The organism is Weizmannia sp. FSL K6-3076, from assembly GCF_038007245.1.
Classification (GTDB): domain Bacteria; phylum Bacillota; class Bacilli; order Bacillales; family Bacillaceae_C; genus Weizmannia; species Weizmannia faecalis.
Genome location: NZ_JBBOWU010000001.1, coordinates 1,209,594 through 1,440,279 on the forward strand (window position 1 = coordinate 1,209,594; position 230,686 = coordinate 1,440,279).

Genomic DNA, 230,686 nt, shown 5'->3' on the forward strand with positions numbered 1-230,686 from the left:
GCTGATCCGCGAAAAGAAAAACCTGGAAGATAAAGTAGCATCGCTAAACGAACGGCTGAGCCATTTTTCTTCCATTGAGGAAACTTTAAATAAATCGATTGTTGTTGCCCAGGAAGCGGCGGAAGAAGTAAAGGGCAATGCCCAGAAAGAAGCGAAGCTGATCATCCGCGAGGCGGAAAAAAATGCCGACCGGATTGTCAATGAAGCCCTTTCGAAAGCAAGAAAAATTGCGCTCGAAATCGAAGAGCTGAAAAAACAGTCGAAAGTCTTCCGGACGCGCTTTAAAATGCTGATTGAGGCGCAGCTTGACCTGATTGATAGCGATGACTGGGAAAAGCTGATGGAATTTGAAGTCGATGCTACGGAGTTTGAACTGGAAGAAGAAGAAGCAAATCAAACTTGACGAATCCGAACACGGTCCACTATAATGGAATACATTCAATACTGTATACGAAAAAACGATGACAGGGCAGTAGGGTTGTGAAAGCTTTCCAAGCGAACCGGGGACAGTGCGAGCCCGGCAAAGCGCGCAGCCTGAACATCCCCCTTGAGTTCTTGCCTTGAACGCCGAAAAGGCCAGTAGAGTTAAGCGGGACCTTCCACGTTACGGATGTCGAGCGGGCATATTGGATGCCTACTAGGGTGGTACCGCGGGAACCTTCTCGTCCCTATTTTGGGGATGGGAAGGTTTTTTTATTGGATTTTTGGCAAGGCTGAACATAACGAAAAATTCAAAATACAATATGCAAAAGGCAGGAGGATCAGCATGGATTACAAAGATACACTTTTAATGCCGAAAACGGATTTCCCGATGCGTGGAAATTTGCCGAAAAAAGAGCCGCAAATCCAGGCAAAATGGGAAGAAATGGATATTTATCAAAAGGTGATGAAACGCACGGAAGGAAGGCCCTTGTTTGTGCTCCATGACGGGCCTCCGTATGCAAACGGCGATCTTCATATGGGCCACGCCCTGAATAAAACATTGAAAGACATCATCAACCGGTTCAAATCAATGACAGGTTACCATGCCCCTTATGTACCGGGCTGGGATACGCACGGGTTGCCTATAGAGCAGGAACTGACAAAAAAAGGTGTGGACCGGAAATCGATGTCGGTTGCCGAATTCAGGAAACTGTGCGAAAAATATGCCCATGAGCAAATCGACCGTCAGCGGACAGCGTTTAAACGGCTCGGCGTGCGCGGCGACTGGGAAAATCCGTACTTAACGCTCCGGCCCGCGTATGAAGCCGAGCAAATTAAAGTATTCGGGGAAATGGCGAAAAAAGGCTATATTTACAAAGGCCTGAAGCCGGTATACTGGTCCCCTTCCAGCGAATCCGCGCTTGCAGATGCAGAAATTGAGTACAAAGACATTAAATCGCCATCGATTTATGTTGCGTTCGACGTAAAAGACGGAAAAGGCGTGCTTGATACGGATACGAAAATCGTCATCTGGACAACGACACCTTGGACCATTCCGTCAAACCTCGGCATTGCCGTCAATCCGGAGATCAACTATGTTGTCGTAAAAGTGGACGGCAAGAAATACCTGATTGCCGAAGCCTTGCTCGAAGAAGTAAGCGGCGTTTTGGAATGGGAAAACGCGGAAGTCGTTCAAACGGTTCCGGGGAAAAAGCTGGAGTACATTGTCGCAAAACATCCGCTGTACGGCCGCGATTCGCTCGTCATGCTCGGCGACCACGTCACAACCGACAGCGGGACAGGATGCGTCCATACCTCACCTGGACACGGGGAAGATGACTTTCTCATCGGCAAAAAATACGGGCTTGATGTGATTTGTGCTGTAGATGACAAAGGCATGATGACAAAAGACGCGCCCGGTTTTGAAGGATTGTTTTACGACAAAGCCAACAAACCGATCTGTGAAGCACTGGATCAGGCAGGTGCGCTTTTAAAATTGAAATTTTTAACGCACTCGTACCCGCATGACTGGCGGACGAAAAAACCGGTAATTTTCCGGGCAACATCGCAATGGTTCGCATCGGTTGATATGTTCCGCGATGACATTTTGAAAGCCGTTGAAGAGGTCAAATGGACGCCTGTATGGGGCGAACTCCGGATGCATAACATGATCCGCGACCGTGGCGACTGGTGTATCTCCCGCCAGCGTGCATGGGGTGTGCCGATCCCTGTTTTTTACGCGGAAAACGGCGAAGCGATCATCACGGAAGAAACCATCCAGCATGTATCCGACCTGTTCCGCGAACACGGATCAAACGTCTGGTTTGAACGGGAAGCGAAAGACCTGCTTCCGGAAGGCTTTACGCATCCGGCGAGTCCAAACGGCGTATTTAAAAAAGAAACGGATATTATGGACGTCTGGTTCGATTCCGGTTCTTCCCATCAGGGCGTGCTGGCTGCACAGGAAGGCTTGAAACGGCCGGCTGATTTGTACCTTGAAGGTTCCGACCAGTACCGCGGCTGGTTTAACTCATCGCTTATTACCAGTGTGGCGGTAACAGGGCACGCTCCGTACGACGGCGTTTTAAGCCATGGGTTTGTGCTGGACGGCGAAGGCCGGAAGATGAGCAAATCGCTCGGCAATACGATTTTGCCTGGCAAAGTGGTTGAACAGCTGGGGGCTGACATTATCCGCTTGTGGGTCGCTTCCGTTGACTATCAGGCAGATGTCCGGGTTTCCAATGAAATTTTAAAACAAGTGTCCGAGGTCTATCGGAAAATCCGCAACACATTCCGCTTCATGCTCGGCAATCTGAACGACTTCGACCCTGCCCAGCACCAAGTTGCCTATGAAGATTTGCGCGAGGTCGACCGGTTTATGCTTGTCAAACTGAACAAGCTTGTAAAGGAAGTGCGGGAGGCTTATGAACGGTACGAATTTGCCACCATTTATCATGCGGTGAACAATTTCTGTGCCACAGACCTCAGTTCGTTCTATATGGATTTTGCAAAAGACGTGCTGTACATCGAACTTGCAGACAATCCGGAACGCCGTGCGATGCAAACCGTTTTGTATGAATGCCTTGTTGCCTTAACCAAGCTGTTGTCGCCAATTTTGCCGCATACAGCCGATGAAGTCTGGCAGTATATTCCGGGTGTGGCGGAAGAAAGCGTCCAGCTGACCGATATGCCGGAATATGTGGATTTGCCGGATGCTGCGGCGCTTGAGGAAAAATGGAATGCGTTTATGGCGCTCCGCGGAGACGTTTTGAAAGCATTGGAAGAAGCGCGGAATGCAAAAGTAATCGGAAAATCGCTAACGGCAAAAGTGACCTTGTATGTGAATGCGGAGACGAAAGCACTGCTTGACAGCATTTCGGAAAGCAAAAAGCAATTGTTCATTGTGTCGGGATTTGAAGTGGCAGGTGCCATTGAAGACGCACCGGAAAATGCGCTGAAGCTTGAGCACGCAGCCATTGTTGTCGAAAAAGCGGAAGGCGAAACATGCGAACGGTGCTGGGTTGTAACGCCGGAAGTCGGCCTGGACCATGACCATCCGACGCTCTGCCCGCGCTGTGCACAAGTTGTAAAAACATTGATGCGGGAAGTGTAAAGCTTTAAGCCGGGGCTTGCATGAAGACATGCAGCACCGGCTTTTTTAACGGATTTCAGCCCATTGCCGGCGCCGGATTTTCACTGGCAAAAACCGTTTGCTGCTGCATGATTTTGTTACTTTTAGAAATCGTTTTTCTGCAAACAAGCCTTGCCTGCGGGAATGCTATAACCAACAAAGACGCGGGGAGGCTGTTGGAAGATGCGTGAAGATCCGAAACTTTGGCTGCAATCGCTACAGGCTGAATTATCCGAGTACGAGGCAAAGCATGAACTCGTGCAACATCTGGTTCAGGAAGAATTGAAAGAGATTGAGGCGGCATTGGACGGGTTTCACGGCACCCGGAAAGTTGACCCGGGCCTTGCGGAAATCCCTGCCCTGTTGCCTGCGGACCGGCAAACCATCCTGTCATACGGCAAAGTAACCGTCCCGTACGATCTTATTCACTAGAAAAGGGAGAAAGAAATGTCAAAAAGGGCATTGCTTTTGCGCAACTTCAATCAGCAAAAATGGTTTCCGCCTAAAAGAAGCTGGCAGGAACGGGCGGACCAGATCCAGCCGTCCGTTCTTTTCACTTCCTGCTGTTTATGCTAAAATGCAGAAAGAAATATATTCCGGACCAGGCGGTATTTTGCGCCTGCCGTAAACACAGGCGGAGGAAAAGCGATTGGTTATTTTTTATTATGCGGTTGCACTCATTGTGATCATCTTGGACCAGCTGGCCAAATGGCTCGTTTTAAAAGGGATGGCGCTCGGGGAAAGCATCGAAGTGATTCCGGGTTTCTTTTTTCTCACATCGACGCGCAACACAGGCGCTGCCTTCAGCATACTGGAAGGGCAGATGTGGCTATTTTACCTCATTACCCTAATTGTCATTGCCGGCATTCTTTATTACATACAAAAATATGCGAAAGATAGGGTGCTAGTCGGCATCAGCCTCGGCCTTATATTAGGAGGGGCAATCGGCAACTTTATTGACCGCCTGTTCCGCGGCGAAGTGGTTGATTTTGTCCATTTGCGTTTCGGCAGCTATGATTTTGCCATTTTTAACGTGGCGGATGCCAGTTTAACGATTGGTGTTGTATTATTGCTGATTTCGATGCTTTTGGAAGACAGAAAGACAAAGGAGAAAACTGATGGAAAAAATGGATCACACCATTCTTGAACACGAAGCAAATGAACGGCTTGATAAAATGGTCTCTTCTATCCGGGAAGAATGGTCAAGATCACAAGTTCAGCAATGGATTAAAGATGGTGACATTACCGTAAACGGCAAAAAAGAAAAAGCAAATTACAGATTGCAAACAGGCGACTTGGTTGAAATTGAGGTGCCGGAGCCGGAATTGCCCGATATTGAACCGGAAGACTTGCATCTTGATATCTATTATGAAGATGCCGATGTGCTTGTCGTCAATAAACCAAAAGGCATGGTTGTCCATCCGTCGAATGGGCATTTTACAGGGACGCTTGTGAACGGCCTGATGTACCACTGCAAAGATCTATCGGGTATTAACGGCGTGCTCCGCCCCGGGATTGTCCACCGGATTGACAAGGACACATCCGGGCTGTTAATGGTGGCCAAAAACGATTACGCGCACGAAAAGCTGGCGGCGCAGCTCAGTGAAAAAACGGTAACCCGCAAATATTTTGCGCTTGTTCACGGCAATATTCCGCATGAAGCCGGCACCATTGACGCCCCGATCGGAAGGGACCCGGCTGACCGCCAGCGGATGGCCGTGGTCGATAACGGAAAAGACGCGGTGACCCATTTCCGCGTGCTGGAACGGTTTGACCGGTTTACGTTTATCGAATGCCGGCTTGAAACGGGGCGCACCCACCAGATCCGCGTCCATATGAAGTATATCGGCCATCCTTTGGCAGGCGACCCGAAATACGGGCCGAAAAAAACGATTGATTTCGGCGGCCAGGCGCTCCATGCTGGGGTACTCGGTTTCCGCCATCCGCGCACAGGAGAAACGCTCACATTTGAAGCACCGCTGCCGGATGATTTCGCGCATCTTTTAAACACACTCAGGCGTGGGTTGTGAGCATCATGATATAAAAAAGGATTGACAAACGGATGAAAAACGGGTAAGGTAAAAATAACTTCATAAGCCTTTTAAAGACAGTCCCGTGAGGCTGGCAAGGGAACGTTCATTTTACAAAGCCTTCCTGCCTTCGGTGCGGAAGGCTTTGATTTTTCTCGGGAGGAGACACCATGGCCCAAAAAGCGGTAGTAATGGATGAAATCATGATCCGCAGGGCGTTGACGCGGATCGCCCACGAAATCATTGAACGGAATAAAGGCATTGAAGATACGATGCTCATCGGGATTAAAACGCGCGGCATTTACCTTGCCGAGCGTCTGGCGGAAAGAATTGCGCAAATCGAAGGGCGCAAAGTCGAAGTCGGCGAGCTGGACATTACGCTATACCGCGATGATTTATCGAAAAAAACGGCAGACGGCGAACCGGAAGTAAAGGGCGCGAACCTGCCATCTAGCATCATCGATAAAAACATCGTGCTTGTCGATGATGTGCTGTATACAGGCAGGACAGTGCGCGCGGCGATGGACGCGCTGATGGATATCGGCCGCCCGAGCCGGATCCAGCTCGCGGTGCTCGTTGACCGCGGCCACCGGGAATTGCCGATTCGCCCCGATTTTATCGGGAAAAATATCCCGACGAGCCAGTCGGAAAGAATCGTTGTACAATTGACGGATGTGGACGGGCGGGACCTGGTCACAATCCACGATATGTAATCCTTTTAAGCAAGCCCTGTGAGGTTTGCAAAGGAGGTTTAAAAGCCCCTTTGTACCCTCGCGGCAAAGGGGCTTTTTCATTGAAATGAATACGGAACACCTTTTAACTGCAAGTCCGGAGAGGCTTGGAAGGGTGCCGGCCGCGCAAGGCTTTTGACTTGCCGTGCCATTTCACGCACCCTGCCATAAGCAGGGTGCTTTTTTGGCTGAAAAACAAAGGAGGATGGAACATGCAGCATTTTCTGACGATATCCGATTTGGGCAATGAGGAAATTTTGGAACTTCTGGAAGAAGCCGATGCCTTTTCAAAAGGGGCCGTATGGAAAGCGCCGGAGCCGGTTTTTGCAGCCAATTTGTTTTACGAGCCGAGCACGCGGACAAAATGCAGCTTTGAAGTGGCAGAACGGCGGATTGGCCTTGAGCTGCTTCCGTTTGAAGTCGGGGCATCAAGCGTGCAAAAGGGTGAAACATTGTACGACACGGTGAAAACATTGCAGTCGATCGGCGTCAAAGTGGTGGTGATCCGCCACCAGGAAGATGAATATTACAGGCAGCTCGCAGGGTTGGCGCTTTCGATTGTCAATGCGGGAGACGGCAGCGGCCAGCATCCGTCCCAATGCCTGCTTGATCTTTTGACGATCAAACAGGAATTCGGCGGCTTCCGCGGCTTAAAGGTGTGTATCATCGGTGATATCGTCCACAGCCGTGTTGCCAGATCAAACGCCGAAGCATTGAAAAAGCTCGGTGCCACCGTCACATGTTCGGGGCCTGTAGAATGGTTTGATCCGACCATGCATCTCCCGTACGTTCCGATCGATGACGGCGTAGCGGAAGCAGATGTCGTCATGCTGCTCCGCATCCAACATGAACGCCATCAAGAAACCGCTCATCTGACAAAAGAAGCATACCACCGCGCATACGGGCTGACGGTGGAACGGGAACGGATGATGAAACCGGGCAGCATCATTATGCACCCGGCGCCGGTCAACCGCGATGTCGAGATTGCAACTAGCCTCGTGGAATGCAGCCGGTCGCGGATTTTTAAACAAATGGAAAACGGCGTGTTTGCACGGATGGCGATTTTAAAAACGATTTTACAGAAAGAAAAAGCGGTTTTCCAGACAGCTTGAAAAATGAAAATTGCTATGGATCGCGCTATTTTGACAAAACAGAAAAGGTGGTTTGCCAAGTGGACTGGTTAATTAAAGGCGGGATGGTTTTAGATGAAAAGGGAGAATCGGTAAAGCGGGATATCCGGATCAAAGATGGAAAAATTGCGGAAACCGGCTCGGAACTGAAAGAAGCGGGCGAACAGGTATATGATGCAACGGGGCTTACGGTTCTCCCCGGGTTTGTCGACTTGCATGTGCATTTGCGGGAACCGGGGTTCGAACAGAAGGAAACGATCCGCACCGGGACGATGGCCGCGGCAAAAGGCGGGTTTACAACGGTAGCGGCGATGCCAAACACCAAACCGGTTACCGACCGGCCGGCGCGCCTTTTGTCTCTAAAGGAAAAAATCAGCCGGGATGCAGTTGTGCGCGTGCTCCCTTATGCTGCCATCACCCTTGATGAAAAAGGCGGCGAACTCGTGGATTTTGCCGGTTTAAAAGCAGCAGGCGCCTTCGCGTTCACGGATGACGGCGTCGGCGTGCAGGAAGCGGGGCAGATGCTAGCTGCGATGGAACAGGCAAAAGCACTCGGTATGGCGGTCGTCGCCCATTGTGAAGACAATTCGCTCATCCGGGGCGGCTGCGTGCATGACGGATCTTTCGCGGCGGCGCACGGGTTAAAAGGGATCCCTTCCGTATGCGAGTCGGTGCAGATCGCCCGCGACGTGTTGCTTGCAGAACATACAGGCTGCCATTATCATGTCTGCCATATCAGCACGAAAGAATCCGTCCGGGTTGTTCGTGACGCAAAACGGGCCGGCATTCCAGTGACAGCCGAAGTGACACCGCACCATTTGCTCCTTTCTGAAGACGACATCCCGGGCCCTGATGCCAACTGGAAAATGAACCCGCCGCTCCGGTCGAAAAGAGACCGCGACGCCCTTATTGAAGGCCTTTTGGATGGCACGATTGATTTTATCGCCACTGACCACGCTCCGCATACCGCGGAGGAAAAAGCAAAAGGCATTGAACAGGCGCCATTTGGCATCACCGGATTTGAAACAGCTTTTCCGCTTTTATATACACATTTTGTTGAAACCGGCATATTTACGCTAAAACAGCTTGTTGACTGGATGACAATAAAGCCGGCTAGCGTGTTCGGTCTTCCATACGGGACGCTGAAAACAGGGGCACCCGCCGATATCACGGCAGTTAACCTGGCAGAAGAAAAAACAATTGACCCGGATCGCTTTTTATCGAAAGGAAAAAATACCCCGTTTTTGGGGTGTGTATGCAAAGGCTTCCCGCAAGCCACATGGGGAAGCGGAAAACTGGTATGGGAAAAGGAGCTGGCATTGAAATGAAAAGGCAACTGCTCTTGGAAGACGGCACGGTTTTTAAAGGGGAAGGTTTTGGCAGTGAAAAAGCGGCTTACGGGGAAATCGTTTTTACAACCGGGATGACTGGTTACCAGGAGACATTAACCGACCCGTCTTTTTACGGCCAGATCGTCACGTTCACCTACCCGCTCATCGGGAACTACGGCATCAACTGGAACGATTTTGAAGCGGTAAAGCCGTATGTGAAGGGGGTCGTGGTGAAAGAAGCGGCTTCGTACCCGTCAAACTGGCGGAGCACCTTAACGCTCGATACCTTTTTAAAAGAAAAAGGCATCCCCGGTATATCCGGCATTGACACCCGGAAACTGACAAGAAAAATCCGCGCTTTCGGTACGCTCAGGGCCACCCTTTGTGCCGAAGACGAAGATCCGGAAGCCGTGATCAAAAATCTTCAAGCGAAACGAGCCATTCATGATGCCGTTGCACAAGTATCCACAAAGAAGCGTTACGAAATGGAAGGGCCCGGCAAACATATTGCCCTTGTCGATTTCGGCGCGAAAAAAAGCATTTTAACCGAACTTTCAAAACGGAACTGCCGCGTTACCGTGCTGCCGTACGATACAACGGCGGCGGACATTTTACACCTTCAGCCGGACGGGGTGATGTTGTCAAACGGCCCCGGCAACCCGAAAGATGTGTCCTGTGCGGTTGACATGGTAAAAGGCATACTCGGGAAAGTGCCGCTTTTCGGGATTTGCCTCGGGCACCAGCTGTTTGCGTTAGCATGCGGCGCCGATACGTTTAAATTAAAATTCGGCCACCGCGGTGCGAACCATCCCGTCCAGGACATCGAAACAGGGAAAACGGTGATCACCTCGCAGAACCACGGCTATGCGGTCGATGAACATTCGCTTGTCGGAACAGACCTTATCGTAACGGAACGGGCATTGAATGACGGCACGATTGAAGGGCTGGCACATCGCAAATACCCTGCTTTTACCGTCCAGTACCACCCGGAAGCATCGCCAGGCCCGCACGATTCGAACCCGTTATTCGACAAGTTTTTAACCATGGTTGAAAAACAAAAGGAGGAACAAACCTATGCCAAAACGCACTGATATCGAAAAAATTCTTGTGATCGGATCCGGCCCGATCGTGATCGGCCAGGCTGCAGAATTTGATTACGCCGGCACGCAGGCCTGCCTTGCTTTAAAAGAAGAAGGGTATCATGTCGTTTTGGTCAATTCCAATCCGGCAACGATTATGACCGATACGGAAATGGCGGATAAAATCTACATCGAACCGCTTACGCCGGCATTTGTCGCCCGCATCATCCGCAAAGAACGCCCGGATGCCCTCCTGCCGACGCTTGGTGGCCAGACCGGTCTCAACATTGCAATGGAACTGGCGAAATCCGGCATCCTTGACGAGTACGGCGTCGAAGTGCTCGGAACAAGACTGGGCGCCATCGAGCAGGCGGAAGACCGGGAAGCGTTCCGCGAACTGATGGGAAAACTTGGCGAGCCGGTGCCGGACAGCATGATCATCCATACACTCGAAGAAGCTTACCGTTTTATCGAAAAAGCGGGCTACCCGGTCATCGTCCGTCCGGCTTACACGCTGGGCGGAACGGGCGGCGGCATCTGCCGTAATGAAGAGGAGCTGATCGAAACCGTATCAGGCGGATTGCGCCAGAGCCCTGTCCACCAGTGCCTGCTCGAAAAAAGCATTGCCGGCTTTAAAGAAATCGAATACGAAGTGATGCGCGACAGCGAAGACCATGCCATCGTCGTCTGCAACATGGAAAACATTGACCCGGTCGGCGTCCATACCGGCGATTCGATTGTCGTCGCCCCAAGCCAGACGTTAAGCGACAAAGAATACCAGATGCTGCGCAATGTTTCATTGAAAATTATCCGCGCCCTCGGCATCGAAGGCGGCTGCAATGTACAGTTCGCGCTTGACCCGGACAGTTTTCAATATTATGTAATCGAAGTCAACCCGCGCGTCAGCCGTTCATCTGCGCTCGCTTCGAAAGCAACCGGATACCCGATTGCGAAACTGTCAGCGAAAATTGCAGTCGGGCTCACGCTGGCCGAGATGAAAAACCCGGTCACCGGCACTTCTTACGCCAATTTTGAACCGGCGCTTGATTATGTCGTCACAAAAATTCCGCGGTTCCCGTTCGATAAGTTTGAACAGGCATACCGCAGACTTGGCACGCAAATGAAAGCAACGGGCGAAGTAATGGCGATCGGCCGCACATTTGAAGAATCGCTGTTAAAAGCAGTACGGTCGCTTGAAATCGGCGTCCATCATTTGGAACTCGAGGAAGCATCCGGTATGGGCGTGATCGAAAAAAGGATCAAAAATGCCGGCGACGAACGCCTTTTTTACATCGCAGAAGCGCTAAGAAAGGGTGTCACGATCGGGCAGCTGCATGACTGGAGCAAAATCGACTTGTTTTTCCTTCATAAGCTGGAAAACATCATCCGCTTTGAAAACACGCTTCAGGAGGCGCAATGGGACAAAGAGGCGGCCCGGAAAGCAAAAGAAATGGGCTTTGCCGATCAGACGATTGCCGGGCTGTGGAAAACGACAGAAGAAAAAGTGTACGCATGGCGCAAAGAGAATGGCATTTTACCGGTCTATAAAATGGTCGATACATGTGCCGGCGAATTCGCATCAGAAACGCCGTATTTTTACGGTACATATGAAGAAGAAAACGAATCGGTTGTGACAAACAGAAAAAGCATCATTGTCCTCGGTTCCGGCCCGATCCGGATCGGCCAGGGAATCGAGTTTGACTATGCAACCGTCCATGCGGTGTGGGCAATCCAGGAAGCCGGGTACGAAGCGATCATCATTAACAACAACCCGGAAACCGTCTCCACCGATTTCAGCATCTCGGACAAGCTCTATTTTGAACCGCTGACGATTGAAGATGTCATGCATATCATCGATTTGGAACAGCCGGAAGGGGTTGTTGTCCAGTTCGGCGGCCAGACGGCGATCAATCTCGCGGAACAGCTCGCAAACCGCGGGGTGCGCATTCTCGGCACTTCGCTTGAAAATCTCGATCGTGCCGAAGACCGCGACAAATTCGACCATTTGTTAAACCGGCTCGGCATTAAACGCCCGCTTGGAAAAACCGGCACTTCGGCGGAAGAAGCCGTCCGAATTGCGGCCGAAATCGGCTATCCGGTGCTCGTGCGCCCGTCGTTTGTGCTCGGCGGACGGGCGATGGAAATCGTCTACCATGAAGAAGACTTGCGCCAGTATATGAAACACGCGGTGAAAGTCAGCCCGAACCAGCCGGTTTTGATTGACCGCTATGTGACAGGGCAGGAGTTTGAAGTCGATGTGATCGCGGACGGCCGGGATATTTTAATCCCGGGCATCGTGGAACATATTGAACGGGCCGGCGTCCACTCCGGCGACTCGATCGCAGTCTATCCGCCGCAGCGGCTTTCCGAGGCATTAAAAGCGGAAATGGTGGAGACGTGCCGCAAGCTTGCTTCAGAGCTTGAAATCAAAGGGTTAATGAACATCCAGTTTATCGTCTCGCACAATGAACTCTTTGTGATCGAAGTGAACCCGCGCTCAAGCCGGACGGTTCCGTTTTTAAGCAAAATTACCGATGTCCCGATGGCAAAACTCGCGATGAAAGTGATTTTAGGCGAATCGCTTGAAAATCTCGGCTATGGCACCGGCTTGAGGCCGGAAAAAGCGGAGGTGTTCGTGAAAGTGCCGGTCTTCTCTTTTGCAAAATTGAAGCGGGTGGAACCGACACTCGGACCGGAAATGAAATCGACGGGAGAAGTGATGGGTTGCGACCGTACATTTGAAAAAGCGCTGTACAAAGGGCTCGTTGCAGCAGGCATGAAGCTTTCGCCGGATGGCAGCATCCTGTTTACGGTTGCCGATAAAGACAAACCGGAAGCCCTGCCGCTTGCGAAACGCTTTGTCGAGATCGGTTTTACCTTAAAAGCAACGGCGGGAACGGCAAAATTTTTAAGGGAAAACGGCCTGGCTGTCGAAGAAGTGGAAAAAATTGGCGGCGAAGGGGCGACCGTGCTCGACTCGATCCAAAGGGGCGATGTGCAATTTGTCCTGAACACGATCACAAAAGGCCGGGAATACGAACGCGACGGCTTCCGGATCCGCAGGGAAGCAGTCGAATGCGGCATCCCGTGCCTGACTTCGCTTGATACAGCAGCAGCCATCGTATCCATTTTGGAATCGATAAGTTTTTCGATCATGCCGATGGTGCAGGGGGCAAAGCAGGCGGTGCACGCATGATCCAGGAATATATGATCGTGAAAAGCAACCGGCTCATTGCGCAGGATATTTGGGAAATGGTGCTTGCCGGCAGTTTGGTCCGGCAAATCGCCCGCCCCGGACAGTTTGTTCATGTGAAAGCGGGAAGCGGGTTTGATCCCCTGTTGCGCCGTCCGATCAGCATCGCGGCGGTGGACCGCAAAAACGGCGCGCTTACTTTGTTGTACCGGGTGCAGGGAAAAGGAACGCGCCTGATGGCAAACATGGCACCCGGCGCACGGCTCGATGTGCTCGGCCCCCTTGGCAACGGGTTCCCGGTGGACGCGCTTCGCCCCGGGCAAAAAGCGCTCCTTGTCGGCGGCGGCATCGGGGTCCCGCCGCTGTACGAGCTGTCCCGGCAGCTTAAAGCAGGCGGCGTTGAAGTCCGCCACGTGCTCGGGTTTGAATCGGCGGCCCACGCTTTTTACGTGGAGAAGTTTTCAACCCTTGCCCCGACATCCGTCGCAACGGTGGACGGTTCATGGGGGACGAAAGGGTTTGTAACGGATGTACTGGCGGCGGAGAATTGGGCATTTGACTGTTTGTACGCATGCGGCCCGGCTGCGATGCTGCGCGCATTGGAAGCGGCATACCCGGGGCAGCGCGGCTTTTTCTCGCTTGAAGAACGGATGGCGTGCGGAACCGGCGCTTGCTACGGGTGCGTCTGCCGCCCGAAAAATGACCCAACCGGCACCGCTTCGAAAAAAGTATGCAGCGACGGGCCTGTATTTGAAATGGGGGAGATCCTAATATGACCGAGTTACCTGAACACCATGATGAAAGACGGGAAGTAAAGCACCGCGTTCCCCCGGATTTGCCTGAACATCATGCTGAAAGACGGGAAATAGAGCGCCGTGTTCCCCCGGATTTGTCTGAACATCATGCTGAAAGACGGGGAATAGAGTGTCGTGTTCCCCCGGATTCACCTAAAGACCATGCCGAAAGACGGGGAATAAAGCGCCGTGTTCTTCCGGATTTGCACGTCGAACTGCCGGGCTTGTCCTTGAAAAATCCGGTCATGCCGGCATCGGGCTGCTTCGGTTTCGGGCGTGAGTACAGCCGCTGGTATGATTTGAGCGAACTGGGCGCGATCATGATTAAAGCGACAACAACAGAACCGCGCTTCGGCAACCCGGTCCCGCGGATTGCGGAAACGGAAGCCGGCATGCTGAATGCAATCGGCCTGCAAAATCCGGGGCTGGAAAGTGTGCTTGTGGAAGAGCTCCCGTTTTTACAGTCATATGATGTTCCAATCATTGCGAATGTAGCGGGCTCCACTTTTGAAGATTATGTCTACGTGTCCACCCGCCTTTCAAAAGCGCCGAATGTGCACGCGCTTGAACTCAATATTTCCTGCCCAAACGTGAAATCCGGCGGCATCGCATTCGGTACCGATCCGGAGATGGCGTTTGAACTGACACGGCAAGTAAAAGCTGTTTCGGAAGTGCCGGTGTATGTAAAACTTTCCCCGAATGTCACGGATATTGTGGCGATTGCCAAGGCAGCAGAAGCCGGCGGTGCCGACGGGCTCACGATGATTAACACACTCCTTGGCATGAAAATCGATTTGAAAACGGCGCGCCCGCTTCTCGCCAATGAAACAGGGGGGCTCTCGGGACCGGCCGTCAAACCGGTTGCTGTCCGGATGATTTACGAGGTGAGCCGGGAAGTGGATATCCCGATTATCGGCATGGGCGGTATTATGACGGCAGAAGATGCAGTGGAATTTTTATACGCCGGCGCCAGTGCAGTCGCAGTCGGTACCGCGAATTTTATTGATCCGCTCGCCTGCCCGCGCATCATCCGTGAACTGCCGGCTGTGATGGAACAGCTCGGCGCCGGAAGCATTCAAGACCTGATTGGAAGGAGCCACAAGCAGCATGCATAAACCGATCATCGCCCTTGATTTCTCGTCGGAAGAAGAAGCGCTCGTTTTTTTACAGCAGTTTGGCAGCGAGCCGCTCTATGTCAAGGTAGGAATGGAATTGTTTTACCAGGCCGGCCCTTGTTTGATTGCTGCCCTGAAAGAAATGGGGCATGACATTTTTCTTGATTTAAAGCTGCATGACATTCCGAATACAGTGGGGCGGGCAATGAAAGGGCTAGCCCGGCTTGGAGCGGATATGGTGAACGTCCATGCCGCCGGCGGTTCGGACATGATGAAAGCCGCTTTGGATGGTTTGGAAGCCGGCACCCCTGCATGGAAAAAGCGCCCGGCGATTGTCGCGGTAACACAGCTGACAAGTACTTCGGAAACGCAAATGCAAAAAGAACAAGGCATTTTAAAACCGCTGCGCGAATCAGTGCTGGATTACGCTGTGCTTGCTTATGATGCGGGGCTTGACGGCGTTGTCTGCTCCGCTTTTGAAGTCCCTGATATTACGGCGCGGCTCGGCGGGGCGTTTTTGAAAGTGGTGCCGGGCATCCGGCTGGCCGGGGATGATGCTTCCGACCAGAAACGCGTCGTTACACCGGCGAAAGCGAGGGAACTCGGTTCGACCGCAATTGTCGTCGGGCGTTCGATTACGAAAGCGCCCGACCCGTACGAAGCTTATGTAAAAGTGAAACAACAATGGGGGAACGAATAATGGAAAAATACATTGCCGGACAATTGCTTGACATTGAAGCTGTTTTTCTAAAACCCGGTGAACCTTTTACATGGTCATCCGGAATCAAATCGCCGATTTACTGCGATAATCGCATTACCTTATCCTATCCGAACCTGCGGAAAGAAATCGCCATCGGGCTGAAAAAGCTGATCGAAGCACACTTCCCGGAAACGGAAGTGGTGGCAGGCACGGCAACTGCCGGGATTGCCCACGCCGCTTTTGTCAGCGACCTGATGAACCTGCCGATGGTATACGTCCGTTCAAGTGCAAAAACACACGGCAAGGGCAACCAGATCGAAGGGCGGATTGCAGCCGGGCAAAAAGTTGTCGTTGTCGAAGATTTAATTTCAACCGGCGGCAGCGTGCTCACCGTTGTCCGCGCATTGCGGGAAGCCGGCTGCGAAGTGCTCGGCGTTGTCTCGATTTTTACGTATGAACTTCCGGCCGGGGCTGCAAATTTTGCGAAAGAAGGCATCACCGCTTACTCCTTATCGAATTACTCCACACTGCTTCAGGTTGGCGTAGAAAGGGGGCTGATCCGGGAAGAAGACTTGGCGACACTCGAGGAATGGCGGCGGGAACCGGAGGAATGGGGGAAATCCAAAAAGGGCTGAACAAGATACTTTGGTTTGCTATTAAAATATGGCAAAAGTAAGCTTACTGTTGTTTCAGAGAGGCATTTAAAAGGACAAATGAAATCGCGGGACCATAGCAAATTGTTTTTTTTGGAGTATTCAAGACAAAAAGGAGCCGCACCTAGGCCTGAAATGTTTTTTTCAAGCTGTCAAAAGGACAAAACACGCTGCATCCGGGCTCGAAATGTCTTTTTGAAGCTGCCAAAAGGACAAAACACGTTGCATCTGGTCTCGGAATGTCCTTTTGAAGCAGTCAAAAGGACAAAACGCGTTGCATCGGGGTCCAAAGTGTCTTTTTGAAGCAGTCAAAAGGACAAAACACGTTGCATTCTGGCTCGAAATGTCTTTTTGAAAGTCAAGTCCAGGTTATTGTGTAAATTTATGGGCAAATGTTTTCAACCACCCTTTCATTTTTTCGGCTTAACTTCCATGGATTTTTTTCTTCATCTCCGGGAAGGGATGTCAAATGCCTTTCAATTTGACATCCCTTCCCGGAGATGAAATCATCCATGATGGAAGTTAAGCTGAAAATGCTGCTAACTATTCTTTCCCATAAGTGACTTCCTCTTCGAGTATTCTGTATCTTGATACTGCATTAAAACGGCACCAACCAAACGAAAAGCAGATTGGGTATTAGGAAAAATGCGAATGACCCTTTCCCTTCTACGAACCTCTTGGTTAAGCCGCTCGAGGGAATTAGTACTCCGTATGTGCATACGGATATTCTCAGGAAAGTTCATGTATTGGATAGTATCTTCAAAACCTTCATCTAAAATGGCCAGGGCTTTTTCAAATCTTGCTTCTGTACCAAATTTGTTTATTAATTCATCTTTAAACTTGCGTATGTCCTCAATCGTAACGGCCTCAAACACGCGCTTAATCATCACCCGGATTTCTGCAGTATCTTTTTTGGGCAGTTTTTCAATGATATTGCGTTTAAAATGAACATTGCACCTTTGCCAAGCAGTGCCAATGAATTCCCGTTGTATTGCTTTCTGAAGGCCCATGTGAGCATCGGAAATAACGAGTTTTGGTGATTGGAGTCCACGTGATTTAAGTTGTTTAAAAAATGAACTCCAACTCTCCAAACTTTCTGCATGGTCAACGCTTAAACCCAGTATTTCACGTGTATTCTTCTCTGTAATGGCAGTCGCAATATAAACAGCCTTTGATATGACCTTATGGTGCTCCCGTACTTTTATATACATGGCGTCCACAAACACATAAGGGTAGTAGGTTGTATTCAACGGTCTCTCGGCCCAAGCATTCACAATGGGATCCAGTTTTTGCGTAAGGGAAGAGACAAACGACTTGGATACATTCTTACCGCAAAGCTGTTCTACGACATTTGTGACCTTACGGGTAGAGACGCCATTGATGACCATCTCCAACATAGAAAGGACGAAAGCTTGGTCACATCTGGCATACTTTTCAAATAAGGTAGTTGAGAATTCGCCATTACGTGTCCGGGGAACTTTTAATGTAACATTGCCGATGCTCATCAACAGCTCGCGTTCATAGTAACCGTTCCGGTAATCCCGGCGTTCAACAGCGCGTTCATAAGGGCTCGTTTTTAAATAGTCATCCCTTTCCTTTTCCATAAACTCGTTTAACACGAGGACAACCGCTGATTTAATTACCGCGTCAAGATCGGAAGTCATGATGGCTTCTTTTAAAACATCCAAATTTAAGTTAAACTGTAAGTGAGTCATTTTATCTCCTCTTTTCATTAGTTTATCGTCGTTGAAAACAGTGTTGCCAAGAGTTGATAAAATGACTCCTTCTTTTTACACAATTATACGGACTTAATCTTTTTGAAGCAGTCAAAAGGACAAAACAAGCTGTATCTGGGCCCGAAATGTCTTTTTGAAGCTGCCAAAAGGACAAAACACGTTGCATCTGGGCTCGGAATGTCCTTTTGAAGAGCTGCCAAAAGGACAAAACACGTTGCATCCGGTCCCGAAATGTCCTTTTGAAGCAGTCAAAAGGACAAAACGCGTTGCATCGGGGTCCAAAATGTCTTTTTGAACCTGCCAAAAGGACAAAACACGTTGCATCTGGGCTCGGAATGTCCTTTTGAAGCTGTCAAAAGGACAAAACAAGCTGTATCTGGGCCCGAAATGTCTTTTTGAAGCTGTAAAAAGGACAAAACAAGCTGTATCTGGGCTCGGAATGTCCTTTTGAAGCTGCCAAAAGGACAAAACACGTTGCATCCGGTCCCGAAATGTCCTTTTGAAGCAGTCAAAAGGACAAAACGCGTTGCATCGGGGTCCAAAATGTCTTTTTGAACCTGTCAAAAGGACAAAACACGTTGCATCTGGTCTCGGAATGTCCTTTTGAAGCAGTCAAAAGGACAAAAGGAGCCGTGAACTGAAACAAAATGTCCTTTTGAAGCAGTCAAAAGGACAAAAGGAGCCGTGGACCGGAGCAAATTGTTCTTTTGGAGCATCCAAAAGGACAAAAGGAGCCATTGACCGGAACAAAATGTCTTTTTGGAGTGTTCAAAAGGACAAAAATAACCGGGGAACTGAGCATATTTGGTCTTTTTGAAGTGTCAAAATACCAAATGCTTTTCCCCGGTAGAATTTGTAATTCATAAGTTTGTGATCATCAATTACTCATAGTAAGACCACCTTCCACCTCTGAACTTATTAAAATTTTTTGCCAGTATCCTGCTCACCCTTTTTTTCGATTCCACAATCCTGCACCAGTCAAAAATATCATTTGTTGTAATCTTCCGCTCTGGAAACAACATCCGAAATTCTCTGACACTGCGGAGGACCGCGGCCTCAACAGATTCAGCATGTCCACAATCCTCACAAATCATTGCATGCCCTTTTACCGCACAGGAAAAAGAACCACAAGCGTCGCACACAATGCCTTTCCGCAATTGATCATACTCATATTTCGGCAAATGAAGAAAAGGCGATTCTTCTATATGCAGCGAAGATAGCTTTTCTGCCAGCCTTCTATGCTTTCCGCTCAGCTTTGCAGAAATTGCATTCAAATCTTTCATATACCGTTTTAACTGATTCGGGAAAATAAATGGCGCACTCAGGGGTGCCTGGTACAGGGTAAATTCGGGGTTTACAAAAACAACGGAAGCCGAGACCGGCATATTGAAACCGAGCGAGAGAATCAACTGCCGGAAAAGCGATTCGCAACGTTTGACCTGAAGCAGCGGATTGTTGATTTCAGACTTATTTTTTGTAAAAATTCTGTCCCGCTCGTAATAAAAATCGCCTTCATAATTTTTCACTTCAAACAGGTAAATGGTTTCGCCGGTAATCATGAGGGCATCAATCTGGAACGTAGCATTGTTGCAGGAAAGCCGCAAATCATTCAGTACAAAACAATCACATGTAAGTGCTGCTGTTAAAGAGTCAAAATACCGCTCGCCTTCGTCCCCTTTTTCCAAATTCCGGAGATACTGGATGTCTTTTTCATGGAGTTTCATCCGGTTGTTCAGCGACTTTAAAAGAGCACATTCAAGTGAAGTTTTTCTTTCCTTGAAAAGCATCGTTCACATCCTTTCTAAAATTCAGACTTCACACCCATTATAAGCTACTTTTTGTATAATATAAATATCAATTTTCGCAGGTGAGCAGATGAAAAATTTACGGATTGAGCAAACGAATGAAATGATATTGGATAAATTCGGAATGGGCATAGTAGAGTTCCTTATCAGCCAGACTCATCTCGCATCAAGGCTGAATAGCGCCAAGTCAGAAACCATTAAAAGGAATCCCGGCTATTCAAACGGGGACATCGCGAAGGCCTATATCGGGCTGCTTTGCCTTGGAAAAAATAAGTTTGCTGAAATTGAACCGTTACGGAGCGACTATGATTTCCGTACTTTTTTAAAATTGGAAAGGGTTCCCTCGCCGGCTGTCTTGGAGCACCGTCTGGACGAGGCAGCTTTATCAGAAGAATGGAAACAGATCATCCTTGAAGAGTCTCTTCACCTGCTTCGCAAGGCTGGTGCACCTATCAACCCGGTGACCATACAAGGCAAAAGTTTTATACCGGTGGATGTTGCAATGCCGTTTGCTTTTATTGGAAAGGAAGGGTACTGCCTTTCCTTTGGACAAGAAACGAGCGTGTCGGTCCGTGCTGCTGAACAATTGGCGGAAGGTGCTTTCCTTTGGCGGCTCGAGGCAAAAGAAGGATCCGAAATTGCGGCAAAACTGCTGGACCTTAACATCGATTTTGTGATGAAACTTCAGACAGATGCTAGCACTTGGGTAGAAACTGCACGGAAACACGGCACATGCTCATCCGAACGGGAAGGAAAAAACGTTTACTTTGGATCTGTTGCGGAAACCAACACGACAGCCGGGGCAAAAAAACCAGCCTATTATGTTTTTAAACTCATTGAAACAACCATTGATAAAAACGGGCAAATCCTTTTGATTCCAGAGTATGAAGCGGATGTGTACATGACAACGCTCGATATTCCGCCGGAAGCTGTGCCAAGGCTTTACGACGAACACCGGAAAGTCTGTAAATCGCTGAGACGGGAATTTATGTCTGATCTTGGTTTTAAACAGCTGCCTTCCCGGAATCAAAAAACGAATGAGCTTGCCCTGCATTTTGGCATATACGCTTACAACCTGCTCCGCTTTGCCGGTCAGGGAAAAGCCCGAATGAAACGAATACGTGAGACTATCAGGGATCTGCCAAAGATGGTGATTAAAGAAGTAGAGGCAGAAGAATAATATTGAACTTAAGTTTTTACATTGGGACAAATCGATCAATTTGCATACAGAATTTTCGTCCACCCGCAGCGTACAGCCCAAACAGCAACCGAAGTCTAATCCCGCCCTCGCTTGTGTGCCGGTAACCCTAACAGTAAAGCCTTTTTCCTCTCTACGTTCCGGTAACACAAACAGCATGGATTCGTCACCCGTTCCGCCTGTACGCAAGCGGGGTCATCTCTGTTTTCCGCTTGAACAGTCGGTTGAAATAGGGAGGGTCCTCAATGCCGACGTCAAGGGCAATTTCTTTTACGCTTTTATTGGAGTAGCGGAGCAGTCTTTTCGCGGTGTTGATCCGAAAATGGATTAAGTACTCAATCGGGGGGATGCCGATGTAGTGCGTGAATTCCTTGCTGAGCTGGTATTTGTTCAGGCGGCACACCCGTTCCAAATCCTGCAGGGTAATTTTTTCTTTAAAATGGTCCTCCAAAAATTTTTTTGCTTCTATAATGTAACCGGGAATGTTTTCTTCCTCAAATGCAAGATCGTATTTCTGGATCAGCACTTCATTCAGCATTTCATGGATCAACAGCGAAATCCGGAATTCCGCCTTTGCATTCCGCGTTTCGACAAGCGCCATGATCTCATCAATGATTTGGGAAATGCGTCCGTTTTTTGCATGAAAAACATTGCTGCCGTTTTTCATAAATTCCCCGTAAAAAGCATCCGCATTCGGCCCGTAAAAATGGATCCAATCCATCTCCCACGGTTCATCGCTTATCGTGCTGTAATGCTGGTAATTCATGCAGTCGATGAAAAAAACATCCCCTTTTTCAAGCGTATATTCGCGCCCTTCATAAATCAATTTTCCCCTGCCGCCAAACGTATATTTTAACAAGTACGATTTCAAATGCTGCCTTTCTGTAAAATACGGTTTCATCGCTTTAAAATGGCCGATTTCCTGCACATAGTAAAACAGCTGGCGCGCCCGCTGCGACGGCGTGTTAAAACAGCGGATGGAGTCATCTGTCCAGGAATAGTCGGCTTTTTCCCAGTATTGTTCCATTTTGCTACCTCTCTTCAAATTGATTATGCCATATCCTTCACGACCTTGCCAAGATCGTACAATGGTTTGCCAATAATGTTTCATGAAATCTTTTTTGATAACGTTTACGATAGGAATGTAAACGTTAAATTTTAATAGATGCAATGCTTCATAGAAGAAGCAGATGATGTAAAGATAATGCAATTTTGAAGCTGGAAAGGAGTGAGAAAATGATCCGGAATTACATCGCTGTTGACATTGGGGCTTCAAGCGGACGGCTGATTGCAGGCACATGCCGGCATCAAAAAATCGAAATCAAAGAAATTCACCGCTTCAAAAACGGTTTTACCAAACGGGACGGCCATGACCGTTGGGATATCGGACGGCTGATTGAAGAAATTTTTACAGGCCTGGAAAAAGCCAAAAAGATGGGCATTGAAGCGTGTATGCTCGGCATTGATACGTGGGCGGTCGATTATGTGCTCGTTGACAAAAACGGCGACCGGCTCCAGGATCCGGTCAGCTACCGCGATCCACGGACGGTTGGCGCGATAGAAGCGCTGACGTCCAAATATTCAAAGGAATTCATCTATAAAAAGACCGGCATCCAGTTTCTTGAATTGAACACGCTGTACCAACTGTATGCCGAAGATAAAAATCTTTTGGAAAAAGCGGATAAAATTCTGCTCATCCCGGATTACATCGGATATGTGCTGACGGGAAAGGCCGTTTCTGAAGTGACAAATTCTTCCACAACACAAATGCTGAACTTGCGTGACAAATTATTCGATAAAGACTTGCTCAGCCATGTCCATGTCAGTGCCGATAAATTTGCCAAACTGGCCGATGCCGGCACGATTTTGGGCGAAATCAAACCAGAATGGTACCAAAAATACGATCTTCCGGCATGCCAGGTTGTCACGGTTGCAACCCATGATACCGCCTCCGCAGTCCTCGGTACGCCGGCAGAAGGCGATTCCTGGGCATTCTTAAGTAGCGGGACATGGTCGTTGCTTGGCATGGAATTGAATGTGCCTGTCACAAGCGAGGAAGCATTCAGGGAAAATTACACAAACGAGTGGGGCGCATATGGCACTTACCGATTTTTGAAAAACATTATGGGCATGTGGATTATCCAGGAAATTGCCCGGCATTACGACTACCGTTATACCTATGCCGAAATGGCGGAACAGGCCGGAAAATGCAAACCGTTTGCGCAATTTGTTCATGTCAACGACCCGCGCTTTAACAATCCGGAAAACATGGTGAAAGAAATTCAAGATTACTGCAGGGAAACCGGCCAGGCGGTTCCGGAATCGATCGGGGAATTGACAAACTGCATTTACAGCAGTCTGGCGCTCTGTTACGCAGTCGAGCTGGAAAAACTCGCCGCGATCACGGGGCGGCCCATTGACCAACTGTACATTGTCGGAGGCGGCAGCAATGTAAGCCTTTTGAACCAGCTGACGGCAAATCTCGCAAATGTCAAAGTGTCAGCCGGCCCCCAAGAAGCAACCGCTATCGGCAATCTCCTTGTGCAAATGATCGCCAAAGGGGACATTCGGGACATCCGTGAAGGAAGAAAAATTGTCCGGCAGTCGTTTGCAATCAAATCTTACAAGCCGCAGCAGGACAATTGGAAAGTGGTAATCGACCGTTACAAAAAGACCTTGCTTGAAACGGCAAAATGAAAGGGAGCGGAAAAGAATGGCAAAAAAAGAAGAGATCATCCGAAATTATGAAACCGCAAAACAGCGGTACGCCGAAATCGGTGTGGATACAGATTCGGCGCTTGAAAAATTGCAAAAGATGAAAATCTCGCTGCACTGCTGGCAGGGTGACGATGTCCGCGGCTTTTTAAATCCGGATGGCGACCTGACCGGCGGCATTATGGCAACCGGTAACTACCCAGGGGCGGCACACACGCCTTCCGAGCTGCGCAAAGACCTGGAAAAAGCATTCTCTCTGATACCGGGCAAGCATAAATTGAATCTGCATGCCATTTATGCGGACACGGATGAAAAAATTGACCTTGACACAATTGAACCAAAACACTTTGCTTCGTGGGTGGACTGGGCAAAAGAACAGGGGCTCGGCCTTGATTTTAACCCGACATTTTTCTCGCATCCGATGTATAAAGACGGTTTTACGCTCGCCTCCCCTGACAAAGCCGTGCGGGATTTCTGGGTGGAACATGGGAAAAGGACGCGGAAAATTGCCGAGTATTTTGGAAAAGAAACAGGGCAAACGAGCATCAACAATTTCTGGATTCCGGACGGTTATAAAGACAATCCGATAGATACGCTCGGACCGCGCCGGCGTTTAATGGAAGCGCTCGATGAAATTTTTGCGGAACCGCTCAATCCGGCTTATACGGAAGATGCGGTGGAAAGCAAATTGTTCGGCCTCGGCGCAGAAGCCTATACAGTCGGTTCCCATGAGTTTTATATGGGCTATGGTATTTCAAGAAACAAACTGGTCTGCCTTGACGCCGGCCACTTCCATCCGACAGAAGTGATTTCCAATAAACTAAGCGCCCTTTCTCTCTTCAGCAAAGGGCTTATGCTCCATGTCAGCCGCCCAGTGCGCTGGGACAGTGACCATGTCGTCATCATGGATGATGAACTGGCGGCAATCGGCAGGGAACTTGTCCGCAACGACTTGCTTGAGAAAACAAATATCGGCCTTGATTTCTTTGATGCCACCATTAACCGGGTTGCAGCCTGGGTAGTGGGCGCCCGCAACACACAAAAAGCTTTGCTGAAAGCGCTGCTTGAACCGACAGATTTCTTAAAACAAAAAGAACTGGAAGGCGATTTTACTACCCGCCTCGTCTATACAGAAGAACTGAAAGACTTCCCGTACGGCGATGTTTGGCACTATTTCTGCGAAGCAAACGGGGTGCCGGCCGGGCTTGGCTGGCTGGAAGAAGTCCAAAAGTATGAAAAAGATACGTTGCTTGTAAGGGCGTAAACAAGGAAGGGGAAGCACATGGCAAACATAAAGACGAAATTGAATATCATTGAAGCACCTTTTACACAGGAAATGATGAAAACAACCGCCAATTTGTACCGGCTTGGCTGGGACGAACGGAACGGCGGGAATATCAGCTATCTTCTCAAAGAAGAAGAAGTGGCGCCGTATCTCGATGTGAACGCCGTTATCCGGGCCATCCCGGTCAAATTCGACGCAAGGGCGCTTGCCGGCAAATATTTTATTGTCACCGGTTCCGGGAAATATTTTAAAAATGTGGCCGACAACCCTGCTGAAAACCTCGGTTTGATCCGTGTCGCACAGGACGGGCAAAATGTTGAACTGCTTTGGGGGCTTGAAGGGGGCGGAATGCCGACAAGCGAGCTGCCGTCCCATTTTATGAGCCATATCGCAAGGCTTGAGGTTGACCCGGAAAACCGGATTGTCATGCACAACCATGCGACCCATTTGCTCGCAATGACCTTTACCCATCCGCTTGATGAAAAAGCTTTTACGCGCACGCTTTGGCAAATGTGCACGGAATGCCTCGTCGTATTTCCGGAAGGTGTCGGCATCATTCCGTGGATCGTGCCGGGCACAAATGAAATCGGTGAAGCGACGGCAGCGAAAATGAAAGACTATCGCCTCGTCATTTGGCCGCATCACGGCATTTACGGTGCCGGCCGCACGATGGATGAGACATTCGGCCTGATTGAAACAGCAGAAAAAGCGGCACAGGTTTACACCTATGTCCAGGCGCAGGGCGGCATCAAACAAACGATTACCGACCGGCAGCTGAAAGACTTGGCCGATGCGTTTGGGGTCGTGCCGCGGGAAGGATTTTTGGGAGAATAAAGGATGGAATGGCGCATGCGACCTCTTAAAAATGTTGACATTCCGCAATCGCTTGATAAACTCGGTGTCAAAGAAGAAGATATCCCGAACCTCGCAAAAGATGCGTATGCCGATGTGTGCACGGGTGGCAACCCGCGTGATACAAGTGTCGAAGAAATCGAAGGCTTGTACAAATCCATGCTGCATGATCCGGTTGTGAAAGCTTAAGGCTGAAAAACGGATGACCCTGGGAAATGGGTCATTCGTTTTTTTCATCATATTATCGTATTATAGTAGTAACGTTATTTTTTGGAGAAGGGAGTTTCCAAGTTGAAAATTGCTTTTATTGCCCATGATAAAAAGAAAGAGGAAATTGTAAACTTTGCGGTTGCCTATGAGCCGGTATTCGCCGACCATGAATTGTACTCGACCGGCACAACCGGCAAGAGGATTATGGAAAAAACAAATTTGAACATTACCCGCTTCAATTCCGGCCCGCTCGGCGGCGACCAGGAAATCGGCGCAATGATTGCCAAAAATGAAATGGATCTCGTTTTCTTTTTCCGTGATCCACTCACGGCCCAGCCGCACGAACCGGACATTACCGCTTTACTCCGCCTTTGCGATGTCTATTCGATTCCACTTGCCACCAACATGGGTACGGCCGAACTGCTTGTCCAGGGCTTAATGCGCGGCGATTTAAACTGGCGCAACCTCGTGCATGAGAAGGAGAAGAAGAACAGGGGGGAATAAGAATTTCCACCATATTTCATACTTCGGTTTACCGGAAAAAACGATTAGCACAGACATTTTGCAGCCCCCCTGGTTTCATACCCCGGGGGCATTTTCGTTTTCACTTCAGCCCAAACATGGTAAGATGGAAAAGCGCAAATTTTTGCTTTCTGGGGTGGAAAAAATGGACAAGGCGGAAATGCGAAGAGAAATGATCGGCTGGTTAAAGCGGTTGGATCTTAACGAAAAGCAGGCCATCGAAGAAAAACTGCAACAAATTTTGTTTTCATCCGATATATGGAAAATATCCGGAACGGTTGGCGTGACGGTCTCCCAACATTTCGAATGGGATACGCGGCGGATCATTGAAACCGGGTGGGCGCAGGGAAAAACGATTTGTGTGCCAAAATGCGTGCCAAAAGAAAAAGCGCTCGTCTTTTACCAGCTGGATGATTTCACACAATTGAAAAAAAGCTTTTTTAACCTGCTTGAGCCGGAACCGGAAGAAACAGTAAAAATTGAAAAGCAGGCCATCGATCTGCTCATTGTTCCAGGCCTTGTTTTTGACAAAAAAGGCTTTCGCATCGGTTTTGGCGGCGGTTATTATGACCGATTTCTTGCCGGTTTTCCCAATCAGACCGTGTCTTTGATTCATTCGTGCCAATTGAAGGCGCATGTCCCTAGCGAATCTTATGATATTCCGGTGCGGCAAATCGTGACAGAATCCGGAATGTTGAAAGTGAATGGAGGGGTTTCATGAAGAGTAGAACGTTTGTCATGATTAGCATTGTCTTGGCAATGCTTGTGTCATCGATTGACGCAACGATTATGAATACCACGATGCCCGTCATTGCAAAAGAACTCGGCCGCTTTGACTTGTACGCATGGGCATTTGCTTCCTATATGATCACCAGCACCATTTTATCACCGGTTGCGGGCCGGTTATCCGACTTGTTCGGAAGGAAGAAAGTGTTCGGGTTCGGGATCGTGCTTTTTTTCGCCGGATCGCTTTTATGCGGCATGTCCTCCGGGATGATTGAACTGATCGTCTTTCGGGCTATTCAGGGCATTGGGGCAGGTTTTATGGTCCCGTTTCCGGCCATTATCGCAGGAGACCTGTTTGCTGTTGAAAACCGCGGGAAAATCCAGGCATTGTTTACCGGTATGTGGGGATTATCCGCTGTCCTGGCGCCGCTTTTAGGCTCGTTTTTTGTAACGTATTTATCGTGGAGATGGATTTTCTTTGTAAACCTGCCTGTCTGCCTCATCTCATTTTTAACACTTTTGCCTTATAACGAGCATTATGCGCCGAAAAAAGCGCGTGTCGATTACATAGGCGCTGCATTATTTGCCGTTGCGATCACACTCCTGCTTTTGGTCACGGTCGTACACCGCAACTACTTGTTGTTTGCAGCAACCGGAATCATCTTTCTTCTCCTTTTTTATTTTTATGAAAAAAGGCAGGATTCCCCGATTGTGCCGCTTTCGATGTTTAAAAATAAGACATTTGCCCGGATGAATGTCAACTCCTTTATTGGGACAGTGGCGTTGTTCGGTGCTTCCAGCTATGTGCCGCTGTTTTTGCAGAAAGTAACAGGGCTGTCACTGCTCATGAGCGGGGTTGCGCTGCTTGGGTCGTCGATCGGCTGGATGGCCGCTGCAGTCCCTGCCGGAAAATGGATATTGCGGTATGGCTACCGGAGGCTGTTATTAATCGGGAACGGACTTTTGCTTGTTTCGGGTGTATGTTGGATCTTTTTAAATCCGGGCCACGGGTTTTGGTACGTTTTTCTCGTTATGATTGTCCATGGCGCTGCGTTCGGGTTGCTTTCGACGGTCGGGATTATCGGTTCCCAGCAAATGGTGAGCGCCCACGAAAAAGGGATCGCCACTTCGTTTTTTATGTTTTGCCGGAACATGGGAACTGCGATCGGGGTGACCGTAATGGGCGCCTTTCTGACAAGCGGGTCCACCTACATGCAGGGCATTCACCATTTATTCCTGTTCGGCTTTTGCGGCAGCATTTTGGCCCTTTTAACTTCTTTTCTGATTCATAATGATGCGAGTGAAAGCGGAAAAACAGCAGCAAATCAATAAGGCTTATCCCGGGCTTGGCAAGGACTCTGACAGTGCTGGCAAAATTTTATAAAATGCAGGCCAGAAGCCGGTTCTTTCGCAGATCCATGATTTTATCATATTGAGGCGGAGTGCTGACAAACCTTAAAAAAACCCGTTTTAGCTTATCAGGCTAAAACGGGTTTTTTGCTCCTCAGTCGGGGGAGTCTGTTTCTTTTTTTAATTGCATTTTCCTTTGCTGGTCCTGCGGTTTTTCAAATACCCCAACGGTTCGAACGGTAAAGGAAAGGGCAAATCCGATGACTGCCAGGATGAGCGTGAACATAAAACCGTACTGGACGCCGTTTGTTAATGCTGCTGCGGCATGTTGTCCGCCGGCTCCTGTATAAGCGTGTTCACCTGCAGCCAACAATGTGGCAGACAAGGCAGTGGCAATGGCGCCACTCACTTGCTGGGCGGTATTCATGATTGCGCTGCCGTCAGGGGACATTTCTCTCGGCAATGCGTTCAGCCCGTTCGTTTGCGCCGGGGACATAACAAGCGGCGCGCCGATCATGAGCAAAAGATTCGCTGCAATCACAAAAAGAAAAGAAGATGTTGTTTGAACACAGATAAACATTGCACCAGCTACGATGCAAATCAAAAACCCGATTCTGACAAGCCATTTTGCGCCGTGTATATCATAAAGCTTGCCCGAGATAGCTGACACAATCCCGTTTACAATGCCCCCTGGCAAAAGAAGGATGCCGGTAAGCGCGACAGCTACCAGTTTTCCGCTCTGCCAGTACATCGGCAACAAAAGCATGGATGACATGATAATACTGAAGTCAATCATAATCATGAGCGTGCCAATGGTGAACATTTTATGCTGGAAGACACGCACATTCAGCATCGGTTTTTCCATTCGTAATTGCCGGATGGAAAAAATCACGAGAGCCGCAATACCGATTGCAAGGGCTACAATGACTTTTGCATTTCCCCAGCCTGAATCCCCCGCTGAACTGAAGCCGAAAACAATTCCGCCGAAACCGATCGTGGACAGCACGATAGAGAGCACATCGATTTTTGGCCGGGTGACTTCATTTACATTTTTACAAAAGATGGCGGAAATGATCAGGGCAGCAACCAAAAACGGCAGCATGACCCAGAAAATCCACTGCCATGTGAGTTTGCCCAAAATGAACCCAGCAGCAGTTGGGCCAATTGCCGGCGCAAACATAATGACAAGCCCGACAACGCCGAGTGCCGCGCCTCTTTTATGCGGCGGAAAAATCGTCATGACCGTATTAAAAATGAGCGGGATGAGAATGCCGGTTGCGATTCCCTGAACGAGCCTGCCGATGAGTAAAAAGGGGAAGGTGTGGGACACGGCTGAAATGAGCGTGCCAATAATAAATGCGCTTAATGCACTTAGCAGCAGCTGCCTTGTTGTAAACCATCTGATCATTAACCCGGATACCGGCACCAGCACGCCGACAACAAGCAAATATCCGGTTGTAAGCCATTGGACGGTGGAAGCGGTAATGTGCAGATCTTTCATCAATGAAGTTAATGCAATATTTAAGGCTGTTTCGCTGAACATGCCGATAAAGCCGCCAATTAAAAGCCCAAGCATAATCGGAAATTTTTTATAATCACTTTGCAATGGTAAAATCTCCCCTTTATTTTTAAATAGACCGGTCAGTATAATTTTGAGAAAAAAGAACATCAAATGTTCTTTATTATTTTTGGGATTTGTTCTGCAACTAATTGAAAATAGGAAGCGTCCTTGTATGTGATCGACATCGTCATCGCGCCTTCGATTAAGATATGAAACAAAACAGCGGTTTGCCTTGCGCTTTCCTTTGTGTAGCCTTTTTTCATCAGATAATCGGTATCGGTTGCGATCCATTCCTCATACGCATTTTTGCACGCTTCCCTGATATTTTCGTTAAGGTTCGCACTTTCCGAAGCGAGCAGGCCGATCCGGAAGTCCGGCTGATCGCCAAATACTTTTTCAGCGACATGTAAAAGTTGCGCCTGCATGGCTTCAATCGGATCGTCGCAACCGGCAAGCAACTGCTCCAGTTCCTGCCTTACTTCAACCTTGACGCTGTCAATTGCGGCAATTGCAATTTCTTCTTTCCCGTTTGGAAAATGGTAATATAAAGAGCCTTTCGGTGCGCCGCTTTCCTCAATGATTTGATTGATGCCGGTCGCATGGTAGCCCTGCACCTGGAAAAGTTTTTTTGCCGCCTGGATAATTGCTTCTCTTTTACTCTTTGCCATCTTTTCTCTCCTTTTTTGTACAGAACGGTCTAACGAAAAATATATCATTGATTGACTTTATTGTCAAACAGCCGTTTTTTTTTAAAATAGCTCTGTTAAACATTTATGTTGATATTTACTAAAATCAAACATTCTTCCTATAATAACAGTAAGGAGCAGGTCTGCGTTTTGGTTGCGAGGGATCGTCAAAACAAACCTTCTTTAACGTGATGAGGGTCGTATTTTAACCAAGCAATTGGTTCCAAGGTATCCGTTACGAATCCCCTTTTTACAGACGCCTGGAGAGCTTTCAAAGCCTATGCAAAAGAAAAAGGAATCGAACATTACCCGTTCAAATCCTGTGGAAAGGAACGGGTAAAAGGGCTTTACCATATCCAAAATGTTAATAACTATTACAGCCGCTTAAAGGGTTGGATGAACCGATTCAACGGCGGGGCAACCAAGTACCGCGACCATTATTTGAGCTGTTTTTGTATTTGAATACGATCCGCCTCCGAACGATTATCCAACTGTATGTAGGCTGATTGTCGACAGCTGCTTATTTCCGACAATGGCGACTTATGATAAATTGAGGTTATCTATATTCAGAGTTTCATAAGCATTATTCAACTATTGGGGCAGTCATGTTAAAGAGGGTAGGTATTTAGGCTTGTGCTAGAAAAATTCTTTTTCAGAATGGGAAGGTGCCAAAATGAATATTGCAGAAGAAATCATAATTTCTCCATTAAAGGATGAATTAATTGAGGACATCAATAAAACAAATGATTATTTCAACGTGTTTGGTAAGGTTGTACCCAGTCTTCAATCAGGAAAATGGTCTTTTGAAGAGATTCTATTTGATGAAACTAAAGAAATTCGTTTCCCAGATGATAAACTGGATTGGAGCCGTTATATAAACCGTGAAGATAAAGCTCTATTTTTAGCTTATAAGAATCATAATTGCATTGGGCAAATTAGAATAATTAAGGATTGGAATCGCTTCTGTTATATTGAAAATATCGCTACAAAAAAAGAATTTAGAGGATATGGAATCGGGAAGTTGCTTTTAACTAAAGCGGAAGAATGGGCAAAAAAAAGAAAACTTATCGGAATGTCTTTAGAAACGCAAGATGATAATCTTGGAGCGTGCAGGTTTTATGTGAAACAAGGATTCATACTAGGTGGAGTTGACACATTGAAACAGTCATATAATCCAAATATAGAAACCACTTTGTATTGGTATAAGCTATTCAAATAACGGGTGCTAATCTTCAATATGAATCTAAAACAGGGATCCCACATCGGGTCCTTGTTTTATGATCATTTATCCACAATATTATTTAACATAGCTTTTAAAATAAACCGGAAAAAAGTTTCCTTTTCAAGTATAATCAAGATAAGAAAATAAACAAAAAATGACGGAGTGGTTGGATGAAAGAAATGAAACTCGGTTTATGGGCTAAATACATACTGCTGGCGGTTGTGGCCGTGCTTGTTGTAAAATATTTCAGCACGATTCTGGGCGCGCTCGGGGCGGTTTGGCATGTTGCATTCCCGCTTGTGCTCGGGGCTGCGATTGCCTATGTGCTCAATATTTTAATGAAAAAAGTGGAACGCGTTTATTTTCCGAACGCGCAAAACAAATTTATCCGCGCAACGCGGAGGGGCGTCAGCATTCTTTTTTCGTTTGTGGTGATTTTCGGCATTGTTTCCATTCTGGTTTTGATCATTGTGCCGCAATTGATCCAGGCTTTTACAGTGTTGATTGATGCCATTCCGCGCGTTTACACGAAAAGCTTGGACTATTTCCAGTCAAACAGCGGCAAGTACTCCAGTCTCGGAAAGTTCATCTCCAGCCTGCAGGTCGATCTGGATGCAGTCACAAAAAAATTGACCGCATCTCTTTCCAAAGTGGTGACCGGCATTTTGAATTCGACGTTTTCCATCGCCGGCGCCTTAACAAGCGGCGTAATGAACCTGGTCATTGCCATTATTTTTGCCATCTATATTTTGGCGGCAAAGGAGAAGCTGGCTATTCAGGCGGATAAAGTGGTCCGTGCTTTTTTGAAAAAGCAGACGGCGGACAGATTGTATTATGTGCTCAAGGTGGCAAACCGGACTTTTTCGAGCTTTATTGTCGGGCAATGTGTGGAGGCGGTCATTTTAGGAAGTCTATGTACGCTTGGCATGTTTCTTTTCCAGTTTCCGTACGCTGCAATGGTCGGTGCTTTCATTAGTGCAACGGCTCTGATCCCGGTGGTCGGTGCCTATTTGGGTGCGGCTTTCGGTGCCTTTATGATTTTAACAGTAGATCCGATGCAGGCAGTATTCTTTTTGATTTTCATTGTTGTGCTGCAGCAAGTGGAAGGCAACATCATCTATCCGCGGGTAGTCGGTTCGTCGATCGGGTTGCCGGGTTTATGGGTCTTGGCGGCGGTCATCATCGGGGGCGGCCTTGGCGGCGTTGTTGGTATGCTTTTCGGTGTGCCGGTTGCCGCGACATTGTATAAGCTGCTGAGCGACCAAGTGCAGAAACGGCTACAGACACCATCGGGAATAGAGGAAACAAACAGGGGCGGGGATATATAGAGGCGAATAATATTGCCTCTCGAAAAAGAACATCCGGGAACAACAGGAAGGAGAGCGCAAAATGAAATTGATCGCGATTGATTTTGACGGGACATTATTATCTGATGACGGAACAATTAGCGAAGAAAATGCCGGAGCGATTCGGGAAGTACAAGAGCAGGGGAATATCGTTGTCGCCTGTTCAGGGCGTTCGCTTCATGATACGCGGCATATTCTGAAAAAAGCAGGCCTTGATTGCCCGGTGATAACGGGAAATGGTGCCGTCATTTACGATTCGGATCAATGCATTTTAAAGCTTGTGATGCCGGATAAAGTACTGGACGACTTGCTTCCGGAACTGGAAGCGCAAGGATACTATTACGAGTTATATACTAACCAGGGCGTGTATTTGCTGGAAAAAGGGAGAAAGCGCCTTGAATCGGAAATGCATTCCTTGCACGAAAAAGATGAAACCTTTTCTTTGGAGTGGGCTGCCGGCCAAATTGAGCTCCAGATGCGGCAGTACGGGATTCATTATTTCCACCATTATGCTGAGTTGGATTTGCCGCATTTGGAGGTTTACAAAATTTTTGTACTGTCCTTTCATCCTGAACGGTTAAAGCAACTCCGCAGCTGGCTAAGCGGAAGACAAGATCTTTCCATGACCACATCGGGGCGCACGAAGTTGGAAATTGCCCATGCAGAAGTTAGCAAAGGCCATGCCCTTCAGTTTATGGCCCGCCATTTGAACATCCCGTTGGAAAATACGGTCGCAATTGGTGACAATTTTAACGATCTGTCCATGTTTGAAGTAGCCGGTATAAGTATTGCGATGGGAAACGCTGAAGAACAAGTGAAAGCGCGGAGCACCTATGTCACAAAAGCCAATCATGAAAACGGCGTTGCGCATGCTTTGCGAAAGTACATATTGGGGGAAAACGAAGGGGAATAAAACCAAAAAAACAGCCACCGTTTGCTGCCCATCTCCTCATTTTGCGGCATGCTTTTTAAAACAGCCGTTAGAAAAATTGCGGGCATTCTCATCGGTGCCATCATCGAGCTTTTACAATTATCCTAGGGGTGATTGACATAAATGACGTGATTTTTAATTTTATCGGCACGATGGCTGGATATGGCTGTTTTATCGTTTTTTCAAAAATATTTAGGAGGATTGTAAATAAAAACAAGATACGGCTGAATCCTTTGTTGGAATACATTTATCACATAGCCAAGTAGACTTCTCTTACCTGGCTTCCCGGCCAGCGACGGGCGCGTTGGCCGGGAATTTTTTTATCTCCTGCTGTTTTTTCATCTCACTTAAAAAGGAAATTTCAATTTTTTGTCGAAATGTTAGCATACAATGTTATGCCGGCCGGGAGAAGAAAATGGTCTCCTTTTTGCCGGCTGCAGATACCCGCATCGTTGAAATACTTTACATAGGATATTTTCAATAATAGACATGGCCATGCTTTATGGAAAAGGGGAGGGCTTGATGAAGTTCGATGCCATTGTCGTCGGGGCGGGGCTGGCCGGCTTGGTTGCAACCGCAGAAATGGCAGATGCCGGGAAAAAAGTGCTGCTTCTGGACCAGGAGCCGGAAAACAGTATGGGCGGCCAGGCCTGGTGGTCGTTTGGCGGGCTATTTTTAGTGGATTCTCCGGAACAAAGGCGGCTGGGGATAAAAGATTCCAGGGAACTGGCATGGCAGGACTGGCTTGGTACTGCCGGATTTGACCGGGAGGAGGATGAAGATTACTGGGGAAAAAAATGGGCTGAAGCTTACGTCGATTTTGCTGCCGGAGAAAAAAGAACGTGGCTGCACAAAATGGGCGTGCGCTTTTTCCCGGTTGTCGGTTGGGCTGAACGGGGCGGGCATTTAGCGACCGGCCACGGCAATTCCGTTCCCCGCTTTCATATTGTGTGGGGAACCGGGCCGGCACTGGTGGCGCCTTTTGAGAAAAAAGTTCGGGAATATATGAAAGCCGGTTTGGTCCAATATTTGCCCCGCCACCGGGTGGATCATCTTTTAAAAGAAAATGGCACTGTTGCAGGGGTAGCCGGTTCTGTTTTGATTCCCAGCACAAAGAAGCGGGGAGAGGGTAGCGAAAGAGAGGTTATTGGCGATTTCGAATATAGGGCCGAAGCTGTATTAGTGGCCAGCGGGGGCATTGGCGGGAATCTTGATTTCGTTCGGAAAAATTGGCCGGAGCGGCTCGGAACGCCGCCTGCACATATGTTATCGGGCGTTCCTGCCCATGTGGACGGCAGAATGCTTGGCATTACGGAAGAAGCGGGCGGGCGGATTGTGAACCGCGACCGGATGTGGCATTATACGGAAGGCATAAAAAATTGGAACCCGATTTGGTCCAACCACGGTATCCGTATTTTACCCGGACCATCCTTTATTTGGCTTGATGCAGAAGGAAAGCACTTTCCCGTCCCTAATTTGCCGGGATTTGACACGCTCAGCACACTGGAAGCCATTCAAAAAACCGGCTATGGCTATTCGTGGTTTATTTTAACGCAAAAAATTATAGAAAAAGAGTTTGCGTTGTCTGGATCGGAGCAAAATCCGGATCTTACCGGCAAAAGTATCCGGAAAGTGCTGGGCAGAGCTTTGCCCGGCGCGCCTGAACCCGTCCAGGCCTTCATGGACAAGGGAGAAGATTTTATCATTGCCCATAACCTGAAAGACCTTGTAGACGGGATGAACCGTTTGACTGGTGAAAGTCGATTAAACTTTAAAGAAATTGAATACCAAATCAAAGCACGGGACCGGGAAATGGATCATAAATTTACAAAAGATCTGCAGGTGACGGCAATCCGGGGCCATCGGAATTATTTGGGGGATAAGTGGATTCGCGTTGCCCCGCCGCATAAAATACTCGATCCTAAAAATGGCCCGCTCATCGCCGTGCGCCTTCATATTATAAGCAGAAAAACATTAGGCGGCCTGCAAACCGATTTATCCGGAAGAGTACTGGATTTCGCAGGCCATGCCATACCCGGGTTGTATGCAGCGGGGGAGGTTTCCGGATTTGGCGGCGGCGGTGTCCATGGCTACAGGTCCCTTGAAGGAACATTTCTGGGCGTATGCCTTTTCACAGGAAGGACGGCCGGCCGGGCGATTGCAGCTGAACGAAGTTAATTGGATAAAAATACGGACCCGGTGATCTATTTTCACCGGCTTCTCATGCAATAATGAGAGATCAGACAGCATCCCGGGCGATTATAGAACTGGAAGCCGGACCCTAAGTCTCTCGTACGCTGTCGCAACGTTTTTATAAAACACATGAATGGGCAAATGGCCCAGAATTACGGGGCAACCTTTACTTTAATCACAACCCACTTAGGCATCAGCCGCCCCATCCCTTTATCTTCTTTGCGTGCATATACGTCAACGCTTTTTTTGTTTATTTCCCCCACGTAATATTCCGCTCCATCAGGAGTGATCCCTTGCACATCAGATAGATTTTTTAGTTTTGCGCGCTTAGGAAGATTTTCAATAAAGTTGCAAGTTGTTTTATCGCCGGCAATTCTTTATATTCTTGCTTTGTCTTTGTCATTGACCAGCTGGGACATTTGCGTTTCAATATCACTCGATGCTTTGTAAGCATTCACGTAAATCCAGCCTGCGAAAATCATGATCAAGGCAGCCACACAAAACCATGTTGTTTTTCTTTTAAAAAAGTTCACCATTTTTCCTCCCAAACTACTGCTTTTTCTTAAATCTTAATGATAGTACAGCAATGGAGGGGGAAAAAGGCACTGGGGCAACTGTTCCGACCGGCCATTTGGAAAGAAACATAATGCCATTTTTATTGAAAAAACAAGAAATCCATTAGGAATTATCATTTTTAAATATAATGATGATTCTTTTTTTGCAGGATGCGGAAATGGGGCAGCCACTGCTTATCTATACAAAATAATTTTGAAAAAACAGAGATAAAAAGACGGAAACAGGGTATATATGTTTCTACTTGGAAGATCATGAGGGGGGTTTTTGCATGGATCATTATGCCAGCCGTTTGGAGGGCGATTATGCCGGGATCCAAAAGCCGGTAACGCAAACAGGAGAATTGCAACGAAAGGAAAAAATCGCATACGGCGCAGGGGATATCGGGTATAATTTTCTGTTTGACCTCGGGCAAATCTATTTGCTTAAGTTTTATACGGATACGCTCGGGCTTCCGGCTTCCATTGCAGGAATGGTATTTTTAGTGACAAAAATTTGGGACGCTTTTTCGGATTTTACGATTGGTACGGTTGTGGACCACCGGAAAAAAATCGGGCCAAAGGGGAAATTCCGCCCTTTCATTCTGTATACCGCAGTTCCGCTGGCGCTGATGACGGTGACGAATTTTCTTTCACCGGATTTTTCATTAAACGGAAAAGTGATTTGGGCCTTTGCTACATACATGGCTTTCGGCACCATCTACAGCATTTCCAGCATACCATACGGTTCAATGGCCCCGGCAATGACGAAAAAAGCCAATGAACGGGCTGAATTGTCCGCTTTCAGGCAAGCCGGCGCCAATCTTGGATTGCTCATTACAACAGTCGGTTTTATGCCGGTTGTCCTCCTGTTCGACAATCCGAAAATCGGATATCCGGTGGCGGCTGCGATTTTTGCAACGGCCGGTATATTGCTGCAAATCTATTCTTATAAGCATATAAAAGAGCGCCATGTCGAACTGGAACCGAAAAAAACAAACCACTCGGTTAAAGACAGCTACAAGGCGCTTGTCAAAAACGGCCCCCTTTTCATTGTCAGTCTGGTCAATTTATTTACCATTTCAGCCTACAATGTGAAACTGGCCGTCCAGGTGTATTACTGCCAGTATGTACTGCACAATGTCACCGTCGTTTCCTATATGGGATTTTTCAGCATGGGCTGCGCATTTTTCGGGATTGCCCTTGCCCCTTTTGCTCAGCGAAAAATCGGGAAAAAGTACACGTATATGTTCGGCTGTGCCATTTGGGCTGTTGCCGATCTGCTTGCTTTGTTTTTTGCCCATAATGCCGTCCTCTTTATTGTATTTGCCTGCCTCGCCTTTTTCGGAAATGCTTTTGTCAACAGCCTGAACTGGGCATTGATATCCGACTGTGTGGAATACGGGGAATGGAAAACCGGAAAGCGGACGGAAGGCATTGTCTACTCTTTTTTTACATTCTTTCGCAAAATGTCGCAGGCTGTCGCCGGGTTTATTCCCGGGTTTGTGCTGGGCATTTCCGGATATGTGCCGAATGCCGTCCAGTCTGCAAGCGCCATTTTCGGTATCAAAGCGCTTATGTTCATCTATCCGGCAGCACTGTCCATTTTAACCATTGTTGTATTCGGCTTTTTCTACCGCCTGACGGAAAAGAAATATAAAGAAATCGTGGCGGAGATGAACAGCAGGTAATGCAGGACAATTTGGGGAGTACCTTTAACAAAGGGCTGTCCCTTTGCACATACTGGCTTGCAGCCGGGTTCGTGTCTGTATTTTCTGCCTTTCTCTGCCGGCTTGGGCATCCCTTGTCCATTTTAAATGCCAAGGGGTATGTTTTTAAACATCATGATCATCATCGTTGTCCTTTTCCTTATATGCTTCTTCCAATTGGCGTTCTTGTTTTCCCGGAACGATCCACTTATTCAGTTTATTGATGATATTTGCACGCAAGCACTTTCTAAAACGAGTCATCATAGAATGGCCAAATGGGGCTTTTTCCTGGAATTCAGGCAAACCGATAAATACTGAAGATACGGCTTTTCTATGATCTGTTCGATTGCATCTCGGCCAAGTAGCCCAAGATGCTCTTTGATGTAGAGAGCTCTTAGAACGATTCTGACGGCGTAATCCTGTTCGCCTTTAAATTTTTTTGAAGGACCTGGCATCCCTTTCTTCATCTCTTCACAAAGGGATTATTTCAGCAAGACGGGCCCAGCGATTTTTGTTATCCCAATTTCAAGAGAATGGTGTAGAAAAAGTTTTCTGCAAAAGTGAATTGATGCTCGGCCTTTTTTACATAGCAACGGTCTCCAAGTGCAAGGTCCTTATGGCATCAAAACGCTGCCAAACATGACAACGAGGCAGCAGCTTATAATGAGTTCCAAAATCTTTCTGATTTTCCAGAATATCATTATAATAAAATTTTTGCATAAAAATTGTCGTTTTCGACGAGGAGGATTTTGATTACGCCAAAAAGATCCATAAACGCTATCCGCCTGTTCCCTTCTATTTACAAGTCGGCAATCCGGATGTTACTTTGCCTGACCGGGATGCATTAGCGAAAATGCTGACCGGAAGATATGAATGGCTGATCAATCTGGCCTTGCAGGCAGAAGAAATGAATGATGCTTATGTCCTTCCCCAATTGCATGCATTGGTGTGGGGGAACAAACGGGGCGTATAAGAGAAAAGGGCCGGCCTGCGCACGCAGGGCAGCCCCTCTTTTTCTCACACATGCTGGCTTGCGGCCGGGTTCGCGTCGGGTTTTACTGCCTTTTTATCTTTCATCCGGCTGTAGATGTTTGCGAGCAACGAACCAGACAAATTATGCCAGACGCTGAAAATCGCGCTCGGGACGGCGGCAAGCGGGGAAAAATGCGCGGTAGCAAGCGCTACCCCGAGCCCGGAATTCTGCATGCCGACTTCCATCGAAACCGCTTTTTGCTTGGCAAGGTCCATCCCGCACAAACGGGCGAAGAAAAAGCCGATGATAAACCCGAGCAAGTTATGCAAAATAACGACGGCAAAAACGAGTAAAGCCGTTTGTGCAATTTTTTCGGCGCTTCCGGCGACCACTCCTGCTACAATCAGCACGATCGCCACAACCGAGACAAGCGGCATCGCTTTTGCACCGGCGCGCGCCTGTTTGCCGAAAAACTTTTTCACGATAAACCCGAGCAAAAGCGGCACAATGATCACTTGCACAACCGAAAGGAATAAAGACAATACACTGACATGCACCCATTTGCTAGCAAACAGCAGGATTAAAAGCGGTGTGACAATCGGCGCAAGAATCGTGGACACGGAAGCGATCGCAACAGCAAGCGCCACATTGCCGCGTGCAAGAAACACCATTACGTTCGAAGCCGTGCCGCTCGGGCAGCAGCCGACAAGGATGACGCCGATGGCAATATCTTTCGGTAAGTTGAGCCCGACTGCAAGCAGAAAAGCGATAAGCGGCATGATGACAAAATGGCCGACCACGCCGAGCGCCACCTCAAGCGGCTTTTTGAAAACTTCTTTAAAATCTGATAATTCAAGCGTCAACCCCATGCCAAACATGACAATTCCCAATAAAGGTACGATATAATTCCCGATCCACGCAAAATGCTGCGGTAAAAAATAAGCGATGACTGCAAAAATCAGCACCCATACGGTGAACGTTTTCCCTGCAAACGCGCTGATTTTTTCTAAAGTTGCCATGTGAAGACCTCCAAATATAAATTGTTTTCTAAAATGATAGAATATCTGACAAAATAAATCAAGGCAGCCATTTCAATATTTTGGGATTTATTTAGATCATTCGTTTCCGAAAACATTTTTTTCACCAAAAAAAACAGCGCAATGCCTGGGCCTGCGCTGTTTACAACATATTCCGTGTTTTTCATGCATCCTTCGTTTTTTTCATGGCCAGCACTTTGTCGGTATCCGGTGTGACATAAACGGTTTGTTGGTTCTCGTAAATGACAAATCCGGGTTTTGCGCCGTTCGGTTTTTTCACGTAGCGCACTTTCGTATAATCGACCGGGACGGAAGCGGACTGGCGCGCTTTGCTAAAATAGGCGGCGAGTGATGCGGCTTCCAAAATCGTTTCCGGCGCCGGGTTTTTGCTGCGGATGACAACATGCGACCCGGGAATGTCTTTTGTGTGCAGCCAGATTTCATCGCGGGCGGCGACCCGGTTTGTCAAATAATCGTTTTGCTTGTTGTTCTTTCCGACAAGAATTTCCGTGCCGTCCGAAGCCTCGTATTTTTCGAGGGCGATTTTGTTTGCATTTTTCCGCCGGGCGCGGCTGTGCCGTTTTTTCAAATAGCCTTCTTCTTCCAGCTCTTCGCGGATTTCCCCGATATCTTTCGGCGAGGCTGTTTCAAGCTGCTGGAGGAGGTTTTCAAAATACAGCACTTCATCCCGGGCTTTTTTGATCTGTTCACGCACGGCGACTTGCGCATGCTTCGCTTTCTGGTAGCGGGAAAAATAGCTTTGCGCATTTTCGGCAGGGGTTTTTAGCGGATCAAGCGGAATTTCAACCATTGCCCCGTCCTCATCGTAATAGTTTTGCACTTTCACTTTGTCCATGCCTTTTTTTACAGCATACAAATTTGCTGTCAAAAGTTCGCCGTACAGCTGGAACTGTTCGGCATTTTGCGCTTCCGCAAGCGTGACTTCCAGCTTTTTAATTTTGCTTTCGTTTTTCTCTAGTTCATTTTTCACAAACCGCTCAAGATCGTGGCCTTTTTGCTTGACGCGGTCACGTTCGGCTTTACCGGCATAAAAACGGTCAAGCAGCGCGCTTAAAGTCGGAAACGTTTTGACTTCGCCTTCAAGAGACGTAAGCGGGATCATGTAGAACGATTCTTTTTGCGTGCCAATGATCATCACTGGCTGGAGGTCAAACTTTTTAATCGGCTCCATAACGGACAAAAACGCGTCCGTGACCGCATCTGGATTCGAAAACTTCGCCCGGTGCATGATTTCTTTCGCCAAAAGAGGGGAGACGCCGGCAAATTGCGCGACAATTTGCTTGTCCATTTTCCCGCTGTTCCAGTCAAGCGCTGCTATGACATCCTCTTTTGCCGCCTCAAGCGGGTTCCGTTTGTGTTGTTCAGGGGGCATGACATATTCATGCCCGGGGAGAATCGTCCGGTACGTATTCACAGCCGGTGGGACATGTTTGATGCTGTCCATGATCAGGTTCCGCTCTTTGTCGACCAAGATGATATTGCTGTGGCGGCCCATGATTTCCACGTACAGCTGTTTAAAGGAAATATCCCCGATTTCGTTTCGGTTTTTGATGTCAAAGACAACAACGCGGTCAAGGCCGGCCTGGTGAATATCCTCGATCACGGCACCTTCCAGATGTTTTCTTAAAAGCATGCAAAACATCGGCGGGTCCTGCGGGTTGTCAAATGGTTCATCCGTCAGCTGAATGCGCGCATAGGCCGGGTGTGCCGACAAAAGCAGCCGCCTGTTTTTTCCGTTTGCACGCACCACAAGGACCAGTTCATTCTGGTACGGCTGGTGGATTCTGTTCATCCGCCCACCTTTTATCGTATCAACAAGTTCTTTTACCATCGCTCTTGTAAATAATCCGTCAAATGACATATCGCATTCCTCAATTCTTTCGCGCATGCATAAAGCATTGCGTCAGTCGTTGGCATGTTAAATTATATCATTTTTTTGGACAGGGCTGAATATGTTGCTATTAAGACAATAATGGGCAGAAGCAGGGGAGAGTGTATTTTCATGATGTTTCACGAAATGAGTGAAAAAGAAGTAGAACAGGAATTCGGAACTGATCTGGAAAAAGGGCTCACCGAAAAAGAAGCGGAAAAAAGAATCAGGCAGTACGGCTTTAATGAACTGGAAGAGGCGGAAAAGGAATCTGCCCTTATGCTCTTTCTCAGCCAGTTTAAAGATTTTATGACGCTCGTCCTGCTTGCCGCAACCGTGATTTCCGGATTTCTAGGCGAATATGTCGACGCGGTCGCCATCATCGCCATTGTATTGATTAACGGGTTTCTCGGCTTTTTTCAGGAGCGGCGGGCCGAGAAATCGCTTGAAGCATTAAAAGAACTTTCCGCACCGCAAGTCAATGTGCGAAGAAACGGGCGATGGGTAAAAATCCCTTCCAAAGAAGTGACGCTTGGTGATATTTTAAAATTTGAAAGCGGGGACCGGGTTGGCGCCGATGTCCGGATTGTAAAGGCCAATAATCTTGAAATTGAAGAGTCGGCGTTAACCGGAGAGTCCATCCCTTCCCCGAAATCAACGGAACCGATTCCTGTGGAAAATGCGGGCCTCGGCGATTTGCATAATATGGCGTTTATGGGGACAATGGTAACGCGCGGCAACGGCATCGGCATTGTCACCGGCATCGGGATGCAGACGGCAATGGGGGAAATTGCCGATATGATTCAAAACGCCGAAGCGATGGCGACCCCTTTGCAAAGAAGGCTCGAGCAACTGGGAAAAATTTTAATCGTGGTGGCGCTGCTTTTAACCCTCCTTGTTGTTCTTGTCGGCGTCTGGCACGGGCATGACTTGTATTCCATGTTTCTGGCGGGGGTTTCGCTCGCGGTTGCGGCGATTCCGGAAGGCCTGCCGGCGATTGTGACGATCGCATTATCGCTCGGTGTCCAGCGCATGATCCGGAAAAACGCGATCGTCCGGAAACTGCCGGCTGTGGAAACGCTTGGCTGTGCGTCTGTCATCTGCTCGGATAAAACCGGCACAATGACGCAAAACAAAATGACAGTCACTCATTTATGGAGCGGGGGAAAGACGTGGAAAGTGTCCGGGACGGGCTATGAGCCGAAAGGGATTTTTACGGACAATGGCGCGGAAATCCACCCGTTAAAGGAAAAAAGCGTCTACCAGCTGTTGACGTTCGGGCTATTATGCAACCATGCCGAATTGAAAGTGAAAAACAAAGAATATATCATAGACGGCGACCCGACGGAAGGCGCGCTCCTCGTTTCTGCCCTGAAGGCCGGTTTAACGAGGGAATTACTGCTGAAAGATTTTACGATTGAACAGGAATTTCCATTTGATTCAACGCGGAAAATGATGAGCATGGTGATCCGTGACAAACACGGCAAACGGTTTGTGATCACAAAAGGCGCGCCGGATGTGCTGCTCGGGGTAAGCCGGTCGGTGCTCTGGAACGGCAGGGAACAATCGTTTGATCCGGAAACACGGAGAAAAGTAGAGAAAGCGGTCGAATCTTTGGCTGCCCAGGCGCTCCGGACGATCGCCATCGCATTCAAGCCGCTTGCAGCAGGCGAAACGGCAAAAAACGAACAAGAGGCGGAGAAAAATTTGATTTTTCTCGGCGTCCAGGGAATGATCGATCCGCCGCGGCCGGAAGTCAGACAAGCCATTAAAGAATGTAAGGAAGCGGGCATCCGGACGGTGATGATTACGGGCGACCATGCTGTGACCGCAAAAGCAATTGCAAGACAGCTCGGGATTTTGCGCACAAGCCGTGAAAAAGTGGTGGACGGCGCGATGCTGAACGAACTGACGGTGGATGAGCTGGAAGACGTGATTGACGAAGTTTCCGTGTTTGCACGTGTATCGCCGGATCATAAACTGAAAATCGTCAAAGCTTTCCAAAACCGCGGGGCAGTCGTCGCCATGACAGGAGACGGCATCAATGACGCACCGGCCATAAAAACGGCCGATATCGGCATCTCGATGGGCATAACCGGAACCGATGTCGCAAAAGAAGCGTCCTCGCTCATTTTGCTCGATGACAATTTTGCGACGATTAAAGCGGCGATCCAGGAAGGCCGCAATATTTACGAAAATATCCGGAAATTCATCCGTTACCTGCTCGCTTCCAATGTCGGCGAAATTCTGGTCATGCTGTTTGCGATGCTTTTGTCCCTGCCGCTTCCCGTCGTTCCCATCCAAATTCTGTGGGTCAATCTCGTAACGGATGGGCTGCCGGCGATGGCGCTCGGCCTCGACCAGCCGGAAGAAGATGTGATGAAGCGGAATCCGCGCCATCCGCGTGAAGGGGTGTTTGCGCGCGGGCTCGGCTGGAAAGTGATTTCGCGCGGTTTTCTGATCGGAATTGCGACATTGGCCGCTTTTGTGACCGTATATTACCAGCATCCTGACCGGCTTCCTTACGCCCAAACGATTGCATTTGCAACACTTGTCCTTGCCCAGCTGATCCATGTGTTTGACTGCCGCAGTGAACGCTCGGTGCTTGCGCGCAATCCGTTTGGAAACGTCTATCTTGTGCTTGCTGTTTTGTCATCGGTGTTGCTTATGCTTGCCGTGATTTATGTTCCAGCCCTCCAGCCGGTTTTCCATACACTTCCGATTTTGCCAAAAGACTGGCTGCTCGTCCTCTGCATGAGTGCGATTCCGACATTTTTGCTTGCGGGGACCTATTATTTAAGAAAAAAACCTTAAATTATGCTATAATCTTAAAAGTAATAGGGGATCCTCTATTACTTTTTCTTTTGGCGAAGTTTCCCCCGGCGCTCCGGTTAAGATTTTCTTTCCTAATTGAACGGGGCGCGGTATAATCTCCGTAAAAGCTTTTTTGATTGAGCCAGGAAAAGGCGCGATGAAAGCCGTGAAGGTTAAAACCGGCGCGACGGTAGATGTAAGAAGAGATTGGGCGTGAGAAGATGGTCTTAAGCATGACGGGCTATGGCAGAGGCCGCCGAAAGACGCAGCAGTTCAGTGTGACAGTTGAGATCAAGTCTGTCAACCATCGCTTTTGCGAATATCAGATCAGGATGCCGAAGCAGCTTGTCAAAGTGGAAGAAGAGTTGAAAAAAATCATCGGGAACTATGTGCAGCGGGGTCGTATTGACGTGTTTGTCACCATTGCCGGTGAAGGGCTTGTCAAACGCAGGCTGCGGGTCGACTGGGATTTGCTGGACGAATACCACCGGTTTTTAAGCCGGATCCGTGAGCAATACGGAATTGAATCAGGTTTTGGCATTCGCGAGTTATTAAACCGCGAAGATTTAGTTACAATAGAAGAAATAGAGGAAGATAATGAAGAAATCCTCACCCTTGTCTTGGAAGCCTGCAAAGAGGCGGCCGGGCAGTTGCGGCTTATGCGCGAAAAAGAAGGTTCCCTGCTCAAAGCCGATTTGGAAAAACATCTCCAAACGATTTCAAAGCAGGTGGACGATATCAAAACAGAGGCGCAGTCGCTCGTTTCTACATACCGATTCAAACTTGAAAAGCGGATGCAGGAGCTATCAGGCGGCCGGCTGGATGAAGCGAGGCTCGTCCAGGAAGCGGCGCTGTTTGCCGACAAATCCGATATCCATGAAGAAGTAACAAGGCTTGAGAGCCACTTGATTCAATTTGGCGAAACGTTGGCGCTTGATGAGCCAATTGGCAGAAAACTGGATTTCATGATCCAGGAGATGAACAGGGAAGTGAACACGATCGGATCAAAAGCAAATGCTTCCGGTATTTCAACAGCCGTTGTTGAGCTCAAAACGGTCCTTGAGAAGATGCGCGAGCAAGTGCAGAATATAGAATGATTCGCGCGAAGTCAATTGTATGCGAGCGGGAGAGGATGCAGGTGGTAAAACTCATTAATATCGGCTTTGGCAATATCATTTCGGCAAACCGCATCATTTCCATTGTAAGCCCGGAATCAGCGCCGATTAAGCGGCTCATTCAGGATGCACGCGAGCGTGGCACTTTAATCGATGCGACATACGGCAGAAAAACCCGGGCAGTGGTAACGATGGACAGCGGCCATGTGATTCTCTCCGCAGTTCAGCCGGAAACAGTGGCGCACCGTGTTACGGACGGGGAAACAGATGGCGAGGAGGTATAGCGTTGAAGAAAAAAGGATTGCTCATTGTGTTATCCGGTCCGTCCGGTGTCGGGAAAGGGACCGTACGGAAAGCCATTTTTTCGCAGCCGGATACGAAATTTGAATATTCCATCTCAATGACGACGAGAAAACCGCGGGAAGGTGAAATCGACGGGGTGGATTATTTTTTCAAAGAACGCGAAGAATTTGAAGAACTGATCAGGCAGGGAAAACTGCTGGAGTACGCGGAATATGTCGGCAATTATTACGGGACACCTGTCGATTATGTGAAGGAAACATTGGAAGCGGGAAAAGATGTGTTTCTCGAAATTGAAGTGCAGGGCGCACGGCAGGTCCGCGAAAAATTTCCGGACGGCTTATTCATTTTTCTTGCGCCGCCAAGTTTGTCCGAACTGGAATTGAGGATTACGCAGCGCGGGACGGAAACAGCCGAAAGGATTCGCGACCGGATGGAAAAAGCCCGCAAAGAAATCGAAATGATGAATTTATATGATTACGTCGTGGAAAATGATACAATAGAAAACGCCTGCGAAAAAATCAAAGCCATTGTCGTCGCGGAACATTGCCGGACGACACGCGTTGCGAAGCTGTATAAAAAAATTCTGGAGGTTGAATAAGATGCTTTATCCTTCCATTGATGAACTATTGAAAATTATCGATTCAAAATATTCCCTTGTCACGATCGCGGCAAAACGCGCCCGCCAGCTGCAGGACGAGCATAACGAAGTACTTGAAAAATATGTTTCCGATAAAAATGTCGGCAAGGCGCTTGAAGAAATTTATGTCGGCGTCCTCCGGATCAAACACGATGGAACAGCTTCTTAAGGCATCCTGGCGCGATCATACGGAAAATCACAGAGCAGGGACTGGCGGATATGGCGTCAGCCCTTTTTCTTATATTTGCTTTTTTGTTAGAATAGTCGTAAGGAGTTTGACTGAGATTTTACAGGGGGCATATGGATGCTTGGAAAAAATATACTATTGTGCGTAACCGGCGGGATTGCCGTCTTTAAAGCGGCTGCGCTCACAAGCAAGCTGGCGCAGTCCGGCGCACATGTGAAAGTCATCATGACGGAATCCGCCTGCAAGTTTGTGGCGCCGTTAACGTTTCAGGCGCTTTCCCGGAATGAAGTGTACACCGATACATTTGATGAGAAACACCCGGAAAAAATTGCCCATATTGATCTTGCAGACTGGGCGGATCTTGTCCTCGTTGCGCCGGCCACCGCTAATATTATTGGAAAATTGGCGAACGGAATAGCGGATGATATGGTCTCGACCACGATTCTCGCCACGACCGCGCCGGTATGGGTGGCGCCGGCGATGAATGTCCATATGTATGGCCACCCGGCTGTCCGCCGGAACCTGGAAACGCTTGGAAGCTTCGGCTACCGGCTGATCGAGCCTGCGGATGGGCATCTCGCATGCGGCTATACCGGAAAAGGAAGATTGGAAGAACCGGAGAACATCGTGGCGCTTTTGAAAGATTTTTTCAGCGGTGGCGGACCAAAACCGTTGTCCGGGAAAACGGTTTTAGTGACAGCCGGCCCGACGATTGAAAAAATTGATCCTGTTCGCTTTCTTTCAAACCGTTCGTCCGGAAAAATGGGATTTGCGCTTGCCGAAGAAGCGGCCAATATGGGGGCAAACGTTTTGCTTGTCACAAGTGTGGACAATCTGACACCGCCCGCCGAAACGGAAATCATCAAAGCGGAGAGCGCAGAGGAGATGTATCATGCGGTTATGGGCCGCTACAAAGAAGCGGATATCATCATTAAAAGCGCAGCCGTGGCAGACTACACGCCGGTCCGTGTTTTTGATAAAAAAATGAAAAAACAGCCGGGCAACCTGACGCTGGAATTGAAACGGACAAAAGATATTTTAAAAGAACTCGGCGAAAGGCCGGACAAGCCTTTTCTCGTCGGCTTTGCCGCGGAAACCGATAATCTCGAAAACTATGCGCGCGACAAAATGGAACGGAAGCGTGCGGATATAATTGTTGCCAATGATGTGAGCCGGGAAGGCGCCGGCTTTGCCGGTGATACCAATATCGTGACCATTTTTAAACGCGACGGCTCGAAACGGGAACTCCCGCTGCTTTCCAAGCATGAGGCGGCAAGGGAAATTTTGCGCGAAATCTGCCGCGAGATCGAAAAGGGCGAAAAGAAATGAAGATTGCAAATGTGATTGTCGATATACCGGCAATGCAGACAGATAAATATTTTGATTACCGGATCCCGGAAAAATGGGAAACGGCCATTCAGCCGGGAATGCGCGTCATTGTCCCGTTCGGCCCGCGTACGATCCAGGGATTTGTTGCGGGCATAAAAGACCGTTCAGAAGTGAAGAACTTGCGTGAAATCATTGCGCCGCAGGATTTGGCCCCGGTTTTGAATGCGGAGCTGCTTGCGCTCGGGGACTGGCTTGCGAAGGAAACGCTTTGCCTGAAAATCTCCGCTTACCAGGCGATGCTGCCGGCTGCGATGAAGGCAAAATATGAAAAACGCATCAAAAGGCAGGACGGGGGCGCCAACCCTTTTCTTGACGAAGTGTTTAAGGGTCATGACGAAATCAGCTGGAAAGAAGCACAGCAAAAGGGCTTTCTGCCGTTTCTGCAAAAAGAAGCGAAAAACGGATCGGTGGAAGTCGTGTATGAAGTCAAAAGCAAAGCCAATAAGAAAACGGTCCGGCTTATTTTCTGCCCGCTGTCCAAAGACGAGCTTGAAAAACGGATGGAAGAAGTGCCGAAAAATGCACCGAAGCAAAAGCAGGTGCTGCAATTTTTCCTGGAAAATCCGGATGCTAAGATGCCTTCTCCCGAACTGGCAGAAACAGCCGGCGTATCGCGGGCGGTTATCAAAACATTGCTTGAAAAAGGATGGTTGGAAGAAAAACAGGAAGAATCGTACCGCGATCCGTATGCCGGCCGCCAATTTCAAAAGAGCGTGCCACATGCTTTAACTGCGGAGCAGAAGCAGGCAATCGGCCCGGTCCTTTCCGCTGTCCGCGAAAACAGAAATGAAACGTTTTTGCTTTTTGGCGTAACCGGTAGCGGAAAAACGGAAATTTATCTCCAGTCGATACAGGAAGTGCTGAACCAGGGAAAAGAGGCGATTGTCCTTGTGCCGGAAATTTCTCTTACGCCGCAAATGGTGAACCGTTTTAAAAGCCGTTTCGGCAAAGACGTGGCGGTTTTGCACAGCGGCTTATCGGTCGGCGAAAAATACGATGAATGGCGGAAAATTACCCGCAAAGAAGCGAAAGTGGTCGTCGGGGCGCGGTCGGCGATTTTTGCCCCGCTTGAAAATCTTGGCATCATTATTATTGATGAAGAACATGAAAACAGCTACAAACAGGAGGACAACCCGCGCTACCATGCGAGGGACGTCGCCCTTTTCCGGAGCAAAAACCACCATTGCCCGGTCATACTCGGCAGCGCCACCCCGTCGCTTGAATCATTTGCCCGCGCGCAAAAAGGGGTCTATACTTTGCTGAAAATGGGAAAACGGATGAACAACCACCCGCTTCCCGAAGTTTCAATTGTCGATATGCGCGAAGAATTGCGCGCAGGCAACCGTTCCATGTTCTCAAGAGAGCTTTTTGAAAAATTGAAAGACCGTCTGGAGAAAAAACAGCAAACTGTGCTGCTGCTGAATAAAAGGGGATACTCTTCCTTTGTCATGTGCCGGGACTGCGGGTATGTGCAGCAATGCCCGAACTGTGATATCTCGCTTACCTATCACCGCTCTACAAACGAAATGAAATGCCATTACTGCGGTTACGAGACGTTTGTGCCCGCAACATGCCCGGAATGCGGGAGTTCCCATATTCGTTATTTCGGAACAGGGACGCAGAAAGTGGAAGAGGAACTGGGGCGGTTGCTGCCTGAAGCGCGCGTGATCCGGATGGATGTCGATACAACCGGCCACAAAGGGGCACATGAACGGATGCTGCAAAGCTTTGCAAACGGGGAAGCCGATATTTTGCTCGGGACGCAGATGATTGCAAAAGGGCTCGATTTCCCAAATATTACGCTTGTCGGCGTGCTGAATGCGGACACGATGCTCCATTTGCCCGATTTCAGGGCGTCTGAAAAAACGTTTCAGCTTTTAACGCAAGTAAGCGGGCGTGCGGGGCGGCACCAGCTGGAAGGCGAGGTTGTTGTCCAAACCTATACCCCCGAACATTACAGCATCCAATTTGCAGGGGAACAGGACTATGAACGCTTTTACCGCCAGGAAATGAGAATGCGGAAAGTGGGCGCCTATCCTCCTTTTTACTATCTCACCCTGATTACGGTCAGCCATGAAAATGTGATGAAAGCCATGTCCGCAGCCGAAAAAATCGCAGGTTTTATGCGGAACCGGGTGTCGGGCGGAAGCGTGATTTTAGGCCCTTCGGCATGCCCGGTACCCCGTGTGAAAAATAGATATCGTTACCAATGTCTGATAAAATACAAACGGGAACCGCGGCTCAATGAAACATTATCTGTTTTGCTGGAACATTTCCAGCACCAGATTGCCTCGGAAGGATTAAGCATCGCGGTCGATGTCAATCCTAATATGATGATGTAACAGGAACGAGTGATTCGAAATGATGGAGATTGTAAAATATCCTGCCGCTATTTTGGAGGAAAAATGCAAACGGGTCACGGCATTCGGCCCGTCTTTAAAAGCGGTACTGGATGAAATGTATGAAACGATGCTTGAAGCGGACGGGGTCGGCCTTGCCGCCCCGCAAGTCGGCATCAACCAGCAAATCGCCGTTGTCGATACCGGGGATGAAACAGGCCGGATTGACCTCATCAATCCGAAAATCGTAACAAGGCGCGGGGAACAGACGGATGTCGAAGGCTGCCTGAGTTTTCCCGGCGTTTATGGGACGGTTTCGCGCGCCAATTATGTGAAAGTAAAAGCACAGGATGCAAACGGAAGGGCGTTCACCATTGAAGCGGAAGATTTCCTTGCCCGCGCTTTGCAGCATGAAATCGACCATCTGCACGGCGTTTTGTTTACGTCCAAAATCATTGATTATGTGGATGAGGAAGACTTGGTTTTTGAGGAGGCCGATGCAGAATGACGAAAGTGGTGTTTTTGGGAACGCCGGATTTTGCCGTGCCGGTTTTACAGACTTTGATCCGCGACGGGTACGAGGTCATTGGCGTTGTGACGCAGCCGGACAGGCCGGTCGGCAGAAAACAGGTTTTAACCCCTCCGCCTGTAAAACGGGAGGCGGAAAAGCACGGCATTCCGGTTTTTCAGCCGGAAAAATTGCGCGAGCCGGAAAGCCTCGCCCGTATTTTGGCGCTCAAACCGGATGTTGTGGTTACATGCGCATACGGGCAGATTTTGCCGAAAGCATTGCTTGATGCGCCCCCGTTCGGCTGCATCAATGTCCATGCGTCACTGCTGCCGGAACTGCGTGGCGGGGCGCCGATCCATACGGCTATTTTACAAGGGAAGAAAAAGACCGGCGTCACCATTATGTACATGGCGGAAAAACTCGATGCCGGCGACATTTTCAGCCAGCGGGAAGTCGAAATTGAAGAAACCGATGATGCCGGCACCCTCCATGACAAGCTGAGCAAAGCGGGCGCTGTGCTTTTATCCGAAACGCTTCCGAAAATCTTGGCAAAAGAAGTGACGCCGGTGCCGCAGGATGAACAGAAGGCGACGTTTGCCCACAATATTACGCGCAGCCAGGAAAAAATCGATTGGAAAAAACCGGGGGAAGTCATTTACAACCAAATCAGGGGGCTGTGCCCGTGGCCGGTTGCCTACACCGTGCTTGGCGGAAAGACGTTTAAAATATGGAAAAGCGAAAAAGTGCCGCTTTCTGAGCAGGCGGAGCCGGGCACCATCGTCACGATAGAAAAAGACGGGATCGTGGTCGCAACGGGCAACACAACCGGCATTAAAGTGACGGAACTGCAACCTGCCGGGAAGAAACGGATGGCGGTTGCACAATTTTTAAACGGTTCAGCGGGCGGCCTTGCACCCGGAATGAAATTTGGAGATGAAGATGAGTAAAGATCGGAAAAATGTCCGTGAAGCGGCGCTTGAACTTTTGGAGGCAGTGGAGAAAAACGAGTCGTACAGCAATTTGCTGCTTGACCGCTATATTGAAAAATACCGGTTCCACGGTCCTGACCGGGCGCTGCTTACGGAAATCACTTATGGCACGTTGCAGAGAAAACAGACACTGGACTATTTTCTCGCCCCGTTTTTGCGCAAAAAAATTGAAAATTGGGTGCGGATTTTGTTGCGCTTGTCTTTATATCAAATGGTATACTTAGATAAAATCCCTGACCGCGCGATTATTTTTGAAGCGGTGGAGATCGCCAAAAAACGGGGCCACCGCGGGATTTCCGGAATGGTCAACGGCGTTTTGCGCGCCATCCAGCGCGGGGGGCTCAGAAGTTTAAAGGAAATAGAAGACCCGCTTGAAAGATTATCGGTGGCAACGAGCCATCCGCACTGGCTTGTGGCAAGATGGGCGGAAGCTTACGGCTATAAAACGACGAAAGAAATGTGTGAAGCAAACCTGATTCCGCCGTTACAGACAGCAAGGGTGAACCTGAACCGGGCATCCGTGGAAGAAGTCATCGAAAAACTGGAGCGGGAAGGGTTTACCGTTGAGCGGAGCCCGGTTATTCCGGAAGCTGTCCGCTCACGAAAAGGCAATCTTGCCCGCTCGGCATGCTTTAAAGAAGGGCTCTTCACCATCCAGGATGAAAGTTCGATGGCGGTTGCCTATGCGCTTTGCATCCAGGAAGGCCAGCGGATTCTGGACGCTTGTGCGGCACCGGGCGGAAAAACGACCCATATTGCGGAAAAGTTAGAAGGAACGGGAGAAGTTGTCGCGCTCGATCTCCATCCGCATAAAGTAAAACTGGTTCAGGAAAATGCAGAGAGGCTCGGTACCGGACAGGTCGAAGCGATTGCGATGGACAGCCGGGATGCAGGCGCCCGTTTTGAAAAAAATACTTTTGACCGCATTCTTGTCGACGCGCCGTGCACAGGTTTTGGCGTGCTGCGACGGAAACCGGATATCAAATATGCGAAAACCGTTGACGATATCCATGCGCTAAAGCAGGTCCAGCTTTCGATTTTATCGGGCGTGTCGGAACTGTTAAAACCGGACGGCATCCTTGTTTTCAGCACGTGCACCGTTGACCGGAAAGAAAACGAAGGGACGATTGAAACATTTTTGCAGGAACATCCGGAATTTGAACCGTATCCGCTGCACGTCCCGGAAGCAATGGAATCTTGCGTTGACGGATACCGGATGCAGATTTTTCCGCAGGACTTCGGCGGGGACGGATTTTTCATCGCCAGCATCCGCAAAAAGGCCGGTAAAGCATAGGTTTGCCTGATGATAAACACGTCAAAGAGTATGAAGGTGGGGGTATAATGGAATCTGTCTACAAAACGGACAAGGGCAGAGTAAGGCAGCATAACGAAGACAGTGGGGGAGTCTTTGAAAATGCCGGCGGTGATCTCCTTGCGATTGTTGCGGATGGCATGGGCGGCCATCGTGCGGGTGACATTGCGAGCGGCATGACGGTGCAATGTTTTAAAGAAGCGTTTGAAAAATTCGGCCCGGTTGCCGATGCGGAGTCCGCGGAGGCGTGGCTTTCCGAGACGATCGGCGAGGTGAATGCCCGTTTATTTGAACATGCCGCCCATCACCCTGAATGCGAAGGAATGGGCACCACACTGGTTGCAGCGGTCTGCACCGAAGGCTTTATTTCCATCGCCAATATCGGAGACAGCCGCGGCTATATTTTTAATGAAAACGGCTTCCAGCAGCTGACGGAAGATCATTCGCTGGTCAATGAACTGGTCAAAACCGGCCAGATTTCAAAAGAAGACGCCGAAAATCACCCACATAAAAATGTGATCCTGAAAGCGCTCGGGACGGAAGATTCGATCTCGCCCGACTTAAAAACGATTGTATTTGAAGAAAATGATACTTTGCTGCTTTGTTCAGACGGCCTGTCGAATAAAGTGCCGACGGAAGTGATGAAAGAAGTGCTGGAAAAAGATCTGCCGCTTGGGGAGAAAGCGGACATGCTCGTGGATTATGCCAATGAAAACGGTGGGGAAGACAATATTACGATTGTGCTTCTTTCGTCCGGCCGCAATAAAGGCGGGTGCCCTTAATGTTAATCGGAAGACGGATCAGCGGCCGCTATAAAGTCAAAAGCCTGATCGGCGGCGGCGGCACGGCAAACGTCTATCTGGCCCGCGATATGATTTTGGACCGTGATGTGGCCGTCAAAGTGCTGCGCCCGGATTTTGCAAATGAGCCGGAGTTTATCCAACGTTTTCACAGGGAGGCCCAATCGGCAACGAGCCTGGTCCATCCGAATATTGTCAGTATTTATGATGTTGGCGAAGAGGACGATTTAAATTATATCGTCATGGAAAATGTCGAGGGCATGACGTTAAAACAATACATACAGCAAAACGGCCCGGTTTCCGTTGAGAAAACGCTGGACATTATGGGACAGCTTGCAGCGGCGATCGCACATGCCCATGACAACCATATTATCCACCGTGACATTAAGCCGCAAAATATTTTAATCAGCCATGACGGCGTTGTGAAAATTACGGACTTCGGGATTGCCATGGCTTTATCCGCTACTTCAATCACCCGGACAAATGCCGTGCTCGGTTCGGTCCATTATCTTTCCCCCGAGCAGGCAAGGGGCGGTGTTGCCACATATAAATCGGATATATACGCACTCGGCATCGTGATGTTCGAGCTTTTAACGGGAAGGCTTCCTTTTTCCGGGGAATCTGCCGTTTCCATTGCTTTAAAACATTTGCAAAGCGAGACGCCGTCGCCGAAAAGGTGGAATCCCGATATTCCCCAAAGTGTTGAAAATATTGTTTTAAAAGCAACGGCGAAAGATCCGTTTTACCGTTATAACAGCACCGAAGAAATGGGGGAGGATATCCGCACCGCACTCCTGCCGGAAAGGCTGAATGAACCGAAATTTGTTATCCCGGAAGACGAAGATCAGACGAAAATTATGCCGGTGATTTCCGAAGTGGCTGCCGGCCCCGACCGGAATGAAGAAACCATTATCGCAAATCCGGCCGGAGAAAATGAAAAGGAAAAGAAACCGGACACAAAGCGGGACAAAAAAGAGAAAAAACGGCGGAAAAAATGGCCGTTCGTTGTCGGCACCCTTGCCTTTCTGGTCGTGCTTGCCGGCCTTGCCGCCTTGTTGCTGCCGTCCCTGCTCGGCCCGAAAACCGTCAGCGTCCCGTCAGTATCAGGCAAAACGGCGGATGCTGCTGCCGCCGTGCTTACGGCGCATGGTCTGAAAACCGGGGAGAAGATTAAAACAACAAGCGAAACGGTACCAAAGGGGCAGGTGATCAAAACGGATCCCGAAGCCGGGGAAAAAATCAAAGAGGGGACAAAAGTTTCCCTTTATATCAGCACGGGAAAAGAAACATTTACCCTGTCCGATTATACCGGCAGGCAGTTTGACGATGTCGTGAATTTATTGACTGGGGAACATTTTAAAGACATCGATAAAGAAGAAGTATACGATGACAGTGCGCAAGGGACCATTATATCACAGGATCCCGCGCCCGATAAAAAAGTGGTGCCCGAAAGCACGGTGCTTACCTTTACTGTAAGCAAAGGCCCGGAAATTTATGCAGTCGGGGATTTAACTGGATTTTCAAAAAAACAGCTGGACGCATATGAAAAAACATCCGGTTTTTCCATTGAATATGCCGGAAAAGATTATTCGGATACCGTGAAAAAGGACCATGTCATTTCGCAATCCCCGCAGCCGGGAACCGAGCTGAAAAAAGGCTCGGTCGTAAAAGTGACCATCAGCAAAGGACAGAAAGAAATGCCGCCAAAGACGGTCACAAAGGAAGTAACGATCCCGTATGAGCCGGACACGGATTCCGCCGGGAGCACAAATGAAAACAATAGCGAAAGTTCCGGGTCGGACGGAAACAGCCAGTCCGGTGACAGCAACAGCGAATCAAACGGAAACGATTCCGGCGGCAAAACAGATGCATCTGCACAAGAAAACCCGAAACAGGAAGTGCAAATTTTTATTGAAGACATGAACCATTCGATGTCCGCACCTGTTCAAACGTTTGAGATTACGAAAACGGTGAAAAAACAGCTGGAGTTCACGATTGAATACGGGAAAGAGGCGACATACAAAATCATGAGGGATGGCAAAGTCATCGCCGAAGAGACCGTTCCGTATCCAAATTAAGAAAACGCGGGCGTCCCATCCTTAGGCGAGAGCAGCGCCGTCGTTGCATTTATGCGTTAGGAAAGTAGAAATTGAAAAATTTATCCTTTCTTAACTGAGAAAGCGCCGGGCCGTAACCCGGCGCCTCCCCTGGTTTGAAAATGTCGGAGAGATGGAGGTGGATGTATGGCAGAAGGAAAAATCATCAAGGCTTTAAGCGGCTTTTACTATGTGAAAAATCGTGAAGACGGCGAAATTTACCAATGCAGGGGCAGAGGTGTCTTCCGGAAAAGGAAAATCACCCCGCTCGTCGGGGACCATGTCGAATTCCAAAAAGAAAACGGGCGGGAAGGTTATATTTTGGACATCGGCGAAAGAAAGAATGAACTCGTCCGTCCACCGATTGCCAATGTGGATCAGGCTGTTTTGGTTTTTTCCGCAAAAGAACCAGCCTTTTCTACGCTGCTTTTGGACCGTTTTTTAGTCCCAATTGAAAAGAACCTGATTCGGCCGCTTATTCTGATCACAAAATGCGATCTCTTGGGCGCGGATGAAAAAGAAAAGCTGCTCGAGACGCTTGCAGTATACCGGCAAATCGGTTACCCGGTTATTTTGTCGTCGGCGAAAGCAGGCGAAGGGGCAGATGCTTTGCTTTCGGCATTGAAAGGAAAAATCACCGTCTTTTGCGGCCAGTCCGGAGTGGGGAAAACGTCCATTCTCAACCGTCTGGACCCTGCTTTGGGTTTAAAAACAAATGAAATTTCCACGCATCTGGGCAGAGGGAAGCACACTACCCGCCATGTTGAACTATTGCCGGTCGGAGGCGGGCTCGTCGCGGATACGCCGGGTTTCAGCTCACTCGACTTCGCCGGCGTGGAATTCACGGAGCTCGGGGCCTATTTTCCGGAAATCAGTGAAAAATCGGCCGGCTGCAAGTTCCGTGGCTGTCTGCATGAAAACGAGCCGCATTGTGCGGTAAAAGCCGCTTTGGCCGAAGGGGAGATCGCTTCATTCCGGTACAGCCATTACATCCAGTTTCTTCAGGAAATTAAAAACAGAAAGCCGAGGTATTGACGATGGTAAAAATCGCACCTTCTATTTTGTCTGCAAATTTTGCAAAACTGGGAGAGGAAATTAAAGATGTGGAGGAAGGCGGGGCGGACTGGATCCATATTGATGTAATGGACGGCCATTTTGTGCCGAACATTACGATGGGGCCGCTCGTTGTTGGGGCGGTGCGGCCGGTCACAAAGCTTCCGCTCGACGTCCATTTAATGATTGAAAATCCGGACCAGTATTTGGAAGCTTTTGCGAAAGCAGGGGCGGATACAATTTCTGTCCATGTGGAAGCGTGCAGGCATCTCCACCGGACGATCCAGGAAATCCGGTCCCTTGGTGTAAATCCCGGCGTTGTCTTAAATCCCGCCACACCGGTCGAATGGATTGCGCCCATACTGGGGGATGTCGGCCTTGTATTGCTGATGACGGTCAATCCCGGGTTTGGCGGACAGGCTTTTATTGAATCCGTTGTCCCGAAAATTGAAAAACTGCACCGTTTAAAAAAAGAGCAGGGGCTTGCATTTGACATTGAAGTCGACGGCGGCATCCATCCGGAAACAGCGCAAAAATGCACACAGGCCGGTGCAACGGTGCTGGTTGCGGGCTCCAATATTTTTAAAAGCAAGAACCGGAAAAAAGCGATCCAGGCATTAAAATACGGGCAGTAAAACAACAGCCGGGGTTCATCCGGCTTTTTCTGCATGAAAAACCCGCGGGGAGTGGACAAAGCATCAGGTTGTCTTAAATCCGTCGTATAAAAGGGGAATGAGGCATGGAAAAGAAAATCTATATTTTAGCAGGCGGCCCGCCCGAAAATGTACCGGATCTTGCGCCATATGCGGAGGACAAACGAGCGGCATGGGCAGGTGTAGACAGGGGCGTGCTGCATTTGCTTAAACAAGGGATCATCCCGGAAATGGCCTTTGGCGACTTTGATTCTGTCAATCAGGAAGAATGGGACTGGATCAACCGGAAACTTGAGCATATCCGCAAATTCCAGCCCGAAAAAGATGAGACCGATATGGAGCTGGCCTTGATGTGGGCAATCAGCCAGGATCCGGATGTGATCCGCATTTTTGGTGCTACCGGCGGACGGCTCGATCATGCTTTTACCAATGTCCTTTTACTTGTACATGAAAAAGCTTTGCAATTTAAAGGAAAAATAGAAATGATCGACAGGCAGAATCTCGTGGAAATGTTTTTGCCCGGAACTTATACGATTGAAAAAATGGATGCGTATCCGTATGTTTCTTTTCTCCCGTTGACGGAAGAGGTAGAAGGGATCTTTTTAACCGGATTTAAGTATCCGCTTGAAAACCGGCATATTGTAAGGGGCACCACCCTTTGTGTCAGCAATGAACTAATCCGTGATTTTGGTACTTTTTCTTTTTCAAGCGGCATATTAATGATGGTAAGAAGCCATGATTAATGATATTTCATGAACAAGCAGGCTGTATCCTTTTCGCTTACGCATGAATATAATGTGCGGGAGACCCGGATTGTATTTGAATGGGGAGGGACATACATGAAATTTTATACGATTAAACTGCCTAAATTTTTGGGCGGTATTGTCAGGGCCATGCTGGGGACTTTTAAAAAAGGATAAGAGATAAAATGGACGCATGGCGGTTCGTGGGGCAGTTCATTCTACACAGCGGGAAAATCGGCGGCGCGCCGGTTTTTTTTGCCGCAAAAAAAACAGGAAACCGGATACCCGGTTTCCTGTTTTTGCATTATACACGTTCGACTTTCCCGGATTTCAAAGCGCGAGCGGAAACCCAGACGCGTTGCGGTTTGCCGTCCACCAGAATGCGCACTTTTTGCAAGTTCGCTTTCCAGGTGCGTTTGTTTGCGTTCATGGCGTGAGAACGTTTATTGCCGGATACCGTTTTACGTCCTGTAATTGCACATTTTTTCGGCATTGTATTCCCTCCTCCTGTTGCGAAGCAGAAATAGAACATATTTATGCTTTCATCTCTTCATTTTTCGTTAAAAATTCACTATAATAATTTATCATATTGGAAGACACAATGCAAGTCCTGCCGGTGAGTATACATGCAGAGCACCCTGTTTTGTGGTAAACTATAACAATGCAGGCCTGCTCTGCTTTCCATGTACCCGGTCTTATAGTACAATGGCGGTAGCAGGTCAAATCCGGTTTAGAAACAGTGAAGATAAGGGGGAGCGATTTATGCCGATTGAAATAAATACGCATTATGGACAAATTGATATATCGAATGAAGTCGTCGCCACGCTTGCAGGAGGTGCAGCCATCGACTGTTTCGGCATTGTCGGCATGGCCTCGAAAAATCAAATCAAAGACGGCATTACAGAAATCCTGCGCAAAGAAAACTTCTCGAGGGGCGTTATTGTGCGTCAACAGGATGAAAAAGTGGAAATTGACATGTATATTATTGTGGGCTATGGGACAAAAATTTCCGAAATCGCCCGCAACGTCCAGCAGAAAGTAAAATATACGCTGAATCAAACAGTCGGCTTATCAGTTGACGCCATTAATATTTACGTTCAGGGCGTGCGTGTCGCGAACCCGTAACGAGGAGGAAATTTTGTGGTTACATCACTGGATGGAAAGCGTTTTGCAGAAATGGTCATACAAGGGGCGAACCATCTTGCGGCAAATGCCAAAACGGTTGACGCCCTGAATGTATTCCCTGTCCCTGATGGCGATACGGGAACAAATATGAATTTAACGATGACTTCCGGTGCAAAGGAAGTGCAAAAAAATGTCCAGGCGCATATCGGGTCCGTTGCCGCAAGTTTTGCAAAAGGGCTGCTGATGGGCGCGCGGGGCAATTCGGGCGTGATTTTATCCCAGCTGTTCCGCGGCTTCTCCAAATCGATTGAAACAAAAGCGCATATTTCCGCAAAAGAGTTTGCAGCGGCTTTTCAGGCCGGGATCGAGAGCGCTTTTAAGGCGATCATGAAGCCGGTTGAAGGAACGATTCTCACCGTTGCAAGGGAAGCGGCCAAAAAAGGCGTGCAAACGGCGAAAACCGAAAAGGATCTGGCGGCAGTCATGGAAGCGATCCTCGGGGAAGCGAAAACGACGCTGAGCCGGACGCCGGACATGTTGCCGGTGTTAAAAGAAGTCGGCGTGGTCGACAGCGGCGGCCAGGGGCTTGTTTTTATTTATGAAGGCTTTCTTGCCGAGTTAAAAGGGGAAGAGCTGCCGGATACACCGTCCGTCATGCCGTCAATGGACGAGCTCGTAAACGCCGAACACCATAAGCATGTGCAGGACTTTATGCGTACGGAAGATATCAAATATGGGTACTGCACGGAAATCATGGTCAGGCTCGACCGCTCCAAACCGTCCGCCAAGACATTCTCGGAGGAGCGGTTCCGCAGTGATATGAGCCGTTTCGGGGATTCCCTCTTGGTCATTTCGGATGATGATATCGTGAAAGTCCATGTCCACACTGAGCGCCCGGGTGATGTTTTGAACTACGGCCAGCAATACGGCAGCCTCATTAAGTTAAAAGTGGACAATATGCGCGAGCAGCACAGCGCGATAGTGGGCGAAACGCATCATGCGCTTGTTGGCGAAAACGGAGCGGAACAGGAGAAAAAAGAAAAGAAAGATTACGGTGTGATTACGGTTGCCATGGGGGACGGAATCGCTGCGCTGTTTAAAAGCATCGGCGCCGATGTTGTCATTGAAGGCGGCCAGACGATGAACCCGAGCACCGAGGACATATTGAAAGCCATTGAAGAGGCAAACGCAAAACAAATCATCATTTTACCGAACAATAAAAATATTGTCATGGCAAGCGAGCAGGCAGCGGAACTAGCGGAAGAAAAAGTGGCTATTGTCCCGTCTAAAACCGTGCCGCAGGGAATGGCGGCGCTGCTCGCATTTAACCCCGGACAGCCGTTTGACAAAAACGTCCAAGCAATGGAAGAAGCGCTCGGCCGCGTGAAATCCGGCCAGGTTACCAATGCGGTCAGGGATACGAATATTGACGGCATCTCCATCAAAAAAGGGGATTATATGGGGATTTACGAAGGGAAAATCGTCAAAACGAGTCCTGCCCTGTTGGAAGCATCCGGGCAGCTGCTTTCGCACATGATCGGCGCGGAAGATGAAATTGCCACCGTCATATACGGAAAAGATGTCAGCAAGGAACAGGTAAACGAACTCGTTTCCTATATTGAAACCAACTGGCCGGAGATAGAAATCGAAGTCCATGAAGGCAGGCAGCCGTTATATTCCTTTATTTTGGCAGTGGAATAAGATTGCTTGCCCGCATATTATAAAAAGAGCTTGCTGAATACGAAAAAATGCACCATCCGCTGCTGTTTGTTTTCATCTGTTGCAGCGCTTTCAAGTGCAAAGCTTTCATCCATTCTTTTTTGGTAAAAAGGTTCCAGTTCGGGCGAGCCGGCCGAACCAACCCGGTTTTGCCCGGCAAACTTTAAAATCAGCACAACGGCGGGTGCGGCCTGAAAAACGGGGCGCACCCACCAAGATTGAAATCGCGAAAAAACACAATAATGTGGGTGTGATGCGCAATGAAATATAAAAGTGTTTTTGATATTATCGGCCCGGTGATGATCGGGCCCTCGAGCTCCCATACAGCAGGTGCCGCGCGCATCGGTCGGGTGGCGAGAAGCTTATTCGGCAGGCAGCCACAGTGGGCAGACATCCATTTTTACGGATCGTTCGCGACCACCTATAAAGGTCACGGCACAGACGTTGCCATTGTCGGCGGCCTGCTCGATTTTGACACGGATGATGAACGGATCAAATCTTCTCTTCAGATTGCGGAACAGCACGGACTTTCGGTAAAGTTTTTCGTGGAAAGCGCCGTCACGGATCACCCGAACACGGTAAAGATCCGGATGGGCGACGCATCGGGAGATATGGAACTGACCGGTATCTCAATCGGCGGCGGAAAAATTGAAGTGACAGAACTGAGCGGCTTTGAACTGCATTTATCCGGCCACCATCCGGCTGTGCTCGTCGTTCACCAGGATCGCTACGGGGCGATTGCGGCCGTATCCAATATTTTATCAGCACATGAAATCAATATCGGCCATATGGAAGTATCGCGCAAAGAAGCCGGAAAGATGGCCTTGATGGCTATCGAAGTGGACCAGAATCTCGATGACGCCGTCATTGAAGAGATGAAGCAGCTCCCGAATATTACCCAGGTTGCAAGAGTTGTAGATTAATAGGGAGAAAAAAGCGCAGCTGCTAAGCAGGTGGCGCTTTCTTTTGGCTGTCTTTAAAAAATGTGCGTGCATCCTTGCCTGTGCCAGGAGAAGCAGCATGGATATTGAAGGAGGGAAATTATGTTTCGGAATGTTGCTGACCTTGTAGAACTGGCCGAACAGCAAAATAAAAAAATCTCGGAAATTATGATAGAGCAAGAAATGGAAGTAACCGGAAAATCGAGGGAAGCCATCATAAAAAAGATGGATGAAAATCTGGCTGTGATGGAAAAAGCAGTTGAAAAAGGGATTGCCGGCGTCCACTCCCACTCAGGGCTTACGGGCGGCGATGCCGTACTGTTGCAAAAATATATTGAAAAAGGCAATTTCTTATCCGGCGCCACCATTTTGGATGCCGTCAGCAAAGCTGTTGCGACAAATGAAGTGAACGCGGCAATGGGAACGATTTGCGCAACGCCGACAGCCGGTTCTGCCGGCGTCGTGCCGGGAACGCTCTTTGCGGTCAAAAACAAACTGCATCCGACGCGTGAAGAAATGGTCCGTTTCTTATTTACAGCCGGCGCATTCGGTTTTGTGGTGGCCAATAATGCGTTTATTTCCGGCGCAGCAGGCGGCTGCCAGGCAGAAGTCGGATCAGCCGCCGGGATGGCTGCCGCGGCTATCGTTGAGATGGCGGACGGCACACCGGATCAATGTGCCCATGCGATGGCCATTACGTTGAAAAATATGATCGGCCTCGTATGCGATCCTGTTGCCGGTCTTGTGGAAGTACCATGCGTGAAACGGAATGCAATGGGGGCGGCCAATGCAATGGTTGCGGCAGATATGGCGCTTGCCGGCATTAAAAGCCGGATCCCTTGCGATGAAGTGATTGATGCGATGTACCGCGTCGGGCAGCAGATGCCGACTGCGCTCAAAGAAACAGCGCGGGGAGGCTTGGCGGATACGCCGACCGCCCGGAAACTGGAAGCCAAAATTTTCGGTATGCCGCTTGATCTGCATGAATAGCCCACTTGATCTGCCGGTATCCGTTTTAAAAGGGATCGGCGAAGAAACGGAAGCAAGCCTCGGGCAGATGGGGATTTTTACCATCTATGACCTGCTTACTTATTTTCCTTTCCGGTATGAAGATGACCGGCTCAAAGATTTGCGTGAAGTCGGGCATGATGAACGGGTGACGGTGACGGGGAGGGTGCATAGCGAACCCTCCCTCATCTATTATTCAAAAAAACGGTCACGCCTGTCGATGAAAGTGTTCGCAGGCGATTTTCTCATTACGGTTGTCTGTTTTAACCAGCCGTATTTGAAAAAGAAAATCCATGTCCATGATGAGATTACGGTTACCGGAAAATGGGACATGCACCGGCAGACGATTACGGCCCAATCCGTAAAAACAGGCACGGCTGATCAAACGTCCGGATTCGGGCCCGTCTATGCGGTGAAAGGAAAAATGACGGTAAAAACGTTGCGCAAATACATTCAATCCGCCTTTCATGCTTATGGCAGTGAAATCGAAGAGGCGCTCCCGGCAGAAATGCTTGCAAAATATAAATTAATGCCGAAAAAGCAGGCCATGTTTGCGATGCACTTCCCAAAATCGGAACAAGAAGTGAAAATGGCGAGAAGGACCATTGTATACGAAGAGTTTTTGGCTTTTCAGCTGAAGATGCAGGCGTTAAGGAAATTCGAGCGCGAATATTCAAACGGCCGGGCCATCCGCTATGATGTGCGGAAATTAAGACATTTTATCGACTCCTTGCCGTTTTCATTGACGGCCGCCCAGAAAAGAGTGGTAAACGAAATTTGCGCGGACATGAAGTCGCCGTTCCGCATGAACCGTTTACTCCAGGGGGATGTCGGCTCCGGGAAGACGGTCGTCGCTGCGATTGCGCTATACGCTGCGGTGACGGCGGGATTTCAAGGGGCACTGATGGTCCCGACGGAAATTCTCGCCGAGCAGCATGCCGAATCGCTTTGCCAGCTGCTCGAACCGCACGGCGTCCAGGTCGCTTTACTGACGAGCACCGTAAAAGGGAAACGGCGAAAAGCGCTTTTGGAACAGCTTGGAACTGGCGGTATCGATATTTTAATCGGCACGCATGCTTTAATTCAGGAAGATGTGGCATTTTCGCGGCTCGGCCTTGTGATCACAGATGAACAGCACCGGTTCGGGGTTGAGCAAAGACGGATCCTTCGCGAAAAAGGGATGAATCCGGATGTGCTTTTTATGACGGCGACGCCCATTCCGCGGACGCTTGCCATCACCGTGTTCGGCGAAATGGATGTTTCTGTCATTGACCAGATGCCAGCTGGCCGGAAAAAGATTGAAACGTACTGGGTGAAAAACAATCTGTTCGAAAGGGTGCTCGGCTTTATCGAAAAAGAGCTCAAAAAAGGCAGACAGGCGTATGTCATTTGTCCGCTCATCGAGGAATCCGATAAGCTTGACGTCCAGAACGCGATTGATGTGTATGCCATTTTAAACCAATATTTTAATGGCAGGTATACAGCCGGGCTGATGCATGGCAGGCTGCCGGGTGACGAAAAGGAAGCAGTCATGAAAGCGTTCAGCCGCAACGAAATTCAAGTGCTTGTGTCGACAACGGTTGTCGAAGTCGGGGTCAATGTGCCGAATGCGACCATTATGGTCATTTATGATGCCGAACGGTTCGGCCTTGCCCAGCTTCACCAGTTGCGCGGCCGTGTTGGCAGAGGCGATGCGCAATCGTATTGTATTTTGCTCGCCGACCCGAAAACAGAAATCGGCAAAGAGCGGATGAAAATTATGACGGAAACGGACAACGGCTTTGTTTTGAGCGAAAAAGATCTCGAGCTTCGCGGACCCGGCGATTTTTTCGGAAAAAAACAAAGCGGGCTGCCGGAATTTAAAGTGGCCGATATGGTCCATGATTTCCGGGCGCTTGAAACAGCCAGGCAGGATGCGCAGCAATTGATCAGTTCCGATACATTCTGGCATGACCCGGCTTTTTCACACTTGCGGCGCCAGCTTGAAGCATCAGGTGTGCTCGAAGGGGAGAAACTGGACTAAAGGGAGTTTGCGTTTTGCCAGGGCAACTTTGGCAATTCTTGCAAACTTCCTTTTCTTTCTATATACTACGATTAGTACCAAGTCCTAAAATTTCGGATGGTGTCACCCATGAAAATGAAAAAAAAGGACCGGCAGCAAAGTTTGCAGGAAACCATCAGGCAGAATCCTTTTATCACAGATGAAGAACTGGCGGAAAAATACCATGTCAGCGTGCAGACGATCCGCCTTGACCGGCTGGAGCTTTCCATTCCGGAACTGCGGGAAAGGATCAAAAACGTTGCTGAAAAGCGGTTCGCCAATGAAGTAAGGGCGCTGCCGATCGAAGAAGTCGTCGGGGAAGTGATCGATATCGAATTGGATCGCAGCGCCATCTCTATTTTTGATGTCAAAAAAGAACATGTTTTTAAGCGAAACGCCATCGCCCGCGGGCATCATCTGTTTGCGCAGGCCAACTCGCTTGCCGTTGCCGTCATTGATGATGAACTGGCCCTCACGGCGAAAGCCACCATCCGGTTTTTGCGGTCCGCGAAAATCGGCGACCGCGTCATTGCCAAGGCAAAAGTGGCGAACGTCAATCAGGAAAACGGCAGAACGACTGTGCTTGTTGAAAGCTATGTCGGCCGTGACCTCGTCTTTAAAGGCGAATTTGAAATGTATCGGGATCATGCCGGAAAAGGCGGCAGTGCTTAACTATGCTTCGCGGACAGGTAAACCATTTTCCCGGGGACCGGCACCCCCGGTTGCGGCATGGCCGGGAAAACTTTCGCACGGGAAAAGCTTGATTTTAGAAACGGGGCTGAACAGAATGAGATTAGCAATTGATGCAATGGGCGGGGATTATGCCCCAAAAGAAATTGTACAAGGGATTAACCGGGCTGTAAACGCATTTCCGGACACGGCGTTTATCCTGTTCGGGGACGAAACGCAAATCAGGAAGGAACTGGAAACGTCTGACCGCGTTGCCGTTATCCATACCGATGAGGTAATATCTGGAACAGACGAACCGGTGCGGGCAGTTCGCCGCAAAAAAAATTCTTCCATGGTGCGTATGGCCCAAGCCGTGAAAGACGGGGAAGCGGACGCGTGCATCTCGGCCGGAAATACGGGCGCTCTAATGGCATCCGGTCTCTTTGTGGTTGGCAGGATTGAAGGTATTGAAAGGCCGGCCCTTGCCCCGGTGCTCCCGACAACGGACGGGCGCGGTTTTGTCATGCTCGATCTCGGCGCAAACGCGGAAGCCAAGCCGGAACATTTGCTGCAGTTTGCCATCATGGGCTCGCTGTATGCCGAAAAGGTAAGAGGCTTAAAAAATCCGCGCGTCGGCCTCTTAAATATCGGAACAGAAGAAAAGAAAGGCAATGAATTAACAAAAAAAGCATTTCAACTTTTAAAAGAAACTGATTTGAATTTTACCGGCAATGTTGAAGCCCGCGACTTGCTCGAGGGGGCGGCGGATGTCGTTGTCACAGACGGGTTTACCGGCAATATGGTGCTGAAAACGATTGAAGGTACGGCCGGATCCTTGTTTTCCATGATCAAAAAAGTGTTCATGCACAATCTGAAGACAAAACTGGCCGCTGCGATGATCAAATCAGAACTGTCAGGCCTGAAAAATATCATGGACTACTCGGAATACGGCGGATCGGGTTTAATGGGGCTGAATGCGCCCGTCATTAAAGCACACGGGTCATCAAACGCCAATGCAATTTACAATGCGGTGCGGCAGGCACGTGAAATGGTACAGTCTGACGTCACCGGCAAAATCAAACACGCAATTCAACAACTTGAACAAAAGTAAGGATGGAGGAAAAGAGATGGGGAAAATAGCATTTGTTTTTCCGGGGCAGGGATCCCAGACGGTTGGCATGGGGCAGTCGGTTGCCGGTGCAAATGAAAAAGCGGCGGCTGTTTTTCAAAAAGCAGATGAAAAGCTTGGGATGGACTTATCCGGGCTCATTCAAAACGGCCCGCTGGACAAACTGACCCGTACCGAAAATGCCCAGCCGGCCCTTTTAACGGTAAGCACTGCGATTTTACAGGTGCTTCAGGAAGCGGGCATCCATGCAGATTTCACAGCCGGGCACAGCCTTGGCGAATATTCGGCGCTTGTGGCAGCCGGCGCTTTGTCTTTTGAAGATGCCGTATATGCGGTACGCAAACGTGGCGAATATATGGATGAAGCATTCCCGAACGGTGCCGGGGCAATGTCCGCCGTGCTCGGGCTTGACCGCGGCGTGCTAGAGGAAGTTGCAGATGAAGTGAGCCGTGAAGGGGAAACGGTCCAGCTCGCGAATTTGAACTGTCCCGGCCAGATAGTCATTTCCGGGACAGCTGCCGGAATTGAGAAAGCGGGCGCCCTTGCCAAGGAAAGAGGGGCGAAACGCGTCCTCCCGCTTCAGGTAAGCGGGCCTTTCCACTCCAAATTGATGGAGCCGGCAGCGGAAAAATATAAGGCGGTTCTTGACGAAATTGCTATCCGGGATGCGGCGGTTCCTGTGATCGCCAATGTTGATGCCGAAGTGGAAACGGGCGCTCAGGACATCAAAGCAAATTGTATCCGCCAGCTCTATTCCCCTGTTTTATGGGAAGATTCTGTCAAAAAAATGATCAGCCTCGGCGTTGATACCTTTATTGAAGTCGGGCCGGGCAAAGTGCTTTCCGGATTAATCCGGAAAATTGACCGCAGCGTAAAAACATATGCCGTCCAGGATATGGAAACCCTGGAAGCTGCGGTTGGCGCGCTGCAAAAATAATGGAGGAGGAGACCGAATGCTTTTAAAAGACAAAGTTGCGCTTGTGACCGGTGCGTCCCGCGGCATCGGCCACGAAATCGCGCTTGCGTTTGCCGCTTCCGGCGCGCATGTTGTGGTCAACTATGCAGGGAATGCTGAAAAAGCGGAAGAAGTGGTAAACGCCGTCCGTTCTTATGGTGTGGAAGCCTTTTCCATCCGGGCTGATGTTTCGAATGAATCGGAAGTGCAGGAAATGTTCAGACAGGTGCTGGAAAAATTCGGCAAACTTGATATATTGGTGAATAACGCCGGCATCACCCGTGATAACCTTTTGATGAGGATGAAAGAAGCAGAATGGGATGCAGTCATCGATACCAATTTAAAAGGGGTCTTCCTGTGCACAAAAGCGGCGGCGCGGCCGATGATGAAGCAGCGGAGCGGCAAAATCATTAATATTGCCTCGGTTGTCGGTATCAGCGGCAACCCCGGTCAGGCCAATTATACCGCTGCCAAAGCCGGCGTCATTGGGCTTACAAAAACGGCGGCGCGTGAGCTGGCAAGCCGCGGTATTACTGTAAACGCCATTGCCCCGGGCATGATTGAAACGGATATGACCGATAAGCTGACGGAAGACATCAAAGAAGGCATGCTGGGCCAAATCCCACTTTCCCGTTTCGGCAAGCCGGAAGATGTAGCAAAGACTGCCCTGTTTTTGGCAAGCAGCAGTTCCGACTACATCACCGGGCAAACGATCCACGTCGATGGCGGAATGGTCATGTAACGGTCGCGGCAAAGCTTGTTTTTAAGTTTCGCTTTATTAATTATAAAAAATCCTCTATAATACCTTGAGGGGAGGTGAACCGCATGGCAGACGTATTAGAGCGTGTGACAAAGATCATCGTTGACCGCCTTGGTGTCGAAGAATCCAAAGTTACACTGGAAGCGAAATTCAAAGAAGATCTTGGCGCTGATTCCCTTGATGTAGTGGAATTGGTGATGGAATTGGAAGATGAATTCGGAATGGAAATTTCTGACGAGGATGCTGAGAAAATTGTAACAGTGGGTGACGCTGTAAATTACATACAAAATCAGCAGTAATCGTCTTCATGTAAAATGTCCCGCCCCATAAAGCGGGACATTTTTCTCTAATCCGGCGTCAATCGTCTCCTGCCTGAGGATGGTAAATGGGCAAAAAAGCGCGATCCCTTTTTGCCTATTTACGACCGCCCGGGTCCTGGGAGATGCCTTTGCGTTCAGCAGTATTTTTCTATATATTTAAGTTAAGTTGAAACTATATCAAGATATCGGGTGGATGAACGATGGGTAAAAAAATAAAATCAGATGAAGAACATGTAGTAAACAAATTCGGCAACCTGCAGGAACAACTCGGGATCCATTTTCAAGACGTAAACCTGCTGAAACAGGCTTTTACGCATTCCTCCTATGTGAACGAGCATCCGGAAAAGCGCAGGCACGACAATGAAAGGCTTGAATTTTTAGGCGACGCCGTCCTGGAACTGACCGTTTCCCATTATTTATTTAATCGGTTCCCGTCGATGAACGAAGGGGAAATGACGAAATTGCGGGCGTCCGTCGTCTGTGAGCCGTCGCTTGTCATTTTTGCCAATGAGCTGCATTTTGGCGAGTATATCCTGCTCGGTAAAGGCGAGGAAATGACCGGCGGCAGAACGCGCCCGGCTCTTTTAGCCGATGTGTTTGAAGCGTTTATCGGCGCGCTTTATTTGGACAAGGGGTTAAAGGCTGTTGTTTCCCTTCTTGAAAAAGTTGTATTCCCGAAAATAGACGAGGGGCTCTTCAGCAGCACGGCGGATTATAAAAGCAAGTTGCAGGAGTACGTCCAAAAAAGAACATCCGGTGTGTTGGAATACACGATTCTCGATGAACGCGGCCCTGCGCATGACAAGGAGTTCATCTCCAGCGTGTCGCTAAACAATAAAGCGCTCGGGACAGGAAAAGGCCGCTCCAAAAAAGAAGCGGAACAGCAGGCTGCGCAAACGGCTTTATCCAATTTGCAGAAAGAAGAAAAAAAGAAGCCGTAAAGAATGGAGGGGGAACGGATTGTTTCTGAAACGTCTCGATGTGATCGGATTTAAGTCATTTGCGGACCGGATTTCCTTTGAATTTGTTCCGGGCGTGACAGCGGTTGTCGGCCCGAACGGCAGCGGCAAAAGCAATGTGATCGACGCCGTCCGCTGGGTGCTCGGTGAACAATCAGCGAAAAGCCTGCGCGGTGGAAAGATGGAAGATGTTATATTTGCCGGCAGCGATACAAGAAAACCACTGAATTTTGCAGAAGTGACGTTAACGCTTGAAAACGAAGGCCGCGCCCTTCCAATTGATTACCAGGAAGTGAGCGTGACAAGGCGGGTGTACCGTTCAGGGGAAAGCGAGTTTTATATCAATAAACAGCAATGCCGGTTGAAGGATATTGTGGAATTGTTTATGGATTCCGGCCTTGGCAAAGAAGCTTTTTCCATTATCAGCCAGGGGAAAGTGGAAGAAATTTTAAACAGCAAAGCGGAAGAACGCCGCAGCATTTTTGAAGAGGCAGCCGGCGTTTTAAAATATAAGACGCGCAAGAAAAAGGCGGAAGTGAAGCTTGCCGAAACGCAGGATAACTTAAACCGTGTTAGCGACATTCTGTATGAACTGGAAAGCCAGCTTGAGCCGTTGAAAATGCAGGCATCGGTCGCAAAAGATTATCTGGAACAAAAGGAAGCATTGAAAAATTATGAAATTGCCGTTTTGGCGTATGAAATAGAATCATTGCATGGCGAGTGGGAATCGCTTAAATCGCAGCTTGAAGCACACCGGGATAAAGAAGCGGGGCTCTCTTCCGAAATCCGCAAACAGGAAGCACAGCTGGAAGAAAAGCGCAATCAGCTGGACGCGCTCGATGAATCGATTCAAGACTTGCAGAATGTGCTGCTTCAAGCGACAGAAGAGCTGGAAAAACTCGAAGGGCAAAAAGAAGTGCTGAAGGAACGCAAAAAGAACGCCAGCGAGAACAAAGCCCAGCTTGAGAAAAATATAAATGAAGCGGAGAACGCTTTAAAAGAACTGGAAGCCCAAAAGGAAAAGCTTTTGCAAACGGCGGCGGAAAATGAACAAGCCTTATCGTCCCTGAAAGAAAGCGTGAAAGAGAAGGAAGCGGGCCTTTTCCGCCTCAGCACGAATCTGGAGGGAAAAATTGAGTCTTTAAAAAGCGACTATATTGAACTGCTGAATGAGCAGGCAAGCGGAAAAAATGAAAAGCGCCTGCTTATGCAGCAGCTGCAAACGTCGTTAAACCGCCTCAGCCGGCTTGAAGCCGAAAACCGGAAATATGTCGAAGAACGGGAAAAAGTGCGGGAAAAGAAAAAAATGGCGACCGGCCGCCTTGCAAAAATCAAACAGGAGCTGGAAGCGGCAGCCGGTGCCTATATGGAAAAGCAAAGGCAGCTGGAATCCGTAAACAGTCGGTATCAAAAACAGGAGTCCAATCTGTATCAGGCATACCAATATTTGCAAAAAGCGAAATCACGGAAAGAAACGCTTGAAGAGATGGAAGAAGATTATACCGGCTTTTACCAAGGCGTGCGTGCAATTTTGAAAGCCCGCGGCAAACAGCTGGAAGGCATTGAAGGTGCTGTGGCTGAACTGGTCCGGGTGCCCGCGCCTTACGAAAAAGCGGTTGAAACAGCACTGGGTGCTTCGATGCAGCATATTGTGACAGAAACGGAACGGCATGCGCGGCACGCCATTGCATTTTTAAAAGAACGAAAGGCCGGGCGGGCGACTTTTTTGCCGCTCGATATTATTAAGCCGCGGGCCATTCCGGAAGCAAGCCTCAAACCGCTCCGCAATGAAGAGGCGTACGTCGGCGTGTGCGCGGAGCTTGTCCGCTTTGAAAGCCGCTACCAGTCCATTGTGTCCAATCTGCTCGGCCATGTCCTTGTAGTCCGTGATTTAAAAAGTGCAAACAAAATCGCCAAAATGCTCGGCTACCGCTACCGCATCGTGACGCTTGACGGGGATGTTGTTAATCCGGGCGGCTCGATGACAGGCGGGGCTTCGAAACAAAACAGTGTGTCACTCCTTTCGAGAAAAAGCGAACTGGAAGCATTAAAAGAAAAGCTTGCCGGCATGGAAAAAACAACGATGGCGCTTGAAACGGAAGTCAAAGCATTGAAAGCCGAAGCTTCCCGCATGCAACAGGAGCTGGATGAAGCGAGGAAAAACGGCGAAGCGCTGAGACTTGGAGAACAGCAGGCGAAAGCGGAACTGGAACGGCTTGCGGTTGAGGAAAAAAATCTGGATGAGCACCTGCTCGTCTACGATATGGAAAAACAAGAGGCGGAAAAGCAGCAGGATGAAGCCCGTAAACGGATCGGCGAACTGGAAGATATGCTGGCGCGTACCGGCGAAAAAGCGCAGCAACTGGAAGCGGAAATTGAAGCCCTGACCGTAAAGAAAAACGATGATTCGACGGCAAAAAGCAGGCTCCAGGGCGAACTGAGCGATTTAAAATCGACGCTTGCCGTAAAGATGGAACAGGCGGCGCGCGACCGCGAAGAGCTTGCGCGGCTCGACCGTGAAATAAAGGAGTGGGCGTCACGTAAAGCGCGTTACGATGAGCAGTACCACTTTCTTACGGACGAATCGAAGAAGCATCACATGTCGGAAAGCGAACTGGCAGAAGCGGCCGAACAAAAAGCGCGTGACAAAAACGATACGCTCGCCTTTATCGCCGTGCGCAGGGAAGAACGGGCCCGGCTGACAGCAGAGATGGAAGACCTGGAACGCGGCCTGAAGGAATGGAAACGGCAGCAAAAAGGGCTCCAGCAGGCCATTCAGGATGAAGAAGTCAAAGCAAACCGGCTGGATGTGGAACTTGAGAACCGGCTTCAAAGGCTCCGCGAAGAATACACGCTCACCTTTGAAGCCGCGAAAGAAGCCCGCCCGCTCAATGTTTCCCTGGAGGAAGCACGCAAAAAAGTGAAGCTGATCAAACTGTCGATTGATGAGCTTGGCGCCGTCAATCTCGGCGCGATCGAAGAATATGAGCGTGTATCGGAACGTTACCAGTTTTTAAAAGAACAGGAGACCGACCTGCTTGAAGCAAAAGACACCCTTGACCAGGTGATTACGGAAATGGACGGCGAAATGGTCCGCCGGTTCGATGAGACGTTTAACGCCATCCGGAACGAATTCGAACCGGTTTTCCGCGAGCTTTTTGGCGGTGGGAGAGCGGATTTGCGGCTGACGGATCCGAAAGATTTGCTTACGACAGGCGTGGAAATTTTCGCGCAGCCGCCGGGGAAAAAACTGCAAAATCTCGGGCTGCTTTCAGGCGGCGAAAGAGCGCTGACCGCGATCGCGCTTTTGTTTGCGATTTTGCGTGTGCGCCCGGTGCCGTTTTGCATTCTCGATGAAGTGGAAGCTGCGCTGGATGAAGCCAATGTATACCGGTTTAGCAAATATTTGAAACAATTCAGTGCGGAAACCCAGTTTATTGTCATCACCCACCGGAAAGGAACGATGGAGGAAGCGGACGTCCTCTACGGGGTTACGATGCAGGAATCCGGCGTATCGAAGCTTGTGTCGGTCAAACTGGAAGAATCAACCGACCTCGCTTTTCAAACGTCTTAAACAGGCGAATCAGCGCCGTGTTTAAAAAGAAGCGCCCGTGCCACAAGCGGGCCGGCAGGGATAAAAATCAGGCCGGCGATTTTTACGACTGCTCGTGCGGCTTTTATGCCGCACAAGCTGATACGCAAATTCAGGAAAGCCAAAGGAAGTGGACAAATGAGCTTTTTTAAAACATTAAAAGACAAATTCACCCGGCAAGCCGATACGGTAACCGATAAATTTAAAACCGGGCTTGCAAAAACGCGCGATAATTTCTCGAACAAAGTCAACAATCTTGTCGCGCGTTACCGGAAAATCGATGAAGACTTTTTCGAAGAACTGGAAGAAATTTTAATTCAGGCGGATGTCGGCTTCCAGACCGTGATGGAACTAATCGATGAATTAAAAATGGAAGTGAAACGGAAAAACATTAAAGACCCTTCTGAAGTCCAGTCCGTGATTTCCGAAAAACTGGTTGACATTTATTCGGCCGGCGAAGATGCCCCGAACCGGCTTAACATCCAGGACGGCGCCTTGACCGTTATTTTGTTTGTCGGCGTAAATGGCGTCGGCAAAACGACTACGATCGGTAAGCTCGCCCATATGCTGAAGCAGCAGGGGAAAAAAGTGATCATGGCAGCCGGCGATACATTCCGCGCCGGCGCGATTGAACAGCTTGAAGTCTGGGGAGAGAGGGTCGGCGTGGAAGTGATCAAACATTCGGAAGGATCCGATCCAGCCGCTGTCATGTTTGACGCCGTCCAGGCAGCGAAAGCAAGAAATGCAGATGTGCTGCTTTGTGATACGGCGGGCCGCCTGCAAAACAAGGTCAATTTGATGAAGGAACTGGAAAAAGTAAAGCGTGTCATCGAACGGGAAATCCCGGGCGCCCCGCATGAAGTGCTGCTCGTTTTGGATGCCACCACCGGGCAAAATGCGATGGTGCAGGCTAAGACGTTTAAAGAAGCAACAGACGTAACCGGGATTGTGCTGACAAAATTGGATGGCACGGCAAAAGGCGGGATTGTGCTCGCGATCCGGAACGAACTCCATATTCCCGTCAAATTCGTCGGCCTCGGCGAGAAAATGGATGACCTTCAGCCGTTTGATGCGGAAAAATATGTGTACGGGTTGTTTTCCGATCTGATCGATGAAGTGCCGGAAGAACAAGCCTGACCGTATGTGGGCCGTACTGCGAATCAGAAGGCCGCGGTATTAAAGCCCGCCGGGAGCGCTTCAAATCGGTTGTGGGGAAACGAACTTGTTTTCATTGACAAAAAACAGGAATCTTTGTATTCTGTGTTTATGTAAAGCATTTTCACTTAACAGGGGGAAGAAGCCATGCTGGAGAAAACAACGCGAATGAATGATTTGTACGATTTTTACCAATCGTTGTTGACTCCGAAGCAGCGCAGCTATATGTCCCTCTATTATCTCGACGACTTATCGCTTGGCGAAATCGCCGAACAATACGGTGTGAGTCGTCAAGCGGTTTACGATAATATCAAACGCACCGAACAAACGCTTGAAGACTATGAAAAAAAGCTTGGTTTATTGGAAAAATTTCAAGCGCGCACACGCATTTTCCGGTCGATGCGCAATCTTTTGGCGCATGATGCCAATCCGGAACTGTTGCGGCTTGTCGATGCGCTCGAAAAATTGGAATAGGGGGCGGAAAAATGGCATTTGAAGGACTCGCAGAACGCCTGCAGGGCACGATGCAGAAAATCCGCGGAAAAGGCAAGGTCACGGAAAGCGACGTCAAAGAAATGATGCGGGAAGTCCGTCTTGCCCTTCTGGAAGCTGACGTCAATTTCAAAGTGGTAAAAGATTTTGTAAAAAAAGTGAGCGAACGTGCGGTTGGCCAGGATGTGCTGAAAAGCCTGACGCCCGGGCAGCAGGTCATCAAAATTGTCCAGGAAGAGCTGACCAACCTTATGGGCGGATCACAGAGCAAGATTGCCGTTGCAAAGCGCCCGCCAACCGTCATCATGATGGTTGGCCTGCAGGGTGCCGGGAAAACGACGACATCCGGGAAACTGGCCAACCTGTTGCGAAAAAAATACAACCGGACCCCGCTGCTCGTTGCGGCCGATATTTACCGCCCCGCTGCAATCAAGCAGCTGGAAACGCTCGGCAAACAACTCGGCATGCCGGTGTTTTCGCTTGGCGACAAAATCAGCCCGGTGGAAATTGCCAGGCAAGCGATTGAAAAAGCAAAAGAAGAACATCACGATACCGTCATCATCGATACGGCCGGCCGCCTCCATATTGACAGCGAGCTGATGAATGAACTGAAGGAAATCAAGGAACTTGCGCATCCGGATGAAATTTTTCTTGTCGTCGATGCGATGACAGGCCAGGATGCCGTAAATGTCGCACAAAGTTTTAATGACCAGCTCGGCATCACTGGCGTCATCCTGACGAAGCTTGACGGCGACACGCGCGGCGGGGCGGCTTTATCGATCCGGGCCGTAACCGAAAAGCCGATTAAATTTGCCGGGATGGGCGAGAAAATGGATGCGCTCGAACCGTTTCACCCGGAAAGGATGGCCTCCCGTATTCTCGGCATGGGCGATATTCTGTCGCTGATTGAAAAAGCACAGGAAACTGTCGACGAAGAAAAAGCGCGCGCGCTCGAAAAGAAAATGCGGGACCAGTCATTTACGCTCGATGATTTCCTTGAACAGCTCGGCCAGGTCCGGAAAATGGGGCCGCTCGGCGACATTTTGAAAATGATCCCGGGGGCCAACCGGATGAAAGGGATGGATAATCTGCAAATTGATGAGAAACAAATTGCGCATGTTGAAGCGATTATCCAGTCGATGACAAAGCAGGAAAAAATCCGCCCGGACATCATCAATGCAAGCCGGAAAAAACGGATTGCGAAAGGTTCCGGCCGCCCGGTACAGGAAGTCAACCGGCTTTTGAAACAGTTTGAAGAAATGAAGAAAATGATGAAACAACTGCAGGGCATGAATCAAAAAGGCCGGAAAAAAGGCTTTAAATTCCCTTTTATGTAAAAAACGAGGGTGTTAAGAGAAAAGACTTTACACCATCATGATTTTCTGATATGATACAGTCTTGTGAGAAACTTTTTTGGAGGTGTATGATTAAAATGGCAGTAAAAATCCGCTTGAAACGCATGGGTGCAAAAAAATCCCCGTTTTACCGCATTGTTGTGGCAGATTCCCGTTCACCGCGTGATGGACGTTTTATTGAAACAGTAGGAACTTACAATCCTGTTGCAGATCCTGCAGAAGTAAAAATCAACGAGGAAGCCGCGCTCCAATGGCTGAAAAACGGCGCCCAACCGTCTGATACGGTACGTAACTTGTTTTCAAAACAAGGTATTATGGAAAAATACCATAACGAAAAACACGGCAAATAATCATGGACCAACAGATGGATGATTTAATCCTTTCGATCGTCAGGCCGATTGTCAGCCATCCGAATGAAGTGCGGGTAGAACGGGATGAACAAGAATCCGGAACGCTCTACCGCCTGATTGTCCATCCGGATGATGCCGGCATGGTCATTGGTAAAAAGGGGCGTACCGCAAAGGCCATCCGTACGGTCGTTTATGCGGCGGCCGGCGTGCACGGACATAAAAAAATCCGTCTTGAAATTGCCGAATAATGGACAACGATGGATAGAACACCAGTGAAAGGGAGGGGCACACCTCCCTTTTTTATACATCTTTCGGGCTTTCCCCCTCATCTTAACCGACATCCGCTTTTTCCGGCTGCATTTTTTGGGTTTTTTATTGAATGGCGCGAAAAGGAGGGCAGGGCATTTTGAAAATCCTTCAAAAAGTGACGGTCAAGCAAATCCTGACCGAAAAGAGCAAAGGAATGCTTTTGGATACATACCGGCAAAAGAAACAACAACTTCAAAAAGAGTGTGAGCAGCTCCGGTTTGAAACAAAAAAACTGGAAAAGCAAAAAAAGTTTTCGGGAACCAATTTAAAAATGCATTTTGAAAAAGAAATTGAAAGCCGGCAGGAGAAAATCAAACTGGTGGAGTTCCAAATTGAACAACTGCTTTTGCTTCCGATCGGGACAGAATTAAAAGAAAAAGAAATTCACGCCATTGTTGACGTCCGGGAAGGCGACGATTGGAATGCGGTGACAAAAGAGAAATCGATTATTATAAAAGATGGCATCATCCATGAAATTCGCGAGAGGTGAGCATATGACACAATGGTTTAATGTCGGCAAAATCGTCAATACACACGGCATCCGCGGAGAAGTGCGGGTGATTTCCAAAACGGATTTCAAAGCGGAGCGCTATAAACCGGGCAATACGCTTTACTTGTTTCTTCCCGGCCGCGATGAGCCGCTTGCTGTTACGATTGAATCGCACCGGGTGCATAAGCAGTTTGATTTGCTGAAGTTTGAGGGCTTTGATTCGATTGAGGAAGCCGAGAAATGGAAAGGCGGCATGTTGAAAGTTTCCGAAGAACAGCTGGATGAGCTTGGCGAAAATGAGTTTTATTTTCATGAAATCATCGGCTGTGAAGTCGTGACAACCGCAGGCGAGAAAGTCGGGACGGTAAAAGAGATTTTAACGCCCGGGGCAAATGACGTCTGGGTGGTGAAAACAGCGCAGCAGAAAGAAGCGCTGATCCCGTATATTGAAGACGTCGTCAAAAAAGTCGACAAAAAAGAAAAAAGAATTGTGATTGAACCGATGGAAGGGCTTTTGCCATGAAAATAGATATATTGACGCTGTTCCCGGAAATGTTTGAAGGCGTTCTCGGATCCTCCATTTTAAAAAAAGCAGAAGAAAAAGGGATCGTCCATTATCATCTGGTCAATTTCCGTGAATACAGCGACAACAAGCATAAAACCGTCGATGACTACCCGTACGGCGGCGGGGCGGGCATGGTGTTAAAGCCCCAGCCGGTGTTCGATGCTATCGAAGACCGGCTTGAGGGAAGCGAAAAAAAGCCGCGCATCATTTTGCTCTGCCCCCAGGGGGAAACGTATACGCAACAAAAAGCGGAAGCGTTTGCGGAAGAAGAACATCTGATCTTTATTTGCGGCCATTACGAAGGGTATGATGAACGGATCCGGACGCTTGTAACCGATGAAATCTCAATCGGAGACTATGTGTTAACGGGCGGCGAGCTGGGCGCAATGGTCATGATCGACAGCATCGTCCGCCTGCTTCCCGGTGTTTTGGGCAATGAAACCTCGCCTGTTACTGATTCTTTTTCGACCGGGCTGCTGGAACATCCGCATTATACGCGGCCGGCGGATTTTCGCGGAATGAAGGTGCCGGACGTGTTATTATCCGGAAATCACCGGCTGATTGAAGAATGGCGCGAAAAAGAGTCGCTGTACCGCACCTATACGAGAAGGCCGGATCTTTTACGCGGATATCCGCTATCTGAAAAGCAAAAAGCGTGGCTGAAAGAATGGGAAGAAAAACGCGGGTAGCTGTTGCAATCAGCATGCGTTTATGCTAAGATTGCTTTTGTGGTTTGCTTGAAAACAAGGCAGACCGCCGTAAAACGATGTTCCGCTGCAAATACGATGGAAGATTTGCAAGAGCATTTGTTGGAAGGAGTTGAATACGATGCACAATATTATTGACGAAATTACAAAAGATCAACTTCGCACTGATCTGCCTGCTTTCCGCCCGGGGGATACGGTCCGCGTCCATGTAAAAGTTATCGAAGGTTCACGCGAACGTATCCAGGTTTTTGAAGGTGTGGTCATTAAACGCCGCGGCGGCGGGATCAGCGAAACGTTTACAGTCCGGAAAGTTTCTTACGGTGTCGGCGTTGAGCGTACATTCCCGCTCCATACACCAAAAATTGCGAAGCTTGAAGTCGTGCGTCGCGGTAAAGTTCGCCGTGCGAAACTTTACTACCTGCGTAATCTGCGCGGTAAAGCTGCCCGTATTAAAGAAATTCGCTAATTTGCTGCAACGGCTGTTCGAAAAGGGGCTATCATGGCCCCTTTTCTTCATACTTATACATAAATAACCCGGGTGTCTCTGAGGTTTTCAATCGGCAACCAATCCTGTTATAATGCAAAATATCAGGGAATATACGCTTATGGATACATGGAATGAGGCGGTGTAAATAAATGGCAAAACAGAAAAAACCAAAAAATGAACTGTTCGAATGGGTGAAAGCGCTGCTGATTGCTGTGGCACTGGCCGGCATTTTGCGCTACTTTTTCTTCGCCCCGATCGTGGTCGACGGCTCTTCCATGATGCCGACTTTGAAAAACGGCGACCGGATGATTGTGAATAAAATCGGGAGCCCGAAACGGTTCGACATCATCGTTTTCCACGCCCCGGAAGGCAAAGATTATATCAAAAGGGTCATCGGGCTGCCGGGCGACCGGATCGAGTATAAAAATGACATCCTGTATATTAACGGGAAAGCGTATAAAGAGCCTTATCTCGATAAATATAAAAAAGCCGTAGCCGACGGACCGCTTACGGAAGATTTTACCTTAAAAGACTATATCGGGCGCGACACGGTGCCAAAAGGGCAGATTTTTGTGATGGGCGATAACCGCCGGTACAGCAAAGACAGCCGCCAGATCGGGACGATTCCGCTCAGCAAGGTGGTCGGGGAGACAAACTTTGTATACTGGCCGGTGAAAGATGCCCATATGATCAATAAATAAGCGCCCGTTCGTTGCGCATTTTACGGAAAAAAGTAACCGTTATGGAGTTGACGCATGATGGCAATACAATGGTTTCCGGGCCATATGGCGAAGGCAAGGAGAGAAGTGACCGAAAAATTAAAACTGGTCGATATTGTTTTTGAATTGCTTGATGCAAGGATCCCGGTTTCCTCCGCCAATCCGATGCTGGATGAACTGATTCAGCAAAAGCCGCGGATCAAATTGCTGAACAAGGCCGATATGGCAGATCCGGCCGCTACAGCCCGCTGGCTTGAAAAATTGTCCGGCGGCAATACGCATGTCCTTGCCATTGACGCGCAAAGCGGAAAAGGGCTCGACAAAATGGTGAAACTGGCTGAACAGATTTTGGAGCCAAAATGGGAGAGGATGCGGGCAAAAGGCATCCGGCCGCGTGCGATCCGGGCCATGATTGTCGGAATTCCGAACGTCGGTAAATCGACGCTCATTAACCGGCTTGCCGGGAAAAATATCGCCAAAACCGGCAATACGCCGGGCGTGACAAAAGCGCAGGCATGGATAAAAGTCGGGAAAACGATGGAGCTCCTCGATACGCCTGGGATCCTTTGGCCGAAATTCGAAGACAAAGAAACCGGTTATAAGCTCGCTTTAACCGGTGCGATTAAAGACACGATCCTCAACCTGCAGGACGTTTCCGTATTTGGCCTGCGTTTTCTTGAAAAACATTATCCCGGCACATTAAAAGCCCGGTACAAGCTTGAGGATATCCCGGATATTGTCCCCCTTTTTGACCATATCGGTCGCCTGCGCGGCTGCTTGCGGGCGGGAGGGGAAATCGATTACGACAAAACGGCTGAAGTGATTATCCGTGATATCCGCGGCATGAAACTGGGGCCTCTGACATTTGATTTGTAATAAGCGCTCTCCGTAAGGGAGTGCTTATTTTTCGGGGAGGGGAAACATTGAAAATCAGTGAAATTGAAGCGCGTCTTCAGGAAATCACAAACCCGTCCGATCCGTTTATCCAGGCGCTAGGCCGGGACGAACGGAAAGGCGCACAAAAAGCGCTGGAAAAATGGATGAGAAAATTACAAAAAGAGCGTGAACAGCTTGAAAAATTCCGGGAGATGGGACGGTTTGAAGACGCCCTGCGCAGCCACGGCTGCCGCCTGATCGCCGGAATTGACGAGGCAGGCAGGGGGCCGCTTGCCGGGCCAGTTGTAGCCGCTGCCGTCATTCTTCCAGAAGATTTTTACCTGCCCGGCCTGAACGATTCCAAACAGCTTTCCGAAAAACAGCGGGAGGCCTTTTTTGCGCGGATCCAGGAAGAAACCCTTGTCGGCGTCGGCTTTGCCAGCGCAGAAGAAATTGACAGGATGAATATTTACGAGGCGGCCAAAAAGGCGATGCTTGCGGCTTTGGGCCATTTGCCTGCTGCTCCTGACCATTTGCTGATCGATGCGATGGAAATTCCCGCTTCGTACCCGCAAACTTCGATTGTAAAAGGGGATGCGAAAAGCATTTCAATTGCCGCGGCATCTGTGGTTGCAAAAGTAACGAGAGACCGGTATATGCAGGAAATGGATGAAAAATATCCCGGTTACGGTTTCGCCATACATAAGGGGTACGGGACGAAAAAACATCTGGAAGCGCTCATGAAGCTTGGCCCGTGCCCGATCCATCGAAAATCGTTTGCGCCGATTAAAGACAGACCGGCAATCCGCCGATAAATAAGCAAGAAGAAAGAAACAGGGCGGGGGAATAGCATGCAAATTTTTTTAGGCAAACAGCCATTTTCTATTGATGCCGGCTCAAATATCCGCACGTTTGCATTTCAAACGGGGCAGATTTTTTCCGGTGCCATCCAAAAACTGTTTCCAAATGACACCGCACTTGTCCAGGCAGGCGGGCGTACATTTGCCGCGAAACTCGAAGTGCCGCTTGAAGCCGGAAAAAACTACTGGTTTCAAACGGTTTTGGCCGACGGTGAAGTGCAGTTGAAAATGCTTTCGGAAGCCGATGCAAACGGCATGGCCGGGAAAGCTTTGCTCCCGCAAATGCAACTGCCGCCAGGAAAAACGTTCCAGTCCCTTGTTTCGTACTTGGCTGAACAGGAAATTCCGTTTACGAAAAATGACATTGCTGCGATCGGCGCATGGCTGAAGCATGTACCGGATCTGGCAAACGGGCTGGAAACGGCTGCCTTTATGCTCCAAGAAGGCTTTCCTGTGTCAGAGGGCGTGTTCACTTCGCTCCTTGCCGCAGGTCAAAACATACCGGCGGATCAGCTTTTAAACCGGTTGCAGCAGGCGCTCAAGCAGGGGGAACAGACGCCGGAAACGAGGCAATTGCTTGCACTTATCGGGGAGCTTGGGACAGGCAGCGAGCAGGTGACAGGAGAGGCGTTACGCCGGCAAATCAAAGAGAAGATTCAAAAAATGGGACTTTTTTATGAGGCGGGGCTTTTGCATGAGGACAAAGCCGCGGACAAGGACGGGCTGCCTTTAAAAGCGCTGCTTGTTGATTTGCTGCAAAAAGGCGGGGGAACAAAAGCTGCCCGGGATGCAGCAGACGAAATCGTACAGAAACTGAACGGCCAGCAGCTGCTCGCGCTTCCCGGCGGGGTAGTGCAGCACATTTGGATGGAAATTCCGCTTTCATTCGCGCACTTTCAAACGAATGCCGTTGTACAATGGTCAGGCAGGCGGAAAAATGGCGGAAAAATAGACAGTAATTATTGTAAAATCATTTTTTACTTGAATCTTCAGTTTATGAAAGAAACATTGGTCGAGATGAATGTGCAAAACCGGATCGTTTCCATCCGCATTTCCAGTTTGAAAAAGGGTCTTCAGGAAGCCGTGAAGCCTTTTTTGCCGGCTTTAAAGGAAGGCCTTTCCAAAACCGGTTACACATTGTCTGACGTTCGGTTCGGGGAATTCCAGCCGGATGCTGTGCGTGCCACGCTCAGCCGGCCGGAGGTTTCCGGGAAAGGGGTTGATCTTAGGATATGAAGGATCCACAAAAGGACATAAAAGAAGCGGTCGCGCTCCAGTACAGCCCGGATGCGCATTCCGCCCCTGTCGTGAAGGCAAAAGGTAAAGGGGATGTGGCCAGGCGGATTATTGAAGAAGCAAAAAAAGCGAATGTTCCGATCCAGCAGGACCCGGATCTTGCCGCACTGCTCGGCCGGCTTGACATCAACGAAGCGATCCCGGAAGAACTGTATGCAGCTGTGGCCGAGGTGTTTGCCATGATTTACCGCCTCGACCAGTCGCTAAAAAACAAGGATAAAAAATGAACGAAAGCTGACCATTAAGCCTGGGCACCCATTTGCATAAAGGCTGCGGTGACAATAGGCCAACGACCAGTAAAATCACGTCCATTTTATACCGAAAAAAATATTTTTGAATAATAATAGCCATTTTAGTTCATTATGGTAGACATCTTTTCCGATGTTTATTAAAATGAAAGCGCAGTTAATTTTTTGAACAGTTTGATAGGAGGATGGAACATGAATATTCACGAGTATCAGGGCAAAGAGATCCTGAGAAAATACGGGGTCGCTGTGCCGAACGGGAAAGTGGCCTTCACCGTGGATGAAGCGGTGGAAGCAGCGAAATCGCTCGGTACACAAGTATGTGTGGTAAAAGCGCAAATTCATGCCGGCGGCCGCGGAAAAGCAGGCGGCGTCAAAGTGGCAAAAAATTTGGATGAGGTTCGTACATACGCACAGGAACTGCTTGGCAAAACGCTTGTGACGCATCAGACAGGCCCTGAAGGAAAAGAAGTGAAGCGCCTCTTGATCGAAGAAGGGTGCGACATTCAAAAAGAATACTATGTCGGCCTTGTTTTGGACCGTGCCACAAGCCGGGTTGTGCTGATGGCTTCTGAAGAAGGCGGCACGGAAATTGAAGAAGTGGCGGCGAAAACACCGGAAAAGATTTTTAAAGAAACCATTGACCCGGCAGTCGGGCTCTTGCCATTCCAGGCGCGCCGCATTGCGTTCAACATCAATATTCCTGCTAAACTTGTAAATCAGGCCGTTAAATTTATGACAGGCCTTTATCAAGTATTTGTGGAAAAAGACTGCTCGATCGCGGAAATCAATCCGCTTGTTGTAACCGGCGACGGAAAAGTAATGGCGCTCGATGCCAAATTGAATTTTGATTCGAACGGCTTGTTCCGCCAGCAGGATGTTCTGGCGTACCGCGATCTCGAAGAAGAAGATCCGAAAGAAATTGAAGCGTCGAAATACGATTTGAGCTATGTCGCCCTTGACGGCAATATCGGCTGCATGGTAAACGGCGCCGGCCTTGCGATGGCGACAATGGACATTATTAAATATTACGGCGGCGATCCGGCCAACTTCCTTGATGTCGGGGGTGGCGCAACGGAAGAAAAAGTAACGGAAGCGTTTAAAATCATTTTATCGGATGAAAAAGTCAAAGGCATTTTTGTCAACATTTTCGGCGGCATTATGAAGTGCGATGTCATTGCTTCCGGCGTCGTTGCAGCCACAAAACAAGTCGGACTCGACATCCCGCTCGTTGTCCGTCTTGAAGGGACCAATGTGGAACTTGGGAAGAAAATTTTAAACGAATCTGGGCTGAAAATTGTTGCCGCTGAATCGATGGCAGACGGCGCGCAAAAAATTGTCGAACTGGTCAGCTGACAGCAGCTGTTCATTCAGACCAAATGCGAACAAATATTCTTGAATGAAGAAGGCAGGGGAAAAAAGTGAGCATTTATGTAAATAAAGACACGAAAGTCATTGTCCAGGGGATTACCGGGAAAACGGCGCTTTTCCATACAAAACAATGCTTGGAATACGGGACGAAAATTGTCGGCGGCACAAGCCCTGGCAAAGGCGGGACTGAAGTAGAAGGCGTGCCGGTCTTTAATACGGTGAAAGAAGCCGTTGAAAAAACGGGCGCAACCGTTTCAGTTATCTATGTGCCGGCTCCGTTTGCGGCAGATGCGATTATGGAAGCGGTCGATGCAGAACTCGATCTTGTCATCTGTATTACGGAGCATATCCCGGTATTGGATATGGTCAAAGTGAAACGTTATATGGAAGGAAAGAAAACGCGCCTGATCGGGCCGAACTGCCCGGGCATCATCACGCCAGACGAATGCAAAATCGGCATTATGCCGGGTTATATTCATAAAAAAGGCCATGTCGGCGTTGTTTCCCGTTCCGGTACGCTGACTTATGAAGCCGTCCATCAGCTGACGCGCGCCGGCATCGGTCAGACAGGGGCGATCGGCATCGGCGGCGACCCTGTGAACGGCACCAATTTTATTGATGTATTAAAAGAATTTAACAATGATCCGGAAACGGAAGCGGTCATTATGATCGGTGAAATCGGCGGGACGGCGGAAGAAGAAGCCGCCAAATGGGTGCAGGCAAACATGAAGAAACCGGTTGTCGGATTTATCGGCGGTGTCACCGCGCCTCCTGGAAAACGGATGGGCCACGCCGGCGCCATCATTTCAGGCGGCAAAGGAACCGCAGCGGAAAAGATCCGCACGATGAACGAATGCGGCATCCAAGTAGCCGAAACGCCGGCTGTCATTGGGGAAACGCTCGTTCGTGTACTGAAGGAAAGAGGCCTTTACGAGAAATGTAAAAACCTTTAAGCGGCGGCACCGGCCGTCCCGGAACCCGCATTTTCCGGGACAGTCCGGTAAAACTGCCTGGATCCGGCTGCCATTTTTAAGCGTGCAGCCGGGTCCTAAATGTTTTTCTTTTTCAATGAAATACGGTTTGAAAGCGAGGCAAACAATGGAACCATTAAAAATCAAATACATTCATTTGGATCATTGCAGGGGAATTTCCCGCGTGCAAAAAATGAAAATCCTCGAATTTGATCCGCTGCTTGAAAAAATCTGCCGGATTCCCCCTGAAACACTGCGCGCCATGCTTCATATGCAAAAGGAAACATTTGAACGCTTTTATGAAGATCTTCTCCATCTTGACATCAAACCCTATTTAACCCTCTACCAGAAAAAACAGATCCGAATGACAGCCCGTTTTGAACCGGAATATCCGCCGCTTCTGAAAGAAACGTACCAGCCTCCTGCCGTACTCTATTCAATCGGAAATGTATCATTGCTGAAAAACCGTGCGCTGGCCGTTGTCGGGTCAAGAAAGGCCGGTTCCTATGCAGAAAAAGTCGCCGATCATTTGCTGCCACCCCTGATCGAAAAACAGTTTGCCATTGTCAGCGGGCTGGCGAGAGGGGCGGATTCGATTGCCCACCGTGCCGCCATGAAATACGGGGGGAAGACGATTGCGGTGCTCGGAAGTGGGTTTTTTCATATTTATCCGCGGGAAAATATACAAATGGCGGAAAAAATAAAACAGGGCCATTTACTGCTGTCGGAATATCCGCCGTTTACGCGCCCGGAAAAATGGCGTTTTCCGGAACGCAACCGGATCATCAGCGGCATTTCTGAAGGTGTGCTCGTGCTTCAGGCGGAAAAACGGAGCGGCTCCCTGATCACGGCAGATTACGCCCTCCAGGAAGGCCGGGAAGTTTTCAGCGTGCCGGGAAACGTGCTGGACAGCCTGTCGAAAGGAACAAACCATCTTATCCAGCAGGGCGCAAAATTGGTAACATGCAGCGGAGACATTTTGGAAGAACTGCTTCCGACAAGGTAAAAAATAGTTAGAGAAAATTCATAAATGGGCAGTGATTTTCCGATTTTGTGAAAAAACGCATGATTTTTGGATAAAATGGTTATAAAATAGAGAAAGAAAAGATAAAATTTTCAAAATGAAACCGCTTGCGATGTTGATTTTTCATCATTCGTGCTGTTACAATTGACAAATGCGGGCATCCATGCCCATAATTACAAATGATTTTGTTTGAAAAATGAAAGCAAAGTTGCTGCAAAGAGAGGGTGTAAGCTCTCCAGGGAGGATTTTTGAATGTCAGACTACTTAGTGATTGTAGAATCACCTGCAAAAGCGAAAACGATTGAAAAATATTTGGGAAAAAAATATAGAGTGAAAGCTTCCATGGGGCATGTGCGCGACTTGCCGAAAAGCCAAATGGGGGTGGATGTGGACGACCATTTTAAGCCGAAGTACATTACAATCAGGGGCAAGGGGCCGGTCTTAAAAGATTTGAAAAACGCGGCCAAAAAAGCAAAAAAAGTCTATCTTGCCGCCGACCCTGACCGCGAAGGGGAAGCAATTGCCTGGCATCTCGCCAACAGCTTGAATCTGGATGTGCATTCGGACTGCCGCGTCGTGTTTAATGAAATTACAAAGGACGCGATTAAAGAATCATTTAAACATCCGCGCCCGATCAATATGGACCTTGTCGATGCCCAGCAGGCAAGACGGATTTTGGATCGTCTCGTCGGTTATAACATTAGCCCGCTTTTATGGAAGAAAGTGAAAAAAGGTTTGAGTGCGGGCAGGGTACAGTCCGTTGCCGTCCGCCTTATCATCGACCGGGAAAATGAAATTAAATCGTTTGTGCCGGAAGAGTACTGGACGATTGCCGGGTCCTTTAAAAAAGGGAAAGACACGTTCCAGGCATCTTTTTACGGTGTGGACGGAAAAAAAATACAGCTGAAGTCAGAAGCGGATGTGAAAAAAATTACCGGCATGCTGAAAAGCGACAAGTTCCAGGTTTCTTCCGTCACGCACAAAGAGAAGAAACGGAATCCGGCGCCGCCGTTTACGACTTCTTCCTTGCAACAGGAAGCCGCCCGGAAGCTGAACTTCAGGGCAAAGAAAACAATGATGGTGGCCCAGCAGCTGTATGAAGGCATCGACCTTGGAAAAGAAGGGACTGTCGGGCTGATCACGTATATGAGAACAGACTCGACCCGGATTTCGGAAGTCGCAAAAACAGAAGCCAATCAATATATTCGGGAAAAATTCGGGGAAAACTATTTGCGCCAGGAAGAAAGAAAAGAGAAAAAACAGGCAAATGCCCAGGATGCACACGAAGGGATCCGGCCAACAAGCATTTTCCGGGATCCGGGTTCGGTCAAGTCCTTTCTAAGCAGAGACCAGTATAAGCTGTACAAATTGATTTGGGAACGCTTTATGGCCAGCCAGATGGCCCCTGCAATACTGGATACGATGAGTGCCACGCTGGCAAACGGCACGGTTTTGTTCCGGGCGTCCGGGTCAAAAATCCAGTTTCCGGGTTTTATGAAAGTGTATGTGGAAGGTTCCGACGACCAGCAGGAAGAAGGCGAACGTTATTTGCCGCATCTCGAAGAAGGGGATGTTGTCCAATCTGAGTCGATCGAACCGAAACAGCATTTCACCCAGCCGCCGCCACGCTATACCGAAGCCCGGCTTGTCAAAACGCTGGAAGAACTTGGAATTGGGCGGCCGTCCACCTATGCGCCGACATTGGATACAATCCAAAAGCGCGGCTATGTGGCGCTTGAGAATAAGCGGTTTGTCCCGACAGAGCTCGGCGAAATCGTGCTCGAATTGATTCGGGAATTTTTCCCGGAAATCATAGATGTCGAATTCACCGCTGATATGGAAAAAGACCTGGACGAAATTGAAGAAGGAAAAGTGCCATGGGTCCAAATCATTGATGCGTTTTATCAAAATTTTGAAGCCCGCCTGAAAAAAGCGGAAACCGAAATGGAAAAAATCGAGATCAAAGATGAAGAAACCGGGGAAATGTGCGAGCTGTGCGGAAGTCCGATGGTGTATAAAATGGGGCGTTATGGCAAGTTTATGGCTTGCAGCAATTTTCCTGATTGCCGCAATACGAAGCCAATCGTCAAAAAAATCGGCGTCACTTGCCCGAAATGTGGTAAAGGTGAAATCATTGAGCGGAAAACAAAGAAAAACCGCATTTTTTACGGGTGCGACCGTTATCCGGAATGTGATTTTGTCTCTTGGGATAAGCCGGTTGGCAGGAAGTGCCCGAAGTGCGGCGACATGCTCGTTGAAAAAAAGCTGAAAAAAGGGACGCAGATCCAATGTGTGCACTGTGACTATAAAGAGCAGTCGGTGAAGTAATGATCGACCTTGCCGGAACTTTGGCGGCCTTGCGTGGAGCGGGCGGCAAAGTTCCGGTTGATCAAAATGAATATTTACATTTTTACGAGAAAATGCATCTTATTCTTTTACTTCTTGGAGCAGCTGTTGTAAAATGCTTAAAGGACAGTTGCGACAAAAAACGACAGAATTCCCGAATCGTTGGCGGGCAGCGGCCAAAAGCTTTTCAATAAACGGCATTCCCGGCTTTTCACGGCAGGAAGCGCCAGTCAAAAGGACAATTCGAAAATTTATGAAAAATATGTAACATTCGTTGCAATCCGATCCGGAAATGTGTTATGATTTAACCGGATTTCCGAATGCCGTCCCTTGGCTTCGAAGCATATGAGCCGGCGGGAGACGGGGTTTCGGTTGGCGCAAGCCGGGGCTTACGGATACCCGGACCGGCGCAAAAAGCCCGGCTGGCGGGTTTGTCCGGGCCGTTTTACCGGCTGAAAAAAATGGCAATAACCCCGGAAAGCCTATTGTTGTCTATCAACGTGAAGAGTGGCGTAAAGCAGGCCCGTTTCCCCGCACATGTGAGGTGTTAAACAGATGAACGGCGAACTGTCCGGCTATTTGCTTTCTTTTATGGAATACATGCAAGTGGAGAAAAACTATTCCGCATACACAATCAAATTTTATCGCCTGGACCTGGAGGATTTTTTTGCGTTTTTAACCGCACAGGGGATTGCCTCGCTGGACGAGGTGGGGTATCCGGCAGGGAGACTGTATTTGACAATGTTGCATGAACACGGATACAGCCGCGCCACGGTAGCACGGAAAATATCCAGCATTCGCAGTTTTTTCAAATTCCTGATGCGGGAGAGAATCGTCAAAGAAAATCCCTTTGCACTTTTATCACAGCCGAAACAACATAAGCGCCTGCCCAAATTTTTTTATGAGGAAGAAATGGAGCAACTGTTTGCGGCATGTGAAGGCGATGATGCACTGTCCCGGCGCAACCGTGCTTTGCTCGAAATCCTGTATGCGACCGGCATCCGCGTGAGCGAATGCGTCAATATTCGGTTGCAGGATATTGATTTTGAATTCGAGACGATCCATGTAAAAGGGAAAGGAAAAAAAGAACGGATCGTGCTGTTCGGCCATTTTGCAGGGGAAGCCGTTTCGGATTATATGGCGCATGCACGGAAAACGTTGATGCGCGGTAAAGAAGACCATCCCTATTTATTTGTAAATGCACGCGGCGGCGCATTGACCGATAAAGGTGTCCGCTATATTTTAAATGAAATGATCAAAAAAGCGGCACTGACCGGAAAAATTCATCCACACATGTTGCGGCATACATTTGCAACCCATTTGCTGAACCATGGGGCTGATTTGCGCACAGTACAGGACCTTCTTGGGCATGAAAGCTTGTCTTCCACGCAAGTCTACACACATGTAACCAAGGAGCATTTGCGGCAAACTTATATGGCTTACCACCCGAGAGCATAGCAATGCAAGGCGGTTCGCTTTGATTACATAGGAGGTGCTGATATGGGTGATTTTCACGCAACCACAATATTTGCCATCCGCCATAACGGAAAAAGTGCAATGGCTGGGGATGGGCAGGTGACGCTCGGAAACTCTGTCGTGATGAAAAATACGGCCAAAAAAGTCCGCCGGCTGTTTAACGGAAAAGTGCTGGCCGGTTTTGCCGGCTCGGTTGCGGATGCTTTTACGCTTTCCGAAATGTTTGAAGGAAAACTGCAGGAATATAACGGCAACCTGACGCGGGCAGCAGTGGAACTGGCCAAAATGTGGAGAAGCGATAAAGTGCTCCGAAAGCTCGAAGCGATGCTGATTGTCATGGATGAAAACAATTTGCTGCTTGTCTCGGGAACGGGGGAAGTCATTGAACCGGATGACGGCATCCTCGCTATCGGCTCGGGCGGCAATTACGCGCTCGCTGCCGGCCGTGCACTGAAACGGCATGCGGCAGAGAACTTCACCGCAAAAGAAATTGCGCGGGCTTCCCTTGAAATCGCATCTGAAATTTGTGTATTTACAAATTCAAACATTATCGTGGAAGAACTATAAGCGGAAAGGTTCCCGTACCGGTATATTTCCATAAAGGAGTGAGCGGATTGGCCAACACGTTTAGAAAAACAAACAGTTTGACACCAAGGCAGATTGTTGAGCGCCTGGACCAGTATATTGTCGGCCAGAAAGAAGCAAAGCGGGCTGTTGCCGTGGCGCTCAGGAACCGTTACAGAAGAAGCCTACTGTCTGAAAAAATGCGGGAAGAAATTATTCCGAAAAACATTTTGATGATCGGGCCGACCGGTGTCGGAAAGACGGAAATCGCAAGAAGAATGGCACGGCTTGTCGGTGCCCCGTTCGTCAAAGTAGAAGCCACGAAGTTTACGGAAGTCGGATATGTCGGCCGGGATGTGGAGTCGATGGTACGCGACCTTGTCGAGACGGCTGTCCGGCTTGTAAAAGAGGAAAAAATGAACGGCGTGCGCGATCAGGCGGAGAAAAATGCAAATGAACGCCTCGTCGATTTGCTTGTCCCGTCGCGGAAGAAGCAAGGGAATTTCAAAAACCCGTTTGAAATGATTTTTGGCGGCGGCGGGCAGCAGGACACGGCACCGGATGAAGAGGAGGAAGAATACTCCAAAAGGGAACAGAAACAGCGTATACGGGAAAAGCTCTTAAACGGTGAACTGGAAGATGAACCGGTTACCGTGGAAGTGGAAGAGCAGGCTTCGTCCATGTTTGATTTGTTCCAGGGTTCCGGCATGGAACAAATGGGCATGAGTGTGCAGGACGCGCTTGGCAATCTGCTACCGAAAAAAACAAAACGGCGGAAATTGCCGGTCAGGGAAGCAAGAAAAGTGCTTGCACAGGATGAGGCACAGAAACTGATCGACATGGACGAAGTGACCCAGGAAGCCATTTTCCGGGCAGAACAAACCGGCATTATCTTCATTGACGAAATTGACAAAATTGCCTCCAAAAACGGGAACGGGTCCCAAGCGGACGTATCGAGGGAAGGCGTCCAGCGGGATATTCTGCCGATTGTCGAAGGATCGACGGTTGTCACAAAATACGGCTCCATTAAAACGGATTATATTTTGTTTATTGCTGCCGGCGCTTTTCATATGGCAAAACCGTCCGATCTGATCCCCGAACTGCAGGGACGATTCCCGATCAGAGTGGAGCTTGAGAAACTGACCGTCAGCGATTTTGTCAAAATTCTTGTCGAGCCGGATAATGCCCTGGTAAAACAATATATTGCATTATTGGAAACAGAAGGTATACAAATAGAATTTTCTGACGAAGCTATTACCAGAATTGCTGAAATTGCTTTTGAAGTGAACCAAAATACCGATAATATCGGGGCGAGAAGACTTCATACCATCATGGAAAAACTGCTTGAAGATCTGTCTTTCGAAGCACCGGACATCCATTTGGAAAAAGTGTCCATCACCCCGCAGTATGTGGACGAAAAGCTCGGTGCGATTTCACAGAACAAAGATTTAAGCCAGTATATTTTATAACCGTTTTGAAAAATCGGATAAGGGTAGACGTGTAATGAAGGCTTTCTCTCTTTTGCGGCAGGTCCCGGCAATTCAATGCAGTTCAAATACCGAATCAATCTAGGAGGAATGGAAATGAGTTTGTTAGATAAAACAAGGAAAATTAATTCGATGTTGCAAAAAGCAGCCGGACGTCCGGTGAATTTTAAAGAAATGGCGGAAACGCTGAGCGATGTGATTGAGGCCAATATTTACATCGTCAGCCGCCGCGGGAAATTACTCGGTCTCGCCATCAACCAGAAAATTGAAAACGAGCGGATGAAACAAATGTTTGAAGACCGCCAGTTTCCGGAAGAATACACGAACAGCCTGTTTAACATTACGGAAACCTCATCCAATTTGACGATTGAAAGTGAGTACACGGCATTTCCGATTGAAAACAAAGACCTGTTTGAAAAAGGCCTGACAACGATTGTTCCGATCGTCGGCGGCGGGGAAAGAATCGGTACGTTGATTCTGGCTCGTCTTGAGCGGGAATTCGATGACGAAGATCTTGTTTTGGCAGAATACAGTGCGACGGTTGTCGGCATGGAAATCCTCCGCGAAAAAACAGAAGAAATTGAAGAAGAAGCGCGCAGCAAAGCGGTCGTGCAAATGGCCATCAGTTCTTTGTCCTACAGCGAGCTGGAAGCCATTGAGCATATTTTTGAAGAATTAAACGGGAAGGAAGGCCTGCTTGTCGCGTCCAAAATTGCGGACCGCGTTGGCATTACCCGCTCTGTCATCGTGAATGCGCTGCGTAAACTGGAGAGCGCAGGGGTCATTGAATCCCGTTCCCTTGGCATGAAAGGGACCTATATTAAAGTATTGAATAACAAATTCCTCGTTGAACTGGAAAAAGTCCGTTCTAACTAACGGATAAGCTTTACGGCAATTTGCGCCAAAAAAGGATACGATTCGTATCCTTTTTTTTATTGGTATTTAATTTACCATAAAAACACATAAATACCAATATATAGATACTGATAAAATTTAAGGAAATCCGACCTTCCAATAGTGTTTCCTAGTAATTGTAAATTTTTGTAATCCTAGGTGTATTAAGGTGCTTGAAAAATTTTTCGGCATCTTTTTCGCGGTGTGGGAGTAAGGGATTAATCCAAAAGTCCTACTATCAAAAAAATTTTTTTGTGATTTAAGAATATGTTCATTTACAGCCCGTTATGAAATAATTAAAATAAAAAATAGCAAACAATTTGTCGTATAAAAGAAAAAAATGTCAAGTTTATGTAATGAGGTGTCCATTGATGAGTCTCTCTTCCAATACGTTGCGGTCGCTTGAGCATGCATTGCAGTATGCTTCGCTCCGACAGAAAGTGATTTCAAACAATATTGCCAATGCGGATACACCGAATTATAAGGCGCAGGATGTCAGTTTTAAAAATGTGCTGGAGGATTCGGTCAATGCCATTTCAGCGACCCGGACCGACCCCCGGCACTTCCGTTTTTCTGCCGGGGATTCAAGTTCAGAAATCGTGACGGAATCCGGCACCACTTACAACAGCAATGGCAACAGTGTTGACATCGATACCGAAATGGCGAACCTTGCCAGCAACCAGATTTATTACGAGTCACTGATTGAGCTCGAAAAGGGAAAGCTCTCATCCTTATTAAATGTTGTGAGAGGAGGACAGTAAGATGTCCATGTTCACCGGAATGAACATTTCTTCTGAAGCCTTATCGGCACAGCGCCTGCGGATGGATGTCATCTCTTCCAATATTGCGAACGCTGATACAACAAGAGATACGTATGTAAATGGGAAATGGCAGCCATACCGCCGGAAAGAAGTGGTACTTGCTGCAGGAGGCGGTTCTTTTGCCTCCATATTTCGTTCGAAACTCGGAATGCAGGGTGCTGGGTCCGGCGTCCAGGTGGCCGGCATTGTCGAAGATAACAGCGATTTTAAAAAAGAATACAATCCGGATGATCCTGATGCGGATGCAAACGGATATGTGACAAAACCAAATGTGGATCTTTTAACGGAAATGACCGGTATGATCAGCGCCACCCGCTCGTATGAAGCCAATGTCACGGCGCTGAATGCTTCCAAAGCGATGCTGATGAAGACGCTCGAACTCGGCCAATAACAGAGAAAATTCCGCATATGAAAGGAGGGGAATGATGTGTCTGTTCAATCAATCAGTCAGACGCCGTTCGCAAGTTTGAGCGGGCTGTCGCCAAAATCAGCAGGCGCCGCTTCGTCCGCTAACGGCTCCGTTTCATTTTCGGACCTGCTGAAGCAGTCTGTCAATGAACTGAACAAACAGCAGAACCATTCCGACACCTTGATTACAAAACTATCGAACGGCGAAAATGTGGACCTGTACCAGGTAATGGTCGCCGTACAAAAAGCAAACCTTTCAATGCAGACGGCGCTCGAAGTCCGAAATAAAGCAGTCGAAGGCTATAAAGAAATGATGCAGATGCAAGTGTAACGTTCTGATCCGGCGTACATAAAAGCCGCTTCCCGGCCGTAACGCCCGGATCCTTTCCGTCTGCCCTAAAGGCGAAAAGGATGCCGGAACGTTTGCTGTCCGACTGTTCTATTGATGAAACACCGTGAATTTTTTATCCCGGGGGATAATGATGAATGAAAAGTTAAAACAATCTTTTCAAAACCTGAAGGGGTTTTGGAAAAGCAGGAGCAAGAAGCAGAAAACAATCGGCATATCCGCCGTTGCCCTTATGCTGGTACTTGCTGCCGGAATCACTTATTTTATGACAAAAACAAAATACGCGCCGCTCTACAGCGGGCTGGATGTCTCCGAAACAGGATCCATCAAGGACGAACTGGACCAGGAAGGCGTACCGTCCAAAATCACGGATGGTGGCAAAACGATCGAAGTGCCTGAAGACCAGGTGGACGATTTGAAAGTCACATTGGCTGCAAAAGGGCTGCCAAAGACCGGCAGCATCGACTATTCTTTTTTCAGCCAGAATGCAAAATTCGGGATGACAGACAATGAATTTAACGTCGTAAAGCTCGATGCGATGCAGACGGAACTGGAAAATCTGATTGAACAGATGGACGGCGTCGAAAAAGCAAAGGTGATGATCAATCTTCCGAACCAAAGCGTCTTCGTAGCCGACAGCCAGGCAAAAGCTTCCGCATCGGTTGTCCTGACGTTAAAACCCGGTTATGAATTGGACCAAAACCAGATAAAAGCCGTTTACAATCTTGTTTCAAAAAGCGTTCCGAATCTTCCTACCGATAATATCGTCATTATGAACCAGAATTTTGAGTACTATGACTTAAATTCTTCAAATTCTTCCGGAAATGCTTATACACAGCAGCAGGCGATCAAAAAACAAATTGAACGGGATATTCAGCAGCAGGTGCAAACGATGCTTTCCACACTGATGGGTGCAGGAAAAGCGGTTGTCACCGTTACAGCGGATATCGATTTTACGCAGGAAAAACGCGAGGAAGATCTCGTTGAACCGGTTGATAAGACGAATATGAAAGGCATTGAAATCAGCGCCAAAAAAATCCAGGAAACATACCAGGGTACAGGCGCAGCAGCCGGAACGCCATCTGGCAGTACAGATTCTGTCGGCTCTTCGTATGTATCCGGGTCGAACGGGAACGGGACGTATTCCAAAACAAGTGACACGATCAACTACGAAGTAAACCGGATTAAACGGAAAATTACAGAGAGCCCGTACAAAATCCGCGATCTCGGCATAGAAGTCATGGTCGAGCCGCCGGTCAGAACAAAACGGTCTTCCTTGCCCGCTTCCCGGTTAAAAGATATTAAATCGATGCTTTCTACGATTGTCAGAACGTCGATTGACAAGTCAAGCGGCACAAGGCTGACCAATCAAACGGTTGCCGATAAAATCGCAGTTTCCGTCCAGCCATTTGCAGCCAATGCGCCGGAGAAGGCGAAAAAAGCTTCGATTCCGTGGTGGGTATACGCGATTGGCGGAGGTTTGCTTCTCGTGATAGCCGGGCTCATCTTCTTCATGATCCGCAACAGAAGGCGGGCCGCTTCGGAGGCTGAAGAAGAGATGGCGGAAGAAACGCCGGAAAAACCGGCACCGCCCCGCATTCCGGACGTAAATGAGGAACAGGAAACCGACGCTTCAGCAAGGCGGAAACAGCTTGAAAAAATGGCAAAGGAAAAACCGGATGAGTTTGCGAAACTATTGCGGTCATGGCTTTCCGAAGAATAGGAGGGAAACAAGATGGCAAGTAAAGAAAAAACGTTATCCGGCAAAGAAAAAGCAGCCATTCTCTTGATTTCTCTCGGCCCGGACGTATCGGCATCCGTCTACAAACATTTAACAGAAGAAGAAATCGAAAAGCTGACGCTGGAAATCTCAGGCGTCAGAAAAGTCGACAATGAAACGAAGGAAAAAGTGCTGACCGAATTTCACCATATTGCTTTGGCACAGGACTATATTACCCAGGGCGGAATCGGTTATGCCAAAATGATTCTCGAAAAAGCACTCGGCCCGGAACAGGCGGCATCCATCATCAACCGGCTCACTTCATCGCTGCAGGTGCGCCCGTTTGATTTTGCTAGAAAAGCAGATGCGGCCCAGATTCTGAATTTTATCCAGGATGAACACCCGCAGACGATCGCCTTGATTCTGTCCTACCTGGATCCGGAAAAAGCCGGGCAGATTCTTTCCGAGCTTCCGCCTGAAATGCAGGGGGACATTGCCAGAAGAATTGCCTTAATGGAAGGCACATCCCCTGAAATTATCAGCGAAGTGGAAGCCATTTTGGAAAGAAAGCTGTCCGCGACGGTGACACAGGATTATACGCAGACAGGCGGGGTGGAATCCGTTGTCGAAGTGTTGAACGGGGTCGATCGTACGACAGAGAAAACGATCCTTGACTCGCTGGAACAGAAAGATCCCGAACTTGCCGAAGAAATCAAAAAACGAATGTTTGTATTTGAAGATATCGTCACCCTTGACAATCGTTCCATTCAGCGCGTCATCCGCGAATGCGAAAATGAAGACCTGCTTCTTGCACTGAAAGTCTCAAGCGACGAAGTAAAAGAAATTATTTTCCGCAATATGTCGCAACGGATGGCCGATTCCATGAAAGAAGAAATGGAATATATGGGCCCGGTGCGGCTGCGTGAAGTCGAAGAAGCCCAGTCGAGAATTGTGTCCATTATCCGCAGGCTGGAAGACAGCGGCGAAATCATTATCGCAAGGAACGGAGGCGACGACATCATTGTCTAATATTATTAAAACAAAGCAAGATGCAGGTGTTGTTTCCAAAATGCGCGTAATCAGCGTGCGCCGGCTCCCGGCTTTGCCCGAAGAAACGGGAGATGCAACCGCTGTGAAAGAGGATATTTTCGCAAAATATCAAACCGAGGCAGAGCGCCTGCTTTTAGACAGTCAAAAAGAAGCAGAAGCAGTACGCCGGCAAATTGCCGAAGAGAAAAAACAGTGGGAGCAGGAAAAAGCAAAGCTCACCGAACAAGCACAGCGCCAAGGGTTTGAAGCCGGTTATGCAGATGGCCGCAAGGAAGGGTTTGAAAGCATCCGCGACCATTTAAACGAGTCCATTGACATCGTCAACCGTTCCAAAGAGGCGTTCAAAAAACATTTAGAAGCATCGGAAAAAGATATTTTGGAAATTGCGATGAAAGCAGCGGGGAAAATTTTGCAAGACACACTTGAAACATCCCCCGAAAAAATGTTTGCCATCGTAAAAAACGTATTAAAAGAAGCGACTGGGTATAAAGAAGTCGATCTCCATATCCATCCGGGGCAGTACGCCTTCGTCATGGACAACAAGGAAGAACTGGATGCCCTCTTCCCGAACGATACAAAATGCTATGTCTACCCGGATGATTCGCTTGAACCGTACCAGGTCTATATTGAAAGCGGCAGCGGCAGGATTGATGCAAGCATTGACAGCCAGCTGTCTGAACTTAAGGCAAAGCTTTTGGAACTGATCGGGGAGGATGCGGAATGAAAGCAACCGATCTCTTAGACTATATACCCGAAATTGGGACGTTTAAACATTACGGAAAAGTAAAAAGAGTGATCGGCTTAATGATCGAATCACTCGGGCCGGAAAGCTCCATCGGTGACGTCTGTTATATTCATGTGGATAACAAAAAAAATACGAAAAAAATCATTGCCGAAGTTGTCGGGTTCCGTGACGGGAATGTTATTTTAATGCCTTATACGAACATCCAAGAAATTTCTCCCGGCAGCCTTGTGGAAGCAACAGGGAAACCGATGCGGGTGAAAGCAGGCCCACGGCTGTTGGGGAAAGTCATTGATCCTTTGGGCGTGCCGCTCGACCATTCCCCGCTTCCCGCCGGCCTAAAACCGATTCCGATCGACCGGACGCCCCCCAACCCGCTCAAGCGCCCGCCGATCAGGGAACCGATTGAGCTTGGCGTCCGCGCGATCGACAGTCTGCTGACGGTTGGAAAAGGCCAGCGGATCGGCATATTTGCTGGAAGCGGCGTCGGCAAAAGCACCCTGCTCGGCATGATTGCACGCAACACAAATGCCGATCTGAATGTGATCGCCCTAATCGGGGAGCGGGGCAGGGAAGTAAGGGAATTTATTGAACAAGATCTCGGCCCTGAAGGTTTAAAAAAGTCCATTGTTGTCGTGGCAACAAGCGACCAGCCGGCATTGATGCGGATTAAAGGCGCCTATACAGCAACAGCGATAGCGGAATATTTCAGGGACCAGGGGCTAAATGTCATGTTTATGATGGACTCGGTTACCCGGGTCGCGATGGCCCAGCGTGAAGTCGGACTGGCAACGGGGGAACCGCCGGCTACAAAAGGATATACCCCGTCCGTTTTCGCGATTTTGCCGAAACTTTTGGAAAGGACCGGAACAAATGAGTCCGGCACGATTACCGGGATCTACACCGTGCTTGTCGACGGGGATGATTTGAATGAACCGATTGCCGATACGGTGCGCGGCATTTTAGACGGGCATTTTGTTCTGGACAGGGATTTGGCAAATAAAGGGCAATACCCGGCTATCAATATTTTAAAAAGCGTTAGCCGACTGATGAGCCAACTTGCCAGTCCTGCACACAAAAAAGCCGCAGAAAAGATTCGCGAACAGTTAAGCACTTATTTGAATTCAGAGGACCTGATCAATATCGGCGCTTATAAACCGGGCGCATCAAAAGAAATTGATGAAGCGATCGAACGCTATCCGAAAATCGTTTCTTTTATCAAACAAAGCACCGACGAAACCTATAGTATGGAAAGCAGTATCCGGGCTTTAATCGGACTTGCGGAAACGGGTGAGTGGGCATGAATTATCATTATAAATTCGAGAAAATCCTTGATGTCAAAGAAAAGGAAAAAGACGAGGCGCTCAGTGCATACAAAAATGCGGTACAGGCATTTGAAAATGTGGCCCGGGAGCTGTACGCGCTTTTGAAAAAGAAAGAAGACCTGGAAGCCCACCAGGCTGAAAAAATGAAAGCGGGCCTTTCCGTCCAGGAAATCCGGCATTACCGGCGGTTTATTGATGATATTGAAAAATCAATCCATTATTATCAGAGCCTCGTCATGAATGCACGAAACCGGATGAACTGGCATCAGCAGAAACTGCAGGAGAAAAATATAGAAGTCAAAAAATACGAAAAACTGAAAGACAAAGATTATGGCCGTTTTCTGATGAAACTGAAAATACAGGAAGAAAAGCAGGCAGATGAAATTTCAACCCAGACTTTTTATCACTAAAGCCTGAAAACCGGGTGATGTTATGCGCAAACAAATGGAAGAAATCGAGACAGCAGCAGAAGAAAAAAAAGGCGGTAAACTGCAGTGGTTTTTTTACGTGATCCTGATTCCGCTACTGTTTGCCACCGCGATGGCGATCATTATCGCTACTATCTCGGGTGTCAATGTGATCAGTAAAGCATCGGGCCTCGCCCATCAGGTGACCGGGATGTTTGGCACAGGCGGGAACGAAAAAGGGGAGAAGCAAAGCGGCACGTTCAGTGAAACACAGTATAAAAGCCAGATCCGTTCTTTACAAAAACAGGCGTCAGAAAAAGACAAAGAAATCAGCAAGCTGCAATCCGAACTGGACAAAAGCCAACAGAACAATTTGAAAATGAAACAAACCGTCTCTGATCTGAAGCAGCAATTGAAGAAAGCCCAGCAACAACAGGCAGCCAATCAGAAAAAATTAAAAGAAATCGCAAGCACCTATGAAAATATGAATCCGGAAAATGCGGCTGCCATTATTCAAAAAATGAGCGATCAGGAAGCAACGGGAATCCTTTCCCAGCTCAGTTCGGAAACACTGGCGAACGTCCTTGAAAAAATGAGTGCCGATAAAGCAGCAAAATACACCCAAATGCTCGGGCGTACAGGATCATAAGCCGTCCGGCAAACTTGAAAGGAGGTGAAAACATGAATGTAAATTCGGCTCTTCCAGCTGTACCATTTTCTCCGCCGGGTACGCAAACGTCTGGCGCGCAACTGCAGACGCAGCCATCCGGGTTTTTTCAGCAATTGAGCCTTGCCGGCCAGGACAGCGGCCGGATGCCGGAGAACGAGGAGGCAGTGCATGTTTGCCAAAAGCTTCAACAAAGGATTGTCGCGGTTTTAACGGAAAAGGCTGGGGCAACGGAACAGGCTGCAGAAGATGGAAGCCAGGAAGAAAGGGCTGATATGCAGGCCGTTTCCGCCCTTTTCAACCGGATTGTGCGGTTTGCCGGCGCTGAAGACGAAAACAGCAAAAAAAAGATACAAGAAACAAAAACGGCCATCGAAACGGGCGATGCCGCAGCTGCCATCATGAATATGGCACAAATGCTCGCCTCCATGCCAGTCCCGTCTTTAATAAAGCTCGGCCTTGAAGATGCGGAAACATTGCTCAGGCAGGCGGGGGCTGTTCTAAAAACGTATCCCGAAAATACAGCAGCAGGCATCAACATGATGCAGACAACGGAACAATTAGCCCAGTTGTCCGAAAAAATCGGCCGTTTTCTCAAGGCCATTTCAGCAGATGCACTAAACGCGGGGCAGACGGTTTCAAGCGCGCCGCAACAGCCGGGCATTGCCGTAAAAGAAGAAATATTAAAAACTGCTTATTTGCATTTATCCGGCGAAAAAGCGGATCCATCGCTGTTTAAAAAAGCACCTGTTCTTCCTTTATCTCCAGCTGCCGCGGCTCTAGGAATGGCTTCCAATCCGGACCATGCCAACTCGGCGCAAAATGGGCAGGAAAGCAACCGGGTGCTGCTTCAAAACGGGCTGTTTTCTGCAAACAGGGCGGTTCCGGATATGACGGCAGCGGCATCTCCGGCAAATGAAGGAAGCGAACCGGCTGCTGCAGGCACGGGCACCACCGGAACAGCACTGCTAAAAACGGATAACAATGGAGTGACGGAAGCCTTATCAAAGGATGGCCGCTCATCCCGGCAGGAAGGGGTGCCATTTAGTCTGGCGGCAGAATCCGTCGCCGCGGATGAAAATGCTGGGAATCCGGCTGCAAAACCGCTGCAGGCGGGTACTTCAGGAGCGGACGCGCAAAATGGCAAAGCAGCGATCCGGGGCAATGGTGAAAGCGGGACAGGCGGGCCATTGCAAAATCAGGTGCCCAGTGTGAAAACGACCGCCCATCTAGAGGCAAATACCGGGCAGCCTGCAGATGGCAGCCAGCTCAAGGCGCTAAAAACAACGGTTGATGAGGTGCAGGCTGCTGCAAGCCAGCATATTGAGCTCATGGAAGACGGAATGCCGGGAAGCAACGGCCGGGTGAAGACGCAGGCAACAGCTGGTGAAAATGGCCGGATTGCTGTACCTGGCCAAAATTGGGGTCCCCAGCAGGAAAACAGAAAACTAGAAGACAGCAGCCGGCATGCCGCATTGGATTTTTCCCGGGAAATCCAGCAGACAGGACAATCCGGAAACGACAGCACCGAAGATGGATGGGCAAACGGATGGGAAACCGGAAAAAGAAGCCCTGTTGCGCATAACAGCAGCCATCTCGAAGCAGCCGAAGAAATAAACGGAAACAGCAATACACCCCCGGCATTTTCACTCTCTGGCAAAGTGGAACAGCTCGTCCTTTATACTGGCGAAAAACACAACCCGGTTTCGTACCGGCAGTTTGTCCAGGAATTCGCCAATATCATTCAAAAGGCGGCCTATTCCAGCCATAAAGGCGCAAACAGGCTGTTGATCCGGCTTGAACCGGAAAACCTCGGTTCTTTGCGCGTGGAATTGCTTGAGCAGGACGGAAAACTGGTCGCAAAAATCCTGACCGACACGGGAGCGGCAAAAGATTTGCTTGATTCCCAGCTCCAGCAGCTTAAACATGCTTTGGCAGGCCAGCAGGTCCAGTTAACAAAAATGGATATTGAATACCGTGACACAGCGGCACAAACCGCCCACGGCCAGCCCGGGGACAGCGGGGGCCGCGAACAACGGCAACAGCAGCAAAGACGTCGGGAAAACCCGGAACCGGGACATTTCTCATCCATGCTGGAAAACAATATGATTGATGCGGAAGCGTAGGTGAAATGACTTTGACTTCTATTGACCCAAGTGACCCAAGCCTGCTGTTAAGCAATCAAAATACAGCTACCGGCACGCGTACGGGGAGTAAGACGTTGGATAAAGATGCTTTTTTGAAAATATTGATTGCCCAGCTTCAAAACCAGGATCCGACCAAGCCAATGGACGACACGCAATTTGTCTCACAAATGGCGCAGTTCTCTTCATTGGAGCAAATGACCAATCTGAAAAACGATATCGACAATCTGATCAAACTTTCGCAGCAATCGCAACAAATTGCATATACGCAGTATATCGGGAGAACGGTTTCCTGGGAGAAAACGGAAACAGCAGATGACGGAACAGCATCCGTTAAGTCGGGAACCGGGACGATTACCGGCATTTCGTTTGGGGATGACAATGCAGTTACCTTCACGCTGGATGACGGAACGAAAATCAGTTCTTCCGATATGAGAGGGATCAATAGCAACACTTCAAAAGAAGCAGCATTGATTCAGGCAAGCCATTTGATTGGAAAAAAAGTGGCCTATACAAATGATGCCGGAAAAGAAGAAACAGCTTCGGTCAGTGCCGTTGCCATCCAAAACGGCAGCCTCGTCTTTACACTTGATAACGGGCAAAAAGCCGCAAGCGGGCAGCTTACGAAAATTGCAAACTAGGAAGTGATTGAATGGATCAATCCTATCCGTCCATTCCATTGCAGCGAACCGCGCCTGTGCGTTCTCTTGATGGAACGCGAGAATCCGGCCAGGGGAAGAACCAAACCGGCCATTTTTCGGATTATTTCAAGCAGGCATTGTCCGGGCAGTCTGAACCAGCCACATTAAAAATCAGCAAACACGCCGGCGAAAGGCTGCAGGAACGGGGGATTGAACTGGACGATTCCACTTGGAAACAGATCAGCGAAAAGGTGGCGGAGGCAAAGCAAAAAGGGTTGGATGAGACACTGGTCTTGGCAGATGATGTCGCGCTGATCGTCAGCGCAAAAAATGCAACCGTGATTACTGCAATGGACCGAAGTGAAGCCGGTTCCCAAATTTTCAGCAATATTAACGGCGCCATCATTTTAGAATCACCGGCCGGACCGGAAGGAAGGCCGCAGCTGCCGAATGACAGACGCAGCTGAAAACAAAAATGGAGAGGGGTTAATGCAATGTTACGTTCATTATATTCAGGTGTAAGCGGCATGAAAAACTTTCAAACAGAACTTGATACAATCGGAAACAACATCGCAAATGTGAATACTTACGGGTACAAAAAAGGGCGTGTGACGTTTAAAGATGCGATCAGCCAGACGCTAGCCAGCGCGACGCCCGGCACAAGCGCCCAGCAGGTAGGCCTTGGGTCTCAGATCGGTTCAATTGATACCGTTGATACTTCAGGAAGTCCGGAATCAACGGGGCGTCCCCTTGACTTTGCGATTACAGGAGACGGATATTTCAGAGTAGCCGATGGCAACAACACGTACTATACGCGTGCCGGCAATTTTTACTTTGATGATAACAGAAGACTCGTCAATTCAGAAGGTTTTACTGTGCTGGGTACAAATGGACAAGCCATCACCCTTGGCGCAAATGTCAAAAGCTTTTCAGTCGCAACAGACGGAACCATTACCGATCAGGATGGCAATACAATTGGAACAATCAGCATTGCCACTTTCCAGAATCCTGCCGGGCTGACAAAAGTCGGCGGTAATTTATATACCACAACGAATTCCAATGCGGGGACGGTCACAGTAAGCCAGCCGGGACAAAACGGTGCAGGCACAATCAAATCCGGCTATCTCGAAATGTCCAATGTCGACCTGTCGGAAGAGTTGACCAATATGATCGTAGCAGAACGCGGGTTTCAGGCGAATACAAGAATTATTACGACATCCGATGAAATTCTGCAGGAACTTGTCAATCTGAAACGATAGGGGGAAGGGGGCCAGGGCTCTAGCCCCGGCCCGCATAATGTGATTGAAGTGACAAAATTAAACGGCAGGGCATTCTGGATTAACGCCATTCATATTGAAACGGTGGAAAGCATGCCGGATACAAGAATCATCCTGACAAACGGACACGCTTATATTGTTAGGGAGTCGAGCAAAGAAATCGAGCAAAAAGTGACCGCCTTTTTCCGGTCTGTTTCTTTGCTTGGAAGAAATACCGGGGAGGAGGGGCCGGAATGAATAAAATGGTGCGGATCATGCTTGTGATGATTTCCGTCATTTTACTGGCCGGCATCATCACCATCATCGTCATCTATAAATCGAACGAGGCAACAAAGGCAAAAGGGCCAAACATTGATGAAGTTGTCGATTCTTCCGTGGACATTGACACGATGACAACCAATCTGAAAGACAACCACATCGTCCAGATTGCCATCAAAATTGAAGGAAACAATAAAAAAGCAAAAGAAGAACTGACAAAAAGAGATTTTCAAATCAAGGACATTATGATTGACGAGCTGTCAAATATGAACATGCAGGATTTGCAAGCTGAAAAGGGGAAGCAAAAGTTCAAAACAGACATAAAAAACCGGTTAAATAAAATGATGCAGGACGGCGAAGTTGTAAATGTATATATTACTTCCTTTGTTATCCAATAAAAGTATGCCGCCTGTTGAAGCAATAAAGGCAGAGTGTAGCAAACAGGCAGTGCCGCAGCAGGCAGTCCGGCCCCTGTGCCTGTATGTAAACAAGGGGGGTGGGTAAACTTGCCGGAAGATATTTTATCGCAGTCTGAAATTGATGCGCTGCTATCCGCCCTGTCAACGGGGGAAATGAACGCGGAGGAAATAAAAAAAGAGGAAACCCGGAAAGTCAAAGTATATGATTTCAAGCGGGCACTCCGGTTTTCAAAAGACCAGATCAGAAGCCTGACAAGAATTCATGAAAACTTCTCAAGGATTCTGACAACCTTTTTATCTGCCCAGCTCCGGACTTACGTGCAGATTTCCGTTGCATCGGCTGACCAGATTCCGTATGAGGAATTTATCCGTTCGATACCGAAAATGACCCTTTTGACGGTTTATGAAGTTCCCCCGCTTGACGGGAATATTATTATGGAAATTAACCCGAACATTGCCTATACGATGATGGATCGTGTGTTGGGAGGGTACGGGGAAAGCATCAATAAAATTGACAAACTCACTGAGATTGAAAAGAAAATCATGACGAGAATTTTTGACCAGACCATCGACCAGTTAAAGGAAGCGTGGAGCGAGATCATCGAGATCAATCCCTTTCTGACTGAACTGGAAGTCAATCCGCAGTTTCTACAGATGATTTCTCCGAATGAAACCGTGGTCGTCATTTCTCTCAACACGACCATCGGCGATACAAGCGGCATGATCAATTTATGCCTGCCGCAAGTGGTGCTTGACCCGATGATGCCGAAATTGTCCGGGCATTATTGGATGCAGCATGCCGGAAAGGAACCGGACCCGAATAATATCCGCCTGCTCGAAGAAGGCATTAAGGAGGCAAAAGTGCCGCTCACCGCCGAACTGGGGACGGCAACAATAAAAATTGAAGATTTTCTGAATCTGGAAATTGGCGACTGTATACGGCTGAACCAAACCATTGAAGAGCCGTTGGTTGTCAAGGTGGATAAAATTCCGAAATTCATTGGGCAGCCGGGCAAGCAAGGCACTAAAATGGCTGTCCAAATCCTTGATATCATAGAGGAAGGGGAAGAAGAACAGTATGAGCGATGATATGCTGTCGCAAGAAGAAATTGATGCCCTTCTTAACGGCACTGCAAATCTGGAAGACGCAAGCGCCAAAGATTCCCTCCGTGTGGAAGATTATCTCGATTCCATGGAAAGGGATGCGCTTGGGGAAATTGGTAACATTTCGTTCGGGAGCTCTGCGACGGCATTGTCCACCCTGCTTTCACAAAAAGTTGAAATTACAACGCCTGAGGTCAGCATTGTCCGGCACGACAAACTGGCGGATGAATTTCCGCATCCTTACGTGGCCATTCAGGTGAAATACACGGAGGGCTTTTCCGGCGTGAATGTGCTCGTCATTAAACAATCCGATGCCGCCATTATTGCCGACTTGATGCTGGGCGGAACCGGCGAAAATCCGAGCAGCGAACTGGATGAGATCCATTTGAGCGCGGTACAGGAAGCGATGAATCAGATGATGGGTTCTGCCGCTACCTCGATGTCTACGGTTTTTAATAAAAGAATCGATATTTCCCCGCCGGCCGTTTCACTTTTAAATATTTTGGAAGGCGAAGGCACGGACAAGCTTCCGGACCAGGATTTGCTTGTGAAAGTCTCGTTCCGGATTATGATCGGGTCATTAATCGATTCGCAGATCATGCAGCTGTTGCCGCTTTCGTTTGCGAAAAAACTGGCGCGCGATCTCATTCATCCTGAACAACCCGCCGAAGCTGAAAAAAAAGCAGAGGAAAAGCAGCCGGATCAAAATATGCGCGGCCATGCTGCGGAAAAACCGGCTGAGCCTGCTCAAAATGCAGCAAAACAGGAGATGTACCAAAATGTGCAGCCAGCTGTTTTTACGAGTTTTGAAGAAACAGCGCCGCGCGTTGAAACGAAAAATCTGGACATGCTCCTTGATATCCCGCTTGAAGTGACTGTTGAACTGGGCAGGACATCGAAAACAGTAAGGGAAATTCTTGAGATGGGCGCCGGCTCCATTGTGGAACTGGACAAGCTCGCCGGAGAACCCGTGGATATTCTCATCAACCATCAGTTAATTGCCATTGGGGAAGTGGTGGTGATTGATGAGAACTTCGGTGTGCGTGTGACAGATATCGTGAGCCAGAAAGACCGGCTGAAAAAACTGAGATAATGGGGGAAGATCCAAATGGCAAAGAAAATTTTGATTGTAGATGACGCTGCGTTTATGCGCATGATGATTAAAGACATTCTGACAAAAAACGGATATGACGTTGTCGCTGAAGCGGGAGACGGCGCACAAGCAATCGAAAAATATAAGGAACACCGGCCGGATCTTGTGACAATGGATATTACAATGCCGGAAGTGGACGGGATCAGCGCGCTGAAGGAAATTAAAAAAATCGACCCGGATGCAAAAGTCATCATGTGTTCGGCAATGGGCCAGCAGGCGATGGTCATTGATGCCATCCAGGCCGGTGCAAAAGACTTTATCGTCAAACCGTTCCAAGCTGACCGTGTAATTGAGGCCATCCAAAAAACGCTCGGCTGACGATGCCAGGAAGGTGACAATGATTTGCAAAGCCAAGTGACGAAGGGGCTTTTGCTGTTTGGGATTCTGCTGTGCCTGCTGTACGGGTTTTCGGCACCCGGCAATGCCCTCGCGGCTTCTTTTAACGGAAATGTGAAAGAATGTATCGACCATCCGAAACAGTGTCAAAAACAAACGGACGGAAAATCCGAAAGCCAGGCTACACAATCGGAAACGGCAAATCCGGCGGTAACCTTCGGGGATATTGCGCGGATGATCCTCGCACTTATTTTCGTGATTTGTTTACTATACTTTGTTTTAAAATTTGTCAACAAAAGAAGCCGTGCCTATCAAAGCAGTAAAATGATACAGAATTTCGGCGGCACGCCTTTGGGCGGAAATAAGTCGCTGCAAATTGTAAAAGCGGGCGACAGGATTCTTATTTTAGGTGTCGGGGACGATGTGCAGCTTGTCAAAGAAATTGATGACGAGGAAGAGGTCAGGCAGTTCGTTGACCAGTACAATCAAAAGCTCGAGCAGCAACTGGAACCGCGCGATATTGCGACAAGGCTCATAAAAGCGGTGAAAAACAGGGAAACTGGGGCAAAAACAGAAGCAACCCCGTTCGGGCATTTGCTGAAGTCGCAAATTAGCGCGATCAGGGAGGAGCGGGCGCAGGCGATGAAAGAACTGGAACAAAGGGAGAAGGAGAAACAGAACGATGAATGAGTTGTTGAATACATTAAGCAGCACATCCGGCGATACCGTTTCCCTTTCGGTCAAAATCCTTTTGCTTATGACCGTTCTTTCATTGGCACCGAGCATTTTAATCCTATTGACTTCTTTTACGCGGATTGTCATTGTCCTGTCTTTTGTCCGGACTTCGCTCGGCACGCAGACAGCCCCACCGAATCAGGTGATCGTAGGCCTTGCGCTGTTTCTGACGTTTTTTATCATGGCTCCGACGTTTCAACAGGTAAATAAACAGGCGCTCACGCCGTTGTTCCATGATAAACTGACGCTGGAAGAGGCTTATGACAAAGCCCAGAAGCCGTTTAAGGAATTTATGGCGAAAGAGACCCGGCAGAAAGACTTGCAGCTGTTTTTGGATTATGCCCATAAAAAGCAGCCTAAGTCGGTGCAGGATATTCCAATGACAACCCTTGTTCCGGCATTTACAATCAGCGAATTAAAGACGGCTTTTCAAATGGGCTTCATGATTTTCATTCCTTTTCTTGTCATCGATATGGTCGTGGCAAGTGTCCTGATGTCGATGGGAATGATGATGCTGCCGCCTGTGATGATCTCGCTGCCTTTTAAAATCTTACTGTTTGTGCTCGTGGACGGATGGTATCTTGTTGTGAAGTCGCTGCTTGAAAGTTTTTAAAGAAGGTGAATGGATTGAGTGAGGAAATGGTCATTTCACTGGCCGAAAAAGGCATCATGGTGACCTTTATGGTCTGCGGTCCGCTTTTATTGATTGCGCTTGTCGTCGGTATGATTGTCAGTATCTTCCAGGCTGCAACGCAAATCCAGGAACAGACGCTGGCATTTGTCCCGAAAATTGTTGCGGTGCTGCTCGGCCTTGTACTGCTTGGCCCGTGGATGCTAAGCCACATGCTTACATACACAAAAGAAATTTTATCCAATTTAACACAATATATAGGTTAACATATGGATGAACTGATTCCGTCATTCAGCATATTTTTACTCGTTTTCATTAGGGTCACCACTTTTTTTATCATGATGCCGTTATTTTCCCACAGGAGCGTACCGGCCCGGTTCCGGATCGGCCTTGGCTTCTTTTTGTCCGTCCTTGTGACATACACGATCCATGCCAAACCGTTCACCATGGATGGCGCCTATTTTATGCTGATGATTAAAGAAGCACTTGTCGGCCTGCTGCTTGGCTTTGTAGCCTATTTCATTTTGTCGGCCGTGCAATTGGCCGGTACGTTTATCGATTTTCAGGCAGGGTTTTCCATGGCCAATGTGATTGATCCGCAATCAGGGGCGCAAACGCCGCTTACCGGGGAATATTTGTACAGTTTTGCGCTGCTTTTATTGCTTTCCCTGAACGGGCACCACCTGCTTTTGGACGGGATTTATTACAGCTATTCGTTTATCCCGCTCGATCAGGCATGGGTCCATCTCGGGTCTTTCAATCTCGCAAAATATTTGGCAACCCTTTTGGCCCGTGTGTTTCTCGTCGCTTTTCAAATGTCGGCACCTGTTGTCGCCGTCCTGTTTTTAACGGACATTGCGCTTGGCATCATCGCCCGGACCGTACCGCAGCTTAATATTTTTGTGGTCGGCTTTCCGGTCAAAATTGCCGTTAGTTTGATCGCGCTGGCGGTGGCAATGGGCACGATTTATATCGCGGTTGAACATTTGTTTGAATGGATGTTTGTTGCGATGCGGAATTGTATGGCACTGTTGGGGGGATCCGTTTGAAGCACCTCTCACTCGATTTGCAGTTTTTCGCAGGGGAGAAAACAGAAAAGGCAACGCCGAAAAAGCGGCGTGATGCCCGCAAAAAGGGGCAGACAGCCAAAAGCCAGGATATCGTAACGGCTGTCATGCTTCTTGCGGTGTTTCTGTTCTTGTATTTCGGGGCCTCCTCGATCGGAAGCCCGATGATGGCACTCTTTCGCCAGGCTTTTTCAAAATATATGCTGCAGGATGTCACGGAGCAAAGCGTTGGCAAATTGATGACCGGCGTCATGAAACAGCTGGCTTCGATGCTTTTGCCGGTTATGGCCGTTGCCCTTTTGGCCGGCGTGGTCGGAAATGTGGCCCAAACCGGCCTCCTTTTTACCGGTGAAGGGCTGAAACCGAATATAAACAAAATCAATCCCGTCGCCGGATTAAAACGGATTTTTTCGATCCGGGCGCTTGTGGAATTGTTAAAATCCGTTTTAAAAATGGCGGTGGTCGGCGTTGTTGCTTTTTACGTCATTTGGGCCAATATCCAGGATATTTCAGGCCTGCCGTTTAAAAGCGCGGGCGATACGCTGGCTGCAGTCGGGCATCTCGCCGCCATAACCGGCATCAGCGCTTCTGTTGCCCTGTTTGTGCTCGCCGTTCTTGATTACTTGTACCAGCGTTTCGATTTTGAAAAAAATATCCGGATGTCCAAGCAGGAAATCAAGGAAGAATTTAAAAATATGGAAGGCGACCCGCTGATTAAATCAAAAATCAGGCAAAAGCAACGCGAAATGGCGATGCGGAGAATGATGCAGGAAGTGCCGAACGCCGATGTCGTCATTACGAACCCAACGCATTTTGCCGTCTGCCTCCGCTACGATGAAACAAAGAGCGATGCGCCCATCGTTGTGGCAAAAGGAGCGGACTTCCTTGCCCAAAAAATCAAATCGATCGCAAAAGAGCATGACATTGTCATGCTGGAAAACAGGCCGCTGGCAAGGGCGCTTTATGAGCAGGTGGAAGTTGGCGGACGCATTCCGGAACAGTTTTTTAAAGCAGTAGCGGAAATTTTGGCGTACGTATACAAAATCAAGCATAAAATTTAAGCTTTTTCATGCAAGTTAGGAGAGAAACCGTATGAGTGCAAGAGATTTGAGAGATATTCCCGTGATCGCAGGTGTCATTTTAATCGTCACTATGCTAATTATCCCTTTTCCGACATGGGCATTGAGCTTTTTAATTATATGTAATATTTCTCTTGCATTGATGGTACTTTTAATCTCAATGAATATGAAAGAGCCGCTTCAGTTTTCCGTCTTTCCGTCATTGCTGCTCATTTTAACCTTATTCCGGCTCGGGCTGAATATCTCAACCACCCGCTCGATCCTTTCCACCGGCAATGCCGGCGGGGTCATTGAGACGTTCGGATCGTTCGTTGTCGGCGGCAACATCGTCGTCGGGCTAGTCGTCTTTACGATTTTGATTATTATCCAATTTATTGTGATTACAAAAGGCGCTGAACGGGTGGCTGAAGTCGCGGCCCGGTTCACGCTCGATGCGATGCCGGGCAAGCAAATGAGCATTGATGCGGACTTGAATGCCGGCATGATATCCGATCAGGAGGCGCGCGCTCGCCGGGAAAAAGTCAGCCGGGAAGCAGACTTTTACGGCGCGATGGACGGTGCCAGCAAATTTGTCAAGGGCGATGCGATTGCCAGCATCATTATCGTTCTCATTAATCTTATCTTCGGGATCATTATCGGCATGACCCAGCTCGGCCTCTCCATTAGTGATGCCGCGAGCCAGTTTTCGCTGATGACCGTTGGCGACGGCATTGTCAGCCAGGTGCCGGCTCTGCTCATTTCGACAGCAACCGGGATCGTGGTCACGAGGGCGGCATCAGACGGCAATCTTGGCCAGGACGTAATGGCGCAGATGCTGTCCTATCCCAAAATGCTATATGTCGCGGGCGGCACGATCTTTCTGCTCGGCTTGTTTACGCCGATTAATGATTTTTTAACCATGACGGTGGCAGCGGCGCTGTTCATCGGCGGTTTCCGGCTCCAGCAAGTCCCGAAAAAGACGGAACAGGAAAGCGCGGAGAAAGCGGAAGAACTCCAGCCTGAGGAATTGAAAAGCCCGGAAAGCGTCATGAGCCTGCTCGATATTGACCCGATCGAATTCGAATTCGGCTACGGCCTGATCCCGCTTGTGGATGCCAACCAGGGGGGCGATTTGCTTGACAGGATTGTCATGATCCGCAGGCAGCTCGCCATCGAACTCGGCATTGTCATTCCGGTTGTCCGGATCCGCGATAATATCCAGCTTGAGCCGAATGAGTACCGGTTGAAAATTAACGGGAATGAACTTGCCAAAGGCGAGCTTCTTCTCGACCATTATTTAGCGATGGCGCCCGGCGAAGATGACGGCTCCGTTGAAGGTATTGAGACGGTCGAGCCGGCTTTCGGAATGCCGGCAAAATGGGTGACGGAAGAACAAAAAGAACAGGCGGAAATGATGGGCTATACGGTCGTGGACCCCCCGACGGTTGTCTCGACCCATATTACGGAAACGATCCGGCAAAACGCGTATATGCTGCTCGGAAGGCAGGAAACAAAAGCGTTGATTGACCATTTGAAAGAGTCGTACCCGGTGCTTGTGGAAGAGGTAACACCGAACCCGTTGTCCGTCGGCGAGATCCAAAAAGTGCTGGCGAATCTTTTGAAAGAAAATGTTTCCATCCGAAAACTGCCGATTATCTTTGAAACGTTAGCCGACTATGGTAAATTAACAACAGATACCGATTTGCTGACGGAATACGCCCGCCAAAGTCTCGCGCGGCAAATTACGGCGCAATATGCGCAAGACGGGCAATTAAAAGTCATCACCGTTTCGGGGAAAGTAGAGAAATTGATTGCGGATGGCATCCAGCGTACGGAACATGGCAATTATCTTTCCCTGGACCCGTCCGTGTCGCAAAAAATTGTGGAATCCGTTGCACAGCAGGTTGAGAGGGTATCGCTTACCGGCAGTTCCGCGGTCATCCTTTGTTCGCCTGCCATCCGCATGTATTTGCGGCAAATGATTGAACGGTTCTTTCCTCAGGTGCCGGTTCTTTCCTATAATGAACTGGAAGCAAACGTTGAGGTACAAAGCACAGGGCTGGTGAACATAGAATGAAAATTAAAAAGTTTATGGCGCCCAATATGTCTGAAGCAATGAAACAGATCCGTCTTGAGCTTGGGGACCAGGCCGTCATTTTAAATTCAAAAGTGGTCCAGCACAAAGGCTTTCTTGGATTTATGAAAAAGCGGAACATCGAAGTAATTGCAGCCGTTGACCCGGATGCCGGGAAAAACAGTCCGGTACAAACGGCCCCTGCCCGTGGTGAAAAACCTGCGCGCGCACCGGATGCCTCCGTCCGTTCAGAAAAAGAAAGCCTGCAAAAAGAAATCGCAGCGCTGAAAAAAGTGGTCCAGGAAGTGTCGAAATTTGGGAATCCCGCTTACCAAAAGTATCCACTGCCGATTCAAAAACGATTAAACACAGGTTTGCAGCAAGGGCTGGATGAATCGCTGCTGGTTGTGATCGGAGATGCCCTGTATGAAGAATGGGAGAAAGCAAACGGCAATCTGACGGAAAACGAAATTTTAAAGCAGGCGAAGGCACTGCTTCAAAAAAAGCTCGCCCATTTGACATACGGGGGGAGCCAGAAAAAGTACGTGAACCTGATCGGCCCAACCGGTGTCGGCAAAACGACGACACTCGCCAAAATGGCTGCACAGGCCGTGCTCGAAAAAAAAGAAAAAATTGCTTTCATTACAACGGATACGTATCGGATTGCAGCGATTGAACAATTAAAAACGTATGCAAACCTGCTGAATGTGCCGCTCGAAGTGGTCTATAAATTGTCCGATTTCAAAAAAGCGATCGAAAAATTTTCCGATTTTGACCGTGTTTTTATCGATACCGCCGGCCGGAATTACAGGGAGCTGCAATATGTCCGCGAGCTTTCAGGACTCATCGATTTTCATGCGGAAATGGAAACCTTTCTGACGTTGTCGTTAACGATGAAAGAGAAAGATATGAAAGCCGTTTTTGACAGTTTTCAAAGCATCAGGATTGACCGGTTTATTTTCACCAAGCTGGATGAGACATCCACTTACGGCGCTGCGATCAATTTAATGGAACAGTATGGAAAAGGCTGTGCTTATGTGACAAACGGCCAGGATGTCCCTGATGATATGCTCGAGGCAACCCCCGGTATTTTTGCCGAATACGTATTTGGGGAGAACGACAAATGAGAGACCAGGCAGAACAGCTGCGCGCAAAGTTAAAAATGCAACACGGGATTCCGGCAAAAACGCTTGCAGTCGCAAGTGGAAAGGGCGGCGTCGGGAAGTCCAACATCTCGGTCAATTTGGCAATGGCACTTGCAGAAAGGGGAAAAAAAGTCCTTTTATTTGACCTGGATGTCGGCATGGGCAATATCCACGTCCTTCTCGGGCTTGACGCACCATACACGATCTCGGACTTTATCAACCGGAATATCCCACTTGCCCAAATGATATGCGACGGGCCGGCCGGTATTTCTTATATTTCTGCCGGCAACGGGTTTGCCCAGATTGTCGAGATGGAAGAAGCTGCTGTAACCAGGCTTGTCACAGAGCTCGAACTGCTCCAGTATGATTTTGATTACATCATTTTCGATATGGGTGCCGGCGCCGCGCCATCAAGCCTTAAAATTTTGCTTTCGGCTGATGATATTTTTATTGTCACAACACCTGAGCCGACAGCGATTACCGATGCTTATTCGATGATGAAATATATTTACATGCAGCAATTCAGCGCCCCCCTTTATTTAATTTGCAACCGGGCGGAAAAAGAAAAAGACGGGATGTTGACGTTAAACCGGCTTCAATTTACAGTTAAGAAATTTTTAGGGAAAGAAGTGAACATTCTCGGCGTTGTGCCGGAAGATGCGCATGTAAAAAAAGCTGTATCAAGGCAGCTGCCGTTTTACAGTGCATTTCCACATTCAGCGGCTGCAAGAAGAATCGATGAATTGCTTAACCGCTATGTATCCGGCAATTCGGACGGGCCCAGCCAGCGCGCACCGGTATTTATGCGGAAACTGAGGGGGCTTTTGTTGAAATCTTAAACATGCATGACAATAACAGGGCAATGAAATGACAGTTTTGAAAAACAGGGGGCAGATTTGTGAAATGGGAAAAACGTAAAGGAAGCGAACCGGAAAAAAACACGCAACCTTTGTCCGATCCTGTTCAAAGCGGACGGATAGCACAGAAAAAATTGGTTTGCATCGGAACATCGACCGGAGGCCCGCGCGCCCTGCAAACCGTTCTTTCTTCCCTGCCCGGGAATTTGGAAGCGCCCGTTCTGGTTGTCCAGCATATGCCAAGCGGATTTACAAAGTCGCTTGCCAACCGGCTGAATGCCATTTCAAACATCAGGGTGAAAGAAGCCGAGGATGGCGAAATGCTCAAGCCGGGGGCGGTTTATATTGCGCCCGGGGACTTCCATATGGGCGTGGAGGCGCACGGCGCACATCTCTTTATCCAGCTTGAGCAATCCGCGCCGGTTAACGGGCACAGGCCGGCTGTGGATAAAACATTTGAATCGGTGAGCATGCTAAAAAACTATGAAACACTTGCCATCATCATGACCGGGATGGGTTCAGACGGAACAAAAGGTTTGATCGCCTTAAAGAATCGCGGGCACGTAAGAGCGATTGCCGAAGCGGAAGAAAGCTGCATCGTTTACGGCATGCCGAGAAGTGCCATTGCCGCGAAAGTGGTGGATGAAGTTTTGCCGCTGGAAAAAATTGCGGAGGCAATCATGAAATTTATTAGTGATTAGGGTGTGGTATAGATGGAAATGAGCCAGTACTTGGAAGTGTTTATTGAAGAAAGCAGGGAACATATCCAGTCGTTAAACGAAAATGTGCTGCTACTTGAAAAAAGCCCGGATGACTTGCAAATTGTCAATGAAATTTTCCGTTCCGCCCACACATTGAAAGGGATGTCGGCAACAATGGGGTATGAAGATCTCGCCAATCTGACCCATAAGATGGAAAATGTGCTTGATGCCATCCGGAACGGGAAGCTGTCTGTAACCCCGGACATTATCGATGTGATTTTTACTGCGGTGGACCATCTGGAAGCGATGGTGGAATCGGTTGCAAACGGTGGGGACGGCAAATTGGATGTGAGCGGGACGATCGCCCGCCTCGAAGCGGTAGATCATGGTTCAGCCGGAGAGAAGAAGACGGAGAAAGAAACTTCAGCTGCGACAGCGGAAAAGGCGGAAACAGAGGAAGACGAATTTGACCAGTACGAACAGGCCGTGATTGTTCAATCGGAAGAACAAGGGTACAACTGTTACCAGTTCACGGTAAAATTGCGCAGCGACTGCCTATTAAAAGCGGCGCGGGTATTCATGGTCTTTGATATCCTTGAAAAATGCGGCGAGATCATCCATTCCGATCCGCCGGCCGACCAGCTGGAAGAAGAACAGTTTGACAATGAATTTAAAGTGACACTGATCTCAAAAGAAGACAGGGAAGAGATTCGCGAAAAAATCTGCAAGGTGTCAGAGATTGAAGATGTTAAAGCAAGCACCGTGACTCTCACAAAGCAGGATGGGCGCGGTCAACACCCGGAAACGGCAGAATCGGAGAAACCGGCAGAACCAGAGCAGAAAAAACAGGCAGCACCGGACGCAGCGGAAAAGCATCCGCAAAAACCGGCAAAAAAGCATCCGCAAAAACAGAAACATACAACCAAGACGATCCGTGTGAACATCGAGCGGCTGGATAATCTGCTGAATCTATTTGAAGAGCTGGTCATTGACCGCGGGCGCCTCGAACAAATTGCAAAAGAAGTGAACCATCCGGAGCTCAATGAAACCGTTGAAAGGATGTCCAGAATTTCCGGCGACTTGCAAACGATTATTTTGAACATGCGGATGGTGCCGGTCGAAACGGTGTTTAACCGTTTTCCGCGGCTTGTCCGCCAGCTGGCAAGAGAATTGCACAAAAAAATGGATCTCGACATTATCGGCGCCGAAACAGAACTGGACCGCACCGTCATTGATGAAATCGGCGACCCGCTTGTCCATCTGATCCGGAATTCGTGCGACCACGGCATTGAACAGCCGGAAGAAAGAAAGCGGGCAGGGAAGCCGGAAACAGGAACCATTACGTTAAAAGCTTATCACAGCGGCAACCATGTGTTTATAGAAATTGAAGACGACGGCGCCGGCATTAACCGTGAAAAAGTGTTGGAAAAAGCCATTGAAAAAGGCATTGTCAAAAAGGAAGAAGCCGGCAGTTTAACAGACAGCCAGATTTATAACCTGATTTTTGAATCCGGTTTTTCAACCGCTGACCATGTATCCGATATTTCCGGCCGGGGTGTCGGGCTGGATGTGGTGAAATCAACCATTCAATCATTGGGCGGCTCGATTTCTGTCCATTCCGCAGAAAGGCGCGGGTCCGTCTTTACGATTCAGCTGCCGCTTACCTTATCGATCATTTCCGTCATGCTTGTGGAAATCGGGACGGAAAAATATGCTGTTCCGTTATCCTCTATTGTAGAGACGGCCATTATTAAGAAGGGCGAAATATTAAAAGCGCATCACCAAAAAGTGATCGATTTCCGGGGCAAAGTGGTGCCGCTTGTCTTTTTGAATGAAATATTTGAAGTTCCGGATGCAAAGCAAAATGATGAATATGTCTCCGTACTGATTGTGCGAAAAGGGGAAAAACTGGCTGCATTTGTGGTGGACGCCTTTATCGGCCAGCAGGAAATCGTATTAAAATCTTTAGGAAATTATTTAACGAATGTATTTGCCATATCAGGCGCCACCATTCTTGGAAACGGCCAGGTTGCCCTTATCATCGACAGCAATGCGCTGATCAAATAGAAAACAAGGCGCTTGCCGCCCATTTCATTGCCCAGGAAAGAGGTTGAGATCGTTGGAGAAAGTGATCGTATTTCAGTTGAATGATAAAGAGTATGCCCTGCCGGTTACGCAGGTTTTGGCCATTGAAAAGCTGCAGCATATTACAAGAGTGCCGCTTACCGCTCCTTTTATACTTGGCGTGATGAATTTACGCGGTATCATTATTCCGGTCATTGATCTGAAAAAACGGTTTGGCATGGAGGATGACACGGACGCTGATAAGGAGGAACGCAAGCTGATCATCGTCCGGTTTGGAGAAATTGAAACGGGCCTGCTTGTGGACGAGGCGACGGATGTTCTGGATATCGACGAAAAAAAAGTGGAACCCGAGCCGGAAGTGGTAAACGCGGGCAAAGAGGACTTTATTTCCGGTGTGGCGAATATAAACGAGAGGCTTTTGCTGCTGCTTGATTTAGAAAAAACTTTAACGCCATTACAATAGGGGTATTTTAAATGGATATTAAAAATAAAATCACAAATCTTCACCTTGATGTCTTAAAAGAAATCGGGAATATCGGAGCGGGACATGCCGCAACGGCGCTTTCCAAATTGCTGCATAAAAAAATCAAAATGACGGTCCCGGATGTCCATATTGCCTCCTTTGAAGAAATTATGGAGCTGATCGGCGGCGCTGAGCTCGTTGTGGTGAGCGTGTTTTTGCGGATTGAAGGCGATGCGCCCGGCAATATTTTTTTCATCGTGCCGGTTGCCCAGGGCGAAAGATTCATTAAAGAAATGATCGAGGATCCGTCGTTCTCCTTTGAAAAGCCGCCATACCCGGAGCTCGGGCTGTCGGCGATGCTGGAACTGGGCAATATTTTGTCGGGGTCTTATTTAACGGCGCTTTCCGATTTTACGAAGCTGGATATGCTGCCTTCCGTCCCGGCACTCAGCATTGATATGTTCGGTTCCATTATCAGCTATGGTTTGATTGAACTGTCCCAGGTCAGCGATTATGCCATCGTGATTGATACAGTGCTGAGCGATGAGCAGGCGGAAAATTCCGATATGAAGGGGCATTTTTTCCTCTTTCCGGATCCGGATTCTTATGAAATCCTATTCCGTGCGCTAAGGGTTGAATTAGATGGATAGCGAAATGAACATTGTCAAAGTGGGCATTGCGGAAATGAAGATCGTCACTTCTCCCGGCCTGATCAGGACAACCGGGCTTGGCTCATGCGTTGGCGTCGTTTTGTACGATTTGCCGGCTAAAACAGCCGGGCTTGCCCATGTAATGCTGCCTTCATCCTTCATTGCGAAGAATGGAGAGCATATGAATAAAGCAAAATTTGCGGATACCGCTATTTTTGAACTGATCGGCATGCTGAAAAGCGCAGGCTGCCACCAGAGCAGACTGCTAGCAAAAATCGCCGGCGGAGCCGAAATGTTTTCTTTTTCTTCCATGAATGAAGCGATGCGGATCGGGCCGCGCAATGTCGAGGCTGTAAAACAGGAACTGAAAAAGTACCGCATTCAATTGGTGGCCGAAGATACCGGGGGAAAAAGCGGCCGCACGATTGAATTTAACCCGGGAAATGCCGTACTGACCGTGAGAACGGTCAACCAGGGTTCTGTCGAAATATGACGAGGCCGCCCCTTTGTTTTCGGGAAAAGCGATGGCAACAAGGAGGGATGCGATATGGCGGAGGAGCCAAAACAGGGTGAGGAGCAGAAAGATTGGGATTTGTGGCTTAAATCCCGTGATCCGGAAGCCGGAAATGCCCTTGTGAAAAGATATATGCCGCTTGTTTCTTTCCATGTCCAAAGAATTGCCGCCGGGCTTCCCCGCAACGTGTCAAAAGAGGATTTAAAAAGCCTTGGCATGTTCGGGCTTTTGGATTCATTAAACAAATTTGATCCGTCCCGCGAACTGAGATTTGATACATATGCTTCTTTTCGGATCCGCGGCGCGATTTTGGACGGCCTGCGGAAAGAAGACTGGCTGTCAAGAGGCACAAGGGAAAAAGCGAAAAAAATTGAAAGCGCCATTGAAAGTCTCGAGCAGAAATACTTGCGCACCGTTTCTCCAAAAGAAGTCGCTTTGGAGCTTGGCATGGAAGAAACGGAAGTCTGCACAACGATGAATGAACAGTTTTTTGCCAATGTCCTGTCGATTGAAGAAACGGGCACCGATAATGATGAACCGGAAGCAGCATCCCGGTTCGTGTCCGGGGACAGGAATGCCGGCCAGCCGGAATCCGAGCTGGAAAAAAAGGAAACCGTAAAGGAACTGGCGGAGGCCATCCGTGCCCTGTCGGAAAAAGAGCAGCTTGTGCTGAGCCTCTTTTATCAGGAAGAATGCACGCTGACAGAAATCGGCGAAGTGATGGGGCTTTCCACTTCCCGGATTTCCCAGATCCATTCGAAGGCCATTTACAAACTGCGGAATATTTTGGAAAAACGGCTGCTGTAATCAGAGGGGGTGAATCAAACGGTTATTTTTTTCCTCATTCTTTCTTTCCTATTTAATGTGCTCTCCATTTTTGCCATCATCCTGCTCTATTTACGGCAAAACCGCTTTGCCCGGGCAGAACAAAACGTCAATAAAATGGTGAAAGAAATTGAAGACATCTTTTCCGTATACCTGATGGAGTTAAAAGAAGAAAACGATGCTTTCATCAAAAAAATGAAAGCAGGCAGGATGAAAGAGGCAAGCCCGGGGGAAAAAGCAGGGCCGGAAACGGGACAGCCGGGTTCGGAAACAAAACAACCGCCTGAGACAGAAGAAACAGCGGAACTGAAGTCAGATGCGCTCATCCAGGTATCCGCAAACCGGGCGTACCGGAATGCGGCCCGGCAAATTTCAGGGGAACAAAGCGATGGGCAGCTTCAGGAAGAAAAAAGCCTTTTGCAAAAAGTGAATGATTTGCAACAAAACGGGTATACTGTTGATGAAATTGCCCAAAAATTAAATAAAGGCCGCACGGAAATCGAGCTGCTTCTCAAATTTCAGACAGGACGCGGATAATGCTTGATTCGCATTTTTTTTTATGGTATAGTAATCGTTGGTGTTATCACACACGCTTCATGATTTAAAGGACGGTGCTGCTTTTAAGCGGTCTCCTTTTGAAAAGGATTGGGGCGGAGGAAAAAAACCATAGGAGGAAATAAAATGTCAGTAATCTCAATGAAACAACTGCTCGAAGCCGGTGTCCATTTCGGCCACCAGACGCGCCGCTGGAACCCGAAAATGAAAAAATACATTTTCACGGAACGGAACGGCATCTATATTATTGACCTGCAAAAAACGGTCAAAAAAGTAGAAGAAGCTTATAACTTTGTAAAAGATCTTGCAGGCAACGGCGGAAATATTCTGTTCGTCGGCACGAAAAAACAGGCGCAGGAATCCGTTAAAGATGAAGCGGAACGTTCCGGCATGTTTTACGTGAACCACCGCTGGCTTGGCGGAACCTTAACCAACTTTGAAACGATCCAAAAACGGATTGACCGTTTGAAACAAATCGAAAAAATGGAAGAAGACGGCACATTTGATGTCCTTCCGAAAAAAGAAGTCGTCCAGTTGAAAAAAGAACACGACCGTTTGGTGAAATTCCTTGGCGGCATTAAAGATATGCGGAACCTGCCGGATGCATTGTTTGTAATCGATCCGCGCAAAGAACGCATCGCGGTAGCGGAAGCAAGAAAATTAAACATTCCGATTATCGGGATTGTGGATACAAACTGCGATCCGGATGAAATTGACTATGTCATTCCGGCAAACGATGATGCGATCCGTGCGGTCAAACTTTTGACCAGCAAAATGGCGGATGCTATTGTGGAAGCAAAACAGGGCGAAGAAGGTGCCGCTGAAGTTCCGGCCGAATCCGGCGAAGCAGCGGGCACGGAAGAAACGACTGTCGAAGCCTGATCCGTTTTCCGGCCGGGGTTTGACAGCGGCCGCACCTTACCCAAAATATCCCAATAAAAAAGGTGATAAGAAGGTTTGTGCTTATCACCTTTTTTTAGGGAGACGTACATAAACTTGAAGGAGGAAATCCGATGGCAATTACAGCTCAAATGGTGAAAGAACTTCGTGAAAAAACCGGCGCAGGCATGATGGATTGCAAAAAAGCGCTGACGGAAACGAACGGCGATATGGAAAAAGCGGTGGACTATCTTCGTGAAAAAGGGATCGCAAAAGCGGCGAAAAAGGCAGACCGCGTTGCTGCAGAAGGAACCACTTACGTATTAAGCGAAGGCAACCACGCCGTCATTCTCGAAGTCAATGCCGAAACAGACTTTGTTGCAAAAAATGCAGAATTCCAAAACCTTGTAAAAGAAATCGCTGAACATTTGCTTCAAAGCAAACCGGCCGATCTGGATGCCGCTTTACAATCAACAATGGCAAACGGATCGACTGTCAATGATTTTATTACACAGGCGATTTCCAAAATCGGTGAAAAAATTTCGCTCCGCCGTTTTGCCCTGAAAACGAAAACGGATAACGGTGCGTTCGGCGAATACCTCCACATGGGCGGCCGTATCGGTGTGCTCACTGTTCTTGAAGGCACAACCGATGCTTCTGTTGCAAAAGACGTTGCCCTTCATGTTGCAGCGATGAATCCGAAATACATCTCCCGCGACCAGGTTTCGGAAGAAGAAGTGGCCCATGAACGCGAAGTATTAAAACAACAGGCGCTGAACGAAGGCAAACCGGAAAAGATTGTGGAAAAAATGGTGGAAGGACGCTTGAAGAAATACTTCGAGGAAATTTGTGTGGCAGACCAGGCGTTTGTCAAAAATCCGGATCAAACGGTTGGGCAGTTCGTCGCTTCCCATAATGCAAAAGTGGCAGATTTTGTCCGTTATGAAGTCGGCGAAGGCATTGAAAAACGCCAGGAAAACTTTGCTGAAGAAGTCATGAATCAAGTGAAGAAAAACTAGTTTTAAAAGGGGAACACAGTGTGTTCCTCTTTTTAAAAGAAGGCAGGATTTTAACCTTGCAAAAAAAACGCCCCGTTTACCGGCAAAGATGGACCGGGGCAATTTTACATAACCATATTGGAGGTTCAAAATGGACACCCCTAAATATAAACGTGTCGTATTGAAATTAAGTGGTGAGGCATTGGCTGGAGAGCAGGGCTTTGGTATTCATCCGACGGTCATCCAGTCCGTCGCGCGGCAAGTAAAAGAAATTGTCGAGCTTGGCGTTGAAGTGGCGATTGTCGTCGGCGGCGGCAATATTTGGCGCGGCAAGATCGGCAGCCAGATGGGAATGGACAGGGCAACGGCTGATTATATGGGCATGCTCGCCACGGTCATGAATGCAATGGCCCTTCAGGACAGCCTGGAACAGAGCGACGTGGAAACACGCGTGCAGACTTCCATTGATATGCGCCAGGTGGCAGAACCTTATATCAGAAGGCGGGCCATCCGCCATCTGGAAAAGGGTCGTGTCGTTATTTTTGCCGCCGGTACGGGCAACCCGTTTTTCTCCACCGATACGACCGCCGCGCTGCGTGCAGCAGAAATTGAAGCCGATGTCATTTTAATGGCAAAAAATAATGTGGACGGTGTTTATTCTGCCGATCCGAAACTGGACAAAGATGCTGTGAAATATGAAGAGCTTTCATATCTGGATGTCATCAAAGACGGCCTCGCTGTCATGGACTCCACCGCGTCCTCTTTATGTATGGACAATGACATCCCGCTTATAGTATTCTCAATTATGGAGGAAGGAAACATCAAACGCGCCGTCTTGGGCGAAACCATTGGGACAATCGTTAGGGGGAAAATATGATGGCAAATCAGGTCATTGACACTGCAAAAGATAAAATGGCAAAAGCAATCCAGGCTTTTCAGCGCGAACTCGGCTCCATCCGTGCGGGGCGTGCAAACGCGGCCCTGCTCGATAAAATCACGATAGATTACTACGGCGCTAGGACACCTGTAAACCAGCTTGCGTCCATTTCCGTGCCGGAAGCGCGCCTGATGGTGATCCAGCCGTATGATAAAACGGTGCTGGGTGAAATTGAAAGGGCCATTTTAAAATCGGATCTCGGCCTTACGCCGAATAATGACGGTTCCGTAATCCGCCTTTCCATCCCGCCTTTAACGGAAGAACGTAGAAAAGAACTGGTGAAGCTCATCAAAAAAGAAGCGGAAGAAGCAAAAGTTGCCATCCGTAACGTGCGCCGTGATGCCAATGATGAACTGAAAAAGCAGGAGAAAAACGGTGAGATTACAGAAGATGAGCATCGTGGTTTCGCGGAAGACGTTCAGAAAATCACCGACCAGCACATTCAAAAAATCGATAAAATGACAAAAACAAAAGAGCAGGAAATTATGGAAGTCTGACTGCCGGACAAAAAACTTCCGTTGGCAAGCGGCCGATGGAAGTTTTTTATTATGTTATCAGTGCGCGCTTTTCCCGGGAGCATGGAATGTTCCGGTTCTAAAATCCTGTCATATTGCCGGAAAATGGGGCTACACACGCGTTTAAAAGGGGATACAAAGCCGGTTTTCCATACACCCCCAAACCAAATGGCCGGATCGTTTAAAAAACAGAACTACACAAACGCATCCATTTTCTCTATAATAGAGGTTGGCAAATGGAATACAAAGGTCATACCACTTTTGCCGGAAACGACTGAACACGTATGGCCGCGGTACCGTGCATAAAGTTGCAGGCGGATACCATTTGGAGGGCAAATGTGCATATGAATTTAAAAAGATGGAAATCTTTCGATAAAGAAGGCCGCGACACGACAACCCGCGGCGAAAAAGTGAAAGCTGCCGCCATCCCGGAACATGTCGCCATCATCATGGACGGCAACGGAAGATGGGCGAAAAAACGCCATTTGCCGCGGGTGGCCGGCCATCACGAAGGCATGAAAACCGTCCGGAAAATTACCCGTATCGCCAACCGGCTCGGAATCAAAGTATTGACGCTGTATGCTTTTTCAACAGAAAACTGGAAACGGCCAAAATTAGAAGTGGAATACTTAATGAAGCTGCCGGAAGAATTTTTATCCACTTATCTTCCCGAGCTGAAAGCGGAAAATGTGAAAGTGCAGATGATGGGGTGCAAAGAAAAAATCCCGCTTCATACTCAAAGGGCCATCAATAAAGCGATCAGTGAAACGGCGCAAAACGACGGGCTGATTCTCAATTTTGCGTTGAACTACGGGAGCAGGGATGAAATTATGCGCGCCGTGAGAAATATTTTAATGGATGTAAAAAATGGTATAATGAATGAAAACGAGCTGACCGAGGAAGTGTTCCACCAGTACTTAATGACGCACGGCCTGCAGGACCCCGACCTTTTAATCCGGACGAGCGGGGAAATCCGGCTCAGCAATTTTATGTTGTGGCAGCTGGCGTATACGGAGTTTGTGTTTACCGATGTGTTATGGCCGGATTTTAATGAGGAACATTTTTTAAGTGCGATTGAAGAATATCAAAAACGTTCCCGAAGATACGGCGGTTTAAAAAGTGAGGAGCAGTCTGAATGAAGCAAAGAATCATTACAGCCATCGTGGCAGCAGCTTTTTTTATTCCTTTTGTGATATACGGGAGATGGCCGTTTGCGCTGCTCGTGTATGCCATGGCGACCGTTGCGCTATACGAGCTGTTGCGGATGGGAAAACAGTCATTTTTTTCCTTTGGCGGCCTCCTTTCCGTCCTGCTGCTTTGGCTGATTTTATTTCCATCAAAGTATATGCATGTCATCGCACAAACAGGCTTTTCAAAGCTTGAATTGGTGTATATGATCGTGCTGCTTTTTCTTGCCTACATGGTGGTGACGAAAAACCGGTTTACATTTGAGCAGGCTGGTTTCCACATTTTGTCCGCCATCTACGTTGGCATCGGCTTTTATTATTTTATTGAAACAAGAAATGCGCCAGATGCGGGCATAACCTATATTTTTTACGCCCTGTTTCTCATTTGGGCAACGGATTCCGGCGCTTATTTCGTCGGACGGGCTTTTGGAAAGCATAAGCTGTGGCCAGAGATCAGCCCGAATAAAACGGTTGAAGGCGCGCTTGGCGGCGTACTGTGTGCGGTCATTGTTGCTGTGCTGTTTTTTTTCTATTCCAATATCGGCCTCGGGCTCGGGCGGCTCATGGTGTCCACGGTCGTCCTCTCCGTTTTCGGCCAGATTGGGGATTTGGTGGAATCCGCGTATAAACGGCATTACGGGGTAAAAGACGCAGGGAAAATCCTGCCCGGGCACGGCGGCATTTTGGACCGCTTTGACAGTTTATTGTTTGTCCTCCCGCTTATCCATTTTTTAAAAATGATGGCGGGATAGAAAAAGAGGTGGATAGCATTGAAGCAAATCAGCTTATTGGGGGCGACGGGCTCCATTGGTACACAAACGCTGGATGTGATCCGGAACCATCCGGAAGCATTCCGGCTCGCGGCCTTTTCAGCAGGGAGAAATCTCAATTTAACGAGGAAAATTATTTCGGAGTTTCATCCGGCGCTTGTCTCTGTCGCTGACAAAGAAGACTGTGCCCGGCTGAAAACCGAATTCGGGGACAGCCCGGTTGTGCTCTACGGGGAAAAAGGGATGGTCGAAACGGCGGTATATGCCGAATCGGATATTTTGGTCAATGCGGTGCTTGGCAGTGTCGGGCTGTTGCCGACTTTGGAGGCGATCCGGGCGGGGAAAACTGTTGCGATCGCCAATAAAGAAACGCTCGTCACAGCTGGCCACCTCGTGATGGATGCAGCAAGGCGCGCCGAAACTGAAATTCTTCCGATCGACAGCGAGCATTCCGCCATTTTTCAATGTTTGCAAGGGGAAAACCGGGATGAGATCGAACGGCTCATCATTACCGCATCCGGCGGCAGTTTCCGTGATTATACAAGGGAACAGCTTGAAACCGTCACCGTAAAAGATGCGATGAACCACCCGAATTGGTCGATGGGCGCCAAAATCACGGTTGATTCGGCAACCATGATGAATAAAGGGCTCGAAGTCATTGAAGCACACTGGCTGTTCGGCCTTCCCTTTGAAAAAATTGATACTATCCTGCACCGCGAAAGCATCATCCACTCTCTCGTCGAATTCCGTGACAGCAGCGTAAAGGCGCAGCTCGGGATGCCCGATATGCGCATCCCGATTCAATATGCGCTCGGATTTCCAAAAAGGTTGCCGCTACCGGATGCAAAGCGGCTCGATTTGGCGGAAATCGGCCGGCTTCATTTTGAAAAAATGGATGAAGAACGCTTTTACTGCCTGAAACTTGCCTATGAAGCCGGAAAAGCCGGCGGATCGATGCCGGCCGTGCTGAATGCGGCCAATGAGGTGGCGGTCCATGCCTTTTTGCAGGAAAAAATTTCGTTTTTGCAAATTGATCAGTTGATTGAAAAGGCGCTTGCAAGGCATAATGTAATTATACACCCTGATTTGGAAACGATCTGGGCCGTTGACCGTGAGACGCGGGACTATGTGGCCTCGCTCATATAAGCGGGAGCTTGCCCGGAGTTCCTGAAAAAGGCGGAGACTATTTTAAAGTAAGGTGGTATTCATTTGACGACAGTTATAGCCTTTATTTTGATTTTTGGTTCACTTGTCATTTTCCATGAAGCCGGGCATTTCTTTGTTGCCAAAAAAGCCGGGATTTTATGCCGCGAATTTGCGATCGGATTCGGCCCGAAGATCCTTTCGTTTAAGAAAAACGAAACGCAGTATACCGTCCGCCTGCTTCCGATCGGCGGATACGTACGGATGGCGGGGGAAGACCCGGATATGCCGGAGTTGAAGCCAGGCCAGCGGGTTGGGCTGCTTTTCGATGAAAACGAAGCCGTTGAAAAAATCGTGGTGAACGGAAAAGACCGGTATACCGGATTGCGCATGATTGAAACGGAATCTGCAGATCTGGAACGTGCGCTTGTAATCAAAGGCTATGAAGAAGGCGATGATGAACACCTCCGGACGTTTAAAGTGAAAAGGGATGCCGTGCTTGTCGAAGACCGGATGGAAATGCAAATCGCGCCTTGGGACCGCCAGTTTGCCTCCAAATCGCTTGGGAAGCGGGCGCTCACGATTTTTGCGGGCCCGCTCATGAATTTCGTTCTGGCAGCCCTTGTCTTTACCCTTATGGCCGTGGTGCAGGGGGTGCCGATGACCGATCCGGTGCTCGGAACGGTTGTCAAGGACAGTGCTGCGGCAAAGGCCGGGCTGCATAAAGGGGATACAGTGATCAGCATTGACGGTGCCGAAATCTCGACGTGGAATGACATTGTCGACGTGATCCAAAAACACCCTGATGAAAAAATTACGTTTACAGTGGAACGGAACGGCAAAACAATGGACATTCCGGTGACGCCAAAAAGCATTTCAGAGGACGGGAAGACCATCGGGAGAATCGGCGTGACCAGCCCGGTTGACCATTCCCCGCTGAAAGTAGCCACGTACGGCATTACACAGACATACGTTTGGACGGTGGAAATTTTTAAACTGCTTGGCCACCTGATCAGCGGCGGCTTTTCCATTGATATGCTGTCAGGCCCTGTCGGCATTTACAAATCAACAGAGACCGTCGCCAAGTCGGGCATCATTTATTTGTTTAAATGGGCAGGATTGTTGAGCATCAACATCGGGATTATGAACCTGCTCCCGCTGCCGGCTTTAGATGGCGGCAGGCTGCTGTTTTTCGGCATCGAAGCATTGCGGGGCAAACCGATTGACCGGCAAAAAGAAGGCATCGTCCATTTTATCGGTTTTGCGCTCCTGATGCTGTTGATGATTATTGTCACCTGGAATGATATCCAAAGATTTTTCCTGTAAAGTTTCCGGTTTCGAGGGGGTTCCAGCGGGCCCTGTTGCAAAAGGGCCTGCTTCCTTACCTGCTTTACGGAGACGGTTATAAAATGGATTTGCATTTTTGATCCGCCATTAGCCCGGTTTGGCCCGCTCGTCTTCACAAGCAACGCCAAATCTTCGTATTTTTACCGTGCGGATCCCTTTTAAAATCTGCATTTCTAGCACCCTGGCCCGGCTTTTGATTTACAATCTCTTACCATCCAACCTTGGACCTGGTTTGCTGAATCGGGGGAATAGAAACGAAGGAACGTAATCAACGCGACTGATCTATAATAAATGAATACGGGAGTGCGATGTATGAAACAGAGCAAATTGTTTATTCCGACATTGCGGGACGTACCGGCAGAAGCCGAGGTGAAAAGCCATCAGCTGCTGCTCCGTGCCGGTTACATACGGCAAATTGCAAGCGGTGTTTATACGTATTTGCCGCTCGCGAAAAAAGTCTTACATAAAATTGAAGCGATTATCCGCGAAGAATTGGAAGCTATCGGTTCCATGGAATTGCTGATGCCGTCCCTCCAGCCGGCGGAATTGTGGCAGGAATCGGGGCGCTGGTATTCTTACGGGCCGGATTTGATGCGCCTTAAGGACCGGCATGAACGGGACTTTGCGCTCGGGCCGACGCATGAAGAAGTGATCACAAGTTTAATTCGGAACGAAGTAAAATCGTATAAACGCCTGCCGCTTTCTTTATACCAAATTCAAACGAAATTTCGGGATGAAAAGCGCCCGCGTTTCGGCTTGCTGCGCGGACGGGAATTCATCATGAAAGACGCGTATTCTTTCCATGCCAACAAAGAGAGCCTTGATGAGACGTATAAGGATATGTATCGGGCTTATACCAATATATTCTCGCGGTGCAAACTGGATTTCCGCGCCGTATTGGCGGACTCGGGCGCGATCGGCGGGAAAGATACGCAGGAGTTTATGGTGCTGTCTGAAATCGGGGAAGACACCATTGCGTATTCCGACTCATCCGATTATGCGGCAAATATTGAAATGGCGGAAGTGAAGACCGTTTACACAAAGCCGGATGAAGCGGAAAAACCGCTCGAAAAAATTCCGACCCCGGGGCAAAGAACGATCGCGCAAATTGCGGACTTTCTAAAGGCAGATCCTGAAAAATGCCTGAAGACCCTTGTGCTGAAAGCGGATGATGAATATGTCATTGTGCTGGTCAGGGGCGATCATGACGTAAATGAAGTCAAAGTCAAACATCTTCTCGGTTCTGAAACGATTGAAATGGCAGATCCGGAAGCCATCAAGTCGATCATGGGGGCGGATCCCGGTTCGCTCGGCCCTGTCGGCGCGCCGGAACAGATCCGGATTTTGGCCGATCACGCCGTCCGCTATGTAGTCAACGGCATTTGCGGTGCCAATGAGAATGACTTCCACTATGTGAATGCGAATCCGGAGAGGGATTACCGCGTCGATCTATACGGGGATCTCCGCAATATCCAGGAAGGCGACCCGTCACCGGACGGAAAGGGAACGATCCGGTTTGCACGCGGCATAGAGGTCGGGCATATTTTCAAACTCGGCACAAAATACAGTGAGGCCATGCACGCCGCCTTTTTAGACGAAAACGGCAGGGAGCAGGTCATGTTGATGGGGTGTTACGGGATTGGTGTCTCCCGCACTTTAACAGCAGTGTGCGAACAGCATAACGATGATAAAGGGCTTGTTTGGCCTGTCAATCTGGCGCCGTTTGACGTGCATCTCGTTCCGGTAAATATGAAGGATGCCCAACAATCCGCCCTTGCAGAATCGCTCCATGCGGAACTTGAAAAGCAGTTTACCGTCTTGATGGATGACAGAAACGAGCGCCCGGGTGTGAAATTTGCGGATTCCGACCTGATCGGCCTGCCTGTCCGGGTAACCGTCGGGAAAAAAGCGGCGGAAGGCATCGTCGAAGTGAAAATCAGAAAAACCGGGGAAGTGCTCGAAGTGAAAAAAGAGGATTTGGCCGAGACAATTTCTAATATTTTAGCACAACTTGCTTCATGACAGGGGCATCGGCTTACCGGCCGGTGCTTCTCTTCTTTTCCTGCAAAAAAGAGGCAGAAAATGTTTTGCCTGGAAAATTTCAACACCCGAACCTTTCAACACTACCGGGAAAAATTCCGGAAAGATTGCATTCGGGACGCTTGTTTTTTAAGATAAAGATAGATTGAATGAAAAAGGATGGGAGAGGACAAGATGATTGAAAATCCCGCCGGAAAGAAAGAAAGGTTCCAGATTTTGCTCCGGCAGCTGGAACTGCTTGATGACAGGTTTTACGAGCATTTTAAATACGGAGAAATTGAAAAACTAGTTGTGGAACGCCAGTCAAAGCGATGGCATTTTTATTTTTTGCTCGAAAAAATTCTCCCCTTTGAAGTGTACTTGACATTTACAACCCGTTTGCGCCAGGCTTTTCAGCATATTGCCGACGTCCGTTTTTCAATCCGGGCGAAAGACCCTTCTTTTGGGCCGGCGCTGATTGCCGATTACTGGAAAGCGTGCCTAGGAGAACTGGAAGGCATGTCGCCGATGCTTTTGTCCCTACTTGCGGAGCAGGTGCCGTCACTTTCCGGCAATAAGCTGGTGGTAACCGGCCGCAATGAACCGGAAGCAGCGACATTAAAACAAAAATACGGGGAATGGATCGTCCGTTTTTACGAACGGGCCGGTTTTCCGCAGCTGATGTTTGACACGGAAATTTCGGCGGCACCTGAAGCAAGTGAAGCATACGCCAAATTTATGGAAGAAAAGAAAAAAGAAGATGAGGAACGGGCAAAACAGGCCGTTCTCGAAATGCAGAAGCACGTGAATGAGCAACAGAGCGGGGAAGAAACGCACGACGCGGGACCGCTTATGATCGGGCTGAGAATCCCGCCCGATGATGATATCCGCCGCCTTTCCGAGATTGTTGATGAAGAACGGCGGATTACGGTGGAAGGCTATGTGTTTGACGTCGAAACGAAAGAACTGCGCAGCGGGCGGACGCTTTTGACGTTAAAAATCACCGATTATACGAGCTCCATTCTCGTGAAGATGTTTTCGCGGGATAAGGAAGATGCCGCACAATTTGCCCGCGTGAAGAAAGGGATGTGGCTGCGTGCGCGCGGCAGCATCCAGAACGATACGTTTGTCCGTGATCTGGTCATGATCGCCAACGATCTTTCTGAAGTAGCCCCGCGCGTCCGGAAAGACCATGCGCCGGAAAATGAGAAGCGGGTCGAACTCCATCTCCATACGCCGATGAGCCAGATGGATGCGGTCACTTCCGCGTCTACCCTTGTCGCCCAGGCAAAAAAATGGGGCCATCCGGCGATTGCGATCACAGACCACGCCGTCGCGCAAAGTTTTCCGGAAGCTTACAGCGCCGGCAAAAAGAACGGTATAAAAGTCATCTTCGGCGTTGAAGCCAATCTTGTCGACGACGGGGTGCCGATTGCCTATAATGATGCGCACGTCCACCTTGATGAAGCGACATATGTCGTCTTTGACGTTGAAACAACGGGATTATCTGCCGTTTATGATACGATCATCGAAATCGCTGCGGTGAAAATCCAAGACGGCGAAGTGGTCGATACGTTTGAACGGTTTGCCAATCCCGGACGTCCGCTGTCCAATACGATTATTGAGCTGACCCATATTACCGACGATATGTTAAAAGATGCGCCGGACATTTCCGAAGTGTTGAAAGAATACAATGAATGGATTGGCGACGCGGTGCTTGTAGCCCACAATGCTTCGTTCGACATCGGGTTTTTAAACGTTGGCCTGAAAAAAGCCGGGCTGCCGAAATCCAATAACCCCGTCATTGATACGCTCGAACTCGGACGGTTTTTATATCCGGATTTCAAAAACTACCGGCTGAACACGCTCGCGAAAAAATTCAATGTGGAACTGACCCAGCACCACCGCGCAATCTACGATACGGAAGCAACAGGACAAATCTTTTTAAAAATGCTGAAAGACGCCCGTAACCGGGGGATCACATACCATGACGAGCTGAACCAGTATATGGGGGAAGGCGGCGCGTACAAGCGGGCGCGCCCGTCGCACTGCACGCTGCTTGTCCGGACGCAGGAAGGCTTGAAAAATTTATTTAAACTGATTTCTCTTTCCCATATCGATTACTTTTACCGTGTGCCGCGTATTCCGCGTTCCGAGCTGCAAAAGTACCGGGAAGGCATTCTCGTCGGGTCCGGCTGTGACAAAGGCGAAGTATTTGAAGGCATGATGCAGAAAGATCCGGCGGAAGTAGAGGAGATCGCCCGCTTTTATGATTATCTTGAAGTCCATCCGAAAGAAGTGTACGCCCCGCTCATCGACCAGGAACTGATAAGGGATGAAAAGGCGCTTGAAGAAATCATCACGAAAATCGTCAGGCTCGGGGAAAAATTAAATCTGCCGGTTGTCGCAACAGGCAATGTCCATTATTTAAACCCCGAAGACAAAATTTACCGGAAAATCCTGATCAGCTCCCAGGGCGGTGCCAATCCGCTGAACCGGCACCGGCTGCCGGACGTGCATTTCCGCACGACGGATGAAATGCTTGCATGCTTCTCGTTTTTAGGCGAAGAAAAGGCAAAAGAAATCGTGGTTGACAACACGAATAAAATTGCCGGCTTAATCGAGGACGTCAAGCCGGTAAAAGATGAGTTGTACACGCCGAAAATTGAAGGGGCGGAAGAAGAAATCCGCGAGCAAAGCTATAAGCGCGCGAAAAGGATTTACGGGGATCCACTTCCCGAAATTGTCGAAGCACGGCTTGAAAAAGAGCTAAAAAGCATTATTGGTCACGGATTTGCGGTCATTTATCTGATTGCCCATAAACTTGTCAAGAAATCATTGAATGACGGTTACCTTGTCGGTTCGCGGGGGTCTGTCGGCTCTTCGCTTGTTGCAACGATGACGGAAATCACCGAAGTCAACCCGCTCCCGCCGCATTATGTGTGCCCGAACTGCAAGCATTCCGAGTTTTTCAATGACGGTTCGGTCGGTTCCGGTTTTGACCTGCCGGATAAAAACTGCCCGGCGTGCGGGGCAAAATACAAAAAAGACGGCCATGATATTCCGTTTGAAACGTTCCTTGGCTTTAAAGGGGACAAGGTACCGGATATTGACCTGAACTTTTCGGGCGATTACCAGCCGCGCGCCCACGCCTATACAAAAGTGTTGTTCGGCGAAGAGTATGTATACCGCGCCGGCACGATCGGCACGGTTGCGGAAAAAACGGCCTACGGCTATGTAAAAGGGTATGCCCAGGACCATAATCTGACATTCCGGAGCGCGGAAATTGACCGGCTTGTCCAGGGCTGCACCGGGGTGAAACGGACGACCGGCCAGCATCCGGGTGGCATTATCGTCGTCCCGGATTATATGGATATATACGATTTTACGCCGATCCAGTATCCGGCGGACGATCACAATTCGGAATGGCGGACAACGCATTTTGATTTCCACTCGATCCACGATAATATTTTGAAGCTTGATATACTCGGGCACGATGATCCGACCGTCATCCGCATGCTCCAGGACTTAAGCGGGATTGACCCGAAAACGATCCCGACCGATGACCCGGAAGTGATGAAAATTTTCAGCGGGCCGGAACCGCTCGGGGTTACGGAAGAGCAGATTATGTGCAAAACCGGCACGCTCGGCATTCCGGAATTTGGCACAAAGTTTGTGCGCCAAATGCTCGAAGATACAAAACCGACGACTTTTGCCGAACTGGTCCAGATTTCAGGGCTTTCGCACGGAACGGACGTATGGCTCGGCAACGCCCAGGAACTGATCCAAAACGGCACATGCACCCTGCCTGAAGTAATCGGCTGCCGGGACGATATTATGGTCTATTTAATCTATCAGGGCTTAGAGCCGTCCCTTGCTTTTAAAATTATGGAATCGGTACGGAAAGGGAAAGGGCTCACGCCTGAAATGGAAGAGGAAATGATCAAGCAAAACGTGCCAAATTGGTATATTGAATCGTGCAAAAAGATTAAATATATGTTCCCGAAAGCCCACGCCACCGCCTATGTGCTGATGGCGGTAAGGATCGCTTACTTCAAGGTGTACCATCCGCTGATCTACTATGCGACGTATTTTACGGTGCGCGCGGAGGATTTCGATCTCGATGTCATGATCCACGGCTCGAATTCCATCAAGGCAAAAATCAGTGAAATTAATGCAAAAGGGATGGACGCATCGGCGAAGGAGAAAAGTTTGCTGACCGTGCTCGAACTGGCGCTTGAAATGACGGCGCGCGGCTTCCGCTTCCAGCCGATTGATTTGTATCGATCGGAAGCAGACAAGTTTGTCATTGACGGCGATTCGCTCATTCCGCCGTTTAATGCGATTCCGGGTCTTGGTACAAACGCCGCGGTCAATATCGTAAAAGCGCGTGAAGAAGGTGAATTCCTTTCAAAAGAAGACTTGCAGCGCCGCGGAAAAGTCTCCAAAACGATTATGGAATACCTTGACGGGCACGGCTGCTTAGAGTCGCTGCCGGAGCAGAACCAGCTGTCGCTTTTCTAAATACGGGTTAAGGACCGCTGTTTGCTTTTTTTTGCCTGTTATGGTATAGTTTTTTATGGAAATACTACGGATAAACGCTCGTGCGAAAGAGTGGGGCCATCACCCCGCTCTTTCGTGTTTTAAATCGGATTTTTGAGGAGGTCAGCATGAGTAAAGTCGTTGAAGTGGTGGAACAACTGGCATCCCCGGTTGTGGAAGGGCTCGGCCTTGAACTTGTTGATATTGAATACGTCAAAGAAGGAAAAAACTGGTTTCTTCGTGTTTATATTGACAAAGAAAACGGGGTCGATATCGAAGAATGCGGGCTCGTCAGCGAACGGCTCGGGGAAAAGCTCGATGAAGCGGACCCGATTCCCCATAATTATTTCCTTGAGGTTTCCTCCCCGGGTGCGGAACGCCCGTTAAAAAAAGCGCGTGACTTTGAACGTGCTGTCGGCCGGACCGTCCTCGTGAAAACGTATGAACCGCTTGACGGGGAGAAAACGTTCCAGGGAAAATTGATTGCTTTTCACAACGGGTGCCTAACATTAGAATGTAAAGTGAAAACGAAGAAAATCGAGAAGGAAATTCCGTATGACAAAGTGGCCAACGCACGGCTTGCCGTTGAATTTTAAAAATGCATCATTTTTCAAAAAATGAAGGGGGATCCAATTTCCATGAGCTCAGAACTGGTAGATGCGCTTACGATACTTGAAGAAGAAAAAGGAATTTCGCGGGATGTGCTCGTTGAAGCCATCGAAGCCGCGCTTGTATCGGCATACCGCCGCAATTTTAACCAGGCACAGAATGTAAGGACGGATTTAAATCTGGCGAACGGGACGATCCGTGTGTTCGCGCGTAAAGACGTGGTTGAAGAAGTATTTGACCCGCGCCTTGAAATTTCGCTTGAAGATGCCCAGAAAATCAATCCGTCTTATGAAATCGGCGATGTTGTCGAATTGGAAGTCACGCCGAAAGATTTTGGCCGGATCGCCGCACAGACAGCAAAACAGGTTGTCACGCAGCGCGTCCGGGAAGCGGAACGGGGAATCATTTACAATCAATTTATCGACCGTGAAGACGAGGTCATGACCGGGATTGTGCAGCGGAAAGATCCGCGTTTTACGTATGTCAGCCTCGGAAAAACAGAAGCACTGCTGCCGCCGGGGGAACAATCCCCGAATGAAACGTACAACCCGCATGACCGGATTAAGGTCTACATTACAAAAGTCGAACGGACAACAAAGGGGCCGCAAATTTTTGTCTCGCGCACCCATCCCGGCCTTTTAAAACGGCTGTTTGAACTTGAAGTGCCGGAAATTTACGATGGCATCGTAGAAATCCGTTCGATCGCCCGCGAAGCAGGGGACCGTTCGAAAATTTCGGTTTACACCGACCGCCCGGAGGTTGATCCTGTCGGCGCATGCGTCGGGCCTAAAGGGCAGCGCGTCCAGGCGATTGTAAATGAACTTCACGGGGAAAAGATTGATATTGTAAAATGGTCGGACGACCCGGCTAAATTTGTAGCAAATGCGTTAAGCCCTGCAAAAGTGCTTGATGTGCTTGTTGACGAAAACAATAAGGCTACAACGGTCATCGTTCCGGATTACCAGCTGTCGCTTGCAATCGGGAAACGCGGCCAAAACGCCCGGCTTGCCGCGAAACTCACAGGCTGGAAAATTGATATTAAGAGCGAAACGGATGCAAGGGAGTCAGGCATTTATCCGCGTTCTGAAACCAATGATGACATAGACGGGGAAACACCGGGGCTTTTTGATGACGATGATGCCGGCCGCACTTCCGAAGCACTGGCCGTACCGGATGCGAAAGAAGCGGATCTGCCTGAAAACGGCGGGAAAGATGAAGAGATCGAATAAGGAGTGGGGCTGATGGCGACACGTAAGAAAATTCCGATGAGAAAATGCGTAGCAACGGGAGAAATGAAACCGAAAAAAGAAATGGTCCGTATCGTCCGTTCCAAGGAAGGCGATGTTTCGATTGACCCGACCGGGAAAAAGTCAGGAAGAGGCGCCTATCTTTCAAAAGACGAGGAAGCGGTGCTGTTGGCAAAGAAAAAAAATATTCTCTCATCCCATCTTGGTGCCGCTGTAGAAGATGCTTTTTACGATGAAATCATCGCGTTTATTCAAAAGGAAAAAAAGGAGAATAAACAAAAATCATGAACGGGAAGCAGGCAATGTCCCTTTTAGGCCTTGCGTTCAAGGCAGGAAAGATCGTTTCGGGAGAGGAGCCTGTCCTGAAAGAAATCCGGGCAGGCCAGGCAAAACTTGTATTGCTTTCAAAAGATGCCTCATCCAATACGTCAAAAAAATTGTTAGACAAATGCCGTTTCTATCATGTACCGGTACGGTGGATAGAGACGAGGGAAATGCTTGGAAAAGCCATTGGGAAAGAGGCGAGAGTCGCAGTGGCAGTAAGTGACCGCGGATTTGCGGAAAAACTTGCTGAACTGCTCGATGAATCATAGGTGGGGGTGACGACATGAGCAAAATACGTGTTTACGAATATGCGAAAGCTCATCATACATCAAGTAAGGAAATTATCACGAAACTAAAACAAATGAATATAGAGGTATCCAATCATATGTCAATGATCGATGGGGAAACAGTAAGGAAGCTGGATACGGTTTACAGCGGCAAAAATCAGCAGGATGGCAAGAAAAACGGGCAAAACGGGCCGACCAGAAATGAAAGAAGCACCAGGTCCGAAACCGGGGACCGACAAGGAAACAAACCCGAAAACCGCACCCGGCGCGAAAACCAGAAGCCGAATCACGGAAACGGCCAAAACAGCAAAAACCAAGGGGATAACGGAAACAGCAGAAACAATAACAATAACCGCTCTGGCGGCAGCAACCGCAGCGATGGGAAGAGCAGAACGGGCGGCAACAATCGGAATAACAGGAACGGCCAAACCGGCGGCAACAACCGGAGCAATGGAAACACCCAGGCCGCAAGCAACAACCGGAATAACGAAAAAAGCCAGGCTGCAAGTAACAACCGGAATAACGGAAACAGCCAGAACACAAGCAACAACCGGAGCAATGGAAACACCCAAGCCGCGGGCAACAACAGGAATAATCAAAACAGCGGGAACAGCCGGAACAACGGGAATAACCGCAACAGTGGCAATGGAAACCGTAGCAATAACGGAAACCGCGGCAACAACGGACGGCCGTTTAACAAACAAAAGAAAAATAACCGGAAAAATAAAAACTTCAAACCGCAGCCGCAGCCGGTCCAAAAGGTAAAAGAACTGCCTGAAAAAATTACGTTCACAGAATCGCTGACCGTTGCGGAACTTGCGAAGAAGCTCTACAGGGAACCTTCCGAAATTATTAAAAAACTGTTCCTGCTCGGCGTTGCGGCAACGATCAACCAGCAGCTTGACAAAGACGCCATTGAACTGATTGCTTCGGAATACGGCGTTGAAGTGGAAGAAAAAGTGATCGTTGACCAGACGGATCTGGAAACGTATTTTACGGAAGACCGTGAAGAAGACCTCGAAGTCCGCCCGCCGGTTGTCACCATTATGGGCCATGTTGACCATGGGAAAACGACAACGCTCGATTCCATCCGCCATACAAAAGTCACCGCCGGAGAAGCAGGCGGGATTACCCAGCATATCGGTGCATACCAGGTGAAAGTAGGCGGCAAAAAAATTACATTTTTAGACACGCCGGGGCATGAAGCCTTTACAACAATGCGTGCGCGGGGGGCGCAAGTGACGGACATTACCGTGCTTGTTGTTGCTGCCGATGACGGCGTGAAGCCGCAGACAGTGGAAGCCATTAACCACGCGAAAGCAGCCGGCGTTCCGATCATTGTTGCGGTCAATAAAATTGATAAACCGACAGCGAACCCCGAACGAGTCATGCAGGAACTGACGGAATACAATCTGGTTCCGGAAGACTGGGGCGGGGATACGATTTTTGTCCCGATTTCTGCTCTAACCGGTGAAGGGATTGACAATCTGCTTGAAATGATTTTGCTTGTCAGCGAAGTGGAAGAACTGAAAGCAAACCCGAACCGCCGCGCACTCGGTTCGGTTATTGAAGCGCGCCTTGATAAAGGCAGGGGCCCGGTTGCCACTTTGCTCGTACAAAACGGCACTTTGCGCATCGGCGACCCGATTGTAGTCGGTCACACTTACGGGCGCGTCCGTGCGATGGTCAATGATCTCGGCCGTCGCGTGAAAGAAGCAGGGCCGTCCACGCCTGTTGAAATTACCGGTTTAAATGATGTACCGGAAGCCGGCGACCGTTTTGTTGTCTTTGAAGATGAGAAAACAGCCCGCCAGGTCGGGGAAGCGCGGAAACAACAGGCTGTCCAGGCGCACCGTAACGAAACCGCGCGCGTCAGCCTTGACACGTTGTTTGAGCAAATGAAGCAAGGGGAAATGAAAGAATTAAATGTGATTGTCAAAGCGGATGTGCAAGGCTCTGTAGAAGCATTGACCGCCGCTTTGCAAAAGATTGATGTGGAGGGCGTCAACATTAACGTTATCCATACGGGCGTCGGCGCGATTAATGAATCCGATGTGACGCTTGCTTCCGCTTCGAATGCGATTATTATTGGCTTTAATGTCCGCCCGGATAATAACGCCAAACGCGCAGCCGAAACGGAAAAAGTGGATATCCGCCTGCACCGCATTATCTACAAAGCGATCGAAGAAATCGAATCTGCCATGAAAGGGATGCTTGATCCGGAATACAAAGAAAAAATCATCGGCCAGGTTGAAGTGCGGCAGACGTTTAAAGTATCACGGATCGGCACGATTGCGGGCGGCTATGTCACCGACGGAAAAATCACCCGTGACAGCGGCGTGCGCGTCATCCGTGACGGCGTGGTCATTTATGAAGGTGTAATTGATACGCTGAAACGCTATAAAGATGATGTGAAAGAAGTCAACCAGGGATATGAATGCGGGATTACGATTAAAAACTTTAATGACATCAAAGAAGGAGATGTCATCGAGTCCTTTATCATGGAGGAAATTGAAAGAGCATGATTGGGAGCGCCCGTTGCGAATTTCGCATTTATGATGCCCGTTCATTGAAAGAAAAAAGGGCAGTGCTGCAAAGAATATTGACGCGGCTAAAGCAAAAATATAATGTTGCAGCCGGTGAAATGGATTTCCAGGATGCCTGGCAGCGGACCCTCGTTGAAGTCGTGACCGTTGCTTCAAGCCGGGCGGCGGCTGAAAGAGAATTGCAGCGGGCAATTCTCTTTCTGGATTCCTTCCCTGAATGGGAGCGTCTTGAAACAAATATTGAATGGCTATAAATGAGGTGTGATTGATGAATCTTCGTGCAAATAGGGTTGGCGAGCAAATGAAAAAAGAGCTGAGCGACATTATCGGGCGAAAACTAAAAGATCCGCGTGTCGGCTTTGTCACTGTAACCGATGTGGAAGTAACAGGCGATCTTCAGCAGGCAAAAGTGTACCTCACCGTCCTCGGCGATGAGGTACAAAAGAAAGACACCCTTGACGGCCTGGAAAAAGCAAAAGGCTTTATCCGCTCGGAAGTTGGCAAAAGGATCCGGCTCCGCAAAACGCCTGAACTGATTTTTGAAATCGATGAATCCATCGAATACGGCAACCGCATTGAGACGCTGATCAAAAAAATCCATGACACGGATGAATGAATGTTTCAGGAAACTGATCGGAGCCGGAACACGGTTCGGTAAGTTTCCTTTTTTTGAGTGATTCTATTGGATTTGCGAAAGGAAGTGGCGCCATGGATGGCATTTTACCGCTCTGGAAACCGGCGGGGATGACTTCCCATGACTGTGTTTTTAAAATCCGGAAGCTTTTCGGCACAAAAAAAGCAGGCCATACCGGCACGCTTGATCCGGATGTGGAAGGGGTCCTCCCGGTTTGCATCGGGCGTGCGACAAAGATTGCCGAATACCTTCAGGATGCCGGCAAAACTTACGAAGGTGAAGCAACGATCGGGATTTCAACGACGACAGAAGATGCTTCCGGCGATATCATTGAAAAAAAGGAAATTAGCCGGCCGATCAGCCGGGAAGAAATTTTAGCCGCACTCGCTTCGTTTACCGGGCATATTACCCAGATCCCGCCGATGTTTTCCGCCGTCAAGGTGAACGGAAGAAGGTTGTATGAATATGCGCGGGCGGGCATCGAAGTGGAACGCCCTAAAAGGAATGTGCAAATTTACAGCCTTGAACTATTGGACGGGCGGGAATATTTTGAAGGGCCGGTTGTGTCGTTCCGTTTCCGCGCTTCATGCAGCAAAGGCACCTATATCCGCACGCTTGCTGTTATGATCGGAGAAAAGCTCGGCTATCCGGCACATATGTCCAATCTTACAAGAATTGAAGCAGGCGGTTTTTCAAAGGAACAATGCGCCACCTTTCAGGAGATTGAAAAAGCCGCGGAAACCGGCGACAGGGAAAGCCTGCTCTACCCGCTCGAGGCCGGGATCCGCCATTTGCCGAAATGGGAAATTAGTGATACATTAGCAGAGAAAGTAAAGAACGGTGCCGTGTTGAAAAAACCGGAGACCTGGCCGGAAACAGGAGACAGGCTTGCTGTCTTTTTCCGCGGAAAAATACTCGCGGTATACGTGGCGCATTCCGGCAGGCCCGGCTTTATCAAACCGGCGAAAGTGATATAAAAAGCCTTCCGGGTATAAAACAAGGAAGGCGGCTGCTTCAATTTGTAAAAGGGAAAAGGTGAGAAATTTTGAAAACAATAACGGTCCATCATCCCCATTCCTTTAAACCCGGCGATTTTCCGCCGCTTGCCATCGCATTGGGTTATTTTGACGGCATCCATCTCGGACATCAGAAAGTGATTAAAACAGCCCGCGGGATCGCTGAAAAAAACGGATGGAAAAGCGCCGTCATGACATTTGAACCCCATCCTTCTATTGTGCTGGGAAAGAAAAAGGATGGCATTGAACTGATTACACCGCTTGAAGACAAGATCAAGTTGATTGAAAAACTTGGTGTCGATTATCTGTTCGTCGTCCGTTTTACCTCCCGTTTTGCGTCTCTTTTGCCGCAGCAATTTGTCGACCAATATCTGGCCGCACTCGGTGTGAAACATGTTGTTGCTGGTTTTGATTATACATACGGCAAATTCGGGAAAGGCAATATGGAGAATCTCCCTGAATATGCAAACGGCAGGTTCGGGATTACGGTGATTGAAAAACTGGCCCTTGAAAATACCGGGGAAAAAGTCAGCTCCACCCTGATCCGGTCAAAAATCAGGGAAGGAAAAGTCGGGGAAGTGAAGCCGCTGCTCGGGCGCGATTATGAGATCAAAGGCATTGTCGTCCATGGGGAGAAGCGGGGACGACAGCTCGGGTTTCCAACGGCAAATCTAAAGCTTACCGCGTCGTATATGCTGCCGCCAAACGGGGTATACATTGTGCAAATGAAGGTCGCGGATACGTGGCATAACGGCTTATGCAGCATTGGCTACAATCCTACGTTTAAAAATCCGGAAGAATATGAAAAAACGACAGAAGTGTATCTGCTTGATTTTTCCGATACCATTTACGGGGAAGAAGCAGTTGTCAAATGGCTTGCGCGCATCCGCGAAGAGAAAAAGTTCGCCCGCGTGGAGGACTTGATTGAAGAAATGAAACGGGATGAAACGGCAGCAAGGCGTTACTTTGAAAAACAGGGAACTGCTACTTGAGTTTTGTGCGAAAAAGTAGTATTCTATTACAGTACCGGAACCTGTGCTTGGCAGCGCGACTCACCGACGCCTGCTCGGCAACAGGGGATAGGAAACAGAGGAGGTGAACAGGATGGCGATTTCAAAAGAACGTAAAAATGAAATCATCAACCAATTTAAAATCCACGAGAACGATACCGGTTCTCCGGAAGTGCAAATTGCTGTATTGACAGAAGAAATCAACAAATTGAACGATCATTTGCGTGTCCATAAAAAAGACCACCATTCACGCCGCGGCTTGATGAAAATGGTAGGGAGACGGCGTAATTTGTTGACCTATCTGCGCAATAAAGATGTGCATCGTTACCGTGAATTGATTAACCGGCTGGGCTTGCGCCGATAAAAAAATGCAGAATGCAAAAAGCGGGAGTATTCCCGCTTTTTTGCAATGTGTTTTTCCCCCCTTAATTTTGGGAACAGATGTATTTCAAATTGCCGCCGGGTTTTCGCACTGACCTGGCGCGGCTTGTACATACATAGCAAACGGTTGATTCGTTTTTGAATCATTACCCGTGCTTATCTTTGCATAAATGTGAAACAATATAGGCAAAAAGAAAGGAGATTTTCATCTGTATGGTACAGGATAAACATACCTATACGATAGATTGGGCCGGCCGCCCGCTCACCGTGGAGATCGGCCAGCTCGCAAAACAGGCAAACGGTGCTGCACTCGTCCGTTACGGCGAAACGGCTGTCCTCAGTACAGCAACCGCTTCTAAAGAACCGAAAAATGTGGACTTTTTTCCACTGACCGTAAATTATGAGGAACGGCTATATGCTGTCGGGAAAATTCCGGGCGGCTTTATCAAAAGAGAAGGGCGCCCGAGCGAAAAAGCCATTTTGTCAAGTCGGCTGATTGACAGGCCGATCCGCCCGCTCTTTGCCGACGGCTTCCGCAATGAAGTGCAGGTTGTCAGTATGGTCATGAGCGTCGACCAGGACTGCACGCCGGAAATGGCCGCGATGCTCGGGTCTTCGCTCGCACTTTCCGTCTCCGATATTCCGTTTGAAGGCCCGATTGCCGGCGTCATCGTCGGAAGGGTGGACGGCAAGTTCCTCATCAACCCGACCGTGGAACAGATGGAAAAAAGCGACATCCATTTAACCGTTGCCGGCACAAAAGACGCCATTAATATGGTTGAAGCGGGTGCGAAAGAAGTGCCGGAAGAAGTGATGCTTGAAGCGATCATGTTCGGGCATGAGGAAATCAAGCGCCTGATTGCTTTCCAGGAAAAAATTGTGGCAGAAATCGGAAAAGAGAAAATGGCTGTCGAATTGTTCGAACTTGACGAAGAACTGGTGGAAAAAGTCAGCGGCATGTGCCGGAAAAAAATGATTGAAGCCATCCAGGTTCATGAGAAGAAAGCGCGCGAAGAAGCGATCAGAAAAGTGGGCGATGAGGTGCTTGCCCAATTTGAAGCAGAAGAAGCCGATGAAGAAACGGTCAAGCAGGTTAAACAAATTTTGCACGATATTGAAAAAGAAGAAGTCCGCAAGCTGATCACGGTCGATAAAATTCGCCCGGACGGCCGCAAAATCGATGAAATCCGGCCGCTTTCCTCCGAAGTCGGGGTTTTGCCGCGCACGCACGGTTCCGGGTTGTTTACCCGCGGGCAAACACAGGCTTTAAGCATTTGTACGTTAGGCGCTTTAGGCGACGTGCAAATTTTGGACGGGCTCGGCATTGAAGAGTCAAAACGGTTTATGCACCATTACAATTTCCCTTCATTCAGCGTCGGGGAAACCGGGCCAATGAGAGGGCCGGGCCGCCGCGAAATCGGGCACGGGGCACTGGGTGAACGTGCGCTGGAACCGGTCATTCCGGATGAAAAAGAATTTCCGTACACGATCCGGCTTGTATCCGAGGTGCTCGAATCGAACGGCTCCACTTCACAGGCAAGCATTTGCGCATCCACCCTTGCCATGATGGATGCCGGCATTCCGATTAAAGCGCCGGTTGCTGGGATTGCGATGGGGCTTGTGAAATCCGGCGAACATTATACGATTTTAACCGATATCCAGGGCATGGAAGACCATCTCGGCGATATGGACTTTAAAGTGGCCGGCACGTCGAAGGGCGTCACCGCGCTGCAAATGGATATTAAAATTGCAGGACTGTCAAGGGAGATACTGGAAGAAGCGTTGCAGCAGGCGAGAAAGGGCAGAATGCAGATTCTCGACCATATGATGTCGACGATTTCGAAAACACGTGACCATTTGTCCGTCTATGCGCCGAAGATTTTAACGATGACCATTCATCCGGATAAAATCCGCGACGTCATCGGGCCAAGCGGTAAACAAATCAATAAAATCATTGACGAAACCGGCGTGAAAATTGACATTGAACAGGATGGCACCATCTTTATTTCTTCGACGGACGAAGAGGCAAACAACAAAGCGAAGAAATTGATTGAGGATATTGTCCGGGAAGTCGAAGTCGGCAAGGTTTATCTCGGTAAAGTAAAACGGATCGAAAAATTTGGCGCTTTTGTGGAAATCTTTAACGGCAAAGACGGCCTTGTCCACATTTCCGAACTCGCCGAAGAACGCGTCCGGAAAGTCGAAGATGTTGTCAAAATCGGCGATGAAATTCTGGTCAAAGTGACGGATATTGACAGCCACGGGCGCATCAACCTTTCCCGCAAAGCTGTTTTAAAGGAGCAGCAAAAAAAAGAAAATAAATCGTGATGAAAGTCAGGGAGCCCTGGCTTTTTTTATTTGTCCCGCGCGCCCGTTCTATGCCCCTTTCCCTTTTCATACTTTTTTTAAAGAAGGGGGAAAATAACGTGAATAAAGCAAAACGCTTGATTGCGCTTGGCTTGATTGCTATTCTAGCATTGTTGCTTGCGGGAAATCCGCTTTCCACCCGGTATTTGCAGGAGCGGGCCGCCTTTAGCACAAAAGAGAACGAGCTTCAGGAAAAAATTGAACAGGCTGCAGAACGGTTTTACCGTCCGCCGGAAAATGCCAAGATTGACAGGGTTTGGAAGGCGATCCCCGGCTATAACGGGGTGGAAGTGGACAAAAAAGCTTCTTACTCGAAAATGAAACAGGACGGCCGTTACGACGAACGCAAACTGGTATTTAAACAAATTCCCCCTGCCGTCCACCTTAAAGATCTGGACCCGGCCCCCGTCTATACGGGAAATCCGGATAAACCAATGGTTGCTTTTTTAATCAATGTCGCATGGGGGAATGAATATTTGCCGGATATGCTAAAAACTTTAAAAAAGCATCATCTTCATGCTACCTTTTTCTTAGAGGGGCGATGGGCAAAAGAAAACCCTGAGCTTGCCCGCATGATTGTAAGCGGCGGGCATGAAACCGGGAACCATTCCTATACCCACCCCGATTTTAGCACTTTGCCGGAATCAAAGATCAAAAGCCAGCTGGTGAAGACAAACCGGGTGCTTGAAGCGATTACGGAAGAAAAAGTGAAGTGGTTTGCCCCGCCAAGCGGCAGTTACCGGGATGAAGCGGTAAGCATCGCAAAATCAATGGGAATGGAAACGATCATGTGGACGGTCGATACGGTCGACTGGCAGAACCCCTCCCCGGAGACGATTGTAGAGCGCGTGACTGCGAAAGCACAGGGCGGTTCGCTTATTTTAATGCATCCGACCGCTTCTACAGCGAAAGCGTTGGAACCGTTGATTGCCAGGCTGGAAAAGAAAAATTTACAAGTCGGAACCGTTTCAAAATTGCTCGATGAGGAAAGAATCATTAAAAATGAGGACGGAACATTTTTAAACAGCGAAAAGGATCCCGCTGATACAAAAGACGGCACAGAGTGAAATGAGACTGCGAGGAGGCACAACATGATACAAAAATATACTTGCCATAACGGCTTGAGGATTGTACTGGAAGAAATTCCAACTGTCCGTTCGGTTGCGATCGGCATTTGGATCGGCACCGGTTCGAGAAATGAAAATGAAAAAAACAATGGCATTTCCCATTTTCTTGAGCATATGTTTTTCAAAGGGACGGAAAAAAGGAGCGCAAAAGACATTGCCGAGGCCTTTGATGCCATTGGCGGCCAGGTGAATGCTTTTACGTCGAAAGAATATACATGCTTTTATGCGAAAGTGCTCGACACGCATGCACCGCTCGCGCTTGAAATTCTGTCGGACATGTTTTTCCACTCCACTTTTTCAGAAGATGAAATGGAACGCGAAAAAAGCGTTGTCAATGAAGAAATCAAAATGTATGAAGATACGCCGGACGATATTGTCCACGATTTGCTTGGCAAGGCCATTTATGAAAACCATCCGCTCGGCTATCCGATTTTAGGGACGGAAGAAACGCTTGCATCGTTTACGAGCGACGATCTCCATCAATATGTATATGATATGTATACCCCTGACCGCGTTGTCGTCTCCGTTGCCGGCAATGTGCTGCCGTCTTTCGTAAAGGAGATTGAAGCGTTGTTCGGTTCCTATGAAGGCGGGAAGGAAGAGACAGGCGGCGAAACGGCCGTTTTTCATACGAATGACCTTGCGCGCAAAAAAGAAACAGAACAGGCCCATCTCTGCCTCGGATTTGAGGGGAAGAAAATCGGCAGTGACGATATTTATGAGCTGATTGTCCTGAATAATATATTAGGCGGCAGCATGTCCTCCCGCCTTTTCCAAAATGTGCGGGAACAGCGGGGGCTTGCATATTCGGTGTATTCCTACCATACCGCCTATAAGGACAGCGGCATTTTAACGATTTACGGCGGAACGGGCGCCTCCCAATTGGACGAGCTGTTTGAGACGGTGCAGGAGACGCTGCAGACGCTGAAAGCAAAAGGGGTAACAGAAAAAGAAGTGCGAAACTGCAAGGAACAGTTAAAAGGGAACCTCATGCTCAGCCTGGAAAGCACGAACAGCCGCATGAGCCGGAACGGAAAGAACGAACTGTTATTAAAGAAGCACCGTTCGCTTGATGAAATGCTCGAGGAAATCGACCGTGTCACCGTGGAAAAAGTCAATGCTTGTGCGAGGGAGATTTTCTCCAAACCGTATTCGGCATCTTTAATCAGCCCGGACGGAAAATTGCCGGAGCGGTTGTCTTAAAGACGGCATATCTTTTCCATCCCCCGCATAAAATGGAATCAGTCCATGAGAGAAAGAAGGGGGAATATGCGGCTCAGCGAACTCAGCGGAAAAGAAATGGTCGATTTTAAAAAAGCGGAACGGCTCGGGGTATTGGGCGCAACGGACCTTGAAATTGATGAAGCGAGCGGAAAAGTGGAGGCCCTGATCATCCCGGTCGGAAGGCGGTTTAAAAAACAGGCGAACGAGATCCGCGTCCCGTGGAACCGGATCAGAACGATTGGTGCCGATATGATGATTTTGGAAGTGCCTGAAAACCAGTACAGCTATTAAAAAGGCAAAGAAGCATGCCGGGTATTCCGGCATTTTTCTTTGCCTTTTTTCACAAAAAACATGCTGCCGCCATAAGATATGGGGAATTCCCCATGCACATGGAAAAGAAGGTGAGGCATTTGTTGACCGGCGTCCAAATTGCCATCATAGGCGGAGATGCGCGCCAATTGGAAGTGATCCGGAAACTTGCGGATCTCGATGCGAAAATTTCATTGATCGGATTTGAACAGCTTGATTTTGTGTATTCCGGCGTCACGAAAGAAAAATTTAAAGATATCCGGTTTTCGGAAATGGATTGCGTCATTTTGCCGATTACCGGGACAGCGGATGACGGGAAAATCGATTTGATTTTTTCAAACGAAGAAGTTGTGCTGACCGGTGATATGCTGGCTGAAACGCCGCCTTATTTTACAATCTATACCGGCATCAGTAATCCTTATTTGGAACAAATTGCGAAAAAAGCGGGCCGCCGCCTTGTGAAACTATTCGAACGGGACGATGTGGCCATCTATAATTCGATTCCGACCGTTGAAGGAACGATCATGATGGCCATCCAGAACACGGAATTTACGATTCACGGCTCAAACGTTGCCGTCCTCGGCCTTGGCAGGGTCGGAATGAGCGTTGCCCGTGCTTTCCACTATCTCGGTGCGAAGGTGAAAGTCGGCGCGAGAAAAAGCGAACATCTTGCGAGGATAACGGAGATGGGACTTGCGCCTTTTCATTTAAACGATCTTGAACAGGAAGTAAAAGACATTGACATCTGCATTAATACGGTTCCACACTTGATCGTCAATGCATCCGTTATCCAAAAGATGCCTTCGCATACGCTCATTCTGGATATTGCCTCCAAACCGGGCGGGACGGATTTCCGATATGCCGAAAAGCGCGGCATTAAAGCGATGCTGGCACCGAGCCTGCCCGGCATTGTCGCGCCAAAAACAGCTGGGCGGATACTCGGAAATGTGCTCGGCCGGCTGATTGAAGAAGACGTTTTAAAAAGAAAGGGGTCATCGCCATGGATGTAAAGGGTAAAAGAATCGGCTTCGGCTTAACCGGCTCCCATTGCACTTACGCGGCTGTTTTTCCTGAAATTGAAAAGCTCGTGGCATTGGGGGCAGAAGTCATCCCGGTTGTCACGCACACAGTGAAAACGACGGATACAAGATTCGGCAAAGGCTCGGAATGGGTGGAAAAAATCGAAAAATGCACCGGGCAAAAAGCGATTGATTCGATTGTTGAAGCCGAGCCGCTCGGGCCAACCTTGCCGCTTGACTGCATGGTGATTGCGCCCCTGACCGGATTTACGATGAGCAAGCTGGCTAATGCACTCACTGATTCCCCAGTGCTAATGGCGGCAAAAGCGACGCTCCGCAATTTGAAACCGGTTGTGCTCGGCATTTCGACCAATGATGCGCTCGGATTAAACGGCGTGAATTTGATGCGGCTGATGGCAACGAAAAACATCTATTTTATTCCGTACGGGCAGGACGACCCGGTCAACAAACCGAATTCAATGGTGGCGAGAATGACTGCCCTTGTCGATACGGTTTCGCTTGCACTCGAGGGGAAACAAATCCAGCCTGTCATTGTCGAACGTTTCCGCGACGGAAAATCAAATTGAAACCGATTTAAAATTAAAAAAATACACACGGTGCCGGAAGACTTGTGATACAATAATAGCTATAAAAATGAATTTGGTTTTGGAATTGGAAGGGGAATACGCCAATGGCAAACACATCAGGTTATCACGTAGCTGTTGTCGGGGCAACCGGCGCTGTCGGCCAGCAAATGATTAAAACTTTGGTAAACCGCAAATTTCCGTATAACAAATTGACGCTGCTGTCATCTTCGCGTTCCGCCGGCAAAAAAATAACGGTAAACGGGGAAGAAATTACGGTCCAAGAAGCGGTGCCGGAAAGCTTTGAAGGAGTGGATATCGCCCTTTTCAGCGCAGGCGGGAGCGTGTCGAAAAAGTTTGCGCCGGAAGCGGTGAAACGCGGGGCAATTGTCATTGACAATACGAGCGCCTTCCGCATGGACCCAGAAGTGCCGCTTGTGGTCCCGGAAGTAAACGAAGAAGACATTCAAAAACATAACGGCATCATCGCCAATCCGAACTGCTCGACGATCCAGATGGTTGTTGCGTTGGAACCCGTCCGCAAAAATTTCGGCCTGAAGCGGGTGCTCGTTTCCACGTACCAGGCTGTCTCCGGTTCGGGCGCGGCTGCCATCCAGGAGCTGAACGACGAGACGAAGGCGTTGCTTGAAGGGCAGACTTACGAGCCGCATGTACTGCCGGTAAAAGGTGACAAAAAGCATTACCAGATTGCGTTTAATGCCATCCCGCAAATCGATGTGTTTACGGACAACGGCTTTACATTTGAAGAAATGAAAATGATCAACGAAACGAAAAAAATCATGCATATGCCGGAATTAAAAGTTTCCGCCACATGCGTCCGGATTCCGGTTGCAACCGGCCACTCGGAATCGGTTTATTTTGAAACCGAAAAGGACGGCATAAATGCTGGGCAGATCCGGGAAGTGCTCGCGTCTGCACCTGGTGTTGTACTGGAAGACCGCCCCGAAGAACAGATTTACCCGATGGCCGTCAATGCGGTCGGCAAGTATGACACATTTGTCGGGCGGATCCGCAAAGACCCGGATGAAGACAACGGATTCCATATGTGGGTTGTTTCCGACAATTTGCTGAAAGGCGCTGCCTCAAATTCCATCCAGATTGCGGAAAGCCTGATCAGGATGGGGCTCATCTGATTTGTGGACAATTTAGGCTGACCTTTTTGCAATATTGGTGATAAGATATAGGGAAAGAAAAGTTATGCCGGAATCCGGTATCGGAGAGGGTTCCATTTCCTGATATATTTTATGGACACGTATGCCGTTTCCTTTCCGGCCGGGAAGGAAACGGTTTAAAAACGGCCGGCCCTTAAAACGGCCTTTGGCAAAAAAACGGCCGGCAAAGCCCGCACGTTACCGGAATCACTGTTCTTATTTATCAGTTCATAACAGAGGTGTTCTTCATTGAAAATCGTTGTCCAAAAATTCGGCGGCACATCCGTACGGGATCATGATGCAAGAATGCATGCCAAACATCATGTAGAAAAAGCGCTGGAAGAAGGCTATAAGGTGGTTGCCGTCGTTTCGGCGATGGGTCGCAAAGGGGAACCGTATGCAACAGATACGCTCCTGTCACTCGTTGGCGGATCCGACACCTGTTTAAGCAGGCGTGAGCAGGATTTACTGTTGTCAACCGGCGAAATCATCTCCAGCCTTGTGTTTGCCAATATGTTAAACGCACACGGCATCAGTGCGTGTGCCCTGACCGGTGCGCAAGCCGGTTTCCACACGAACGCGGAGCATACCAATGCGAAAATCACGGACATGAAGTGCGACCGTGTCCTGCGTGAACTGAAACTGCACGATGTTGTCGTCGTTGCAGGATTTCAAGGAGCCGCAAAAAACGGGGACGTCACCACGCTTGGACGCGGGGGCAGTGACACATCCGCTGCGGCGCTCGGTGCTGCGCTTCAGGCGGAGTGGATTGATATTTTTACCGATGTGGAAGGCATCATGACAGCTGACCCGCGGATTGCTGAAAATGCGCGGAAGCTTCAGGTTGTCACGTATAACGAGGTCTGCAATATGGCTTATCAGGGCGCAAAAGTGATCCATCCGCGCGCCGTTGAAATCGCGATGCAGTCGAAAGTGCCGATCCGCATCCGGTCCACTTATTCCGACGATATCGGTACGCTTGTCACATCTTTAAGCCACCGTCAGAAACTCGGGACCGATATAAAAGAACGCACTGTTACCGGAATTGCGCATGTACCGAATGTTTCACAGATCAAAGTATATGCAAAAGACGGGCAGTATGATTTGCAGACGGTTGTGTTTAAAGCGATGGCTGCTGAAAATATCAGTGTCGATTTTATCAATATTTCCCCGACAAGCGTTGTCTACACGGTTTCAGGAGAGGTGGCAAACCGGGCTGAAGCGGTGCTGAAAAAACTGGGGCATGAACCGGTAATTGAACGGAACTGCGCCAAAGTATCGATTGTCGGCGCCGGGATTGCGGGCGTGCCGGGTATCACGTATAAAATCGTGTCGGCGCTTTCCGAAAAAGGGATCCGGATTTTACAGTCTGCTGACAGCCATACAACCATCTGGGTGCTGGTGAAGCAGGAAGATCTGGTTACAGCGGTCAATGCCCTTCATGATGCCTTTAATTTAGAAAGCGAAACGGAAACGTATGAAATTCATGCGTAAAAAATGAAAGATTTTCTGCCGGGTGTTTTCACCTTGCAACTTGCAAAACCTGGCAGGATGAGGAGTGTAAGTATGAGTCGTTTCGGAAAAGTTTCAACGGCAATGGTGACGCCTTTTGACCATAAAGGGAATCTGGATTTGCAAAAGGCGGCAAAGCTGGTTGATTATTTAATTGAAAACGGGACAGAATCTTTGGTTGTTGCTGGAACAACGGGGGAATCCCCGACACTTTCGCCTGAGGAAAAAACCGCGCTGTTCAAGCAGGTTGTGAAAACGTCAGACGGGCGGGTACCGGTCATTGCCGGAACAGGGAGCAACAATACGTATGCTTCGATCGAATTGACGAAGCGTGCGGAATCATGCGGCGTGGATGCCGTTATGGCTGTCGGCCCGTATTATAACAAGCCGAACCAGGCTGGCATGTATGCCCATTTCAAAGCGATTGCAGAATCCACGAGCCTCCCGGTTGTCATTTACAACATCCCTGGCCGGTCGGCTGTCAATATTGAACCGGGAACGATCATCGAACTTTCCAAAATCCCGAATATCGTTGCGGTAAAAGAAGCAAGCGGGGATTTGGATGCGATGGCGCAAATTATTGCCCGTACGCCGGATGATTTTGAATTGTACAGCGGGGATGATGGCCTGACAATTCCCGTGCTTTCAATCGGTGGGGCGGGTGTGATTTCGGTTGCTTCCCATGTTGCCGGCCCGGCCCTACAGGAAATGGTGCAAGCCTTTTTTGCCGGGGATGTAACAAAAGCGGCAAAACTGCATCAAAAGCTGCTTCCATTGATGCGCGGCCTGTTTATGGCGCCTAATCCGGCACCGGTCAAAACCGCTTTGCAATTAAAAGGGATGGATGTCGGCGGCGTCCGCCTCCCGCTCGTTCCGTTAACAAAAGAAGAACGGGAAACCATTCACCGCCTGCTTGGCGATCTTTAAGCAAAAAAACGGCCCTTCCGGAAAAACGGACAGGGCCGTTTTCTTTTGCTTAAGTGATCCCATACCGGCTTCGGGAAAGGAAAACAGGCCCCGTTTCTGCGAATCTTCCGGCAAACAGCAGATAGCGGAAATGGGCAGCATTTGTCGATAGAAATATCACACGCTCTTCATTGACCGGATATACCCTTTTCGGTTAAGCTATACATAAGAGAAAGGATCGGACAGCAATTTATTTTTACGGGCTCAGAAAGTCTTTTTCGATAGAACTGGAACGGTGCAAGTGATCGTGCGGGCGCCTCATGCAAGGCATGACGTTTTTAAAGGGATGCGGCGGGAGAGCCGGCCGCTTATTTTTATGCCGGAAACTTGAATATGCGCAAAGCCGTATCGGACGGAATCCGGCAACCCTTTGCGATCTATCAAAAAGAAACGTGATTCCTGCTCTAGAATTTCAGACAACACGGGAGGAAAAGAATTTTGCGTAAGGAAAAAAACGAAACCATTAAGGTCATTCCTTTAGGAGGAATTGGTGAAATCGGAAAGAATATGTACGTGGTGGAAACCGGAGAGGATCTGTTTGTGCTCGATGCCGGGCTGATGCTACCGGAAGACGAAATGCTCGGGATCGATATCGTCATCCCGGATTTTACTTATTTAATGGAAAACAGGCAGCGGATAAAAGGGATTTTCCTGACACACGGGCATGAGGACGCGATTGGCGCCCTGCCGTATATCCTGATGAAACTGAACGTGCCGGTGTATGCCACAAAGTTTACCGTCGCGCTGGCGAAAGAAAAATTGAAGGAATTAAAAGTGAAAAAGCATATCCGCTTTACGGAAATCAATGCCGACACGGTTCTCCATTTTGATGCTTGCGATATTCACTTTTTCAAAACAACGCATAGCATTCCCGACTCGGTCGGCATTTGCATTTCCACATCGGAAGGCAATATTGTGTATACCGGCGATTTTAAATTTGACCAGGAACTGGGCGGGCATTATCGTTCGGAAATCGGAAAAATGTCGAAAATCGGTGAAGAAGGCGTGCTGCTGTTACTATCCGACAGCACGGAAGCGGAACATCCAGGGTACACGACCCATGAGTCTGTTGTGGCGGAAGAAATAACGGATGCTTTCTACGATGCGAAGGGCCGGATTATTATCGCAAGCTTTGCCTCGAATTTAATCAGGGTGCAGCAAGTGCTCGATGCGGCTTCTGCTACCGGCCGCAAAGTTGCGTTTGTCGGAAATTATCTTGAAAAAATATATAAAATTGCATTAAAATTGGGATACTTGCAGGCCCGGACAGAGGATCTCATCATCCCGCTCCAACAAATTTCAAAATACCGGGACGAAGAACTGGCAATTTTGACAACAGGGAGCCAGGGGGAACCGTTTCTCGTCCTCCAGAAAATGGCGAAAAAGAACCATAAGCAGGTCAATATTCAAAAAGGGGATACGGTTATCCTTGCCACAACGCCGTCTCCGGGGCTGGAACTGTTCATGGCGAAAACGATCGACATGCTGTACCGTACAGGAGCCGATGTTTACGCGGGCGACCGGAAAATTCATGTGACCGGCCACGGCTGCCAGGAAGATTTAAAGCTGATGCTTGATTTAATGAGGCCTAAATACTTTGTCCCGATCCAGGGGGAATACAGGAGCCTGTATGCCCATGCAAAACTGGCGTACAAAACGGGGATGCCGAAAGAGTCAGTCATCATCTCCAGCAACGGGGAAGTATTGGAATACAAGCACGGCAAATTCCAAGCGAGCAGCCGGGTTGCTTCCGGCAATATTCTCATTGACGGAATCGGCGTTGGCGATGTCGGCAATATTGTATTGCGGGATCGAAAACTTTTAAGCCAGGACGGGATATTGGTTGTCGTCGTCACGCTTGATAAAAAGCATAAAAAACTGGCTGCTGGCCCTGAAATTATCTCGCGCGGGTTCGTCTATGTACGCGAATCCGAAAAGCTGATCAGCCATTCGTCCAACATCGTAAAAGAAGTGGTGGAGCAGAACACGTCACAGGAAGCTTTTGACTGGACGAGTATTAAACAGGGGATCCGCGACCATCTCAGCTCCTTTTTATATGAGCAGACGAAAAGGCGCCCGATGATCCTGCCAATTATTATGGAAGTTTGATGCTTAAACGACAGAGGGCGGGGCGGGGGTTCCCGCGTGCCCGCGCTCATTGCGGCACAAGGCCCGCCTGGTGCACCATTAAAAATGCAAAGCAAAGCCCCGCTTCCGGTTCCGGAAACCGCGGGGCTTCCGTATGAAAACCCCTTCCATGCAAATAATAAGGCGTAAAGGCGTCACGCCCTTACATTACAGGCAAAAAGGGGTTTTAGAAAAATGAGCGACCAGCAACCGAATAAAGAAGAACCGAAAGAAGGAAATGCGGCATCCGCGCTTGTAGAGAAAATCCAGCAGCTCGGCCAGACAAATGTGCCGCAGCTCGGGCAGGACTCCAATATCCACTGCCTGGCCATCGTCGGCCAGATTGAAGGGCATCTGCAGCTGCCGCCCCAAAATAAAACGACAAAGTATGAGCATATGATCCCCCAGCTTGTGGCGATTGAACAAAATCCGAAAATTGAAGGGGTGCTCGTCATTCTGAACACGGTCGGAGGGGACGTGGAGGCCGGGCTTGCCATTTCCGAAATGCTTGCTTCCCTTTCCAAACCCACTGTTTCGATTGTGCTCGGCGGGGGGCATTCCATCGGCGTGCCGATCGCTGTATCCTGTTCGTATTCCTTTATTGCTGAAACCGCGACGATGACGATTCATCCGATCCGGCTCACAGGCCTTGTCATTGGCGTCCCGCAAACGTTTGAATATCTGGATAAAATGCAGGAACGGGTGATCAAGTTTGTGACGCGGCATTCGCATGTGGAAGAAGAGGTTTTTAAGGACTTAATGTTTGCGAAAGGAAATTTGACAAGGGATATCGGCACCAATATTGTCGGTCAGGAAGCCGTCCAGTACGGTTTGATTGATGAAGTGGGCGGGATTGGCAAAGCGCTTGGCAAATTAAACAGCCTCATTGAAAAATACCGGGATGAAAAAGGGAAAGAGGGGCTGATCCAATGATTCTCTATACGATGATGCCGCAGGAGCTGATTTTTCCTGAAGATGCAAACGCCTGGAATAAAATTAAAATGTTAAACGTAAAAGGCGTGCCGGTACTGGCAGAGCAGCTTGATGAAGGGTACCGGATTACCCGCATTCTCAGCTCCAATCCTTTCGACTATCTGAATCCGGAGCTTGCACCCGGAAATGTGATTCGCCATTTCGGACCGTAAACCACCCGGGCCGCAAATATGCTATAATATGTTAAAACAAGCAGCCACACAGGCTGCTTTCTTGCATCCCGTTCCGGCAGGCAAGACTGAAAAATACGTTTTCACTATCGAAGGTGGTTATATGGCGAAAAAAAAGCGGCGCAGAAGAAAAAAAGCTGCTGAACAAATCAAGATAGATTTAAAGTTTGAGCTGCTCGGTATCATCCTGCTTACGCTCGGCATTTTTACCCTTTACCATATCGGCAAAACGGGCACAACCCTGATTCTGTTCTTCCGGTTTTTCTTCGGCCGGCTGTACTGGGTTGCGGTTGCCTCTCTGGTCGTGCTCAGCGTTTTTCTCATGATTAAACGGGCATGGCCTGCATTTTTCACTGTCCGCATGACCGGTTTTTATTTATTATTTGCGAGCGCCCTCCTATACTGCCATGAGCGGCTTATCGGGTCATTGGCAAATGCGCATGAACTGTCCGGCAACAGCGCGGTCGAAAATACGATCAGGATCTGGCATCAGGAAGAGCAGATCTGGTGGAAGCTTGTGCTCGGCGGGGATGTGCACGGCAATATTTTCAGTACGCAGATCGGCGGCGGCATGGCAGGTGCAATTTTGTATGCGGCCTCCCATTTTTTATTTGACTCGGCGGGTACGAAAATCATTTGCGTTTTACTCGCGCTCATCGCTCTGATGCTTTTAACGGGCAAGCCTGTAAGCCCGTATGTGGAAAAGGCATTGGAAGGGCTCTGGCTGTTTTTAAAAAAGCAATGGAACCAGATGAAAACAGAGTTCCAGGCATGGCGGGAAGCTAAAAAAGAAAAACAGGAAAAGAAACGGCAGAAAGCGCCGTCGCAGCCGCAATCCGCCTCCGCAGACGGGGAAGTCAGCGACGGGGATGCCGGACCGGCAGGCGAGGAAACGCCTCCCCCGATTATTTCCAGCTTTACGGAGCAGTATGCCGGCACGGCTCCGCAAGCGGAAGAAGCGCAGCCGGAAACGCCGGATACAGAAGCGGAAGAGGACCATACGCCTCCGATCCAGTTTACGGAATATGAAAATGAAGACTATCAATTGCCGCCCCTGACGCTGTTAAATAGGCCGCGGGCAGCGGACCAGAGCAGCGAATATAAAGCAATCCATGCCAATGCGGCAAAACTCGAACGGACTTTCCAAAGCTTCGGGGTTAAGGCGCGTGTAACACAGGTGCATTTAGGTCCTGCCGTTACAAAATACGAAGTGCACCCTGATGTCGGCGTGAAAGTCAGCAAGATTGTCAGTTTAAGTGACGACATTGCCCTTGCGCTGGCGGCGAAAGATATTCGGATGGAAGCGCCGATCCCGGGAAAATCAGCGATCGGCATCGAAGTCCCGAATAAGGAAATCGCGGTCGTATCGCTCAGGGAAGTGCTTGAAGGAAAGGAAAATAACCCGCAGGCAAAACTGCAGATCGGGCTGGGCCGGGATATTACAGGGCAGGCGGTACTCGCAGAGCTGAATAAAATGCCTCACCTGCTTGTGGCCGGCGCAACGGGGAGCGGGAAAAGCGTGTGCATTAACGGGATCATTACGAGCATCTTAATGCGCGCCAAACCGCATGAAGTGAAAATGATGATGATTGACCCGAAAATGGTCGAATTGAATGTTTATAACGGTGTCCCGCATTTGCTTGCACCGGTTGTGACCAATCCGAAAAAAGCTTCCCAGGCGCTGAAAAAAGTCGTGAATGAGATGGAGCGGAGGTATGAGCTTTTTTCCCATACCGGCACACGCAACATCGAAGGATACAACGATCATATTAAAAAAAGCAACATCGAAACAGGGGACAAGCAGCCGCTTTTGCCTTATATCGTTGTCATTATCGATGAGCTTGCCGATTTAATGATGGTGGCAAGCGGCGATGTGGAAGATTCCATTACGCGGCTGTCGCAAATGGCGCGGGCGGCAGGTATTCATCTGATTATTGCCACGCAACGGCCGTCTGTTGATGTCATTACCGGTGTCATTAAAGCGAACATCCCGTCAAGAATCGCTTTTGCCGTGTCTTCGGCGACTGACTCGAGAACGATTTTGGATACGGGTGGCGCGGAAAAACTGCTTGGCCGCGGGGACATGCTGTTTTTGCCGGTTGGGGCTTCCAAACCGGTACGCGTCCAGGGCGCTTATCTTTCCGATGAAGAAGTTGAAGAAGTCGTTGATTTCGTCATTTCCCAGCAAAAAGCACAGTACCAGGAAGAGATGATTCCGGAAGAGCCTCAGGACCAACCGGATTTCGACGATGAATTATATGATGAAGCGGTTCTCTTAATCTCGGAAATGCAGACCGCTTCCGTCTCCATGTTGCAGCGCCGTTTCCGGATTGGCTATACAAGGGCGGCGCGGCTGATTGATGCAATGGAGGCAAGAGGGGTTGTCGGGCCGTATGAAGGCAGCAAGCCGCGTGCGGTTTTAATCCCGAAACCTTCAGAAGAACAGAGCTCATAGCACGCCAAAGAAAAAACCTGCGCACACCTTAGCGGCCACAAAACGCCGCGGTGCGCGCAGGTTTTACTATTTTCGACAAAAATATAAATTTATGTTTCTTTCGCAATTAAAAAATGATATATTTATGTCGGTAAGCAGGATAATAGGCTGTTTCTAAAGACTGTTATCCAAAATAACTTTCCCGGGGGGAACAAAAGTGAAAAAACGTAAATTTGGTTTGGCTCTTGCCGCTGTCCTGGCAGCAGGGACGCTTCTCGGCGCATGCGGCACAAAGAGCGACAATTCCGCAAGCAAAGGTAAGGACAAGTTCACCGTTGCACTCGTAACCGATACGGGCGGAATTGACGATCGTTCTTTTAACCAGTCGGCATGGGAAGGCTTACAGCAGTTCGGGAAGGACAATCACTTATCAAAAGGTAAAGGCGGCTTTGACTATTTGCAATCCAAATCGGATGCAGATTACACAACAAATCTGAACACGGCCGTCCGGAACCAGTTTGACCTCGTTTACGGCGTCGGCTACAAGCTGAAGCCGGCCATTGAAAAAATTGCGGATCAGCGTAAAAATACCAATTTCGCAATCATTGACGATGTCATTACCGGAAAGAAAAATGTGGCAAGCATTACGTTTAAAGAACAAGAAGGTTCCTTCCTTGTCGGGGTCGTGGCAGGCCTGGCGACAAAAACAAATAAAATCGGATTTATCGGCGGGACAGACAGCGATTTGATCAACAAATTCGCAGCCGGGTTCCGTGCGGGCGTCAAAGCTGCCAATCCGAAAGCAAATGTGCAAATTCAATATGTCGGCTCGTTTGATGATGCAAGCAAAGGGCAGTCGATGGCTTCAGCAATGTATAAATCCGGCATCGACGTGATTTATCATGCAGCCGGTGGCAGCGGGAAAGGCGTCTTTACAGAAGCGAAAAATATAAAACAGAATGATCCGAACAAAAACGTCTGGGTGATCGGTGTGGACCGCGACCAGGCAGATGAAGGAAAGGTAACGGTTAAAGGAAAGGAATACAATGTGACACTGACTTCAATGGTCAAACGGGTTGATAAGGCAGTTATCGATTTATCGACCAGAGCGAAGGACGGCAAATTTCCGGGTGGGAAAAATATTGTTTACGGCTTGAAAGAAGATGCCATCGGGATTGCGCCGACACAGGACAATTTAACGCCTGAAATGAAATCGGCCGTGAAAGACTGGAAACAAAAGATCATTAACGGGAAAGTGAACATTCCGTCAAAATTGAAGTAATCGATCCATCTCACGGGACTGGTTTTTGCCGGTCCCGTGTTAAAAATGTTTAAAAAATGAAACAATTTCAGCCACAAAGGCAGGGCGGATTCCCCGAAGCTGCTGTCTAAAGACGCCATGACGATTGCTTTCTTTATACCCCAATGTTAAGGAGTGATAAAGGGTGGATTACGTAATTGAAATGCTCCATATTCGCAAAGAATTTCCGGGAATTGTTGCGAACGATGACATCACCCTGCAGGTAAAAAAAGGAGAAATCCACGCGCTGCTTGGAGAAAACGGCGCCGGAAAGTCGACGTTAATGAATGTGCTTTTCGGGCTGTATCAGCCGGAAAAGGGAGAAATCCGTGTAAACGGCCAGAAAGTGAACATTACCGATCCGAATGTCGCAAATGATCTCGGCATCGGCATGGTTCATCAGCATTTTATGCTCATTGATAAGTTTACGGTGACTGAAAATATTATCCTCGGCAAGGAACCGAAAAAATCCTTTACCATCGATATCAAAAAAGCGGAACAGCAAGTCCGGGAAATTTCCGACCGTTACGGGCTGGATGTGGATCCGCAAGCGAAAATTTCAGATATTTCCGTCGGTATGCAGCAGCGGGTGGAAATTTTAAAAACGCTGTACCGGGGCGCAGAAATCCTTATTTTTGACGAACCAACGGCCGTGCTTACGCCACAGGAGATCCATGAACTGATCGGCATCATGAAGACGCTGATCCAGGAAGGAAAATCCATCATTTTAATCACCCACAAATTGAAAGAAATTATGGAAGTATGCGACAGGGTTACCGTCATCCGCAAAGGGAAGGGCATCGGGACGCTCAATGTCCAAGATACAAACCCGCAGGAGCTCGCCCATTTAATGGTCGGGCGGGATGTCCTTTTCAAGACGGAAAAAACGGAGGGCCGCCCGGGGCAAAATGTGCTTGAAATCGAGCAATTGCATGTGAAAGATTCACGCGGGGTGGAAGCGGTCAGAGGGCTGGATTTAACGGTCAGGGCCGGCGAAATTGTCGGTATTGCCGGTGTGGACGGTAACGGGCAATCAGAGCTGATTGAAGCGATTACAGGGCTCAGAAAAGCAGACAGCGGCACGGTCCGCCTGAACGGTAAAAACATTACGAACTTAAGGCCGCGCAAAGTAACGGAAGCGGGCGTCTCCCATATTCCCGAGGACAGGCATAAATACGGGCTTGTACTCGATTATACGATCGGGGAAAACATGGTGCTGCAAACGTATTACAAAAACCCAATGTCCCGTAACGGTATCTTAAATTACAAAGAAATTTATAAAAAGGCAAAATCGATTATTGCAGAATTCGATGTCCGTACCCCAAGCGAATTTACAAAAGCGCGGGCGCTCTCAGGGGGAAACCAGCAGAAAGCGATCATCGGGCGTGAAGTGGACCGCGATCCGGACCTTTTGATTGCGGCACAGCCGACCCGCGGGCTTGATGTCGGGGCAATTGAGTTTATCCACAGGCGGCTGATTGAACAGCGAGACCACGGAAAGGCTGTCCTGCTTGTATCGTTTGAACTGGATGAAATTATGAACTTAAGTGACCGGATTGCCGTCATCTACGAAGGAGCCATCATTGATATTGTCGATCCGAAGCAGACGACAGAACAGGAGCTCGGGCTCTTGATGGCCGGTTCCAAAAAAGAAAGGGAAGGTGAACAAACCAATGTCTAACCGAACATTGAACCTTCTGATCCCTGTCGTGTCTGTCATTCTCGGACTTTTGGCAGGCGCATTGATTATGCTTGTCAGCGGCTATAACCCGGTGGATGGATATATTGCACTCTGGAACGGCGCTTTCGGCCAGGCTTTTTACGTCGGCGAAACGCTGCGGCTTGCAACGCCTTATATTTTTGCGGGGCTTGCCATTGCCTTTGCGTTCCGGACCGGGCTGTTTAATATCGGGGCTGAAGGCCAGCTGATCGTCGGGTGGATTGCGGCTGTCTGGGTCGGCGTTGCTTTTGATCTGCCAAAAGTGATCCACTTGCCGCTCGCGATACTTGCCGCCTGCTGCGCCGGGGCATTTTGGGGATTCATTCCCGGCCTTTTGAAAGCGCGGCTCAGGGTGCACGAAGTGATTGTGACCATTATGATGAATTATATTGCGCTGCACACATCCAACTATTTAATCCGGAATGTGCTTTCAAAACAGCAGGATACGACACCGCATATTCATCATTCGGCATCGCTTTCGTCTCCGTTTTTTCAGAAGATTACTGACTTTTCCACTTTGCACAATGGCATTTACCTTTCTTTGGTTGCTGTTGTGGTGATGTGGTTTATCATTGAAAAGACCACGCTCGGCTTTGAACTGAAATCGGTCGGGTTTAACCAGAGCGCATCCGAATACGCTGGCATGAGTGTGAATCGCAGCATTATCCTTTCTATGGTCATCTCCGGTGCTTTTGCCGGGCTCGGCGGCGCAATGGAAGGGCTCGGGAATTACGGCTTTGCCTTTTTGCAATCTAACTTCTCCGGCATCGGGTTTGACGGTATTGCAGTGGCGCTGCTCGGCGGGAATACAGCGCCCGGCGTTTTAATCGCAGCTGTTTTATTCGGCGCTTTAAAAGTCGGCTCGCTGAACATGCCGGTCGATGCCAACGTGCCGAATGAGCTGGTCAACATTGTCATTGCTTTGATTATTCTTTTTGTCGCATCCGGCTATATCATCAAATGGTCCCTGGCCCGTTTGAAAAGGGAGGCGAAATAAAATGCATTTTATGACCGCTTTGGAAATCATTATTTCGGCGTCTTTACTATCTGCAGCACCGCTTATTTTTACTGCTTTGGGGGGCGTTTTCTCCGAACGTTCCGGCGTGGTGAACATCGGCCTTGAAGGGTTAATGATCATGGGGGCTTTTATATCGATTGTCTTTAATTTAACGTTTTCTCATGCCCTGGGCGCCTGGACGCCGTGGATCGCGGTAGTGGTGGCGATGCTTGTCGGCGGATTATTTGCCTTGATCCATGCGGCTGCATCCATTTCTTTCCGCGCCGACCAGACTGTCAGCGGCGTTGCGATTAACTTCCTTGCGCTCGGCGTCGCGATGTTTCTCATCAAAAACATTTACGGGAAAGGCCAGACCAATACGATCAGCGAATATTTCCAGCAGGTGGATGTTCCCGGCCTCAGCCATATTCCCGGGATCGGCAAACTGTTTTTCCAGGGGATTACATACCCTTCTTACATTGCCATCCTGATTGCGATTCTCGTCTGGTTTATCCTTTACAAAACGCCGTTCGGCCTACGCCTCCGTTCGGTCGGGGAACATCCGATGGCGGCCGATACGATGGGCATCAATGTTGTAAAAATGCGCTACTTTGCCGTCTTTTTATCCGGTGTATTCGGCGGAATCGGCGGGGCCGTGTACGCACAGTCGATCACCCTGAATTTCAGTTCTTCGACGATTTCAGGGCAAGGGTATATGGCGCTGGCTGCGATGATTTTCGGCAAATGGAATCCGCTCGGCGCGATGGGGGCCGCTTTATTTTTCGGATTTGCACAGAGCCTCAGCATCGTTGGCAACAGCATTCCGTATTTGAAAGAAATCCCGAGCGTTTATTTGCTCATTGCGCCGTATGTCCTGACCATTCTGGCACTCGCCGGATTCATCGGGCGTGCGGAAGCCCCGAAAGCAGACGGCGTCCCTTATATCAAGGGTGAACGCTAGGTTATTCCATCCGGCATCAGGCTGCTTTTCCCGCCTGGTGCCGGTTTCTTTATGTGCCGTAAAACTTGCCGGGACACCTGTCTCCCTTGTATAGTAAAATTAATGCATTTACAGGTTAAACAACCCCCTAGTCAGGCATACTTTTACTATTGGCACGAAGCTCGTTGAAAAAGGAGGATCCATATGGCCATTTCAAAAGAGACGGTTCGCAAAATGAAAGGGTACACACTACATACCATCAAAACGGACAAATACAAAACGAATACGCTTGTATGGAAAATGAAAGCACCGCTTGAAAAAGACACGGTTACGCTGCGGGCCCTGCTCCCGAATGTGCTTCAAAGCAGCACGAAGCGTTTGAATACGACCGCAAAATTAAGGGCGTATCTCGATGATTTGTACGGCGCTCATTTTTATGTCGATACGGCCAAAAAAGGGGAATACCATATTCTAACCTTTACGATTGAAATTGCGAACGAAAAGTTTTTGCAGGATGCAGAACCGCTGCTCCAACGGGGGGTTGAATTTTTGGCGGAAGTTTTGCTGAACCCGCATGCAGACGGCGGGCAGTTTGACAGCCAAACGGTGGAAAAGGAAAAACGGGTGCTGAAACAGCGGATCCAGTCTGTATACGATGATAAAATGCGGTATGCAAGCATGCGGCTGATTGAAGAAATGTGCAAAGGAGAGCCGTACGCACTGCAGGCAAACGGTGTTCTTGATGATGTGGACGCCATCACGCCTGCCGATCTTTATCAATATTATCAAAAAGCCATCCGGGAAGATGAACTGGACTTATTTGTGACAGGTGATGTCGATGAAGACCGGCTTGCGGCCATTTGCGAATGCCTGCGTTTTCCGGACCGCGAGCCGACACGCGCTGCCGCAAGAACGCTTCAAAAGGTCTCCAGCGTCAAAAAAATCAAAGAATCGCAGGATATCCGCCAGGGCAAGCTGAATATCGGCTACCGCACCAATATTACGTTCGGAGACAGCGATTATTTTCCGCTCCAGATGTTTAACGGCATTTTCGGCGGTTTTTCCCACTCCAAGCTTTTCCTGAATGTACGGGAGAAAGAAAGCCTTTGCTATTATGTCGCGAGCCAGATCGAGAGCCATAAAGGGCTGATGATGGTGATGAGCGGCATCGAATCCGCGAATTTTGACAAGGCCGTCTCCATTATTGAAAAACAGCTGGAAGCAATGAAAAACGGTGATTTCAGTGAGCAGGAAATCGGGCAAACGAAAGCCGTTATCCGCAACCAGCTGCTTGAGTCAACGGATACATCCCGCGGCCTCGTTGAAATTTTGTACCATAACGTCATTGCCGGCACCAAGACCGGCGTGGAAGACTGGATAAGGGAAATCAAGGCAGTCGGAAAAGGGGAAATTGTGAAAGTGGCGGCAAAAATTGAACCCGATACGATCTACTTCTTGTCCGGAATGGAGGGGAAATAAATGGAAACCCAACAATTCAGCCAGCTTGGCGAAACGCTTTACGGTGAAACACTTGATAACGGATTAAAAGTCTATGTGCTCCCGAAGCGCGGGTTTAACAAAACATTTGTCACGTTTACGACAAAATACGGTTCTGTTGACAACACGTTTGTCCCGCTTGGAAAAAGCGATTTTGTGCGGGTCCCGGACGGCATTGCCCATTTTCTCGAACATAAAATGTTTGAAAAAGAAGACGGGGATGTGTTTCAGCAATTCAGCCGGCAGGGCGCATCCGCCAATGCTTTTACAAGTTTTAACCGGACGGCCTATCTGTTTTCAAGCACCGATCAGGTGATGAAAAACCTGGAAACGCTGGTCGATATGGTGCAAGCGCCGTATTTTACCGCACAGACGGTTGAAAAAGAAAAGGGAATTATCGGCCAGGAAATCATGATGTACAATGACAACCCGGACTGGCGGCTGTATTACGGCCTGATTGAAAATTTATATGCCAACCACCCGGTAAAAATTGACATTGCCGGGACGGTTGATTCGATTGCAAAAATCACCGCGGAGCAATTGTACGAGTGTTACCATACATTTTATCATCCGAGCAATATGCTGCTGTTTGCCGTCGGAAATGTATCGCCGGATGAGGTTCTTTCTTTTATGAGAGAAAACCAGGCGAAGAAAAAGTACGAAAAAGCACCGGAGATTAAAAGGCGTTTTCCGGAAGAACCAGCACAGGCGGCCGAAAAAGAGCAGAAATTGCATATGAATGTGCAGATTCCAAAATGCCTTGTTGGCGTTAAGGCGCTTCATACGAGCCAGCGCGGCGCTGAAATGCAAAAGAACGAACTTGTGGTCAATCTTCTCCTTGACATGCTGTTCGGGCGCAGTTCAGATGCGTACAATGCGTTGTACAATGACGGCCTGATCGACACCAGTTTTTCTTTTGACTATTCCCAGGAGCAGGGATTTGGATTTGCGATGGCCGGAGGGGATACGAAAGATCCGGACCTTTTGGCAAAACGGCTGAAAGAGGTGATGATTGCGGCAAAAGAAGGAAAAGGTTTGGCGGAAGAAGCGCTTGAACGGACGAAAAAGAAAAAAATTGGGGGATTCCTGCGCCAGCTGAATTCACCTGAATTTATCGCCAACCAGTTTACAAGATATGCGTTTAATGATATGAATTTATTTGACGTCGTCCCTGCGCTTGAACAAATCCGGTTCAGTGATGTGCTGGAAACGGCGGAAGCTTTTTTTGAAGAAGAACGGTTTACCGTTTGCCAAGTTTTACCGAAATAACCCGGGACTCTCCCGGGTTTTTAAGTGGGGGAGAAAATTGAAAAAGTTTGCGTTGATTACGGGTGCGAGTGGCGGCATCGGGAAGGCAACAGCTGAAATGCTGGCAAAAGAAGGATGGAATTTGTATTTGCATTACCATCAAAATGAAGCGGCCATCAAAGAACTGCTTTCCATTTGCCGGCATTTCGGGGCGGAAGCGATCCCGATCCGCGCCGATCTTGCAACGGACGGCACCGTAAAAACGATTGCAGAAAATGTTTTTCATCTCGATGCGATCATCCATGCGGCCGGCATTTCCCACTACGGGCTGCTTTCGGATATCGATGAGGCAGCCATTGACAAGCTTTACCGGATTCATGTGAAGGCGCCGCTTCTGATCATCAGGCAGCTGTTGCCCAAATTGCGGCAAAATGCGGTTTCACACATTGTGCTTGTCAGTTCAATCTGGGGACAGGCAGGCGCGGCGTGCGAAGCCGTATATTCGGCGATGAAAGGCGCACAGATCGCATTTGTAAAAGCGCTCGCCAAAGAAACGGCAAGAAGCGGCGTACGGGTGAATGCGGTCGCGCCCGGGGCGGTTGGCACCAATATGCTCTCAAGGTTTGCGCCGGAAGAAATTTCGGATCTCGAAGCGGACATCCCGCTCGGCCGGCTTGCCAAACCGGAAGAAATTGCCGGCGCGGTTTCTTTCCTGCTCTCGGAAAAAAGCAATTACATCACCGGCCAGACGATTGGCGTCAATGGGGGCTGGTATATGTAGTCCCGCCTGGAGAAAGTTGCAAAGGAATCCTCTTTGTTTTTTCGCGGATTAACCAAAAAAGGGCAACAGCACACCGTTTTGCCCGGCTGGTGCCTTGAAAGAAGCACGGGTTCCATTTTCCATGCATAGCCTTCCACGCCGGGTCACAAACTAAGGTTGAACAACTTGAAAGGAGGCTGTGACATGAACGTATTCGAAAACTGGGACCAATGGAAAAACTTTTTGGGGGACCGCCTCAACCAGGCAAAGCAACAGGGGATGCCCCAGGAAACGATTAACAAACTTGCTGAGCAGGTCGGCGATTATTTGGCCGCACAAGTAGATCCGAAAAATGAACAGGAACGCGTTCTTGCTGACTTATGGTCAGTGGCATCGCAGGAAGAACAGCAAGCCATTGCCAATGTAATGGTAAAACTCGTTCAAAATAACGGTACCCAGTCATAAAGAAATACCGGCGCATCATGATAACAATTGGCTGCTTTTTTACAAGAAAAGCCGGTTGTTTGGCTGATGCCGCCGGTTTTTTCATGTCACGACAAAATTCACGATTTTTAGAGCTTTCGCTTCCTTATTGATGTAAAATCATATATCATATAACCTAGATATGTTCGTTTGGATCCGGATTTCGGGAGGGGTTTTGAGTGGATGACAGGAAAGAGTGGTACTTGGAATATGAAATCACGATCAACCGGCCGGGGCTTTTGGGTGATATTTCCTCTCTCTTGGGTATGTTAGCGATCAATATTAGAAGCATTAACGGCGTTGACCATAAAAAACGAGGCCTGCTGCTGTTTGTCAAAAATGAAGAACAGATCGGCCGGCTCGAATCGATATTGCGAACAGTGGAAACGATAAAAGTAACGAAAATCAGGGAATCCAAGCTCAGGGACAGGCTTGCAGTCCGGCACGGAAGGTATATCCAGCGCGATCATGACGACCGGAAAACATTCCGCTTTGTGCGCGATGATCTCGGGATTCTGGTCGATTTTATGGCCGAGCATTTTAAACAGGAAGGCCATAAGCTGATTGGCATTCGCGGGATGCCGCGCGTCGGAAAAACAGAATCGATTGTGGCTGCAAGCGTGTGCGCCAATAAAAAGTGGATTTTTCTCTCCTCCACGATGATCAAGCAGACGGTGAGAAGCAGCTTGATTGAGGATGAATACAATGCAAACAATATTTTTATCCTGGATGGTGTCGTATCCGCCGAGAGGGGAAACGAACGGCACTGGCAGCTGATCCGTGAAATCATGCGGCTCCCGGCTGTTAAAGTGGTGGAACACCCGGATATTTTCGTGCAGCGTTCGGAATACACGCTCGATGACTTTGACTACATTATTGAGTTGAGAGAAGACCCGTCACAAGAAATTACATACGACTTGCTCCAGCAAAACCGGATGTTTCAAGGCGAATTTGGAGGATTTGATTACTAGATTGGCAGGTGTTACCATGACGGAATTAGGGAATCGTTTAAAAGAAGCAAGGAAAGAAAAGGGCATCAGCCTGGATGATTTGCAGGAGATGACCAAGATCCAAAAAAGATATTTAAAAAACATTGAAGAAGGAAATTATGATTCAATGCCTGGAAAATTTTACGTCCGGGCATTTATTAAGCAGTATGCCGAGGCAGTCGGGCTTGATCCGGAAACTTTATTTGAAGAGTACCAGAGCGACATCCCCCGTACGGAACAGGAAGAATTTCCCGAGCAACTTTCGCGGGTGCAGACGTCCTCCAAAAGGGCCGCACCGGATACCTTCAAGATGATGAACGTGCTGCCAAGGATCCTTGTGGTCGCCGCCATCATCGCGATTTTATTTTTGCTTTGGTTTGTCGTATATAAGTTTGCCGGTCACAACACAAAGGAAAAGTTAAACAGCGGGGCTTCCGGCAATGTGAGCGTACAAAAAGAAAACGTCAAATCGGCTGAAAAGGTGTCATCCGGCAAAAACACCGGCAGCTCTTCCGAAAAAAAGGCGGCGAAAACGTCAAAAAAACCGGCCTCGAAAACGAAGAAAACAGCCCAAAAACTGGAAACCGTATCTTCAAGCGGGTACACGACCACCTATAAACTGGCCGGCACCAACCAGTTCAAACTTGAACTGAAAGCAAACGGCGGACGGTCATGGGTACAGGTGAAAAACAGCGACGGTTCAACGAACTTTCAACAATTGCTGAATGACGGGGACAGCCGGACAGCGGATCTGTCAAAACAAAAACAAGTTACGATCACGGTCGGAAACACCGTCAATACGGAAGTGTATATCAATGGCAAAAAACTAAAATACAATATTCCGGCATCCAAAGAAGTACGCCAGGATATGATCGTCCAGTTTAACGGGTCACAAACGAAATAAGCCTTTTTTTAAGGCTTTTTCTTTGGAAAATATATAGACAGTTGGAGGAAAAGCCAGTGAATTTGCCGAATAAAATTACTGTATCACGTGTATGTTTAATCCCTGTTTTTTTACTCATCATGGCGGTGCCGTTCGATTGGGGCACCTTTGAATGGCTGGGAGCCAAAATTCCGGTCACCCATTTTGTCGGTGCGGTGATTTTTGCAGTTGCTTCTATGACAGACTGGATCGATGGCCACTATGCCCGCAAATACAATCTCGTTACCAACTTCGGGAAATTTCTCGATCCGCTTGCGGACAAACTGCTTGTTTCAACGGCGTTTATTTTGCTCGTTGGGCTCAAGCTGGCGCCGGCATGGATTGTTGTCGTAATCATTGCCCGCGAGTTTGCCGTGACAGGCTTGCGACTGATTTTAGCAGAGGGCGGGGAAGTAGCAGCAGCCAATATGCTTGGGAAAATCAAAACATGGACGCAAATCATTGCCATCCTTTTATTGCTGTTGCATAACTTCCCGTTTTCGGCGCTCTCTTTCCGCATGGATCTGGTCGCTTTGTGGGTGGCACTTATCTTTACCATCTGGTCAGGTGCTGATTATTTCTATTTAAACCGGGGCGTATTTGCCCGCTCGAAATAACCATGCAGTGAAAGGCAGTCTTTCACTGCTTTTTTGCCCGCCGGTGGCTTGTGCTAATCCGGCACGGGAGAAAAAGGCAGCCATTGCTTCGGGTGGATTTGCGGCCTGGATTGCGCCGCCATGTGTTCGTTTTTTTGCTCTAAAAGAAAGGGAGGAATGGAAAGTGAATGCCGAAATTATTGCAGTCGGTTCGGAACTTTTGCTTGGCCAGATCACCAATACAAATGCCACATTTATTGCCGCACAATTGGCAGAGATCGGCGTGGATGTGTACTACCAGACCGTTGTCGGTGATAACGCAGAGCGGCTCGAAGCGGCAATCCGGACAGCGGAGGGTCGCGCCGATCTATTGATTTTTACGGGTGGGCTCGGTCCGACAAAGGATGATTTAACAAAAGAAACGATTGCATCGCACATCGAAAAAAAACTGGTGACAAACGAAGATGCCATGCGCTCCATCGAACAGTTTTTTATCCGTACAAAACGAAAAATGACGGAAAACAACAAAAAGCAGGCACTGGTCATCGAAGGTTCAAAAGTGTTTCCGAATGACCACGGTATGGCGCCGGGCATGCTGGCCAAAAGCGGAAACCACTATTATATGCTGCTGCCCGGCCCGCCGCATGAACTGGAACCGATGTTTATCCATTACGCAAGCCCCGCGATCCAGGAAGAACTGGAAACGATCGAAAAAATCGAATCGCGCGTCCTCCGCTTCTTCGGGATCGGCGAATCCCAGCTGGAAACAGACATCCGCCATATACTGGACAGCCAAACCAATCCGACTGTTGCTCCGCTTGCGAAAGAAGGGGAAGTGACACTTAGGATTACGGCGAAACACCAGTCGGCGGAAACGGCGAACCAAATGATCGATCAAGTGGAAAAAGAGATTATGCAAATTGCCGGATCGTATTTTTACGGTTATAACGATACGACATTAATGGAGGCCCTGCTCGAAAAGCTTTCGAAAAAACAGCTGACGCTTGCCTGCGCGGAAAGCCTGACTGCCGGCAAATTTGCAGCGGAAATGGCGTCCATCCAGGGTGTCAGCACAATGTTGAAAGGCGGCGTTGTCGTCTATTCAAACGAAGCGAAGATGAAGCTCGCCAAAGTGAAAAAAGAAACGCTTGACAAGTACGGCGCCGTCAGCAGCCAGTGTGCAAAAGAACTGGCGGAAAATATCCGTAGCATTATGGATGCCGACATTGGCATCAGTTTTACAGGCGTGGCTGGCCCGGACTCCCTTGAAGGCCATCCGCCGGGAACCGTGTGGATCGGCATTGCGATAAAAGGGAAAGAAACTGCCACTTATCTGTTGGAACTTCCCGGATCCCGCAACAACATCCGCACGCGATCGGTGAAATACGGCTGCTGGCATTTGCTGAAACTGCTTTAGGTCGAAAGCCGCTTCTGCTCATGGCAAGTGACGGAAGCGGCCTTTTTATAAAAAAATTTGTTTGCCAAAAATTCAATTTTCGGCTCTTTTTGCCGGGGGAATTTTCATTTTTACAGGGGGAAAACCCCATTTTTTTGCCGGATTTTTGCAAAAAAGAGACGAATGAGCGTTCGAGATTTTGCTTGGCAAACAGAGAAAAAACGGGTATAGTATAGATATAGATTCATTGCTTTCGAGAGTTTGGAATGAATAAAAGGAGGAAATTTTGTGAATGATCGTCAAGAAGCCTTAGACAAGGCTCTGAAACAAATAGAAAAGCAATTTGGTAAGGGTTCCATTATGCGGTTGGGCGAGCAGACCGACCGGGTTGTCTCCACGATCCCGACCGGTTCGCTTGCGCTTGATATTGCCCTTGGTGTCGGCGGTTACCCGCGCGGCCGCGTCATTGAAATATACGGCCCTGAAAGTTCTGGTAAAACAACGGTTGCCCTGCATGCGATTGCGGAAGTCCAGGCACAGGGTGGACAAGCGGCGTTTATTGATGCGGAACATGCACTTGACCCGGTTTATGCCCAAAAGCTCGGTGTCAATATTGATGAGCTGCTCCTGTCCCAGCCGGATACGGGCGAACAGGCGCTGGAAATTGCGGAAGCGCTCGTCCGCAGCGGCGCAGTGGATATTGTGGTCGTTGACTCCGTTGCTGCGCTTGTGCCGAGAGCGGAAATTGAAGGGGAAATGGGCGATTCCCACGTCGGCCTCCAGGCACGGCTGATGTCCCAGGCGCTGCGGAAATTATCGGGTGCAATCAACAAATCGAACACGATTGCGATTTTCATTAACCAAATCCGGGAAAAAGTCGGCGTAATGTTCGGTAATCCTGAAGTCACACCGGGCGGCCGTGCGCTCAAATTCTACTCATCCGTGCGCCTTGAAGTGCGCCGTGCCGAACAGATCAAACAAGGGAGCGACATTGTCGGCAACAAAACGAAAATCAAGGTTGTCAAAAACAAAGTAGCGCCTCCGTTTAAAACGGCAGAAGTGGATATTATGTACGGCGAGGGGATCTCAAAAGAAGGCGAGATCGTCGATATGGGAAGCGACCTTGACATCATCCAAAAAAGCGGGGCCTGGTATGCTTATAACGGCGAGCGGCTCGGCCAGGGGCGTGAAAATGCGAAGCAATTTTTAAAGGAAAATGCGGATCTGAAAAACGAGATTGCCGCAAAAATCCGGGAACATTACGACCTGACAGAAGATGCCGGTTCCCATGAAACCGAGAAAGCTATAGATGAACAAGAAGCTGTGGAAGGACAGGAAGAATTAAATTTGGAGTAACCGGTGTATAAGCGCCTGAAATGCTGACCGCATCCAGGCGCTTTTTGCCGTCCATTTACCGCACTTTTTTGCGCCACAAAATCTGCATGGCGGAGAGGAATCAACACAAATTTACAATGGCAATCTTTCCGCTTCACTTGACAATAAAAATTCCCACCTTTAAAATTAATATGTATATTTTATTTTTCTAAAAATGACTTTCTCCTGTACGGAAAGCAAATCCTCCCGGAAGTTTCCGGAAGGGGGGCCGGTTTTTTCATCCGGCGGCTTTTCCGCATGCGGCTGATGGAACCATCCTTGTCTTCAGCCGGACCGGGACGAAACGCATGATTGGGTTTTCATGCATATACACCGGAGGGGCTTGCCCCGGGATCAACGTTTTACTTTTTAAGCCAGGCGCTGTATACTGTAAACCTAAGGATTAATGTAACAGCCGACATTTTTAACGTAGAAGAAGTTCATAGCAAGAGGAGGTGAGATTGATGGAGTCTCTCATATGGATCATCTCCCTTTTGCTTGTCCTTATCGTCGGTGTAGTTGTTGGCTATTTCATCCGGAGATCAATTTATGAAGCGAAAATTGCAGGGGCGAAAAATGCGGCAGATCAGATCGTTGATGAAGCAAAACGCGAAGCTGATCGCCTGAAAAAAGAAGCCCTGCTTGAAGCGAAGGATGAAAATCATAAACTTCGTACGGATATGGAACGGGAATTGCGTGAACGAAGAAATGAATTGCAAAGACAGGAAAACCGCTTATTGCAAAAGGAAGAGAACCTCGATCGCAAAGATGAATCGCTCGATAAGCGTGAATCGATGCTTGAAAAGAAAGAGGATTCTTTAAACCTGAGACAACAACATATTGAAGAGATGGAAAGCAAATTGGAGGAGATGGTTAACGAGCAGGAGTCTGAGCTGGAAAGAATCTCGGGCCTCAATCGCGAACAGGCGAAAGCCATCATTATTGAAAAACTGGAAAACGAGCTTTCCCATGACATTGCCGTTAAGGTAAAGGAAGCGGAAACAAGGGCAAAAGAAGAAGCCGATAAAAAGGCGAAAAGCATTCTTTCGCTGGCCATTCAGCGGTGTGCAGCCGAGCATGTTGCTGAAACAACGGTATCGGTTGTCAACCTGCCGAATGATGAAATGAAAGGCCGCATCATCGGAAGGGAAGGCCGCAATATCCGGACACTTGAAACGCTGACCGGGATTGACCTGATCATCGATGATACGCCGGAAGCGGTGATTCTTTCGGGATTCGATCCAGTGCGCCGGGAAACGGCACGCATTGCACTGGAAAAACTGGTTCAAGACGGCCGCATCCATCCGGCCCGCATTGAAGAAATGGTTGAAAAAGCAAGGCGGGAAGTGGATGAACATATACGCGAAGTGGGGGAACAAACCACTTTTGAAGTTGGTGTCCATGGCCTCCATCCGGACTTAATCAAAATTCTTGGCCGGTTAAAATTCCGCACGAGCTACGGGCAAAATGTCCTCAAGCACTCGATAGAAGTCGCATTCCTTTCCGGATTGCTGGCTGCCGAACTCGGGGAAGATGAAATCCTTGCCCGCCGTGCCGGTCTGCTTCATGATATCGGAAAAGCGGTAGACCATGAAGTAGAAGGAAGCCATGTGCAAATTGGCGTCGAACTCGCAACCAAATACAAAGAACATCCGGTGGTCATTAACAGTATTGCTTCTCACCATGGCGATACGGAACCGACCTCTGTTATCGCGGTGCTTGTCGCTGCCGCTGATGCTTTATCCGCTGCACGGCCTGGGGCGCGCAGCGAAACGCTTGAGCATTACATCAGACGGCTTGAAAAGCTGGAGGAAATCGCCGAATCGTATGACGGTGTTGAAAAATCGTTCGCGATCCAGGCGGGGAGAGAAGTACGCATTATGGTGAAACCGGAACAGATCGACGACCTGGAAGCTCATCGCCTGGCACGTGATATCCGCAAAAAAATTGAAAATGAGCTGGATTATCCGGGCCATATTAAAGTAACGGTTATTCGGGAAACGCGGGCTGTTGAATATGCAAAATAAGCGGTGACGTGTTCACCGCTTATTTTCTTTAACGTTTTGAAAAGAAAATAAAGATTGTTTTACAAAGCATAGAAAGGATTTATTGCATGAAGATTTTATTTATAGGGGATGTTGTAGGGTCATTAGGGCGTGAGATGGTGAATGAATATTTGCCGAAGTTAAAGGCGAAATACAGGCCGCATTTGACCATCGTAAACGGGGAAAATGCAGCCGGCGGGCGTGGGATTACCAAAAATATTTACCGCGGCCTGCTGGATGCAGGTGCGGATATCATCACGCTCGGAAACCATGCATGGGACAACAAAGAGATTTTCGACTTTATTGAGGATGCAAAATGGATGGTGCGCCCGGCCAATTTTCCGGACGGGACCCCGGGAAAAGGGATGGCGTTGATCAAAGCGGAAGGAACGGAGTTTGCAGTCATCAACCTGCAGGGCAGAACGTTTATGAACGCGCTCGATGACCCGTTCCGGAAAGCAGAAGAGATGGTGGCACTGGCAAGAAAAAGAACTCATTTTATCTTTGTTGATTTTCATGCCGAAACGACAAGCGAAAAGCAGGCGATGGGCTGGTTTCTCGACGGCAAAGTGTCTGCCGTGATCGGGACGCATACGCATGTGCAAACCGCGGATGCAAGAATTTTGCCAAACGGTACAGCCTATCTGACCGATGCCGGCATGACCGGGCCGTACGATGCCATTCTCGGCATGGACAAAGAAGCGGTAATGAAAAAATTCCTGACTTCGCTTCCTGTCCGTTTTGAAGTGCCGAAATCGGGAAGGAAAATATTAAGCGGATGCATCATCAGCCTTGATAAAAAAACAGGCAAAGCCGCAACGATCCAGAACATTTTAATTAATGAAGACCACCCGTTTATCTCTGAATAAACGGGTTTTTTCTTTTTCCGGATGGGTGCCGGGCAGGACAGCGCCTCTTTTTATGTACCGGTGCTTATGAAGGATGGCATAACTCGCAGAACAAAGGAATATAGTAGCAGTGAAATGATTTTTCCCGCTGTGCGGGGGGCAGCTCCCCGGAGTTTTTTTGAGCAAGAGACGTTCACGAAAGCCCGCACGACAAGCAGGAAAATCAGTAGCCTATATGCGGGGCGGCTGCCGGATTGTTTCGGACAGCCGCCCCGTTTCCAGCGAAGCCGGGAAAAGGCCGGGCTGGAAACGGGCAAGAGATACTTCACGTTCGAACATGAATCGTCACTCTGAACGGACATTCGGTTAACGGAAGGAGACAAGGAGGAGAAGGAATGGAAATATTAAAAGTTTCAGCAAAATCTAATCCTAATTCTGTAGCTGGTGCACTTGCCGGTGTTCTTCGTGAAAGAGGGGGGGCGGAAATCCAGGCGATCGGGGCGGGCGCCATTAATCAGGCTGTAAAAGCCGTTGCCATCGCAAGAGGGTTTGTGGCCCCGAGCGGTGTGGATTTAATTTGCATCCCGGCTTTCACGGATATTCAGATTGAAGGAGAAGAAAGAACCGCTATTAAACTCATCATTGAACCCCGCTGATATAGATTGAAAAGAAACGCTGTTTGCAGAAGCAGACAGCTTTTTTTTGTATGGAAAAAAGGTTTGCGGAAACTGTCATACTTTATCAGCAAAAAGAACCCGTCCACGTGATAAAGTAAAATCGTGGCGCGCTTTATCTTTGCGCCTTTTTTACTGCAGCCTGAAAAGTGGCTGAAGGAGGGGTGGAAGTTGATCCATATCATTGCTACTGCTGAATCGTCCGGGCAGGCTGAAGCGCTGATTGCGGCCGGAGTGGATACCCTCTATATCGGGGGGAACCGTTTCGGCTTGCGCATGCCCGGCCATATCACGCTTGAAGACATAGGCGACATTACAAAGTTTGCACACCGGCAGAATAGAAAAGTGTATACAGCCGTTAACGGATTGATGCATAACGGCCATATAGAGGCGCTTCCGGAATATTTGTTATCACTTGAAAAAGCGGGAGTGGATGCGATTACTGCCGGGGATCCGGGCGTGATACAGCTCTTAAAAGAAATGAAACTGAATCTGCCTTATATTTACGATGCACAGACGCTTGTCACATCGGCAAACCAGATAAAGTTCTGGCTCAAACGCGGGGCAATAGGGGCCGTGGCGGCGCGCGAATGTACTTTTATTGAATTAAAAGAGATACAGGCGCAAATCAAGCAACCCGTCGAGGTACAAGTATACGGCCCGACATGCATCCACCACTCGAAGCGCCGCTTGCTTTCGAATTACACCCAATTTGCGCATCTTAATGCCGGCACAACTGTCCGTGACAGGCTCAGCATCAGCGAGAAAAAAGACAGGGAAAATCAGTATCCGCTTTTTGAGGATGAAAATGGCACCCATATTTTTTCCGCAGAAGACATTGCGCTCATTCGGTATTTGCCGGATCTGCACAGGGCGGGGCTGGATACGTGGAAACTCGACGGCATTTTGGCCGAAGGGGAAACCTTTACGGATATTGCCGCCCTTTATGTCCGGGCAAAAGAAGCGGTGCTGTCCGGCACTTTTGATGCGGCGCGTTTTTCAGCTGAGCTTTTGCAATTGCAGCCGGAAACGCGGAAGCTTGGCACGGGGTTTTTCCTGCGGCAGCCGGATGAAGTACAGTAGGAGGGAGAATATGCGAAACATCATCAAAAAACCGGAAGTGCTTGCGCCGGCCGGAAATCTTGAAAAACTGGAAATCGCCGTCCGCTATGGCGCGGATGCCGTATATATTGGCGGACAGGCTTACGGCTTGCGTTCAAGAGCCGGCAATTTTACGTATGACGAAATGAAGGAAGGGGTCCGCTTTGCGCATGCCCGCGGCGCAAAAGTGTATGTAGCTGCAAATATGGTCGGCCATGAAGGCGATGATGAAGGGGCAGGGGATTTTTTCCGCACATTAAAGGAGATCGGGATTGACGCTGTCATCATCTCCGACCCGGGTTTTATCACCATTTGTATGGAAGAGGCGCCCGGCCTTGCCGTCCATTTGTCGACCCAGGCTTCTGCAACAAATTACAAAGCGCTTCAGTTCTGGGAGCAGGAAGGGGTCGAAAGGGTGGTCCTGGCCCGCGAAGTCAGCCTTGAAGAAATCCGCGAAATCCGGAAAAATACCGGTATGGAAATAGAGGCGTTTGTACAGGGGGCGATGTGCATTTCGTATTCCGGGCGTTGCGTACTGTCCAATCATATGGCGAACCGCGATGCAAACCGCGGCGGATGCGCCCAGTCATGCCGTTGGAAATATGACTTGTTTGAAAATGAAGGAGCCGACATCTTAACAGCTGGCGGCGAGCCGTTTTCCATGAGTGCGGTGGACCTTACGATGATCCATCACGTGCCGGAATTGATTGAAGCGGGTGTGGGAAGTTTTAAAATTGAAGGCAGAATGAAGTCGATCCACTATGTTTCGACTGTGGCGAATGTGTACCGGGCGATTGTCGATGCCTATTGTGAAGATCCGGACCATTTTGTTTTTGACCCGGCGTGGGAGGAAGAAATTTGGAAAGTGGCACAACGGGAACTGGCCACCGGTTTTTACTTTGGGGAACCGGATGCCCACCAGCAACTGTTCGGGCGCCCCCGCAAAATTCCGAAATATACTTTCGCTGCCCGTGTTTTGGATTACGATCCGGCTACAAAAATCGCCACGCTTGAACAGCGCAACCATTTTACGACAGGGGAAGAAGTGGAGTTTTACGGGCCGGGATTTGCCCGTTTCACCCAAACCATCCGCAAGCTTTGGGATGAAGACGGCAAGTGCATTGAACGTGCCCCGAATGCGATGATGACCGTGAAAACAATCGTCGACCATCCTGTAAAACCTTATGATTTGATGCGGATACGCAAAATGCCGGTGAGTACGGCACGCTTTTCAAACTTTCCTGGACAGGCTCCAAGTGAATGAAAATTTACCTCAAAACGGCGGGATACAAAAATACGTTCCCGCCGTTTTTGCATCCCCGGCTTTCGTCAATTTGCCTTCCAATGGTATGCAAAACAGGTGAAACTATGCAATATTGCATAAGAAACTTTCCGTTTTTCCCCCTACCCCTCCGAACTCCCGCGACTGCTTTTCCTGAATTCTGAGTTTTTCAAATCCTCCTCTTGTTTTTCTAATAATTGGTATGAAAATTGCAAAGATGTAGAATAATAGGCCTTCGCATGGATGGAAGCGGAGCAGCCTTATTAGCGTACCAAAAAGCAAACATCTTTGATTCGTGGAAGAGAGAGGGAGGATGATAAAATTGGAGAATGCGACATTAAAGCGTTCACTCGGTTTATGGGCCATCGTCGGACTTGGATTAGGGTATATGACGCCTACCATTGTGTTTGATACTTTTGGCATCGTATCAAAGGAAACCAACGGGGTGGTGCCGCTTGCCTATATCACTGCGTTGATTGTCATGCTGTTTACCGCCATCAGTTACGGGAAGATGGTAAAAGTTTTCCCGAACGCCGGATCTGCCTACACGTATACAAGGGAAACGATGAACCCCCATCTCGGTTTCCTTGTCGGGTGGGCGGCGTTGCTCGACTATTTGCTGTTGCCCATGGTGAATGCTTTAATTATCCGGATTTATATGGTATCCGTCTTTCCAAACGTGCCCGCCTGGATCTGGGTGGTGACGTATGTAGCCGCCGTGACGGGCATCAATGTATGGAGCATGGGGAAAACGTCCAATATGAACACCATTCTTGTCGTTTTTGAACTCGTGCTAATCGGTGCTTTTCTTGTGCTGGCCGTTGTACAATTTTCGCACGGAATGGGAAAAGGTACGGTTTTCACTTTCGATCCGCTTTACCACTCCAATGTCCGTTTGAGCGCGGTCCTGACCGGAGCGACAGTCGTATGCTTCTCGTTTATCGGCTTTGATGCGGTAACGATGTATGCGGAGGAAGCGAAAGATCCCAAAATCATGCCGAGAGCGATCATGCTAACGGTTTTTATCGGCGGTGCGGTCTTCTTTATCGCCAGTTATTTCGCGCAAGCCTTGTTTCCGGACGTTTCCCATTTTAAAAACACGGATGACACATTGCCCGAAATCGGATTGTATGTGGGCGGAACGCTGTTTAAATTATTGTTTATTTCCGGTGCATTTGCCGCCACGGTTGCGTCCGGCCTTGCTTCCCATGCCAGTGTTTCGCGGCTGTTATATGTGATGGGGAGAAACGGCGTCCTGCCGAAGCGATGGTTCGGGTACGTGCATCCGAAATTCCGGACCCCCGCATGGAATGTAATCCTTGTCGGCCTGGTGTCGCTGCTTGCGATCACGCCCAGCCTGGAACTCATTTCCTCGTTTATCAACTTTGGCGCCCTGATTGCTTTTACATTCGTCAATTTATCTGTTATTGCCTTCTTTGTCTTCCGGAAAAAGCGCTATAAAACGGCAAAAGATGTGTTTTCCTACCTGGTGATGCCTTTAGCCGGGGCAGGGCTGACGGGCGTTTTATGGTCCAACTTGCAAAAAGACGCCCTCATTTTCGGCATTATCTGGTCAGGCATCGGATTTATTTATATGGCGATCCAAACGAAATTTTTCCGCAAGCAGGTCATCGATTTTCAATTGGATGAAGCAGAAAAAACTTCTATTCTTTAAGATAAAAAGCAATGGTTACATGGCAGAAGATGTGCAGGCATCTTCTTTTTTTGTGCCGGACTATTTCCAATATTAAAATATAGTGATACTATATTTTTAGAAGGTGCAAGGAGGAATCGCAATGCCGGCAATTGCAAAAGAAAAAATAAAGCCGATCATCCCCTTTTCGGTTGACGGTGAAGAAGATTTAAGGCTGGCGTTACAAAAGCATAAAGGGCCTTTTCTGTTTTTAAAGAAGGACGGAGAATTATTTGCCTATGCCTTGCTGAATCATCAACTGCTGGAAAAGCTTAAAAAAGGCAACTTTTCAAAAGAAACCCTGCTTCGCCACGCAAAACCGCTTGACGGGATCAGCCGTCTCGATGACCATATTTCCATTACGAGCTTGTTCCAAATCATTGGTGAACCATTTGCGCTTGTGAGAAGCGAAGATGGCCGCCCGTCCGGCTACATCCAAAGAGAGGACATGCTGGCGGAGCTCTTTAAACAGGAAAACGAAAGCGCCCACTTTCTGAAAATCTTGCTCGCATCGATCCCAATGGGCATTTTTGTGCTCAACAGGGAAAAACGGATCATCCATTGTAACGAAGCAGGTTTACGAATGATTAAATTGCCGCACGAAGCGGTGCTGAATGCCCCTGGTAAAAGTATTTTCAGCCATGACCATATCGCAAAAGCGTTTGAAACCGGGAAAACGTATCTGAACCATCTTGAATTCGCAAACGGGGTCGGGGTTTTGGCCGACTACAGCCCGATTCAAAATTTCGCCGGTGAAGTTGAAGGCCTGATCATTGTCGTTCAGGATTTGCCGATGGTAGAAGAAATGGCACTTGAAATCGAATATATAAAAGACTTAAATAAAGACTTGAATGCGATTCTGTCGACGATTTATGACGAAATTCTTGTCGTCAATGCAAAGGGCGAACTGCTTCGCTACGGGGAGAACATCATTGAAGATTTCTGGCAGGTGGACGTAAAAACGCTGATCGGGAAAAATATCCTCGATTTTGAAGACCAGGGCTTATTCACCCCGTCGGTTATAAGGCTCGTGATGGAAAAACGGAAAAAAGTATCCGTTGTGCAGGAAACGCGGACGGGAAGAAAAATTCTGGCCGTCGGGAACCCGGTTTTTAATGAAAAAGGCGCGCTTGACCGGATCATTATTGCATCGCGGGACATAACCGAGACGACCCGGTTAAAAACCGAACTGAAAGAGATGAAAGAAATTTCAGCCCGGTACAAAAAAGAGCTCGACCAGTTCAAAAACAAAGACCGGTTTTTGAAAAAAATGATTTACTGCAGCCCGAAAATGGAAAAAATCATGCACCAGGTAAAGAAAATCGCCGAATTTTCGTCCACTGTTTTACTGTCCGGCGAATCGGGCGTCGGAAAAGAAGTCATTGCCCAGGCGATCCACCAATTCGGGAAAAGGTCGGAAAAACCGTTTTTAAAACTGAACTGCGGTGCGATTCCGGAAACTTTGCTGGAAAGCGAATTGTTCGGATATGTCAAAGGCGCCTTTACAGGTGCGGAAAAAAACGGAAAAGAAGGATACTTTAAGCAGGCGGACGGCGGCATTTTGTTCCTTGATGAAATCGGCGAATTGCCGGTGCACCTGCAGGTCAAATTGCTGCGGGTGCTGCAGGAACAGGAAGTGATCCCGATCGGCAGCACAACCCCCATTAAAATCGATGTCCAGATCATTGCGGCGACAAATCAAAACCTGGCAAAAATGGTGGAAGAGGGCCGGTTCCGGGAAGATTTATATTACCGATTGAACGTCATTCCGATCCGGATCCCGCCGCTCCGGGAACGGCCGGAAGATATATCGCTGCTTGCCTTCCACTTTTTGCAGCAATTAAACGAAAAATACGGCCGGAAGTTTTATTTAACGCCTGATGCGATCAATGTGCTGGAATGTTACCCGTGGCCGGGAAATGTAAGGGAACTGCAAAATATTATTGAAAGGCTGGTCGTCACTGCGGACCATGCTGCCATCGATGGCGGGTTTGTCAGCCAGTTTTTAACATTCGGCTCTGAAAGGAAAAAAATGAAGCCGGTCGTCACAAGAATCATGCCGTTGCAGGAGGCGATGGAGTCCGTCGAGGAGCAGCTCATTTTGCTGGCCATGAACCAGTACAAAACGACAACAAAAGCGGCGAAAGCACTGGGCATCAGCCAGTCTTCCGTCAGCCGCAAATACCAAAAAATATTAAACAAGAAAAACAGGAAAACAGAGGATGCCGTTTTCAAGTAAAGCTTCTTCTAAAAACCCCTGCTGCCGCAAACAAAGCCTAAAAAACGGCGGGACGCTACCATTCACAGTGTCCCGCCGTTTTTTTGCAGCCTGCAACTTGTTTCAGTGCCTCCCGGTGTAAACGCGCCGGTTTTCTTTTTTACTTTCCCCGCTCCGTTTCCATGCAGAAAAAAATAGCATTATGCAAAACTGCATAATGCTGTGCGTGCGAAACCGCATAAATCAGGCTGAAAATTAATTGGCACCCTTCTTGCAAGATTATTCGTCGAAGAGAATAAAGGAGGATGAAAAATGGTCGGGGTACAACAATCCGTCATCAACCTGAAAATGTATATTAACGGCGAATGGATCGATGCAGATAACCGGGAAACGCGTGCCATAAAAAATCCTGCGAACGGTGAAACCATCGCCATTGCCCCGGAAGGCACCACCCGTGATGCCCATGAAGCAGTGGATGCAGCTCGAAAAGCTTTTGAATCGGGGATATGGTCCGGCATTCCTGCACAGGAAAGGGCAGCGTATTTATTTCAAGTTGCCGATAAAATCGACGAAAACGCGAAGGCTTTAACCAGGCTTGAAACGTTGGACAACGGGAAACCGTTAAGAGAAGCAAGCTATGATATTGCCGATGCGGCTGCCTGTTTCCGTTACTACGCCGGCTTAATTACGAAGCCTGACGGGTTTACCTACCATGTCGCAGATCCGATGCAGGCAATGGTTGTCCGGGAACCCGTCGGGGTATGCGGCCTTATCGTGCCATGGAATTATCCGCTTTTAATGAGCGTCTGGAAAATCGCGCCGGCACTGGCAGCCGGAAATACGATCGTTTTTAAACCGTCCGAGGTGACGCCGGTGACAGCCATGAAGCTCTTTGAAATCTTTGAAGAAATCGGCTTGCCGAAAGGTGTCGCCAATATGGTCATGGGCGCGGGGCCGGTAGTAGGCGAGGAGATCGTCACCCATCCGGAAGTGGATATGATTTCCTTTACCGGCGGCACGAAAACCGGGAAACATCTGATGCGGCAGGCGGCCGATACGTTGAAAAAAGTTTCCCTTGAACTCGGCGGGAAATCTCCGAATATTATTTTTGCCGATGCAGATTTTGAAACGGCCGTTGATTACGCCTTGTACGGCATTTTCAGCGGGGCCGGCCAGGTATGTTCCGCCGGCTCGAGAATCCTTGTTGAAGAAAGCTTGTACGAAAGATTTGTCTCCCATTTTGTGGAAAGAGCCGCCAAAATTAAAGTCGGGCCGGGGGATGATCCGGATACGGAAATGGGCCCGCTTGTCAGCGAAGAACATATGAAAAAAGTGCTTTCTTATATTGAAATCGGCAAGCAGGAAGGCGCCACCTTAGCGCTTGGCGGCAACCGCCTATTGGAAAACGGGCTGGATAAAGGGTATTTTGTCGGGCCGGCCGTGTTTGTGGATGTTAAACAAAACATGCGGATTGTCCAGGAGGAAATTTTCGGCCCTGTCGTTGTTATTCAAAAATTCAAGGATGAGGCGGAAGCTGTAAAATTGGCCAATGACACGGTATACGGGCTGGCCGGTGCGGTTTTCTCCAATGACGGGGCCAAGGCGTTAAGGGTCATTAAAAAGATCCGGTCCGGCATTACGTGGATCAATTCCTATCATCCTACTTATAACGAAGCGCCGTGGGGCGGCTATAAGCAAAGCGGAATCGGGCGCAGCCTCGGCACATTCGGGCTCGAAGAATTTCAGGAAATCAAACAAATCAACATCAATTTACAAGTGGAACCAACCGGCTGGTTTTCACATGAAAAATAAGGAGAGATCATAAATGGGGATAGATATCAAACAAGAGAAGAAAAACAGCGAAGAACAAGCGGTACTCGGTTATATTCATAAAGTGCTGAATTTAATTGAAAAACAGGAAGTCACGCAGGAAGAAGCGGAATGGATTACGAAGGAAACGGTGGACGGATTCCGCGAATATGTGAATCCGGGCTTTCTGGAATACCGGAAAACCGTGACGGAAGGCGGCCAGTTTGCGGCAGTCGAATGGTCCGACAGCGGCGCCTGTTTTAAAGATGTAAACGGCAAAGAATATATCGACTGTCTGGGCGGTTTCGGAATCTACAATGTCGGGCACCGTAATCCGAAAGTCGTAAAAGCTGTGACCGACCAGCTGAAACGCCAGGCGCTCCACAGCCAGGATTTGCTTGACCCGCTTCGGGCCATGCTTGCAAAAATATTGGCGGATATCACGCCCGGCGATTTAAAATATGCGTTTTTCACAAACAGCGGAACGGAAAGCGTGGAAGCGGCATTGAAACTCGCAAAAATGTACAGCGACCGGACAACCATCATTTCGACTACCCGTGCTTTTCATGGGAAAAGCCTCGGTTCATTGTCCGGGACGGCGAAAGGCATGTTCCGCAAACCATTCCTTCCGCTTGTTCCGGGCTTCCGCCATATCCCGTACGGCGACATTGACATGATGCGAAAAACGTTTGAAACATGCGCCCTTGTCGGAGAAGATGTTGCAGCCGTCATGCTGGAGCCGATCCAAGGGGAAGGCGGCATTATTCTCCCGCCGGAGGGCTACTTGCAACAAGTCCGTGAACTTTGCGATGCGTTTGGCGCGCTGCTCATTTTTGATGAAGTGCAGACCGGCATGGGCCGTACCGGAAAAATGTTCGCGGCGGAACTTTACGGCGTCGTCCCGGATATTCTCTGTCTCGCGAAAGCTTTTGGCGGCGGTGTGATGCCTGCCGGCGCGGTGGTCGCGAAAGAAGAAGTGTTCAAAAGCTGGTTCCCGAATCCGTTCATGCATACTACCACTTTCGGCGGAAATCCGCTTGCCTGTGCTGCGGCAATTGCAACGATCGGTGTCCTCATCGAGGAAAAGCTGCCGGAACGCGCAGCTGTTGCCGGGGATTATTTCCTGAACGGCTTAAAAGAGGCGGCAAAAGGCCACGAAGACATTGTCCAGGAAGTCCGCGGGAAAGGGTTAATGATCGGGATAGAATTCCATTCGGATGAACTCGGTTATGAAGTGGCAAAAGGCATGTTTGACGGGGGCGTGCTTGTCGCAGGCACATTGATTAATTCGAAAACTTTGCGCTTTGAACCGGCACTTACAATCAGCTATGAAGAAATCGACCAGGTTATCCGTACGTTCAAACACGTTTTATCGCAAGTGAAGGCATAAAATGTAAAACGGAAGAGAAACGCAAAAAGCCTCTGCCTGAAACAGGAAGGGGCTTTTTGCGCCGGGCACGAAGGTAACGGCTTCTTTTTTCCCGGTAAAGCGCACAGCCCGGTGTTTTGCCAATGTGACACCGGCACAAACCGCGAATGAATCCGCGTTAAATGGTTAAACAAACGGCTTTTGAAGTCCGGATGTTCCGGGAATCGTGAAAAACTTGACACATACCGGGAACGGGGGTTTGTTGTAATAGGAGAAAAAACCATTTATACTGGTTATACGCATGATTTTTATATGGTTGCCGCAAATTGAGCGCGGCATGGTGCAAACAGAAAGGGGATTGCCATGAACGAGAAACAACGTTTGGAACAGCAGCAAGTGAACCCTGTAGAGCCTGCGGACAAAAAATCCGAAAAGGACTACAGCAAATATTTCCAATCGGTTTATATTCCGCCGAATTTAAAAGAAGCAAGAAAACGGAGCCGGAAACCAGTCCAGTATTTTAAAGACTTCGAAATCGATGAAGACTTAAAAGGCATGGGCGACGGATTGAAATTTTACATCCGGACTTACGGCTGCCAAATGAACGAACATGACACGGAAGTGATGGCCGGCATTTTTATGCAGCTTGGTTACACACCGACCGAAACGGTGGAAGATGCGGATGTGGTTCTGCTAAATACATGCGCCATCCGTGAAAATGCCGAAAATAAAGTGTTTGGCGAAATCGGCCACCTGAAACCGTTGAAAACGGAAAAACCGGACATGCTGATCGGGGTTTGCGGCTGTATGTCGCAGGAAGAATCCGTCGTCAATAAAATTTTGCAAAAACACCCGCATGTCGATATGGTTTTCGGCACCCACAACATTCACCGCCTGCCGCACATTTTAAAAGAAGCGTATATGTCCAAGGCAATGGTTGTGGAAGTATGGTCCAAAGAAGGCGACGTGATCGAAAGCCTGCCGAAAGTGCGCAAAGGCAACATCAAGGCATGGGTAAACATCATGTACGGATGCGATAAGTTCTGCACGTATTGTATCGTGCCGTATACGCGCGGAAAAGAGCGGTCAAGGCGTCCGGAAGACATCATCCAGGAAGTGCGTGAACTGGCAGCCAAAGGCTACAAGGAAATCACGCTGCTCGGCCAGAACGTCAATGCCTACGGAAAAGATTTTGATGACCTTGAATACGGACTTGGCGATTTGATGGATGATCTGCGCAAAATCAACATCCCGCGCATCCGCTTTACCACGAGCCATCCGCGCGATTTCGACGACCGTCTGATCGAAGTGCTGGCGAAAAAAGGAAACCTTGTCGAGCATATCCATCTTCCTGTCCAGTCTGGTTCAAGCGAAATTTTAAAAATTATGGGCCGCAAATATACGCGGGAACAATATTTGGAACTCGTCAGAAAAATCAAAGCCGCGATTCCGAATGTGGCGCTGTCTACCGATATTATTGTCGGTTTCCCAAACGAAACCGAAGAGCAGTTTGAAGAAACCTTGTCCCTGTATAAAGAAGTCGGGTTCGAAACGGCCTATACGTTTATTTATTCCCCGCGCGAAGGCACGCCGGCAGCCAGAATGAAAGATAATATCCCGATGGAAGTGAAAAAGGAAAGGCTGCAGCGCCTGAATGAACTCGTCAATGCCTATTCAAAAGCGGCCATGGAAAAATACGAAGGCCAGGTTGTGGAAGTGCTTGTAGAAGGCGAAAGCAAAAACAATCCGGAAATTTTAGCCGGTTACACACGCAAAAACAAACTCGTCAACTTCAAGGGGCCGAAATCAGCAATTGGAAAACTTGTGCAGGTAAAAATTACGAAGGCGAAAACATGGTCACTGGACGGGGAAATGGTGGCCGTGCCTGATCCGGCCGGGGTGGAAGCGTGATGCAGAAGTTTACAAAAGATGATATCGTCGCAAAAGCTGCCGAACTTGCGAAAATGATTGCGGAAACGGAAGAGGTCGATTTTTTTAAGCGGGCGGAAGCGCAAATCAATGAAAATGAGAGAGTCCGCAATTTAATTGCCAATATTAAAGCTTTGCAAAAGCAGGCTGTCAACTTGCAGCATTATGGAAAAAAAGAAGCATTAAAACAAGTAGAAGCCAAAATAGACGAACTGGAGGAAGAACTGGACGGCATCCCGGTCGTTCAGGAATTCAAGCAGTCACAGGTGGACGTAAACGACCTGCTCCAGATTGTCACAAATACCATTTCCAATACGGTCACGGATGAAATCATCAAATCGACCGGCGGCGATCTTTTAAAAGGCCAAACCGGATCCCAGGTGAAATATTCTTCCGGCACCCTCCACTGAAAAAAACGGTGTGCATCTGTGCACACCGTTTTTTTGGTGCGCAGCACAAGGCAAATCCATTGTACGGGCACCCTCCTATTGTCGCGGCATATGTTAGGATTACCCGGAGGTGGCGAGAAAAAGAATTGGCACACCGGCCTGGGTAAAAGCATAGGATGAATTGAAAATAGATGAGGAGGGTTCGCTCGAATGGCAGAATATAGAGAAATCATTACAAAAGCAGTCGTTGCGAAAGGGCGCAAATTTACGCAGTCCAATCATACGATTTGCCCGCCGCAGCATCCTTCGAGCATTTTAGGCTGCTGGATTATCAACCATAAGTACGAAGCCAGGAAAATAGATAAAGAAGTTAAAATCCGCGGCTCTTATGATGTGAACATCTGGTATTCCCATAATGACAATACGAAGACATCGGTCATGACGGAAAAAGTCGAGTATACCGATACCGTTAAATTGCATTACAGGGATCCGGATTGCCTGGACGACAAAGAAGTCATCGCAAGCGTCCTGCAGCAGCCGAATTGCATTGAAGCGGTCATTTCGCCAAACGGCAATAAAATCATTGTCAGTGTTGAAAGAGAGTTTCTCGTGGAAGTCATCGGAGAAACAAAGGTTTGTGTTGCCATCTCGCCTGAAGGATGCAGCGATGACGATGAATGGGAAGAAGAAAGCAGCGACGAGTTTGAAGAATTAAACCCTGACTTTTTAGTGGGAAGTGAAGAAGAATAGAAGCCACAAACTAGGAGACATGCACTCCTAGTTTTTTTCTGGGCATCCGGCGGTAAAAGCGCGGCCATTTGCCCCACCAAAACGCATGCTTAGAATGCACGCGAAATCCTGTAATGGGTTTTGACACAGGCAGAAAAAACCTGGCATCCCTGGAGGAGACATTGAAAATCAACAGACAAGGCCCGGCTTTGTAAAATGATCCGTATTTCAATTTATGAAGGCCTTCATGCAAATATGTTATAATAAACAGGATTGAAGAATGATTGAAAAGCAGGAAAGGAATTTGGTAAGAATGGCTGCGTATACCCCAATGATCCAGCAATATTTGCAAGTGAAGGCGGAATATCAGGATGCCTTTTTATTTTTCCGTCTCGGCGATTTTTATGAAATGTTCTTCGAAGATGCCATTAAAGCGTCCCAGGAACTGGAAATTACATTAACGAGCAGGGACGGCGGCGGCGACGAGAAAATCCCGATGTGCGGGGTACCGTACCATTCCGCCAGCACTTATATTGAACAGCTGATTGATAAAGGCTATAAAGTGGCGATATGTGAACAGATGGAAGACCCGAAACTGGCAAAGGGTGTTGTCAAGCGGGAAGTCATCCAGCTGATTACCCCTGGCACCTTGATGGAGGGCAAATCGCTCGCGGAAAAAGAAAACCACTATATTGCGTCTGTTGCATCCCCGGCGGACGGGAATTTCGCGATTGCCTATATAGATTTGTCAACAGGGGAGGGCAGGGCTTGTCTTTTGGAAGGCCCGTTTGAAGAAGTACTGAACGAACTGGCGTCGATCGGCGCAAAAGAAGCTGTGGTAGATCCGGAATTTCCGGATGAATACGCGCGGCTAATGAAAAATACAGGAAATATCACCATTTCGTTTGAAACGGATACGGCTGTAAAGGAAGGCTTTGAAAGGCTTCTGCCCCAGTTGGAACCGGAGCTTTTGCGGCTGGCTGCAGCAAGACTGTTAAACTATTTATTCCGCACGCAGAAAAGGAGCCTCGATCATCTGCAGCCGGTTGAAATGTATGAAGTCCGCCGGTTTTTAAATATTGATTATTACTCCAAGCGTAATCTCGAACTGACTGAGACGATCCGCGGGCAAGGCAAAAAAGGATCGCTTTTATGGCTGCTCGATGAAACGATGACAGCCATGGGCGGCAGGCTTTTAAAACAGTGGATCGGCCGGCCGCTGCTTAAGCAGGAAAAAATAGAAGCACGGCTTCAAATGGTGGAAACCTTTTTAAACCATTACTTTGAGCGGGAGGATATCCGCGAGCGCCTGAAGGAAGTATACGACCTGGAAAGGCTTGCCGGCCGGGTGGCATTTGGCAATGTGAATGCACGTGACCTCATCCAGCTGAAATGCTCGCTACAGCAAATTCCGGGTATCCGGGCGGTCATGGAAAGCTTGGAAAGCCCGGAAAGCAAAAAATTGGCGGCGCTTCTTGACCCGTGTGAAGAACTGACAGATTTGCTCGAACGCGCGATTGAGGACAATCCCCCGGTTTCCGTGAAGGAAGGCGGGATGATCCGCGACGGCTATAACGAAGAGCTGGACCGCTACCGCGACGCGAGCAAAAACGGCAAGCAGTGGATTGCAAGCCTCGAACGCGACGAGCGCGAGCGGACCGGAATCAAGTCGCTGAAAGTCGGATACAACCGCGTGTTCGGCTACTATATTGAAGTGACGAAGGCGAACCTCCACCTGCTCGAAGAAGGCCGCTATGAACGGAAACAGACGTTGGCGAACGCCGAGCGGTTCATCACACCGGAATTGAAAGAAAAAGAAGCGCTTATTTTACAGGCGGAAGAAAGAATGATCGATCTGGAATACGAGCTGTTTACGGAAATCCGGGCACATGTAAAAGAATTTATTCCCAGGCTGCAGCGCCTCGCAAAAGCGGTCAGCACGATTGATGTGCTGCAAAGCTTTGCCGTCGTAAGCGAAAAACGCCACTACACAAAGCCGGTATTCCGGGAAGACGGCGTGCTGAAGATTACGGAAGGGCGCCATCCGGTCGTGGAAAAAGTACTCGATTCGCAAAGCTATGTGCCAAACGACTGCCTGATGGATGAAAACCGAGAGATTCTGCTGATTACCGGGCCGAACATGTCCGGGAAAAGCACGTATATGCGGCAAATTGCGCTGACGGTAATCCTTGCGCAAATCGGCTGCTTTGTGCCGGCACGCGAGGCGGAGCTGCCGGTTTTTGACAGGATTTTTACACGGATTGGCGCAGCCGATGATCTCATTTCTGGCCAGAGTACGTTCATGGTCGAAATGCTTGAAGCGAAAAACGCGATTGCAAACGCAACGGAACGAAGCCTGATTTTATTTGATGAAATCGGGCGCGGAACGTCTACATATGACGGGATGGCACTCGCCCAGGCGATGATCGAATACATCCATGATGAAATCGGGGCCAAAACGCTTTTTTCCACCCATTATCATGAGCTGACGGCGCTTTCTGCGGAACTGGGCAAGCTGCAAAACGTCCATGTCAGCGCCATGGAGCAAAACGGCAAAGTGGTTTTCCTCCATAAAATCAAAGAAGGCCCTGCAGATAAAAGTTACGGGATCCATGTGGCAAAGCTGGCCGGCCTGCCGGAACAAGTGATTCGCCGCGCCGAAAAAATTCTCCATGCGCTTGAAAACCAGGATAACGGCGAAACGCAGATGAACCCCCCGGAGGCGGCTGCTGCCACAGAGCCCGCGCAACTGTCCTTTTTTGAAGAGCCGGAAACGCCGCGTCAGAAAACGGTTGAAGCAAAGGAAAGAAAGGTGCTCAAGCAAATTAGGGAACTCGATTTGCTCGAGATGACGCCGCTTGCGGCCATGAATGCACTCTATGAGATTCAGAAAAAATTAAAAAAATAGGTGGTGTTGTCCGCGATGGGAAAAATTGCACAACTGGACGAGTTGCTTTCTAACAGGATTGCAGCCGGTGAAGTGGTCGAACGGCCGGCATCTGTCGTGAAGGAACTGGCTGAAAATGCCATCGACGCGGAAAGCACAGTTATCGAAATTGATGTCTGGGAAGCCGGTATGGAAAAAATCCGTATGATTGATAATGGAACCGGCATCGAGCCTGACGATGTTGAGCTTGCTTTCTCACGCCACGCCACAAGCAAAATCAAAAACGAACATGATCTGTTCCGGATTCGTTCGCTCGGTTTTCGCGGCGAAGCGCTCCCGAGCATTGCTGCTGTTTCCCGTGTTGAAATCGTCACCTCAACCGGAAACGGGCCCGGGACAAAAGCGGTCATTGAAGGCGGGAAATGGGTGGCCCGCGAACAGGCGCCGAGCCGGAGAGGAACGGAAATTACGGTCACCGATTTATTTTTTAACACGCCTGCGCGGTTAAAGTATATGAAGTCGATCCATACCGAGCTCGGCAATATTACCGATGTGGTGAACCGCCTCGCGCTCAGCCACCCCGAGGTGTCTTTCCGCCTCCGCCACGGCGGAAAGATGCTGCTTCAGACAAGCGGGAACGGCGATGTGCGTCAGGTGCTTGCCGCCATTTACGGCGTGAACATTGCCAAAAAAATGATTCCGGTACAAAGTCAAACACTTGATTTTGAAATCAACGGGTTTATCGCTTTGCCGGAAATTACGCGGGCTTCACGCAATTATATTTCCACGATGGTAAACGGCCGGTTTATCAAAAATTATGCGCTTGTAAAGGCCATATTAGAAGGTTATCATACACTGCTCCCGATCGGCCGCTACCCGATTGTGTTGATGTCGCTAAAAATGGATCCGGTTTTAGTCGATGCGAATGTTCACCCGGCCAAGCTTGAAGTGCGGTTCAGCAAAGAAAAGGAGCTGTGCCGGGCGATTACGGGCGCGATTAAAGCTGCTTTCAAAAAGCAGGAATTGATTCCGTCCGGCATGGTGCGGCAAGCAGAAAAACCAAAACAGGAACAGGTGTCGTTCCAGCTTGACCATTTGCCGGGAAAAACGGAACCGGAAACTCCGAAAGCTTTCTCCGCGCCTGTTGCGCCGCACCCATCGCCCCGGCCGGAGGAAACGGAAATGGGGCAGCACGATAAAAGCCCGGATGCAGAACCCCATCTCAGCGTGGAACAGCCGGCCGCAGATTTCCCGGCATTTTCAGGGGAAAATCTGGATTCTGTTTTTCCAGATGAAATCCATGAACCGGCGCGCGATGGATTTGATGTTGAAGAGGCAAGAGGGCAGGACGCGGCACAGCAGCCGGCATCCCGCATCCCGCCGATGTATCCGATCGGCCAGATGCACGGCACGTATATTTTTGCCCAAAATGAAAACGGCTTGTATATCATTGATCAGCACGCCGCCCAGGAGCGGGTCAAGTATGAATTTTTCCGCGAAAAAGTCGGCGAAGTGAAAAAAGAAGTGCAGGAAATGCTTGTGCCGCTGACTTTAGAATACGCAACGGACGAAGCCATTAAAATTCAGGAGAACCTCGATGCGCTGAAAGAGGTCGGCGTTTTCCTTGAACCATTCGGGCACAACAGCTTCATTGTCCGTTCCCATCCGACATGGTTTCCGAAAAATGAGGAAAAAGAGGTCATTGAGGAAATGATCGAGCATGTCCTTTCTATAAAAAAAGTCGATATTAAAAAATTGCGTGAAAAAGCGGCGATTATGATGAGCTGCAGAGGGTCCATCAAGGCGAACCGGCATTTGCGCAATGACGAAATCCAGGCACTGCTCGATGCGCTCCGAATGGCATCCGACCCGTTTACATGCCCGCACGGCCGTCCAATCATCATCCATTATTCGGTGTACGAACTCGAAAAAATGTTTAAACGGGTCATGTAACTCCCGGATCGCGAAACCCCTTGATGATCAAGGGGTTTCAATCTTTTTAACGGGTGTTTGATCACATTTCAAACAGGTTTGAAATCGTTGTATTGTTCAACCTTTTACTAGCGTATCGATACCATCTTCCACTAGAGACCCATCAGCCCGTTAATGATAAGTGCTTTGGATAATACGAGAGGGGGTGCAGTTTTTTGTTCTGATTCTTGACTTTTGTCATTCATTGTGATGACGCCTTGTTTAGAATCGCTGTTCACGCCATATAGGTTCCGTCTTTGATTCTAAGAAAAAGCCTAGAGGGCCTTTTCCTATCTTTCACAAGCGATATTATCATGGCCCCTGTCTTTTGTTTTATTTTTGTCATACAGTGCTTTTGAAACGTATGGCTTATAGTGTGTCTTTCCACCTTTGTTTTTTGCGCTTTTACTTCTTGCAACGCCGCCTTTGTAATCTTTATTCAAGGCTTTACAGTTGGCATAAGTCTTTGCCTTTGCCGCATCAACATCATGAGAAGCAGCAAACGATACTCCGAAAATTAGGCCGGAAGCAACTGCGACTGAAATGATTTTTCTCGCTATAATTCTCCTCCAAGTTCACTTAAATGATTTTATATAGTCACCAATGAAAAAGATGTTATAACTTCCATATATACCTAATTCTTGTAGTGGACGGAACAACTTCGGTATGAGCAATTGGACACCATCGTGTTAAAGAATATAGAATACATATCTATCAAATCGACTTAGGTTTCCATGCATTCATCCGATTTTCATCTGCAAATGACTTTACAGAGGGGCAACTTCCTTTACATATACGATTTGGTCACTGATTTTTATTTTGCTTCATCATATTAATTTCGAATTCTGCGTCTGCAACTTTTCTATTTACAAAAATGACACCATTACGAAGATCTTTGATTTCATCTTTGACGCCTGCAATCTCACCGTGGACATGGTGGACATCCATTGATAGGGCATCAATCTTTGCATCTGTTTCTTCCTGGCGGTCGCGTATGGCTCTGACAATTTGTCCCAGTTCTTTTTGACCGGATTCCATAACTTCCAATCTTTCGTTCAGTTCTTTCTGACCCGATTCCAGTGAGCTTAGCTTCTTAAGGATAAGATCCAGCTTCTGATCCATTGTCAATCTCCTTCCAAATGGTTTTGATGATCTTCTTCTTCGGGGTAATTTCTATCACCATCCATTATATATTGCATTTTTAATCCAATCCATAGGAATTCATCTCTGACCTGAAAATATGCGCCGGCTGATTCTCATCTTCCGCTGGTGCCGCATTCGATGCGGTATGACATCTCATTTGTTTTGCAAGGCGCAGATTGCTTTCAATCACGGGCCGTACAAGTCCTTTTGTTTCCTCGTCGATTGCAAGCGCCATGCCGGAGTCCACTTTTCCAGGAGGCAACGGCTGACGGGCCACCATGACAACGGCATGCAAAAAAAGCAGCGACTGGTATTGGTTTTAGGGTAATGAGCGGTTGGCAGGAATTAATCATGGAAAGAGCCGTCTTTGCTTTGTGCGAGCATGCCCAGCTGGTATTCATAAATCAGTTTGTCCAATAATTGGCTTTGACGGATCGTTTCCGGGTGGTTCATGCCGTTTTGTTTGGCACACTGCATCAATTGTTCGCGGAGGATGAAAATATTGCGGGACAGATGGGCAGAGGCAAGTATGAGATGCTGATTCGTTTTTTCCATGCAAACATCCCTTTCGGAGAAAAATAAGAAGATTAGAAAAACAGTTTTGAAGAAAAGGCAGCATGAGCGTGTTTTGGAGGCGGTTGTGCTTAAGATGGTTTTTTTGCGGAGCTGGCAGGCATATCGTTTGCATCAGGGTCAATGGCATGCCTGAGCAAAACGATATCTTCATATATACTTTTTTTTACAGCCTCATACGGGCATTTGTGGTATTCATCCAAAAGCCGCCCTAATTCCATGATGAAAATGATGCGTTCGTCATTTTTAACCATACGAAACAACCTGCCTTACATAGATCATAATGATTATCCTTATTATATAGTATAAATGGACCGGATGTGAAGCAGGACTTTAGCCCTATACACATTTTTTTAAATATTTTTTCGTAAGTGAATTTTCAAGGATTAATAAAATCCCGAAAAAAGGGAAACTGTATAGATGTTCTGTTTGCTGTTTTATGGTACGATAGAGACGAAAAAATCCGGGGATTTAAAGAATGCTGCAATCTCCGGCATAAAAGGTAGGGTACGAATGGCAAAACAAAAACTGATCGTACTGATCGGCCCGACAGCATCAGGAAAAACGGCACTTAGCATCCGCCTCGCGAAAAAATTCAATGCTGAAATCATCAGCGGCGATTCGATGCAAGTATACAGAGGCATGGATATCGGCACAGCAAAAATTACGCAGGCTGAAATGGAAGGGATTCCCCATCACCTGATCGACATTAAAAATCCGGATGAGTCTTTTTCGGTTGCTGAATTCCAGCAACTGGTACGGGAAAAAATAAGCGATATTGCTTCCCGCGGCAAGTTGCCCATGATCGTCGGCGGCACAGGGCTTTACATACAATCTGTCTTATACGATTACCGTTTTTCGGACATTGCCGGAGACCCGGCATACCGCGCGGAACTTGAAAAGATTGCAAGGCGGGAAGGGCCCGGCCCGCTTTATAAATTACTGGAAAAAACCGATCCGGAAAGTGCCGCAAAGATTCATCCTCATAATGTCAGAAGGGTGATCCGGGCGTTGGAAGTATGCCATTTTTCCGGTAGGACGATGCAAGACTACAAGAAACAGCAACAGGATGAACCGCTTTATTGTGCGGCGCTCATTGGGCTTGTGATGGAAAGGGAGAAGCTGTATCAACGCATTAACGAACGGGTCGATCAAATGATGGAACGCGGTTTAATCGAGGAAGTGAGAAAGTTGTATGACAAAAATTTGCGCGGTGTCCAGTCCATCCAGGCGATCGGCTACAAAGAGCTGTACGATTACTTTGACGGGCGCATGACCCTTGACGAGGCTGTTTCCCGCTTAAAACAAAATACAAGGCGTTTTGCCAAAAGACAGCTTACCTGGTTCCGCAATAAGATGGAAATTGAGTGGTTTGACATGACAAAAGAGGAAGAAAAGGAAAAAAAATTTGAAGAAATTTCCGCTTTCATAGCAGGAAAGCTACAATTAAAATCGAATAGTTTATAATATAGAGTATAGCCAGGAACACGCGTGACTTCAGTCATGAGATGCTCCGGGCACCGAACCGCAGAAACTGCGGGGGCTGCCTGCTAAAATCACCGGAGATCCACCGGCGTTTGCAGGAATCTCGCGGCTTTAGTCATGAGCAGGTTAAAATAGAGAGAAAGAGGAGGATTCGCAATGAACAAAGCCATCAATATTCAGGACCAGTACTTAAACCAATTGCGGAAAGACGGTACGGTTGTCACAGTCTTTTTGATGAACGGCTTTCAGCTTCGCGGCCAGGTAAAAGGCTTTGATAACTTCACCGTGCTGATTGAAACAGACGGCAAACAGCAACTCGTTTTCAAACATGCGATTTCAACGTTCCAGCCGCAAAAAAATGTTCAAATCAATTTCGAGGAAAATTAAAACAAAATGTCCGGCAGCTTGCCGGGCATTTTAAATATGTGTACTGTTATCCGCTTCTGAAACATAAACTGATACAGATCATTATTTCTCGGGAAAGCGCAAAAACCGACAATTTCCCCCGCCATTTTGGATGGTGCTGATTTTCGACCGGTGCGGATTTGAAAAACAACCGGTTTTCTTATGCCGGACAACAAGTTTTTGTACGTGGGCATTTGTCACACTCCCGGCCCAATCCGCGTATATTGTCTGTAGAATGCGAGGTGGCGGTGATGGATCAACCGATTCGTATGAAAAATAACGGCCAGATCAATATTGTCCTCCATGCGGGCCAAAGGGAGGCCGTTATTCCCCAGCCGAAAATAGAAACCGGCAAAAAAGATTTATCAGCAGAACATGAAATTTTAAAAGAAATTGAAGATGAACTTGGCACGCTCGTCGGAATGGAAGAAATCAAAAAAATGGTTAAAGAAGTTTATGCCTGGATCTATATTAACAAGAAAAGGGAAGCCGCCGGGTTAAAAACGGGAAAGCAGGCCCTTCATATGATGTTTAAAGGCAATCCCGGAACCGGCAAAACAACTGTCGCCCGATTGATCGGGAAATTGTTCCATAAAATGAATGTATTGTCAAAAGGCCACTTGATTGAAGCGGAAAGAGCCGATCTGGTTGGCGAATACATCGGCCATACGGCGCAAAAGACAAGAGATTTGATTAAAAAAGCGATCGGCGGCATTTTATTTATTGATGAAGCGTACTCTCTCGGCCGCGGCGGCGAGAAAGATTTCGGGAAAGAAGCAATCGATACGCTTGTAAAGCATATGGAAGACAAACAACACGAATTTATTTTAATTTTGGCCGGCTATTCAAACGAAATGGATTATTTCCTGAGCCTGAATCCGGGACTGCATTCCCGGTTTCCGATCGTGTTCAACTTTCCTGATTACTCGGTAGAGGAACTCATGGATATCGGGAAAAGGATGCTGACGGAAAAAGAGTATACGCTCAGTTTGGATGCAGAACGGAAGCTTCACGACCATCTGGCTTTTGTCAAAACAACGAGCACCCCTGCCAGTTTTTCAAACGGCCGGTATGTGCGGAATGTAATTGAAAAGTCAGTGCGCGCCCAGGCGATGCGGCTGTTAATGCAGGCTTGCTATGACCGCCATGAGCTGGTCACGCTGCGCAGTAGTGACCTTGTTTTTCCGGACTGACGCCTGTATCCTATGCGGTTTGCAGCAGGCGCTTATTTTCCGTAGGGAAGCTTAAACCGGCTTTTTCGGCCAGATGTTTCGCACGGAAAATAAGCAGCCCGGGAAGACATTTTCAAGAAAGGTAAGCCCGGGCATAACAGCGCCCGGCATTTTTTAATGGGGGCGGTAAAAAAGCGATATCGCATGAAGCCATGCCCTGTTTCCCAAAAAAAGCGCCTCGACATGTTATACTTGTGCGTTTTTTGGTAAGATAACAGGTATACTGGACGGAACAGGTGATGAAATGGAAAATAAAAAAGAAAGAGCGATTCTTGTCGGATGCGAATGGAGCGGCATCAGCCACAGCCGTTTTGCCTATTCAATGGAAGAGCTGAAGCGGCTTGTCGAAACGGCGCAGGGGGAAGCGGTGCTTGAAGTCGTACAAAAACGGGACAGGGTAGATGCTGCTACGTATATCGGAAAAGGCAAGGTAGCGGAACTAAAGGCGCTTGTTTCAGAACTGCAAGCTGATCTGATTGTTTTTAACGCGGAACTTTCGCCGAGCCAGCTCCGCAATCTCCAGGCCGCGGTGGAGTGCCGCGTGCTGGACAGGACACAGCTCATCCTTGATATTTTTGCGACGCGTGCCCGTTCAAAAGAAGGGAAGCTCCAGGTGGAACTGGCGCAGCTTGAGTATTTGCTGCCGCGTCTTGGCGGGCGCGGGACGGAGCTGTCGCGGCTCGGGGGCGGAATCGGCACGAGGGGGCCGGGGGAAACCCAGCTTGAAACGGACCGCCGCCATATCCGCCGCCGCATTTCTGAAATCAAGGCGCAGCTTGAAACGGTTGTCCACCACCGGGAGCGGTACCGCGAAAGGCGGAAAAAGAACCATGTGTTTCAAATTGCGCTTGTCGGCTATACCAACGCCGGAAAATCGACATTGTTTAATCGCCTGTCTGCCGCAAATTCTTATGAGGAAAACCAGCTGTTTGCCACGCTTGATCCGATGACAAGAAAAGTTGTGTTGCCAAGCGGTTATACGGCTTTGCTGACGGATACGGTCGGATTTATCCAGGACTTGCCGACGACGCTGATTGCGGCGTTCCGCTCGACCTTAGAAGAAGTGCGGGAAGCCGATTTGCTTTTGCATGTCATTGACAGTTCCAACCCGGATTATGACAACCATCAAAAAACGGTGCAGCGCCTGCTTTCCGAACTGGAAATGAACCATCTACCGCAGCTTGCCGTTTACAATAAAATGGATATAAAAGACAGCCATTTCGTGCCCAATGCACAAAATAGCATCATGATCAGCGCGAAAGACGAAAAAGACATCCACCGGCTGCTGTTGGAAATTGAAAAACAAGTGTTGGCCGAAATGGTGCCGTATCGCGCGCTTGTCCCGCAAACAGAAGGAAAGCTGCTTTCAGTTTTAAAAAGTGATACCATTTTAAGAGAACTAATTTTTAAAGAAGAAAATGAGGCATACCAGTGCAAGGGATATGCGCTTCCAGGCCATCCGGTTCTGGGCGCGATACAACAATATGCTGAATAAAAACCTTGCGCGCGGGTGCATGCAGCGGGTTGCCTTGCATGCACCCCATATTTTGAACGGAAAGGTGTAGAAAATGTACCAGTATTTGACTCATGGTGCCAAACTCAGGCAAATGGCAGAAGAGGCCGAGCGCCAAATCCGCCCGGTCCACAGCGCAATAGAAAAACGGGCGGAAGAGAACCAGTTCCGCGTTTTGCAAAGTTTTCAAAAGTATAAAGTGAGCGAGTCGCATTTTTATCCGTCGACCGGATACGGCTATGATGACGCCGGCAGGGAAACACTTGAGAACATATATGCCGATGTTTTCGGCGCGGAAGCCGGGCTTGTCCGCCCGCAAATCATTTCCGGGACACATGCGATTACGATTTCGCTTTTCGGCGTCCTCCGCCCGGGGGATGAATTGTTATACATAACCGGAAAGCCGTACGATACGCTTGATGAAATTACAGGGGTGCACGGTAGCGGTAACGGTTCGCTGCAGGAGTTTAACATAACCTATAATTATGTAAACTTGAAGGAAGACGGCACGGTCGATTTTGAAGCGGTAAGAAAAGCGATCCATCCCCATACAAAAATGGTTGCGATCCAGCGCTCAAAAGGATATGCGTCAAGACCTTCGTTTACAGTGGATGAGATCGGGGAAATGATCCGCTTTGTAAAAGAAATCAAGCCGGATGCAGTTGTGTTTGTCGACAACTGCTACGGCGAATTTGTAGAGGAGAAGGAGCCATGCCATGTTGGCGCGGATTTAATGGCCGGTTCGCTTATCAAAAATCCGGGCGGCGGGCTTGCGAAAACGGGCGGCTATATTGTCGGGAAGAAAAAATGGGTGGAAAGCTGCGCTTACAGGATGACATCTCCCGGAATTGGCGCGGAAGCAGGAGCATCGCTTTACAGCCTTCTTGAGATGTACCAGGGCTTCTTTCTGGCGCCGCATGTGGTGGCAGAGGCATTAAAAGGTGCGGTGTTTACATCGGCAATCTTGGAAAAATCCGGGATGAATACGTATCCGAAATGGGATGCGCCGAGGACGGACCTCATCCAGTCCGTTGAATTTGGCGACCCGGACAGCATGGTCGCCTTTTGCCAGGCGATCCAGTTTGCTTCACCGGTGAATTCTTATGTGACGCCATATCCGAGTGATATGCCCGGTTATGCGGACGATGTCATCATGGCAGCTGGCACGTTTATCCAGGGGGCAAGCATCGAGCTTTCCGCCGACGGCCCGCTCCGCCCGCCATACACCGCCTATGTTCAGGGCGGCCTTACGTATGCGCATGTCAAAATGGCCGTCCTGCTCGCGCTCGACCGGTTGATGGAAGAAAATCTTGTAGATCCCAGTTGAATTTTTCCCTGCTTTGATCTACGGTCGGCTGGATTTCAACCGGGCACAATGGTTCGCCCGTTTAGAACCGCCTTTTTTCAATGCGGCCAGTTGCTGGTTGTGTTATAATAACAGGATGATATTTGATGAGGTGATCGCATGAATAAGAGGCCGCATTTGCTTTTAATTGACGGGATGGCGCTCCTTTTCCGGGCTTTTTATGCCACTGCCGTGACGGGGCAGTTTATGGTGAATTCTAAAGGGATGCCGACAAACGGCGTGCAGGGCTTTTTGCGCCATTTGCTTTTGGCGGCTGAGAACAAAAAACCGACGCATGTGGCCGTTTGCTGGGATATGGGGAGCAAAACGTTCCGCAACGACCTGTACGGTGAATATAAAGCAAACCGGGACGTCCCGCCGGTTGAGATGATGCCGCAATTTGACCTGGCGAAAGAAACAGTGGAAGCTTTTGAAATTCCAAATGTCGGAGTGGCCGGGTATGAAGCGGACGACTGTCTTGGCACCCTTAGCAGCCGGTTCAAAGACGAGGCGGATATTTCCATTTTGACCGGCGACCGCGACATCTTGCAGCTTTTGGATGACCATGTGGAAGTCCATCTCCTCCAAAAAGGGTTCGGAAATTATAAAACCTATACAAAGGCGGCGTTTATGGACGAATACGGGGTGACGCCGCGGCAGTTTATCGATGTAAAAGCGCTGATGGGCGATGCAAGCGACGGGTATCCGGGTGTGAAGGGGATCGGTGAAAAAACAGCGTTTAAGCTCGTCAGCCGGTTTGGAAACATCAGCGGCATTTTGGGGCATCTCGGGGAGCTCACCCCGTCGCAGCAGAAAAAAATCGAAGCGGGATTGGAGATGCTGCACCTGAGCAGAAAACTTGCTGAAATCCGTTGTGATGTGCCTGTGGCTTTTTCTTTGGAAGAAGCGCGGTTTGGCCAGATTCCTGAAACGTTTATGGAACTGATGGAGGAACTGGAATTAAAAATGGTAAAACGCCATTTGGTTACAGCGCGGATAAACGCAAGCTTCATTTCTTAACCACTTTGCCCGGTTTAATTGGGGACGGAAAGTGGAAAAACAGCATTCAGGACAAGAATGCTGTTTTTCTTCTCCGTTTTGCGATTGTCAGATTTTTGTATTGGACTTTTTCGCGCGGTTTTCAAGGGTTGTTTTTGGGTCCGGCGCGAATGCCGCATCCTGTGCGATTCCTTGCGGCGTAACGGAATTTGCCGCTTTACCGCGGTTTGTATTGTCTTTTTTAGCCATCCTGATCACCTCTTGTTATAGCATGCCCAAATTCGGGGAAATTTTGATAAAGGGATCCCCGGGAAAGTCAGGCGTGCCGCAATGGATAAATGCACGTGCAATGCGGATGGGAAAGCTGGCGGAAAGAAAGAAGGGATAAAGATGGAAAGAAAACAACTCATCCGGGAAGTGGATGAAATATTAAAGACGTATTGTGAAGGCTGTTTTTTAAAATCGCATTTCCGGAAAACACGTGGGAAAAAATATGCCCACCAGTTTTGCATCCGGCAATGCACGGTAGGCGAAAAGCTGAAAAAATACGGCGACCGGTTATCGTGACGGGTGTTACAAAATGCGGGAAACAGGCGGCACCCGAAAACGGTTGCCCGTCTTGCCGTATTAAATCGAACAAAGTCGGCTCAGACAACAGGCGTGGCGGAAGACATCGCAGACTGTAAACAGTATACTGATGCAACAACCGGAAAAATGCCACAATCCGGTATTGTGAGGACTTACACAAATGCAGAAAAATAAAAGGCTGGCATAAAAGCCAGCCTCGTTGCATTCTATGATTTATGAAAGTTTTGTTACATTCGCTGCCTGAGGTCCGCGGTTGCCTTCAACGATGTCGAAAGAAACAGCTTGGCCTTCTTCCAATGTTTTGAATCCTTCACCTTGAATAGCGGTGAAATGAACGAAAACATCGTCTCCACCTTCAACTTCAATGAACCCGTAGCCTTTTTCGTTATTGAACCATTTTACTTTACCGTTTTGCATTTCTTAATCCTCCTAAATCAAAAGCACGTTCGTGCCAAAAAATGTTGCATTAAACAGATGAAAAACCGCCATCAAGGTCTGGGAAATCACTTGTTTAATGTTATAATTAATATACTCCATCCGGTATGGATAGTCAAGACAAACGAATCAAAAATGAGGGAAAATTGTTGTGAATTCTTAAATTTGCAAGCGGTTTAAAACTGGCGCAGCTTTTTTCAGGAATTCTTGTACATCATCCGTGATTATAGTAAACTGATGGTATTGTTATTGTACCGGCAGACTCAATATTTGTTGTAAGAATGGGGGCCCGTGGATGCCGACACCTAGTATGGAAGACTACATTGAACAGATTTTTATTCTGATTGAAAGCAAAGGATATGCGCGTGTTTCTGATATTGCAGAAGCGCTTTCCGTTCATCCTTCATCCGTCACGAAAATGGTACAGAAGCTGGATAAGGATGATTATCTTGTTTATGAAAAATACCGCGGACTGGTCCTCACCCCTAAAGGCAAAAAAATTGGAAAACGGCTCGTCGACCGCCATCATTTGCTTGAACAGTTTTTAAGGATCATCGGGGTCGACGAAGAAAATATTTATAGAGATGTAGAAGGAATTGAACATCACCTGAGCTGGAATTCCATTGACCGGATCGGAGACCTTGTCCAATACTTTGAGGAAGATCCGGGCCGGGTGAACGACCTGAAGCGGCTTCAGGCACAAAACGAGGATTGAATTTTCCGGCCTCCCTGCCCTTGAAATGGGTGCTGGTTCCTTTTTATGCACCGGATGATGGGGCATGTTGCCTAAAAGGCTGTCTGCCGGCACGCATCAGGATTTAGAACCCTCCCTGCTTGATGCAAGCAGGGCTCTTTCCCGCCAGCCGGAAAACAAACTTCGCATGGCGCCTTTATGCAGAAAATTAGGGCTAGAGCCAAACGATTTTCCGGTATGGGTGAAAAAATCCTTTTTTCAGGTGCAATGGGCTACAGGGGTATGTAGAATAGAAGATGGAAGCAGATTTTTGATGAAGCGGAGGATTTGACATTGCCAAGCCATTCGATTGGAAAGACGGATATTGATATTGCACAGCATGCTTCGCTGAAACCGATCAAAGAAATTGCGGAAACCGTGCAGCTTGCAGAAGAAGACCTTGAATATTACGGGAAATACAAGGCGAAAATTACATATGAAAAAATCAAGCAGCTTAAAACCAAAAAAGACGGAAAATTATTTCTTGTCACTTCCATCAATCCGACGCCGGCTGGGGAAGGCAAGTCAACCGTCACAATCGGACTCGGCGATGCATTAAAACAGCTGGGCCATAAAACCGTGATTGCCTTAAGGGAGCCATCACTCGGACCGGTCATGGGGCTGAAAGGGGGCGCAACGGGCGGCGGTTATGCACAAGTCTTGCCGATGGAAGAGATCAATCTTCATTTCACAGGCGATTTTCATGCGATTACCGCTGCCAATAATGCCATTTCCGCTTTGCTGGACAACCATATCCACCAGGGAAATCCATTGCAGATTGACCAGCGCCGCATTGTCTGGAAGCGGGCGGTCGATTTAAATGACCGGGCGCTGCGCCATGTGGTTGTCGGCCTCGGCGGTCCCGGCCAGGGTGTGCCCCGTGAAGACGGATTTGACATTACGGTGGCTTCTGAACTGATGGCCGTTTTATGCCTGGCGGAAGATCTCGAAGATTTAAAAAGGCGGATTGCGAACATCGTTGTAGCCTACAATTACGAAAAGAAACCCGTAACCGTCGGTGACCTCGGAATCGAAGGCGCGATTGCCTTATTGCTGAAAGATGCCTTAAAACCGAATCTTGTCCAGACGATCGAACATACACCGGCCCTTGTCCACGGCGGCCCGTTTGCCAATATAGCGCACGGCTGCAACAGCGTGATGGCGACCAAAACCGCTTTGAAACTAGCCGATTATGTCGTCACGGAAGCCGGCTTTGGTGCCGATCTCGGGGCTGAAAAATTCCTCGACATTAAAGCGCGGGCGGCCGGCCTGAAGCCGGACGGCGTTGTGATTGTCGCCACCATCCGCGCCTTAAAAATGCACGGCGGGGTGTCAAAGGAAGATTTGGCGGCAGAAAATATTGCGGCTCTTGAAGCCGGGCTTTTAAACCTGCAAAAACATGTTGAAACGATCGCTTCATTCGGTCTGCCGTTTGTCGTTGCCATCAACCAGTTTATATCAGACAGTGATGCGGAAATTGCTGTCTTAGAAAAATGGTGCAGTGAACGCGGCATTCCCGTGTCGCTTACGGAAGTGTGGGAAAAAGGGGGCGCGGGTGGCATAGATCTTGCGGCCAAACTGCTGGAAGCCGCCAAACAGCCGCATACATTCAGGCCGGTGTACCCGCTTGAATCAACCATTGAAGAAAAGATAGAGGCGATTGTGCGCCAGGTGTATGGCGGCCGCGGTGCCGAATTCTCCGCGAAGGCGCAAAAACAAATCCACGAATTTGAACAATTCGGATGGGGACATCTTCCTGTTTGCATTGCAAAAACGCAGTATTCCTTATCCGATGACCCGCACAAAACGGGTCGTCCGTATGATTTTGCGATCCATGTCCGCGAACTTGTCCCGAAGCTTGGCGCCGGGTTTATCGTTGCCCTGACAGGAGACGTTCTGACCATGCCGGGTCTTCCGAAAGAACCGGCCGCTTACCGGATGGATGTTGATGCGGACGGCCGCGCATCCGGGCTCTTTTAAACGGGGGACAGGCGATGTTTGACCCAACTGCTTTTGAAAATATGAAGACTGTATTCGAAGGTGCTGCCTATGAGCTTGATTTACGAGGGGAAGCATCCATCACCGGAAGAAAAGACCTGGTCGACCTGGCGGAAATGTCCCGGGAATACCGCATTACGCTTCAGCTTCCGGAATGGCAGGAAGCAAGCGTAACGATCTGTCTTTCGGCTTCGCTCGGGCAGCTGGCGGCGGAAATACTGGATCTCGCGTCCGGTGCCAAAGCGGGTGCCAGTGCGGCCGTAACTTTTTCCTGGAAAAACAGAGACCGATCCGCTGATTATAAACAGATTATCTTTTCCGCATGGGGAAACGGCAACCGGCGCCGCATCGAGGAAAGGACTGTCCGCTCATCACGCTCGGGTGTAACCGAAGAAGTTGCCATCGATTTTGCCCGGCTAATAACGGAAGATTTAATGGATGATTTGCTTAAGATGCCCTCAGATGCCGTGAAGACTTTGCACCGGATGAGGGTCTAACAAAAGCTGCACGCCCCGTCGTGCAGCTTTTGGCTTGCTTGCCCAAAAAACATGATAAAATGAAGGACAAAGAAAGGGGATTTTATGTATAAACATCCGGTTCTTTTACAGATTGAACAGTTCGCCCGCGCTTTCCACAGCGGAGATGCTTCCGGTCATGACTGGCACCACATTAGGCGTGTCCGCGGGCTTGCACTTTATATTGCGGAAAAAGAGGAAAAAGGTGATCGATTTATCATTGAAGCTAGCGCCCTTTTGCACGATATTCCGGACGTAAAGCTGAACGCGGACAACCAGAAAGGGGCGAAAAAACTGAAGGCCTTTTTAAACAGCCTCCCGTTAACGGAATATCAAAAAGAGCAAATTCAAAATATCGTTGCAAGCATTTCTTTTAAAGGCGGCAATGAAACAGAACTGGTGCATTTTGAGGCAATGGCTGTCCGTGATGCCGACCGGTTGGATGCAATCGGGGCAATTGGGATCGCTCGCGCATTCGCATACGGCGGAAAAAAGGGTCAGCCGCTCTATGACCCGGAACTGCCGGTGAGAAAACAAATGACTGAAGAAGAATATCGAAACGGGAAAACTTCCTCGATCCATCATTTTTATGAAAAGCTATTACTTTTAAAAGATAGGCTGTACACTGAGGCGGCGAAAAAACTTGCAGAAGAACGCCACTACTTTATGGAGCAGTTTTTACAGGAATTTTTCAAAGAATGGAATGTTGAACGATGAAAATATTTCAAGCCCAGGGACTGACAAAATCTTACGGGGAAAAAGTGCTGTTTGGTGATCTTTCTTTCCACATCGGGGAACAGGAACGGATCGGCCTTGTCGGCGTCAATGGCACCGGAAAATCGAGCCTGCTGAAAATCATTGCGGGACAGGATGAAGCGGATAGCGGGGAACTGAGCACGACGAACGATTATACCATTGGTTATTTGCCGCAGGAGCCTGAACTGAATCCGGCCTTCACGGTCCTTGAACAGGTATATAAAAGCGAGTCTCCAATTATGGCGCTTTTACGTTCCTATGAAGAGGCGCTGCTTGAAGTCGGGAAGGATCCGGGAAATGCAGGCAAACAGGATCGATTGTTCCGGCTGCAAAAAGAAATGGATGCCGCCGGTGCATGGGAAGCCGGCGCCAATGCACAGACGGTTCTTTCAAAACTTGGCATCCGCGATTTGGGCAGAAAAATTTCGGGATTGTCAGGCGGACAGAAAAAGCGGGTCGCCCTTGCCCGGGTATTAATGGAAACACCCGATTTGTTGATTTTGGATGAGCCGACCAACCATCTCGACTATCCGGCTGTCAAGTGGCTGGAAGCATTTATTGCAAAATATCCCCGCTCTGTCCTGTTTGTGACACATGACCGCTATTTCCTCGACCGGGCGGCAAAACGGATTTTCGAACTTAGCGGCGGAAAAATATACAGCTACAAAGGGAATTACCAGGATTTTATGGAAGCAAAAGCGCAGCGGGAAGAAGCGCAACTGCAGCAGGAAGAAAAACGGAAAAATTTGTACAGGCGGGAGCTTGCCTGGATGAAGCGCGGGGCAAAGGCACGTTCGACAAAACAAAAAGCAAGGATCGGGCGTTTTGAAGAACTGGAATCCAGCCTCGGCAAAAGCCCCCGGCAGCAGGAAGCCGATATCGCTTTGTCCGGCAGCCGCCTCGGCAAACAGGTTTTTGAACTGCAGCATGCTAATAAAGCGTTCGGTTCAGAGACGATTCTAAAGGATTTCAACCTGCTCGTAAAGCCGGGTGACCGGATCGGCATCGTCGGGAAAAATGGAAGCGGAAAATCAACTTTGATGAACATTCTCGCTGGCAGGATTCCGCTCGATTCCGGGGAACGCCTCACCGGGCAGACCGTCAAAATCGCGTATTACCGTCAGGAAACGCCAGGCATGAATGAAGATAAGCGGATGATCGAGTATATACGGGAAGCGGGGGATACGGTGACAACAAAAGACGGGGAAACGATTTCCGCCGCGCAAATGCTGGAAAGATTTCTTTTTGACATGCACACGCACGGCACCCCGGTCAGAAAACTGTCGGGCGGCGAAAAGCGCAGGCTGTATTTGCTCAGGCTTCTGATGTCGCGGCCAAATGTGCTGCTTTTGGACGAACCGACGAATGATCTCGATACGGAGACGCTTACCGTGCTTGAAGATTATATCGGAGCGTTTCCAGGCGTCGTCATCTCGGTTTCACACGACCGCTATTTTCTTGATAAAACCGCGGAGCAGCTGCTTATTTTTGAAGGCGGTGGCAAAATCAGCCGCTTTTTTGGCCGTTACAGCGACTACCTCGAAATCGCGCATGAAACGCCGGCACAGGAGGAAAAAATGGATGTGCCAAAGCCTAAACGGGAACCGAAACGAAAAAAATGGTCTTACAATGAGCAGCGGGAATGGGAAGAGATAGACGAAAAAATTGAAGCATGCGAGCAAGCCATTGCCGAACTGAACGAACAATTGGAACAAGCCGGCTCCGATTTTGTCAGGGCCCAGGACATTTCAAAAGCGCTCGAAGAAGAAAACGAGCGGCTGGAAGGCCTTATTGAACGCTGGAACTATCTTTCCGAGCTGCAGGAAGGAAAAGACAAGTAAACATTTTGGTAAGCGTCCCGTTTTGTCCGGAAGCATGGCATCTATCTCGCCGCTTTCCGGGCTGCGGGAAGGAATGGGCGGCAGCCGGAAACATGCTTTTTGAAAGGAAAAAGGGCGAGCCAGCGAACGCACAAAAGATGTTTCCCATTTTCAAGATACGCTTGATATTTCCGAAAAGAATCAACTCATTCGTGTATCCACTGTGTTTATGTTAAAATGCAAGTAGACTGGATGGGAAAGGCGGTGTGGAAATGAAAATTAAAGCGATTGAACCAACGCCGAGCCCGAATACGATGAAAGTCGTATTGACGGAAGCACTGCCGGACGGCGCCCGCAGCAATTATAAGAAAGGGCAGGAAGAAGGGGTGCCGCCTGTGATCCGCCGTATCCTTGATATCGAAGGCGTGAAAGGCGTATACCATGTTGCGGATTTTCTCGCGGTGGAGCGGCATGGTAAAACGGACTGGCAGGACATTTTGCCGAAAGTGCGTGAGGTGTTCGGGGAGGCGGAAACAGAAACCGGAAACAGTCCCCGTGCCAATGAGCATTTCGGGGAAGTCCAGGTGTTTGTCCAGATGTTTAAAGGCATTCCGCTCCAGGTCAAACTGACGGACGGGGAACAGGAAAAACGTTTTGGGCTGCCGGATTATTTTGCCGAGGCGCTTGCCGCTGCGCAACTGGAAGGCGACAATTATGTTTTCTTGCGGAAATGGAAAGACTTCGGCGTGCGGTACGGAGAGATGCAAGAAATTGGTGCGGAAGTCACAGAAGAAATCATTGCCGCTTATCCGAAAGAAAGGCTAAACCGGCTTGTAAATGAAGCGCAGCATCCGGAGCAGGTTCCCGCTGCCAAAAAAAGGCTGAAATTAACGCCCGGCATGCTGGAAACGGATGACTGGCGCAAAAGGTACCGGCTCCTTGAACAAATGGAAGACCCCGATCTTTCCGACCTGCCTGTCCTTGAGAAAGCCTTGGAAGATGAAAAACCATCGATCAGGCGGCTTGCCGTTGTTTATTTGGGCATGGTGAAAGACAAGCGGGTGCTGCCGCTTTTATACCGTGGTCTGCATGATGCGAATGCAAGCGTGCGGCGGACGGCAGGCGACTGTCTTAGCGATCTCGGGTTCAAAGAGGCATGCGGGGAAATGGCAAAAGCGCTCAAAGACAAAAGCAAAATTGTCAGGTGGCGCGCCGCCATGTTTTTATACGAAGCGGGTGACGAAGCTTCTCTACCGGCTTTAAGGGAAGCGGAAAACGACCCTGAATTTGAAGTCAGGCTCCAGGTCAGAATGGCGATTGAGCGGATTACAAAAGGCGAAGAAGCAAAAGGCTCGGTCTGGAAGCAGATGACAGAAGCAAGGCAAATCCAGCCATAATTAAAGGAGGACATCAACATGTCAATGGCATATGAAGAATACATGCGGGCGCTTATTACCCCGATGAGGGAAGAATTGACGGCAAACGGGTTTACGGAACTGCGTACACCGGAAGAAGTAGAGGCCTATATGGAAAAAGCGGAAGGCACCACGCTGGTTGTCGTGAACTCGGTGTGCGGCTGCGCAGCCGGGCTTGCGCGTCCGGCAATTGTTGAGGCAATCCGGACGGCTGAAAAGAAGCCGGACCATCTTGTTACGGTATTTGCCGGCCAGGACAAAGAAGCAACGGCAAAAATGCGTGAGTATTTTACCGGCATCGAACCCTCCTCCCCTTCTGTGGCGCTTCTTCAAGGGAAAGAAGTGGCCCATTTTATCCCGAGAAGCGATATCGAAGGGCATGAAGTCGAAGAAATCATCGAAAATCTGCATGCTGCTTTTGACCAACACTGCGCATAAAATTGCGGCCCCGTATGCATCATTCCGGTTGCAAAATGGGGCCTGTTTTTTCTGTGTAAATATTATATAATAAATACATATTCGAACTGTTGGGATATGGAGGGGATCACGTGAAAAACTGGCTGAAAAAATCAATGGTTATCCTTGTTTCTGTTTTAACATTCGGCCTTGTCCCCCCTTCCCATGCAATCTGGAATCATCTCTATAAAACTGGCAATGAAACGGCGGAAACGACTTCTGCTTATTCCAATCGGACGGCTGCCACAAGCCGCAAGATTGACAGTGCCGCGCTTGCTCGGTCATTCGTTGAAGATGCAGAAGAACGGGCTTATCTGAAATTCGGGGAAAGGATCAGGCCTGTTATTGAAGACGAGTTCCGTGCTGCCGTTTTGCCAAACATTCAAACCGCCATCGCGGAAACGCTGCAGGAATACCCGCAGGACAAACTACCGCTGCTCGCTGTTTCAGACCAGCCGAGTGCGGGAACCGGTGAAAAAATGTTTCATATTTACAATACGGAAACAAATAAAGACATCATCCGTTTCCATGTCCGGCGCGACCATCCGCCCGGCGACGGCTACTATTTTAATTTCCATTACCATGTAGCCTTTGACCATTTCCAAACGCACCGCCACCTTGGCACCATTTACTGGGGCAAAAACATGCCGCCGCAATGGATGAAAGGATAAAGGCGGGTTGAAGAACGCTTGCCGCGGCAGCAGCTGACAGCGCTGCAACGGATAAAAGACTAAAGCGGTGTGGAAGACGGACACCCCTAACATCCAGTCGAACATTTCATGCGCTTTTTGCAAACGCAGTGAATACAGCACCGGCAGAAGGATGTAAGATGAGCGAAACATGGCTCCTTTGTTGCCGGCCGCAAAAAGGAATAATTATGCAAATGGATGGCTTTGCTGCCCCATTGTAAAAACTGGAATTTAATTTATATAACGCAATTTTCCAGGATAGAAACCCGGATATTTGAATGACAAAGGATGGAATCATGATGAAACAATATTTAGATCTTTGCCGCGAAGTGCTTGAAAACGGCGTCAAAAAAGATGACCGGACCGGTACCGGAACGATCAGCGTTTTCGGCCATCAAATGCGGTTTCATCTGGAGGACGGTTTTCCGCTTCTGACAACTAAGAAACTGCATTTGAAATCGATTATTTATGAACTGCTCTGGATGCTTGAAGGAGATACGAATGTAAAATACCTCCAGGAAAACGGCGTCCGAATTTGGAATGAGTGGGCAGATGAAAACGGCGACCTCGGCCCGGTTTACGGGCAACAATGGCGTTCATGGCAAACCCGGGACGGGCGGACGATCGACCAGATCACCCAGGTCATTGAACAAATCAAAACCAATCCGGATTCCAGGCGCCTGATCGTTAACGCATGGAATGTCGGGGAGATTGACAGGATGGCACTGCCGCCGTGCCATTGCTTTTTCCAGTTTTATGTGGCAAACGGCAAGCTGTCATGCCAGCTGTACCAGCGTTCGGCCGATATTTTCCTCGGCGTGCCGTTTAACATTGCTTCTTACGCGCTGCTTACGATGATGATTGCGCAGGTTACGGGGCTGGAACCGGGGGACTTTGTCCATACGCTTGGCGATGCCCATATTTACTTGAACCATATCGAACAAGTGAAGTTGCAGCTGACACGGGAGCCCCGCAAGCTGCCGAAAATGGTTTTGAATCCTGAAGTAAAAGACATTTTCTCCTTCCGGTACGAAGATTTTACATTAAAAGATTACAATCCGTATCCGCACATCCCGGGGAAGGTGAGTGTATGATTTCCTTTTTATGGGCGGAAGATGAAAAAGGCGTGATTGGAAAGAACAATGCGCTTCCGTGGCATCTTCCCGAAGACTTGAAGTATTTTAAAAACATAACAATGGGTCATCCGGTTGTCATGGGAAGGCGGACGTTTGAATCGATCGGAAAGCCGCTTCCCGGCAGAACGAATATTGTGATGACGAGAGACCCGGATTTTAAGGCCGAAGACTGCGTCGTTGTCGCAGGCAAAACAGAACTGTTAAAATGGGCGGATGCACATGGCGGTGAGATTTTTGTCACGGGCGGCGCGGAGATTTTTGCCCTGCTGCTTGAGGAAGCGGAAAAATTGTACCGGACGAAAATACATGCTGACATGGAAGGCGATACCTATTTTCCGCCTGTTGACTGGGAGGAGTGGGAAATGGCTTCCAGCACAAAAGGGATAAAAAACGAAAAAAATCCTTATGACTACGAATTTCAAGTATTTGTACGGAAAAGGTAAAAAACCATGGAAACATTCCCATGGTTTTTCTCTGTGCCATCAGACATAAAATAAAATCGTGAAGTACATAAACGCGCTTCCGGCAATGACAAAGATATGCCAGATCGCATGGGAGTAAGGAAGGTTTTTCCATGTGTAGAACACGGCGCCTACCGAGTAGCAGATCCCACCTGAAAAAAGGAGCCAGAATCCCGGAGCCGTAAGCCCTTTATACAAAGGCTCAATCGCAATGAGGATCAGCCAGCCCATGATTAAGTAAAGCATCGTGGACAATAATTTAAAGCGGTGAATGAGAAAACATTTTCCGGCAATGCCAATGGCAGATACTCCCCATACGACCGAAAACAGTACCCATCCCAAAGTGCCATGCAGTGTAATCAGCACAATCGGCGTATACGTTCCGGCAATTAACAAGTAAATGGCAGAATGGTCCAGAATCGCGAGAAATGTTTTCACTTTCGTCCAGTAAAAGCTGTGCAGCAGTGTGGAAAACAAATACAAAAGCAGCATGGAAACCCCGAAAACAAGAAAACTTCCTAGATAGAGCGGGTTATTCTTTTCTGCGGCGAAAACGACGAGTATAACCATCGCCGGAATGCTGAGCAGAAAACCGATGCCATGCGTAACGGCATTGGCCAGTTCCTGTTTCCAGGATGAAAGCAGTGTTGAAGTTGTCAAAAATTTAAACCACCTTCGTCTTTAAGCTTCTCTTTATTATAGGGTTTTGCGGGGCAATCTGCAATGGAAACAACTTGCGTCTTTAGCGGGTGCAATTTTATGCATTCATCAGCAGAAGATCCCGTTTTTCATGTTATAATGGGTACATTGTAAATTCAGAAAGGCTAAGTGGTGTCAAAAATGAAAAAATGGTTCATTCCTCTTCTCGCTTCCGTTGCGCTTGCCTTATCGGGCTGTTCACACGGCATAACCGGCCTGTTGTTTAAACCGGCAAGCAACGAAAAAAAGATGGTGCCAGTTCCGCTGCACATCGTCTCGATCGGGGACTCCCTGACTGAAGGCGTAGGCGACAGCAAAGGGCGCGGCGGTTACACCTATTACTTGAAAAATGAACTGGACGCCTTAAAGGGTGTGAAAAAAACCACCATTGCCAATTATGGCGTAAAAGGGAACCGGACCGACCAATTGCTTGCCCGGCTCCAAGATGAAAAAATCCGGAAGTCCATCAAGGATTCAGATGTTGTTATGATTACCATCGGCGGCAATGATATGATGAAAGTGCTCCGTGAAAATATTTCCAATTTAAACAAGCAGGAGTTTGAGGCGGCCATTCCGGGGTACAAACAACGGCTCGATCAAATTTTCCGCCGCATCCGCGCGATCAATCCGAATGTAAAGATTGCGCTCGTCGGCCTCTATAACCCTTTTTCGAAGTGGCTGACCGATATAAAAGAAGTGGACCAAATGCTTGCAGCCTGGAATGATGCCAGCAAAGAGGTGGTATCGCGCTATAAAAATACCATTTTTATCCCGGTTGCCGATATTTTTGAGAACAACGAAGATGAATTGCTTTATGACGATCATTTCCATCCGAACGATGAAGGGTATAAACGGATGTCGAAACGGATTTACCGATATCTCCTGAAAGGAAATTTTTTGGGGATTCCAAAATAGCAAAGTGGTAAAGGAATGATGCTTGCGTGAAAAGAAACCCATGGAAAATCGCTTTTTTTGCACTGGCTTCAGTGGTTGTGGCCTTTGTACTTGTGCTTTCCTTTTTTCTTTTTGTGCCGGATGGCCGCGTGCCCAAACCGGAAAAAACCGGAAAAACGATTGATTTGCGGGTAGAGACAAACAAGGCGGACTTAACGGCGCTCATTAACCGTTATTTGCGGGAAGAAAAAATAAAAGGGAAAGTGCTTTTAAATGATGAAGTCGTCTACTATGGAACTGTCGGGGTCTTTTCTGAAAAAATGCAGTACAAGATGACGTTTAAGCCGAAAGCGTTAAAGAACGGGGATCTCGTTTTAAAACAAAAATCGGTATCCCTCGGTTCCGTCCATCTCCCGGTATCCTATATTTTACAATTCGTCAAAACGACCTACCATCTGCCGAAATGGGTGATCATCCAGCCGGGCGAAAAACTGGTGTATGTCCAGCTGCAAAATATGAAGCTGGAAAACGGCGCCAAGGTGAAAGCCAACGAATTTGATTTGCAGCATGATGACATCTCGTTTACACTTGGATTTCCAAAATAACGCAAAAAGCCGGCCCTTAAAAGCCGGCTTTTCAATATGCCACAGAAGGTTTCGCCGCCGCCTGTGCACATGATACGGGTTTTAAACGATCTTGACGCGGACGTAAACGGCACCAAAACACTTGTCTGTGCGCATTACACGGGTTTTAAACGATCCTTAACCCTTTCGGATAAAAGTTTTTCAAAATGCCGCCCGCTTCTTTGCTCCAGCCGAGCGGAAAACCGTCCACCGTGATCAGGACCCAGCCGCGATTCTCGCTTGTTCCCGGCAGTGTCTCCCCTTTTAAATAGCGGATGCATTCACTGCTTTCGGCGCGAAGGTCCATCCGGTGTTTGCATTGTCCGGCTTTCAGGGCAAGCGCGAGCGCGTGATTCGGTTCAAATCGGTTTTTTTTGAAAGTACCGAGATGCAGGCCGCACCGGACAAGGCGGAGCCCCTTTATCTGCGGACAGTTAAAAGGCAGCAGGAAAAGCTCGTTTTTATACATAAAAAAGGAGCGCCTGCCCGGGTCAAAATGCTGGAGGGTGTTTTTGGCAAAGGTTGTCCAGTCTTTTTCCTGTTGTATTGAAAGCTTCATGCCCTTTTCAAGCGGCACCGTTTGCCCCGTTTCCCCCGGGTGTTTGCGCATTTTTGCGGCAAAATGGCCTTCGCCTTTTAAGCGATGCGGCCATAAACGCGCCGCATTGGACAAATCTTGCCGCTTTTCTGTTGCCCATTCCGGCTTTCCCGGTCCGACGCCGTGTTCATGGGGAATCGGCACCAGGGCCATGTCTTCATGCCGCGCCAAAAAAGCTTCAATCGTCTGTTCGTTTTCTTCCGGAGAAAAGGTGCAGGTCGAATAAACAAGGGTGCCGCCGGGTTTTAACATCTTCCAGGCGTGCTCCAAGATCGCGCGCTGTTTTTGAGCGCACGCTTCGACATGTTCCTGGCTCCAGAAACGTGCTGCTTCAGGATCTTTTCTGAACATGCCCTCCCCGGAACAGGGGGCGTCAACCAAAATTTTATCGAAATAGTTTTCGAAATGCCGGCTCAGTTTTTCAGGCGTTTCGTTTGTCACAACGGTATTGGAGAATCCAAGCCGTTCGATATTTTCAGAAAGCGCGCGCACCCGCTTCGGATGGATTTCATTTGCAAGCAGAAATCCGTTTTCGCCGATTCCGGATGCAATTTGCGTCGATTTGCCGCCCGGCGCGGCGCATAAATCAAGTACTTTATCGCCTTTTTCAAGCCCGAGCTGCCCGGCGATAAACATCGCGCTCGGCTCCTGGATATAATAGAGCCCGGCGGCATGGTACGGGTGTTTTCCAGGCTTGTCTTTTTCTTCATCAAAATAATAACCGGAGGCAAAAGGGATGTTTTCCAAATGGAAAGGGTTGTGCGCATGCCATTCCGTTTCGCTCACTTTTGCCGGATTCAGGCGCAATCCGGATGTCCGCGGTTTTTCATAGGAGCGGAAAAAATCATCGGCTTCCTTTCCAAGCAGCTTCCCCATCTTTTCCATAAAGGTTTCAGGTAATTCCAATCATGAGACCCCTTTCCGTTAAAATCGCCGCTATGATCCATTATAATGAAATCGGGGCTTGCAGTCACGAAACTGGATGAAAACAACATCAACAGGTAAAATAAAAAATAATCTTTTATAAAGGGGGGAGCCGCATGGCAGAGGAAACCGCGATTTTTGCCGGCGGATGCTTCTGGTGCATGGTCCATCCTTTTGACCAATTGCCCGGCATTCAAAAAGTTGTTTCTGGGTACACAGGCGGAACAAAGCCGAACCCGACATATGAGGAAGTGTGCTCCGGTGCGACCGGGCATACAGAAGCTGTTGAAATTACGTTTGATCCGGAAGTTTTTCCTTACGAAAAGCTGCTTGACATTTACTGGCGACAAATTGACCCGACAGATGCAGGCGGGCAGTTTTACGACAGGGGGGGCTCTTACCGGCCGGTTATTTTCTATCAAAACGAAGCCCAGCGGCAGGCGGCGGAAGCTTCAAAAAAACGGCTGGAAGAGAGCGGGCGGTTTAAAAAGCCGATTGCTGTCACAATTGAACCGGCTTCTGCCTTTTATCCGGCGGAAAGTTACCATCAGGATTATTACCGGAAAAATCCGACCCATTACGAGGCTTACCGGCAAGGTTCAGGCAGGGCCGCATTTATCCGCAACCATTGGAGGGATGAACATGAAGGATGAAAAACTGACGCCTTTGCAATATGAAGTGACGCGGAAAAACGGAACGGAACCGCCGTTTCAAAATGAATACTGGAACGAGTTCCGCGACGGTATTTATGTCGATGTTATTTCCGGAAAACCGCTGTTCAGTTCAAAAGATAAATATGATGCAGGCTGCGGCTGGCCGAGTTTTACAAAACCGATTGATGCCGGCCAACTTACCGAACGGCTTGATACGAGCCACGGCATGATTCGTACGGAAGTGAGAAGCAAGGCGTCTGACGCGCATTTGGGCCATGTGTTTCCGGATGGGCCAGGCCCTGCGCATCTTCGGTACTGCATGAATTCAGCCGCGATGCGTTTTATTCCGAAAGAAAAGCTTGAGGAAGAAGGATATGGGGAGTATCTTGCGCTCTTTGAAGAAAAAGAATAAGCCGGCTGGGCGGATGCACATACAAAACGGGCCCGTATCCCATACGATGCACTGTACAGAAAAACAGTTTTTTTTGAGGAGTGAATGGGATGTATTACGGCCATGAAGGTGCTTACCCTGCATATGACCCCTGCTGCGGCTACGGATACGGTTATGGGTCTGGTTACGGATACGGTTCCGGTTACGGCTGGGGCTTTGCAGGACACAGAAACGGCTTTGCTTTAATTGTTGTGCTGTTTATTTTGCTGATCATTATCGGCGCATGCTGGATCGGCCCCAATTAAAAACGGAAAAGGCCCGGGGCTATGTCCCGGGCTTTTTCAGTGTGCCTTTTATATTTTAAAGTTTCCGATCAGCTTGCGCAGGTTTTCTGCCTGTTTTGATAACTCCGAGGCTGCGGCTGTGACTTCTTCCATCGATGCAGACCCTTCCTCGGTACTTGCTGCGGTCATTTCCGTATTTGCCGCGGTATTCATGGCAATCTTGCTGACGGCATCGAACGAATCGGCGACATCGACCGAAAGTTTTTGCGTTTTTTCAATTTGGGCGGCCATGTCAATAATGACATTTGTCGTTTCATTCGTTTGTTTTTGAATGACTTCGAGCGAGTGCATCGTTTCATTGGAAATTTGCACGCCGGAAGTAACCGCCTCTACCCCTTCCTGATTCTGGCCGATAATGGTGCTAATTTCTTTTTGGATCGAACGCACAATATTTGTGACTTCCTGGGCGGCAGACTGGGATTGTTCGGCCAGTTTTCTGACTTCATCTGCTACGACGGCAAAGCCGCGCCCGTGCTCCCCGGCCCTGGCTGCCTCGATTGCCGCATTCAATGCAAGCAAATTGGTTTGTTTGGCAATCCCGGTGATTGTCATAATGATCTTTGTAATATCATCCGACTTTTCACCGAGCGCCTCTACCGTTTTGCTCGTATTCGTCATGATCGCTTCAATGCTCTTCATTTTGCCGGACGTTTCCATAATGGATCGGCTGCCTTTTTCTGCGGATTCTTTCATATGGAGCGAAGCCTGTTTTACCGTTTCCGCTTGCCGGAAAAGCGTATCGACCACTTCTTCAAGCGACTTCATTTTCGACAAGGATGTATCCATCTTGGCAGAAGTTTGCTCGCTGTCTGCCGCGATTTCATTGGCTGTTTCCGCAATGGACTGGATCGTTTTCGATGTTTCTTCAGAAGAAGCGAGCAGCTCTTCGCTTGAGGCGGAGACACTTTCCGCCATCGCGGATACTTCTTTTACAAGCCGGGCAATGCCATCTATCAGCTGGTTTGTGTCTCTTGCCAGTTTTGCCAATTCGTCATTGGACGTCACTTCAATTCGCCTTGTCAAATCCCCGCCGGCATTTGCGATTCCCAAAATCGACCGGCTGATTTTTCTCGTGCTCGATTTGATGTTTTTCGTCAGGCTGATGCTGAGCATAACAGCCAGCACGATGGCAAGCAAGGAAAGGGTGACGGTTACGATCCGCGCAATCAGAACGGAACGATGCAAGTCGCCGATCCGGCTTTCTGATGCCTGTGTGGTACTTGCCAGCAAATCGTGGATGCTGCTTTTCAAATTTTTCATGTAGTCGGATGCCTGGGAATCCTTCACTTGTGCAACCGCTTCTTGTTCCGATCCGTACTGCCTCGCTTCGACAACCCGGTCAACCGTGCCTACCCAGAAATTATACGCTTCAGAAATTTTTTCAAGTTTTTTGCTCTGCAACCGGTCATCTTTCAGCATTTTTTGCAAGCGGCTTAACGTGCTGCTTGCTTCCTGCTTCTCCTGGTCATACGGCCGCAACGCAGCTTCATTTCCGGAAATGGCGTAATTCAGGGCGCCCGTTTCGATTTCGCCGGTCTGATTGAGCAGGCTCTGGACACGATCGTGCACGGCGAGATCATGCTGGACGACATGATTGATTTCATTCTCCAGCTCGCGCATGTTTATGTATGAAGTGACGGTTAATACAATGAGCAAGATGGTTAAAACCCCGAATGAAATCACAATTTTTCCCCTGATCGTCTGCAAATAATAAAGGGGAAGCCGATGCAGCTGGCGGTTCGGACGGGAATTTTTCCGTTTCTCGCTTTTTTGCTTTCTTTTTGCAAAAATGTTCCTTTTATTCAATCAAAAGCCCCTCCTTTTTACCCTGTGAACCGCAAATCATCATCTATATTTTAAACATGTTTTCTATCTTTTTCTAGTTTTTTGTAAAAACTTCCTCTTCCCGTAATGCCGCCCTTTCTACTTTACGCGGGGGAGACGATCCGCTATATTGGAGTAAAAATCATTTTGGGGGATACTTATGAAATCTTTTTACCAGTTTTTAATGAGATATAGGGATCCGCATCTCCGTGACGAGTTGACGGTTTTTGCCAATGGGGCATACAATGATCACAGTTTTCCGAAACATTCAACCAACTATCATGAAATCAGTTCCTATCTCGAATTAAACGGGCATTATATCCCGTCAATGTCGGTTTTTGATCGGGCATGGGAGATTTATAAAGGCGAAAGCAAATAACCGGCCGAAAATTGTGCTGTTCGCTTTTTCCGGAGCGCATGCATAGAATGAAGTAAAACGTGTTTCGTTTTCAAGGAGCATGAAAAATGGATGCAAAAGCGCCGAAGTTTCAAGTTGGAGATACAGTGGTCGTAAAAGTATACGGGACGGTGGGAAAAATTACGGCTGTGAGACAGCTGGAAGGAGGGTATTTCTATGTGGTCAATGACCGGGAAGGCCTCCTAGCCGAACAAAGCCTCGCCCGCCTGGAAGAATATGACGGGATTCTGTATAAGAAAGAGGAAGTCAATATAGAATTGAAATTTTTTATCGGGGATATTGTAAAAGTAAAAGGCTATGGCGGCGTTCTTTTTAAAATTGTTGGTTTCCGCACGGAGATTTGGCGGTATGCAGAAGATGCATGGGAAGATGTGATTTATGAAATGGTCAGCATTCCAAAGGGCGAATGGCTTGAAGCGGATGAAGAAGAACTTTTGTTAATCGCCGATGCCGGGCAGGCCGATTCGTTTGTCAGCCGTTATCAATTTTTTTACCCGATGAAAAGCAGCCCCCTGTACCAGCTTGTCACTTCCGACTTGAAAACGCAGGAAAAAATCGACCGCCTGCTCGATATGTATAATGATTATACGCTGCTGTTAAACCTGTTTGGTGATGAGGCGTACAGAGCCATGCTTGAGGCGGTCAAAATGCAAATCCAGGTTCTTTCGGCGCACGGCGGCCCGGATTAGTTTAGCGGGTTTGGCATATCAGACCGTACGGGGACATATTTATATCAACAAACAGAACAAAACGCGGGGTGGCTGCGGGATGAAAAAAGGGGGCGTTTTTAATGGAGAATATGGATGTTTATATTGATACAGAGGAAATCGCCGCATTCTTTTTTAAAGAGCTCGTGAAAAGGGGATTTGCGCCCCGTGAAGAAGAACTGGACGAAATTGCCGATATCACTTTTGAATACTTGCTTGCAAAAAGCATCATAGACGAAGAATATGAAGACGATTCCATATGAGGCGATCCTGTTTGCAGGCCGTACAGGGAAAGGTGCAGCATCGGTATCCGGGACAGCCTTTTTCGGTCCCGCACGAAATAGCACTTGATGTCCCGTTGAATTTGCCTTAAAATAAAGAGAGAAATCGCAGGGGGAGAAACCTGCGATTTTTTTTGGCAAAGGAGCGGGATGCGGACGGTTGTGCGCTTAACGGGAATGTGCTTGCTTTTTCCGTCGCAGAAAGATCTGGATGGGGCATTCATGCCGCTTCTTTTGCAGTTCCGGCTCAAAATGGGGGCGAGCATCCATTTTGGGACAGAAGCCCATGCCGCAGTGAACGCGGTACCGGTAGAAGGATCAAAAGCACAAATTTTTTAGGATAGAGAAAGGTGACAACATGAGAAAATATGTATATACCGGCCTTGCCGCGATTTTTTTGGCCGGCTGCAGTGTAACAAACGGAAACCAGCCGGAAACGGGCGCCCATAAAAGTACCGCGCCGGCGAAACCGGCCCACACGGATACCGCGAAAAAAACCGGTTCCGGTTTGGTGCTTGATGCAAAATATTTTAACAAAATCAAAACGGTTAACGGGAAAAAAGTGATCCAGAATCCGGACAATATTTTGGCGCTTGTCAATAAAAACTATATTCTCGGGGATTACAAACCGAAAGACCTCGTCCGGCCGAATGTCCGCTTTTCATTTGGCGACGAAAGAATCGAAAAAAGCTATATGCGGAAAGAAGCAGCCGCGGCGCTTGAAAAAATGTTTGCCGCCGCCGAGAAGGACGGCATTGAATTATATGCCGCTTCCGCATACCGGTCGTATAACCGCCAGAAAGCTGTGTATGCGGCAGAAGTGCAAAGTTCGGGGGAAGAACATGCAGAACAGGCGGTTGCCATCCCGGGGTCGAGCGAACATCAGACCGGTCTCGCCGTTGATATTACAAGCCAGACCGCCCATTTCCTTCTCTCACAGCAAATGGGGAAGCAGAAGGAAGGCATCTGGCTTGCAAAACATGCACATGAATACGGGTTTATTTTAAGGTATCCGAAAAACAAAGAAAACATTACGAAATATGAGTACGAGCCCTGGCATTTCCGGTATGTCGGAAAAGAGGCGGCAGCCGTCATTTACAAGCACGGCTGGACGCTTGAAGAGTATTTCGAACATGTACATAAGGCTGAATAAATCCTGGGCTCTTTTATTAAAAAGAAAAAGCTGGTAGAATAAAGAAGTTAGAAATCGGGAGCTATGACTTTTGGAAAACGGCATGAAAGTGGTGAAGCCTTTGGACGATGAGAAAAAACAGACGGAATCCGGCCAGGAAGAACAAACCGGTTATATCCGTATGAAAAAATTTAAATTTGTCATGCTTTTGTTTTTCGTGATTTTCATAACAGCCGGCATTACGACCGCTGCCTTTGCGTTCGGCGACCAAAAAGCCGTCAACGTGACGACTGTCAACCGGCCGGAGTTTGACAAACTATATAAAGCATATGACAGCATCCAGAAAAAATATTACACAAAAGTAAAACAGAAGACGCTTGTCGACGGGGCCATTAACGGAATGGTGGAATCGCTCAATGACCCGTATTCTGATTATATGTCAAAAACCGAAGCATCAGACTTCAATAACACCATTTCTTCTTCTTTTGAAGGAATCGGTGCGGAAGTGGAAGAAAAAGACGGCTATATTGTGATTGTTTCGCCGATTAAAGGTTCCCCGGCCGAAAAAGCCGGCCTGAAGCCGAACGATAAAATACTCGCGGTTGACGGCAAAAGCGTCCATGGCATGAGCGCCAATGAAGCGGTCATGTTGATCAGGGGCAAAAAAGGGACAAAGGTGACACTCACGATCCAGCATGTCGGATCGAAAGACGAAACGAAAGTGACCTTGACACGCGACACGATCCCGGTCAATACGGTTTATGCGAAGATGTTGAAAAACGGGGTTGCCCATATCCAGATTACGACATTCTCAGACGGCACATATAAAGAATTCAAGGCGGCCGTTGAGAACATGAAAAAGCAAGGAATGAAGTCGATGATTGTCGATGTGCGTCAGGACCCGGGCGGATTGCTTGACCAGGCTATTAAAATTGCGAATATGTTTGTGCCGGAAGGGCGTACGATCCTGCAAACGGAAGACCGGAACGGCTCCCGGGAGAAATATGTGGCAGAAAGTGGCACGAAAATAACGGTCCCGGCGGTTGTGATGATCGACGGCGGCAGCGCGAGCGCTTCTGAAATTTTGGCGGCCGCACTGAACGAATCGGCAGGCATTCCGCTTGTCGGCGAAAAATCATACGGCAAAGGCACCGTGCAGTCTGCTGAAAAATTCAACGACGGATCGATTTTAAAATTCACCGTCCAAAAATGGCTGACACCAAATGGCAGCTGGATCCATAAAAAAGGGATTGAGCCGGATGAGAAAGTGTCGCTTCCGGATTATGCCAAACTTCCGGTGATCGGAACAGATGCAGAATTGAAACTGTATTCGGTCTCGGAAGATGTAAAGACGGCGGAAAAAATGCTAAAAGCACTCGGTTACAATCCGGGCAGGGTTGACGGGTACTTCGACTGGAATACAAAAACGGCTGTCGAAGCTTTCCAAATGCATGAAAAAATGCAGCCGACAGGCATCATTAATGGCGATACGGCAACAAAACTGATGTCTGAAATCAGCAATCTTATTACGCGGCATGATACGCAGCTCAAAAAAGCCGAAGAAGTTGTCCAAAAAGAAAAATAGCAAAATAAGCCGGGAGCAAATCTCCCGGCTTATTTTATGCAATCCCATGCACGAAAAATGATATAATAAAGTCAGGAGATTCGCTGTCCCATATGAGAAAGGAAAGGAATGGGAGTGTTGGAGACAAAAGATACAGTTGATCTGGAATTCATCTTCCGTAGAATATACCGAAAAATTAAAGAAGAACTGCATAGCTTGTTAAAAGAGCATGTGACGCTTAACGAATTTATGGTGTTAAAACTTTTATCGGAATCTTCGATGCGTTCATCCGATTTGTCGAAAATACTGCAAGTTTCCGCCAGCCATATTACTTCTGTAACCGATTCACTCGTGGAAAAAGGGCTGATTGAGCGGAAAAGATCCAATAAAGACAGACGTGTGGTCGATTTAATTTTAACGGAAAAAGGAAAATCGTTAATCAGTCAGTTGAAAGAAACCAAATCTCAGTTTCTAAAAGACCAGCTGAACGTTTTTACGGAAGAAGAACGGGAAACATTGTACAGGCTGTTCCGGAAGTTTGAAGATCGCCTCAATCAAATGCACTGATATGAAAACGCGCCCATATACACAAAAAGCGCCCTGAAGCCGCAAGCCCGGCTTCGGGGCGCTTTTTTTAAATGAATGTGGCAGCATGCAACATTTAAGAAAAAAATGTAACAATACCCGCCCGTTTTCCGCCTTGTCAACCCTGAAATCCTTCCATCTTTTGGATATTTAAAAAGACGGTGCCAATGTGTGAAATGATAGGAAATTCGCACGATGCATGGAAACCTTTGATACAGCTGGCTTTTTCATTTTCAGTTTGCAAGCAGGCCCCTGCTTTGCTGCTTGTTCTATTTTCTCCCAGAAATATTACAAAAATCGTATGTTATGATTCTATTGTGTACGAGAGAGAAACCAACGAAAACGAGGGAGGACATCATTGATGAAAAAGGCCATGTTCACAACAGCAGCAGCACTTGCACTGATCCTTGCACCGGCAGTTTCCGGCAAGGCGGGGGCAGCCTCAAACGAAACAAACTGCAGCCCGAAAACGGTTGTTCAACATGAATACAAGTTTCATAGCATGCAGGAATTGGAGAACTGGTTAAAGCAGCATAACATCCGTTTTTCTTTTAAACCGGCAACCAATCAAACGGCTTCAAACAACGCAGGCAAAACGAACCAGACAACGGCAGCACCAAAGCAATCGGCACCGGAACAAACAGCAGCACCAAAGCAATCGGCATCAAAACAAACTTCAACGCAACCGGCAGGCAGCACGCAGTCCCAGGCTGCCAACACGTTAAACGCCTATGAAAAACAAGTGGTGACCCTTGTAAACGAAGAACGGGCGAAAAACGGCCTTGGCGCGCTGAAAATTGATACGGCTTTGAGCAAAATGGCACGCGTCAAATCGAATGATATGGCAACCCATAAATATTTTGACCATACAAGCCCGACTTACGGATCTCCGTTCGATATGATGAAGCAATTCGGGATCTCGTATCAATATGCCGGTGAAAACATCGCAATGGGCCAGCAAACACCGCAGGAAGTCATGAATGCATGGATGAACAGCGAAGGCCACAGGGCGAATATTTTAAATAAAAACTTCACCCATATCGGCGTGGGCTATGTTGAAAACGGCCATTACTGGACACAAGAGTTTATTGGAAAATAAATTGCTTATCGCAGCCTCTTTTACGGGGGCTGCTTTTTTGTACGCACTTTTTGAAACGTCACTTGCGGAAAACGGGTCCACTTTCCTGTACGCTGGTCCATCTGCCGGATGTGCCCCGCTTGCGCCAAACCTTATCCATTCTTTTTCAGCAAATCTCCGGCTTTTTGCTGGATATAATGCAAGCGCCCTAAAAGTGTTACCGCACCTACAGCAAGGCCTGTGATCAGTCCGATCCAGTAGGCAAACGGGCCGAGGGCGGTGACGGCATCCAGCAAATATCCGAGCGGAAGCCCAATAACCCAATATGAAACAAACGTCATAATGGTCGTAATCCGGACATCTTTATACCCTCGAAGCGCACCTTGCACCGGCGCCTGAACCGCATCTGACCATTGGAAAAAGATGGCATACAGCAAAAAATGTCCGGTTAACCGGATGACAGCCGGATCATCACTGTAAAACGCTGCAACTTGTTCATGGAATAAGTAGAGCAACAGCCCGGTCAAGGTGGCGATCACAACAGCGGTTATAAGCCCGATTGTGCTGTACTGGCGGGCGTCTTGAAATCTTCCGGCCCCTGCTTCAAAACTGACAAGAATCGTCATTGCAAGCGAAATGCTGAGCGGAAGCATGTACAAAAGCGATTCAAAATTCATGGCGGCCTGATGGGAAGCGATTGTGTCAGTGCCAAATTTGCTCATGAACAATGTCACAACCGAAAAAATGCTTGATTCAAAAAAAGTCGACAACCCCATCGGGATCCCAAGCGCCAACAGCGCTTTCCAGCTGCGGAACGAAACCGGGTAAAACGTGCGGAACAGCCGCATTTCAGCAAAACGTGGCAAACGCATAAGCACAAGGATTGCAATCAACAAGATAAGCCAGTAGGTGATGGCACTCGCAACGCCGGCACCTGCCCCGCCAAGCTGCGGAAATCCGGCATGCCCGAAGATGAACAGAACATTCAATCCAATATTGATGGGCAGCGCCAACAGTGTGATCAACATTGATATTTTTGTCAGCCCGGTTGCATCAATCAGCGAGCGGCAAACCTGGTAACAGAACAACGGAATCAGCTCGAAAGACAGGGCAAATAAAAACCGATGCGCGACCCTCTCCACATGCGGCGCTAAATCCATCCGGCCAAGGACCGGCCCAATCACCAGCCCGCCTGCAAACAGCACCAGTACGGCCATACAGACGGCGACGTAAAGGCTCTGGATAAATGTACGGGGGATTTCATCCGTGTTTTTGCTGCCGATCAAATGGGAAATGATCGGGGTAACCGCCTGTAAAACCGTTCCAAGCCCGGTTGAAACGGGGAACCAGAGGGATGCGCCGATCGCAACACCGGCCAGATCGGCTTTGGAAAAATGGCCGGACATCGTTGTATCGAAAAAATTCATGAGCAGCATCGCAAGCTGGGTGATGAGAATCGGCAGAAATAAATGCCAAAGCTGTGCGATTTTTTCTTTTAAGGTAAAGGTTTGTTTCATGTTCATTCC

Annotated in this window: 220 protein-coding genes, 4 pseudogenes and 1 other annotated feature (1 of these 225 running past the window's edge); of the genes and pseudogenes, 202 read left to right on the forward strand and 22 right to left on the reverse strand. The window is 48.6% G+C overall.

The window, feature by feature from the left end; all coding sequences use genetic code 11:
• The 14 genes from NSS95_RS05505 to pyrE form a co-directional block, all read left to right on the forward strand.
• On the forward strand, positions 1-403 hold the 3' portion of the coding sequence (locus NSS95_RS05505; protein ID WP_013858993.1) for a DivIVA domain-containing protein. 113 nt of this gene lie to the left of the window's left edge; the window shows 403 of its 516 coding nt (coding positions 114-516); the start codon falls outside the window, past its left edge; the stop codon is at positions 401-403.
• A gap of 49 nt (positions 404-452) precedes the next feature.
• Positions 453-673: a binding site (T-box leader), on the forward strand.
• 93 nt (positions 674-766) lie between these two features.
• Positions 767-3,535, forward strand: a complete 2,769-nt coding sequence (gene ileS, locus NSS95_RS05510; RefSeq protein WP_110134291.1) for an isoleucine--tRNA ligase — start codon at positions 767-769, stop codon at positions 3,533-3,535.
• Positions 3,536-3,736: 201 nt separating this feature from the next.
• A complete protein-coding gene (locus NSS95_RS05515) occupies positions 3,737-3,985 on the forward strand; it encodes a hypothetical protein (protein ID WP_035189238.1) in 249 nt (82 codons plus the stop codon).
• Positions 3,986-4,202: 217 nt separating this feature from the next.
• Positions 4,203-4,700: a signal peptidase II gene (gene lspA / locus NSS95_RS05520; RefSeq protein WP_081106262.1), complete on the forward strand. Its 498-nt coding sequence runs from the start codon at positions 4,203-4,205 to the stop codon at positions 4,698-4,700.
• Positions 4,672-5,583 carry an RluA family pseudouridine synthase gene (locus tag NSS95_RS05525; protein ID WP_035181891.1) on the forward strand — a complete coding sequence of 304 codons (912 nt, stop codon included), beginning with the start codon at positions 4,672-4,674 and terminating at the stop codon, positions 5,581-5,583. The genes lspA and NSS95_RS05525 overlap by 29 nt, the downstream gene beginning before the upstream one ends.
• A 170-nt stretch (positions 5,584-5,753) precedes the next feature.
• Entirely contained in the window at positions 5,754-6,296 is a 543-nt protein-coding gene (gene pyrR / locus NSS95_RS05530; protein ID WP_061577810.1) for a bifunctional pyr operon transcriptional regulator/uracil phosphoribosyltransferase PyrR, read from the forward strand.
• A gap of 230 nt (positions 6,297-6,526) precedes the next feature.
• Positions 6,527-7,426, forward strand: a complete 900-nt coding sequence (locus NSS95_RS05535; protein ID WP_026685101.1) for an aspartate carbamoyltransferase catalytic subunit — start codon at positions 6,527-6,529, stop codon at positions 7,424-7,426.
• 59 nt (positions 7,427-7,485) lie between these two features.
• Complete coding sequence (locus NSS95_RS05540; RefSeq protein ID WP_014095539.1) at positions 7,486-8,772, forward strand: dihydroorotase; 1,287 nt, start codon at positions 7,486-7,488, stop codon at positions 8,770-8,772.
• Complete coding sequence (locus NSS95_RS05545; RefSeq protein WP_061577811.1) at positions 8,769-9,866, forward strand: carbamoyl phosphate synthase small subunit; 1,098 nt, start codon at positions 8,769-8,771, stop codon at positions 9,864-9,866. The genes NSS95_RS05540 and NSS95_RS05545 overlap by 4 nt, the downstream gene beginning before the upstream one ends.
• The gene (carB, locus tag NSS95_RS05550) at positions 9,850-13,050 is read left to right on the forward strand and encodes a carbamoyl-phosphate synthase large subunit (protein ID WP_014095537.1); all 3,201 of its coding nucleotides are present in this window, start codon (positions 9,850-9,852) and stop codon (positions 13,048-13,050) included. The genes NSS95_RS05545 and carB overlap by 17 nt, the downstream gene beginning before the upstream one ends.
• On the forward strand, positions 13,047-13,823 hold the full coding sequence (locus tag NSS95_RS05555) for a dihydroorotate dehydrogenase electron transfer subunit (RefSeq protein ID WP_014095536.1): 777 nt from the start codon (positions 13,047-13,049) through the stop codon (positions 13,821-13,823). Before carB ends, NSS95_RS05555 begins: the two co-directional genes overlap by 4 nt.
• Complete coding sequence (locus tag NSS95_RS05560) at positions 13,820-14,956, forward strand: dihydroorotate dehydrogenase (RefSeq protein WP_340713832.1); 1,137 nt, start codon at positions 13,820-13,822, stop codon at positions 14,954-14,956. Before NSS95_RS05555 ends, NSS95_RS05560 begins: the two co-directional genes overlap by 4 nt.
• Complete coding sequence (gene pyrF / locus NSS95_RS05565) at positions 14,949-15,656, forward strand: orotidine-5'-phosphate decarboxylase (RefSeq protein ID WP_285958003.1); 708 nt, start codon at positions 14,949-14,951, stop codon at positions 15,654-15,656. The genes NSS95_RS05560 and pyrF overlap by 8 nt, the downstream gene beginning before the upstream one ends.
• Positions 15,656-16,291 (forward strand): orotate phosphoribosyltransferase, encoded by a 636-nt coding sequence (pyrE, locus tag NSS95_RS05570; RefSeq protein WP_340713833.1) that lies wholly within the window; start codon positions 15,656-15,658, stop codon positions 16,289-16,291. Before pyrF ends, pyrE begins: the two co-directional genes overlap by 1 nt.
• Positions 16,292-16,848: 557 nt before the next feature.
• On the opposite strand, the gene NSS95_RS05575 is transcribed toward pyrE, so the two are convergent.
• Entirely contained in the window at positions 16,849-18,024 is a 1,176-nt protein-coding gene (locus tag NSS95_RS05575) for an IS256 family transposase (protein WP_017551449.1), read from the reverse strand.
• 902 nt (positions 18,025-18,926) lie between these two features.
• Positions 18,927-19,832 carry a nuclease-related domain-containing protein gene (locus NSS95_RS05580; RefSeq protein ID WP_110133923.1) on the reverse strand — a complete coding sequence of 302 codons (906 nt, stop codon included), beginning with the start codon at positions 19,830-19,832 and terminating at the stop codon, positions 18,927-18,929.
• Between the two features lie 88 nt (positions 19,833-19,920).
• Between NSS95_RS05580 and NSS95_RS05585 the strand changes: the two genes are divergently transcribed.
• Positions 19,921-21,030, forward strand: a complete 1,110-nt coding sequence (locus NSS95_RS05585) for a transposase (RefSeq protein WP_326244452.1) — start codon at positions 19,921-19,923, stop codon at positions 21,028-21,030.
• A gap of 184 nt (positions 21,031-21,214) precedes the next feature.
• Here the strand turns inward: NSS95_RS05585 and NSS95_RS05590 are convergent, their stop codons facing one another.
• Positions 21,215-22,075, reverse strand: coding sequence for a helix-turn-helix domain-containing protein (locus tag NSS95_RS05590; protein ID WP_019721979.1), 861 nt, complete (start codon positions 22,073-22,075; stop codon positions 21,215-21,217).
• A gap of 212 nt (positions 22,076-22,287) precedes the next feature.
• Between NSS95_RS05590 and rhaB the strand changes: the two genes are divergently transcribed.
• From rhaB to NSS95_RS05625, 7 genes are all read left to right on the forward strand, one after another.
• Positions 22,288-23,745, forward strand: coding sequence for a rhamnulokinase (rhaB, locus tag NSS95_RS05595; protein ID WP_041818188.1), 1,458 nt, complete (start codon positions 22,288-22,290; stop codon positions 23,743-23,745).
• Positions 23,746-23,761: 16 nt separating this feature from the next.
• Positions 23,762-25,027 carry an L-rhamnose isomerase gene (gene rhaA, locus NSS95_RS05600; RefSeq protein WP_014095528.1) on the forward strand — a complete coding sequence of 422 codons (1,266 nt, stop codon included), beginning with the start codon at positions 23,762-23,764 and terminating at the stop codon, positions 25,025-25,027.
• Between the two features lie 18 nt (positions 25,028-25,045).
• The gene (gene rhaD, locus NSS95_RS05605; RefSeq protein ID WP_019721982.1) at positions 25,046-25,882 is read left to right on the forward strand and encodes a rhamnulose-1-phosphate aldolase; all 837 of its coding nucleotides are present in this window, start codon (positions 25,046-25,048) and stop codon (positions 25,880-25,882) included.
• Between the two features lie 3 nt (positions 25,883-25,885).
• Positions 25,886-26,089 carry an iron-containing alcohol dehydrogenase gene (locus tag NSS95_RS05610; protein ID WP_014095526.1) on the forward strand — a complete coding sequence of 68 codons (204 nt, stop codon included), beginning with the start codon at positions 25,886-25,888 and terminating at the stop codon, positions 26,087-26,089.
• A gap of 102 nt (positions 26,090-26,191) precedes the next feature.
• Positions 26,192-26,614, forward strand: coding sequence for a methylglyoxal synthase (gene mgsA / locus NSS95_RS05615; protein WP_026684543.1), 423 nt, complete (start codon positions 26,192-26,194; stop codon positions 26,612-26,614).
• Positions 26,615-26,777: 163 nt separating this feature from the next.
• Positions 26,778-27,353, forward strand: coding sequence for a 5-formyltetrahydrofolate cyclo-ligase (locus NSS95_RS05620; RefSeq protein WP_046720824.1), 576 nt, complete (start codon positions 26,778-26,780; stop codon positions 27,351-27,353).
• Positions 27,350-28,690, forward strand: coding sequence for an MFS transporter (locus tag NSS95_RS05625; protein ID WP_046720816.1), 1,341 nt, complete (start codon positions 27,350-27,352; stop codon positions 28,688-28,690). The genes NSS95_RS05620 and NSS95_RS05625 overlap by 4 nt, the downstream gene beginning before the upstream one ends.
• Before the next feature lie 172 nt (positions 28,691-28,862).
• Here the strand turns inward: NSS95_RS05625 and NSS95_RS05630 are convergent, their stop codons facing one another.
• On the reverse strand, positions 28,863-30,284 hold the full coding sequence (locus tag NSS95_RS05630) for a DHA2 family efflux MFS transporter permease subunit (protein WP_211062347.1): 1,422 nt from the start codon (positions 30,282-30,284) through the stop codon (positions 28,863-28,865).
• A 92-nt stretch (positions 30,285-30,376) separates the two neighbouring features.
• Positions 30,377-30,937, reverse strand: coding sequence for a TetR/AcrR family transcriptional regulator (locus NSS95_RS05635; protein WP_014095521.1), 561 nt, complete (start codon positions 30,935-30,937; stop codon positions 30,377-30,379).
• A gap of 147 nt (positions 30,938-31,084) precedes the next feature.
• Here NSS95_RS05635 and NSS95_RS05640 point away from each other — a divergent pair.
• The 5 genes and pseudogenes from NSS95_RS05640 to NSS95_RS05660 form a co-directional block, all read left to right on the forward strand.
• Positions 31,085-31,535, forward strand: a pseudogene (locus tag NSS95_RS05640) (IS1595 family transposase); the annotation flags it as partial.
• Between the two features lie 93 nt (positions 31,536-31,628).
• A complete protein-coding gene (locus NSS95_RS05645) occupies positions 31,629-32,174 on the forward strand; it encodes a GNAT family N-acetyltransferase (protein ID WP_035181846.1) in 546 nt (181 codons plus the stop codon).
• A gap of 173 nt (positions 32,175-32,347) precedes the next feature.
• The gene (locus NSS95_RS05650; protein WP_211062171.1) at positions 32,348-33,505 is read left to right on the forward strand and encodes an AI-2E family transporter; all 1,158 of its coding nucleotides are present in this window, start codon (positions 32,348-32,350) and stop codon (positions 33,503-33,505) included.
• 61 nt (positions 33,506-33,566) lie between these two features.
• On the forward strand, positions 33,567-34,436 hold the full coding sequence (locus NSS95_RS05655; protein WP_328229094.1) for a Cof-type HAD-IIB family hydrolase: 870 nt from the start codon (positions 33,567-33,569) through the stop codon (positions 34,434-34,436).
• A gap of 540 nt (positions 34,437-34,976) precedes the next feature.
• A complete protein-coding gene (locus NSS95_RS05660; protein WP_328229095.1) occupies positions 34,977-36,632 on the forward strand; it encodes an FAD-binding dehydrogenase in 1,656 nt (551 codons plus the stop codon).
• 392 nt (positions 36,633-37,024) lie between these two features.
• Here the strand turns inward: NSS95_RS05660 and NSS95_RS05665 are convergent, their stop codons facing one another.
• The gene (locus tag NSS95_RS05665; protein WP_328229096.1) at positions 37,025-37,180 is read right to left on the reverse strand and encodes a hypothetical protein; all 156 of its coding nucleotides are present in this window, start codon (positions 37,178-37,180) and stop codon (positions 37,025-37,027) included.
• 311 nt (positions 37,181-37,491) lie between these two features.
• Between NSS95_RS05665 and NSS95_RS05670 the strand changes: the two genes are divergently transcribed.
• The gene (locus tag NSS95_RS05670) at positions 37,492-38,889 is read left to right on the forward strand and encodes an MFS transporter (protein WP_328229097.1); all 1,398 of its coding nucleotides are present in this window, start codon (positions 37,492-37,494) and stop codon (positions 38,887-38,889) included.
• 153 nt (positions 38,890-39,042) lie between these two features.
• On the opposite strand, the pseudogene NSS95_RS05675 reads toward NSS95_RS05670, so the two are convergent.
• Positions 39,043-39,442: pseudogene (locus tag NSS95_RS05675) on the reverse strand (transposase); the annotation flags it as partial.
• 174 nt (positions 39,443-39,616) lie between these two features.
• Between NSS95_RS05675 and NSS95_RS05680 the strand changes: the two are divergent.
• Positions 39,617-39,880 (forward strand): annotated as a pseudogene (locus NSS95_RS05680) (7-carboxy-7-deazaguanine synthase QueE); the annotation flags it as partial.
• 44 nt (positions 39,881-39,924) lie between these two features.
• Here NSS95_RS05680 and NSS95_RS05685 read toward each other — a convergent pair.
• Both NSS95_RS05685 and NSS95_RS05690 read right to left on the reverse strand, forming a co-directional pair.
• Positions 39,925-40,899, reverse strand: coding sequence for a bile acid:sodium symporter family protein (locus tag NSS95_RS05685; RefSeq protein ID WP_061577219.1), 975 nt, complete (start codon positions 40,897-40,899; stop codon positions 39,925-39,927).
• 181 nt (positions 40,900-41,080) lie between these two features.
• Entirely contained in the window at positions 41,081-42,799 is a 1,719-nt protein-coding gene (locus NSS95_RS05690; RefSeq protein WP_340713834.1) for an Rqc2 family fibronectin-binding protein, read from the reverse strand.
• Between the two features lie 141 nt (positions 42,800-42,940).
• Between NSS95_RS05690 and NSS95_RS05695 the strand changes: the two genes are divergently transcribed.
• The 16 genes from NSS95_RS05695 to spoVM all read left to right on the forward strand — a co-directional run bounded on the left by NSS95_RS05695 (position 42,941) and on the right by spoVM (position 59,926).
• Entirely contained in the window at positions 42,941-45,622 is a 2,682-nt protein-coding gene (locus NSS95_RS05695) for a cation-translocating P-type ATPase (RefSeq protein ID WP_104851375.1), read from the forward strand.
• A gap of 221 nt (positions 45,623-45,843) precedes the next feature.
• A complete protein-coding gene (locus NSS95_RS05700; RefSeq protein WP_014095507.1) occupies positions 45,844-46,719 on the forward strand; it encodes a YicC/YloC family endoribonuclease in 876 nt (291 codons plus the stop codon).
• Positions 46,716-47,021, forward strand: a complete 306-nt coding sequence (remA, locus tag NSS95_RS05705; protein WP_017551488.1) for an extracellular matrix/biofilm regulator RemA — start codon at positions 46,716-46,718, stop codon at positions 47,019-47,021. Before NSS95_RS05700 ends, remA begins: the two co-directional genes overlap by 4 nt.
• A gap of 2 nt (positions 47,022-47,023) precedes the next feature.
• Complete coding sequence (gmk, locus tag NSS95_RS05710; protein ID WP_014095505.1) at positions 47,024-47,638, forward strand: guanylate kinase; 615 nt, start codon at positions 47,024-47,026, stop codon at positions 47,636-47,638.
• Position 47,639: 1 nt separating this feature from the next.
• The gene (gene rpoZ, locus NSS95_RS05715; protein WP_014095504.1) at positions 47,640-47,846 is read left to right on the forward strand and encodes a DNA-directed RNA polymerase subunit omega; all 207 of its coding nucleotides are present in this window, start codon (positions 47,640-47,642) and stop codon (positions 47,844-47,846) included.
• Positions 47,847-47,981: 135 nt separating this feature from the next.
• Positions 47,982-49,193, forward strand: a complete 1,212-nt coding sequence (gene coaBC / locus NSS95_RS05720) for a bifunctional phosphopantothenoylcysteine decarboxylase/phosphopantothenate--cysteine ligase CoaBC (protein WP_017551489.1) — start codon at positions 47,982-47,984, stop codon at positions 49,191-49,193.
• Entirely contained in the window at positions 49,190-51,595 is a 2,406-nt protein-coding gene (gene priA / locus NSS95_RS05725) for a primosomal protein N' (protein WP_340713835.1), read from the forward strand. Before coaBC ends, priA begins: the two co-directional genes overlap by 4 nt.
• A gap of 19 nt (positions 51,596-51,614) precedes the next feature.
• The gene (gene def / locus NSS95_RS05730; protein ID WP_035189900.1) at positions 51,615-52,100 is read left to right on the forward strand and encodes a peptide deformylase; all 486 of its coding nucleotides are present in this window, start codon (positions 51,615-51,617) and stop codon (positions 52,098-52,100) included.
• Positions 52,097-53,050 (forward strand): methionyl-tRNA formyltransferase, encoded by a 954-nt coding sequence (fmt, locus tag NSS95_RS05735; RefSeq protein WP_017551492.1) that lies wholly within the window; start codon positions 52,097-52,099, stop codon positions 53,048-53,050. Before def ends, fmt begins: the two co-directional genes overlap by 4 nt.
• The gene (gene rsmB, locus NSS95_RS05740) at positions 53,043-54,386 is read left to right on the forward strand and encodes a 16S rRNA (cytosine(967)-C(5))-methyltransferase RsmB (protein ID WP_017551493.1); all 1,344 of its coding nucleotides are present in this window, start codon (positions 53,043-53,045) and stop codon (positions 54,384-54,386) included. The genes fmt and rsmB overlap by 8 nt, the downstream gene beginning before the upstream one ends.
• Positions 54,387-54,433: 47 nt before the next feature.
• Positions 54,434-55,186, forward strand: coding sequence for a Stp1/IreP family PP2C-type Ser/Thr phosphatase (locus NSS95_RS05745; protein ID WP_014095498.1), 753 nt, complete (start codon positions 54,434-54,436; stop codon positions 55,184-55,186).
• A complete protein-coding gene (gene pknB / locus NSS95_RS05750) occupies positions 55,186-57,282 on the forward strand; it encodes a Stk1 family PASTA domain-containing Ser/Thr kinase (protein ID WP_035181809.1) in 2,097 nt (698 codons plus the stop codon). Before NSS95_RS05745 ends, pknB begins: the two co-directional genes overlap by 1 nt.
• A 165-nt stretch (positions 57,283-57,447) precedes the next feature.
• Complete coding sequence (gene rsgA, locus NSS95_RS05755) at positions 57,448-58,335, forward strand: ribosome small subunit-dependent GTPase A (RefSeq protein WP_019722004.1); 888 nt, start codon at positions 57,448-57,450, stop codon at positions 58,333-58,335.
• A 2-nt stretch (positions 58,336-58,337) separates the two neighbouring features.
• Entirely contained in the window at positions 58,338-58,988 is a 651-nt protein-coding gene (rpe, locus tag NSS95_RS05760; protein ID WP_014095495.1) for a ribulose-phosphate 3-epimerase, read from the forward strand.
• Between the two features lie 104 nt (positions 58,989-59,092).
• Positions 59,093-59,749, forward strand: a complete 657-nt coding sequence (locus NSS95_RS05765) for a thiamine diphosphokinase (protein WP_014095494.1) — start codon at positions 59,093-59,095, stop codon at positions 59,747-59,749.
• Between the two features lie 96 nt (positions 59,750-59,845).
• Complete coding sequence (gene spoVM, locus NSS95_RS05770; protein WP_017551496.1) at positions 59,846-59,926, forward strand: stage V sporulation protein SpoVM; 81 nt, start codon at positions 59,846-59,848, stop codon at positions 59,924-59,926.
• Positions 59,927-60,053: 127 nt separating this feature from the next.
• On the opposite strand, the gene rpmB is transcribed toward spoVM, so the two are convergent.
• Complete coding sequence (rpmB, locus tag NSS95_RS05775; protein WP_013859045.1) at positions 60,054-60,242, reverse strand: 50S ribosomal protein L28; 189 nt, start codon at positions 60,240-60,242, stop codon at positions 60,054-60,056.
• Between the two features lie 269 nt (positions 60,243-60,511).
• On the opposite strand from rpmB, the gene NSS95_RS05780 reads away from it, so the two are divergent.
• Complete coding sequence (locus tag NSS95_RS05780) at positions 60,512-60,874, forward strand: Asp23/Gls24 family envelope stress response protein (RefSeq protein WP_251459507.1); 363 nt, start codon at positions 60,512-60,514, stop codon at positions 60,872-60,874.
• Positions 60,875-60,889: 15 nt separating this feature from the next.
• Positions 60,890-62,575 carry a DAK2 domain-containing protein gene (locus tag NSS95_RS05785; protein ID WP_017551499.1) on the forward strand — a complete coding sequence of 562 codons (1,686 nt, stop codon included), beginning with the start codon at positions 60,890-60,892 and terminating at the stop codon, positions 62,573-62,575.
• 17 nt (positions 62,576-62,592) lie between these two features.
• Here the strand turns inward: NSS95_RS05785 and NSS95_RS05790 are convergent, their stop codons facing one another.
• Positions 62,593-62,802, reverse strand: a complete 210-nt coding sequence (locus NSS95_RS05790) for a hypothetical protein (protein WP_017551500.1) — start codon at positions 62,800-62,802, stop codon at positions 62,593-62,595.
• A gap of 51 nt (positions 62,803-62,853) precedes the next feature.
• On the opposite strand from NSS95_RS05790, the gene sdaAB reads away from it, so the two are divergent.
• The 126 genes from sdaAB (at position 62,854) to mutL (ending at position 196,730) form a co-directional block, all read left to right on the forward strand.
• Positions 62,854-63,516, forward strand: a complete 663-nt coding sequence (sdaAB, locus tag NSS95_RS05795) for an L-serine ammonia-lyase, iron-sulfur-dependent subunit beta (protein ID WP_035181806.1) — start codon at positions 62,854-62,856, stop codon at positions 63,514-63,516.
• A 120-nt stretch (positions 63,517-63,636) separates the two neighbouring features.
• Positions 63,637-64,524 carry an L-serine ammonia-lyase, iron-sulfur-dependent, subunit alpha gene (gene sdaAA, locus NSS95_RS05800; RefSeq protein ID WP_326244116.1) on the forward strand — a complete coding sequence of 296 codons (888 nt, stop codon included), beginning with the start codon at positions 63,637-63,639 and terminating at the stop codon, positions 64,522-64,524.
• Positions 64,517-66,565, forward strand: coding sequence for an ATP-dependent DNA helicase RecG (gene recG / locus NSS95_RS05805; RefSeq protein WP_046720810.1), 2,049 nt, complete (start codon positions 64,517-64,519; stop codon positions 66,563-66,565). Before sdaAA ends, recG begins: the two co-directional genes overlap by 8 nt.
• 108 nt (positions 66,566-66,673) lie before the next feature.
• On the forward strand, positions 66,674-67,255 hold the full coding sequence (fapR, locus tag NSS95_RS05810) for a transcription factor FapR (RefSeq protein WP_046720809.1): 582 nt from the start codon (positions 66,674-66,676) through the stop codon (positions 67,253-67,255).
• A gap of 115 nt (positions 67,256-67,370) precedes the next feature.
• Complete coding sequence (plsX, locus tag NSS95_RS05815; RefSeq protein WP_164931348.1) at positions 67,371-68,363, forward strand: phosphate acyltransferase PlsX; 993 nt, start codon at positions 67,371-67,373, stop codon at positions 68,361-68,363.
• Positions 68,364-68,379: 16 nt separating this feature from the next.
• A complete protein-coding gene (fabD, locus tag NSS95_RS05820; RefSeq protein WP_017551506.1) occupies positions 68,380-69,318 on the forward strand; it encodes an ACP S-malonyltransferase in 939 nt (312 codons plus the stop codon).
• A 16-nt stretch (positions 69,319-69,334) separates the two neighbouring features.
• Positions 69,335-70,078, forward strand: a complete 744-nt coding sequence (gene fabG / locus NSS95_RS05825; RefSeq protein WP_035189893.1) for a 3-oxoacyl-[acyl-carrier-protein] reductase — start codon at positions 69,335-69,337, stop codon at positions 70,076-70,078.
• Positions 70,079-70,161: 83 nt separating this feature from the next.
• Positions 70,162-70,395, forward strand: coding sequence for an acyl carrier protein (acpP, locus tag NSS95_RS05830; protein ID WP_014095485.1), 234 nt, complete (start codon positions 70,162-70,164; stop codon positions 70,393-70,395).
• Positions 70,396-70,616: 221 nt separating this feature from the next.
• Positions 70,617-71,357, forward strand: coding sequence for a ribonuclease III (gene rnc, locus NSS95_RS05835; protein ID WP_017551508.1), 741 nt, complete (start codon positions 70,617-70,619; stop codon positions 71,355-71,357).
• A gap of 19 nt (positions 71,358-71,376) precedes the next feature.
• The gene (gene smc / locus NSS95_RS05840) at positions 71,377-74,949 is read left to right on the forward strand and encodes a chromosome segregation protein SMC (protein ID WP_017551509.1); all 3,573 of its coding nucleotides are present in this window, start codon (positions 71,377-71,379) and stop codon (positions 74,947-74,949) included.
• A 156-nt stretch (positions 74,950-75,105) separates the two neighbouring features.
• On the forward strand, positions 75,106-76,104 hold the full coding sequence (ftsY, locus tag NSS95_RS05845) for a signal recognition particle-docking protein FtsY (protein ID WP_017551511.1): 999 nt from the start codon (positions 75,106-75,108) through the stop codon (positions 76,102-76,104).
• 165 nt (positions 76,105-76,269) lie between these two features.
• Positions 76,270-76,596, forward strand: a complete 327-nt coding sequence (locus NSS95_RS05850; RefSeq protein ID WP_014095481.1) for a putative DNA-binding protein — start codon at positions 76,270-76,272, stop codon at positions 76,594-76,596.
• Between the two features lie 11 nt (positions 76,597-76,607).
• Complete coding sequence (gene ffh / locus NSS95_RS05855; protein ID WP_014095480.1) at positions 76,608-77,951, forward strand: signal recognition particle protein; 1,344 nt, start codon at positions 76,608-76,610, stop codon at positions 77,949-77,951.
• Between the two features lie 95 nt (positions 77,952-78,046).
• Positions 78,047-78,319 carry a 30S ribosomal protein S16 gene (gene rpsP / locus NSS95_RS05860; RefSeq protein ID WP_014095479.1) on the forward strand — a complete coding sequence of 91 codons (273 nt, stop codon included), beginning with the start codon at positions 78,047-78,049 and terminating at the stop codon, positions 78,317-78,319.
• Positions 78,319-78,567, forward strand: coding sequence for a KH domain-containing protein (locus tag NSS95_RS05865; protein ID WP_026104620.1), 249 nt, complete (start codon positions 78,319-78,321; stop codon positions 78,565-78,567). Before rpsP ends, NSS95_RS05865 begins: the two co-directional genes overlap by 1 nt.
• Before the next feature lie 158 nt (positions 78,568-78,725).
• Positions 78,726-79,118 (forward strand): YlqD family protein, encoded by a 393-nt coding sequence (locus NSS95_RS05870; protein ID WP_014095477.1) that lies wholly within the window; start codon positions 78,726-78,728, stop codon positions 79,116-79,118.
• Between the two features lie 4 nt (positions 79,119-79,122).
• Positions 79,123-79,641, forward strand: coding sequence for a ribosome maturation factor RimM (rimM, locus tag NSS95_RS05875; RefSeq protein ID WP_017551514.1), 519 nt, complete (start codon positions 79,123-79,125; stop codon positions 79,639-79,641).
• Positions 79,638-80,372 carry a tRNA (guanosine(37)-N1)-methyltransferase TrmD gene (gene trmD / locus NSS95_RS05880; protein ID WP_014095475.1) on the forward strand — a complete coding sequence of 245 codons (735 nt, stop codon included), beginning with the start codon at positions 79,638-79,640 and terminating at the stop codon, positions 80,370-80,372. Before rimM ends, trmD begins: the two co-directional genes overlap by 4 nt.
• Positions 80,373-80,511: 139 nt before the next feature.
• Positions 80,512-80,856, forward strand: a complete 345-nt coding sequence (gene rplS, locus NSS95_RS05885; RefSeq protein WP_014095474.1) for a 50S ribosomal protein L19 — start codon at positions 80,512-80,514, stop codon at positions 80,854-80,856.
• Between the two features lie 170 nt (positions 80,857-81,026).
• Entirely contained in the window at positions 81,027-81,578 is a 552-nt protein-coding gene (gene lepB, locus NSS95_RS05890) for a signal peptidase I (protein WP_014095473.1), read from the forward strand.
• A gap of 54 nt (positions 81,579-81,632) precedes the next feature.
• Entirely contained in the window at positions 81,633-82,472 is an 840-nt protein-coding gene (ylqF, locus tag NSS95_RS05895) for a ribosome biogenesis GTPase YlqF (protein WP_014095472.1), read from the forward strand.
• A gap of 47 nt (positions 82,473-82,519) precedes the next feature.
• Positions 82,520-83,287, forward strand: a complete 768-nt coding sequence (locus NSS95_RS05900) for a ribonuclease HII (protein ID WP_014095471.1) — start codon at positions 82,520-82,522, stop codon at positions 83,285-83,287.
• Between the two features lie 36 nt (positions 83,288-83,323).
• Complete coding sequence (locus NSS95_RS05905; protein ID WP_014095470.1) at positions 83,324-84,568, forward strand: hypothetical protein; 1,245 nt, start codon at positions 83,324-83,326, stop codon at positions 84,566-84,568.
• Positions 84,565-84,855 carry an EscU/YscU/HrcU family type III secretion system export apparatus switch protein gene (locus tag NSS95_RS05910; protein WP_014095469.1) on the forward strand — a complete coding sequence of 97 codons (291 nt, stop codon included), beginning with the start codon at positions 84,565-84,567 and terminating at the stop codon, positions 84,853-84,855. The genes NSS95_RS05905 and NSS95_RS05910 overlap by 4 nt, the downstream gene beginning before the upstream one ends.
• Positions 84,856-85,068: 213 nt before the next feature.
• A complete protein-coding gene (gene sucC, locus NSS95_RS05915) occupies positions 85,069-86,229 on the forward strand; it encodes an ADP-forming succinate--CoA ligase subunit beta (protein WP_014095468.1) in 1,161 nt (386 codons plus the stop codon).
• Between the two features lie 65 nt (positions 86,230-86,294).
• Complete coding sequence (gene sucD, locus NSS95_RS05920) at positions 86,295-87,197, forward strand: succinate--CoA ligase subunit alpha (protein WP_014095467.1); 903 nt, start codon at positions 86,295-86,297, stop codon at positions 87,195-87,197.
• A gap of 145 nt (positions 87,198-87,342) precedes the next feature.
• Entirely contained in the window at positions 87,343-88,221 is an 879-nt protein-coding gene (gene dprA / locus NSS95_RS05925; RefSeq protein ID WP_014095466.1) for a DNA-processing protein DprA, read from the forward strand.
• Between the two features lie 270 nt (positions 88,222-88,491).
• Positions 88,492-90,567 (forward strand): type I DNA topoisomerase, encoded by a 2,076-nt coding sequence (gene topA, locus NSS95_RS05930; protein ID WP_017551515.1) that lies wholly within the window; start codon positions 88,492-88,494, stop codon positions 90,565-90,567.
• A complete protein-coding gene (locus NSS95_RS05935; RefSeq protein WP_014095463.1) occupies positions 90,567-90,779 on the forward strand; it encodes a hypothetical protein in 213 nt (70 codons plus the stop codon). The genes topA and NSS95_RS05935 overlap by 1 nt, the downstream gene beginning before the upstream one ends.
• A gap of 361 nt (positions 90,780-91,140) precedes the next feature.
• Complete coding sequence (xerC, locus tag NSS95_RS05940) at positions 91,141-92,043, forward strand: tyrosine recombinase XerC (protein WP_014095461.1); 903 nt, start codon at positions 91,141-91,143, stop codon at positions 92,041-92,043.
• A 42-nt stretch (positions 92,044-92,085) separates the two neighbouring features.
• Positions 92,086-92,628, forward strand: coding sequence for an ATP-dependent protease subunit HslV (hslV, locus tag NSS95_RS05945; protein WP_014095460.1), 543 nt, complete (start codon positions 92,086-92,088; stop codon positions 92,626-92,628).
• Between the two features lie 47 nt (positions 92,629-92,675).
• Complete coding sequence (gene hslU / locus NSS95_RS05950) at positions 92,676-94,094, forward strand: HslU--HslV peptidase ATPase subunit (protein ID WP_014095459.1); 1,419 nt, start codon at positions 92,676-92,678, stop codon at positions 94,092-94,094.
• 114 nt (positions 94,095-94,208) lie between these two features.
• Entirely contained in the window at positions 94,209-94,988 is a 780-nt protein-coding gene (codY, locus tag NSS95_RS05955) for a GTP-sensing pleiotropic transcriptional regulator CodY (protein WP_014095458.1), read from the forward strand.
• A 389-nt stretch (positions 94,989-95,377) separates the two neighbouring features.
• Positions 95,378-95,767 (forward strand): flagellar basal body rod protein FlgB, encoded by a 390-nt coding sequence (flgB, locus tag NSS95_RS05960; protein ID WP_014095457.1) that lies wholly within the window; start codon positions 95,378-95,380, stop codon positions 95,765-95,767.
• Position 95,768: 1 nt separating this feature from the next.
• Complete coding sequence (gene flgC / locus NSS95_RS05965; protein ID WP_013859084.1) at positions 95,769-96,218, forward strand: flagellar basal body rod protein FlgC; 450 nt, start codon at positions 95,769-95,771, stop codon at positions 96,216-96,218.
• 36 nt (positions 96,219-96,254) lie between these two features.
• The gene (gene fliE / locus NSS95_RS05970; RefSeq protein WP_017551517.1) at positions 96,255-96,566 is read left to right on the forward strand and encodes a flagellar hook-basal body complex protein FliE; all 312 of its coding nucleotides are present in this window, start codon (positions 96,255-96,257) and stop codon (positions 96,564-96,566) included.
• Positions 96,567-96,717: 151 nt separating this feature from the next.
• Positions 96,718-98,307 (forward strand): flagellar basal-body MS-ring/collar protein FliF, encoded by a 1,590-nt coding sequence (fliF, locus tag NSS95_RS05975; protein ID WP_014095455.1) that lies wholly within the window; start codon positions 96,718-96,720, stop codon positions 98,305-98,307.
• A 12-nt stretch (positions 98,308-98,319) separates the two neighbouring features.
• Positions 98,320-99,333, forward strand: coding sequence for a flagellar motor switch protein FliG (fliG, locus tag NSS95_RS05980; RefSeq protein WP_013859088.1), 1,014 nt, complete (start codon positions 98,320-98,322; stop codon positions 99,331-99,333).
• Positions 99,326-100,078, forward strand: coding sequence for a flagellar assembly protein FliH (gene fliH, locus NSS95_RS05985; RefSeq protein WP_014095453.1), 753 nt, complete (start codon positions 99,326-99,328; stop codon positions 100,076-100,078). The genes fliG and fliH overlap by 8 nt, the downstream gene beginning before the upstream one ends.
• Positions 100,075-101,400, forward strand: coding sequence for a flagellar protein export ATPase FliI (fliI, locus tag NSS95_RS05990; protein ID WP_014095452.1), 1,326 nt, complete (start codon positions 100,075-100,077; stop codon positions 101,398-101,400). Before fliH ends, fliI begins: the two co-directional genes overlap by 4 nt.
• Positions 101,397-101,831, forward strand: coding sequence for a flagellar export protein FliJ (gene fliJ, locus NSS95_RS05995; protein ID WP_013859091.1), 435 nt, complete (start codon positions 101,397-101,399; stop codon positions 101,829-101,831). Before fliI ends, fliJ begins: the two co-directional genes overlap by 4 nt.
• 22 nt (positions 101,832-101,853) lie before the next feature.
• A complete protein-coding gene (locus tag NSS95_RS06000; RefSeq protein ID WP_017551518.1) occupies positions 101,854-102,477 on the forward strand; it encodes a MotE family protein in 624 nt (207 codons plus the stop codon).
• Positions 102,478-102,509: 32 nt separating this feature from the next.
• On the forward strand, positions 102,510-104,621 hold the full coding sequence (locus NSS95_RS06005; RefSeq protein WP_017551519.1) for a flagellar hook-length control protein FliK: 2,112 nt from the start codon (positions 102,510-102,512) through the stop codon (positions 104,619-104,621).
• A gap of 5 nt (positions 104,622-104,626) precedes the next feature.
• Complete coding sequence (flgD, locus tag NSS95_RS06010) at positions 104,627-105,280, forward strand: flagellar hook assembly protein FlgD (protein WP_340713836.1); 654 nt, start codon at positions 104,627-104,629, stop codon at positions 105,278-105,280.
• 11 nt (positions 105,281-105,291) lie between these two features.
• The gene (locus NSS95_RS06015) at positions 105,292-105,747 is read left to right on the forward strand and encodes a TIGR02530 family flagellar biosynthesis protein (RefSeq protein ID WP_014095448.1); all 456 of its coding nucleotides are present in this window, start codon (positions 105,292-105,294) and stop codon (positions 105,745-105,747) included.
• Between the two features lie 27 nt (positions 105,748-105,774).
• Positions 105,775-106,539 carry a flagellar basal body rod protein FlgG gene (gene flgG / locus NSS95_RS06020; protein ID WP_014095447.1) on the forward strand — a complete coding sequence of 255 codons (765 nt, stop codon included), beginning with the start codon at positions 105,775-105,777 and terminating at the stop codon, positions 106,537-106,539.
• Between the two features lie 39 nt (positions 106,540-106,578).
• Positions 106,579-106,794 (forward strand): flagellar FlbD family protein, encoded by a 216-nt coding sequence (locus tag NSS95_RS06025; protein ID WP_017551521.1) that lies wholly within the window; start codon positions 106,579-106,581, stop codon positions 106,792-106,794.
• Positions 106,791-107,213, forward strand: a complete 423-nt coding sequence (fliL, locus tag NSS95_RS06030) for a flagellar basal body-associated protein FliL (protein ID WP_017551522.1) — start codon at positions 106,791-106,793, stop codon at positions 107,211-107,213. The genes NSS95_RS06025 and fliL overlap by 4 nt, the downstream gene beginning before the upstream one ends.
• A 108-nt stretch (positions 107,214-107,321) precedes the next feature.
• Positions 107,322-108,323, forward strand: a complete 1,002-nt coding sequence (fliM, locus tag NSS95_RS06035) for a flagellar motor switch protein FliM (RefSeq protein WP_014095445.1) — start codon at positions 107,322-107,324, stop codon at positions 108,321-108,323.
• Positions 108,313-109,431: a flagellar motor switch phosphatase FliY gene (gene fliY, locus NSS95_RS06040; protein ID WP_017551523.1), complete on the forward strand. Its 1,119-nt coding sequence runs from the start codon at positions 108,313-108,315 to the stop codon at positions 109,429-109,431. Before fliM ends, fliY begins: the two co-directional genes overlap by 11 nt.
• A gap of 15 nt (positions 109,432-109,446) precedes the next feature.
• Positions 109,447-109,809 carry a response regulator gene (locus tag NSS95_RS06045; RefSeq protein WP_014095443.1) on the forward strand — a complete coding sequence of 121 codons (363 nt, stop codon included), beginning with the start codon at positions 109,447-109,449 and terminating at the stop codon, positions 109,807-109,809.
• Positions 109,810-109,833: 24 nt separating this feature from the next.
• Positions 109,834-110,517, forward strand: coding sequence for a flagellar biosynthetic protein FliO (locus tag NSS95_RS06050; RefSeq protein ID WP_014095442.1), 684 nt, complete (start codon positions 109,834-109,836; stop codon positions 110,515-110,517).
• The gene (gene fliP, locus NSS95_RS06055; RefSeq protein ID WP_014095441.1) at positions 110,510-111,175 is read left to right on the forward strand and encodes a flagellar type III secretion system pore protein FliP; all 666 of its coding nucleotides are present in this window, start codon (positions 110,510-110,512) and stop codon (positions 111,173-111,175) included. The genes NSS95_RS06050 and fliP overlap by 8 nt, the downstream gene beginning before the upstream one ends.
• 14 nt (positions 111,176-111,189) lie before the next feature.
• Positions 111,190-111,459 carry a flagellar biosynthesis protein FliQ gene (gene fliQ, locus NSS95_RS06060; RefSeq protein WP_014095440.1) on the forward strand — a complete coding sequence of 90 codons (270 nt, stop codon included), beginning with the start codon at positions 111,190-111,192 and terminating at the stop codon, positions 111,457-111,459.
• Between the two features lie 3 nt (positions 111,460-111,462).
• Complete coding sequence (fliR, locus tag NSS95_RS06065) at positions 111,463-112,242, forward strand: flagellar biosynthetic protein FliR (RefSeq protein ID WP_017551524.1); 780 nt, start codon at positions 111,463-111,465, stop codon at positions 112,240-112,242.
• Entirely contained in the window at positions 112,239-113,321 is a 1,083-nt protein-coding gene (gene flhB, locus NSS95_RS06070) for a flagellar biosynthesis protein FlhB (protein WP_017551525.1), read from the forward strand. Before fliR ends, flhB begins: the two co-directional genes overlap by 4 nt.
• Positions 113,322-113,352: 31 nt before the next feature.
• A complete protein-coding gene (gene flhA, locus NSS95_RS06075; RefSeq protein ID WP_014095437.1) occupies positions 113,353-115,395 on the forward strand; it encodes a flagellar biosynthesis protein FlhA in 2,043 nt (680 codons plus the stop codon).
• Positions 115,392-116,519: a flagellar biosynthesis protein FlhF gene (flhF, locus tag NSS95_RS06080; protein WP_014095436.1), complete on the forward strand. Its 1,128-nt coding sequence runs from the start codon at positions 115,392-115,394 to the stop codon at positions 116,517-116,519. Before flhA ends, flhF begins: the two co-directional genes overlap by 4 nt.
• Entirely contained in the window at positions 116,516-117,376 is an 861-nt protein-coding gene (locus NSS95_RS06085; protein WP_014095435.1) for a MinD/ParA family protein, read from the forward strand. Before flhF ends, NSS95_RS06085 begins: the two co-directional genes overlap by 4 nt.
• A 59-nt stretch (positions 117,377-117,435) precedes the next feature.
• Positions 117,436-118,095, forward strand: a complete 660-nt coding sequence (locus tag NSS95_RS06090) for a CheB methylesterase domain-containing protein (RefSeq protein ID WP_014095434.1) — start codon at positions 117,436-117,438, stop codon at positions 118,093-118,095.
• 12 nt (positions 118,096-118,107) lie between these two features.
• Positions 118,108-120,162, forward strand: coding sequence for a chemotaxis protein CheA (locus NSS95_RS06095; RefSeq protein WP_168985995.1), 2,055 nt, complete (start codon positions 118,108-118,110; stop codon positions 120,160-120,162).
• A 52-nt stretch (positions 120,163-120,214) separates the two neighbouring features.
• On the forward strand, positions 120,215-120,643 hold the full coding sequence (locus tag NSS95_RS06100) for a chemotaxis protein CheW (protein WP_168985996.1): 429 nt from the start codon (positions 120,215-120,217) through the stop codon (positions 120,641-120,643).
• 11 nt (positions 120,644-120,654) lie between these two features.
• The gene (locus tag NSS95_RS06105) at positions 120,655-121,293 is read left to right on the forward strand and encodes a chemotaxis protein CheC (protein WP_014095431.1); all 639 of its coding nucleotides are present in this window, start codon (positions 120,655-120,657) and stop codon (positions 121,291-121,293) included.
• On the forward strand, positions 121,286-121,786 hold the full coding sequence (locus tag NSS95_RS06110) for a chemotaxis protein CheD (protein ID WP_014095430.1): 501 nt from the start codon (positions 121,286-121,288) through the stop codon (positions 121,784-121,786). Before NSS95_RS06105 ends, NSS95_RS06110 begins: the two co-directional genes overlap by 8 nt.
• Before the next feature lie 54 nt (positions 121,787-121,840).
• A complete protein-coding gene (locus tag NSS95_RS06115; protein WP_014095429.1) occupies positions 121,841-122,614 on the forward strand; it encodes a FliA/WhiG family RNA polymerase sigma factor in 774 nt (257 codons plus the stop codon).
• A gap of 9 nt (positions 122,615-122,623) precedes the next feature.
• Entirely contained in the window at positions 122,624-123,169 is a 546-nt protein-coding gene (locus NSS95_RS06120) for a hypothetical protein (protein WP_061565825.1), read from the forward strand.
• A gap of 144 nt (positions 123,170-123,313) precedes the next feature.
• On the forward strand, positions 123,314-124,069 hold the full coding sequence (gene rpsB, locus NSS95_RS06125) for a 30S ribosomal protein S2 (RefSeq protein ID WP_014095427.1): 756 nt from the start codon (positions 123,314-123,316) through the stop codon (positions 124,067-124,069).
• Positions 124,070-124,200: 131 nt separating this feature from the next.
• Positions 124,201-125,085 carry a translation elongation factor Ts gene (tsf, locus tag NSS95_RS06130; RefSeq protein WP_014095426.1) on the forward strand — a complete coding sequence of 295 codons (885 nt, stop codon included), beginning with the start codon at positions 124,201-124,203 and terminating at the stop codon, positions 125,083-125,085.
• A 130-nt stretch (positions 125,086-125,215) separates the two neighbouring features.
• Positions 125,216-125,941 carry a UMP kinase gene (pyrH, locus tag NSS95_RS06135; protein WP_014095425.1) on the forward strand — a complete coding sequence of 242 codons (726 nt, stop codon included), beginning with the start codon at positions 125,216-125,218 and terminating at the stop codon, positions 125,939-125,941.
• A complete protein-coding gene (frr, locus tag NSS95_RS06140; RefSeq protein ID WP_026104623.1) occupies positions 125,941-126,498 on the forward strand; it encodes a ribosome recycling factor in 558 nt (185 codons plus the stop codon). The genes pyrH and frr overlap by 1 nt, the downstream gene beginning before the upstream one ends.
• 362 nt (positions 126,499-126,860) lie before the next feature.
• Positions 126,861-127,655, forward strand: coding sequence for an isoprenyl transferase (locus NSS95_RS06145; RefSeq protein ID WP_014095423.1), 795 nt, complete (start codon positions 126,861-126,863; stop codon positions 127,653-127,655).
• Positions 127,652-128,455, forward strand: coding sequence for a phosphatidate cytidylyltransferase (locus NSS95_RS06150; protein ID WP_014095422.1), 804 nt, complete (start codon positions 127,652-127,654; stop codon positions 128,453-128,455). Before NSS95_RS06145 ends, NSS95_RS06150 begins: the two co-directional genes overlap by 4 nt.
• A gap of 18 nt (positions 128,456-128,473) precedes the next feature.
• Complete coding sequence (locus NSS95_RS06155) at positions 128,474-129,619, forward strand: 1-deoxy-D-xylulose-5-phosphate reductoisomerase (RefSeq protein ID WP_340713837.1); 1,146 nt, start codon at positions 128,474-128,476, stop codon at positions 129,617-129,619.
• Between the two features lie 63 nt (positions 129,620-129,682).
• The gene (gene rseP / locus NSS95_RS06160) at positions 129,683-130,942 is read left to right on the forward strand and encodes an RIP metalloprotease RseP (RefSeq protein WP_014095420.1); all 1,260 of its coding nucleotides are present in this window, start codon (positions 129,683-129,685) and stop codon (positions 130,940-130,942) included.
• A gap of 333 nt (positions 130,943-131,275) precedes the next feature.
• Positions 131,276-132,985 carry a proline--tRNA ligase gene (locus NSS95_RS06165; protein WP_014095419.1) on the forward strand — a complete coding sequence of 570 codons (1,710 nt, stop codon included), beginning with the start codon at positions 131,276-131,278 and terminating at the stop codon, positions 132,983-132,985.
• A gap of 192 nt (positions 132,986-133,177) precedes the next feature.
• Positions 133,178-137,506: a PolC-type DNA polymerase III gene (locus NSS95_RS06170; RefSeq protein WP_035181738.1), complete on the forward strand. Its 4,329-nt coding sequence runs from the start codon at positions 133,178-133,180 to the stop codon at positions 137,504-137,506.
• Between the two features lie 146 nt (positions 137,507-137,652).
• Positions 137,653-138,120 carry a ribosome maturation factor RimP gene (gene rimP / locus NSS95_RS06175; RefSeq protein WP_017551543.1) on the forward strand — a complete coding sequence of 156 codons (468 nt, stop codon included), beginning with the start codon at positions 137,653-137,655 and terminating at the stop codon, positions 138,118-138,120.
• 42 nt (positions 138,121-138,162) lie between these two features.
• Entirely contained in the window at positions 138,163-139,362 is a 1,200-nt protein-coding gene (nusA, locus tag NSS95_RS06180; RefSeq protein ID WP_017551544.1) for a transcription termination factor NusA, read from the forward strand.
• A gap of 12 nt (positions 139,363-139,374) precedes the next feature.
• Positions 139,375-139,668 carry an RNase P modulator RnpM gene (rnpM, locus tag NSS95_RS06185; RefSeq protein ID WP_014095415.1) on the forward strand — a complete coding sequence of 98 codons (294 nt, stop codon included), beginning with the start codon at positions 139,375-139,377 and terminating at the stop codon, positions 139,666-139,668.
• The gene (locus tag NSS95_RS06190; RefSeq protein WP_014095414.1) at positions 139,665-139,973 is read left to right on the forward strand and encodes a YlxQ family RNA-binding protein; all 309 of its coding nucleotides are present in this window, start codon (positions 139,665-139,667) and stop codon (positions 139,971-139,973) included. The genes rnpM and NSS95_RS06190 overlap by 4 nt, the downstream gene beginning before the upstream one ends.
• 14 nt (positions 139,974-139,987) lie before the next feature.
• Positions 139,988-142,516: a translation initiation factor IF-2 gene (infB, locus tag NSS95_RS06195; protein ID WP_014095413.1), complete on the forward strand. Its 2,529-nt coding sequence runs from the start codon at positions 139,988-139,990 to the stop codon at positions 142,514-142,516.
• Positions 142,513-142,791 (forward strand): DUF503 domain-containing protein, encoded by a 279-nt coding sequence (locus NSS95_RS06200; RefSeq protein WP_014095412.1) that lies wholly within the window; start codon positions 142,513-142,515, stop codon positions 142,789-142,791. The genes infB and NSS95_RS06200 overlap by 4 nt, the downstream gene beginning before the upstream one ends.
• Positions 142,792-142,805: 14 nt before the next feature.
• A complete protein-coding gene (gene rbfA, locus NSS95_RS06205; RefSeq protein WP_014095411.1) occupies positions 142,806-143,153 on the forward strand; it encodes a 30S ribosome-binding factor RbfA in 348 nt (115 codons plus the stop codon).
• Between the two features lie 92 nt (positions 143,154-143,245).
• Entirely contained in the window at positions 143,246-144,148 is a 903-nt protein-coding gene (gene truB / locus NSS95_RS06210) for a tRNA pseudouridine(55) synthase TruB (protein WP_014095410.1), read from the forward strand.
• A 68-nt stretch (positions 144,149-144,216) separates the two neighbouring features.
• Positions 144,217-145,179 carry a bifunctional riboflavin kinase/FAD synthetase gene (ribF, locus tag NSS95_RS06215; protein WP_014095409.1) on the forward strand — a complete coding sequence of 321 codons (963 nt, stop codon included), beginning with the start codon at positions 144,217-144,219 and terminating at the stop codon, positions 145,177-145,179.
• A gap of 112 nt (positions 145,180-145,291) precedes the next feature.
• A complete protein-coding gene (rpsO, locus tag NSS95_RS06220) occupies positions 145,292-145,561 on the forward strand; it encodes a 30S ribosomal protein S15 (protein WP_013859138.1) in 270 nt (89 codons plus the stop codon).
• 230 nt (positions 145,562-145,791) lie between these two features.
• Complete coding sequence (gene pnp, locus NSS95_RS06225) at positions 145,792-147,906, forward strand: polyribonucleotide nucleotidyltransferase (protein WP_014095408.1); 2,115 nt, start codon at positions 145,792-145,794, stop codon at positions 147,904-147,906.
• Positions 147,906-149,012: a polysaccharide deacetylase family protein gene (locus tag NSS95_RS06230; protein ID WP_014095407.1), complete on the forward strand. Its 1,107-nt coding sequence runs from the start codon at positions 147,906-147,908 to the stop codon at positions 149,010-149,012. The genes pnp and NSS95_RS06230 overlap by 1 nt, the downstream gene beginning before the upstream one ends.
• A gap of 24 nt (positions 149,013-149,036) precedes the next feature.
• Positions 149,037-150,275 (forward strand): M16 family metallopeptidase, encoded by a 1,239-nt coding sequence (locus NSS95_RS06235; RefSeq protein ID WP_014095406.1) that lies wholly within the window; start codon positions 149,037-149,039, stop codon positions 150,273-150,275.
• Positions 150,276-150,341: 66 nt separating this feature from the next.
• The gene (locus NSS95_RS06240) at positions 150,342-150,587 is read left to right on the forward strand and encodes a YlmC/YmxH family sporulation protein (RefSeq protein WP_014095405.1); all 246 of its coding nucleotides are present in this window, start codon (positions 150,342-150,344) and stop codon (positions 150,585-150,587) included.
• 119 nt (positions 150,588-150,706) lie between these two features.
• The gene (gene dpaA, locus NSS95_RS06245) at positions 150,707-151,615 is read left to right on the forward strand and encodes a dipicolinic acid synthetase subunit A (RefSeq protein WP_258435310.1); all 909 of its coding nucleotides are present in this window, start codon (positions 150,707-150,709) and stop codon (positions 151,613-151,615) included.
• Positions 151,606-152,211, forward strand: a complete 606-nt coding sequence (locus tag NSS95_RS06250; RefSeq protein WP_014095403.1) for a dipicolinate synthase subunit B — start codon at positions 151,606-151,608, stop codon at positions 152,209-152,211. Before dpaA ends, NSS95_RS06250 begins: the two co-directional genes overlap by 10 nt.
• Before the next feature lie 104 nt (positions 152,212-152,315).
• Entirely contained in the window at positions 152,316-153,362 is a 1,047-nt protein-coding gene (locus NSS95_RS06255) for an aspartate-semialdehyde dehydrogenase (protein WP_026104627.1), read from the forward strand.
• 267 nt (positions 153,363-153,629) lie between these two features.
• Positions 153,630-154,874: an aspartate kinase gene (dapG, locus tag NSS95_RS06260; protein WP_017551547.1), complete on the forward strand. Its 1,245-nt coding sequence runs from the start codon at positions 153,630-153,632 to the stop codon at positions 154,872-154,874.
• A gap of 72 nt (positions 154,875-154,946) precedes the next feature.
• A complete protein-coding gene (gene dapA, locus NSS95_RS06265) occupies positions 154,947-155,819 on the forward strand; it encodes a 4-hydroxy-tetrahydrodipicolinate synthase (protein WP_046720791.1) in 873 nt (290 codons plus the stop codon).
• A gap of 477 nt (positions 155,820-156,296) precedes the next feature.
• The gene (locus NSS95_RS06270; RefSeq protein WP_326244195.1) at positions 156,297-157,967 is read left to right on the forward strand and encodes a ribonuclease J; all 1,671 of its coding nucleotides are present in this window, start codon (positions 156,297-156,299) and stop codon (positions 157,965-157,967) included.
• A 213-nt stretch (positions 157,968-158,180) separates the two neighbouring features.
• Entirely contained in the window at positions 158,181-158,918 is a 738-nt protein-coding gene (locus NSS95_RS06275) for a ClpP family protease (protein ID WP_014098516.1), read from the forward strand.
• Entirely contained in the window at positions 158,915-159,130 is a 216-nt protein-coding gene (locus NSS95_RS06280; protein ID WP_014098515.1) for a YlzJ-like family protein, read from the forward strand. The genes NSS95_RS06275 and NSS95_RS06280 overlap by 4 nt, the downstream gene beginning before the upstream one ends.
• Before the next feature lie 121 nt (positions 159,131-159,251).
• Positions 159,252-161,603 (forward strand): DNA translocase FtsK, encoded by a 2,352-nt coding sequence (locus NSS95_RS06285; protein ID WP_014098514.1) that lies wholly within the window; start codon positions 159,252-159,254, stop codon positions 161,601-161,603.
• Between the two features lie 196 nt (positions 161,604-161,799).
• Positions 161,800-162,864: a BMP family lipoprotein gene (locus tag NSS95_RS06290; RefSeq protein WP_014098513.1), complete on the forward strand. Its 1,065-nt coding sequence runs from the start codon at positions 161,800-161,802 to the stop codon at positions 162,862-162,864.
• 163 nt (positions 162,865-163,027) lie between these two features.
• Positions 163,028-164,563 (forward strand): ABC transporter ATP-binding protein, encoded by a 1,536-nt coding sequence (locus tag NSS95_RS06295; RefSeq protein WP_014098512.1) that lies wholly within the window; start codon positions 163,028-163,030, stop codon positions 164,561-164,563.
• Entirely contained in the window at positions 164,556-165,599 is a 1,044-nt protein-coding gene (locus NSS95_RS06300; protein ID WP_014098511.1) for an ABC transporter permease, read from the forward strand. The genes NSS95_RS06295 and NSS95_RS06300 overlap by 8 nt, the downstream gene beginning before the upstream one ends.
• 1 nt (position 165,600) lies before the next feature.
• Positions 165,601-166,560: an ABC transporter permease gene (locus NSS95_RS06305; protein WP_014098510.1), complete on the forward strand. Its 960-nt coding sequence runs from the start codon at positions 165,601-165,603 to the stop codon at positions 166,558-166,560.
• Positions 166,561-166,743: 183 nt separating this feature from the next.
• Positions 166,744-168,018 carry an EF-P 5-aminopentanol modification-associated protein YfmF gene (yfmF, locus tag NSS95_RS06310; protein WP_014098509.1) on the forward strand — a complete coding sequence of 425 codons (1,275 nt, stop codon included), beginning with the start codon at positions 166,744-166,746 and terminating at the stop codon, positions 168,016-168,018.
• Positions 168,019-169,305: an EF-P 5-aminopentanol modification-associated protein YfmH gene (yfmH, locus tag NSS95_RS06315; RefSeq protein ID WP_014098508.1), complete on the forward strand. Its 1,287-nt coding sequence runs from the start codon at positions 168,019-168,021 to the stop codon at positions 169,303-169,305. It abuts the gene before it with no gap.
• Between the two features lie 37 nt (positions 169,306-169,342).
• Complete coding sequence (gene ymfI / locus NSS95_RS06320; RefSeq protein WP_017551554.1) at positions 169,343-170,065, forward strand: elongation factor P 5-aminopentanone reductase; 723 nt, start codon at positions 169,343-169,345, stop codon at positions 170,063-170,065.
• Between the two features lie 183 nt (positions 170,066-170,248).
• Positions 170,249-170,509, forward strand: a complete 261-nt coding sequence (locus tag NSS95_RS06325; protein ID WP_013859159.1) for a DUF3243 domain-containing protein — start codon at positions 170,249-170,251, stop codon at positions 170,507-170,509.
• 197 nt (positions 170,510-170,706) lie between these two features.
• A complete protein-coding gene (locus NSS95_RS06330; RefSeq protein WP_014098506.1) occupies positions 170,707-171,498 on the forward strand; it encodes a DUF3388 domain-containing protein in 792 nt (263 codons plus the stop codon).
• A gap of 16 nt (positions 171,499-171,514) precedes the next feature.
• Positions 171,515-172,420, forward strand: coding sequence for a helix-turn-helix domain-containing protein (locus NSS95_RS06335; protein ID WP_110134298.1), 906 nt, complete (start codon positions 171,515-171,517; stop codon positions 172,418-172,420).
• A gap of 56 nt (positions 172,421-172,476) precedes the next feature.
• The gene (gene pgsA / locus NSS95_RS06340) at positions 172,477-173,055 is read left to right on the forward strand and encodes a CDP-diacylglycerol--glycerol-3-phosphate 3-phosphatidyltransferase (RefSeq protein WP_110133963.1); all 579 of its coding nucleotides are present in this window, start codon (positions 172,477-172,479) and stop codon (positions 173,053-173,055) included.
• Positions 173,056-173,218: 163 nt separating this feature from the next.
• Positions 173,219-174,451 carry a competence/damage-inducible protein A gene (locus NSS95_RS06345; protein ID WP_142010250.1) on the forward strand — a complete coding sequence of 411 codons (1,233 nt, stop codon included), beginning with the start codon at positions 173,219-173,221 and terminating at the stop codon, positions 174,449-174,451.
• A gap of 267 nt (positions 174,452-174,718) precedes the next feature.
• Positions 174,719-175,786 (forward strand): recombinase RecA, encoded by a 1,068-nt coding sequence (recA, locus tag NSS95_RS06350; protein WP_014098502.1) that lies wholly within the window; start codon positions 174,719-174,721, stop codon positions 175,784-175,786.
• Positions 175,787-176,268: 482 nt separating this feature from the next.
• Positions 176,269-177,831 carry a ribonuclease Y gene (gene rny, locus NSS95_RS06355; RefSeq protein WP_014098501.1) on the forward strand — a complete coding sequence of 521 codons (1,563 nt, stop codon included), beginning with the start codon at positions 176,269-176,271 and terminating at the stop codon, positions 177,829-177,831.
• Positions 177,832-177,917: 86 nt separating this feature from the next.
• Positions 177,918-178,718 (forward strand): TIGR00282 family metallophosphoesterase, encoded by an 801-nt coding sequence (locus tag NSS95_RS06360; RefSeq protein ID WP_014098500.1) that lies wholly within the window; start codon positions 177,918-177,920, stop codon positions 178,716-178,718.
• A 374-nt stretch (positions 178,719-179,092) separates the two neighbouring features.
• Positions 179,093-179,353, forward strand: coding sequence for a stage V sporulation protein SpoVS (gene spoVS, locus NSS95_RS06365; protein ID WP_014098499.1), 261 nt, complete (start codon positions 179,093-179,095; stop codon positions 179,351-179,353).
• A 189-nt stretch (positions 179,354-179,542) separates the two neighbouring features.
• The gene (locus NSS95_RS06370; RefSeq protein ID WP_014098498.1) at positions 179,543-180,454 is read left to right on the forward strand and encodes a peptidase U32 family protein; all 912 of its coding nucleotides are present in this window, start codon (positions 179,543-179,545) and stop codon (positions 180,452-180,454) included.
• 10 nt (positions 180,455-180,464) lie between these two features.
• Positions 180,465-181,736 carry a peptidase U32 family protein gene (locus tag NSS95_RS06375; RefSeq protein WP_014098497.1) on the forward strand — a complete coding sequence of 424 codons (1,272 nt, stop codon included), beginning with the start codon at positions 180,465-180,467 and terminating at the stop codon, positions 181,734-181,736.
• Between the two features lie 331 nt (positions 181,737-182,067).
• Positions 182,068-183,429: an APC family permease gene (locus tag NSS95_RS06380; protein ID WP_172653414.1), complete on the forward strand. Its 1,362-nt coding sequence runs from the start codon at positions 182,068-182,070 to the stop codon at positions 183,427-183,429.
• A gap of 121 nt (positions 183,430-183,550) precedes the next feature.
• Positions 183,551-185,686 carry a sigma 54-interacting transcriptional regulator gene (locus NSS95_RS06385; RefSeq protein ID WP_014098495.1) on the forward strand — a complete coding sequence of 712 codons (2,136 nt, stop codon included), beginning with the start codon at positions 183,551-183,553 and terminating at the stop codon, positions 185,684-185,686.
• Positions 185,687-185,977: 291 nt separating this feature from the next.
• Positions 185,978-187,477: an aldehyde dehydrogenase family protein gene (locus NSS95_RS06390; protein WP_014098494.1), complete on the forward strand. Its 1,500-nt coding sequence runs from the start codon at positions 185,978-185,980 to the stop codon at positions 187,475-187,477.
• 13 nt (positions 187,478-187,490) lie between these two features.
• Positions 187,491-188,864, forward strand: a complete 1,374-nt coding sequence (locus tag NSS95_RS06395) for a putrescine aminotransferase (RefSeq protein WP_014098493.1) — start codon at positions 187,491-187,493, stop codon at positions 188,862-188,864.
• Between the two features lie 342 nt (positions 188,865-189,206).
• Positions 189,207-190,754, forward strand: a complete 1,548-nt coding sequence (gene miaB / locus NSS95_RS06400) for a tRNA (N6-isopentenyl adenosine(37)-C2)-methylthiotransferase MiaB (protein ID WP_026683679.1) — start codon at positions 189,207-189,209, stop codon at positions 190,752-190,754.
• Positions 190,754-191,182, forward strand: coding sequence for a RicAFT regulatory complex protein RicA family protein (locus NSS95_RS06405; RefSeq protein ID WP_340713838.1), 429 nt, complete (start codon positions 190,754-190,756; stop codon positions 191,180-191,182). The genes miaB and NSS95_RS06405 overlap by 1 nt, the downstream gene beginning before the upstream one ends.
• A gap of 189 nt (positions 191,183-191,371) precedes the next feature.
• Positions 191,372-191,911 carry an outer spore coat protein CotE gene (locus NSS95_RS06410; RefSeq protein ID WP_014098490.1) on the forward strand — a complete coding sequence of 180 codons (540 nt, stop codon included), beginning with the start codon at positions 191,372-191,374 and terminating at the stop codon, positions 191,909-191,911.
• A 259-nt stretch (positions 191,912-192,170) separates the two neighbouring features.
• The gene (gene mutS / locus NSS95_RS06415; protein WP_043052501.1) at positions 192,171-194,798 is read left to right on the forward strand and encodes a DNA mismatch repair protein MutS; all 2,628 of its coding nucleotides are present in this window, start codon (positions 192,171-192,173) and stop codon (positions 194,796-194,798) included.
• Positions 194,799-194,813: 15 nt separating this feature from the next.
• Positions 194,814-196,730: a DNA mismatch repair endonuclease MutL gene (gene mutL / locus NSS95_RS06420; protein ID WP_014098488.1), complete on the forward strand. Its 1,917-nt coding sequence runs from the start codon at positions 194,814-194,816 to the stop codon at positions 196,728-196,730.
• 308 nt (positions 196,731-197,038) lie between these two features.
• On the opposite strand, the gene NSS95_RS06425 is transcribed toward mutL, so the two are convergent.
• The 5 genes from NSS95_RS06425 to NSS95_RS06445 all read right to left on the reverse strand — a co-directional run bounded on the left by NSS95_RS06425 (position 197,039) and on the right by NSS95_RS06445 (position 198,718).
• Positions 197,039-197,308, reverse strand: a complete 270-nt coding sequence (locus tag NSS95_RS06425; RefSeq protein ID WP_340714050.1) for an excalibur calcium-binding domain-containing protein — start codon at positions 197,306-197,308, stop codon at positions 197,039-197,041.
• Positions 197,309-197,552: 244 nt separating this feature from the next.
• The gene (locus NSS95_RS06430; protein ID WP_071451881.1) at positions 197,553-197,870 is read right to left on the reverse strand and encodes a hypothetical protein; all 318 of its coding nucleotides are present in this window, start codon (positions 197,868-197,870) and stop codon (positions 197,553-197,555) included.
• Positions 197,871-197,949: 79 nt separating this feature from the next.
• A complete protein-coding gene (locus tag NSS95_RS06435) occupies positions 197,950-198,126 on the reverse strand; it encodes a hypothetical protein (protein ID WP_340713839.1) in 177 nt (58 codons plus the stop codon).
• A gap of 110 nt (positions 198,127-198,236) precedes the next feature.
• Positions 198,237-198,446 (reverse strand): aspartyl-phosphate phosphatase Spo0E family protein, encoded by a 210-nt coding sequence (locus tag NSS95_RS06440; RefSeq protein WP_340713840.1) that lies wholly within the window; start codon positions 198,444-198,446, stop codon positions 198,237-198,239.
• Positions 198,447-198,535: 89 nt separating this feature from the next.
• Complete coding sequence (locus NSS95_RS06445; RefSeq protein WP_340713841.1) at positions 198,536-198,718, reverse strand: hypothetical protein; 183 nt, start codon at positions 198,716-198,718, stop codon at positions 198,536-198,538.
• A gap of 259 nt (positions 198,719-198,977) precedes the next feature.
• On the opposite strand from NSS95_RS06445, the gene miaA reads away from it, so the two are divergent.
• The 6 genes from miaA (at position 198,978) to NSS95_RS06475 (ending at position 205,464) form a co-directional block, all read left to right on the forward strand.
• Complete coding sequence (gene miaA / locus NSS95_RS06450; RefSeq protein ID WP_340713842.1) at positions 198,978-199,931, forward strand: tRNA (adenosine(37)-N6)-dimethylallyltransferase MiaA; 954 nt, start codon at positions 198,978-198,980, stop codon at positions 199,929-199,931.
• 174 nt (positions 199,932-200,105) lie between these two features.
• Positions 200,106-200,336, forward strand: coding sequence for an RNA chaperone Hfq (gene hfq / locus NSS95_RS06455; protein WP_013859183.1), 231 nt, complete (start codon positions 200,106-200,108; stop codon positions 200,334-200,336).
• 269 nt (positions 200,337-200,605) lie between these two features.
• Positions 200,606-201,547, forward strand: coding sequence for a stage V sporulation protein K (spoVK, locus tag NSS95_RS06460; RefSeq protein ID WP_340713843.1), 942 nt, complete (start codon positions 200,606-200,608; stop codon positions 201,545-201,547).
• A 283-nt stretch (positions 201,548-201,830) separates the two neighbouring features.
• The gene (hflX, locus tag NSS95_RS06465) at positions 201,831-203,081 is read left to right on the forward strand and encodes a GTPase HflX (RefSeq protein WP_340713844.1); all 1,251 of its coding nucleotides are present in this window, start codon (positions 201,831-201,833) and stop codon (positions 203,079-203,081) included.
• A 73-nt stretch (positions 203,082-203,154) separates the two neighbouring features.
• A complete protein-coding gene (locus NSS95_RS06470) occupies positions 203,155-204,426 on the forward strand; it encodes a methionine gamma-lyase family protein (RefSeq protein WP_340713845.1) in 1,272 nt (423 codons plus the stop codon).
• 138 nt (positions 204,427-204,564) lie between these two features.
• Positions 204,565-205,464: a 5'-3' exonuclease gene (locus NSS95_RS06475; RefSeq protein WP_340713846.1), complete on the forward strand. Its 900-nt coding sequence runs from the start codon at positions 204,565-204,567 to the stop codon at positions 205,462-205,464.
• A gap of 87 nt (positions 205,465-205,551) precedes the next feature.
• Here NSS95_RS06475 and sspL read toward each other — a convergent pair whose 3' ends face one another.
• Entirely contained in the window at positions 205,552-205,692 is a 141-nt protein-coding gene (gene sspL, locus NSS95_RS06480; protein ID WP_013859188.1) for a small, acid-soluble spore protein L, read from the reverse strand.
• A gap of 141 nt (positions 205,693-205,833) precedes the next feature.
• On the opposite strand from sspL, the gene NSS95_RS06485 reads away from it, so the two are divergent.
• Entirely contained in the window at positions 205,834-206,010 is a 177-nt protein-coding gene (locus tag NSS95_RS06485; RefSeq protein WP_014098476.1) for a zinc-finger domain-containing protein, read from the forward strand.
• A 234-nt stretch (positions 206,011-206,244) separates the two neighbouring features.
• On the opposite strand, the gene cspD is transcribed toward NSS95_RS06485, so the two are convergent.
• The gene (gene cspD / locus NSS95_RS06490; protein ID WP_013859190.1) at positions 206,245-206,448 is read right to left on the reverse strand and encodes a cold-shock protein CspD; all 204 of its coding nucleotides are present in this window, start codon (positions 206,446-206,448) and stop codon (positions 206,245-206,247) included.
• A 313-nt stretch (positions 206,449-206,761) separates the two neighbouring features.
• Here cspD and mntR point away from each other — a divergent pair, with 313 nt between their 5' ends.
• The 10 genes from mntR (at position 206,762) to NSS95_RS06540 (ending at position 216,427) form a co-directional block, all read left to right on the forward strand.
• Positions 206,762-207,181, forward strand: coding sequence for a transcriptional regulator MntR (gene mntR, locus NSS95_RS06495; RefSeq protein ID WP_014098475.1), 420 nt, complete (start codon positions 206,762-206,764; stop codon positions 207,179-207,181).
• Between the two features lie 312 nt (positions 207,182-207,493).
• Entirely contained in the window at positions 207,494-209,179 is a 1,686-nt protein-coding gene (locus tag NSS95_RS06500; RefSeq protein WP_328229103.1) for a formate--tetrahydrofolate ligase, read from the forward strand.
• A gap of 14 nt (positions 209,180-209,193) precedes the next feature.
• On the forward strand, positions 209,194-209,694 hold the full coding sequence (locus NSS95_RS06505) for a hypothetical protein (RefSeq protein ID WP_061087318.1): 501 nt from the start codon (positions 209,194-209,196) through the stop codon (positions 209,692-209,694).
• Positions 209,695-209,778: 84 nt separating this feature from the next.
• The gene (locus tag NSS95_RS06510) at positions 209,779-210,429 is read left to right on the forward strand and encodes an HD domain-containing protein (protein ID WP_061087317.1); all 651 of its coding nucleotides are present in this window, start codon (positions 209,779-209,781) and stop codon (positions 210,427-210,429) included.
• Positions 210,426-212,309, forward strand: coding sequence for an ABC-F family ATP-binding cassette domain-containing protein (locus NSS95_RS06515; RefSeq protein WP_110133971.1), 1,884 nt, complete (start codon positions 210,426-210,428; stop codon positions 212,307-212,309). Before NSS95_RS06510 ends, NSS95_RS06515 begins: the two co-directional genes overlap by 4 nt.
• A gap of 251 nt (positions 212,310-212,560) precedes the next feature.
• Positions 212,561-213,685 (forward strand): conserved virulence factor C family protein, encoded by a 1,125-nt coding sequence (locus NSS95_RS06520; RefSeq protein ID WP_110133972.1) that lies wholly within the window; start codon positions 212,561-212,563, stop codon positions 213,683-213,685.
• A gap of 18 nt (positions 213,686-213,703) precedes the next feature.
• Positions 213,704-214,141, forward strand: a complete 438-nt coding sequence (locus NSS95_RS06525; protein ID WP_017550772.1) for a BrxA/BrxB family bacilliredoxin — start codon at positions 213,704-213,706, stop codon at positions 214,139-214,141.
• A 110-nt stretch (positions 214,142-214,251) separates the two neighbouring features.
• Positions 214,252-214,830, forward strand: coding sequence for a YpjP family protein (locus tag NSS95_RS06530; protein WP_110133973.1), 579 nt, complete (start codon positions 214,252-214,254; stop codon positions 214,828-214,830).
• A 317-nt stretch (positions 214,831-215,147) separates the two neighbouring features.
• Complete coding sequence (locus tag NSS95_RS06535) at positions 215,148-215,942, forward strand: thymidylate synthase (RefSeq protein WP_110133974.1); 795 nt, start codon at positions 215,148-215,150, stop codon at positions 215,940-215,942.
• Entirely contained in the window at positions 215,939-216,427 is a 489-nt protein-coding gene (locus NSS95_RS06540) for a dihydrofolate reductase (protein ID WP_110133975.1), read from the forward strand. The genes NSS95_RS06535 and NSS95_RS06540 overlap by 4 nt, the downstream gene beginning before the upstream one ends.
• 39 nt (positions 216,428-216,466) lie before the next feature.
• Here the strand turns inward: NSS95_RS06540 and trhA are convergent, their stop codons facing one another.
• A complete protein-coding gene (gene trhA, locus NSS95_RS06545) occupies positions 216,467-217,105 on the reverse strand; it encodes a PAQR family membrane homeostasis protein TrhA (RefSeq protein ID WP_017550777.1) in 639 nt (212 codons plus the stop codon).
• A 180-nt stretch (positions 217,106-217,285) separates the two neighbouring features.
• Between trhA and NSS95_RS06550 the strand changes: the two genes are divergently transcribed.
• Together NSS95_RS06550 and NSS95_RS06555 are read left to right on the forward strand one after the other, a co-directional pair.
• Positions 217,286-218,059: an SGNH/GDSL hydrolase family protein gene (locus tag NSS95_RS06550; RefSeq protein WP_110133976.1), complete on the forward strand. Its 774-nt coding sequence runs from the start codon at positions 217,286-217,288 to the stop codon at positions 218,057-218,059.
• 26 nt (positions 218,060-218,085) lie between these two features.
• A complete protein-coding gene (locus NSS95_RS06555; protein ID WP_110133977.1) occupies positions 218,086-218,643 on the forward strand; it encodes a YpmS family protein in 558 nt (185 codons plus the stop codon).
• Positions 218,644-218,788: 145 nt separating this feature from the next.
• On the opposite strand, the gene NSS95_RS06560 is transcribed toward NSS95_RS06555, so the two are convergent.
• The gene (locus NSS95_RS06560) at positions 218,789-220,165 is read right to left on the reverse strand and encodes an RsmF rRNA methyltransferase first C-terminal domain-containing protein (protein ID WP_110133978.1); all 1,377 of its coding nucleotides are present in this window, start codon (positions 220,163-220,165) and stop codon (positions 218,789-218,791) included.
• Between the two features lie 134 nt (positions 220,166-220,299).
• Between NSS95_RS06560 and msrA the strand changes: the two genes are divergently transcribed.
• The 3 genes and pseudogenes from msrA to NSS95_RS16980 form a co-directional block, all read left to right on the forward strand.
• Positions 220,300-220,836, forward strand: a complete 537-nt coding sequence (gene msrA / locus NSS95_RS06565) for a peptide-methionine (S)-S-oxide reductase MsrA (RefSeq protein ID WP_017550781.1) — start codon at positions 220,300-220,302, stop codon at positions 220,834-220,836.
• Positions 220,826-221,248, forward strand: a complete 423-nt coding sequence (gene msrB / locus NSS95_RS06570) for a peptide-methionine (R)-S-oxide reductase MsrB (protein ID WP_017550782.1) — start codon at positions 220,826-220,828, stop codon at positions 221,246-221,248. The genes msrA and msrB overlap by 11 nt, the downstream gene beginning before the upstream one ends.
• Positions 221,249-221,442: 194 nt before the next feature.
• Positions 221,443-221,532, forward strand: a pseudogene (locus tag NSS95_RS16980) (YjcZ family sporulation protein); the annotation flags it as partial.
• A 48-nt stretch (positions 221,533-221,580) separates the two neighbouring features.
• Here the strand turns inward: NSS95_RS16980 and NSS95_RS06580 are convergent.
• Positions 221,581-223,377, reverse strand: coding sequence for a methyl-accepting chemotaxis protein (locus NSS95_RS06580; RefSeq protein ID WP_328229105.1), 1,797 nt, complete (start codon positions 223,375-223,377; stop codon positions 221,581-221,583).
• A 178-nt stretch (positions 223,378-223,555) separates the two neighbouring features.
• Between NSS95_RS06580 and NSS95_RS06585 the strand changes: the two genes are divergently transcribed.
• The 7 genes from NSS95_RS06585 (at position 223,556) to NSS95_RS06615 (ending at position 229,181) form a co-directional block, all read left to right on the forward strand.
• On the forward strand, positions 223,556-223,774 hold the full coding sequence (locus NSS95_RS06585; RefSeq protein ID WP_014098457.1) for a YozE family protein: 219 nt from the start codon (positions 223,556-223,558) through the stop codon (positions 223,772-223,774).
• 86 nt (positions 223,775-223,860) lie between these two features.
• Positions 223,861-224,502 (forward strand): hypothetical protein, encoded by a 642-nt coding sequence (locus NSS95_RS06590; protein WP_017550785.1) that lies wholly within the window; start codon positions 223,861-223,863, stop codon positions 224,500-224,502.
• Between the two features lie 101 nt (positions 224,503-224,603).
• Entirely contained in the window at positions 224,604-224,783 is a 180-nt protein-coding gene (locus tag NSS95_RS06595) for a YozD family protein (protein WP_014098455.1), read from the forward strand.
• Between the two features lie 376 nt (positions 224,784-225,159).
• Positions 225,160-225,954, forward strand: coding sequence for a M15 family metallopeptidase (locus NSS95_RS06600; RefSeq protein ID WP_014098453.1), 795 nt, complete (start codon positions 225,160-225,162; stop codon positions 225,952-225,954).
• A gap of 70 nt (positions 225,955-226,024) precedes the next feature.
• Positions 226,025-227,518 (forward strand): lmo1851 family serine protease, encoded by a 1,494-nt coding sequence (locus NSS95_RS06605; RefSeq protein WP_014098452.1) that lies wholly within the window; start codon positions 226,025-226,027, stop codon positions 227,516-227,518.
• A gap of 108 nt (positions 227,519-227,626) precedes the next feature.
• The gene (locus NSS95_RS06610; RefSeq protein WP_035185046.1) at positions 227,627-228,064 is read left to right on the forward strand and encodes a MarR family winged helix-turn-helix transcriptional regulator; all 438 of its coding nucleotides are present in this window, start codon (positions 227,627-227,629) and stop codon (positions 228,062-228,064) included.
• Positions 228,065-228,443: 379 nt separating this feature from the next.
• Positions 228,444-229,181, forward strand: coding sequence for a CAP domain-containing protein (locus NSS95_RS06615; RefSeq protein ID WP_035185040.1), 738 nt, complete (start codon positions 228,444-228,446; stop codon positions 229,179-229,181).
• A 131-nt stretch (positions 229,182-229,312) separates the two neighbouring features.
• On the opposite strand, the gene NSS95_RS06620 is transcribed toward NSS95_RS06615, so the two are convergent.
• Positions 229,313-230,677 (reverse strand): MATE family efflux transporter, encoded by a 1,365-nt coding sequence (locus NSS95_RS06620; protein ID WP_328229106.1) that lies wholly within the window; start codon positions 230,675-230,677, stop codon positions 229,313-229,315.
• Positions 230,678-230,686 lie beyond the last annotated feature (9 nt).

Bases quoted from the DNA above. Each gene is read 5' to 3' on its own strand.
- rpsO (WP_013859138.1), top strand. From the start codon at position 145,292: ATGGCGATTTCAAAAGAACGTAAAAATGAAATCATCAACCAATTTAAA.
- fliR (WP_017551524.1), top strand. From the start codon at position 111,463: ATGGATGAACTGATTCCGTCATTCAGCATATTTTTACTCGTTTTCATT.
- truB (WP_014095410.1), top strand. From the start codon at position 143,246: ATGGATGGCATTTTACCGCTCTGGAAACCGGCGGGGATGACTTCCCAT.
- fabG (WP_035189893.1), top strand. From the start codon at position 69,335: ATGCTTTTAAAAGACAAAGTTGCGCTTGTGACCGGTGCGTCCCGCGGC.
- rpmB (WP_013859045.1), bottom strand. From the start codon at position 60,242: ATGCCGAAAAAATGTGCAATTACAGGACGTAAAACGGTATCCGGCAAT.
- frr (WP_026104623.1), top strand. From the start codon at position 125,941: ATGGCAAATCAGGTCATTGACACTGCAAAAGATAAAATGGCAAAAGCA.
- fmt (WP_017551492.1), top strand. From the start codon at position 52,097: ATGACGAAAGTGGTGTTTTTGGGAACGCCGGATTTTGCCGTGCCGGTT.
- NSS95_RS05905 (WP_014095470.1), top strand. From the start codon at position 83,324: ATGCAAATTTTTTTAGGCAAACAGCCATTTTCTATTGATGCCGGCTCA.
- NSS95_RS06385 (WP_014098495.1), top strand. From the start codon at position 183,551: ATGCCGGCAATTGCAAAAGAAAAAATAAAGCCGATCATCCCCTTTTCG.
- msrA (WP_017550781.1), top strand. From the start codon at position 220,300: ATGGCAGAGGAAACCGCGATTTTTGCCGGCGGATGCTTCTGGTGCATG.
- NSS95_RS05545 (WP_061577811.1), top strand. From the start codon at position 8,769: ATGAAAAGGCAACTGCTCTTGGAAGACGGCACGGTTTTTAAAGGGGAA.
- NSS95_RS06525 (WP_017550772.1), top strand. From the start codon at position 213,704: ATGTCAATGGCATATGAAGAATACATGCGGGCGCTTATTACCCCGATG.
- rnpM (WP_014095415.1), top strand. From the start codon at position 139,375: ATGGCGACACGTAAGAAAATTCCGATGAGAAAATGCGTAGCAACGGGA.
- NSS95_RS06505 (WP_061087318.1), top strand. From the start codon at position 209,194: ATGTTTGACCCAACTGCTTTTGAAAATATGAAGACTGTATTCGAAGGT.
- NSS95_RS06230 (WP_014095407.1), top strand. From the start codon at position 147,906: ATGAAAGTCAGGGAGCCCTGGCTTTTTTTATTTGTCCCGCGCGCCCGT.
- msrB (WP_017550782.1), top strand. From the start codon at position 220,826: ATGAAGGATGAAAAACTGACGCCTTTGCAATATGAAGTGACGCGGAAA.
- NSS95_RS05670 (WP_328229097.1), top strand. From the start codon at position 37,492: ATGGATCATTATGCCAGCCGTTTGGAGGGCGATTATGCCGGGATCCAA.
- rnc (WP_017551508.1), top strand. From the start codon at position 70,617: ATGGGTAAAAAAATAAAATCAGATGAAGAACATGTAGTAAACAAATTC.
- rimM (WP_017551514.1), top strand. From the start codon at position 79,123: ATGACACAATGGTTTAATGTCGGCAAAATCGTCAATACACACGGCATC.
- flgB (WP_014095457.1), top strand. From the start codon at position 95,378: ATGAGTCTCTCTTCCAATACGTTGCGGTCGCTTGAGCATGCATTGCAG.
- rny (WP_014098501.1), top strand. From the start codon at position 176,269: ATGGAGTCTCTCATATGGATCATCTCCCTTTTGCTTGTCCTTATCGTC.
- fabD (WP_017551506.1), top strand. From the start codon at position 68,380: ATGGGGAAAATAGCATTTGTTTTTCCGGGGCAGGGATCCCAGACGGTT.
- flgD (WP_340713836.1), top strand. From the start codon at position 104,627: ATGACTTTGACTTCTATTGACCCAAGTGACCCAAGCCTGCTGTTAAGC.
- NSS95_RS05645 (WP_035181846.1), top strand. From the start codon at position 31,629: ATGAATATTGCAGAAGAAATCATAATTTCTCCATTAAAGGATGAATTA.
- rhaA (WP_014095528.1), top strand. From the start codon at position 23,762: ATGGCAAAAAAAGAAGAGATCATCCGAAATTATGAAACCGCAAAACAG.
- fliJ (WP_013859091.1), top strand. From the start codon at position 101,397: ATGAATTATCATTATAAATTCGAGAAAATCCTTGATGTCAAAGAAAAG.
- NSS95_RS06235 (WP_014095406.1), top strand. From the start codon at position 149,037: ATGATACAAAAATATACTTGCCATAACGGCTTGAGGATTGTACTGGAA.
- flgC (WP_013859084.1), top strand. From the start codon at position 95,769: ATGTCCATGTTCACCGGAATGAACATTTCTTCTGAAGCCTTATCGGCA.
- rhaD (WP_019721982.1), top strand. From the start codon at position 25,046: ATGGCAAACATAAAGACGAAATTGAATATCATTGAAGCACCTTTTACA.
- infB (WP_014095413.1), top strand. From the start codon at position 139,988: ATGAGCAAAATACGTGTTTACGAATATGCGAAAGCTCATCATACATCA.
- NSS95_RS06150 (WP_014095422.1), top strand. From the start codon at position 127,652: ATGAAGCAAAGAATCATTACAGCCATCGTGGCAGCAGCTTTTTTTATT.
- NSS95_RS05555 (WP_014095536.1), top strand. From the start codon at position 13,047: ATGATCCAGGAATATATGATCGTGAAAAGCAACCGGCTCATTGCGCAG.
- pyrH (WP_014095425.1), top strand. From the start codon at position 125,216: ATGGACACCCCTAAATATAAACGTGTCGTATTGAAATTAAGTGGTGAG.
- NSS95_RS05745 (WP_014095498.1), top strand. From the start codon at position 54,434: ATGGAATCTGTCTACAAAACGGACAAGGGCAGAGTAAGGCAGCATAAC.
- NSS95_RS06520 (WP_110133972.1), top strand. From the start codon at position 212,561: ATGAAAATTAAAGCGATTGAACCAACGCCGAGCCCGAATACGATGAAA.
- pyrR (WP_061577810.1), top strand. From the start codon at position 5,754: ATGGCCCAAAAAGCGGTAGTAATGGATGAAATCATGATCCGCAGGGCG.
- NSS95_RS05910 (WP_014095469.1), top strand. From the start codon at position 84,565: ATGAAGGATCCACAAAAGGACATAAAAGAAGCGGTCGCGCTCCAGTAC.
- NSS95_RS06285 (WP_014098514.1), top strand. From the start codon at position 159,252: ATGGCGAAAAAAAAGCGGCGCAGAAGAAAAAAAGCTGCTGAACAAATC.
- NSS95_RS05515 (WP_035189238.1), top strand. From the start codon at position 3,737: ATGCGTGAAGATCCGAAACTTTGGCTGCAATCGCTACAGGCTGAATTA.
- NSS95_RS06105 (WP_014095431.1), top strand. From the start codon at position 120,655: ATGGATATTAAAAATAAAATCACAAATCTTCACCTTGATGTCTTAAAA.
- NSS95_RS06045 (WP_014095443.1), top strand. From the start codon at position 109,447: ATGGCAAAGAAAATTTTGATTGTAGATGACGCTGCGTTTATGCGCATG.
- NSS95_RS06115 (WP_014095429.1), top strand. From the start codon at position 121,841: ATGGCGGAGGAGCCAAAACAGGGTGAGGAGCAGAAAGATTGGGATTTG.
- coaBC (WP_017551489.1), top strand. From the start codon at position 47,982: ATGCTTGGAAAAAATATACTATTGTGCGTAACCGGCGGGATTGCCGTC.
- NSS95_RS06540 (WP_110133975.1), top strand. From the start codon at position 215,939: ATGATTTCCTTTTTATGGGCGGAAGATGAAAAAGGCGTGATTGGAAAG.
- NSS95_RS06475 (WP_340713846.1), top strand. From the start codon at position 204,565: ATGAATAAGAGGCCGCATTTGCTTTTAATTGACGGGATGGCGCTCCTT.
- NSS95_RS05650 (WP_211062171.1), top strand. From the start codon at position 32,348: ATGAAAGAAATGAAACTCGGTTTATGGGCTAAATACATACTGCTGGCG.
- NSS95_RS05560 (WP_340713832.1), top strand. From the start codon at position 13,820: ATGACCGAGTTACCTGAACACCATGATGAAAGACGGGAAGTAAAGCAC.
- NSS95_RS06405 (WP_340713838.1), top strand. From the start codon at position 190,754: ATGCAGAAGTTTACAAAAGATGATATCGTCGCAAAAGCTGCCGAACTT.
- spoVM (WP_017551496.1), top strand. From the start codon at position 59,846: ATGAAATTTTATACGATTAAACTGCCTAAATTTTTGGGCGGTATTGTC.
- miaB (WP_026683679.1), top strand. From the start codon at position 189,207: ATGAACGAGAAACAACGTTTGGAACAGCAGCAAGTGAACCCTGTAGAG.
- NSS95_RS06445 (WP_340713841.1), bottom strand. From the start codon at position 198,718: ATGGTTAAAAATGACGAACGCATCATTTTCATCATGGAATTAGGGCGG.
- fliI (WP_014095452.1), top strand. From the start codon at position 100,075: ATGAAAGCAACCGATCTCTTAGACTATATACCCGAAATTGGGACGTTT.
- NSS95_RS06255 (WP_026104627.1), top strand. From the start codon at position 152,316: ATGGCAAACACATCAGGTTATCACGTAGCTGTTGTCGGGGCAACCGGC.
- pnp (WP_014095408.1), top strand. From the start codon at position 145,792: ATGGTACAGGATAAACATACCTATACGATAGATTGGGCCGGCCGCCCG.
- miaA (WP_340713842.1), top strand. From the start codon at position 198,978: ATGGCAAAACAAAAACTGATCGTACTGATCGGCCCGACAGCATCAGGA.
- NSS95_RS06110 (WP_014095430.1), top strand. From the start codon at position 121,286: ATGGATAGCGAAATGAACATTGTCAAAGTGGGCATTGCGGAAATGAAG.
- NSS95_RS06585 (WP_014098457.1), top strand. From the start codon at position 223,556: ATGAAATCTTTTTACCAGTTTTTAATGAGATATAGGGATCCGCATCTC.
- fliG (WP_013859088.1), top strand. From the start codon at position 98,320: ATGGCAAGTAAAGAAAAAACGTTATCCGGCAAAGAAAAAGCAGCCATT.
- fliL (WP_017551522.1), top strand. From the start codon at position 106,791: ATGAATAAAATGGTGCGGATCATGCTTGTGATGATTTCCGTCATTTTA.
- NSS95_RS06620 (WP_328229106.1), bottom strand. From the start codon at position 230,677: ATGAAACAAACCTTTACCTTAAAAGAAAAAATCGCACAGCTTTGGCAT.
- pyrE (WP_340713833.1), top strand. From the start codon at position 15,656: ATGGAAAAATACATTGCCGGACAATTGCTTGACATTGAAGCTGTTTTT.
- NSS95_RS05780 (WP_251459507.1), top strand. From the start codon at position 60,512: ATGCCGATTGAAATAAATACGCATTATGGACAAATTGATATATCGAAT.
- rpoZ (WP_014095504.1), top strand. From the start codon at position 47,640: ATGCTTTATCCTTCCATTGATGAACTATTGAAAATTATCGATTCAAAA.
- topA (WP_017551515.1), top strand. From the start codon at position 88,492: ATGTCAGACTACTTAGTGATTGTAGAATCACCTGCAAAAGCGAAAACG.
- NSS95_RS05690 (WP_340713834.1), bottom strand. From the start codon at position 42,799: ATGTCATTTGACGGATTATTTACAAGAGCGATGGTAAAAGAACTTGTT.
- flhA (WP_014095437.1), top strand. From the start codon at position 113,353: ATGAGTGCAAGAGATTTGAGAGATATTCCCGTGATCGCAGGTGTCATT.
- NSS95_RS06085 (WP_014095435.1), top strand. From the start codon at position 116,516: ATGAGAGACCAGGCAGAACAGCTGCGCGCAAAGTTAAAAATGCAACAC.
- yfmF (WP_014098509.1), top strand. From the start codon at position 166,744: ATGGCCATTTCAAAAGAGACGGTTCGCAAAATGAAAGGGTACACACTA.
- NSS95_RS05575 (WP_017551449.1), bottom strand. From the start codon at position 18,024: ATGACTCACTTACAGTTTAACTTAAATTTGGATGTTTTAAAAGAAGCC.
- hflX (WP_340713844.1), top strand. From the start codon at position 201,831: ATGGAAAATAAAAAAGAAAGAGCGATTCTTGTCGGATGCGAATGGAGC.
- NSS95_RS06595 (WP_014098455.1), top strand. From the start codon at position 224,604: ATGGAGAATATGGATGTTTATATTGATACAGAGGAAATCGCCGCATTC.
- codY (WP_014095458.1), top strand. From the start codon at position 94,209: ATGAGTTTGTTAGATAAAACAAGGAAAATTAATTCGATGTTGCAAAAA.
- NSS95_RS06200 (WP_014095412.1), top strand. From the start codon at position 142,513: ATGATTGGGAGCGCCCGTTGCGAATTTCGCATTTATGATGCCCGTTCA.
- rpsB (WP_014095427.1), top strand. From the start codon at position 123,314: ATGTCAGTAATCTCAATGAAACAACTGCTCGAAGCCGGTGTCCATTTC.
- def (WP_035189900.1), top strand. From the start codon at position 51,615: ATGATGGAGATTGTAAAATATCCTGCCGCTATTTTGGAGGAAAAATGC.
- tsf (WP_014095426.1), top strand. From the start codon at position 124,201: ATGGCAATTACAGCTCAAATGGTGAAAGAACTTCGTGAAAAAACCGGC.
- sdaAB (WP_035181806.1), top strand. From the start codon at position 62,854: ATGAAATATAAAAGTGTTTTTGATATTATCGGCCCGGTGATGATCGGG.
- flgG (WP_014095447.1), top strand. From the start codon at position 105,775: ATGTTACGTTCATTATATTCAGGTGTAAGCGGCATGAAAAACTTTCAA.
- NSS95_RS06515 (WP_110133971.1), top strand. From the start codon at position 210,426: ATGAAAATATTTCAAGCCCAGGGACTGACAAAATCTTACGGGGAAAAA.
- NSS95_RS05685 (WP_061577219.1), bottom strand. From the start codon at position 40,899: ATGGCAACTTTAGAAAAAATCAGCGCGTTTGCAGGGAAAACGTTCACC.
- yfmH (WP_014098508.1), top strand. From the start codon at position 168,019: ATGGAAACCCAACAATTCAGCCAGCTTGGCGAAACGCTTTACGGTGAA.
- fapR (WP_046720809.1), top strand. From the start codon at position 66,674: ATGAAAATGAAAAAAAAGGACCGGCAGCAAAGTTTGCAGGAAACCATC.
- NSS95_RS05610 (WP_014095526.1), top strand. From the start codon at position 25,886: ATGGAATGGCGCATGCGACCTCTTAAAAATGTTGACATTCCGCAATCG.
- NSS95_RS05590 (WP_019721979.1), bottom strand. From the start codon at position 22,075: ATGGAACAATACTGGGAAAAAGCCGACTATTCCTGGACAGATGACTCC.
- pknB (WP_035181809.1), top strand. From the start codon at position 55,186: ATGTTAATCGGAAGACGGATCAGCGGCCGCTATAAAGTCAAAAGCCTG.
- xerC (WP_014095461.1), top strand. From the start codon at position 91,141: ATGAACGGCGAACTGTCCGGCTATTTGCTTTCTTTTATGGAATACATG.
- ileS (WP_110134291.1), top strand. From the start codon at position 767: ATGGATTACAAAGATACACTTTTAATGCCGAAAACGGATTTCCCGATG.
- NSS95_RS06015 (WP_014095448.1), top strand. From the start codon at position 105,292: ATGGATCAATCCTATCCGTCCATTCCATTGCAGCGAACCGCGCCTGTG.
- cspD (WP_013859190.1), bottom strand. From the start codon at position 206,448: ATGCAAAACGGTAAAGTAAAATGGTTCAATAACGAAAAAGGCTACGGG.
- NSS95_RS06000 (WP_017551518.1), top strand. From the start codon at position 101,854: ATGCGCAAACAAATGGAAGAAATCGAGACAGCAGCAGAAGAAAAAAAA.
- NSS95_RS05850 (WP_014095481.1), top strand. From the start codon at position 76,270: ATGCTGGAGAAAACAACGCGAATGAATGATTTGTACGATTTTTACCAA.
- NSS95_RS05630 (WP_211062347.1), bottom strand. From the start codon at position 30,284: ATGCTTGGGCTTTTAATTGGCGGCTTTATCGGCATGTTCAGCGAAACA.
- acpP (WP_014095485.1), top strand. From the start codon at position 70,162: ATGGCAGACGTATTAGAGCGTGTGACAAAGATCATCGTTGACCGCCTT.
- mntR (WP_014098475.1), top strand. From the start codon at position 206,762: ATGCCGACACCTAGTATGGAAGACTACATTGAACAGATTTTTATTCTG.
- NSS95_RS06305 (WP_014098510.1), top strand. From the start codon at position 165,601: ATGCATTTTATGACCGCTTTGGAAATCATTATTTCGGCGTCTTTACTA.
- fliF (WP_014095455.1), top strand. From the start codon at position 96,718: ATGAATGAAAAGTTAAAACAATCTTTTCAAAACCTGAAGGGGTTTTGG.
- NSS95_RS06335 (WP_110134298.1), top strand. From the start codon at position 171,515: ATGACGGAATTAGGGAATCGTTTAAAAGAAGCAAGGAAAGAAAAGGGC.
- NSS95_RS06390 (WP_014098494.1), top strand. From the start codon at position 185,978: ATGGTCGGGGTACAACAATCCGTCATCAACCTGAAAATGTATATTAAC.
- sucC (WP_014095468.1), top strand. From the start codon at position 85,069: ATGAATATTCACGAGTATCAGGGCAAAGAGATCCTGAGAAAATACGGG.
- NSS95_RS06430 (WP_071451881.1), bottom strand. From the start codon at position 197,870: ATGGATCAGAAGCTGGATCTTATCCTTAAGAAGCTAAGCTCACTGGAA.
- NSS95_RS06250 (WP_014095403.1), top strand. From the start codon at position 151,606: ATGGATGTAAAGGGTAAAAGAATCGGCTTCGGCTTAACCGGCTCCCAT.
- hfq (WP_013859183.1), top strand. From the start codon at position 200,106: ATGAACAAAGCCATCAATATTCAGGACCAGTACTTAAACCAATTGCGG.
- NSS95_RS05620 (WP_046720824.1), top strand. From the start codon at position 26,778: ATGGACAAGGCGGAAATGCGAAGAGAAATGATCGGCTGGTTAAAGCGG.
- plsX (WP_164931348.1), top strand. From the start codon at position 67,371: ATGAGATTAGCAATTGATGCAATGGGCGGGGATTATGCCCCAAAAGAA.
- dapA (WP_046720791.1), top strand. From the start codon at position 154,947: ATGAGTCGTTTCGGAAAAGTTTCAACGGCAATGGTGACGCCTTTTGAC.
- mutL (WP_014098488.1), top strand. From the start codon at position 194,814: ATGGGAAAAATTGCACAACTGGACGAGTTGCTTTCTAACAGGATTGCA.
- ylqF (WP_014095472.1), top strand. From the start codon at position 81,633: ATGATGGCAATACAATGGTTTCCGGGCCATATGGCGAAGGCAAGGAGA.
- NSS95_RS06380 (WP_172653414.1), top strand. From the start codon at position 182,068: ATGATAAAATTGGAGAATGCGACATTAAAGCGTTCACTCGGTTTATGG.
- ffh (WP_014095480.1), top strand. From the start codon at position 76,608: ATGGCATTTGAAGGACTCGCAGAACGCCTGCAGGGCACGATGCAGAAA.
- fliY (WP_017551523.1), top strand. From the start codon at position 108,313: ATGAGCGATGATATGCTGTCGCAAGAAGAAATTGATGCCCTTCTTAAC.
- NSS95_RS06300 (WP_014098511.1), top strand. From the start codon at position 164,556: ATGTCTAACCGAACATTGAACCTTCTGATCCCTGTCGTGTCTGTCATT.
- lepB (WP_014095473.1), top strand. From the start codon at position 81,027: ATGGCAAAACAGAAAAAACCAAAAAATGAACTGTTCGAATGGGTGAAA.
- pyrF (WP_285958003.1), top strand. From the start codon at position 14,949: ATGCATAAACCGATCATCGCCCTTGATTTCTCGTCGGAAGAAGAAGCG.
- fliP (WP_014095441.1), top strand. From the start codon at position 110,510: ATGAATGAGTTGTTGAATACATTAAGCAGCACATCCGGCGATACCGTT.
- NSS95_RS06510 (WP_061087317.1), top strand. From the start codon at position 209,779: ATGTATAAACATCCGGTTCTTTTACAGATTGAACAGTTCGCCCGCGCT.
- NSS95_RS05660 (WP_328229095.1), top strand. From the start codon at position 34,977: ATGAAGTTCGATGCCATTGTCGTCGGGGCGGGGCTGGCCGGCTTGGTT.
- NSS95_RS06435 (WP_340713839.1), bottom strand. From the start codon at position 198,126: ATGGCGCTTGCAATCGACGAGGAAACAAAAGGACTTGTACGGCCCGTG.
- NSS95_RS05935 (WP_014095463.1), top strand. From the start codon at position 90,567: ATGATCGACCTTGCCGGAACTTTGGCGGCCTTGCGTGGAGCGGGCGGC.
- NSS95_RS06190 (WP_014095414.1), top strand. From the start codon at position 139,665: ATGAACGGGAAGCAGGCAATGTCCCTTTTAGGCCTTGCGTTCAAGGCA.
- NSS95_RS06095 (WP_168985995.1), top strand. From the start codon at position 118,108: ATGGAAATGAGCCAGTACTTGGAAGTGTTTATTGAAGAAAGCAGGGAA.
- rpsP (WP_014095479.1), top strand. From the start codon at position 78,047: ATGGCAGTAAAAATCCGCTTGAAACGCATGGGTGCAAAAAAATCCCCG.
- NSS95_RS06485 (WP_014098476.1), top strand. From the start codon at position 205,834: ATGGAAAGAAAACAACTCATCCGGGAAGTGGATGAAATATTAAAGACG.
- NSS95_RS05535 (WP_026685101.1), top strand. From the start codon at position 6,527: ATGCAGCATTTTCTGACGATATCCGATTTGGGCAATGAGGAAATTTTG.
- NSS95_RS05635 (WP_014095521.1), bottom strand. From the start codon at position 30,937: ATGGCAAAGAGTAAAAGAGAAGCAATTATCCAGGCGGCAAAAAAACTT.
- flhF (WP_014095436.1), top strand. From the start codon at position 115,392: ATGAAAATTAAAAAGTTTATGGCGCCCAATATGTCTGAAGCAATGAAA.
- NSS95_RS06410 (WP_014098490.1), top strand. From the start codon at position 191,372: ATGGCAGAATATAGAGAAATCATTACAAAAGCAGTCGTTGCGAAAGGG.
- NSS95_RS05765 (WP_014095494.1), top strand. From the start codon at position 59,093: ATGGAAAAGAAAATCTATATTTTAGCAGGCGGCCCGCCCGAAAATGTA.
- NSS95_RS05655 (WP_328229094.1), top strand. From the start codon at position 33,567: ATGAAATTGATCGCGATTGATTTTGACGGGACATTATTATCTGATGAC.
- NSS95_RS05695 (WP_104851375.1), top strand. From the start codon at position 42,941: ATGATGTTTCACGAAATGAGTGAAAAAGAAGTAGAACAGGAATTCGGA.
- dprA (WP_014095466.1), top strand. From the start codon at position 87,343: ATGGAACCATTAAAAATCAAATACATTCATTTGGATCATTGCAGGGGA.
- NSS95_RS06440 (WP_340713840.1), bottom strand. From the start codon at position 198,446: ATGGAAAAAACGAATCAGCATCTCATACTTGCCTCTGCCCATCTGTCC.
- remA (WP_017551488.1), top strand. From the start codon at position 46,716: ATGATTCGCGCGAAGTCAATTGTATGCGAGCGGGAGAGGATGCAGGTG.
- priA (WP_340713835.1), top strand. From the start codon at position 49,190: ATGAAGATTGCAAATGTGATTGTCGATATACCGGCAATGCAGACAGAT.
- spoVS (WP_014098499.1), top strand. From the start codon at position 179,093: ATGGAAATATTAAAAGTTTCAGCAAAATCTAATCCTAATTCTGTAGCT.
- NSS95_RS06550 (WP_110133976.1), top strand. From the start codon at position 217,286: ATGAAAAAATGGTTCATTCCTCTTCTCGCTTCCGTTGCGCTTGCCTTA.
- NSS95_RS06280 (WP_014098515.1), top strand. From the start codon at position 158,915: ATGATTCTCTATACGATGATGCCGCAGGAGCTGATTTTTCCTGAAGAT.
- sspL (WP_013859188.1), bottom strand. From the start codon at position 205,692: ATGGCTAAAAAAGACAATACAAACCGCGGTAAAGCGGCAAATTCCGTT.
- recG (WP_046720810.1), top strand. From the start codon at position 64,517: ATGAATAGCCCACTTGATCTGCCGGTATCCGTTTTAAAAGGGATCGGC.
- NSS95_RS06360 (WP_014098500.1), top strand. From the start codon at position 177,918: ATGAAGATTTTATTTATAGGGGATGTTGTAGGGTCATTAGGGCGTGAG.
- NSS95_RS06535 (WP_110133974.1), top strand. From the start codon at position 215,148: ATGAAACAATATTTAGATCTTTGCCGCGAAGTGCTTGAAAACGGCGTC.
- NSS95_RS05525 (WP_035181891.1), top strand. From the start codon at position 4,672: ATGGAAAAAATGGATCACACCATTCTTGAACACGAAGCAAATGAACGG.
- NSS95_RS06170 (WP_035181738.1), top strand. From the start codon at position 133,178: ATGATTGAAAATCCCGCCGGAAAGAAAGAAAGGTTCCAGATTTTGCTC.
- carB (WP_014095537.1), top strand. From the start codon at position 9,850: ATGCCAAAACGCACTGATATCGAAAAAATTCTTGTGATCGGATCCGGC.
- rsgA (WP_019722004.1), top strand. From the start codon at position 57,448: ATGGCAGAAGGAAAAATCATCAAGGCTTTAAGCGGCTTTTACTATGTG.
- rbfA (WP_014095411.1), top strand. From the start codon at position 142,806: ATGAATCTTCGTGCAAATAGGGTTGGCGAGCAAATGAAAAAAGAGCTG.
- nusA (WP_017551544.1), top strand. From the start codon at position 138,163: ATGAGCTCAGAACTGGTAGATGCGCTTACGATACTTGAAGAAGAAAAA.
- NSS95_RS06165 (WP_014095419.1), top strand. From the start codon at position 131,276: ATGAAACAGAGCAAATTGTTTATTCCGACATTGCGGGACGTACCGGCA.
- NSS95_RS06615 (WP_035185040.1), top strand. From the start codon at position 228,444: ATGAAAAAGGCCATGTTCACAACAGCAGCAGCACTTGCACTGATCCTT.
- mutS (WP_043052501.1), top strand. From the start codon at position 192,171: ATGATTGAAAAGCAGGAAAGGAATTTGGTAAGAATGGCTGCGTATACC.
- spoVK (WP_340713843.1), top strand. From the start codon at position 200,606: ATGGATCAACCGATTCGTATGAAAAATAACGGCCAGATCAATATTGTC.
- NSS95_RS06375 (WP_014098497.1), top strand. From the start codon at position 180,465: ATGCGAAACATCATCAAAAAACCGGAAGTGCTTGCGCCGGCCGGAAAT.
- NSS95_RS05625 (WP_046720816.1), top strand. From the start codon at position 27,350: ATGAAGAGTAGAACGTTTGTCATGATTAGCATTGTCTTGGCAATGCTT.
- trmD (WP_014095475.1), top strand. From the start codon at position 79,638: ATGAAAATAGATATATTGACGCTGTTCCCGGAAATGTTTGAAGGCGTT.
- NSS95_RS06395 (WP_014098493.1), top strand. From the start codon at position 187,491: ATGGGGATAGATATCAAACAAGAGAAGAAAAACAGCGAAGAACAAGCG.
- NSS95_RS06600 (WP_014098453.1), top strand. From the start codon at position 225,160: ATGAGAAAATATGTATATACCGGCCTTGCCGCGATTTTTTTGGCCGGC.
- ftsY (WP_017551511.1), top strand. From the start codon at position 75,106: ATGAGCTTTTTTAAAACATTAAAAGACAAATTCACCCGGCAAGCCGAT.
- rimP (WP_017551543.1), top strand. From the start codon at position 137,653: ATGAGTAAAGTCGTTGAAGTGGTGGAACAACTGGCATCCCCGGTTGTG.
- NSS95_RS06610 (WP_035185046.1), top strand. From the start codon at position 227,627: ATGGGAGTGTTGGAGACAAAAGATACAGTTGATCTGGAATTCATCTTC.
- rsmB (WP_017551493.1), top strand. From the start codon at position 53,043: ATGAGTAAAGATCGGAAAAATGTCCGTGAAGCGGCGCTTGAACTTTTG.
- NSS95_RS06590 (WP_017550785.1), top strand. From the start codon at position 223,861: ATGGATGCAAAAGCGCCGAAGTTTCAAGTTGGAGATACAGTGGTCGTA.
- NSS95_RS06240 (WP_014095405.1), top strand. From the start codon at position 150,342: ATGCGGCTCAGCGAACTCAGCGGAAAAGAAATGGTCGATTTTAAAAAA.
- rpe (WP_014095495.1), top strand. From the start codon at position 58,338: ATGGTAAAAATCGCACCTTCTATTTTGTCTGCAAATTTTGCAAAACTG.
- NSS95_RS06470 (WP_340713845.1), top strand. From the start codon at position 203,155: ATGTACCAGTATTTGACTCATGGTGCCAAACTCAGGCAAATGGCAGAA.
- NSS95_RS06145 (WP_014095423.1), top strand. From the start codon at position 126,861: ATGAATTTAAAAAGATGGAAATCTTTCGATAAAGAAGGCCGCGACACG.
- NSS95_RS05580 (WP_110133923.1), bottom strand. From the start codon at position 19,832: ATGCTTTTCAAGGAAAGAAAAACTTCACTTGAATGTGCTCTTTTAAAG.
- NSS95_RS06005 (WP_017551519.1), top strand. From the start codon at position 102,510: ATGAATGTAAATTCGGCTCTTCCAGCTGTACCATTTTCTCCGCCGGGT.
- rplS (WP_014095474.1), top strand. From the start codon at position 80,512: ATGCACAATATTATTGACGAAATTACAAAAGATCAACTTCGCACTGAT.
- hslV (WP_014095460.1), top strand. From the start codon at position 92,086: ATGGGTGATTTTCACGCAACCACAATATTTGCCATCCGCCATAACGGA.
- NSS95_RS05585 (WP_326244452.1), top strand. From the start codon at position 19,921: ATGAAAAATTTACGGATTGAGCAAACGAATGAAATGATATTGGATAAA.
- NSS95_RS06275 (WP_014098516.1), top strand. From the start codon at position 158,181: ATGAGCGACCAGCAACCGAATAAAGAAGAACCGAAAGAAGGAAATGCG.
- sdaAA (WP_326244116.1), top strand. From the start codon at position 63,637: ATGTTTCGGAATGTTGCTGACCTTGTAGAACTGGCCGAACAGCAAAAT.
- NSS95_RS06325 (WP_013859159.1), top strand. From the start codon at position 170,249: ATGAACGTATTCGAAAACTGGGACCAATGGAAAAACTTTTTGGGGGAC.
- NSS95_RS05700 (WP_014095507.1), top strand. From the start codon at position 45,844: ATGGTCTTAAGCATGACGGGCTATGGCAGAGGCCGCCGAAAGACGCAG.